The organism is Acinetobacter sp. (assembly GCF_041919735.1).
In the GTDB taxonomy this organism is placed as follows: Bacteria; Pseudomonadota; Gammaproteobacteria; order Pseudomonadales; family Moraxellaceae; genus Acinetobacter.
In genome coordinates, this window is the sequence record NZ_JAYRTF010000004.1 from 1 (window position 1) to 175217 (window position 175217).

General features: G+C 45.4%; 165 protein-coding genes, 1 pseudogene and 1 CRISPR repeat array. Of the genes and pseudogenes, 103 read left to right on the plus strand and 63 right to left on the minus strand.

From position 1 onward, the window contains the following. Window positions 1-141: 141 nt before the first annotated feature. A CRISPR array of direct repeats spans window positions 142-1071; the repeat unit is 28 nt; unit sequence GTTCACTGCCATGTAGGCAGCTTAGAAA. 162 nt (window positions 1072-1233) lie between these two features. After that, window positions 1234-2424 carry a CynX/NimT family MFS transporter gene (locus ACE3T3_RS03190; protein ID WP_374663994.1) on the plus strand — a complete coding sequence of 397 codons (1191 nt, stop codon included), beginning with the start codon at window positions 1234-1236 and terminating at the stop codon, window positions 2422-2424. Window positions 2425-2446: 22 nt separating this feature from the next. Here the strand turns inward: ACE3T3_RS03190 and ACE3T3_RS03195 are convergent, their stop codons facing one another. Beyond that, window positions 2447-2908 carry a DUF441 domain-containing protein gene (locus ACE3T3_RS03195; protein WP_374663996.1) on the minus strand — a complete coding sequence of 154 codons (462 nt, stop codon included), beginning with the start codon at window positions 2906-2908 and terminating at the stop codon, window positions 2447-2449. Window positions 2909-3134: 226 nt separating this feature from the next. On the opposite strand from ACE3T3_RS03195, the gene ACE3T3_RS03200 reads away from it, so the two are divergent. Beyond that, a complete protein-coding gene (locus ACE3T3_RS03200; RefSeq protein WP_374663998.1) occupies window positions 3135-3848 on the plus strand; it encodes a pseudouridine synthase in 714 nt (237 codons plus the stop codon). A 172-nt stretch (window positions 3849-4020) separates the two neighbouring features. Here the strand turns inward: ACE3T3_RS03200 and ACE3T3_RS03205 are convergent, their stop codons facing one another. From ACE3T3_RS03205 to ACE3T3_RS03215, 3 genes are all read right to left on the minus strand, one after another. After that, a complete protein-coding gene (locus ACE3T3_RS03205) occupies window positions 4021-4464 on the minus strand; it encodes a GNAT family N-acetyltransferase (RefSeq protein ID WP_374664000.1) in 444 nt (147 codons plus the stop codon). A gap of 92 nt (window positions 4465-4556) precedes the next feature. After that, a complete protein-coding gene (locus ACE3T3_RS03210; protein WP_374664002.1) occupies window positions 4557-4907 on the minus strand; it encodes a type II toxin-antitoxin system RelB/DinJ family antitoxin in 351 nt (116 codons plus the stop codon). 111 nt (window positions 4908-5018) lie between these two features. Next, a complete protein-coding gene (locus tag ACE3T3_RS03215; protein WP_374664004.1) occupies window positions 5019-5936 on the minus strand; it encodes a pseudouridine synthase in 918 nt (305 codons plus the stop codon). A gap of 137 nt (window positions 5937-6073) precedes the next feature. Here ACE3T3_RS03215 and tsaE point away from each other — a divergent pair, with 137 nt between their 5' ends. From tsaE to hfq, 4 genes are all read left to right on the plus strand, one after another. After that, window positions 6074-6544, plus strand: coding sequence for a tRNA (adenosine(37)-N6)-threonylcarbamoyltransferase complex ATPase subunit type 1 TsaE (tsaE, locus tag ACE3T3_RS03220; protein ID WP_374664006.1), 471 nt, complete (start codon window positions 6074-6076; stop codon window positions 6542-6544). Beyond that, window positions 6541-8580, plus strand: coding sequence for a DNA mismatch repair endonuclease MutL (gene mutL, locus ACE3T3_RS03225; protein ID WP_374664008.1), 2040 nt, complete (start codon window positions 6541-6543; stop codon window positions 8578-8580). Before tsaE ends, mutL begins: the two co-directional genes overlap by 4 nt. Window positions 8581-8586: 6 nt before the next feature. Then, a complete protein-coding gene (gene miaA / locus ACE3T3_RS03230) occupies window positions 8587-9531 on the plus strand; it encodes a tRNA (adenosine(37)-N6)-dimethylallyltransferase MiaA (protein ID WP_374664010.1) in 945 nt (314 codons plus the stop codon). A gap of 95 nt (window positions 9532-9626) precedes the next feature. Continuing rightward, window positions 9627-10148 carry an RNA chaperone Hfq gene (gene hfq / locus ACE3T3_RS03235; RefSeq protein ID WP_374664012.1) on the plus strand — a complete coding sequence of 174 codons (522 nt, stop codon included), beginning with the start codon at window positions 9627-9629 and terminating at the stop codon, window positions 10146-10148. 134 nt (window positions 10149-10282) lie between these two features. Here hfq and ACE3T3_RS03240 read toward each other — a convergent pair whose 3' ends face one another. Next, on the minus strand, window positions 10283-11596 hold the full coding sequence (locus ACE3T3_RS03240) for a peptidylprolyl isomerase (protein ID WP_374664014.1): 1314 nt from the start codon (window positions 11594-11596) through the stop codon (window positions 10283-10285). Beyond that, on the minus strand, window positions 11596-14082 hold the full coding sequence (locus ACE3T3_RS03245) for an LPS-assembly protein LptD (RefSeq protein ID WP_374664016.1): 2487 nt from the start codon (window positions 14080-14082) through the stop codon (window positions 11596-11598). The genes ACE3T3_RS03240 and ACE3T3_RS03245 overlap by 1 nt, the downstream gene beginning before the upstream one ends. Window positions 14083-14202: 120 nt before the next feature. Here ACE3T3_RS03245 and ACE3T3_RS03250 point away from each other — a divergent pair, with 120 nt between their 5' ends. The 29 genes from ACE3T3_RS03250 (at window position 14203) to ACE3T3_RS03390 (ending at window position 36692) form a co-directional block, all read left to right on the plus strand. Continuing rightward, the gene (locus ACE3T3_RS03250; protein WP_374664018.1) at window positions 14203-15216 is read left to right on the plus strand and encodes an aminoglycoside phosphotransferase family protein; all 1014 of its coding nucleotides are present in this window, start codon (window positions 14203-14205) and stop codon (window positions 15214-15216) included. Then, a complete protein-coding gene (gene murU / locus ACE3T3_RS03255; protein WP_374664020.1) occupies window positions 15216-15905 on the plus strand; it encodes an N-acetylmuramate alpha-1-phosphate uridylyltransferase MurU in 690 nt (229 codons plus the stop codon). Before ACE3T3_RS03250 ends, murU begins: the two co-directional genes overlap by 1 nt. A gap of 84 nt (window positions 15906-15989) precedes the next feature. Continuing rightward, complete coding sequence (rsmG, locus tag ACE3T3_RS03260) at window positions 15990-16622, plus strand: 16S rRNA (guanine(527)-N(7))-methyltransferase RsmG (protein WP_374664022.1); 633 nt, start codon at window positions 15990-15992, stop codon at window positions 16620-16622. Between the two features lie 25 nt (window positions 16623-16647). Further along, the gene (locus ACE3T3_RS03265) at window positions 16648-17430 is read left to right on the plus strand and encodes a ParA family protein (RefSeq protein ID WP_374664024.1); all 783 of its coding nucleotides are present in this window, start codon (window positions 16648-16650) and stop codon (window positions 17428-17430) included. Further along, window positions 17427-18314: a ParB/RepB/Spo0J family partition protein gene (locus tag ACE3T3_RS03270; RefSeq protein ID WP_374664026.1), complete on the plus strand. Its 888-nt coding sequence runs from the start codon at window positions 17427-17429 to the stop codon at window positions 18312-18314. The genes ACE3T3_RS03265 and ACE3T3_RS03270 overlap by 4 nt, the downstream gene beginning before the upstream one ends. Before the next feature lie 31 nt (window positions 18315-18345). After that, a complete protein-coding gene (locus tag ACE3T3_RS03275) occupies window positions 18346-18987 on the plus strand; it encodes a MotA/TolQ/ExbB proton channel family protein (protein WP_374664028.1) in 642 nt (213 codons plus the stop codon). A 9-nt stretch (window positions 18988-18996) separates the two neighbouring features. Beyond that, window positions 18997-19419: an ExbD/TolR family protein gene (locus ACE3T3_RS03280; RefSeq protein ID WP_374664030.1), complete on the plus strand. Its 423-nt coding sequence runs from the start codon at window positions 18997-18999 to the stop codon at window positions 19417-19419. Continuing rightward, a complete protein-coding gene (gene msbA, locus ACE3T3_RS03285; protein WP_374664032.1) occupies window positions 19419-21146 on the plus strand; it encodes a lipid A export permease/ATP-binding protein MsbA in 1728 nt (575 codons plus the stop codon). The genes ACE3T3_RS03280 and msbA overlap by 1 nt, the downstream gene beginning before the upstream one ends. Beyond that, window positions 21147-22163 carry a tetraacyldisaccharide 4'-kinase gene (gene lpxK / locus ACE3T3_RS03290; protein WP_374664034.1) on the plus strand — a complete coding sequence of 339 codons (1017 nt, stop codon included), beginning with the start codon at window positions 21147-21149 and terminating at the stop codon, window positions 22161-22163. Continuing rightward, window positions 22163-22924, plus strand: a complete 762-nt coding sequence (kdsB, locus tag ACE3T3_RS03295) for a 3-deoxy-manno-octulosonate cytidylyltransferase (protein WP_374664036.1) — start codon at window positions 22163-22165, stop codon at window positions 22922-22924. The genes lpxK and kdsB overlap by 1 nt, the downstream gene beginning before the upstream one ends. Window positions 22925-22939: 15 nt before the next feature. Next, entirely contained in the window at window positions 22940-23923 is a 984-nt protein-coding gene (locus ACE3T3_RS03300; RefSeq protein WP_374664038.1) for a DNA polymerase III subunit delta', read from the plus strand. A gap of 12 nt (window positions 23924-23935) precedes the next feature. Further along, a complete protein-coding gene (locus ACE3T3_RS03305) occupies window positions 23936-24277 on the plus strand; it encodes a PilZ domain-containing protein (RefSeq protein WP_374664040.1) in 342 nt (113 codons plus the stop codon). Between the two features lie 31 nt (window positions 24278-24308). After that, the gene (locus ACE3T3_RS03310; protein ID WP_374664042.1) at window positions 24309-25082 is read left to right on the plus strand and encodes a TatD family hydrolase; all 774 of its coding nucleotides are present in this window, start codon (window positions 24309-24311) and stop codon (window positions 25080-25082) included. Between the two features lie 73 nt (window positions 25083-25155). Beyond that, on the plus strand, window positions 25156-25770 hold the full coding sequence (locus tag ACE3T3_RS03315) for a TetR/AcrR family transcriptional regulator (RefSeq protein WP_374664044.1): 615 nt from the start codon (window positions 25156-25158) through the stop codon (window positions 25768-25770). Window positions 25771-25779: 9 nt separating this feature from the next. Further along, a complete protein-coding gene (locus ACE3T3_RS03320; protein WP_374664046.1) occupies window positions 25780-26340 on the plus strand; it encodes a type II secretion system protein in 561 nt (186 codons plus the stop codon). Between the two features lie 35 nt (window positions 26341-26375). After that, complete coding sequence (gene gspI / locus ACE3T3_RS03325) at window positions 26376-26771, plus strand: type II secretion system minor pseudopilin GspI (protein ID WP_374664287.1); 396 nt, start codon at window positions 26376-26378, stop codon at window positions 26769-26771. Continuing rightward, window positions 26771-27517 (plus strand): type II secretion system minor pseudopilin GspJ, encoded by a 747-nt coding sequence (gene gspJ / locus ACE3T3_RS03330; protein WP_374664048.1) that lies wholly within the window; start codon window positions 26771-26773, stop codon window positions 27515-27517. Before gspI ends, gspJ begins: the two co-directional genes overlap by 1 nt. After that, a complete protein-coding gene (gene gspK, locus ACE3T3_RS03335; RefSeq protein WP_374664050.1) occupies window positions 27514-28491 on the plus strand; it encodes a type II secretion system minor pseudopilin GspK in 978 nt (325 codons plus the stop codon). The genes gspJ and gspK overlap by 4 nt, the downstream gene beginning before the upstream one ends. A 119-nt stretch (window positions 28492-28610) precedes the next feature. Then, window positions 28611-29207, plus strand: coding sequence for a 6-pyruvoyl tetrahydropterin synthase family protein (locus tag ACE3T3_RS03340; RefSeq protein WP_374664052.1), 597 nt, complete (start codon window positions 28611-28613; stop codon window positions 29205-29207). A gap of 45 nt (window positions 29208-29252) precedes the next feature. Beyond that, a complete protein-coding gene (gene ung / locus ACE3T3_RS03345; RefSeq protein WP_374664054.1) occupies window positions 29253-29966 on the plus strand; it encodes a uracil-DNA glycosylase in 714 nt (237 codons plus the stop codon). Further along, window positions 29963-31087 carry an enoyl-CoA hydratase/isomerase family protein gene (locus tag ACE3T3_RS03350; protein ID WP_374664056.1) on the plus strand — a complete coding sequence of 375 codons (1125 nt, stop codon included), beginning with the start codon at window positions 29963-29965 and terminating at the stop codon, window positions 31085-31087. Before ung ends, ACE3T3_RS03350 begins: the two co-directional genes overlap by 4 nt. A 14-nt stretch (window positions 31088-31101) precedes the next feature. After that, window positions 31102-31626 carry a tRNA adenosine(34) deaminase TadA gene (tadA, locus tag ACE3T3_RS03355; protein ID WP_374664058.1) on the plus strand — a complete coding sequence of 175 codons (525 nt, stop codon included), beginning with the start codon at window positions 31102-31104 and terminating at the stop codon, window positions 31624-31626. A 55-nt stretch (window positions 31627-31681) separates the two neighbouring features. Beyond that, window positions 31682-32113 (plus strand): SRPBCC family protein, encoded by a 432-nt coding sequence (locus ACE3T3_RS03360; RefSeq protein WP_374664060.1) that lies wholly within the window; start codon window positions 31682-31684, stop codon window positions 32111-32113. A gap of 18 nt (window positions 32114-32131) precedes the next feature. Next, complete coding sequence (cmk, locus tag ACE3T3_RS03365) at window positions 32132-32815, plus strand: (d)CMP kinase (RefSeq protein WP_374664062.1); 684 nt, start codon at window positions 32132-32134, stop codon at window positions 32813-32815. A 107-nt stretch (window positions 32816-32922) separates the two neighbouring features. Then, window positions 32923-34599, plus strand: coding sequence for a 30S ribosomal protein S1 (gene rpsA / locus ACE3T3_RS03370; RefSeq protein WP_374664064.1), 1677 nt, complete (start codon window positions 32923-32925; stop codon window positions 34597-34599). Between the two features lie 162 nt (window positions 34600-34761). Further along, a complete protein-coding gene (locus ACE3T3_RS03375; protein ID WP_374664066.1) occupies window positions 34762-35064 on the plus strand; it encodes an integration host factor subunit beta in 303 nt (100 codons plus the stop codon). A gap of 23 nt (window positions 35065-35087) precedes the next feature. Beyond that, window positions 35088-35453 carry a lipopolysaccharide assembly protein LapA domain-containing protein gene (locus ACE3T3_RS03380; RefSeq protein WP_374664067.1) on the plus strand — a complete coding sequence of 122 codons (366 nt, stop codon included), beginning with the start codon at window positions 35088-35090 and terminating at the stop codon, window positions 35451-35453. Window positions 35454-35654: 201 nt separating this feature from the next. Continuing rightward, complete coding sequence (pyrF, locus tag ACE3T3_RS03385; protein ID WP_374664068.1) at window positions 35655-36335, plus strand: orotidine-5'-phosphate decarboxylase; 681 nt, start codon at window positions 35655-35657, stop codon at window positions 36333-36335. Between the two features lie 66 nt (window positions 36336-36401). Next, entirely contained in the window at window positions 36402-36692 is a 291-nt protein-coding gene (locus ACE3T3_RS03390) for a hypothetical protein (RefSeq protein ID WP_374664070.1), read from the plus strand. Between the two features lie 44 nt (window positions 36693-36736). On the opposite strand, the gene ACE3T3_RS03395 is transcribed toward ACE3T3_RS03390, so the two are convergent. Both ACE3T3_RS03395 and ACE3T3_RS03400 read right to left on the minus strand, forming a co-directional pair. Next, entirely contained in the window at window positions 36737-37645 is a 909-nt protein-coding gene (locus tag ACE3T3_RS03395) for a lysine exporter LysO family protein (RefSeq protein ID WP_374664072.1), read from the minus strand. 50 nt (window positions 37646-37695) lie between these two features. Beyond that, entirely contained in the window at window positions 37696-39222 is a 1527-nt protein-coding gene (locus ACE3T3_RS03400; protein ID WP_374664289.1) for a flavin-containing monooxygenase, read from the minus strand. Window positions 39223-39390: 168 nt separating this feature from the next. Here ACE3T3_RS03400 and ACE3T3_RS03405 point away from each other — a divergent pair, with 168 nt between their 5' ends. The 5 genes from ACE3T3_RS03405 (at window position 39391) to ACE3T3_RS03425 (ending at window position 46714) form a co-directional block, all read left to right on the plus strand. After that, window positions 39391-40398 (plus strand): helix-turn-helix domain-containing protein, encoded by a 1008-nt coding sequence (locus ACE3T3_RS03405; RefSeq protein ID WP_374664074.1) that lies wholly within the window; start codon window positions 39391-39393, stop codon window positions 40396-40398. A gap of 85 nt (window positions 40399-40483) precedes the next feature. Next, the gene (gene zapE, locus ACE3T3_RS03410) at window positions 40484-41629 is read left to right on the plus strand and encodes a cell division protein ZapE (RefSeq protein ID WP_374664076.1); all 1146 of its coding nucleotides are present in this window, start codon (window positions 40484-40486) and stop codon (window positions 41627-41629) included. Window positions 41630-42004: 375 nt separating this feature from the next. Then, window positions 42005-44167 (plus strand): malate synthase G, encoded by a 2163-nt coding sequence (locus ACE3T3_RS03415; RefSeq protein WP_374664078.1) that lies wholly within the window; start codon window positions 42005-42007, stop codon window positions 44165-44167. A 301-nt stretch (window positions 44168-44468) separates the two neighbouring features. Further along, window positions 44469-45911: an aldehyde dehydrogenase family protein gene (locus ACE3T3_RS03420; protein WP_374664080.1), complete on the plus strand. Its 1443-nt coding sequence runs from the start codon at window positions 44469-44471 to the stop codon at window positions 45909-45911. Window positions 45912-46054: 143 nt separating this feature from the next. Next, window positions 46055-46714, plus strand: coding sequence for an SOS response-associated peptidase (locus tag ACE3T3_RS03425; protein WP_374664291.1), 660 nt, complete (start codon window positions 46055-46057; stop codon window positions 46712-46714). A gap of 21 nt (window positions 46715-46735) precedes the next feature. On the opposite strand, the gene ACE3T3_RS03430 is transcribed toward ACE3T3_RS03425, so the two are convergent. Further along, window positions 46736-47200 (minus strand): MarR family winged helix-turn-helix transcriptional regulator, encoded by a 465-nt coding sequence (locus ACE3T3_RS03430; protein WP_374664082.1) that lies wholly within the window; start codon window positions 47198-47200, stop codon window positions 46736-46738. 510 nt (window positions 47201-47710) lie between these two features. Between ACE3T3_RS03430 and ACE3T3_RS03435 the strand changes: the two genes are divergently transcribed. Then, window positions 47711-49231, plus strand: a complete 1521-nt coding sequence (locus ACE3T3_RS03435) for a transporter associated domain-containing protein (RefSeq protein ID WP_374664084.1) — start codon at window positions 47711-47713, stop codon at window positions 49229-49231. A 381-nt stretch (window positions 49232-49612) separates the two neighbouring features. Beyond that, window positions 49613-50344, plus strand: coding sequence for a hypothetical protein (locus tag ACE3T3_RS03440; protein WP_374664086.1), 732 nt, complete (start codon window positions 49613-49615; stop codon window positions 50342-50344). Window positions 50345-50425: 81 nt separating this feature from the next. On the opposite strand, the gene thiM is transcribed toward ACE3T3_RS03440, so the two are convergent. From thiM to ACE3T3_RS03460, 4 genes are all read right to left on the minus strand, one after another. Further along, on the minus strand, window positions 50426-51307 hold the full coding sequence (gene thiM, locus ACE3T3_RS03445; RefSeq protein WP_374664088.1) for a hydroxyethylthiazole kinase: 882 nt from the start codon (window positions 51305-51307) through the stop codon (window positions 50426-50428). Between the two features lie 154 nt (window positions 51308-51461). Next, window positions 51462-52628 (minus strand): hypothetical protein, encoded by a 1167-nt coding sequence (locus ACE3T3_RS03450; protein WP_374664090.1) that lies wholly within the window; start codon window positions 52626-52628, stop codon window positions 51462-51464. Between the two features lie 239 nt (window positions 52629-52867). Next, window positions 52868-53131: a hypothetical protein gene (locus ACE3T3_RS03455; protein ID WP_374664092.1), complete on the minus strand. Its 264-nt coding sequence runs from the start codon at window positions 53129-53131 to the stop codon at window positions 52868-52870. 219 nt (window positions 53132-53350) lie between these two features. Next, window positions 53351-53593, minus strand: coding sequence for a hypothetical protein (locus ACE3T3_RS03460; protein ID WP_374664094.1), 243 nt, complete (start codon window positions 53591-53593; stop codon window positions 53351-53353). Window positions 53594-53808: 215 nt separating this feature from the next. On the opposite strand from ACE3T3_RS03460, the gene pepN reads away from it, so the two are divergent. The 3 genes from pepN (at window position 53809) to ACE3T3_RS03475 (ending at window position 57512) form a co-directional block, all read left to right on the plus strand. Beyond that, window positions 53809-56418 (plus strand): aminopeptidase N, encoded by a 2610-nt coding sequence (pepN, locus tag ACE3T3_RS03465; RefSeq protein WP_374664096.1) that lies wholly within the window; start codon window positions 53809-53811, stop codon window positions 56416-56418. 309 nt (window positions 56419-56727) lie between these two features. Continuing rightward, window positions 56728-56943 carry a hypothetical protein gene (locus ACE3T3_RS03470; protein ID WP_374664098.1) on the plus strand — a complete coding sequence of 72 codons (216 nt, stop codon included), beginning with the start codon at window positions 56728-56730 and terminating at the stop codon, window positions 56941-56943. Window positions 56944-57062: 119 nt separating this feature from the next. After that, window positions 57063-57512 carry an RDD family protein gene (locus ACE3T3_RS03475; RefSeq protein ID WP_374664100.1) on the plus strand — a complete coding sequence of 150 codons (450 nt, stop codon included), beginning with the start codon at window positions 57063-57065 and terminating at the stop codon, window positions 57510-57512. A gap of 60 nt (window positions 57513-57572) precedes the next feature. Here ACE3T3_RS03475 and ACE3T3_RS03480 read toward each other — a convergent pair whose 3' ends face one another. Both ACE3T3_RS03480 and ACE3T3_RS03485 read right to left on the minus strand, forming a co-directional pair. Next, window positions 57573-58019 (minus strand): universal stress protein, encoded by a 447-nt coding sequence (locus tag ACE3T3_RS03480; protein WP_374664102.1) that lies wholly within the window; start codon window positions 58017-58019, stop codon window positions 57573-57575. A 139-nt stretch (window positions 58020-58158) separates the two neighbouring features. Next, window positions 58159-58602 (minus strand): universal stress protein, encoded by a 444-nt coding sequence (locus tag ACE3T3_RS03485; protein WP_374664104.1) that lies wholly within the window; start codon window positions 58600-58602, stop codon window positions 58159-58161. 267 nt (window positions 58603-58869) lie between these two features. On the opposite strand from ACE3T3_RS03485, the gene ACE3T3_RS03490 reads away from it, so the two are divergent. The 3 genes from ACE3T3_RS03490 (at window position 58870) to ACE3T3_RS03500 (ending at window position 60868) form a co-directional block, all read left to right on the plus strand. Next, window positions 58870-59865 (plus strand): alpha/beta hydrolase, encoded by a 996-nt coding sequence (locus ACE3T3_RS03490; RefSeq protein WP_374664106.1) that lies wholly within the window; start codon window positions 58870-58872, stop codon window positions 59863-59865. Between the two features lie 95 nt (window positions 59866-59960). After that, window positions 59961-60305 carry a multidrug efflux SMR transporter gene (locus ACE3T3_RS03495; protein ID WP_374664108.1) on the plus strand — a complete coding sequence of 115 codons (345 nt, stop codon included), beginning with the start codon at window positions 59961-59963 and terminating at the stop codon, window positions 60303-60305. Further along, window positions 60305-60868 carry a TetR/AcrR family transcriptional regulator gene (locus ACE3T3_RS03500; protein WP_374664110.1) on the plus strand — a complete coding sequence of 188 codons (564 nt, stop codon included), beginning with the start codon at window positions 60305-60307 and terminating at the stop codon, window positions 60866-60868. The genes ACE3T3_RS03495 and ACE3T3_RS03500 overlap by 1 nt, the downstream gene beginning before the upstream one ends. 130 nt (window positions 60869-60998) lie before the next feature. Here the strand turns inward: ACE3T3_RS03500 and ACE3T3_RS03505 are convergent, their stop codons facing one another. From ACE3T3_RS03505 to ACE3T3_RS03520, 4 genes are all read right to left on the minus strand, one after another. Next, window positions 60999-62225, minus strand: a complete 1227-nt coding sequence (locus tag ACE3T3_RS03505; RefSeq protein ID WP_374664112.1) for a benzoate/H(+) symporter BenE family transporter — start codon at window positions 62223-62225, stop codon at window positions 60999-61001. Between the two features lie 87 nt (window positions 62226-62312). After that, complete coding sequence (gene leuE, locus ACE3T3_RS03510; RefSeq protein WP_374664114.1) at window positions 62313-62963, minus strand: leucine efflux protein LeuE; 651 nt, start codon at window positions 62961-62963, stop codon at window positions 62313-62315. Window positions 62964-63037: 74 nt separating this feature from the next. Then, on the minus strand, window positions 63038-64027 hold the full coding sequence (gene tal, locus ACE3T3_RS03515; RefSeq protein ID WP_374664116.1) for a transaldolase: 990 nt from the start codon (window positions 64025-64027) through the stop codon (window positions 63038-63040). Between the two features lie 89 nt (window positions 64028-64116). Then, on the minus strand, window positions 64117-65007 hold the full coding sequence (locus ACE3T3_RS03520) for a LysR family transcriptional regulator (protein WP_374664118.1): 891 nt from the start codon (window positions 65005-65007) through the stop codon (window positions 64117-64119). Window positions 65008-65137: 130 nt separating this feature from the next. Between ACE3T3_RS03520 and aceI the strand changes: the two genes are divergently transcribed. From aceI to ACE3T3_RS03545, 5 genes and pseudogenes are all read left to right on the plus strand, one after another. Further along, window positions 65138-65563: a chlorhexidine efflux PACE transporter AceI gene (aceI, locus tag ACE3T3_RS03525; RefSeq protein ID WP_374664293.1), complete on the plus strand. Its 426-nt coding sequence runs from the start codon at window positions 65138-65140 to the stop codon at window positions 65561-65563. 224 nt (window positions 65564-65787) lie between these two features. After that, complete coding sequence (locus ACE3T3_RS03530; protein WP_374664295.1) at window positions 65788-66864, plus strand: OmpW family protein; 1077 nt, start codon at window positions 65788-65790, stop codon at window positions 66862-66864. 397 nt (window positions 66865-67261) lie between these two features. Then, window positions 67262-68345: pseudogene (locus ACE3T3_RS03535) on the plus strand (OmpW family protein). Between the two features lie 216 nt (window positions 68346-68561). Further along, entirely contained in the window at window positions 68562-69119 is a 558-nt protein-coding gene (locus tag ACE3T3_RS03540) for a hypothetical protein (protein WP_374664120.1), read from the plus strand. Window positions 69120-69121: 2 nt separating this feature from the next. Continuing rightward, window positions 69122-69295, plus strand: a complete 174-nt coding sequence (locus tag ACE3T3_RS03545; protein ID WP_374664122.1) for an HNH endonuclease — start codon at window positions 69122-69124, stop codon at window positions 69293-69295. Between the two features lie 63 nt (window positions 69296-69358). Here ACE3T3_RS03545 and ACE3T3_RS03550 read toward each other — a convergent pair whose 3' ends face one another. Beyond that, window positions 69359-70897, minus strand: a complete 1539-nt coding sequence (locus ACE3T3_RS03550) for an acetyl-CoA C-acetyltransferase (RefSeq protein ID WP_374664124.1) — start codon at window positions 70895-70897, stop codon at window positions 69359-69361. Between the two features lie 240 nt (window positions 70898-71137). On the opposite strand from ACE3T3_RS03550, the gene ACE3T3_RS03555 reads away from it, so the two are divergent. The 6 genes from ACE3T3_RS03555 to dnaX all read left to right on the plus strand — a co-directional run bounded on the left by ACE3T3_RS03555 (window position 71138) and on the right by dnaX (window position 78458). Then, window positions 71138-72529 (plus strand): 3-oxoacyl-ACP reductase, encoded by a 1392-nt coding sequence (locus tag ACE3T3_RS03555; RefSeq protein ID WP_374664125.1) that lies wholly within the window; start codon window positions 71138-71140, stop codon window positions 72527-72529. 169 nt (window positions 72530-72698) lie between these two features. Continuing rightward, window positions 72699-73553: a MaoC family dehydratase gene (locus ACE3T3_RS03560; protein WP_374664127.1), complete on the plus strand. Its 855-nt coding sequence runs from the start codon at window positions 72699-72701 to the stop codon at window positions 73551-73553. Window positions 73554-73648: 95 nt separating this feature from the next. Continuing rightward, on the plus strand, window positions 73649-74908 hold the full coding sequence (locus ACE3T3_RS03565) for a serine hydrolase domain-containing protein (protein WP_374664129.1): 1260 nt from the start codon (window positions 73649-73651) through the stop codon (window positions 74906-74908). Window positions 74909-75001: 93 nt separating this feature from the next. Beyond that, entirely contained in the window at window positions 75002-75448 is a 447-nt protein-coding gene (locus ACE3T3_RS03570) for a copper resistance protein NlpE N-terminal domain-containing protein (protein WP_374664131.1), read from the plus strand. 53 nt (window positions 75449-75501) lie between these two features. Next, on the plus strand, window positions 75502-75915 hold the full coding sequence (locus ACE3T3_RS03575) for a hypothetical protein (RefSeq protein ID WP_374664133.1): 414 nt from the start codon (window positions 75502-75504) through the stop codon (window positions 75913-75915). Between the two features lie 233 nt (window positions 75916-76148). After that, window positions 76149-78458, plus strand: coding sequence for a DNA polymerase III subunit gamma/tau (gene dnaX, locus ACE3T3_RS03580; RefSeq protein ID WP_374664135.1), 2310 nt, complete (start codon window positions 76149-76151; stop codon window positions 78456-78458). On the opposite strand, the gene ACE3T3_RS03585 is transcribed toward dnaX, so the two are convergent. From ACE3T3_RS03585 to ACE3T3_RS03595, 3 genes are all read right to left on the minus strand, one after another. After that, window positions 78451-78900, minus strand: a complete 450-nt coding sequence (locus tag ACE3T3_RS03585) for an acyl-CoA thioesterase (protein ID WP_374664137.1) — start codon at window positions 78898-78900, stop codon at window positions 78451-78453. The genes dnaX and ACE3T3_RS03585 overlap by 8 nt on opposite strands. Window positions 78901-79033: 133 nt before the next feature. Then, on the minus strand, window positions 79034-79864 hold the full coding sequence (locus tag ACE3T3_RS03590; RefSeq protein WP_374664297.1) for an OmpW family protein: 831 nt from the start codon (window positions 79862-79864) through the stop codon (window positions 79034-79036). Between the two features lie 329 nt (window positions 79865-80193). After that, a complete protein-coding gene (locus ACE3T3_RS03595; protein WP_374664139.1) occupies window positions 80194-81354 on the minus strand; it encodes an iron-containing alcohol dehydrogenase in 1161 nt (386 codons plus the stop codon). Window positions 81355-81471: 117 nt separating this feature from the next. Between ACE3T3_RS03595 and ACE3T3_RS03600 the strand changes: the two genes are divergently transcribed. Genes ACE3T3_RS03600 through ACE3T3_RS03615 form a run of 4 tightly spaced genes read left to right on the plus strand, consistent with a single transcriptional unit; the run spans window position 81472 to window position 85233 of the window. After that, entirely contained in the window at window positions 81472-82008 is a 537-nt protein-coding gene (locus tag ACE3T3_RS03600) for a low molecular weight protein-tyrosine-phosphatase (protein WP_374664141.1), read from the plus strand. A gap of 9 nt (window positions 82009-82017) precedes the next feature. Then, window positions 82018-83046 (plus strand): UDP-N-acetylmuramate dehydrogenase, encoded by a 1029-nt coding sequence (gene murB, locus ACE3T3_RS03605; RefSeq protein WP_374664143.1) that lies wholly within the window; start codon window positions 82018-82020, stop codon window positions 83044-83046. A 19-nt stretch (window positions 83047-83065) separates the two neighbouring features. Continuing rightward, window positions 83066-84193 carry a YdcF family protein gene (locus tag ACE3T3_RS03610; RefSeq protein ID WP_374664145.1) on the plus strand — a complete coding sequence of 376 codons (1128 nt, stop codon included), beginning with the start codon at window positions 83066-83068 and terminating at the stop codon, window positions 84191-84193. Next, window positions 84193-85233 carry an alpha/beta hydrolase gene (locus tag ACE3T3_RS03615; RefSeq protein WP_374664147.1) on the plus strand — a complete coding sequence of 347 codons (1041 nt, stop codon included), beginning with the start codon at window positions 84193-84195 and terminating at the stop codon, window positions 85231-85233. The genes ACE3T3_RS03610 and ACE3T3_RS03615 overlap by 1 nt, the downstream gene beginning before the upstream one ends. A 129-nt stretch (window positions 85234-85362) precedes the next feature. On the opposite strand, the gene ACE3T3_RS03620 is transcribed toward ACE3T3_RS03615, so the two are convergent. After that, window positions 85363-87033 carry an FMN-binding glutamate synthase family protein gene (locus ACE3T3_RS03620; protein ID WP_374664149.1) on the minus strand — a complete coding sequence of 557 codons (1671 nt, stop codon included), beginning with the start codon at window positions 87031-87033 and terminating at the stop codon, window positions 85363-85365. An 8-nt stretch (window positions 87034-87041) separates the two neighbouring features. Between ACE3T3_RS03620 and ACE3T3_RS03625 the strand changes: the two genes are divergently transcribed. Beyond that, a complete protein-coding gene (locus tag ACE3T3_RS03625; RefSeq protein ID WP_374664150.1) occupies window positions 87042-87227 on the plus strand; it encodes a hypothetical protein in 186 nt (61 codons plus the stop codon). A gap of 384 nt (window positions 87228-87611) precedes the next feature. Here ACE3T3_RS03625 and ACE3T3_RS03630 read toward each other — a convergent pair whose 3' ends face one another. Continuing rightward, the gene (locus ACE3T3_RS03630; protein ID WP_374664152.1) at window positions 87612-88613 is read right to left on the minus strand and encodes a helix-turn-helix transcriptional regulator; all 1002 of its coding nucleotides are present in this window, start codon (window positions 88611-88613) and stop codon (window positions 87612-87614) included. Window positions 88614-88862: 249 nt separating this feature from the next. Between ACE3T3_RS03630 and ACE3T3_RS03635 the strand changes: the two genes are divergently transcribed. The 4 genes from ACE3T3_RS03635 to ACE3T3_RS03650 are packed head-to-tail and all read left to right on the plus strand — an operon-like array spanning window position 88863 to window position 92605. Then, a complete protein-coding gene (locus tag ACE3T3_RS03635) occupies window positions 88863-90446 on the plus strand; it encodes a circularly permuted type 2 ATP-grasp protein (RefSeq protein ID WP_374664154.1) in 1584 nt (527 codons plus the stop codon). Between the two features lie 21 nt (window positions 90447-90467). Further along, complete coding sequence (locus ACE3T3_RS03640) at window positions 90468-91070, plus strand: alpha-E domain-containing protein (protein ID WP_374664156.1); 603 nt, start codon at window positions 90468-90470, stop codon at window positions 91068-91070. Next, a complete protein-coding gene (locus tag ACE3T3_RS03645) occupies window positions 91067-91846 on the plus strand; it encodes a transglutaminase domain-containing protein (RefSeq protein WP_374664158.1) in 780 nt (259 codons plus the stop codon). Before ACE3T3_RS03640 ends, ACE3T3_RS03645 begins: the two co-directional genes overlap by 4 nt. A 24-nt stretch (window positions 91847-91870) precedes the next feature. Further along, entirely contained in the window at window positions 91871-92605 is a 735-nt protein-coding gene (locus ACE3T3_RS03650) for a peptidase (RefSeq protein WP_374664160.1), read from the plus strand. Window positions 92606-92757: 152 nt separating this feature from the next. On the opposite strand, the gene alr is transcribed toward ACE3T3_RS03650, so the two are convergent. Then, window positions 92758-93831 (minus strand): alanine racemase, encoded by a 1074-nt coding sequence (gene alr / locus ACE3T3_RS03655; RefSeq protein ID WP_374664162.1) that lies wholly within the window; start codon window positions 93829-93831, stop codon window positions 92758-92760. Window positions 93832-94276: 445 nt separating this feature from the next. On the opposite strand from alr, the gene ACE3T3_RS03660 reads away from it, so the two are divergent. Then, a complete protein-coding gene (locus ACE3T3_RS03660; protein ID WP_374664164.1) occupies window positions 94277-94864 on the plus strand; it encodes a hypothetical protein in 588 nt (195 codons plus the stop codon). Window positions 94865-94872: 8 nt separating this feature from the next. Here ACE3T3_RS03660 and dnaB read toward each other — a convergent pair whose 3' ends face one another. The 13 genes from dnaB to ppsA all read right to left on the minus strand — a co-directional run bounded on the left by dnaB (window position 94873) and on the right by ppsA (window position 109324). Further along, the gene (gene dnaB / locus ACE3T3_RS03665; RefSeq protein WP_374664166.1) at window positions 94873-96303 is read right to left on the minus strand and encodes a replicative DNA helicase; all 1431 of its coding nucleotides are present in this window, start codon (window positions 96301-96303) and stop codon (window positions 94873-94875) included. Window positions 96304-96526: 223 nt separating this feature from the next. Next, window positions 96527-96973 (minus strand): 50S ribosomal protein L9, encoded by a 447-nt coding sequence (gene rplI / locus ACE3T3_RS03670; protein ID WP_374664168.1) that lies wholly within the window; start codon window positions 96971-96973, stop codon window positions 96527-96529. A 9-nt stretch (window positions 96974-96982) separates the two neighbouring features. Continuing rightward, window positions 96983-97210 carry a 30S ribosomal protein S18 gene (rpsR, locus tag ACE3T3_RS03675; RefSeq protein WP_004278792.1) on the minus strand — a complete coding sequence of 76 codons (228 nt, stop codon included), beginning with the start codon at window positions 97208-97210 and terminating at the stop codon, window positions 96983-96985. A gap of 12 nt (window positions 97211-97222) precedes the next feature. Next, window positions 97223-97609 carry a 30S ribosomal protein S6 gene (gene rpsF / locus ACE3T3_RS03680; protein ID WP_005009159.1) on the minus strand — a complete coding sequence of 129 codons (387 nt, stop codon included), beginning with the start codon at window positions 97607-97609 and terminating at the stop codon, window positions 97223-97225. A 158-nt stretch (window positions 97610-97767) separates the two neighbouring features. After that, window positions 97768-98529, minus strand: a complete 762-nt coding sequence (locus tag ACE3T3_RS03685; protein ID WP_374664299.1) for a DUF3142 domain-containing protein — start codon at window positions 98527-98529, stop codon at window positions 97768-97770. 26 nt (window positions 98530-98555) lie between these two features. Next, window positions 98556-100688 carry a hypothetical protein gene (locus ACE3T3_RS03690; protein WP_374664170.1) on the minus strand — a complete coding sequence of 711 codons (2133 nt, stop codon included), beginning with the start codon at window positions 100686-100688 and terminating at the stop codon, window positions 98556-98558. 149 nt (window positions 100689-100837) lie between these two features. Continuing rightward, complete coding sequence (cyoE, locus tag ACE3T3_RS03695; RefSeq protein WP_374664172.1) at window positions 100838-101716, minus strand: heme o synthase; 879 nt, start codon at window positions 101714-101716, stop codon at window positions 100838-100840. Window positions 101717-101726: 10 nt separating this feature from the next. After that, window positions 101727-102056, minus strand: a complete 330-nt coding sequence (cyoD, locus tag ACE3T3_RS03700; RefSeq protein WP_374664300.1) for a cytochrome o ubiquinol oxidase subunit IV — start codon at window positions 102054-102056, stop codon at window positions 101727-101729. After that, complete coding sequence (cyoC, locus tag ACE3T3_RS03705; protein WP_374664174.1) at window positions 102053-102673, minus strand: cytochrome o ubiquinol oxidase subunit III; 621 nt, start codon at window positions 102671-102673, stop codon at window positions 102053-102055. The genes cyoD and cyoC overlap by 4 nt, the downstream gene beginning before the upstream one ends. 4 nt (window positions 102674-102677) lie before the next feature. Beyond that, window positions 102678-104666: a cytochrome o ubiquinol oxidase subunit I gene (gene cyoB, locus ACE3T3_RS03710; RefSeq protein WP_374664176.1), complete on the minus strand. Its 1989-nt coding sequence runs from the start codon at window positions 104664-104666 to the stop codon at window positions 102678-102680. Window positions 104667-104669: 3 nt separating this feature from the next. Further along, window positions 104670-105746: a ubiquinol oxidase subunit II gene (cyoA, locus tag ACE3T3_RS03715; RefSeq protein WP_374664178.1), complete on the minus strand. Its 1077-nt coding sequence runs from the start codon at window positions 105744-105746 to the stop codon at window positions 104670-104672. A 303-nt stretch (window positions 105747-106049) separates the two neighbouring features. After that, the gene (locus tag ACE3T3_RS03720; protein ID WP_374664180.1) at window positions 106050-106862 is read right to left on the minus strand and encodes an RDD family protein; all 813 of its coding nucleotides are present in this window, start codon (window positions 106860-106862) and stop codon (window positions 106050-106052) included. Window positions 106863-106945: 83 nt separating this feature from the next. Then, entirely contained in the window at window positions 106946-109324 is a 2379-nt protein-coding gene (gene ppsA, locus ACE3T3_RS03725) for a phosphoenolpyruvate synthase (RefSeq protein ID WP_374664182.1), read from the minus strand. Window positions 109325-109477: 153 nt separating this feature from the next. Here ppsA and ACE3T3_RS03730 point away from each other — a divergent pair, with 153 nt between their 5' ends. Further along, window positions 109478-110314 (plus strand): pyruvate, water dikinase regulatory protein, encoded by an 837-nt coding sequence (locus ACE3T3_RS03730; protein WP_374664185.1) that lies wholly within the window; start codon window positions 109478-109480, stop codon window positions 110312-110314. A gap of 450 nt (window positions 110315-110764) precedes the next feature. Here the strand turns inward: ACE3T3_RS03730 and ACE3T3_RS03735 are convergent, their stop codons facing one another. Beyond that, a complete protein-coding gene (locus ACE3T3_RS03735) occupies window positions 110765-111328 on the minus strand; it encodes a flavoprotein (protein ID WP_374664187.1) in 564 nt (187 codons plus the stop codon). Between the two features lie 242 nt (window positions 111329-111570). After that, window positions 111571-112035 (minus strand): inner membrane protein YiaA, encoded by a 465-nt coding sequence (gene yiaA / locus ACE3T3_RS03740; RefSeq protein ID WP_374664188.1) that lies wholly within the window; start codon window positions 112033-112035, stop codon window positions 111571-111573. 42 nt (window positions 112036-112077) lie between these two features. Between yiaA and ACE3T3_RS03745 the strand changes: the two genes are divergently transcribed. Further along, window positions 112078-112257, plus strand: a complete 180-nt coding sequence (locus ACE3T3_RS03745; protein ID WP_374664190.1) for a hypothetical protein — start codon at window positions 112078-112080, stop codon at window positions 112255-112257. Between the two features lie 6 nt (window positions 112258-112263). Here the strand turns inward: ACE3T3_RS03745 and ACE3T3_RS03750 are convergent, their stop codons facing one another. The 3 genes from ACE3T3_RS03750 to ACE3T3_RS03760 form a co-directional block, all read right to left on the minus strand. After that, window positions 112264-113271: an LLM class flavin-dependent oxidoreductase gene (locus ACE3T3_RS03750; protein WP_374664192.1), complete on the minus strand. Its 1008-nt coding sequence runs from the start codon at window positions 113269-113271 to the stop codon at window positions 112264-112266. A gap of 664 nt (window positions 113272-113935) precedes the next feature. After that, window positions 113936-114460: a hypothetical protein gene (locus ACE3T3_RS03755; protein ID WP_374664194.1), complete on the minus strand. Its 525-nt coding sequence runs from the start codon at window positions 114458-114460 to the stop codon at window positions 113936-113938. A 284-nt stretch (window positions 114461-114744) separates the two neighbouring features. Continuing rightward, window positions 114745-115167, minus strand: coding sequence for a glycine zipper domain-containing protein (locus ACE3T3_RS03760; protein ID WP_374664196.1), 423 nt, complete (start codon window positions 115165-115167; stop codon window positions 114745-114747). Between the two features lie 454 nt (window positions 115168-115621). Between ACE3T3_RS03760 and prfA the strand changes: the two genes are divergently transcribed. Together prfA and prmC are read left to right on the plus strand one after the other, a co-directional pair. Further along, window positions 115622-116710, plus strand: coding sequence for a peptide chain release factor 1 (prfA, locus tag ACE3T3_RS03765; protein ID WP_374664198.1), 1089 nt, complete (start codon window positions 115622-115624; stop codon window positions 116708-116710). Beyond that, window positions 116710-117528 (plus strand): peptide chain release factor N(5)-glutamine methyltransferase, encoded by an 819-nt coding sequence (prmC, locus tag ACE3T3_RS03770; protein ID WP_374664199.1) that lies wholly within the window; start codon window positions 116710-116712, stop codon window positions 117526-117528. The genes prfA and prmC overlap by 1 nt, the downstream gene beginning before the upstream one ends. A 123-nt stretch (window positions 117529-117651) precedes the next feature. Here the strand turns inward: prmC and ACE3T3_RS03775 are convergent, their stop codons facing one another. From ACE3T3_RS03775 to ACE3T3_RS03790, 4 genes are all read right to left on the minus strand, one after another. Beyond that, window positions 117652-118005: a hypothetical protein gene (locus ACE3T3_RS03775; RefSeq protein ID WP_374664201.1), complete on the minus strand. Its 354-nt coding sequence runs from the start codon at window positions 118003-118005 to the stop codon at window positions 117652-117654. Between the two features lie 469 nt (window positions 118006-118474). Further along, complete coding sequence (locus ACE3T3_RS03780; RefSeq protein ID WP_374664203.1) at window positions 118475-119434, minus strand: lipase secretion chaperone; 960 nt, start codon at window positions 119432-119434, stop codon at window positions 118475-118477. 9 nt (window positions 119435-119443) lie between these two features. After that, on the minus strand, window positions 119444-120793 hold the full coding sequence (locus ACE3T3_RS03785) for a sphingomyelin phosphodiesterase (protein WP_374664205.1): 1350 nt from the start codon (window positions 120791-120793) through the stop codon (window positions 119444-119446). Between the two features lie 302 nt (window positions 120794-121095). Further along, entirely contained in the window at window positions 121096-122127 is a 1032-nt protein-coding gene (locus tag ACE3T3_RS03790) for an AraC family transcriptional regulator (RefSeq protein WP_374664302.1), read from the minus strand. A gap of 149 nt (window positions 122128-122276) precedes the next feature. Here ACE3T3_RS03790 and ACE3T3_RS03795 point away from each other — a divergent pair, with 149 nt between their 5' ends. The 9 genes from ACE3T3_RS03795 (at window position 122277) to ACE3T3_RS03835 (ending at window position 132704) form a co-directional block, all read left to right on the plus strand. Then, on the plus strand, window positions 122277-123047 hold the full coding sequence (locus tag ACE3T3_RS03795) for a 3-hydroxyacyl-CoA dehydrogenase (RefSeq protein WP_374664207.1): 771 nt from the start codon (window positions 122277-122279) through the stop codon (window positions 123045-123047). Between the two features lie 282 nt (window positions 123048-123329). Continuing rightward, complete coding sequence (locus tag ACE3T3_RS03800; RefSeq protein WP_374664209.1) at window positions 123330-124466, plus strand: acyl-CoA dehydrogenase family protein; 1137 nt, start codon at window positions 123330-123332, stop codon at window positions 124464-124466. Between the two features lie 242 nt (window positions 124467-124708). Then, on the plus strand, window positions 124709-126370 hold the full coding sequence (locus tag ACE3T3_RS03805) for an AMP-binding protein (protein WP_374664211.1): 1662 nt from the start codon (window positions 124709-124711) through the stop codon (window positions 126368-126370). A 524-nt stretch (window positions 126371-126894) separates the two neighbouring features. Then, window positions 126895-127695, plus strand: a complete 801-nt coding sequence (locus tag ACE3T3_RS03810; RefSeq protein ID WP_374664304.1) for a ThiF family adenylyltransferase — start codon at window positions 126895-126897, stop codon at window positions 127693-127695. Between the two features lie 58 nt (window positions 127696-127753). After that, window positions 127754-129052 carry an ABC1 kinase family protein gene (locus ACE3T3_RS03815; protein ID WP_374664213.1) on the plus strand — a complete coding sequence of 433 codons (1299 nt, stop codon included), beginning with the start codon at window positions 127754-127756 and terminating at the stop codon, window positions 129050-129052. Window positions 129053-129181: 129 nt separating this feature from the next. After that, on the plus strand, window positions 129182-129565 hold the full coding sequence (folB, locus tag ACE3T3_RS03820) for a dihydroneopterin aldolase (protein WP_374664215.1): 384 nt from the start codon (window positions 129182-129184) through the stop codon (window positions 129563-129565). Then, a complete protein-coding gene (locus ACE3T3_RS03825; RefSeq protein WP_374664217.1) occupies window positions 129519-129953 on the plus strand; it encodes a 2-amino-4-hydroxy-6-hydroxymethyldihydropteridine diphosphokinase in 435 nt (144 codons plus the stop codon). Before folB ends, ACE3T3_RS03825 begins: the two co-directional genes overlap by 47 nt. Before the next feature lie 1096 nt (window positions 129954-131049). Beyond that, window positions 131050-131622 (plus strand): DedA family protein, encoded by a 573-nt coding sequence (locus ACE3T3_RS03830; protein WP_374664218.1) that lies wholly within the window; start codon window positions 131050-131052, stop codon window positions 131620-131622. Between the two features lie 239 nt (window positions 131623-131861). Continuing rightward, entirely contained in the window at window positions 131862-132704 is an 843-nt protein-coding gene (locus ACE3T3_RS03835) for an SDR family NAD(P)-dependent oxidoreductase (protein WP_374664220.1), read from the plus strand. 198 nt (window positions 132705-132902) lie between these two features. Here the strand turns inward: ACE3T3_RS03835 and coq7 are convergent, their stop codons facing one another. Next, window positions 132903-133538: a 2-polyprenyl-3-methyl-6-methoxy-1,4-benzoquinone monooxygenase gene (gene coq7 / locus ACE3T3_RS03840; protein ID WP_374664222.1), complete on the minus strand. Its 636-nt coding sequence runs from the start codon at window positions 133536-133538 to the stop codon at window positions 132903-132905. Between the two features lie 4 nt (window positions 133539-133542). After that, window positions 133543-134862 (minus strand): MFS transporter, encoded by a 1320-nt coding sequence (locus ACE3T3_RS03845; protein WP_374664224.1) that lies wholly within the window; start codon window positions 134860-134862, stop codon window positions 133543-133545. A 181-nt stretch (window positions 134863-135043) separates the two neighbouring features. Here ACE3T3_RS03845 and ACE3T3_RS03850 point away from each other — a divergent pair, with 181 nt between their 5' ends. Together ACE3T3_RS03850 and ACE3T3_RS03855 are read left to right on the plus strand one after the other, a co-directional pair. Next, the gene (locus tag ACE3T3_RS03850) at window positions 135044-137788 is read left to right on the plus strand and encodes an autotransporter assembly complex family protein (protein WP_374664226.1); all 2745 of its coding nucleotides are present in this window, start codon (window positions 135044-135046) and stop codon (window positions 137786-137788) included. 21 nt (window positions 137789-137809) lie between these two features. Then, the gene (locus ACE3T3_RS03855; protein ID WP_374664228.1) at window positions 137810-142333 is read left to right on the plus strand and encodes a translocation/assembly module TamB domain-containing protein; all 4524 of its coding nucleotides are present in this window, start codon (window positions 137810-137812) and stop codon (window positions 142331-142333) included. A 583-nt stretch (window positions 142334-142916) separates the two neighbouring features. Here ACE3T3_RS03855 and xseB read toward each other — a convergent pair. Next, window positions 142917-143117 carry an exodeoxyribonuclease VII small subunit gene (gene xseB / locus ACE3T3_RS03860; RefSeq protein ID WP_374664230.1) on the minus strand — a complete coding sequence of 67 codons (201 nt, stop codon included), beginning with the start codon at window positions 143115-143117 and terminating at the stop codon, window positions 142917-142919. Next, entirely contained in the window at window positions 143114-144391 is a 1278-nt protein-coding gene (gene xseA / locus ACE3T3_RS03865) for an exodeoxyribonuclease VII large subunit (protein ID WP_374664232.1), read from the minus strand. Before xseA ends, xseB begins: the two co-directional genes overlap by 4 nt. 271 nt (window positions 144392-144662) lie before the next feature. Here xseA and ACE3T3_RS03870 point away from each other — a divergent pair, with 271 nt between their 5' ends. From ACE3T3_RS03870 to ACE3T3_RS03895, 6 genes are all read left to right on the plus strand, one after another. Further along, window positions 144663-145022: a hypothetical protein gene (locus ACE3T3_RS03870; protein WP_374664234.1), complete on the plus strand. Its 360-nt coding sequence runs from the start codon at window positions 144663-144665 to the stop codon at window positions 145020-145022. A 143-nt stretch (window positions 145023-145165) separates the two neighbouring features. Then, entirely contained in the window at window positions 145166-145435 is a 270-nt protein-coding gene (locus tag ACE3T3_RS03875; protein WP_374664236.1) for a hypothetical protein, read from the plus strand. A 293-nt stretch (window positions 145436-145728) separates the two neighbouring features. Next, a complete protein-coding gene (locus ACE3T3_RS03880) occupies window positions 145729-148368 on the plus strand; it encodes a bifunctional aconitate hydratase 2/2-methylisocitrate dehydratase (RefSeq protein ID WP_374664306.1) in 2640 nt (879 codons plus the stop codon). A gap of 167 nt (window positions 148369-148535) precedes the next feature. Then, window positions 148536-149333: a hypothetical protein gene (locus tag ACE3T3_RS03885; RefSeq protein ID WP_374664238.1), complete on the plus strand. Its 798-nt coding sequence runs from the start codon at window positions 148536-148538 to the stop codon at window positions 149331-149333. A 67-nt stretch (window positions 149334-149400) separates the two neighbouring features. Continuing rightward, complete coding sequence (locus tag ACE3T3_RS03890; RefSeq protein ID WP_374664240.1) at window positions 149401-149622, plus strand: hypothetical protein; 222 nt, start codon at window positions 149401-149403, stop codon at window positions 149620-149622. 212 nt (window positions 149623-149834) lie between these two features. Then, window positions 149835-150578 (plus strand): SDR family NAD(P)-dependent oxidoreductase, encoded by a 744-nt coding sequence (locus ACE3T3_RS03895; protein ID WP_374664242.1) that lies wholly within the window; start codon window positions 149835-149837, stop codon window positions 150576-150578. 126 nt (window positions 150579-150704) lie between these two features. On the opposite strand, the gene ACE3T3_RS03900 is transcribed toward ACE3T3_RS03895, so the two are convergent. The 3 genes from ACE3T3_RS03900 to ACE3T3_RS03910 form a co-directional block, all read right to left on the minus strand. Continuing rightward, a complete protein-coding gene (locus ACE3T3_RS03900) occupies window positions 150705-151190 on the minus strand; it encodes an Lrp/AsnC family transcriptional regulator (protein WP_374664244.1) in 486 nt (161 codons plus the stop codon). 129 nt (window positions 151191-151319) lie between these two features. Then, window positions 151320-151502, minus strand: coding sequence for a hypothetical protein (locus ACE3T3_RS03905; RefSeq protein WP_374664246.1), 183 nt, complete (start codon window positions 151500-151502; stop codon window positions 151320-151322). Continuing rightward, window positions 151490-152350 (minus strand): alpha/beta fold hydrolase, encoded by an 861-nt coding sequence (locus ACE3T3_RS03910; RefSeq protein ID WP_374664248.1) that lies wholly within the window; start codon window positions 152348-152350, stop codon window positions 151490-151492. The genes ACE3T3_RS03905 and ACE3T3_RS03910 overlap by 13 nt, the downstream gene beginning before the upstream one ends. A gap of 245 nt (window positions 152351-152595) precedes the next feature. Here ACE3T3_RS03910 and ACE3T3_RS03915 point away from each other — a divergent pair, with 245 nt between their 5' ends. Continuing rightward, window positions 152596-153060 (plus strand): hypothetical protein, encoded by a 465-nt coding sequence (locus ACE3T3_RS03915; RefSeq protein WP_374664308.1) that lies wholly within the window; start codon window positions 152596-152598, stop codon window positions 153058-153060. 299 nt (window positions 153061-153359) lie between these two features. Here ACE3T3_RS03915 and ACE3T3_RS03920 read toward each other — a convergent pair whose 3' ends face one another. Both ACE3T3_RS03920 and brnQ read right to left on the minus strand, forming a co-directional pair. Continuing rightward, on the minus strand, window positions 153360-153608 hold the full coding sequence (locus ACE3T3_RS03920) for a hypothetical protein (RefSeq protein WP_374664249.1): 249 nt from the start codon (window positions 153606-153608) through the stop codon (window positions 153360-153362). A 567-nt stretch (window positions 153609-154175) separates the two neighbouring features. Continuing rightward, window positions 154176-155462: a branched-chain amino acid transport system II carrier protein gene (gene brnQ / locus ACE3T3_RS03925; RefSeq protein ID WP_374664251.1), complete on the minus strand. Its 1287-nt coding sequence runs from the start codon at window positions 155460-155462 to the stop codon at window positions 154176-154178. 352 nt (window positions 155463-155814) lie between these two features. Here brnQ and map point away from each other — a divergent pair, with 352 nt between their 5' ends. Further along, window positions 155815-156609 (plus strand): type I methionyl aminopeptidase, encoded by a 795-nt coding sequence (gene map, locus ACE3T3_RS03930; RefSeq protein ID WP_374664253.1) that lies wholly within the window; start codon window positions 155815-155817, stop codon window positions 156607-156609. A gap of 302 nt (window positions 156610-156911) precedes the next feature. On the opposite strand, the gene ACE3T3_RS03935 is transcribed toward map, so the two are convergent. Continuing rightward, window positions 156912-157817 carry a LysR substrate-binding domain-containing protein gene (locus ACE3T3_RS03935; protein WP_374664255.1) on the minus strand — a complete coding sequence of 302 codons (906 nt, stop codon included), beginning with the start codon at window positions 157815-157817 and terminating at the stop codon, window positions 156912-156914. 245 nt (window positions 157818-158062) lie between these two features. Between ACE3T3_RS03935 and ACE3T3_RS03940 the strand changes: the two genes are divergently transcribed. Beyond that, a complete protein-coding gene (locus ACE3T3_RS03940) occupies window positions 158063-158977 on the plus strand; it encodes a LysR substrate-binding domain-containing protein (protein ID WP_374664257.1) in 915 nt (304 codons plus the stop codon). A 238-nt stretch (window positions 158978-159215) separates the two neighbouring features. Here the strand turns inward: ACE3T3_RS03940 and ACE3T3_RS03945 are convergent, their stop codons facing one another. Together ACE3T3_RS03945 and ACE3T3_RS03950 are read right to left on the minus strand one after the other, a co-directional pair. Beyond that, on the minus strand, window positions 159216-160136 hold the full coding sequence (locus ACE3T3_RS03945) for an alpha/beta fold hydrolase (RefSeq protein WP_374664259.1): 921 nt from the start codon (window positions 160134-160136) through the stop codon (window positions 159216-159218). 27 nt (window positions 160137-160163) lie between these two features. After that, on the minus strand, window positions 160164-160709 hold the full coding sequence (locus ACE3T3_RS03950) for a PadR family transcriptional regulator (RefSeq protein WP_374664261.1): 546 nt from the start codon (window positions 160707-160709) through the stop codon (window positions 160164-160166). Window positions 160710-160879: 170 nt separating this feature from the next. On the opposite strand from ACE3T3_RS03950, the gene ACE3T3_RS03955 reads away from it, so the two are divergent. The 3 genes from ACE3T3_RS03955 to ACE3T3_RS03965 all read left to right on the plus strand — a co-directional run bounded on the left by ACE3T3_RS03955 (window position 160880) and on the right by ACE3T3_RS03965 (window position 164605). Further along, window positions 160880-162904, plus strand: a complete 2025-nt coding sequence (locus tag ACE3T3_RS03955) for an FAD-dependent oxidoreductase (protein WP_374664263.1) — start codon at window positions 160880-160882, stop codon at window positions 162902-162904. A 114-nt stretch (window positions 162905-163018) separates the two neighbouring features. Further along, entirely contained in the window at window positions 163019-163426 is a 408-nt protein-coding gene (locus tag ACE3T3_RS03960; RefSeq protein WP_374664264.1) for a nuclear transport factor 2 family protein, read from the plus strand. A gap of 81 nt (window positions 163427-163507) precedes the next feature. Next, on the plus strand, window positions 163508-164605 hold the full coding sequence (locus tag ACE3T3_RS03965) for a YheT family hydrolase (protein WP_374664266.1): 1098 nt from the start codon (window positions 163508-163510) through the stop codon (window positions 164603-164605). 93 nt (window positions 164606-164698) lie between these two features. Here the strand turns inward: ACE3T3_RS03965 and ACE3T3_RS03970 are convergent, their stop codons facing one another. Together ACE3T3_RS03970 and dkgB are read right to left on the minus strand one after the other, a co-directional pair. Beyond that, window positions 164699-165910 (minus strand): MFS transporter, encoded by a 1212-nt coding sequence (locus ACE3T3_RS03970; RefSeq protein ID WP_374664268.1) that lies wholly within the window; start codon window positions 165908-165910, stop codon window positions 164699-164701. A 22-nt stretch (window positions 165911-165932) separates the two neighbouring features. Next, on the minus strand, window positions 165933-166736 hold the full coding sequence (gene dkgB / locus ACE3T3_RS03975) for a 2,5-didehydrogluconate reductase DkgB (protein ID WP_374664270.1): 804 nt from the start codon (window positions 166734-166736) through the stop codon (window positions 165933-165935). A gap of 116 nt (window positions 166737-166852) precedes the next feature. Between dkgB and ACE3T3_RS03980 the strand changes: the two genes are divergently transcribed. After that, entirely contained in the window at window positions 166853-167743 is an 891-nt protein-coding gene (locus tag ACE3T3_RS03980) for a LysR substrate-binding domain-containing protein (protein ID WP_374664272.1), read from the plus strand. 178 nt (window positions 167744-167921) lie between these two features. Here ACE3T3_RS03980 and ACE3T3_RS03985 read toward each other — a convergent pair whose 3' ends face one another. Continuing rightward, window positions 167922-168356: an internalin gene (locus ACE3T3_RS03985; protein ID WP_374664273.1), complete on the minus strand. Its 435-nt coding sequence runs from the start codon at window positions 168354-168356 to the stop codon at window positions 167922-167924. Between the two features lie 226 nt (window positions 168357-168582). Here ACE3T3_RS03985 and ACE3T3_RS03990 point away from each other — a divergent pair, with 226 nt between their 5' ends. The 6 genes from ACE3T3_RS03990 (at window position 168583) to rodA (ending at window position 174785) form a co-directional block, all read left to right on the plus strand. Next, entirely contained in the window at window positions 168583-170223 is a 1641-nt protein-coding gene (locus tag ACE3T3_RS03990; protein ID WP_374664275.1) for a CTP synthase, read from the plus strand. 32 nt (window positions 170224-170255) lie between these two features. Continuing rightward, window positions 170256-171113, plus strand: a complete 858-nt coding sequence (gene kdsA, locus ACE3T3_RS03995; protein WP_374664277.1) for a 3-deoxy-8-phosphooctulonate synthase — start codon at window positions 170256-170258, stop codon at window positions 171111-171113. Between the two features lie 62 nt (window positions 171114-171175). Continuing rightward, window positions 171176-172465, plus strand: a complete 1290-nt coding sequence (eno, locus tag ACE3T3_RS04000) for a phosphopyruvate hydratase (RefSeq protein WP_374664279.1) — start codon at window positions 171176-171178, stop codon at window positions 172463-172465. 15 nt (window positions 172466-172480) lie between these two features. Further along, window positions 172481-172867, plus strand: coding sequence for a septum formation initiator family protein (locus tag ACE3T3_RS04005; RefSeq protein WP_374664281.1), 387 nt, complete (start codon window positions 172481-172483; stop codon window positions 172865-172867). Then, on the plus strand, window positions 172833-173558 hold the full coding sequence (ispD, locus tag ACE3T3_RS04010; RefSeq protein WP_374664283.1) for a 2-C-methyl-D-erythritol 4-phosphate cytidylyltransferase: 726 nt from the start codon (window positions 172833-172835) through the stop codon (window positions 173556-173558). The genes ACE3T3_RS04005 and ispD overlap by 35 nt, the downstream gene beginning before the upstream one ends. A gap of 90 nt (window positions 173559-173648) precedes the next feature. Beyond that, entirely contained in the window at window positions 173649-174785 is a 1137-nt protein-coding gene (gene rodA / locus ACE3T3_RS04015) for a rod shape-determining protein RodA (protein ID WP_374664285.1), read from the plus strand. Window positions 174786-175217 lie beyond the last annotated feature (432 nt).

Here is a 175217-nt window from a genome sequence, read left to right on the forward strand (position 1 = left end):
GAATATATTGAGATGTTCTACAATTCAAAACGCAGACATGGTTTCAATGGTCAGCGTTCTCCATTAGATTATGAAAAGGCCCATCAAAAGATGGTTATGTGTGTCTAGAATTTTGGTGGCTATTCAGTATTCCGTTTTGTCGTTCACTGCCATGTAGGCAGCTTAGAAAATCAGCCAGGATACACCTGCTATGAGTTTGCTTGTTCACTGCCATGTAGGCAGCTTAGAAATTCTAGCTCTTGAACAATGACATTATTGCCAAGTTCACTGCCATGTAGGCAGCTTAGAAAATATCGTCATCACGCGGTTTTGCAGTGACTTCGTTCACTGCCATGTAGGCAGCTTAGAAATACCCCCACCAAAGCCGCCAAATCGCCCACTAGTTCACTGCCATGTAGGCAGCTTAGAAAAACCATGCTTGGCAAAGAAGCTTTACCAAATTGTTCACTGCCATGTAGGCAGCTTAGAAAGGTCGAACATACGATTGAGCTTTCAGGAATTTGTTCACTGCCATGTAGGCAGCTTAGAAAAGCAGGGAAGAAAACAAAAAGCTATGTTAGATGTTCACTGCCATGTAGGCAGCTTAGAAAATCCGGCGAAATACGTCTTGTTTTAAAAGAAAGTTCACTGCCATGTAGGCAGCTTAGAAAAATGATGCTGACGTCAGGATCAAAGACTGAAAGTTCACTGCCATGTAGGCAGCTTAGAAATGTTAAAAATCCTTTTGTCACACGCTCAATGTGTTCACTGCCATGTAGGCTGCTTAGAAAGCATTCACCGGATTCACAAAACAATTATTTTCGTTCACTGCCATGTAGGCAGCTTAGAAAATAGCGATTTTTTTCCATGGATAGCGTTTGACAGTTCACTGCCATGTAGGCAGCTTAGAAAAAATGCAGATAATCATTAATGTTTACATCAACGTTCACTGCCATGTAGGCAGCTTAGAAAAATATCATTGGTTTAAATATGCCCGGCGTTTTGTTCACTGCCATGTAGGCAGCTTAGAAAGCAATATGGTTTTGAATGTCGGTTACATGGTTGTCCACCGCCATACAGGCAGCCTAAAACATCTATTTTCTAAATAAAAAGAATGTGAACCAGCTTATCTGCCTAAAACCAATCAATAGTTTTAAGACAAAATAAATTTCATCTTATTGGAAATATTTCTAAATAATTCAAGTAATAATTGCTAAGCTTTGGGTTGTTATTTATTTAAGATATGAATTTGTCATGCCCAAAGCACAATGGATGTCAAAAGATTTATGGATTATTGGGGCAGGCTTCGCCGCTGCGATGCATATCGGAAAATTGCCAGCGGCTATACCTGTACTGCAGGCAGAATTAGGCATTTCCTTTGTCCAGTCGGGCTTGCTGCTGTCATTGGTGCAAGGCGCAGGCATGTGTTTCGCCATGCTGCTGGGCAGTTATGTCGAAAAAATCGGATTAAAAAAATGCATCCTGATTGGTTTGATGCTATTAACATTCGCAAGTACATGGGCTGCATATCAGCATAGCCTAACAATACTGTTCAGCATGCGTGTACTTGAGGGTTTTGGATTTTTATTGGTCACGCTCAGCGCGCCAGCACTGATCCGGCAGCTGGTTCCGGCCGAAAACCTTTCCGCCAAAATGGGGCTTTGGACGGCCTATATGGGCGGTGGAATGGGGCTGGCATTATTAACCGCTCCCATGATCATGCAGCATTTTAATTGGCAAACGGTATGGATGACTTTTGCATCTGTCACAGCAGCTTTCTTTATTGCCATTTTGCTGGCGGTTCCGCAGCCCAAAAAATCGATGCAGCCTGTACAGGTTAAATCACTGATAGCAATGACTTTATCGCATGCGCCTGCTTGGCTGCTGGCGCTTATTTTTGGCACCTATGCAGGGCAGTGGTTTGCATTGGTGGGCTTTTTACCGAGTATTTACGAGCAAAGCCATATTGCGCCGACCATGGCAGGCATCTTTACCGCCAGTGTTTCTATTGCTAATGCTTTCGGCACTTTCGCCTGCGGACTGCTGCTGCAGCGCGGTTTTAAAGCTAAAACTTTAGTCCAAACAGGTTTTGCTGTGCTGCTCTTCTGCGCGCTGAGTTTTTATATGTTTAAAGCGCATTTGCCGTTCATTGCGCAATTTGCCTTGGTATTTAATTTTTCCTTATGGGGCGGATTGGTTGCTGCCAACGTTTTTGCTCAGGCCTTTTATGCTGCGCCAAATCCAGCCGCTATCAGCACGACTATCGGCTTAATTTTACAAATTTCTGCAATTTCACAATTTGTCATACCGCCGTGCATCGCATGGCTGGTTACTGCCTCCGGCAGCTGGTCAGCAGCGGGGATTACCATGGCTGTTTTATCAGCAGCAGGCATCATACTCAGTGCGAAATTATTTTCAGGAGCTGCAATGGAAAGACGCAGTTAAGCCGTTAAATAGGATGATGATGCTATTGTCCAATTCCAATCAATAGCGACAAAATCCCCGCCGCAATTAAAGGCCCCACAGGCACGCCGCGCAGCACGGCTACACCAGCGACTGTGCCAATCAGCAGTCCAGCGACAATATCCGGCTGATTCGACATCAATTTGACGCCGCGGCCGCCCAGCCAAGCCACAAGCAGGCCAATGGCAATAGCCAGCAACGATTTCCAGCTCATAAATGATTTTAAAATCGCTTCACCCGGAATTTTGCCGCTGGCAATCGGCGTCAGCACACCAATGGTTAAAATAATGATCCCAATATTTAAGCCATGCTGCTGCAAAAATGGGAAAAACTCACTTAACGGCGTAATCCTGAAAACAATCAAAACTCCCGCCGCAATGGTGACAGCAGTATTGTGGCTGAATACGCCGCAGGCCAATAAAATAAGTAAAACTATCAGATTTAAATCTAGGCTGGAGAGAGTCATCAGAAAAATTAAGGCTTTGCATCTTTTGATCAAGTATAGCTGAATTTTCCACGGTCTGCGGGCGCATGGGCTCTATGTACATAAAGGGGCCATGCATGCCAATCAGCCTGCGGGATGGAAACCTGATGCTGTGCGGTGCAGCAATTTAAGCGCTTTAAGATTGGGTTTCACAGCGCCATCCTTTAGAATACGCATGGTTTTCGTAATTAATTTGAGATGTGCTGAAATGTTGTTGGAAAAAATGCTGCAATCGCAAGGCTTTGGTTCACGCAAGTACTGCCAGCAGCTGATTAAAAATGGCGCAGTGCAAATCAATGGCGAAATCATTGATAACTTAAAATACAAAGCAGATCTGCACGGGCTGGAATTCCGCGTTTATGGTGAAGATTATCTTTACCGTGAAAAAGTCTATATTGCGCTGAATAAGCCGCAAGGCTATGAGTGCTCGCATCAGGCGACGCATCATTTCAGCGTGTTTGAGCTTTTTGATGAGGTATTGATGAACCGCGGACTGCAGTGCGTGGGCCGTTTAGATCAAGATACGACCGGCTTGCTGCTGCTGACGGATGATGGTCAATTTCTGCAGGCGCTGACGCATCCCAAAAAGCACGTCGCCAAAGTGTATCAAATGCATACCGCCGATCCGGTAACGCCAGAACAAGCTGAAAAGCTGGAACAGGGCGTAGAGCTGCGCAATGAGAGCGGTATTTTTGCCGCGACGGATGTGCAGCGTTTGGCAGAGCATCAATTGCAAATGACCGTGCATCAAGGGGTGTATCATCAAGTGAAACGCATGCTGGCTGCGGTTGGCAATAAAGTGGAGCAGCTGCACCGCGCGCAAATCGGCCAGCTGAACTTAACCGATCTGAATGATCTGCAGGAAGGCGAGTGGGTGTATCTATCCGCTGAACAGATTGAGCAGGCAAAAATCAGAGAATAAGGCCTAAGATAGATCAAAAGACTGCTGTTCTGATCGTTTGTGATTTTATGGTCAGCGATTTTTGATGACCAGTAATGATGGCTGGATGAAATTCTTTATCAGGGCTTCCGTGCAAAAACCGGTCATTTTGGGTTTAACTAGCAGTTTTATAAAAGATGGCAGCTGTTCAAAACTATTTTAAGAAATAGTGATAGGTTTGAAATTCATCATCTTTCACAAAGCCCATCTTTTCGTACAGCTGGTGCGACTGATAATTATTTTTTTGCGTATCCAGCGTAATGCGCAGCGCATTTTCATGACGGGCAAAGAGTATTGCGGTATCAATCAGCTGTTTGGCAGAGCCTTGGCGGCGGTAAACCGGCGTGACATAGACATCATCTAAAATATAGTAAGTCGAACAGGCGACCGAAGAGAAGCCTAAATACAGCACGACAAAACCGGTAAAGACATCATCTTTAATATGAATGAAAAAGACACTTTGCTGATTGTCAAAACGCTGTTTTAAAAACCGGTAAGATAAATCCGGATTGGACGATGCGCCATAGAATTGACGGTATTCATCAAAAAGTACGGCGAGCTGGTTCAGATCCTGTTCTGCTGCGCGTCTTACAATCATTATGAACTCCATGCATTTTTTATGTCTTTACATGAAGCATAGCGAAATTTCGAAAGTGGATGATTTTTAAATTGTTTGTAAATGCGACAGTGTTAAGTTTTGTCACTTTCACCCAAAATCGCATTCAGCTCTTCAAACAAGTCGATGTGTTCATCGTCAATCACCAGATCATTTTCAGACATATTGGCCAGTTCTTCAGCGCCGATTAAATCCGGCTGAATGGCTTTGGCATCCTGCTGTTTTAATTTGCGCAGGCGAATCAGCTGCTCTAAATTAATGTTTTGATTTTCAATAGAGAAGGGGATGGATTTGGTCAGCACCACTTGCTTGAAAAAAAGCCGAACAGCCTGTGCAGGTGTAATCCCTAATTGCTTAAATACAGCAAAGGCCTGTTTTTTTTCTTGGGAATCAAGACGGATTTGGTAGACTTCGGTTTTTCTCATAATTTTAGAAAGCTTTAAATTACTTAACTTTTCGCATTTATTCTAATCAAAACTGATCTAATTTCAACAATTAAACGCATAAAAAGCAAATATTCTGTAATGACAAGCGTATTACAGTGTAAGTTCGAGATTTAAATCCTGCTTTGAACTGAATTGCATGGCCTGCAAACTCAGCGGATCTTTAAATTCAATGTGCTTGGCCAGCAGCTGCAAAGGCTGGGAAAAATCATCCTCCGCCTTATGCGCAACTTGAGGGTAGAACGGATCATTTCTGATCGGCAATCCCAACGCATTGAGATGCACCCGCAGCTGATGCTGTTTGCCGGTATGCGGCTTTAACAGGTATTTGGCCCATGCACCATGCTGTGCCAGCAGCTGAATTTCGGTTTCGCTGTTGGGCGCGCCTGCTGTGACCTGCATGGTGTAAAAAGGCTCGCCTTTGTCCATGCGCAAACGCACGGTTTGCGGAAATTCAAGTTCAGGCGCATAAGGCGCAATAGCGTGATAAGCCTTTTGCACTTGGCGTTCGGCAAACATTTGCTGATAGGCGCCGCGGCTTTCTGCGCGCTTGGAAAACAGCACAATCCCTGCCGTTTCACGGTCTAAGCGGTGAATCGGCGTCAGCTGTTCAATGCCGGTTTGATTTTTCAGCCGCACCAGCAAGGTTTCCTGCACATATTGGCCGGTTGGGCTCATGGTGAGAAAGTGCGGTTTATCAATCACCATCAAATCCTCATTTTCAAATAGGATCTGATGCTCAAAAGGCACATGAATTTCATGCTTTAAAAAGCGGTAATAAAAGACATGGCTGTTGGCTTGAAAAGGGCTGTGCGCCTGCAGTTTTAGGCCGTGTGCATCATAAATCAAGCCATCCTGAAAACGCTGCCGCCATTCTGCGGCTTCAATATGCGGAAACTGCGCGCATAAATAATCATAAATGCGGTGGATGGCGTCCGGCGAAGGCTTTAAAAACACTTTGCTGGCGCTGACGCCTTGCAGCATAGGCGGGATAAATTCGGCAGAGCTCATGATCGGCGGCGGTTCACTTTACACAAAGGGCTGAAGCGGCGGACATATAAAAAATACACAATCCAGCGCAGAGAAATAGGCTTTTCAAGCCTTGCGATGCTATCATATTTGCTCTTTAAGTACATGTCGTGAGCAGTATGCAGCATTCATTTAATCTGGCTTTAAATAATGAAGAAGATACACAAAACCTAGCAGAAGTTTTGTCAAAGCATTTTACTGCCGGCGTGATTTATTTAATCGGTGATTTGGGCGCAGGCAAGACCACGCTGACGCGGCACTGGCTGCAGGCCATGGGGCATCAGGGTGCCGTTAAAAGCCCGACCTATACGCTGGTTGAGCCTTATACCGTTCAAGGCAAAGACATTTTTCACTTTGATCTGTACCGCTTAAACGACCCCTATGAATTGGAATTGATGGGCATCCGTGATTATTTGGAAACACCGGATGCGCTGTTTTTATTTGAATGGCCGTCTAAAGGCGCAGATGAAATTCCAGCAGCAGATTTAATTATTAATATCGAAAAATCAGAAGACAATGTGCTTCGTACAGCAATTCTGACGTCATCTTCTGAATCATTGCAGCAGGCTCTAGAGAAACGTTTTGTATGATGAATGATATCAGCGCACGCCGAATCCGCACCCTTGATCCCGCCTTAGCCAACCAGATTGCTGCCGGTGAAGTGATTGAGCGTCCGGCGTCGGTGGTGAAAGAGCTGCTGGAAAATGCAATTGATGCCGGAGCCACCGAGCTGATTGTCCGCGTGGAGCAAGGCGGCAGCACGCTGATCGAAATCATCGACAATGGCCGCGGCATTCATCCTGAAGATTTGCCTTTGGCCGTCATGCGCCATGCCACCAGCAAGATTCAAACCGCTGAAGATTTGCAGGCCATCGTCAGTTTAGGCTTCCGCGGTGAGGCCTTGGCGTCAATTGCTGCTGTTTCGCGGCTGACCCTGACCAGCAGCCAAGATCAGGACGGTGTGGGCTATCAGGTCGAAGTCAATGGCACGGCCTTTGATCATCAGGAAATTCAAGCCGTCGCCGCAGCCAAAGGCACGCAAATCCGCGTGCAGGATTTATTTTTCAATGTGCCTGCGCGCCGGAAATTTTTAAAAAAACCAGGCACCGAATTCGGCCATATCGAAGAGATTGTGCGCCGTTTAGCGTTGACGCATTTTGATATCCGTTTCGTTTTAGAACACAACAGCAGCATTAAATTGAATTTGCCTGTCGCAGACAGCGGCGAGCTGCGTTTTCAGCGCGTGCAGCAATTGCTGGGCCGTGCTTTCACTGAAAATGCCTATTGGATCGATGCCGACAGCGTCAGCATGCGTTTAAGCGGCTGGCTGGGGCATCCATCGGACGCGCGGGCGCAGGCTGATTTGCAGTATGTGTATGTGAATGGCCGCATTGTGAAAGACAAAACTATCTCGCATGCGCTGCGCATGGCCTATGACGGCATTTTGCATGGCCATCAGCATGCGGGCTATCTGCTGTTTTTGGAAGTTGATCCAGAAAATATTGATGTCAATGTGCATCCTACCAAGCATGAAATCCGCTTTTTGAATCAGCGTGAAGTGCATGAGTTTGTGCGCCATTATGCCAAAGCGACCTTATCGCAGTTTCAAACGGCATCCGCAGAACTGTCCTCTGCAATGAAGCAGGATGAGCATGCAGCTGCAGAAGAGGCATATCAGCCGCAGCCGCGCTATCAGGAACAGTTCCAGCTGCATAAGCCTGCACAGGCTGTGCCCGCTGGAGAACATGCTGCATCAGGCGTGACAGACGCTTCATTTGCTTCAGATGGACTCAGTGATTTCAGCTCAGCGCAGCCGCAGTCTGTGTCTTATGTGCCGCCTGCTGCCGCGCAGCATGCCTCATCAAGCTATGCTTCCGGCTATTCATCGCAATATGTCGGTTCACAAAAGCTGAATAATGCTTTGCAAAGCTATTTGGCGCCATTGCGTGATGCTTCTGCAACAAGTGCAGAGGAAGCGGTGGATGGCCAAGCCTTTGCGCATCAATCCTTAGAAAATCATATTGCGCAAAAAGTCGATGAGCATCCTTTAGGGATTGCCATTGCGCAGCTGCATGGCATTTATATTTTGGCGCAAAATACCGAAGGGCTGATTATTGTTGATATGCATGCCGCGCATGAGCGGATTGTGCTGCAGCAAATGAAATTGGCATGGGATAAGCCTGAATTCTGGACCTCACAGCAGCTGCTGATTCCTAAAGTTGTGCCGATCAGCCGCATGCAGGCAGCGCGGATTGATGATTTGAAAGAACAGCTGGAGCGCTTGGGGCTGGACATTGATCAGTATGGCGATGAGCAGGTGATTGTGCGCGGAGTGCCGGCCATTTTGCATAAAGCGGATTTTGATGCGCTGATCCCAGAATTGCTGAATGATTTAGATCCCAATGATCAGGCTCAAGGCTTGCTGCAAAAACGCGATCAAATTTTAGCAGGCATGGCCTGCCATGGTGCGGTGCGCGCGCACCGCATTCTCAGCCTATCAGAAATGAATGCCTTGCTCCGCCAAATGGAGCAAACCGAGTTTGCCAGCCAATGCAATCACGGGCGCCCGACATGGCGCGCATTTCCATTGGCGCAGCTTGATAAATTATTTGCTCGGGGAGAGTAACGCGACATGTCCAACCAACTGCCGGTCATCAATTTAATGGGGCCTACTGCAAGCGGGAAAACCGCATTGGCATGCCAGCTGTATGAACAAGGCAATTTTGAGCTGATTTCCGTCGATTCTGCGCTGGTATTTAAAGATATGGATATCGGCACAGCCAAGCCGACAAAAGAGGAGCAGGCGCGCTATCCGCATCATCTGATCGATATTATCAGCCCTTTGGAAGTGTACTCTGCAGCGCAATTCGTGGAGGATGCCAGCGCATTGATTGACGATACGCATGCGCGCGGCAAAACACCGATTTTAGTCGGCGGCACAATGCTGTATTTCAAGGCGCTGCTGGAAGGGCTGTCGTCTAATTTGCCAAGCGCAGATTATGCAGTGCGGGCCGAGATTGAAGCTAAAGGCGCTGCAGAAGGCTGGGAGGCGGTTTATGCCGAATTGTGCCTCGCCGATCCTTTGGCCGGGCAGAAATTTAAAGTCAGTGATAAGCAGCGGATTATCCGGGCGATGGAGGTGTTTAAGCTGACTGGCGTGCCGATTACGCAATTGCAGGCCGAGCAGCCTAAAAACTTACCATATAAGTACAATTTTCATAATTATGCTTTAATGCCTGATCGATTAGAATTGCACAAACGCATCGAAAAGCGGTTGGAAATTATGTGGGATATCGGATTTTTAAATGAAGTGGAAGGCTTGATGAGAAAATACGATTTAGATGAAAATCTGCCTTCAATGCGTTCAGTTGGATACCGGCAAGCGTTGGAATTTCTAAGGAATAGTGACCAAAGTGGCGAAAAAAGGGCTGAAATGGAAGATAAGGCGCTCTTTGCGACACGACAACTTGCTAAACGTCAATATACTTGGTTAAGATCTTTGCAAGAAAAGCATAAATTTACTACATATTTTACGATTGAGCAGGCACAAGAAGACTTGCGAAACTGCCACGGATAAAGCAAAATTTAGCTACTGCCTTTTTTATAATTTTTAATTGAAAAATAAAGGTAGTTTTTGCGCTGATTTTTAATTTTTTTTTTTGGAGTTATAACATGTCTAAAGGTCAAACTTTACAAGATCCGTTCTTAAATTCTCTCCGTAAAGAACGCATTCCAGTATCTATTTTCCTTGTGAACGGCATTAAATTACAAGGCCATATCGAGTCTTTTGACCAGTATGTGGTTTTATTAAAAAATACTGTAAGCCAAATGGTTTATAAGCACGCGATTTCAACAGTTGTTCCAGCGCGTAATCCGCGTCCTGCTGGCGCTCCAGCTGGTGCACAAGGTGCAGGCGGCTTCGGCGGCGCTCAAGGCCAAGGCGGCTTCGGCGGTCAAGGCGGCTTCGGCGGTCAAGGCAGTGGCTTCGGCGGCCAAGGCGGCTTCGGCGGTCAAGGCGGCGGCTTCGGCGGTCAAGGCGGCTTCGGCGGTCAAGGCGGCGGCTTCGGCGGTCAAGGCGGCTTCGGCGGTCAAGGCGGCGGCTTCGGCGGTCAAGGCGGCTTCGGCGGTCAATCAACTGGTTTCGAAGGTGAAACTAAGTTTGAAGATTCTCAAGATGACGAAAATAATCGTTAATTGAGTGTTAAAAAAAGCCTCTTTGTTAAGAGGCTTTTTTTATGCCTTGGTTTTCGCAGCAAAATCAGGCCGCAACCATGAAGCAAGCATAAAAAAACCAGCCTTTAAGCTGGTTTTTTGTTTTGGAGCGGACCTTAAGACTTATTCTTTTTACGATCTAAGCTTGGGTCTTTAATATCCACAAAGGCATTGTTGCGGATTTCACGCAGCCAGCTGTCCAGCTCAGCATCAAACTGGCGTTCGCCTAACAGCTGGCGCGCCATGCGTTCTTGATATTCTTTGGTCATATCTTGCTGGCGGGTATCTGTAACTTGAAGGATATGCCAGCCGAATTGCGACTGGAATGGTTCGCTGACTTGGCCTTTAGGCGTATTTTTCATGCGCTCTTCAAATTCTGGAACCATGGTGCCGGGAGTAACCCAGCCTAAGCTGCCGCCGTCACGTGCAGAGCCTGGATCGTTAGAATAGGTTGCGGCCAATACCGTGAAGTCTTCGCCCTTTTGCAAGCGGCTGTAGAGGCTGTCAATCATCTGTTTGGCATTTTCAGGGCTGACGACTTCGGATGGCTGAATTAAAATATGGCGGGTCTGGTATTGCGGCACAATGGCTTTTTGTTCGCCGCCTTTGCGTTCCACCAGTTTTAAAACATGGATGCCGTCACGTACAGGAATCAGTTCAGTGGTTTGACCTTCCTGCAGCGGGCTTACGCGAGCAGCAAGCTCAGCAGGGATATCTGACAAGCTGCGGAAGCCCATGTCTGCACCTTCAACTTTGACTGTTGAAGTAGAGAGTTTTTTGCTGATTGCGGCAACATCGTTGCTGTTGGCCAGCTCAGCTTTCACTTCTTTGGCAATTTTTTTCGCTTCAGCGTCATCGCCTGAAATGCGGACGTGCAGCACATGCGCTTGGTTGCCCATTGCGGCTTGGCCTTGCGGCGAGTTTAGGAAGTTTTTCACATCGGCATCGCTGATGTGAATGCGCGAAGTGACAATTTGCTGACGCAGGCGGTTGATCGCTAAATCTTCAGCAATGCGGCCGCGCAAAGATGCATACGTATTCGGCGCGATTTTGTCCAGTTTTTGCTGGAACGCTTCGAGGCTTGGTGAACCAGAGTCTCGCGCTACTTTCAATACAGCTTCGTTTAAGCTTTTTTCATCTGGCTTAATATTGTAGCGTTTGACTTGCTCAAGCTGCGCCTGACGGACAATCAACTGCTCTAAAGCCTGCTGCTGCAAATACTGTTCAGGAGGAACAGTTTTCTTTTGCGCTTCCAGCTGATGTTTTACTTCGGCAATGCTTTGCTCTAAATCACTGCGCAGAATTACGCTATTGTCCACAACAGCAACAACTTCATCTTTAGGCTGAGCAGCAAAGGTCGGTACGGATGCAGAAAGGCAAATAGCAAGTGCTGTCGCTTTAAAAACGCGTTTTAACTGTAGTGTCTTCATTAACGTTCTGTCCAATTTTGATTGATATTATTAAAGCCTAAAACACGGGTTTCTAATAAGGAAGAAAGTTTATTGTTGAAACCACCTAAGCCCTTCAGGGTAAATTCGGCCATGATGGCGCGTTTTGCTTTTACGCTGTCATCATTGACGTTGTCTAAATCGTTGTAATAAGAGCGTCCGTATACAGAAACGCCCCAGCAGCATGATTCATAGTTCACGCCCAGCAGATATTCACGGGCAACGCTGTTGTCCACGTCATATTGCGCATGGCCGACCAGGCGCCAGTTGTTGTGTACTGGCTGAATGAAAGAGGCCACAACTTGGTCATAGCTATCTTGGCGGTTTGGTAAATAGCGGCGGTTAAAATAGCCGACGTTGTATAGATTGCCTTGATCACCGGTGTAATACAGCTGCACGTCACGCTGTACGTTATCGCCATTTGACATCCATGCGCCATTTGCGCTGACACGGAAGCGTTCAGACAGCTGGCTGGACAGGTTTACGACGGGGCCTGTATGGCGCTCACGGTCAAACTCATCCGCAGTGTTGTTGAGGGTGACGCGGCGGTCTTCAAAATAGTAGCTTTGGCCTACGCTGGCGCGCAAACGCTCTAAACCGATTTCATCAAACAGGCTGTAGCTTAAGCCTAAAGATGCGAAGTTATTGTCTTCTAAGCGGTCATGTCCATAGAAGCGGTATGGGCTGAACAGTTGATCATAGCTGATGGATGCGCTTGTTGAATCAAAGTTTGGATGGCCGTTCTGGTCCCGGTAAGGCGCATAAGCATAAAATGCGCGCGGTGTCAGGGTTTGCAGGTATTTGCCTTGCTTTTCAAAAATCAGGCCGGCATCCAAGGTGAACTGCGGCACGATAATGGATTTGGTTTCATTTGAAGATGTGGAATCCGTATTTGTCGCGCCATTGTTTTGATAAAACTGCACGGTGTCTGTATCAAAGAATGTGTTGACGTTGCGCACGGAAACTTGCGGAACCACAAATGACCACGGATTGCGGTAGTTATAGCGGACGCTGAAATCGTTGTAAATGCGTGTGCCGCTTGGTTCAAAAGTACGGTTTTGATTGTTTGCGTAGGCGCTGAAATCACTGATGTCTTTTTTGAAGTATGCAATATCGTGATTGAATTCGTATTGCAGGCCCAGCGGGTTGCCGTGTTTATAATTCAGCAAGAACTGCGGCAAGCGCGCGTAAGGGCGGTCTTCGTCAGAAACGGTTTTATCCAGCGTCTGGAAGTCTTCAACTTTCAGCTGCGCTTTTAAGCCAGGAATGCCGTTTTTATAATTCAGTTCCAGAGCGCGGCGCAGGTTTAAGTCGGTTTTAGAGTTTGGATTATTGTTTAAGTCGGTAAAGTAGTCTTTGTCCGAAGCATAGTTGAAATCCAAATTGGTGCTGAACTGATCATTCAGATCCCATTTGTGCAAAACATGCAAATCTTTACGGTCTTGCTTGTCATATTTTTTATCTGAAGGCAGATATCCGCCCCAGACCATGCCTTTGCCGAAGTTTTCCGTCAGGAAGCGGAATTCGCCTTCCAGCATTGGGCCGCGGTCGCCAATGAAGCGCGGCGTAATGGTTGCATCATAATTTGGCGCAAGGTTTAAATAAACCGGAACACCCAGCTCGATGCCGCCGTCATTGGTGAAGCCAAAGCTTGGCGTCAGAATCCCTGTGGTGCGGCGGTCATCAATCGGGAAGTTGAAGTATGGAACCGCCATGACAGGCACATCTTTCACATACAGTTTGGTGCCGGTTGTTTCACCGCGGCCAGTTTCCTGATTCAGCTTGATTTTATCGGCTTGAATTTTCCATGCGGCCTTTTCGCCAGGAGGGCAAGTGCTGTAAGTGGCATTTTCCAGTTCAACCGTCTGATCTGAGGTGCGTGAAATTTTTTCGGCGCTGCCGTGAGCATGAGACTGTTCAGCAATATAAAGACTGTTGCTGAGGTCGCCTTGCTGCGTCTTTAAATTGTAATTAATGGAATCACTTTGTGACAGCAAGCCAGCCTGCGCCATTTGCACATGGCCTGAAGCATTCGCATACGTTTGGGTTTTATCAATTTTAATTTGGTCTGCGCGGATTTGACGGCCTTGCTGATCAATGATGACATTGCCTTCAAGAATGGAGTCGCCATTTGGGTCGAAATGGCCGTAATCTGCTGTTACCGTAGAGGTCGCCTGATCAGCTGGAACAGGTTTGACATCTGGAGAAACCGGGGTAATCCAAGCGCCTTGGCAATATGCTGAACTGAGCTTATGGCCAGCGCGCTGCTGCGCTTCTGGCGCTGACTTGTCGACATAGTATTGCTCAAAGAAATTTTGCCCAGGATAGGCTTCAGAAACCGTCTGTTTTAATTGTTCTGAGTCATTTTGCGCAGAAACTGGCGATGCCGCATAGCTTGATACTGAGCTGCCGCAAAGAAGGGTTAAGATCGCAGTCGCTAAAGGATTAAATTTAAACTGATGCTTCATTTGTCTCATTAACCAAGAATGCTTTATCGCAATTAATTATTGTCGCATCATAGAGAAAAAGTTGATAAGTAGCTACACTTAGCACTTTAAAAACTCAGCCTGTATTAGAATTTATCGCAAATGAATACACAACGTGAACAATCGATACAATCATGGATTGCGTCTGTACTTGGTTCAGATCAATTTGAAACTCATTTTTTAGCAGGCGATGCAAGCTTCCGTCGTTATGCACGAATCAAATTGAATAATAAAACATTTATGCTCATGGATGCACCTCCAGAAAAAGAAGATTGTGTGCCTTTTGTGACGATTGACGAATTTTTTGATGCCAACGGCGTGCGCGTGCCGCATATCGTGGCCAAAGACCTCGATCAAGGCTTTCTTTTGCTGGAAGATTTTGGTGATGTTTTACTCTCCACGCTGTTAACTGATGAAACAGTAGACAGTCATTATGCGCAAAGTTTTGCGCAATTGATTCAATTGCAGTCAATTGATGGCGTGAATCATTTTCCTGAATATTCCTATGAAAAGCTGCTGTCCGAAATGGCGCTGCTGACCGATTGGCTGCTTCCATCTTTGAAGATTGAGCCGACAGCAGATGAAAGCGCGTTAATTAAGCGCACTTTTGCCATCTTAGCCAATGCCGCTTTAGCGCAGCCGCAAGTAATCGTGCACCGTGACTTCCATAGCCGCAATTTGATGGTGCTGGCGGAAGAAAAAGAGCAGGGCGTGATTGATTTTCAGGATGCCGTGATTGGCGCAGATACTTACGATCTGATATCCATTACCCGTGATGCCTATGTGCAGTGGAATCCTGAGCGTGTTTATAGCTGGTTCCAGACTTTCTATGACCTGCTGCCAGCTGCTGCCAAAGAAGGCCGTGATTTTGAGCAGTTCAAAAAAGATGCCGACTTTATGGCGATTCAGCGCCACATTAAAATTCTCGGCATTTTTGTGCGTCTGTTTGAACGTGACGGCAAGTCAGGCTACTTAAAGGATTTGCCGCGTGTGATGTGGTATTTGCTGGAAGAAAGCAAGCCGTATGCAGAACTACAACCGTTTATGCAGTTTATTCAAGCTAAAGTATTGCCAAAATTTGAAGCCAAATATGGCGCCTATGAGGTTGCAGCATAATGAAAGCGATGATTTTAGCGGCGGGATTGGGCAATCGCATGCGTCCGCTAACATTGTATAAGCCGAAACCCTTGCTTGAAGTCGGCGGCAAGCCGCTGATTGTTTGGCATATCGAAAAGCTAAAAGACATTGGTGTCACTGAAATCATCATCAATTCGGCTTGGCTGGCGGATGTGCTGATTGGCGCATTGGGCGATGGTTCGCAGTTTGGGGTGAATATCCGCTGGACACGCGAAGAAGAAGGCCTGGAAACAGCCGGCGGCATTATTAATGCTTTGCCGCTGCTGGGTGCGGAACCTTTTATTTTAGTCAATGGCGATGTGTGGACGACTTTTGATTTTGCATCGCTGCTGGATGTTCAGCTGTCGAATGATCTGGCGCACTTGGTATTTGTGACCAATCCGCCGCAGCATCAAAAAGGTGATTTTACCTTGGCAAAAGGGCGCGCCTATACCTTTGATCAGGCGCATGATGGCGAAGCGCTGACTTATAGCGGTGTCGCGGTCCTGCATCCCAAAATGTTTGATGGACTGGAACAGGGCAAGCGTCCATTGGCGCCATTACTCAAAGAAGCCATGCTGAACGGAAAAATTTCGGCAGAAAAAATGCAGGCAGCTTGGGTAGATGTTGGCACTCCTGAGCGATTAAGCGCACTGGATCTCCAGATTCGTGAGGGGATGTACGCTTAAGTGCATATTCGCTAAACACATCCTGCTGTGACAGGCAGGATAAATCGGTATACTTCCATCTAACTTTTTCGAGACGTTATTGTAATGCACACGTTTTTTAAAGAACTTAAGCAGGGCAGTCAGGCGCTGGGTCTAGACCTGAGCGATGAGGCATTGAATTTATTGCTCAAGTATCAGGATGCACTGGTGCTGTGGAATAAAGCCTATAATTTGACGGCCATCCGCGATCCGAAAGAAATGCTGGTGAAGCATCTTTTGGACAGCTTAAGTATTTTAAAAGATTTGCCGCAAGGCCGTCTTTTGGATATAGGTACAGGCGGCGGCATGCCGGGGATGATCATTGCTTTATGCCAGCCGGAGCGCGAGTGCGTTTTGCTGGATTCAAACGGCAAGAAAATCCGATTTTTGAAGCAGTTTATTGCTGATCTAAAACTAAAAAATGTGATTGCTGTCCAAACACGTGTCGAAAATGAAGACAGCATTAATGAGCTGGGCAAATTTGATGTCATCACCAGCCGCGCTTTTGCATCTTTAACCGACTTTATCAATGCATCGATTCCATTCATGCATGAGCAAAGCATCATCGCTTCCATGAAAGGGCTGATTCCAAGTGATGAAGTTGAAGCGTTTAAAGATCAGTTCAGCTGCGATATTATCGAGCTGAATGTGCCGCGCCTGGATGAGCAGCGTCATTTGCTTTTGTTGAAACGTATTTAATTATTTCTAAGGACTGGGGTTTACCATGGCACAGATTATTGCGATTGCGAACCAAAAAGGTGGTGTCGGTAAAACTACAACCGCAGTAAATTTAGCTGCATCTCTGGCTGTGCTGAAAAAACGCGTATTGCTGGTGGATATGGATTCGCAAGGCAATGCGACAATGGGTTCAGGCATTCAGAAAAATGAATTGCTGTATTCCATTACCGATGTGCTGCTGGGCGAGATGCCGATTGAAACAGCGATTATCCGTGCCGAAGTCGGCTATAAAGTGCTGGGCGCAAACCGTGATTTGGCCGGTGTGGAGCTGGCGATTGCTGAGCAGGACGGCCGTGAGTTTATCCTGCGTGATGCCTTGCAGCAAATTGAAGATAAATTTGACTACATTATTGTGGACTGCGCGCCGAGCCTGAGCTTGATTACAGTAAATGCTTTGGCTGCGGTGGATGGCGTTTTGATTCCAATGCAGTGTGAATACTATGCCTTGGAAGGCTTGGCGGATTTAACCCAAACCATCGACCGCATTCAGCAGGCGCTGAACCCTGAATTGCAGGTGATCGGTGTGCTGCGCACCATGTTTGATGGCCGGAATGCCTTGACGCGGGATGTATCTGCAGAGCTGGAACAGTATTTCGGCAAAAAACTGTATGAAACTGTGATTCCGCGCAACGTGCGCCTTGCAGAAGCGCCGGCGCATGGCCTGCCAGTCATTTATTTTGAAAAAAGTTCTAAAGGTGCAGTTGCGTATCTGAATTTAGCAGCTGAGATGTTGAAAAAAAGCAAAGTAAAGAAAGGAAGTAAAGCATGACCACAAAAAAACGCGGATTAGCAAAAGGCCGTGGTTTGGATGCCTTACTTGGTTCCATCCAAAAAGAAAAATTACAATTGGAAGCGCAGGCTTTGGATCATGGTCAGCTGAAGCAAATAGATGTGCATTTATTGCAGCGCGGCGAATATCAGCCGCGCCGTTTTATCAATGAGCAGGACTTGCAGGAGCTTGCTGCATCCATTGAAAAACATGGTGTGATGCAGCCAATTGTGATACGTCCAATTGATGATGATAAACATCCCTACGAAATTATTGCAGGTGAACGCCGCTGGCGTGCTGCGCAATTGGCTGGACTCACAGAAGTTCCAGCGATTGTACGTGACTTAAGTGATCAGGTTGCAATTGCCTTAGCATTGATTGAAAACATTCAGCGTCAGGACTTAAACCCAATTGACCAAGCGATGGCGTTACAGCGTTTTCATGAAGAATTTGGCTTGAGCCATCAGGAAATAGCTGACACTGTCGGTAAGGCGCGTACAACGGTCAGTAACTTATTGCGTTTATTGAGCTTGGAAGCAGAAGTGAAGGATTTCATGCAGCAGGGCCTTCTCGATATGGGGCATGCGCGCGCAATTCTGACGCTGAAAGCCAAAGACCAAATGAAAGTTGCAGAAACGGTGATTGAAAAGAGCCTTTCTGTGCGTCAAACCGAACAGCTGGTTCGAGATTTAAGCACACCGAAACAAGCAAAAGAAAAGCAGGCGGTGGCTTCAGATATTCAGCAGCTTTCACAGCGCCTGTCAGACCGATTCGGCGCTGAGGTTAAAATAGATCACAACAAGCAAGGCAAAGGCAAGCTGGTGATTAATTACCATTCGCTGGAAGAGCTGGATGGTATTTTAAATATTTGTTTAGCTGATTAATTTTATAATTCGATTTATTGGGGAAAATCAAATGTGGGAATTAGTCAAAGCCGGCGGGTGGCTCATGCTGCCGCTGGTTTTATGTTCAATCTTTACCATTGCCATTTCTATTGAGCGTTTTATCCGCTTAAAAAAAACCATGGTATTGCCAAAAGCGCTGCTGATAAGCCAAGAGCAAACCGCAGAGCAGGCCGTTCAAGCCTTGACGCAGGACCAAAATTTGCAGCGCAGTACGCTGGGCCGTATTTTTGCCGCAGGTTTCCGCAATAAAAATAAAACGGAAAAGTTTGCGCTGGCGCAAATGGAGGTGGCAGCATCGCAGGAAATTGGCTATTTGGAAAAAAATATCAATTTTCTGGGCACGCTCAGTGCGGTTGCGCCGCTCTTGGGGCTGCTGGGGACGGTCATCGGCATTATCGAATCATTTTTGATGATTGATATCGGCACCAACAGTGATCCAGTATTGATGATGCCGGGTATTTCCAAGGCATTGATTACGACTGCTGCCGGCATGTTTATTGCCATTCCTGCACTGTTTGCGCACCGCTATTTCCAGCGTCTGGTGCAAGAATATATTGCAGAGCTTGAACAGCAGGCTACACTGTTTCATGCATCGCTTTTTTATCAAAACAAATCTGATGAAGCAGCACAAGATTTGCAAAAAGCAAGCTGAGGCGGCCGAATGAAATTTAAGCGCAGGCAAGTTGAAGACATACATATTAACTTAACGCCAATGATTGACTGCTTATTGTTTATCTTGGTTTTTTTACTGCTTTCAACAACGTTCAATCAAATGAGCCGGATGAACTTGACCCTGCCGGATGCGCAGGGCGTTCCGCCTAAGCAGTTTGATCAAAAGATAGAAGTTGTTGTAGATTCATCTGGGCATTATTCTGTGAATGGCCAATCGCTTTCAAGCAAGGAAGCCGCAGATTTAAATACGGCAATTAAACAGATTGCCAATGATCGCCGTGATTTAATGTTTATTATTGCAGCCGATGCAAAAGCAGCTCATCAGGATGTGATCCGCGTGATGGATGTTGCCGGCCAATTAGGCTTTGTGAATGTGAATATCAGTACGAAAGTACCGTCTCGAGGTTATTAGTGAAGCACGATGTAAAAGTTTATCTGCGCCTGTTAAGTTATTTAAAGCCTTTTTGGGGGTTGGCGATTTTTGTCGTGATTGGCTTTGCCATCAACGCGGCAACAGAAGTTTCTGTCGCTAAATTGCTCGAAAAGATCATTAATGCAATTCAGAACCGCGATCAGGGTTTTACATCGTTATTTCCAGTTTTAGTCATTCTCTTAATGTTCTTCCGCGGCCTAGGCACCTTTATTGGCGGCTACTATACAGCGGTGATTTCAAGAAATTTGATTTTCAATATCCGTCAGGAAGTGTTCGTAAAACTCATGCGTTTGCCGTCACAGTACTATCTGGATAATTCCAGCGGCCATATTACTGCAAAGATTATGTACAACGTAGAACAGCTGACAGCAGCCTCTACGGAGTCATTGCGCACGATTTTACAGCAGGGCCTCATTACTATTGGCCTCATTGGCTATCTGATTTACAGCAATTGGCGTTTAACCGCGATTATCCTGATTTTTGCACCATTAATTGGCTTATTGATCCGCAAAGCATCCAAGCGCATGCGCAAGCTGTCCAGTCAAGTTCAGGACACCATGGGGGATGTGAACCATGTGGTGCAGGAAACAGTAAACGGCAATGTGGTGGTGAAAGGGTTTTCTGGACAGGACTATGAGCAAAAGCGCTTTTATGAAAGCTCCATGGAAAACCTGCGCCGCGGCATGAAGATGGTGGTGGTGCAGCAGCTGAACAGTCCAGTTGTGCAGCTGATCATGTCTATTCCTTTGGCCATTGTGATGTATATCGCGCTGCGTCCGGAAATTATGCAGGATACGTCAGCGGGCCAATTTGTGGCTTATATTACCGCTGCGGGCATGCTGAGCAAACCGATTAAAGCGCTGACTGATGTGAACGAAAAAATTCAGCGCGGCATGGCGGCAGCGCATTCAGTCTTTGAATTGCTGGATATGCCGGAAGAAGACAATAGCGGAACCTTAACTCCGGTCTTGAAAGGCAATATCGAATTTAAAGATGTCAATCTGGTGTATTCGGATGGCTATCATGCGCTGCATGATTTTAACCTTTCGGTGAAAGCCGGTGAAACGGTGGCTTTGGTTGGGCGCTCCGGTGCCGGCAAGACCTCTTTGGTGAATTTGCTGCTGCGCTATCAAGAAACCAGTTCAGGCCAATTGTCATTGGATGGGCTGGATATTCATGAGATTGAGCTGAACAGCTTGCGCAGTCAGATTTCGATGGTGAATCAGCAGGTGGTGCTGTTTAACCGCACTGTGCGTGAAAATATTGCGTATGGCCAGCTGGAAAACGCCACGGATGAACAGATTGTTGCGGCGGCCAAAGCGGCTTATGCGCACGACTTTATCATGCTTTTGCCGCAGGGCTATGATACGCCATTGGGCGCGCAGGGCTTGAATTTATCCGGCGGCCAGCGCCAGCGGATTGCCATTGCGCGTGCGATTTTGAAAGATGCGCCGATCCTGATTTTAGATGAAGCGACCAGCGCGCTGGACAATGAGTCTGAATATTATATCCAGCAAGCTTTCGATGCGGCGATGCGCGACCGGACTACTGTTGTGATCGCGCACCGTCTGTCAACGATTGAAAATGCCGACCGCATTGTGGTGATGGATAAAGGCAGAATTATTGAGCAAGGCTCTCATGCAGAGCTGATTGAAAAGCGCGGCGCATACTATCAGCTGCATCAGCGCAATTTCGAGGAACAGTAAATGTCTGCAGCGCAATTAATTCAGGATGCTTGGAACAGCCAGGCGAAGTGGCTAATTGTGCTCCGGCCTTTGTCTTGGCTGTATCGCGGCGGTTTTTTGCTGAATAAAGGGCTGTATAAAGCCGGTTTAAAGCAAAGCTATAAAGCGCCGGTGCCAGTCATGGTGATTGGCAACATTACTGTCGGCGGCAGCGGCAAAACACCGCTGCTGATTCATTTGGTGAAATACCTGCAAAAGAAAAATGTGCGTGTTGGCGTAATCAGCCGCGGCTATGGCGGCAAAGGGCCTTTTTCAGCCTATGTTGGGCTGGATGTTGATGCAGAAATGGCAGGTGATGAGCCGGCGCTGATTGTGCAGTCCACAGGTGTCCCGATGGCGGTTGGGCCAAACCGGCAAAAAAGCATTGAGCTGCTGCTGTCCAAGCATGCTTTAGATTTAATTATTTGTGATGACGGCTTGCAGCACTGGGCGCTTGAACGTCAAATCGAATGGATTGTGTTGGATAACAACCGCGGGCTGGGCAATGAAAAGATGCTGCCGGAAGGTTTTCTGCGTGAACCGAAAAGCCGTTTGCAGGGTGCTACCGTTATAGAGCATGCAGCGCAGCCGAAACTGCCGATGAATATGCATTTGGCGCAAGCTGCGCCTTATCTGCTGAATGAAGGCATGCAGAAAACCTTTGATGCACATGCTGATTTTTATGCGGTTGCAGGGATTGGCTTTCCGCAGCGCTTTTATAACACGCTGGAAAGCATGGGCGTGCATCAATTCCAATGTCATGAATTTCCAGATCATCACGAATACGAAATTGAAGATTTGCAGTTTGAAGACGGCAATCCCATTATTACCACAGAAAAAGATGCGGTGAAAATTTTGCCGCTGCTCCGGCGGAATCCAGATTTTCAGCGGGAAATTTGGGTGGTGCCGGTTGATGCTGTGCTGTCGCCAGCATGCTATGAAATATTGCATCAGCAGCTGAAACAGCTGGGCATCCTACTAGATGAAGGCTTAAATTGATGAAACATATTGTTATTCCTGCACGTTTTTCCAGTTCGCGTTTGCCGGGCAAGCCTTTGCTGGAGATTCACGGCCGTCCAATGATTTTACGGGTTGCCGATCAGGCCAAAAAAGTTGCCGGTTTTGATGACTTGTGCGTAGCAACAGATGATGAGCGCATTGCTGACGTCTGCCGTGCAGAAGGTGTGGACGTTGTATTGACCTCTGCTGAACACCCGTCCGGCACCGACCGCTTAAGTGAAGTTGCCCGCATTAAAGGCTGGGATGCAGACGATATTATTGTCAATGTGCAGGGCGATGAACCGTTGCTGCCTGCGCTTTTGGTGAAACAGGTTGCGCAGCTGCTGGAAGATCAGCCTGCTTCATCCATGTCTACGCTCTGTGAACCGATTCATCACTTGGAAGAGTTTCAGCGTGACAGCATTGTTAAAGTGGTGATGTCTAAGCACAATCAGGCGCTGTATTTTAGCCGTGCAACCATTCCTTATGACCGTGATGGCGCTAAGCAGGCAGAGCAGAAGCTGCATGAGCACGCATACCGTCATTTGGGGCTGTACGCCTACCGCGTGAAGCTGCTGCAGGAATATGTGACATGGGACATGGGGCTGCTGGAAAAATTGGAAAGTTTGGAACAGCTGCGGGTGCTGGAAAATGGGCACCGCATTGCCATTACTGTTGCCGAGGCGAATTTGCCGCCGGGTGTGGATACTCAGGCTGATTTAGACCGTTTGAATCAAATGGATGTTTCCTGCTTCGAATAAAGGACAGCATTGTTCATGTCAAAAGAAATCAAGGCGCAGGTTTATCCTTGGCAGCAGGGTGTCTGGGATACGCTGACAGGCCGTTTTCCTCAATTGGGCCACGGTTTGCTGTTCTATGGAAAAAAGGGCTGCGGCAAGCATGCTTTTGCGCAAAATTTTTTGGCATGGGTGCTGTGTCAGAACAGGCATGAAAAAAATCAGCCCTGCGGTGTCTGCGGCAGCTGCCAATGGCTGAAGTCGGATACGCATCCGAACTATGTGCACATCAGTACCGATGACGACAATAAAAAGCAAAATGCCAAAATTAAAATTGAAAAAATCCGCGACCTGCTGCCGTTTGTGCAGCAGACGGTAGACGGCTGGCGTGTTGTGGTGATTGAGCCGGCGGAAGCGCTGAATATTGCATCAGCGAATGCGCTGCTGAAAACCTTAGAAGAGCCTGGTGAGCGGATTATCATTATCCTGCTGGCCGATCATTATCTCAAGCTCCCGGCAACCATCCGCAGCCGATTGCAGCATTTTGCCTTAGACCGCATCAGCGCCAGTCAGGCGGAAGCGTATTTACATGAACATCTGCCTGACAGTGATTTGCAGATGCATCAGCTGCTGATGAACTTATCCAATCATATGCCGCTGCAAGCGGTGGAATTGGCGCAAAAAGAATGGCTGAACTCGCGTCAGGATTTTGTCCATGACTGGATGAAACTGGTCAAGCAAAAAAATATGCCGATGGCAATTGCGACCAAGTGGAATAAAGCGCTGAGTTTTAGTGATTTCAGTCAAATGTTTGAATACTTGTTGTCTGATTTAATTTGTGTCAAGCTGAATCAAAGCATTAAAAATATTGATTTGAGTTTTAATGATCTGCCGGATCAATATGATTTAGAATCCTTATTTAGCATTTATGCAGAGCTGCAGCAATCCAAAAAGTTTATCGAACAAAACGTACAAACAAACCTAGTGCTGGATCAGCTGTGCATTAAATTAATGAATATTTAAAAGGGGAACACCATGCAGCCACGTATGGGCGGGATTATTCAAGCCAACATTCCAGATGTAGACACATTATTTGCCAGCTATATGCCTTATGTTGTTGGCGGCGGGCTGTTTGTTTCATCGAAGCAGGCCGTGAAAATGGGTGAAGAGGTATTTGTTTTGGCGACTTTGCCGGAACAGTCGCAGAAAGTTCCATTGACCGGCAAAGTGATTTGGATTTCTCAAAAGCAGAATGGCATTAAGCCGCAAGGCTTCGGCATTCAGCTGGCTGGAGAAAAAGGCGTTTATTTCAAATCTGAAGCAGAACGCATACTCGCAGGACTTAAAACTGAAGGCCGCAGAAGTTACACTATGTAGAGTTACACCTTACTCATCATAGGTACTTATTGTGTTTACCGATACTCATTGTCATTTAACCATGCTTGATCTTGCGCCTTATGGCGGAGATTTGGATCAGGCGCTGGCGCAGGCTCGAGAAGCCGGGGTATCCCGCTTCATGAGCATTTCTGTGGATTTGGATGATCATATCGCTTTGGCGGAAATTGCGGCGCGTCATGCCGATGTCGGCTATTCGGTGGGCGTGCATCCTTGTGAAGACCCTGCGACTATGGCGCGGGCAACCGAAGATTATCTGGTTGAATTGGCGCAGCCTGAAAAAGTCTGGGCGCTGGGCGAAACCGGCTTGGATTATTTTCACAGCACAGACTATATTCAAGAACAGAAAGACTGCTTTGCCCGCCATATTCATGCATCGCAAATCGTGAAGAAGCCGGTGGTGGTGCATACCCGCGCAGCCAAGCATGATACGGTTGATATTATCCGCGCGGAAAAATCAACGCACGGCATTTTGCACTGTTTTACTGAAGATTGGGAAACGGCAAAAGCGGTGCTGGATTGCGGCTATTACATTTCTTTTTCTGGCATTGTGTCATTTAAAAATGCGCAGGATTTGCGCGATGTAGCTAAGCAGGTGCCGCTGGATCGGGTGCTGATTGAAACGGACAGCCCTTATTTGGCGCCCATGCCTTATAGAGGAAAGTCTAATGAACCAAAATATGTTCCCTATGTAGCCAAAGCCTTAAGTGACGTATATGATAAGTCACTGGAAGAGATGGCTTTGATTACAAAGCAAAACTTTGAAAACCTTCTCAATTTGAAGTAATGATTTAAAATTGATGAATTTTAAGCCGTGCTGTTTGAATTGATATAAGCGCAGAAGAGAGTAAAGGGTGAAGATGGATCGTCAGGCTCAGTTTCGAGCACGGGAAGCGTTGATTTTTCAGGTTGCAGAGCAGCTTCTTTTAGAAAATGGTGAATCCGGCATGACGCTGGATGCGCTGGCTGCTGAGCTGGATCTGGCTAAAGGCACTCTCTATAAGCATTTTCAGAGCAAGGATGAGCTGTATATGCTGCTCATTATCCGCAATGAACGCATGCTGCTGGAAATGATCAAAGATACCGATAAGCAGTTTCCTGAGCATCTGGCCTTTTTTATGCTGCATCACTTGCATCATCCTGAGCGCACGGTGCTGTTTCACCAAATTGAAGAACGCCTTGCGACAACCGGTGTCGGCATACAAGTGCTGTTCAGTGAGCTGTATCAAGTGCGCAAGCAGCGCCTGCGCCTGATTATCCGCATGACAGAGAGCTATTTGGAGTCCATCGGCAGCTCAATGTCGGTGCGCGATTACCTGGCATCGATTTGGTCGCTGACCCATGGCGCTGCAGCCATTCTGAATTCCAGCTTCTATCAGCGTTATTTAGGCTCACGGGATACTTTAAGGGTGGCGTATATTGATCAGGCTTTGGCGCTGCCGAAGCAGATCAGCGCTGCCGCTCAATTTGCATAAAGGCAAGCTATGAAATTACGGCCAACATCAATGCGGGGCTTCACCTTAGTCGAATTGATGGTGGTCATTGTCATTATGGGCATTATGGCGTCACTGGTCATGATGAACATCGGCGGGACAGATCAGCGCAAAGCCATGCAGGCGCGTGAAGTGTTTATTATGGATGCGCAGAAAATTTTGCGTGAAGCCAATGATCAATCCCGGATTTTGGCGCTTAATGTGCAGCCAGCCACCGATGTGGCCGATTTCCGCTACGATGTTCAGGAATATTTACCCAAGCAAAATAATAATGAAACAGTTTTAAGTCAGAATAATCATCCGAACAGCACTTGGCAAAACTATAAAGATTTTCCTATCCGCGCTTTACCCGATAATGTCAGTTTCAGTGTGCAAAGCTTGGAACGCCGTTATGAGCATGCAAATAACACTGAGCTTTTGACGCAGAATGCGCCCAAGCTGATTTGGCTGGGCAATGGTGAAGTGAAGCCGGTACGCATTCAGTTTTATTTTGAAGAGCGGCCAGTCGGAAATGAAATCGAAATCGACCATTTAGGTAAAATCACCGAATGAAATCAGCACATCCTCAGCACAATCCTGCAGCTCAGATGCGAAAATCGGGGAAGTTTCATCGTTCAGGCTTTACCTTGCTGGAGGTTATGGTTGCGCTCGCGATTTTTGCCACCGCCGCCATTGCGCTGAGCAATGTGGCCATGCAGTATACGCAGGCTACATCAAATGCAGTGTTGAGAAGCAAAGCGCAGTTTGTGGCCTTAAACGAAATCGCCTTGATGGACATTAACCGGGAATGGATGAGTGGAACATCATCCAAGCAGGTCACTCAGCAAGGCGAAAAATGGCAGATAGATAAATCTGCGCATGCCACCGTCAGCCCCAATGTGCAGCGCATTGATGTGCAGGTCAGTTTGATGAATGCAGCCACCGATAAAGTAGAGTCAGGCATTGCCAGTCTGGTGTACTTCAATCATAAGGCCAAAGTTTGATGCAGCCGAATCATAAGAAAAATCAAACGGCAGGTTCGGGTGCTGCTCGAACGCATCGTGCCTCAGGTTTTACCTTGGTCGAATTGATGGTGGCGATTGCGATTTTTGCCATATTGTCGGCATTGGGCTGGAAAGTGTTTGACTACATTTCTAAAGTGAAAGAACGCAATACTATGCACGAAGCGCGTTTGTCGCAGCTGCAGGAGGCTTATCAGCAGATTTTGCGCGACACTGTTCAGGCTGTGCCGTTAACGGCCAGCAACAATGGCAATATTCAAACCGCGCTTTCCTTGCAGGGCGGCCGGCTCAGCTTCAGCAAAACCGGCGTGACCGATCCTTTGAATCAGGGCATCGCGCCAGATGAGCGGGTCGAATACGCCTACCGTGCGAATGAACAAAAAGTCTATCGGCTGAAATACAGCAACCTAAATCAGGCTGGAAATGAACAGCCAGATTCCAGCGTGCTTTTAGGCAATGTTGAGCAGTTTGAAGTGCTGGCGCTGAATCCGCAGGAAATGAGCAATTGGCCGGATCCATCGGCAGATTTGTCTCAAGCCAATACGCAGCAGCAGCTGCCGCGCGGCTTGAAAATTAAGCTGAAAGTTAATGATGTTGAATATGAATGGCTGTACAGCTTATTAAATACCGATTTTCTGGACAAGGCCAGCTCGGGCAGCGGCGGAACAGGCGGCAATAACAATGGTTCCAGCGGTGCAGCGGGCGGTTCAGGAGTGCCTGTGCAATGAATCATATCAAACCGCGGGTTTCTGCTGCGCAGCCGCAGCGCGGCATTGCTTTGCTGACGATTTTAGTGATGGTGGCTTTGGCCACGATTTTGGCGGCCGGCATTGCAAAGCGGCAGGCCAATACGGCTGAAAGCACCGCCTATCTCATGCGTCAAAATCAATCCTTGCTGTATGCCAAAAGCGCTGAAGTGTTTTTTGCGGAATTGCTGAAAGATGATGCTGAAAATGCAGGAAGTGTGGATTCTTTGCAGGAAAACTGGGCTAAGCCTATGCCTGCGTTTCCGGTGGATGACGGCTATGTATCTGGCGTTCTGCAGGATGAATCCGGGAAATTCAACTTAAACAGCCTGCTGAAGCCGGATGGCAGCGTGAATGAACATGCTAAAACATGGTTTGAAAAAATTTTAGTAAAAGCCGGGCTTCCCGTGCAGCTCAGTGAGGCTGTGATTGATTGGCAGGATGCCGACGATGAACAGATCGGCCCGATGGGGGCGGAATCGAATGTTTATCGTGGCATTCCCAATGCGGCGATGCCGCCCAATGCGCGATTTCACAGTGTGGAAGAATTGAAGCAAGTCCGCGGTTTTGAAGAGGGCAAATACCAGTTGATTGCGCCTTATCTGAGCGCTTTGCCGAGCAATGAAACAACGGTCAATATCAATACCGCGCCGGCATTTTTATTGGCCAGTATCGGGGATCAGCTGGATACGCATGCTGTGCAGCAGATGCTGGACAAAAAGCAAGCCGCGCTGGAGCAGTTCAGCAATGTCTCTGAATTATGGGAAACAGAGCCGTTCAAGGCGGTTTCGGCAGAAAATAAAGCCATGGTCAGTGAGCTGCTGGGGGTGCGGTCCAATTATTTTAAAGCGAAAATTGAGGTGGAGCTGAGCGGGCGGAAACGGCAGTTCAGTTCGGAATTGGTGAGAAAAGACAAAGAGGTCTATGTCGCTTACCGCAGCATGGCGCCATTTTAATCGGCAGAAAAAGCGCGATATCTTTTACCAATTGCATTGAACTGTAAAATTAATGCTCAAGGTTTTAGTTTTGCTTTATAATCCCGATAAATTCACAGGTTTTAATTGAATTACGGCATATGATAATTCGCAAGTTATTTAAGTTTGAAAATGCTCATATTGTGCGGAACTGCACATCAGACCGCTGCAAGCGTTCAATTCATGGGCACAGCTATAAGGTTGAGCTATTGCTTAAAGCTTCGAAATTAGATCATGGTCAAATGGTTTACGATTTTGGACTGCTCAAAGGGGTGATCAAAGACCTTTATGACAGTTTTGATCATGCAATCTGTTTTTGGCAGCAGGACAATGCTGAATATATTCAGGCATGCAAAACCTTCAGCGCGCGCTGGGTGGCTTTGCCTGTGTCTCCGTCAGCAGAGCAATTCTCAAGAATATTCTTTTACTTGGCGCAGCAAGTGCTGGCATCGACTGAAACGCAAAACGGTGAAGGCGATGTGCAGGTCTACTCAGTGATTGTGCACGAAACCGATACCGGCTATGCGCAAAGTTTTGCTGAAGATATTGAAAATGAGCAAATGGGTCTTTTGCGTTTAGACCAGATTGAATTTTCAGAGCAGGTGAAAGCCGAGTGGGCTGATCCTGGAATGTTCGATCAATTAATCCGCGGAATTAAATTTCAAAATCCGGCAGTGGATTTGCAAGTTAAACTTTAATGCAGCAATGCATCATTAAGCTAGAAAAGGAATTAGGTAGCAAGTATGTCTTTAACTGAATTGCAGCAGGCCCAGCTGGATAAGGTGCAGCTTGATGCAAGTTGGAAATACGGCTTGAGTGAATTTTTGCTCAGCCCGAAAATGGATAAACTCAAAGACTTTCTTGTTCAGGAAAAAAAAGCGGACAAAGTGATTTATCCGCCCAATTCTTTAATTTTTAATGCGCTGAATACTACGCCGCTTCCTAATGTGAAAGTGGTGATTATCGGCCAAGATCCATATCATGGGCCAAATCAGGCGCACGGCTTAAGTTTTTCTGTGCAGAAGGGGGTTGCATTGCCTCCATCTTTGCGTAATATTTTTCATGAACTTCATAATGATCTAGGTATAGCCATTCCGAAGCATGGTGATTTATCACACTGGGCTGAACAAGGCGTCCTGCTGCTGAACGCAGTTTTAACTGTAGAAGCAGGCCAGCCGACATCGCATCAGAAAAAAGGCTGGGAAGATTTTACCGATCAAGTGATTGATGTTCTCAATGAACAGCGCGAGCATATTGTGTTTATCCTTTGGGGCGCATATGCACAGCGTAAAGGACAACGGATTGATCCGAATAAGCACTTGGTGCTGAAAGCGGCGCATCCATCACCTTTGGCAGCCAACCGTGGCGGTTTCTTTGGCTGCAAGGTGTTTTCAAAATCCAATAATTATCTTAAACAACATGGCATTGAGCCTATAGATTGGCAGCTGGACGCATGACATATTCTCCCATTTCTAAACACTATCATCCGGACTTGATTGTAGAAGAAGCGAAAAACGGCTGGCGCATTGTTCGCCTGAACCGTCCCAAATCTTTGCATGCACTGGATGAATCCATTGCTTCTGCTCTTTTGGAGGTGTTTCAAGACTTCCATGATGATGACAGCATCAAAGCCATTTGGCTGGATTCCACCACGCCTAAAGCATTCTGCGCAGGCGGCGATGTACGAAAGCTTCGCCAGCTGGTGATTAATGATGAAGTTGAAACTGCCAATAAATTCTTTGAACAGGAATATGCCTTAGACTTGCTGCTGCATAATTATGCAAAGCCGGTTTTGGTCTGGGGTGAAGGCTATGTGATGGGCGGCGGATTGGGCCTGTTTATGGCGGCGCCATTCCGTTTAGTCACTCCATATTCACGCCTTGCAATGCCGGAAATCAACATCGGCCTTTACCCAGATGTCGGCGCGACCCGTTTCTTGGCGGACCGCGGCGCGATCGGCCTGTTTACGGGTTTAACGGGTTCCATTATGACGGCTGCCGGCGCTTACGGTATTGGCTGGGCCACACATATTTGCGATGCGCAGCGTGACAGCGTTTTGGAAAAAGTCATCAATATTGATTGGGAACATTATCCTGCAGGTGATTTTCGTGCGATTGACGATACATTGAACAGCATGCATCGTCCGGTCGGGCCTGGGCCTTTGCAGAACTCACTGGATGTGATTCAAAGCGTTTGCCGCGGCGTTCATTTTGAACATGACTATCAATCTATTATTGGATTGAGCGATGCGCGCAGCGATTGGCTGCGCCAAGCCAGCGAAAACCTGCAAAAAGGTTCTCCTGCAACTGCGGCATTGACTTGGCTGCTTTGGCAGTGGGGCAAAAAAGTTCATTCTTGGAATGAAGTTTTTGAACTTGAAACGCAAATTTCAGACTGGAAAATCCGCCATCCCGATTTTGTGGAAGGCGTGCGTGCGCGTTTGGTGGATAAGGACTTATCTCCAGAGTGGAAAGCTGGCTCAGATATGTCGCTTAAAGGTATTTTAGGCAGCAATCCTCCGCTGACCAATATTGAAAGCTGGAATGCGCTGTTAAAGCAATACTCCGTGATTGACTAAACTGCTTAAAATACATGCTCGAAGACACACAATTTACCGATGAATACTGGATGCAGCAGGCTTACGAGCAGGCTGCATCTGCCGCTTCAATCGGTGAAATTCCTGTTGGCGCTATTATCGTCAGCGGCAATCAAATCATTGGCGCAGGTTTCAATGCGCCGATCAGCTTAAATGATCCGACCGCGCATGCGGAAATTCAGGCGATCCGTCAAGCTTGCCAATCCCTTCAAAACTACCGCCTGCCAGATGATGCAACACTGTATGTGACTTTGGAGCCATGCACCATGTGTGTCGGCGCGCTGGTGCATGCGCGGATTAAGCGTGTGGTGTTTGGCGCAATAGAACCCAAAGCGGGGTCGCTGGTCAGCGTGCGCCAGCTGCTGCAAAGCGGCTATTACAATCATGTGTTTGAATTTGAGCAGGGCTGCATGCAGGAGCAGTGTTCTGCGCAGCTCAGCGCTTTTTTTAAAATGCGCCGCGAACAAAAAAAGCAGATGAAATTACTGGAAAAAACGATAAATACCGATCAGCCTGAATAAAATCAGGTAAAATTAAATGACAATATAAATTGTCAAATAACAAAAGGTCATTTTTATGAACGCGATGCAAGTCAAAAAAGAATTCAATGCACCGGTAGAACAGGTTTTCGAATTGCTGTCTAAGCATGCCACCTATAACGTTGCTTTTGCGCCGGTGCAAGTGGTGCGGGTGAAAGATTCAGCTGATCCAGAGCGTCCAGATGGGGTGGGATCTGTGCGCCGTTTAGGCTGGGGGCTGGTTAAGCCGATTCAGGAAGAAATTACCTTATTGGTGCCGAATCAGCGCATTGAATACAAGATTATTAAAAACCCGCTGGTGAAGCATCATTTGGGCATTATTGAATTTGAGCCGTCGGCTGAAAATAAAACATTGGTGACCTATACCATCGAGTTTCAGGCCAGAGCGCCCTTTGTCAGCAAATTAGTGCTTGCACAGCTGAAATCAGCGATTAAACTGGGCTTTTCAAAACTCGCAAAAACTGTATAGGTAATGGCGGAACAGGCAATGACAGTAAAGATTATTACAATTGATGGGCCAAGCGGTTCAGGCAAAGGCACGTTGGCGGCAAAACTGGCGGCGCATTATCAATTCCATCTTCTGGATTCCGGCGCGCTCTACCGTTTGCTGGGTTTGTCATTGCACAATCAGGATTTGCTGGAAAAGCTGGATTCAGAATTGACTCAATGCGCCGAAATTGCAGCAAATTTAGACATAAAATTTGTTACAACTGAATCCGGCATTCAAGTTCAGCTGGACGGCGAAGATGTAACGCAAACCATCCGTACAGAACGCGTCGGGGAATTTGCTTCAAAAGTGGCTGCAATTCCAGCACTTAGAGCGGCGCTTTTGGAGCGCCAGCATGCTTTTGCCCAAGAACCGGGCTTAGTTGCAGATGGCCGTGACATGGCTACATCGATCTTTCCGCATGCTCAGGCGAAGATTTATCTGACGGCATCGGCACAATCACGCGCTGAGCGCCGCGTAAAGCAGTTGCAGGGCATGGGCCTAGATGCTAAAATAAACGACATTTTAGCTAATATTGAAGCTCGGGATAAGCGAGACATGGGGCGCACTGTTGCTCCGCTCAAACCGGCAGAAGACGCATATATCATTGACAGCTCAGCTTTGAGCATTGATGAAGTATTCAGTCTAATGACGGATTATGCCGATCGTCAATTAGCGAACTAAAGAATTTTCAGCAGAAGCATAGCTTGATCAGTTTTATACGGACTATGTAGACGCTTAATTAAACCGGCCTTGTCTGATCCAAGACCGCTGACTTTACTAGGTATATCATGACCGAATCTTTTGCAGCCCTCTTTGAAGAAAGCGAATTAAACCTCAACGTTGAAAAGGGTGCAGTCATCCAAGGCGTTGTAGTAAACATCGACTCTGACTGGGTAACAGTTGACACTGGCCTTAAATCTGAAGGCATTGTTGACCGCGCTGAATTCTTAAATGAACAACGCGAACTTGAAGTTCAAGTTGGCGACACTGTTGATGTTGTTGTTGAAGCTCTCGACAACGGTATGGGTCAAACAGTTCTTTCTCGCGAAAAAGCTAAACGCGCTGAGACTTGGACTAAACTTGAAAAAATCTTTGAAGACGGCGAAATCGTTACTGGTGTTATCTCTGGTAAAGTTAAAGGCGGTTTCACTGTTGACATCGGTCCAGTACGTGCGTTCTTGCCAGGTTCTTTGGTAGACACTCGTCCTATCCGTGACACAACTCACCTTGAAGGCAAAGAGTTAGAATTCAAAGTAATCAAACTTGATGCTAAACGTAACAACGTAGTTGTTTCTCGCCGCGCTGTAATGGAAGCTGAATCTTCAGCTGACCGTGAAGCTCTTCTTGCTCAGCTTGAAGAAGGTCAAACAGTTACTGGTACGATCAAAAACCTTACTGACTACGGTGCATTCGTTGACCTTGGCGGTATTGATGGTCTTCTTCACATCACTGACATGGCTTGGAAACGCATCAAGCACCCTTCAGAAGTTGTTGAAGTTGGTCAAGAAGTTACTGTTAAAGTACTTAAATTTGACAAAGAACGTAACCGTGTTTCACTAGGTCTTAAACAGCTTGGCGAAGATCCATGGTTAGCGATCATGAACCGTTACCCTAAAGGTTCTATCGTTAAAGCTCGCGTAACTAACTTAACTGACTACGGCTGTTTCGCAGAAATCGCTGAAGGCGTTGAAGGTTTAGTACACGTTTCTGAAATGGACCACACTAACAAAAACATCCACCCATCTAAAGTTGTTCAGATCGGTGACGAAGTTGACGTTATGGTTCTTGAAGTTGACGAAGAACGCCGTCGTATTTCTCTTGGTATCAAACAAACTCGTGCTAACCCATGGGAAGAGTTTGCTAAAGACCACGACAAAGGCGAAAAAGTTTCTGGTACGATCAAATCTATCACTGACTTCGGTATCTTCATCGGTTTACCAGGCGGCATCGACGGCCTAGTTCACTTGTCTGATATTTCTTGGAACGAGCAAGGCGAAGACGCTATCCGCCGTTACAAGAAAGGTGACACAGTTGAAGCGGTTATCCTTTCAGTAGACGCTGAAGGCAACCGTATCAGCCTTGGCATCAAACAATTGAACAGCGATCCGTTCAATGACTTCTTAGCTGCTAACGAACGCGGTGCGTTGGTTAAAGGCACAGTAACTGCAGTTGACGCTAAAGGCGCTACTGTTAAGTTAGCTGACGAAGTTGAAGCTTCTTTGAAAGCATCTGAAATCAACCGCGACCGCGTTGAAGATGCAACTAAATTCTTAGAAGTTGGTCAAGAAGTTGAAGCGAAAATCATCAACGTTGACCGCAAATCACGCTCTATCAACTTGTCTATCAAAGCGAAAGACGAAGCTGAAGAGAAAGAAGCTGTAGCTAACTTGCGTCAAGCATCTGCTTCTCAAGACAATGGTCCTAAGACTATTGGTGATTTGATCAAAGCTCAAATGAACCACTAAGTAAGTGCTTGAATTGTATTGTTAATGTAAGTTAATAATACTTTTTATACAATTACTGTAAACGGTAGCGTAGTAAGTCATTATTACGCTACCGTTTTGTATTTAAACAGGTTATTATCGGGAAATCGATTCCAAGTAGCTTGATAATTAAAGAGGTCGCAGATGACTACTGAAGCACTTAATAAGTCAGACTTAATAGAGCGTATTTCTCTTAAAAACCCGCACTTAGCTGAACCGCTGGTTGAAGAAGCCGTGAAGATCATGATTGATCAAATGATCGAAGCATTATCTACGGATAACCGTATTGAGATCCGTGGCTTTGGCAGCTTTGCCCTGCATCACCGCGAACCGCGTGTAGGCCGCAATCCAAAAACTGGTAAATCAGTTGAAGTTGCAGCAAAAGCTGTACCGCATTTTAAACCAGGTAAAGCCCTGCGTGATGCAGTCAACGAATCTGCAGCATAATTTAGATTCTTTCAGGGGTGTTTATGCGCTATGTCTTAGTTGTTTTACTTATTGTTTTATTTGGTTATTCACTCTTTCTGGTGCTCCAGAACGGAACTGAACTGTCGGTAGATCTATTGTTCACGCAAGTGCCGGCAATGCGCTTAGGCCTGCTGTTATTATTGACATTGGCTTTAGGCATTGTACTTGGGCTGCTGCTTGGCGTGCAAATCTTCCGGGTATTCCAGAACAATTGGGAAATTAAACGTTTACGTAAAGACATTGACCGCTTGCGTAAGGAGCAGATTCAGGCTGCACAATTGGCTGCTGCTGAAGCTGCTGCGCATACAAGACATGAAAAAACCGTCTTGGACATTCACCCTGATGAGCAAAAATCCAATCCTTTATAAGCTTTGGGTTTAGTCATTGGCATTTCGGGCGATCAATGCACTGAAATGTTTTTAAGATTAAGCACTCTGAATGCAAATTCAGGGTGTTTTTTTATATGGGGGGAAAGCGTCATTTGCATGAACTTGCTTTTTGTTCTTTGTGCATGAATCGTTAGCCTCTATAATAGATTTTTCTTTTTGTCTGTTTAAAAGGGTAGTCTCTTGAGTATCATTGTTGCATTAGATGCTAAAAGCCAATTTGACGCGTTGAAAATAGCAGGGCAGCTGGACCCTGAATTGTGCCGAGTAAAAGTTGGTAAAGAGCTTTTTACCCATGAAGGTCCGAGTGTGGTTAAGGCGCTGCATCAAGAAGGTTTTGCAGTGTTCTTGGATTTGAAATTTCATGATATTCCAAATACGACGGCGCAAGCGGTATGTGCTGCAGCGGATCTGGGTGTTTGGATGGTCAATGTTCATGCATCAGGCGGCCGGAAAATGATGGAAACCTGCGCAGAGCGTTTAAAAGCGGGTAACTATAATACTCAATTGATTGCTGTGACTGTGCTGACCTCAATGGGCCGTGAAGATCTGCGTGATATCGGTTTGGATGTAGAGCCTTTTGAGCATGTCAAGCGCTTGGCAAAATTGACAAAAGAAAGCGGTTTGGATGGCGTGGTGTGTTCTGCGCAGGAAGCAAAAATGCTGCGTGAAACTTTAGGTGATGATTTTGCTTTGGTGACCCCGGGGATTCGTCCAGAAGGTTCTGCTGCTGATGATCAGAAGCGCATCGTGACGCCAAAACAAGCGATGCTTGACGGTTCGACACATCTGGTGATTGGCCGTCCAATTACCAAGTCAGATAATCCGCGTCAAACCTTAAAAGATATTTTAGCTACGATGTAAGCGTGCAAATAAAAGCCTTTCAATTGAAAGGCTTTTATTTGCATTGAATTTCTTGGCATAAAAATAGTGAATAAGATATTGCAAGATGTGACCGTCCTTGAAAATAAGCTCGCGCTAGACGGGGAGCAGAATACCGAAGTGCGGGCGATTGAACCGCTGGACCAAGAACAGCAGCAGCAAACCGGTTCTTCCGACTGGAGTTCGGGGATTGATGCTGCGGAAATTGCAATGGATGTGATTGATGCCGTAGGGAACTTGCTGAGTGGAATTGACTTGAGCATTTGGCTGGCGCTTTCCGTTGTTGGGCAACTTGCTCATAAGGCTTTAAAACATATCAGGGGGAGATTCCCTCATTGATAAAAATGAATGAGGGATAGGCAATGTGATCGGGCTGAGCGGAATTAAAGCGCGGCCAAGACGCTGACGGCAATCGGCGCTAAGACGGACAAGACAAAACCGCTGACCATGGCATGCGGAATGAAATCATTGCCGCACGCTTGCTTGACCATGGGTAGGGTGACATCCATCGCAGTCGCGCCTGCAGCGGATATGGCTGAACGCGGGTAACGCCAGCCAATTAAGTACATGCATAAAATGGAAAAAATTTCCCTGAACAGGTCATTGATCAGCGCAATGCTGCCCAGATGCGCATTTTTTAATTCGGTGACAACAATGCCCGTCATGGAATAGAAACCATAGCCTTGCGACAGCATGATCAAGTCTTTTAGCTGAATGCTGCTGACTGCAAACGAGACCGCAACCGCGCCTAAAATGGAGCCGATAACGCAGGCCAGCGGCACCAGTAAAATTTTCCAGTTCAGCCATGAGCGGTCAAGCGGTGAATAGGCTAAATCAAGGCCGATTAAAAACATAAACACCAGCAGCAAATTCCAGGTGCTGATATGCAGGGCAAGATTAAAATGATTGAGCAGCTCGGCAAGGCCGTAGCCCAGCGCGAGTGCAAAAAATGCGTAACTGATATTCAGCAGTGAGCCAAGCAGCAGTTCGGCAGAGACTTTGCCTTGCATGGGCTGGTAGCCAATGGCTTTGAAAAGCGCATAGCAGCAGATGAACGCGCCGAAAGAAGTGGCAAATGCAATGCTGACAGCTGTTGTGAGAATTTGAGCGGGGCTGCTGATGCTGTGCAAAGTTTGTGAAAATTCGATCGCGATGGCAATCAGCAGAATGTATGTGAAATACGGTAAAATTTTAAAACCGAATTGTTCCAGTTTTTGCGGCAGGCGGCGGGCAAGAATGAAGCCTAGGAATAGGCAAAATAACAGCTGAAAGATCAACCAAAGCGATTGCATAATAAAAATAGGCAGACGGTAAACACCTGCCTATTATGGCGTGTTAATGCTTAAGCTGCACGATTTCCTTGAGATTTTGTGAAGAGAAGATAATCGGCTGGGTTCAGTTTTTTAGTATTGAGCCAATATTTCCAGGTGTAGGTTGGCCAAAGGGCAAAGTTTTTGCCGCCATCCTGCTGATACCAGCTGACGCAGCCGGATTGCCAGACCGTGCCATCCATCATGGTTTGAACTTTTTGATTAAATTGATCCTGCACTTGATCTTTTACCACAATGGCCTGACTGTGCGAGCGCTGCACGAGATCCATCATCTGCAGAATATATTCCACTTGCGATTCAATCATAAACACCACGGAATTGTGCGCAAGCACCGTATTTGGCCCCAGCAGCTGGAACAGGTTCGGAAAGCCTTTGGTGCTGATGCCATAAAAGCTTTCTGCGCCATCTTTCCAAGCATCTTTAAGCTCTAAGCCATTGATGCCGGTGCAGCGGAATGATTTTAAATAAATCCGCGGATCGGTAATAAAGCCAGTGCCGTAGATCAGGCAGTCAATTTTCCGGATGCGTCCGTCTTTGGTGATAATACTGTCAGCAGTGAGCTCTTGAATGCCCTCAGTCACCAATTCAACATTTTTGCGGTTAAAGGCTGGGAAGTATTTGTTGGATACCAAGATGCGCTTGCAGCCCATGATGTAGTCTGGGGTTAATTTTTTAGCCGTTGCTTTGTCTTTGACTTGGTAGCGGATAAAGGCTTCGGCCAGTTTTTGCGCGTATTTCATGGTGAATGGCTTCACAATCGGCACTACGCGGGATTCATTGGACCAGTAAAGGCGCGCGCGGTGCAGTTTGCGGAACCAGTCAAATTTGGCAAAAAGCGCTTTGTCTATACTTTTGTACAGGCGCTCATCACGCGGAATCACCCAAGCGGCGGTACGCTGGAACACATAGAGTTTTTCTGTTTGCTGCGCAATCTCTGGAATGTACTGAATGGCGCTGCCGCCCGTTCCGATGGAAGCAACGGCTTTGCCTTGCAGATTATAGCCGTGATCCCATTGTGAAGAATGGAACACTTTGCCTTTGAAGTTTTCAATACCAGGGATATGCGGTATTTGCGGCACATGCAGCGGACCGGAAGCAAAAACCACATATTGCGCAATTAAAGCGCTTTGGTCGCTCAGCTTAAGCAGCCATTGGCATTCCTGCTGCTGATATTCGGCAGAGAGCACTTCGCATTGCAGGCGGGCATATTGCGCTAGATCAAACTGCGCAATAAGACCTTGAATATAGTCAAAAATTTCAGGCGCTTCAGCATAGCGCTGAGACCAGTCCGTCTTTGGCGCAAAAGAAAGCGAATACATATGCGACTGTACATCGCAGGCGGCGCCCGGATAGCGGTTTTCCCGCCATGTGCCGCCAAAGTCACTGGCTTTTTCTAAAATGACAAAGTCTTGAATATTGCTTTGCAGCAGGCGGATTGCCATGGCAATGCCGCCAAAGCCGCCGCCGATAATGGCGATTTGCGTTTTTTGCACATTTTGGCCAAGACTGTTCTGATTATGAATTTCTGGATTACGCATTGTTTCCATGCTGAAAAGCTCTTTTTTATTCCTTATGTCTCATAGCATAAATCAAAACGGCCTTTTTTCACTATGATTGTGATGACAAACAAATTGATCAAAACGGCAATGTTCAAGCGTCAAAATATATAGTACAAATATGAGAACTATTCATGGATATGTACACTAATGAAGCGATCTATACTCAGCTTGATGTATCTGGTGCAGGGCATGCGCAAGGCTGGGATAGATGTGGATGCAAAGCTTCAATCCATTGGGCTGCGCATTGATGCGCTGGATGCGACATCGGTGATTCATCCCAGTTTGGAATGGGATGTGCTGAAAGTCATTGGTGAAGATGTTGCACCTGAAAAAGGGCTGTACATCGGCCAGCATTATGCGCTGGCGGGATACGGGCCTTTGCTGATGCTTTTGGTCACTAGTCCAGACATCCGCACTGTGCTGGATCAGGGCATCCGTTTTCAGCAGCTGACGCATTTAACTGGGCGCCTGAGTTTGCAGGTTGCTGATCGGCAAATGGCGCTGTGCTATCAGCCGCAGGATATCCATACCGCATTGGGGCTGCTGCTGGCGCAATGTGAAATTTCCGGAACCTATAAGTTTATCCGGGACCTGTACAAAATGATGGGCTTGGCCTCACCTCAGGTGCGGATTGATTTGCCGTTTCAAGCGCCGCAAGATCCAGAGCAGCTGGCGGTCTATCTTGATTATTATGGTTCGCAGGTGAAATTTGGCGCGGCCAGCGCTTGCTTCTGGTTTGATGAATCGGTCTTTGATGTGAAAATCCCTTCGGCTGATCCCATCACATTCAGATTGTACGAATCTAAATGCATTGCGGAGCTGGAACGCTTAATGTCAGATGAAGATGCGCCATCGTTGATTCAGCGGGTGCAGGATTATCTGGAGCTGCAAACCGGACTCATGCCGAGCATGGCGGAAACGGCGCAAGCGCTGAATGTGCCTGAACGGACATTGAGGCATCAATTGCAGCAGCTGAACACCAGCTATAAGCAAATCCGTGAAGATATTATTAAGGACAAAGCTTTGCGGCTGATGGAGTACAAGGAGTATTCAATTGAGATGATTGCAGAATTATTAGGCTATTCAGAGCCTGCGGCATTTAATCATGCATTCAAGCGCTGGTTTGGTCAAAGTCCGCGTCAATATACAAAATAGCCTAAGCATGATCATGCCAAAGTGTTATATATTACGGTTCAATCTTCGCTATAATTTTATATAGCCCCAAATAGTATTTAATGATATGTCTGAATTTCAAACTCACCACAGTACGGCTTTTACTCCAATTTCTCCTGCAGAACGCTATGCGCATGCGCTGGCATCCGGCCAATTCCTGCCGGACGAAGCTCAGGCTGAGGCTGTGCATGAGCTGGACCGCGTTTGGCAAGAGCTGATTCAGCGTTTCAAAGCATCTAAAAAGGCATTCCGCCGTTTCCGCCGTCAAACCTCGCCGCGCGGCGTGTATATGTGGGGCGGTGTCGGCCGCGGCAAGACTTGGTTGATGGATCAATTCTATGAATCTGTGCCGTTCCGCCGCAAAACCCGCATGCATTTCCATCATTTTATGCAGCATGTGCACCGTGAATTGAACAAGCTCTCAGGCCAGCGCAATCCGCTGGAATTGGTTGCGGATCAAATTTATAAAGAAGCTGTTGTTATTTGTTTTGATGAGTTCTTTGTATCCAACGTCACGGATGCCATGATTTTGAGCGACCTGTTCCAAAAATTGTTCGCCCGCGGCGTGACTTTGGTTGCAACGTCGAATATTGCGCCAGATGGCTTGTATAAAAACGGCATTCACCGCGACCGTTTTCTGCCGACTATCGAAATGGTGAAAAAGAATTGTGTGGTGCTGAATGTTGATGCCGGGGTGGATTACCGCCTGCGCGTGCTGAAACAGGCACAATTGTTTAAATCGCCATTAACGCATGAACATAAGCTCTGGATGGCGCAGCGCTTTACCGCCCTGACGCAGACCCAAGTGCAGTCGCAAGAACCGATCATCATCAATAACCGCATTGTGGAAACCATTGGCCATACTGAAGATGTGCTGTGGTGCGAATATTCAGAGCTGTGCTTAAAGCCGCGCAGCCCGGCCGATTTTATTGAAATTGCCAATGTGTACAACACGGTGCTGGTCAGCAATGTGCCGCATATGACTGACTACTTGTCAGAAGGCACGCGCCGCTTTATTTATCTGGTCGATGAGTTCTATGACCGCGGGGTGAAATTGCTGCTGACATCGGAAGACACCATTATTGATATCTATCAAGGCGAAAAATTGGCTTTTGAAATTGAACGCACGCGTTCACGTTTATTGGAAATGCAGTCGGATGATTACCTGAATTCGGCGCACCGCCAAATCAGCGCTTCGGCCAGCGCTGAATAGCATATCAAAGATAGAAAAAAGCGCCTGAATCAGGCGCTTTTTTTATGTAAAGATGACTGTATATTTTATCGACATTTTCCTTTTTTCATGGCTTAATCAGGTCTTCGTGTGACTGAAAAAGGCTGTTTTGTTCAGTTTTAAAACAAAAATCTGCACTTAAGTCTAATTTCGGCATTTCAAAAACTTTATACACTGTAAAAGAGCATTCAAGCTGATGATGATGTTGCATTTCTGATCTGGATTTTATGAAGTAATGAGGGTATTTACTTGATAGAAAATGATCACTATTTAGTAATGTGATAGTGCTATTCAGCTAAGTATAAATAGGTATACTGGAATCTCTTGTTATAAAAAGTAGCAATATCAGGAAAGACAATGACTGCACGTATTCAAAAAGGCAAGTTAGCGATTGCTAAAGAACTTTACGATTTCATCGAAAATGAAGCACTTCCAGGTTCAGGTTTGGACAGTGAAACTTACTGGAAAAACTTTGAACAAGTCGTTGTCGATCTTAGCCCAAAGAACAAAGCACTATTGGCTAAGCGTGACGACATTCAAGCGAAGATCGATGAATGGCACCGCAACAACAAATTTGAACTCGAAGCTTACAAAGCTTTCCTTACCGAAATTGGCTACTTATTACCAGAAGTAGAAGATTTCCAAATCAGCACAGAAAATGTAGATGAAGAAATCGCATTATTGGCTGGTGCGCAATTGGTGGTACCTGTGCGTAACGCGCGTTACTGCTTAAATGCGGCAAATGCTCGCTGGGGCTCTTTATATGATGCGCTTTACGGCTTCGACGTAATCTCTGAAGAAGGCGGCGCGGAAAAAGGCAAGGGCTATAACCCAGTGCGCGGCGATAAAGTGATCGCATTTGCTAAAAACTTCTTAAATGAAACTTTCCCGCTGGCAAATGGTTCGCACGCAGATGCGACTCAATATGCAGTTGAAGGCAACAAACTGGTTGTCAGCTTAAAAGACGGTTCTAAAACCGCTTTGGCGAAAGAAGCTCAATTTGTCGGTTTCAATGGCGAAGACGCTGCACCGACTGAAATCGTGCTTTTAAACAATGGTTTGCACGTTGTTGTCGAAATTGATGCAACCAGCCCAATCGGCAAAACTGACGCGGCTGGCGTAAAAGACTTAGTGCTTGAAGCGGCAGTAACAACAATCCAAGACTTGGAAGACTCTATTGCAGCGGTTGATGCTGAAGAGAAAGTTGAAGGCTACCGCAATTGGTTAGGCCTGATGCGCGGCACGTTGACCGAATCCATCGAGAAAAACGGCAAAACCGTTACGCGTACTCTGAACCAAGACCGTACACACAAAAACTTGATCGGCGGTGAAACAAAACTTCACGGCCGTTCATTGATGCTGCTTCGCAACGTCGGCCACTTGATGACTAACCCTGCGATCCTTGTCGATGGTGCTGAAATCTACGAAGGCATCATGGATGCGTTGGTTACGCCATTGCTGACTTTTGCTGACATTAAAGGCGAAAACACGATTAAGAACTCGCGTAAAGGTTCAATGTACATCGTGAAGCCAAAAATGCACGGTCCAGAAGAAGTTGCATTTGCAGTTGAATTATTCGAACGTGCTGAACAAGCGCTTGGTTTGCCTGCAAAAACTTTAAAAATCGGGATCATGGATGAAGAACGCCGTACTTCTGTGAACTTGAAAAACTGTATCGCACAAGCGAAAGACCGCACAATCTTCATCAACACGGGCTTCATGGACCGTACAGGTGACGAAATCCATACCTTTATGGAAGCAGGTCCATTCGTTCGTAAAGGCGAAGTGAAATCGCAAATCTGGTTCCCAGCATACGAAAACCGCAACGTGATGATCGGCCTTCAAGCTGGCTTGCGCGGCAAAGCGCAAATCGGTAAAGGCATGTGGCCAAAACCGGATATGCTGCTGGATATGTACAAGACCAAGATTGAGCATCCTGAAGCTGGCGCAAGCTGTGCATGGGTTCCGTCTCCATCTGGCGCGGTGATTCACGCGATCCATTACCATCAATGCAACGTGTCTGCACGTCAAAAAGAATTGCTGAACACTCAGCCGTTATCATTAGATGACTTGTTGACGCCGCCTTTAGCGACAGATACAAGCTGGTCTGCAGAAGAGAAAACCAAAGAGCTTGAAAATAACCTGCAAGGCATCTTGGGCTATGTGGTTCGCTGGGTTGACCTGGGTGTAGGCTGTTCTAAAGTTCTAGACATCAACAACGTTGGTTTGATGGAAGACCGTGCAACACTGCGTATTTCTTCACAGCACGTTGCTAACTGGCTGCGTCACGGTATTGTGACGAAAGAGCAAGTTGAAGAAGTATTCCAGCGCATGGCGAAAATTGTGGATGAGCAAAACGCCAATGATCCGCTGTACACGCCAATGGCGCCAAACTTTGACGGCTATGCATACCAAGCAGCGTATGACTTAGTGTTCAAAGGCGGCGAGCAGCCATCAGGCTATACAGAGCCTCTGCTTCACGCAGCGCGTTTAAAATTAAAAGGTTATACAGGTGACTAATCTGTAAATCTAAAAAAAGCCTCTTCGGAGGCTTTTTTTTTATGGCATTTAGCTTTTGACGGCTTCTGCATTGGGTGACATGGCTTTGCCGTAATTCCTGATTGCAAAAGGTCTGATCTTTGACGTTGGGATCAGTGTCTATTTTTATAAATGAATATTGAACGCTGTCCAGCGAATCCATCATCCAGGACATCTAGAAAATTGCCTTATTTCATCAGAGAAAGTTTCATCTCATTTTTCTCATAGCTTTTCAAGGCTGAAGCCTTTACATTGGAAAGAATGATAAAAACAGGATCATCCTATGACGGCTTATACAGCATTAGATTTGCAATATATTGATGGTCAGTGGCGTGCGGGGACTTCAGCGCGTCATATTCAGAATATTAACCCTTATAGCCAAGAATTAATTTTTACATTGCAAGCTGCGAGCAACGTCGATGTCGACACTGCCTATAGCGCCGCTGAACGTGCGTTTAAACACAATGCGATTAAATCCATAGATGTACGTCTTGGCGTGATCAATAAGCTGATAGAAGTTATTCAGCAGCGCCGTGAAGAGATTATTCAATGGCTGATTGATGAGTCGGGCAGTACCCGCTTAAAGGCGAATATTGAAGTTGATGCTGCATTGGGCATTATTCGTGAATCTTTAAGCTTCCCTGAGAAAATGCGGACGGTTCAACTGCAGAGCCAAGATCCTTCCCGTAAAAGCTTTGTGCTGCGTAAACCTTTAGGCGTCATTGCGGTTATTAGCCCATGGAATTTCCCGTTTCATTTATCCATGCGTTCTGTAGTCACTGCCATTGCCTGTGCAAATAGTGTGGTGCTGAAACCTGCGAGTGATACGCCTGTGACGGGCGGAACGCTTTTAGCCAAGTTGTTTGAAGAAGCGGGCTTGCCGCATGGTGTATTGAATGTTGTTGCGGGAAGCAGCAGTGAAATTGGCGATTATTTTGTAGAGCATCCGGTTCCGAAAATGATTTCCTTTACCGGCTCGACAGAAGTGGGGCAGCAAGTTGGGGTAAAGGCATTGGGCAGCTCGCGGCTGAAACGTCTCGCCTTAGAACTGGGCGGCAATGCGCCATTGGTGATTTTGGATGATGCAGATTTAGATTTGGCGGTTGAGCTCACTGTGATGGGGCGTTTTTTGCATCAAGGGCAAATCTGCATGAGCACCAACCGCGTGATTGTGGATGAGGCTTTGCATGATGCCTATGTCGAAAAACTGGTAAAGCGGGTAAAAACCATTGCTGTGGGTGATCCGAACAATCCTGAAACCTTGATCGGCCCGATTATCAACAAGCCTCAGGTCGATAAGCTAAAAATCATTATCCAAAATGCCATTCAGCAGGATGCTATCCTTGCCTATGCAGGCGGCATAGAAGGGCAGCTGGTTGCACCGCATATCTTTACCCATGTCGATGCGCAGGCCGATATTGCTTTAGAAGAAAGCTTTGGCCCGATCTTGCCGATTATTAAAGCGTGCGATGAAGCGCATGCACTTGAGCTGGCGAATTCAACCCGCTTTGGTTTATCCAGCGCGGTGTGCACCTCCAATTTAGAGCGAGGCGGTGAATTTGCAGCACAGCTTGATATCGGCATGACGCATATTAACGGCATCAGTGTGGCGGATCAGGCCAATGCGCCTTTTGGCGGCGAGCGCAACTCTGGATTAGGGCGTTTTAATGGCCAGTGGATTTTTGAAGAGTTTACCCGAACCCATTGGCAAACCTTTCCGGCTTAATCTTTCTTTAATGCTTCAAAAAGAGAGCGTTCAGCTCTCTTTGATTGGCCAATGCCGGCTTCAAACTGGAGTTGCTTGATGCTGCTTTATGTTTTGAATTGAATATGACAGACTGGCTTATCTTGCATGAACATCGTTTGCTTATGTGCGCCAATTATAAGCCGCTCACTTTGGCCCAGCTTCATCAGCTGGGGCTGCCTGAATATGATTTTGACTGCCCGGAAGAAATCTATCCGAATTATGAAACGCCTTTGCTGTTCAAATCAGCGCAGGGGCTGGAATGGCGGAAGGTTCATTTTGGCATGATCCCCAAGTGGGCGGATGATACCTCCATTGCGCTGAAAACGTATAATGCGCGCAATGAAACGCTGATGCAAAAGCCGACATTTCAAAATGCAGTGAGCAAATGCAAATTTGGCGTTATTCCGGTGTTCGAATTTTATGAATCGAAATACATTGAAGATAAGCCGCAACGCTGGGGCGTAAGGCGTAAAGATGGGCAGGCTTTTTTTATTGCCGCGATCTATGAGATCTGCCAAAAAGGCGATGAGATTATCCGCTCAGCCAGCATGATTACGATGGATGCCGCTGACCACCCGATGATGAAGGATTTCCATGAACCGGGCCATGTAAAGCGTTCAGTAATTGTGATCCCACAGCAACGGCTGGATGAATGGCTCAGCTGGAAATCGCCAAACATTCTCAGTTTTGTGCATGGCTTTCCTGCCGAAGAATTTGAATGCTCGCATGTGCCTAAAATCAAAATCGAAAAAATCAGCCCCCAACTGAATTTTTTCGATTGATCCTGCGCATGAACAATACGATTAACGCGAAAGATTTTTGAAAATATGCTTTAAGCTTTCAATCATTTTTTCAATTTGAAGCGGCGTTAGGCCCTCAAAGGACTGTTCTAAGACGATATTGGTTAAATCATTGATTTTTTGTGTCATTTGGTGGCCTTTTTCGGTCAGCACAACACGGGTGATGCGGGCATCATCTTCACAAGAATAGGTGTTGACGAAGCCTTCGTCTTTTAAGCGGTAAACAATTTTGGTGGTCGTCGACATTTTGGACACCACCATTTCAGACAAATCTGAAACGCTTGCATTGGGTTTGGAATGTAAAGCGAGAAGAATGCGCCGTCTGGAGTTGTCCACGCCGTATTTCTTTAAAGCGTGATCAACATTCAATACGTATTGAGCATGCACTTGAGTGACCCAATAATAAGGAAATTCTTCTAAGTTGAAGTCATCGCCAGCCGGCAAAAACTTTGCGTATTTTTTCGTCATTAAAAGTCCCCAATTTTTTTGTAATTTTATTTTAACGAATCGACATTTTATGAAAAATAATGGTGCAATATCAATAGATATTTATTAAATATAACTAAAGATTTGCAAAAAATTATTGATAATTCCTTTTGTGATATTTCAAATTAAACGGCTTGCGTGCTTTGTTCAGTGTATGAATAGGCCTTTAGGGCCTGATAGATGAGGTTGTTGCCTATAATTGGTTAAATCATTGATTTGTTTTAAGCTGAATGCATCATATGCTTTTAAGCAAAATGCTTGGGCGCAAAAATTTGACTGCTTTTATTTGATTATTTTAAAGAAATATCTTCTTTAAAGAAAAATGGTATTAAAAGAAAAAGTACAAAAATAGAGGTACAAAATTTAAAGATTGTGCATAATAAAATTATCTTAAGTTGAAAAGGTTCATTTTATGGATCCCTCGCCGTGCGTAGGCCTATCTAATTTTCTTCAAACTTGTTGTTCTGCACACCGTTTTGGAGATGTCTGTTAATGGAATTCTTAATGGACCCTGGTTTATGGGTCGGTCTGATTACTTTAATTATCCTCGAAATTGTACTGGGTATTGATAACCTGGTCTTTATTGCCATTTTGGCTGAAAAACTCCCGCCAGAACAGCGTGATAAAGCGCGTATTGTTGGCCTTTCTTTAGCTTTGCTGATGCGTTTGGCGCTGCTGTCTGTGATTTCGTGGCTGGTCACCTTAACCAAGCCTTTGATCGAGATCGGCGGGCTGACATTCTCCGGCCGTGACCTGATTTTGCTGTTCGGCGGTTTGTTCCTTGTCTATAAAGCCGTCACAGAGCTGCACGAAAAAATGGAAGGCAAGCCAGAAGTTCAAGCGGCAGGCAACGTGGTGTATGCCGGTTTCTGGGCTGTCGTGGCGCAAATTATTGTGCTGGATGCCGTATTCTCTTTAGACTCCGTGATTACCGCTATTGGCATGGTGGATAATATCTATGTCATGATGGCTGCTGTGACCATTGCGGTCATGGTCATGCTGATGGCGTCCAAGCCTTTGACCTCTTTTGTGAACCGTCATCCAACCGTCGTGATTCTATGCTTAAGCTTCCTGCTGTTGATCGGTATCAGCTTGATTGCAGAAGGTTTTGGTTTCCATATTCCAAAAGGCTACATTTATTCAGGCATTGGCGTTGCGATTGTGATTGAAGGGTTCAATCAATTCACCAAACGCAATACAGCTAAGCATCAGTCAAAAATTCCGCTGCGCCACCGTACCGCGGACAGCATTTTAAAGCTGATGGGCGGAAAAGTTGAAACGGCTGGCAATTCGGAACAGTTGCAGGCTCAGGAAGCCTTTGCCGATGAAGAGCGCTATATGATTGGCGGCGTACTGACCTTGGCGGAACGTTCTGTCGCGTCGATTATGACACCGCGGAGCCAGATTTCATGGGTTGATTTAAATGATTCGCCTGAGAAAATCCGTGAGCAGGTGCTTTCCGTTCCGCACAGTTTATTTCCTGTCTGCCGCGGCAGCATGGATAAAGTCATCAGCGTGGTCAGAGCGAAAGAATTGCTGGACGTGCTGGATGATGACGAAGCATTAAAAGGCCTGATCAAAAAACACCGTCCAATTTATATCTTCGAAAAAATGAAAGTGATTGATGCGATCAATACACTGCGCACCTCAAAAGGCTCATTGGTGATGGTGTCGGATGAATTTGGCAATGTGCAGGGCCTGATTTCACCTTTGGATGTTTTTGAAGCGATTGCGGGTGAATTCCCGGATGCGGATGAGCAGCTGGATTTAGTGAAAGTCGGCGAGAAGGAATGGAACGCATCCGGCATGCTGGATTTATATCAGCTTGAGCTTGAGCTGGGCATGCTGGATCTGGTTGAAGAGGATGCTGACTATATCAGTGTTTCTGGCCTGATTCTGGATAAGCTGCAAGGCCGTGTTGCCATTGGGGATGAACTGAATTATCAGGGAATCCAATTTAAAGTGCTGGAAATGGAAGGCAACCGGATTAAAACGGTGCATATCCAAGCATAAAGCAGCATCCGCATGCTTGCAGATGATGCTTTCATGCTGAGAAACAGCTATTCATCAAATGCCAGCGGATGCACATCCGCTGGCATTTTTTTTATTGAGCGTCATGGATTGAAAAGAGGCTGCTGGATCAAAAATGCATTGCCTGATTGCTGCCAGGCTGAGCGGAAGCCAGCAGGTTGATTTGTTGAATTCCGTGCGGGTTTTGCCATGTTGAGCGGCATTGCACAGGCTATTCAATGAAATGAACGAATGAGCGCATGCAGAACAGCTAAAGCGTGTTTCTGTTGGCTCAAACTTGCAGAACTTAGCGGAGCATCATAGAATCGATATGCCGCTTAATTTAAAAAATAATTTACAAAATAATAATTTGGAACATCTCGAATGAAAATTGAAGAGACTGTGATTGATTTTGCTCAGCTGCCGCCAGACGAGCAGCAGCTTCAATTTCAGAAAATCTGGGAATTTGACCGCCATATTTTCCCCAATTCAACTGTCGAACAGCTCCATAGCTATGTCTATAATGCCGCTGCAGCAGCAGTGCCTGTTGTGCAGTATTTTCATCAAGGCAAGCTGATCGGGCAGAACATTATTCCGATATTAAGGCTGAAGCTGGGCGAGCGGCCTATCTTTATTATCAGTTCCAGAGCCGGATTCTTAACGGAATACTGCGGCAAAAACCGCAGCTTAAACTCAGCGATTCGTGCCGCCTTAAACTTCAAGCTGCGCTATCCGGCTTCATCTTTATGGTTTGTCACGACCTTGATGCAGCCCAAAGTGTATACATTATTCGCTTCGCGCTCTGTCAGCTTTTTTCCGCGCGCGGGCAGAAAAATGCCGCAGCAGCATGCTGAAGTGCTGCACATGATGCAGCGCTATCGTCCGGAGGTTCAAATCCGCGGCCAGGGGATTATTGTGCATCCCTGCAATATGCCAAAAGTGACGCCTGAACAATTGGTGCGCCTGCGCAATCGCGCGAATTCACATCATCAGTTTTTTTTGCAGCATGTGCCGGATTATTTTGATGGCATGGGGCTGATGTGCATTTGCAAGCTGGATTTTAAAACCATGTGCGGAACGATTTTTAATCTGGCTGCCGGCCGTTATGTAAAATAAGGCTGATATTGTCTGCCTAAAGATAATGTTGAAGACGCCGGCCTTAAAGACGATACATTTAAAAAAAAGCAATCTTCAGCTTTATAAAGCCAGAATGCTGAAGTCTGTGTACTGCCTCAGGTCTTCTTCATTCAGCGCATAAACTTCATCAATGAAAGCCACATTGAAACTGCCCGCTGTATTGGCGCGCTCATGCGCTTTTTTCCCGGCAATGGCAAAGTGGATATGCGCTGCAACAGTACCTGCTGCAACACTGTCACTCACTGCGCAATATGCCGCTGTTAAAGCGCCTAATGCACAGCCTGATGCGGTGACTTTGGGCTGTAAATCAGATCCGCCATTGACTTGCACCACGGCATTGAGTGATCTGCACAAAATAAAGTCGGATTCACCGGAAATCGCAATGCACTCAGCGTGTTCAAATAAGGGCTGAGCCTGAAGATAGATGGATTCACTGCTGATAGTGCTGTCGACCCCTTTGGATTGAATTTGGTTGCCTGCCAGTGCGCCTATTTCAGAGGCATTGCCGCGAATGACGGCCGGATGGTATTGCAGCAAGGCATCGGCCATGTCTGAACGCCATTTTAAGATAGGGCCATAGCCTACAGGGTCAAGCACCCACACTTTGCCTAAATCCTGCGCTGTCTGCGCCGCAATTTGCATGGCCTGCATTTGTTCGGATGTCGGTGTGCCGAGGTTCAGGCTGATGGCGCTGGCGATGCCGGCAAAGCTTTCAGCTTCAAAAGGATTGTCAATCATCGCCGGTGAAGCGCCTGCGGCTAAAAGCACATTGGCTACATAATTGCTGGCAACGGCATTGGTGATGATATGGACTAAAGGCTGCTGGGTCTTCAATTCGATCCATGCATCAATCACTTGCTGCATCAGCGGCGCGCTTAAATCCTGCAATTTTTGGCTCAGCTCAGAATGGGTGGCGGTATTGAGTTCTTCCGGGCGGTTCATTTCAGGTTCTCCCTCAGCGGGTGAAGTCAGTCTCAGGTTCAGTTCAGAAGAATGATCAGACTTGGTAACGGCTTATTTTGATGCCAAAATTTAAATGCATAAATGTGCATAGTACTTTGTGCAGTAGCTTGCACAGTATATTGTAGCGCGTGAATCAACGTGTGAAATAGTGGTCTTGATGTTTGCAATTGCGGCAAAACAGTGAAACATGATTATCGGCGTCAAAATCAACATCCAACTCATCTGAACCGCAGTGCATGCAGCGTTTTAGCGCATAAAATTTCAGGCGCGGCTCAGTTTTTTCCCAAATTTTCCAAATGGGCTGCACAAATATCGATTCATCGCAGTTTAAAAACCGGAAAAACAGCACATCAATCATTTTGGACATGTGCAGCTGCGGCGGATGGGGCAAGGTGGACGTTACCCATTTTTCAGCAATGCTGCGCTCACGGTACTGCTGCACGGTTTTTTTCAATAAGTTGGTATTGATGAATTTTTCATTGCGCGGCTGCAGCAGTTTTTGCTGATGCAGATAATCCAACGCGGTTTGCATTAAATAGAAAATCTGGCCGGCTGCTAGGCTGTCCAGCAAGCGATAACACAGCGTTCTCAGCCCATTATTGCCGGAAATTTGCACTTGCCACAGCTTGCAGTAAAACTGAATGAACTGCACGATTTTTTCATACAGCAGTTCATAAATGGCATCCTTGACTTCATCGGAGCTTTTAAAGGGAATGCCCTGAGACAAATTTTCATAAAACCAGAGCCGCAGGCGGTGTGTAATGCTGTACAGGCTGGGTTCAGAATAGCCGTCCAAGCGCACATTGATATAATACTGGCCGGATTCAGACGCATCATCTTTCAGGGTCAGCACATGCTGGTCGATCAAGCGCTTCATCAGGCTTTTTTGATACAAGTAATTCGGCGAAATAGGCGCGTATTTGATTTTTTCCCAGTCTATAAACTCATCATGCTGGGAGTTTTCAAAGACTTGATCATCTAAAATCGACAGTAAAAACAGCTTTTGAACAAAGCTTAACTGGTTCAGTTCAAACTCAACCAAGTCTTTGTCTTTGCCCTTCATTTTCTGCTTATAATTTTCTTGATGCAGCGCTTCTTTGATCAGCTTTTTGCGGTTATTTTGGCAGGCGGTACAGTGGCAGCTGCGCGCGGCATCCTGATAAATTTTGTGTTCGCAGTAACTGCATTCGTGATAATTTAATTCCTGATCATACTGTTCAGCTTCAACCCAGAACATGGAAGCGCGGCACAAGGGGCATAGCGTACTTTCATCTAAGTTTTTTTGCAGAATTTGCAGCATGCTGGAACATCTATTGACTGGGATAATGTCATTATACACAGCAAATGCCGCGGCGATGCTTCATTCCTTGCATAATTCCCGCGCGCCGGATCTAGGCGCAAGGCCGTACTGAAAATCATGGCTGAATCCTCTGCATAGCACGGCCGGCAGAACAGCAGATAGAAAGAGCGGCCCATAAAAAGAGCTGAATGATTCAGCTCTCGGTTAGTGTGAATACGGGCTGCTGTGAAGAACAGCATTTAGTATGCCGCTGGGCATGGCAATGATTCATCCTCCTCTCCAGCCAGCTTTGCATTCATTAAGGCCAGCGCTTTTTTGCTGGGAATTTTTTTCGAACCCAGTGCATCATAGCTGTTGATGATGACGCTGACTTCATGCGCCTGAAGGGGAATGCCTTCGCAGGTCATAAACATCGCAATGACTTTATGATCGATATTTGCGGCATCAAGTGTCTGTAGGGTCTTGATGTTTTCTACGCGGACAATATGGTCTTTTAAATACATCCTGCACCTCTTTTTACAGCCGATCCAATTGGTACTGCAGCATTTTTTTGCTGCTGCGTTTTTTTTACTGCTTAGTTTTATAGTGAACTTTGCACATTTATAAACAAGCAAGAATCGTGCACAAAATGTACAGTTTTAGAAAAATATGTAGGACTTTCTTCAAAAGCAGAAATTCCTGAAATGAATGCTGCATACTGTTGAATATATTTTTATTTTAAATCAGATGATTGTGACGATGTGTGATGACCTATTCACCGCAATGGATGGGTTGGGCTGCCACGTTGGCATGATCGGCTGCGGCTGATGCGCATCCAGCCGCAGCGCTTTTCTGATTGCTGTTTGAGGGCGTAAATATTCATTGCTGGCAGCTGCTTGTGATGCAAATAGAAACACATTTAGAGGCACATTGCCTGCAAATAGGGCAGTTAAAGCGGGGTCCGCCGCTTTTGCATTTCGCTCCAATGTTCTAGGTCTTTCTTAGTCAGCGCAAGATTGGATAAATTATAAGCCGCAATCAGCAATTAACGCAGAATGTGAATTGAAAATTGAGGCTGAGAGACCCATATAAAAACAAGGTAAATGCACAGACAGCCAGCAAAACTTGCCGTATGATCAAATCATTCGCAACTTTTGATAAGAAAAAGCTGTCTCGGCTTGGCAAAGGATCAGGACATTATATGAATATTGCAGCAAACCCAGCGGTCGAAGCAGACCAAACTGTCTATTTAAAAGATTATCAAAAACCATCTTTCCTTGTGGATTCCATCGACTTGGATATTCAAGTCTTTGACGATCAAACCCAGGTGAATGCAACATTGGTGATGCAGCGTCAGACTGCGGGTGATCTGGTGCTTTTGGGCCGTGATTTGGAACTCAAATCGATCATTTTAAATGGCAAAGCGCTGTCTGCAGATGAATATCAATTAGATGCTGAACAGTTGGTGATTGCCAATGCGCCTGATCAAGCTGTGATTGAAACACAAGTGATCATTCATCCTGAATCCAATACGCAGCTGGAAGGCTTGTACCAAGCCAGCGGCGATTTATTTGTAACGCAAAACGAGCCGGAAGGCTTCCGCAAAATTACCTTTTATCCAGACCGTCCAGATGTGCTGTCTGTCTTTACCACCCGTGTTGAAGCAGACAAAAAATTCCCGGTATTGCTGGCAAACGGCAACTTGATGGAAGCCGGCGAAGCGGGTGAGGGCCGTCATTATACGGTCTGGCAAGATCCGACCAAAAAGCCGAGCTACCTCTTTGCATGTGTGATCGGCGATTTGGCCGTCATGAAAGACCATTATGTCACTTCAGAAGGCCGCAATGTAGCTTTAGAAATTTACGCGGAAGAAAAAGACATTCCAAAATGCCGCATTGCCATGGAAGCGTTAAAGCATTCCATGCAGTGGGATGAAGAGCATTATGGCCGCGCATATGATTTAGATAATTATATGATCGTTGCGACCAGCGCATTCAACATGGGCGCAATGGAAAACAAAGGCCTGAATATTTTTAATACCTCATGCGTATTGGCGGATGAAGAATACACCACTGATGCCGCGATCATGCGGGTGCAGTCGGTGATTGCGCATGAATACTTCCATAACTGGACAGGCAACCGCATTACCTGCCGTGATTGGTTCCAGCTGTGCTTGAAAGAAGGTTTAACAGTGTTCCGCGACCAGTCTTTCTCGGAAGATTTGCAGTCGGCAGCAGTGCAGCGCATTGATGATGTTGCGGTGCTGAAAGCGCATCAATTCCCTGAAGATTCAGGCCCACTGTCACATCCGCCGCGCCCGGATCATTTTGTGGAAATTAACAACTTCTATACGGCGACCGTGTATGAAAAAGGCGCTGAAATCAACCGCATGATGTCGACTTTGCTTGGCAAGGAAAAATTCCGCCAAGGGACAGATGAATACTTCCGCCACCATGACGGCCAAGCGGTTACGGTTGAAGATTGGGTTGCGGCATTGACAGCGGGTTCCGGTGTTGATTTATCCGCGTTCCTGACGTGGTACAACCAGCCGGGCACGCCCAAATTGCAGGTGCAGGGTGAATATGATGCCGCAGCGCAAACATACCGCTTAAGCTTGAAGCAAAGCCTGAAAGCGCATCCGAAATACCCAAATTTAACAGCTGTGCCGATTCCTGTCGCTTTGGCCTTGTTTGATGCCGAAAGCGGTGCGCAGCTGACATTGAATTCAGCAGCCTTGTTTGAAAATGGCGTCAAAGATGGCGTGTATTTATTTGATCAAGCGCAAGCCAGCATTGAGTTTAGCGGCGTGACAGCAAAACCGGTGGTTTCTTTGCTTCGCAATTTCTCTGCGCCGGTGAATCTGGATTTCAATTATTCAGATGAAGAGCTTGCCTTCCTGATGCAGTATGAAACCAATGGCTTTAACCAGTGGCAAGCTGCGCAGACGCTGCTGGACCGCATTCTGCTGAATGATCATGCCTCTGAAGTTTATATTCAGGCCATGAAAAATACCGTTCCTGAATTGATTGAAAAAGATCCGCTGCTGGCTTCGCGCATATTTGATGTGCCTGCAGAAGGCTATTTAGGCAGCCGCATTGATCAGGATTACCGTCCGGAAGCGGTTCAGGAGAAACGTAATGCCTTGCTTGAACAGCTGGCGCGTGAATTTGGTGCATTCTGCAAAGACACCTATTTAGCGCTGGATCCAGACAGCCAAAAAGAGTTTTCTCAAGCAATGGGTGTGCGCGCCTTAAAAAATATCATGCTGAGCATGATGGCGCGCCAGGGCGATACAGAAGCTTTTGAGCTGGCTGATCAGCAGTATCAATCTACCGGCAACATGTCTGAGCGTTTAGGTGCTTTGCGCGTATTGGTTTGGAATGATGCGCCGCAGGCCAAAGCTGCGCTGGCAGATTTCTATGCACGCTTTAAAGATGAAGCTCTCTCTTTGGATCAATGGTTTATGGTGCAGGCTGCACATCCAAAAGCGGCCGCTGAAACCTTGGCTTATTTAACTTCGCATCCTGACTATGACCTTGCTGTGCCAAACCGCATCCGTTCAGTCAGTGGCGGCTTAAATGCAAATCCGGTCAATACATGGAGCTTTGGTGTGCAGCATTTCATTAATCTGGCGAAGTATCTGGATGAAAAGAACCCGATTGTCGGCTCGCGCCTGCTGCAGGCTTTGTCACGCTGGTATACCTTGGCTGAGCCGCAGCGCAGTACAGTCAAAGCGGAACTTGAAGCGCTGAAGCCGGTGGTGAAATCGAAGAACGTATCTGAAACGTTGAACAGCATGCTGAATGTTTAATTAATTTAAACTTGCGAGGCATAAAAATCCCTTTGCCGCCTATGCGGTAAAGGGATTTTTTTATGCAGTTTTTGCTGTGATGCCGCATTTAATGCAGCAATCATCACTGTGCGCTGCTGCAGGTGTTTTTAAATTGCGTATTTTATTAACTTATGTGAAAAAGATATATTAATCATGTGAAAACTATTAAATAAATCACAGTTAAGGGGTAGAATATTCAAGTATAAAGTTTAAATTTTTTAGATTTATAACAGATGAATTGATGCATCCGATGCATGAATTGATCCTTGTTATCCAGCTGAGGCAGTCATGTTAGTTAAAGTTGAAGATGGTTTTTATTTAAACTCTCAACATATTATTGCAGTTCGAATTTCAAAAAATATCAGCGATGGCGCTTTTGTGGTCGCAGTGGAATATACGCCCAACAGCGTGCAGGAGACGGGGCTGTTTGAGAAGTCTTTCAGCAATGGCATTGAGGCTGAAGTTTATTTGCAAAGCCTGCATCAATCGATCAGCAAATCATAAGCGCCGTTTTATGATCCATCCCTCATTTGAGGGATTTTTGTTTTATAGCATGCTAAAACTCGAGCATTGCGCAAAAATCGGGTAGATTAGAAAAAAGAACATAAAATGGGCTGATGCAGATGCTGGACAAAGATGTTGAATATGCTGGTTTTTGGGCGCGCGTTGGCGCTTCATTGATTGATATTGTCATTATGCTGACGGCAACTTATCCAATTTTATGGCTGTTTTACCGCGGCGATTGGGACCGCATCTTCGCGACAGGCTTATCCGAACAGCCGCAAATATTGTGGGTTGATATTTTAGTCAATTATATACTGCCGTTTTTGTACACCATCATTGTATGGCTGCTGTGGTCGGCGTCTCCCGGAAAAATTTTGCTGGGCATGAAAATTGTGGATGCTGAAACAGGGCAGAATTTAGATTTGAAGCAATCCATCATCCGTTATGTGGGCTATTTCCCAGCCATGATGGTGATGATGATTGGCATTATCTGGATTGCCTTTGATAAGCGCAAACAGGGCTGGCATGACAAAATGGCCAATACGGTGGTGATCCGAAGCAGCGATTAATAGCCATTCAATCTGAAATAAAAAATCCCTCTATGGAGGGATTTTTTATTTTCAAGCCTGTTAAATTTTGACAATTAATACAGGAATCGGAGATTGGGTCAGGACATTTTGAGCCACGCTGCCCAAGAACACTTTTTGAATGCCGGTACGGCCATGTGAGCCCATGACAATCAGATCTGCGCCGACTTCATCTGCAATTTGAATAATGCCTTCAGATGGAGAAACGCCGTGAATCAGCTTAATGTCAACATTTACACCGTCACGGACATACGATTGCTTAATTTCTTCTAAGCGTTCTTTCGCCTTTTTTTCTGCCTGCATAAAGTAATCCGTCACTGCCGGCGCAACTTTATAAAAGTCGACGCCGACAAAAGGATCGACAGCAATCACGCTCATAATTGTGACTTGGCAATTCAGGGATTGGGCAAGGGCTAAAGCTTGTTCTGCAGCTGCATAGGAAATTGGCGATTCGTCCACTGGGACAAGAATATGTTGATATACGGTCATGCGCCGCTCCTGATCAATGATGTTTTAAGCTTTTGATGTTGAGATAAATGCTGAAGCTGTCAATTTTATATGTATGAATATCATGGATATCGAATAATTTTGACTGAGCAAAAGCCCGCCAAAAGGCGGGCCGGAATGCTTATGATTTGACAATCAGTACAGGCAGTTCAGTATTGCGCAATACATCCTGAGCAAAACTGCCCAGCAGCATTTTTTGGAAGCCTTTGCGGCCGTGTGAACCCATGACGATGAGGTCTGCTTTTAATTCAGCAGCTGCCGCAGCAATGCCTTCCGCTGATACTTGGCCTTTAATCACTTGCGTATCTGCAGTTACGCCTTCAGCTTTGGCTGTTTCCAGCGCTTCAGCTAAAGATTTAGTTGCATTTTCATGCGCTTGCACAAAGTATTCTTTCATGATTGCAGAAGAATAATAGAAATCTGCATCGGTAAACGGGTCTTCAGCCACCAGGCTGATCAAAGTCAGTTTGCTGTTAAATGCTTTTGCAATTTGCGCCGCTTTTTTGACTGCGGAGAATGAGATTTGCGAACCATCAACCGGCACTAAAATTTGATTATATGACATGGGAGAAACTCCAAAGATATTGTAATGACCCTTTAACTCATTGATAGCATATTGTGCGGTGCTGTTCAATTTAATATTGGAAAAAAGTTTGTAAATTCATAAAATTAGAAGTAATTTAAAAAACATGCAATGCCAAAAACACGGCAAAAAAATCTGAGTATTCAGATCGGGATTTATGAAGTTATTCATAAAAACAATGACTTGTAGGTTTTATGTGATTTTGGCCGAATTTGGTGAGAAAATAGAGCCTCAGTTGAGGAAATGAAGATGCATTTGAAAATTGCGATGGCGCTGTTCGGTAGCAGCCTGATGTTGAACTTAAGCGCCTGTCAAAATACGCACAGCAGCACAAAAGTGATTGCGGGGGTCTTTAATGCATCGACTGAAATTCAGAAAAAATTTATTGATAAACATGCACCGAAAGATGTGCTGTCGCAAAAAAATATTCAATATTTAGCCGATCCTGATCTGCATTTTGACCTGTATCAGCCGCAAAACATTGCAGCGCTGGGAGCGCGCCCAACGGTGGTCTGGATTCATGGCGGCGGCTGGGTCTCTGGCTCGAAAGAGCATGCGGGCGGCTATTTTAAATTGCTGGCAGCGCAGGGCTACAACGTCATTGCGGTTGAATACGAGTTTGCGCCGCAGTTTATTTACCCTGCACAGCTGCAGCAAATCAATCAGGCTTTATCTTATATTCAAGCCCATGCAGCGCAGTATCATATTGATGCCAATAAACTGTATTTGGCAGGGGACTCTGCGGGCGCCAACATGGCCAGCCATTATGCGGCATTTGTGTCCAATCCTGAATATGCGGCAGCGCAGGATTTTCAGCCAGTGATCAAGCGGAACCAGCTTCAAGGCCTGATTCTGCACTGCGGGATTTATGATTTGCAGGACTTTGTTGAAACGGCGCCTGAAGAGATTGGCCTGCTGGAATGGGGGATCAACAATTTAGTGCAGGCTTATACCGGCGAGCGGAAAAATGATTCAGCATTTCTTGCCAGTATTTCACCACGTCAGCACATCAATCAAAACTTTCCGCCGGTCTTGATCAGCGGGGGCAATAAGGATTTCTTGACGGCATCTCAATCCTTGCCTTTCGTTGAAACTTTAAAAACGCATCATGTGCCGGTGGTCGAGGCTTTCTATCCGGATTCGAAAGAACTGCTGGTGCATGAATATCAATTTATGATGAGTAAAAAAGCCAGTCAGCAAACATTTGCAATGACGCTGGAATTTCTGCATGCATTAACGCCTTAATCCCAAACGGCAAAAAAGAAATCAGATATTGCTTGTATTAATTGCCTGATGAATTAACATACCTTTCGTATGGTATGTTTTAAATTGAGAGTACGATGAGTCCGGTTTACATGGCTTATGGCATGCTGGCTTTAGCCATTATTTCAGAAGTGACAGGTTCAACTTTTTTAGTCAAGTCAGAAGGCTTTACAAGAGTAGGGCCATCAATTGTTGTGGTCATCACTTTTTGCATTGCGTTTTATTTGCTGTCACAAGTGATTAAAGTGATTCCTTTAGGCATCGCGTATGCTATTTGGGCAGGCGTCGGCATTGTATTAACCGCGTTGATTGGTTATTTTGTTTTCCGCCAGACTTTGGATTTGGCTGCATTGATTGGCATTGCACTGATTGTGAGCGGTGTGATTGTGATTAACCTTTTTTCTCATTCAGCAGGACATTGATGGAAAATGTGCATCAGCGGAAGAAAGAGCCTGAACTCATCCGCCAGAAGATTTTAGAGCATGCGATGCAATTGGCTGCTCAAAAAGGCGTATCTGGGGTGTCTATTCAGGCTGTTGCTGATTTTGCCGGCGTCACCAAAGGCGGGGTGTTCCATCACTATTCCAGTAAGCAAAAACTGCTGGATGCTATGGTGCGGGAGGTGCTGTCGCGTTTAGATTTGGCTGTGGATGATTATATGCAGCACGATCAGGGCGGCTATGGCTGTTTCACCCGCGCTTATATCTATTTTACCTTGCAGACAGAAAATGACGGCATTGGCCGGTTTTGGTCCGCGATTTCGATGACCATGCTGACGGATCATGCTTTTAATGCCTTGTGGCTGGATTGGCTGAATGGCCGTTTGGCGCAGCATCAGCAGACCGATAGCGGGATGGAGCTTCAGCTGCTGCGCTATGCTGCCGATGGCGTTTGGCTGAATGTCTTTGCCTGTTCTGGCGATATTGCTGAAATGCAGCGCATGAAGCAAGAGCTGATTCAGCGCAGTTATGTGCAGAGCGCCTAAATAAAAAAGCATCCGAACGGATGCTTTTTTATGCGGCATGTAATTTCTATTTAAAAACTTCTGTCAAGACACATGATCTTTATGGCTCTGCCGCCGCTGTATTGGCTGGGCGGCTATAAGCGGCAGGAGTTTATTTCTTTAACTTCAAAATGCAATGCACTGCAAAGCCAAAGATCAGTCCCCAAAAGGCCGCGCCGATGCCGAAAAACTGGATGCCTGATGCGCTGAACAGGAATGTCAGCAAAGCGGCTTCGCGTTCAGACGGCTCATGAAAGGCAATGGCAATGTTGTGGCTGATGGTGCCAAGCAGGGCAATGCCTGCCAATGCCGTAATAAACACGGCAGGGAAAGTCATTAAAAAGCTGGTCAGTGTCGCGGCAAAGATCCCCATTAAAATGTAGAAAAAGCCGCAGCTTATACCGGCAATGTAGCGCTTTGCAGGATCTGGATGCACTTGATCATCTAAGCTGATGGCAGCGCTGATGGCGGCGATATTGACACTGAAGCTGCCAAATGGCGCAAACAGCGCTTGAGCCGTCCCTGTCCAGCCAATGAGCTGATTGACATTGGGCTGATAGCCATAGCTTTTAATCATGGCTAAACCCGGCAAATACTGTGACGCCATATTAATGACAAACAAAGGCAAGGCCAATCCTAAAATCGCGGAGCTGCTGAAAGCCGGCGTCGTCCACACGGGTTTTGTGGCAGCAATGGCAATGGAGGGAAGGCCGAAATTTAACAGCAGCGGGCACAGGATAAATCCTGCAATCACCGTAATGACAATGCTGTAGCGCGGCCAGAAGCGTTTCGACAGAATATAGGTGGCCAGCAGGGACAGTATAAAAGCCCAGTCATTTTGCATGGTGGCAAAGAGGGAAATGCCGAATTTCAGCAAGACGCCAGCCAGCATGGCGCTGGTCAAGCTTTGCGGAATATAGGACAGAACTTTTTGAAAAATACCTAAAAAGCCGAGCAATGCGGTTAATACGCCGCAGACTAAAAATGCGCCAATGGCTTCATTTATGCTGTAGCCGCTGCCTGTCGCTAAAATGAGCGCTAAACCGGCAGTCGACCATGAGGTTGCAACGGGGTATTTAAATTTCCACGATAAGATGAGGCCGCTTAAACCGATGGCTAAGCCTAAGGCCCAAAACCAGGAGGTAATCTGTTCAGTAGAAGCGCCAAGCCTTTGCGCTGCCTCGATGACCAATACTGCTGAAACACTGATGCCGACAAGAAACGTAATAAAACCTGCAAAGACCGCAGGTACAGAAAAATCATTCAGAAATTTTTGCATAATCCATTGCTGCTGTGGGGCATTTAGAAATGAAAATAAGTTGAAAAGCGCAATAAGCATACGCGAATCAACTTTTTGCCGAAAGTTAAAAAAATTGAATAGGCGGCTATATTGATTGAGTATTTCTATAAAAAGAGAAGCATTGATTTAGAGGGAAGATGTCGCGAGTTTTAATCCAAAGCCGCAGAACAGCAGCCCTACAGAAGCGACACAGCATGCAGTAAGTTTAAAGCGGTTGGCGAAGTAAGAGGCCAGTTTTGCGCCGGAAAAAATCAGTACAGTCAAATAGCTCATGCTGATGATTTGCAGCACAATTGCCAACGCTGTAAAGGTTACAGCCGGATAGGGATAAGCGGGGTCAACAAACTGCACAAAGAATGACAAGTAAAACAAAATAGCTTTTGGATTCAGAATGCTGATGGTGAGTGCGGTGCGAAAAGGACGCTGCTGCTCTAAGGATTCCTGCTTCTGCTGCATATGCTCAGGCGCTTTTGTGGCGTTCCACGTCCGATAAGCGGCCAGCAGCAGTTTAATGCCTAAATAGCTTAAATACACTGCACCGATAATTTTCAGCAGAATAAACAGCCAAGGGAAAGCATGCAGTAAAGATGCAGCGCCCAATGCAGTCAGAATGATTAAAATCAAATCGCCGGTATAGACGCCAAAAGCGCCAATATAGCCTGCTTTAATGCCAAAGCGTGAGGCAATGGTCATCACGTACATTGAGTTTGGGCCCGGCAGCAGCACAATCAAAATTGTCCCGATAATGAAGGTCGCTAAGTCTGTGATGCCAAACACGGGAAAATTCTCATAAAAAAGCTGATGCCGCATTATAGCGGCATCAGCTGTTGTACCAAGATGAAAAATTCTAATTAAGCTTTAATTTCTGCATCCAGTCCAAAAGATTGGCGCAACAGCGTGCTTAATTGTTCACGCGCTTTAATAAACCCGTCAATGCCGCCTTGCAGCAGCTGGAATGACATCAGGTCATGCTCCAGCTGGGTCTTGAAAGCCGCTTTATCTAAAGCAGCGATCGGGTGTTCTGTATGCGGCTGCACATGGCGGGCTGAAAGCTGAAGTTCAACTTTCTGCTGATCTTGCGCAAGCTCTGCCAAAAGGCTCGGCGAAACAGTCAATAAATCACAGCCTGCAAGGCCGAGCACTTGTGCGGTGCTGCGGAAGCTTGCGCCCATAATTTCAGTTTTGATGCCATGCTGTTTGTAATAATGATAAATCTGCTTGACTGACAAAACGCCCGGATCTTTATCAATCGGGTAGCTGTCCACATTTTCCGCTTTTTTGTACCAGTCCAGAATGCGGCCAACAAAAGGCGAAATAAGCGTCACATTGGCTTCCGCGCAGGCCTGCGCCTGATGCAGGCCAAACAGCAAGGTCAAGTTGCAGTTAATGCCTTCAGCCTGCAGCGCTTTGGCGGCTTGAATGCCTTCCCATGTCGATGCAATTTTAATTAAGATGCGCTTTTGATCGATTCCGTACTGCTGATACAGGGCAAGCAATTCCTTGGCTTTTGCAATGGTAGCTTCTGTGTCATAAGACAGCGCTGCGTCGACTTCTGTTGAAACGCGGCCTTCGATTAATTTTAAAATTTCCACGCCGAATTTAACGGTCAGAATATCGATGGTGCGTTCAATTAAATCATTGCCTGCATAACCTTCTTCTTTGGCTTGAGCGAAAGCATGTTCAATCAGTTGCTTATTTTCCGCTTGATTGGCTGCAGCCGTAATCAGCGACGGATTCGTTGTTGCATCCAATGGACGAAATTTTTCAATTGCAGATAAGTCGCTGCTGTCCGCAACAATAGTCGTCATGCTTTTTAATTGGTCTAATGCAGTTTGTGTCATTGCTATCTAGTTCTTAAAGTTATTGCCTGTACATTCTTTTATATCACAAACTGGTATTAACCCAAGTGAATTGCGTAGGCTGTTCTTGGTTAAAATGTATTTTTCCGCTGATTTCTGACGTGATCAATCAAAAAACGAGCAGCTGCGCCTTGCAGATTTTCCCTATTCCAGACCAAATCGACAAAATATTCGAATTTAGGCGTGAAATCTGAAAAGTTCAGAATTTTCAGTCGGCTTTTCAGCAGCGGATTTTCTTGCAGCATTTCTTCAGGCAGAACGCCCCAGCCGAGCGTCTGCAGGATCATGGCGCAAGCAGAGTGATGATTGTCTGTCCGCCAATAATTTTTAGAGTACAGCAGCTCCGGCTTGATGTTTCGGTCGCGGCTGGCGACCACAATTTGCCGGCTTTGCAGAATCTGCTCAAAACTGATGTACGGATGCTGCGCCATCGGATCGTCAATTGAAGCCACAGGGACTAAAGCTTGGCGCTTCAGCTCCACAAACTGTTCGTTGCTCTCCAGATGCTCGCGCTCAAACATCAGGGCGAACTGCGCGGCGCCCGTAAACAGCATTTTTTGCGCATCTTCCTGCGGCGCCGTAAAAATATTAATTTGCAGTGACGGAAATTGATTTTCCAGCAGGGCAATATAATCCGTCCAATGCGTATGCAGCAGCTCAGACACCACCACAATATTCAGCGCTGATTCCAGTCCGGAACTCAGCGCCAATGCGTGCTGTTTCCATTGATTGATTTCGACCAAGAGCTGCTCGGTCTTTTCAAATAAGGTTTTCGCCTGAGCTGTAGGCACAGGTTCACGGCCGACACGGTTAAATAGCTTCAAGTTCAAGTCGATTTCCAAATTGGCAATAGACATGCTGACTGCAGAAGGAACTTTGCCCAGCTTGCGCGCAGCGGCAGAAAAGGAACCCGTTTGCATCACTGTCTTGAAAATAATCAGCTGTTCTTGATTGATATTCATTGGCGGCCTTTGAAATTTTGATTCAGCAAGATAGGTTAATCTATCAAAAATATTGAAAGAATATAACTCGATTAATCAATTTAATAAAAATAAACTGCAGGCTGTTCAATTGATTGATGAGAATTTTAACATGTTGATTTCCAAGAGACGGATTGTTCATGCGCTGAGCTATGAAATTATCCTGTTGGTGATCATTGCAATCGCGTTGAGTTTTATTTTTGAAGTGCCAATGGAAGTGACGGGCACGCTTGGTATTGCTATGGCCGTGACTTCTGTTATTTGGAACATGATTTTCAATAACTTTTTTGAAAAATTTGAAGCAAAAAGAAAGTTAAAAAGAACATTTGGTGTTCGTGTGCTGCATGCGATTGGTTTTGAAGGCGGTTTAATGCTTGCGACGATTCCAATGGTAGCTTATGCAATGGATATGTCCATATGGCAAGCGATTTTGCTCGATTTGAGCATGACGACCTGTATTTTAGTCTATACGTTTATCTTCCAGTGGTGTTATGACCATATCGAAGCGCATCTGGGCTTTCAACCTAAATATCGATAAATTTCATGTGAAAATAACATGGTGACCCGAAATGATATGCTTGGGTTTCTGTGGATATGGAAATCATTATTTTTTAACGTATGGTAAAAATACAAACAATAGATAAGCATAATTGTTCACTTAATGTGATGGTTATTCGAAAAATAAATTTGTTTATGAATTCATCATGTCGAAAAAGGAATGAGACAATGAAATTAGGCTTAGTTGCTGTGCCGCTTATTTTAATGGGTGTAACACAGGCAGGGGTCGCAGCCACACAGGGGAATTTTAAACGCTTTTCAGTTTCTGCAGGCTGGCTGCATGTCATGCCGCAAGGAAAAGCCAATCCGTTTAATATTAATACGGCTGTGAAGAATGGTACCCAATCTACAGTAGGAACAATAAGCCAGGAGGCTTTTGTTAATTCTATTGATCCAAATGCAACAATGGATGACGGTGTGCATCCTGAACCAGTGAATTTAAAACAAGGCATTTTAACCATGTTTGACCAAGGCTTAGCAGGCGTAATTGGTGATGGAAAAGGGAATATCAGTGAGGATTTTACTGGAACAGCGACCGTAAATGGTTTGGAAGAATGGCAATCGCACAATACAGGTCTTGAAGCGGAGAACGTTGATACATTAGGTTTAACCATTAACTACTATATGAATGATAATGTCTCTTTGCTGTTTATCGGCGGGATTCCGCCGAAAGTCGATATTAAAGGCAAAGGTGAAATATTTGCGCCATTAAGTGGGCTGGCATTACCGACTGGCATTGCTGCAATGGTTTTTCCTGATGGTCTGCCTTTAGGTCAGGATATTCCTATCACTAATCTTGGCAATAAATCTAAAGCTGCAACGGTGCGCGCTTGGACACCGGCCCTAGAAGCGCAGTATCAATTTGGCAAAAGTGGCGTGAATAAATTTAGGCCTTATATTGGCGCAGGTCTCATGTATGCCTATTTTAATGATATTAAGCTCAATTCAGAAATTCGCAGTGATTTAGAAGCGGCAGGCCATATGATTCAAAATGTTTTAGATAATAAAGCCGGGGCAGCGCTCGATGGAAAACTATCCTCTGGTGTTATGCGTGTAGATGTGGATGCAGATGATGCCATCGCACCGATTGTTACCGCAGGTTTTACTTATGACTTTAACGAAAACTGGTTTACTGTTGCTTCAGTTTCTTATGCCAAACTCAATAATAAAACCACCATTAACGTCGTGAATGAAACTACGGGTGAGCAACTAATTCATGCCAGCACTAAAATTGATATTGATCCTTTAATCACTTATTTAGGTGTTGGTTACCGCTTCTAAATTGCATATGAAAAGACAAAAAAACCGCTTAAAAGAGCGGTTTTTTATTCATAAATATTCATTATTTTTACTGCAATACAGTGTGCGTTTTTAAAAACTGCAGCATCTTTATCTGATTGCAGAATAAAAAATACCGGTGTCTGAATCTGTATGAATATTATCTGCAATATTGTTAAATTTCAGATGGAAATAACAAGTCGGCCTGCATTGATAAATGCAGGCCTTTTTTGCTGTCAGAAAGTGCGGTTTTTAACAAATATTTAAAATATAGAACACATAAAGCAACTATAAAAAACAACACTTATTACATAACTTTTAATTAATAAAGCAAAGACTGTTTTATTGCTCAACAAAAAAAATATAACTGACAAGGAGTTAGCTTATGACGTTGGTAAAGATGGCGTTGCCTGTGGTTTTACTGGGAGTTACACAAATAGCGGTGGCGGATGGCAATTTTAAACGCTTTTCTGTATCTGCCGGCTGGATGCATGTGATGCCGCAAGGAAAGGCAAATCCATTTAATATTAATACTGCCGTTGCAAATGGAACTCGAGCTGAAGTTGGTGCAATTAGTCCAGAAGGTTTTCTGAATGCTATTGATCCAGATGCATTATATGAGGAAGGCGGGAATACCGTGAACCTTAAGGACACTTTAACTGATCTTGTTAACGGCCCTATGGGCGGGATGATTAAGGATAAGGACGGTAATATTAAAGCAGAAGTTGCAGGGGTTGCAACGATCAATGGGTTGGAAAGCTGGTCTGCTGGCGGTACTGGGCTGGAGGCAGAAGATGTCGATACCTTAGGCTTAACATTTAACTACCATATTAATGATAATGTCTCTTTGCAAGTGATTGGCGGTATTCCACCGAAGGTAGATTAAGGGCAAGGGAATGATTACAGCTCCATTGTCAGGTTTTGCAGAGCCAGGTGGAGGAATAAGTGGTTTATTTCCTGACGGATTGCCTTTAGATTACGATGTTCCGATTACGGATCTTTCATCTTATGGTAAAGCCGCTTCCGCGCGGGCGTGGACGCCAGCATTTCAAGCGCAGTATCAATTCGGCAAGTCAGGTGTCAATAAATTTAGACCATATGTTGGCGCAGGCATTATGTATGCCTATTTTAATGATATTAAATTGAATGGAGGAATTGAGTCGGATCTGATCGCTGCAGGGCATATGATTCAAAATATTAAAGATGATAATGCGGGTGCGGCATTGGATGGCAAATTATCTTCCGGAACGATGCGGGTCGATGTGGATGCCGATGATGCGATAGCACCAATTGTCACACTGGGCTTCACCTATGATTTCAATCCAAGCTGGTTCACTGTCGCGTCAGTTTCTTATGCGAAGCTCAATAACAAAACGACGATCAATGTGGTGAACGAAACTACAGGTGAACAATTAATTAATTCCAGCACTAAAATTGATATTGATCCTCTAATCACTTATTTAGGTGTTGGTTACCGCTTCTAAATTACATATGAAAAGATAAAAAAACCGCTCAAATGAGCGGTTTTTTTATTCAAAATTTTGAGGCTGGAATTTTTGTATTTAGAATAAATGAAAACATGAAGAATATCTTGAATAGAATAAATAAATAGAATGTGAAAAACATAGCAATATATAAATTTCTATAAAATAATTAGAGTCAATTCCAATCTAATTAATTTGATAAATAGAGATGTTTATATGGGGAATAAGTCTGCAACCAAGCCATGGTTGGATGAGGAATTAAAAGCTTGTGTAATGGCGTATTATGAAATGTTTAAGCTTTTTCAAGAAGGAAAGGAGCTAAATAAGACTGATTATCGAAATCGTATTCTTGAAAATCAACTTAAGGACCGTTCCTCAAGTTCTTATGAAATGAGAATGAGTAATATTTCTGCTGTGATGAGGCTGTTGGGAAAGCCGATATTGCCTGGTTATCAGCCGCTAAAAAATGTAGGCGGCAATGTTACAAATAGATTAATTGATATCATTAGTGATGTTTGGGGGACTGATCGAAAGGATGCAGTTTCGCCAGTAGATGATTTTGAAATTTTAAATGATCGTGTAAACCATATTCGAGGAAATAATGTTGCTGCAAAGCCTCAAAAAAATGGCATACCTAAGGTAGTAACAGTCCCTGTAAGCCGGTATGTTCGGGATCCTAAAGTGATTGCTTGGGTGTTGGATAGGCCAAAGGTAAGTGTGAAGCCTGTGGTGAGCCTGCACCATTTAATACAGACAAGAAACTTCCTTTTTTAGAAGTGCATCATATTTTGCCTTTATCTAAGGGCGGTGCTGATGATATTGAGAACGCAGCTGCTGTCTGTCCTAATTGCCATAGGCGTTTACATTATTCAAACGACAGAAAGATTTATACGGAAAAACTAAGAACGTCAGTATTAAGCTTGACAGAAAATTGCAGTACGGTTGAATAGCGCTTTCAATATGCACAATAAAAAACCGCTCAAATGAGCGGTTTTTTATTTAATAGCGGTGAATTATTTTTCAATAATTGCAGTTACACCTTGACCGCCGGCAGCACAGATTGAAACCAATACACGGCCAGAGCCTTTTTGGTTCAGGAGTTTGGCTGCAGTTGCGATAATGCGGCCGCCAGTTGCTGCAAATGGGTGACCCGCTGCAAGTGAAGAACCTTTAATGTTTAATTTGCTGCGGTCAATTGAACCAAGCGGCGCTTCTAAGCCTAAGCGGTCTTTACAGAATTTTGGATCTTCCCAAGCTTTCAGTGTAGACAATACTTGAGATGCAAATGCTTCATGAATTTCATAGTAGTCGAAGTCTTGAAGCGTAATGCCCGCACGTTCAAGCATGCGCGGCACTGCATAAGCAGGCGCCATCAGCAAGCCTTCTTTTTTCTCAACGAAGTCAACCGCAGCTGTTTCTTGGAATGTTAAATAAGCCAAAACTTCGTGGCCATTGGCTTTTGCCCATTCTTCAGAGGCTAGAAGAACACAAGAAGCGCCGTCTGTCAGCGGGGTAGAGTTGCCTGCAGTCATGGTGCGCGCATCGCCTTTACCGAAAGCTGGTTTAAGTTTTGCCAGTTTTTCTACAGTTGAATCTGCACGCAGGTTGTTATCGCGCTCTAAACCTAAAAATGGCGTGATCAAGTCATCAAAGAAACCTTCTTCATATGCTTTCGCCATTTTTTGATGTGAAGCCGCTGCAAGCTCGTCTTGCGCTTCACGCGGAATGCCCCACTCAAGCGCAGTAATGGCTTGATGGTCGCCCATAGAAAGGCCTGTGCGCGGTTCGCCATTTTTAGGCGCATCCATCAAATCTTTGATATTGATTTTAGTCAGCGCTTTTAAGCGGTCTTTACCGGTTTTGGCAATGTTCAGCTCAAGCAATGCTTTGCGCAAGCCGTCACCGAAAGCGATCGGCGCATCAGAGGTTGTGTCTACACCGCCGGCAACACCGACTTCAATTTGACCCAATGCAATTTTGTTTGCAACAAGGAATGCTGCTTGCAAGCCAGTACCGCAAGCTTGCTGAAGATCGTAAGCAGGTGTTTCAGGAGCAAGTTCAGTGTTTAGTACACACTCACGAGTCATGTTAAAGTCACGGCTATGCTTTAATACAGCGCCAGCAACGACTTCGCCCAAACGCTGGCCTTGCAGGTTAAAGCGTTCGATCAAACCATTTAATGCCGCAGTAAACATGTCGGTATTTGATGCAGTAAAATAAGCGCCGTTAGAGCGGGCGAATGGAATGCGGTTACCGCCAATAATAGCAACGCGGCGGACAGTGTTTTGGCTCATGGTTTTATCCTGTTGAACAGAAGTTTGAGTTGTTTGTTTTAAAGCTGTATTGGTTGAAGCTGCAGGCGTCGAAGCTGCGCTTTTGCTGCTGCGTGCAGACGCGGCGCGTGTACGGGCAGGTTTAGCTGCAGCAGCTGCTGGTTTTGCCGCTGGCGCTGTTTTTTTTGCCGTGCGGGGCGCTGCAGTTTTTGATGGTTTTGACACAGCGGCTTCAGCAGAATTTTCGACTGCCGGATTTTCTTGAGTTGTTTTGCTCATAAGGCTTTTCCAAGCATGTAAAAGTATTCCTGAGCTGTACATTAACATATTCAAGGAAGGCCTGAATTGACTGGAATGACATTGCAGAATGCTTTCAGGTCAAGTCATCAGGACTTTAACTCAAGTATTATTCTGAACAGACTGATGGAACTATTGAAATATAAGTTAATGACATCATATTGAAGTTTAAAGGATATCTTCAAAGCCATCAAAAAATTAATTTATTCGAGAGATATAAACATGACTGACCAATACCAAGCATTCGCAAAATCTCCAATTGGTAAATTTGTCATCAAGAATTTAGGTTTGCCTGCACCGACTTTCCTCGAGCGTTTTGAGTCTGCTGCTCCGGTGGTTAAAGGCGCAGTGCTGGTCGGCGCTGCATCAAACAGCCCATTGTCTGCGTCTATTGCGCAAGTTTTGGCGAATATCCATGCAAACGGTTATGCAGGAAACAATGCTGAACTGCAGCAAGCGGCGGCAACAGCAGGTTTAAATCTGGGCGCTTTTAATGAAGGCGACAAAGAATCTAAGTTTAAAGTGGTAGTTTTTGATGCATCCGGCATCGAAAATTCTGAGCAGCTGCATGAGCTGTATGCGTTCTTCAATCCAATTGCGCGTCAAATTCAAGCTTCTGGCCGTGTAGTGGTTGTCGGTACAACACCTGAAACTGCGCCAACGGTAAAACAGGCGATTGCCCAGCGCGCGCTGGAAGGTTTTGTAAAATCGGTCGGCAAAGAATTCAAAAAAGGCATCGCGGCGAATTTAATTTATGTGGATGCCGGTGCAGAAGCGAACCTTGAATCTGCACTTCGTTTTGCAATTTCTCCGCGTTCTGCTTATGTATCAGGCCAAGTGATCCGCGTATCTAAAGCAGATACGGCTGATGTGGATTGGGCGAAACCGCTTGCAGGAAAAACAGCAGTGGTTACTGGCGCGAGCCGCGGTATTGGTGAAGCGATTGCGCATGTATTGTCACGTGATGGCGCGCATGTCATTTGTTTGGATGTGCCGCAACAGCAAGCTGACCTTGACCGTGTCGCAGGTGAAATTGGCGGTTCAACACTAGCTATTGATATTACAGCCGCAGATGCAGGTCAAAAAATTAAAGATGCAGCGGCAGCACAGGGCGGTTTGGACATTATTGTGCACAATGCCGGCATTACCCGTGACAAAACTTTGGCGAATATGAAGCCGGAACTTTGGGATTTGGTGATCAACATCAACCTGTCTGCCATTGAGCGTGTAAACGATTACTTGCTGAATCATGACGGTTTCAATGCCAATGGCCGTATTGTTTGCGTATCGTCTATTTCAGGTATTGCAGGCAACTTGGGTCAAACCAACTATGCCGCCTCTAAAGCAGGTGTCATTGGCGTGGTGAAGTTTACTGCGCCTTTATTGAAAAATGGCGTAACCATCAATGCGGTTGCACCAGGTTTCATTGAAACGCAAATGACAGCAGCCATTCCATTTGCAATCCGTGAAGCGGGCCGCCGTATGAACTCAATGAGCCAAGGCGGTCTGCCAGCAGACGTTGCAGAAACCATTGCTATGTTTGCTTCTACTGCATCGACAGGCTTGAATGGCAATGTGGTGCGTGTTTGCGGCCAAAGCTTGTTAGGGGCTTAATGAATCCCTCTTAAAACCCCCTCTCCTTTAAGGAGAGGGTTAGGGAGAGGTAAAAATTTACTATAAGGGACATGGGGCTACCCTCATCCCAGCCTTCTCTCTGAGCCATATATGACGCAAGAGAAGGGGCTTTTAAAACATTGAAATAAAAACTTCTCAAAGGTTCAATATGAATACTCGCCATTTTAGCCAGCTGCCGAAACCTTATTTGGCTTATCCTAAAGTGATTCAAGGCTTGATTTTTAAAAAGCCGAAAGGGGAAAAAGTTCTGCCGCAGGTTGAATATGTGGTGGATTCATTTCAGGTCGATGCTAAGCATTTAAAAGCTTATAACGAAGTATGCGGCTTTAAGAATAATGGCTACATTCCGGCCATTTATTTAGCAGTGCTGTCGCAAAGCCTGCAAATGCATATGATGACAACCGAAGCATTTCCGTTTGCGATTTTAGGTTTGGTGCATATCCGCAACCAAGTGAAACAGCTGCGTAAAGTCGGGGTGAATGAACAGCTGACGCTGTCTTGCAAATTTGGCGATTTGAAGCCGCATGACAAAGGCGTACAGTTTGACTTTATCACTACTGTAAAAGTCGGCACTGAAACCGTTGCAGAAGCCTTGACCACTTACTTAGCGCGTCAGAAAACCTCGGGCGGCGCAGGTGCAAAACCAGCAGAAAGCAAAGCGCCTGAGTATCAGTTGGCATCAACATGGGATGTCTCTGAAAACACTGGCCGCCGCTATGCCATGACTTCGGGCGACTTTAATCTCATTCATATTCATGCAGTCACGGCAAAAGCTTTTGGCTTTAAGCAGGCGATCGCGCATGGTATGTGGAGCAAAGCTAAGGCATTGGCGAACTTGAATTTGCCTGATGCCTATGAGGCGGATGTCTGGTTTAAGCTGCCGATGTATTTGCCATCTAGCGTTGAATTTTTAACGGCAGCGCAAGGCAAAGATACTGAGTTTTTGATCCGGAACGCCAAGAATCAAAAACCGCATGTCACAGGTTCAGTCAAAGCGCTGTAATCGAAAGACCAAAGCCTAAGTCAGTCATGATTTAGGCTTTTTTTATATTATGATGCAGAATAGACAGTATGCAGGACATATGAGAGGCGAAGGCCATGGATATCCGTCAAATCAAGCAGTTCTTTTCAGCAGATACAGCGCATTATCAAGGCATTGTGGATGAGCGCTTTATCGATTTGGCGCATTTGTTCAGCAAGCTGCAGGATGAGCGGGCAGCTTATGGCGGTGCGGCATTAGCGGTGTATTTTCAAGGCCATAAAGTGGTCGATATTTACACCGGTCAAAAGTCCATCAATGAATTGTGGCAGCCGGATACGCTATCCATTTGCTATTCGACGGGCAAAGGCGTTTTGGCGACGCTGGCGCATATACTGGTGAGTCGGGGCATTGTGGAATACGATTTGCCGATTGCTCATTACTGGCCTGAATTTGCTCAAAACGGCAAGGCGCAAATGACGTTGCGTCATATTCTCAGCCATCAAAGCGGCTTATATGATGTGCGCAATAACATTGCCGAAGCATCTGAAATGGCTGACTGGCGGCATATGCTCGAGGTGATGGCGCAAGCCAAGCCGCGCTTCAGTTTTGGTGAAGATCTGGCGTATCAGCCCTTAACTTTTGGCTGGCTGGTCGGCGGTGTATTGGAAAAAGCATCGGGACAGAGCCTGGCGCATTTGATGCAGAAATATTTGATAGAGCCGCTGGACTTGGACGGCGCATATTTCGGTGTGCCGGATGAACAGCTGTACCGTGTGGCGCGGCCCTTGCCGAAACCGGAGAAAGTTGAGTCCGCTTCCGCTGAGAAGAAGCAAAAGGCATCGCGTAAGGCATCGCCCATTGATAAGCTGATTGAACTGAGCGGGCAGAATCCGCAAGATTTTCAGGATGCCATGATTCCGAAAGGCATGAAGAAATTCAGCTTTTTCAGTGATGAAGGCATACAGGCGATTATTCCTGCAGCCAATGGCGCTTTTACTGCGCAGAGCCTTGCCAAGGTGTACGCTATGCTGGCGAACCGCGGTATTTGGAATGGCCAGCAGCTGATTGATCCCGCGACTTTTGCCAAATTGAGTGAAGTGCAAAGCCGCAAGCGTGACCGGATTATGCCTATTCCGATGCATTGGCGTTTAGGCTATCACCGTGTTTTGAGTTTAGGGAAATCATCCAAAGGGTTTGGCCATATCGGTTTTAATGGTTCAGGCGCATGGTGCGATCCAGAGCGGCAACTGAGTTTTGCCTATACGCATAATTTTCCCACAGGTTCACTGACAGGTGATTATCGTTTGTGGGCGTTGACGCAAGAGGCGCTGCGCAGCGCGGATAAAATTTTAAAAGGCAAAAAGGGCTGGTTCTAATCCTGAACACACGTGTTGAACCTGCGCAATCGTCCAAAATTTTGCGGCATATTCATGCTATTTTAGCGCCTTAATTTTGACTCCGGCAATGTTATGAAAAAAGTGATGCTGATTCCGTTCATAGCCACTGGCGCATTATTGGGCTGTCAGGATACGAATCAGACACAAGCCAAAGATAAAGCCGCACTTGAACATGAAATGCAAAAACCGCTGTGGGCGGGTTCATACAGCGGAACGACACCATGCATGAGCTGCGCCTCCCGCTGTGAAGATTGCCCGGGTATGGCGATCGATTTAGTTTTAAATCAAGATCAGACTTATGAACTGCGCCGTGAAAGCTTAAGCGGCCATAATGCAGTGGAAGTGCTGAAAGGCCGAATGCATTTTAAAGATACGCAGCAAACTCAATTAGAATTGCTGAATGTAAAAAACCGCAATCTTATTTGGGTCGATATAGAAAGCCAAATGCTGGAAATCCGTGAAGATCAAACAGCGCAGCCTTATGTCGCCCAAGATGATTTTCTGCTTGAGAGAACTTAAAATATTGTTCATATTTAACGCGAATCTAAGTGTTTTTAATCGAGGGCAGTGTATTGAAATCTTATGTGGAATTCCGAACAGACTTATTTCCTCCTTGTTCTGAAAATACAGATGAATGGGAAGGGGCGGTTTGGGGCCGATCGTTGGCTATTTACTTAAATGAAAAATTAAAACAATTGGGAATTCCAAGTGCGGGAATTTGTGCAGAAGATTGGGGGTATATTGTAAATTTTGGAGCACCTTTTGATTCAAATATTTGGATTGGATGCGGTAAATATGAAGAATATAAAGATGGTTATTTACTGATAATTGAACCTAAAAAAGCCATAATTAAAAGATGGTTTAAGCCAAATATCGATTTGACTCAGCAATTGGAACAGCTGAGTGATGCTTTAAAGCAGATTTTAGAAGCAGAACCTTTAATTCATGATATTAAATGGTGGACAGCAGAAGAATTCGAAAAGTAACTTTGGAGTAGCACCTTTAAAACTTTATATGTAAAGATGGTTACTCGAAAATTGGGACAGCTTGGCTGATGAGGCTAAAAAATTATTTTCAGTAAAAGCGTACTGAAACGGCTTTAATAATTTGAAAACAGGCCGGTCAGAAAGGATAGTAGCCAAAGACTCTGCAAATTAAGAGTTTTCATTCACTCTTAGCCAAAAAAACAGTATCCTTATGCATGTGAAAAGGAGCATACATGTATCAAGTACTTGCGCGAAAATACCGTCCCCGCAATTTCAATGAATTGGTTGGTCAAAACCATGTATCCCGTGCTTTAACCAGCGCGCTGGACCGCGGACGTCTGCACCATGCCTATTTATTTACGGGTACTCGCGGTGTCGGCAAAACCACCATTGCGCGTATTTTGGCGAAGTGCTTGAACTGTGAAACAGGCGTAACCTCTACGCCGTGCGAAGTTTGCGCGACCTGTAAAGCGGTCAATGAAGGCCGTTTTATCGACTTGATCGAGATTGATGCGGCGTCACGCACCAAGGTTGAAGATACCCGCGAGCTGTTAGATAACGTTCCGTATGCGCCTACGCAAGGCCGCTTTAAAGTCTACTTGATCGATGAAGTGCACATGCTGTCTACGCATTCATTCAATGCCTTGCTCAAGACCTTGGAAGAACCGCCAGAACATGTGAAGTTCCTGTTTGCAACCACCGATCCGCAAAAGCTGCCTATTACAGTCATTTCCCGCTGCCTGCAGTTCACTTTGCGCCCATTGGCAGTCGATGAAATTACCGAGCATCTGGGCAATATTTTAAATCAAGAAAGCATTCAGGCTGATCAAGACGCCATTTGGCAAATTGCGGAATCCGCGCAAGGCTCATTGCGTGATGCTTTGTCTTTAACTGATCAGGCCATTGCCTATGGTCAGGGTGAAGTGCATCACCAAAATGTCAAAGAAATGCTGGGCCTGATTGACCGCACCATTATTTATGATTTGATTGCAGCCATTCATCAGAACCAAAAAGCGCGTATTAGTGAATTGCTGCTGCAATTTAGACAGCAGGCGCTGGATGTGTCTTTGGTGCTGGACCAGCTGATTTCGACCCTGCATGAATTGGCGATGCTGCAATATTTGCCAAATTTAAGCTTGAAATACAGCTCAGAAATTAATGCCAAGATTATGCAGCTGTCCCAAATGGTCTCTGCGCAAGATTTGCAGCTGTATTACCAAATTGCCTGCAAGGGCCGTGCGGATCTGCAAATTGCCGTGACGCAAGAGCAAGGCTTTGAAATGTGCGTGCTGCGTTTGCTGGCATTCCGCCCGATGCAGCCGAATGAGCGTTTAGTCTCTGCACCAAATGCAGGGCAGCCTCAACAGATGCAGCAAAATGCAGGGCAAGAAAGTACTGTACAAGAGAATTCAGTTCAGCAACACGCAGCCCAGCCCAGTTTAGTACAAAACAGCATTCAATCTGCAGCTCCTGTGCAAGCGCCAGCACAGCAAAATGCGGCAGATTCGGCTTCAGCTTTGGCACAGCAGCCGATGGAATCCGTGCCATCTCATGCATCAGCGCCGCAAGCCGCCGAAACGCCATTGCTTTCGCAGGAAATGCCTGCAGCGTCCGTGGCTGAAATTGATGACGGCTATTATGCCGATGAAGATGAGTTTGATGCACCGCGTCATTCGGCTGCGGCAGATGAGCCATCCTCAGATGATTTTTTGGATGAACCGGGTGATGATCAGTCTGAGGCTGAACAGCCAGCTGTTGCCGCTCAAGCTGAAACTGCTGCAGACCCAATTGTATTTGATGCCAATAGCGATGATGCATTATTTGGCATGGATGCGGTGGAGAGGGATCAGCCTGCTGTTCAGCAAGCAGATGCAGATCCGTCAATATTTGAAGCCATAGCGCCGCTGGATGATATGGTGCTGCAAGTGACTGATTCAGCTGAGCCGGCGCAGCAAGAAAATGCGGCAGAGCCTGTCGGGCAAGCTGCAGGAAATGACTTTGCTGCAGCAGAAACTGTGCAAACAGCTTCTGCGCCGGATGCTCTTGTACTGCCTGCTCTTGTACAAGCACAGCCTGCTGAACAAAGCGCTGCGCCGGCACAGGAACAATTGGCGCCGTCCAATTTGATGCCGCAAGATATCCTAAAACTGCAGCCGCAAGTTTTAGAAGGCGAGTGGACGGTAGATAAGTGGGAATATTGGTTCAGAAGCAGTGAGCTTTCGCCTGCGCTGCAAGAGCTTGCGCAGCATGGCTTGATGAGCGGTCATATTAATGGGGCTTCAACCTTTCATATTCCAAAACAATATGAGCGTTTGTTGACGCAAATGCAGCACTTGCTGGAGCAGGCGCTGCATGCGCAGTGGCCGTCAACCCGTTTTGATGTGGTTTATGAAGAACTGGAACAGCTGACACCTTATGCCTTGCAGCATGAACGTAAAGGCAAGGCGTTCCAGCGCGCGTCAGAACTGCTGCATAATGAGCCTGTAGTGAAGTCTTTGCTGAATGCCTTTGATGGCAAACTGGATAATATTCAGCTTAAATAAGCGCAGCATCTGCAGTTAAATAATGTCCTAAAGCATCCCGCATTGCGTTTGGAATCGGGGTGCTTTTTCGTGTCTGGCGGTCAACAAAAACGTGCACAAAACTGCCTTGCGCTGCCGCCTGCTCCTCACCATGCTTAAAAATAGCTAAATCATAGCTCAGTGATGAATTGCCGATTTTTGCAATGCTGACCCCAACTTCGATCATTTCAGGATAACTCAGTTCCTGCATGAAATTGCAGGAAGAATTGACGACTAAGCCAATGATGGGCGAATCCTGCAAATGAAATCCAGCTTTTTGGATGAGCAGCGCATTGGCAGCGGTATCAAAGAAGCTGTAATACATGACGTTATTGACATGGCCGTACATATCGTTGTCAGACCAGCGGGTTTGAATGGGAAAAATAAATTTGAAGTGCTGTCTTTGTTTTGCTTGCTGTTTCATTGTTTGAACTTTAAATAATCATGCATTCAGTTTTACTGAATTTCGGCAGGCCATTCAATAGGCAAATACGGAATAAAAAAAGCCATTCAGATAAACCGAATGGCTGTTAAGGAGTAACAGATGAAAGGGTGTATTAGAAACGGTAACCAATGCCTAGATAAGTCACGATCGGATTAATTTCAATTTTGCTTCGGCCTTCAAGAATGGTATCTCGGTTTGCTGAACTGCCGATTTGGGTGTTGCCAATCACATTTAAATTGGCTGTAGTTGATAGGTGTGCGTAGCTGACAGAAGCTGTGGCAAACCAATTTTTATTAATATTGTAGTCGGCGCCTGCAATAACAACGGGAGCGAAGGCATCATCAACTTCAATTTTACCTAATTCTGGGTTTAATAATTTTAACATTGCATCGGTATTCAGTTCTGCATTTAAATTAGGGTCTGCTTTGACATCACTGAAATGTGCATACATCACCCCTGCGCCAACGTAAGGACGGAGTTTATTTTCAATTGAACCAAAATGATATTTAGCAAGGAAGGTTGGGGTATAAGCGTCAGTGGTGGCGATTTTATCGAATTTATCTAAATTTGCAGCGGTAATCGGTTTATTGCCGAAAATAGGTGGAATCATAATTTGTCCTTTACCAGATAATTCCATTTCTGGCGGTGCACCGAGTACGAGTTCCAGTGAAACATTATCGTTGACAAAATAATCCAGCATTAAGCCGGCAGTATCAGCATCTTGTACTTCAAAACCGGCATTTGGTGACTCGGCAGGGGTATTTTGCAAAACAGGTGATTTATCCGTAATTTTGCCATAAACACCTTGCTTTTCACCTTGCGGCATCACATGCAGCCAACCCGCAGAAACAGCAAAACGTTTGCCATCACTGGTTGCAGCCTGTGCAGCAGGCATAGCGCATAGCATAGATAATGGTAAAACGGCTGTTAAAATTTTTTTCATAGCATGCTCCCTGATTATTCTTACATCCATAAGTAAGTTAGTTTTCATCTTGTTTTTTTGAAAACCATTGAAATCAGTCTAGGAGATTTTTCACATAAAATATTCAGGCATTAAAGAAAAATAACATTGTAAATGTGCAGTTTGTTGAGGGTGATAAAAGCATTTAATTTGATTTAATAATGACTTAGAGATTTATATATTTGGGGGTTAAAATCCAATTATTTGTTTTTTATGGGAAAATAAAAAAACAGGCTATTTGTTTAAAAAATAGCCTAAATAATCAAAATAATGTAATTTTTATCACATTATTGCAGCTTTAACTTTGCACATTACTCATAAATAGAAGCGTAAATATGCAGGGCGTCCGCCTTTTCTATCACTCGAGGATTATTCTGCAGCAAACGGGTTTGCAGCATTGCGTCATCGGCCAGCTGTTCCAATGTATTTTGCGGCACGTGCAGCTGATTCAATTTTAAAGTGAGGCCGCTGCTGTCCAAATGATTTTGCATATGGTCGATAAATAAATCGCATAAGCCATCTGTACTTCCGGTGCTGTAAGGGTCAATCCACTTCATTAGCTCTGCATAATGCTGTTTGGCCGCCGGCGCGTTGAATTTCATGACTTCTGTCAGCACCAATGCATTGGTATGGCCATGAGACAAATGAAAATGCCCGCCCAAAGGGTAAGCCAGTGCATGCACCGCGCCCACTGGCGCATTGGCAAAAGCCTGTCCTGCCAGCATCGAGCCTTCCAGCATCAGCTGCCGCGCCTCCATATTGCTTGGCTCTTTAAGCACCAGCGGCAGATTTTTATTCAGCAAGCGCAGCGCCTGTTTTGCCAGCATGTCGGCATAGGCATTTTTCTTAATTTTAGATGTATAAGCTTCAATCGCATGCACCATGGCATCGATGCCGGTTGCTGCAGTAATCTGCGCGGGAAGGTTTTGGGTGAAGCTGGCATCTAAAATGGCGGCATCCGCATACAGTACAGGTGAGACAATGCCGGTTTTGGTGGTTTCGCCTGTGGTCACAATGGAAATCGGCGTTACTTCAGAGCCTGTGCCTGCTGTGGTCGGCACTAAAATAAGCGGCAAACGCGGGCGTTTGGCATTGCCTACACCGTAGAGATCCTGAATCTGCTGCTTCTGTTCAGGATGGCCCAAAACCGCAATGATTTTTGCAACATCCAATGAGCTTCCGCCGCCAAAACCAAGCACCAAATCAATATGTTCATTTTTAGCAAATTGTACCGCGTCCAGCACAATATGTTCAGCAGGGTCGGCCTGGACATTGGCGTAGATGGCGTAAGGTTGGCGGCGGGATTCGAATATTTCTAAAATAGGCAAATGCAGCTGATGCTGGATCATGCCGGGGTCTGTCACCAAGAGTACGCGCTGAGGCTGAAACTCATCGAGCAGTGTTTTCAGTTCAGCGATTGAACCAAGTCCGGAAATAATGCTGCTGACGGTTTGGAACTGAAAATTACTCATCCTTTTCTCCTTAATTTTTATCCTTAAATGAACATTATTCTTGGGGCTTGATATAGGATTCATTTGCTAAATAACTTAACATAAGATGCTTGAAATGAAAGTAGCATTGAGGTTGTTATGTCATCCCAAACGCCCTATAAGGTGTTGTGTGTGTGTTTAGGCAATATTTGCCGTTCTCCGACAGCGGAGATCGTACTCAGACATTTTTGCGATGAAGCAAACCTGAATGTCATCATTGATTCTGCTGGCACCAGCAACTATCATCCCAATAAAGCGCCTGACAGCCGCAGTCAGCTGCATGCAAAAAAACGCGGCTATGATTTGTCTGCTTTGCGCGCACGGCAGCTGATCACGCAAGATTTTATTGAATTCGATTTAATCTTGGCCATGGACTATGAAAATCTCGACAACATTCAGCAGCTGATGCGCCGCGCCGAACAAGAGTTTGGAGCGTCTCAGCTGCGTGCGGCAGTTTCTCTCATGAGCCAGCATGATCCGGATTTTCCGCAGCAGGAAGTTCCAGACCCGTATTATGGCGGCCAAGATGGATTTGAGCATGTGCTGAATCAGTGTGAATCGAGCAGCCGGGCGTGGGTGCAGATATTTAAAGCGCAAAAACCGCAATCAAAGCAGCCAAAACTTAAGGTAAATTAAGATTAAGTCATGAATATTCAAACACAGGTGCAGCTGAAGCCTTTCAATACCCTAAGCTTAGATGCTGTAGCGTCGCATTATGTCAAAATTCACAATAACGATGAATTGCTGAGCGCTGTAGATTATGCCAAGCAGCAGAACTTGAACCTGCTGATTTTATCGGGCGGCAGCAATATGCTGCTGCCCGAACAGATTCATGCGCTGGTGCTGCACATGGATATTCAAGGCATTGAAATATTGTCTGAAGATGAAAGCAGCACCATCATCCGTGTCGGCGCAGGACAGGTTTGGCATGATTTTGTGCTGTGGACGACACAGCACGGCATGTATGGCCTGCAGAATCTGGCATTGATACCGGGTTTAGTTGGCGCTTCGCCCGTGCAGAATATTGGCGCTTATGGTGTAGAAGCCGGCGAATTTATTCAAACAGTGCAAGTTTATGACCGCTATGCGCAGGTTTTTAGCCAAATCGATGCTGCAGATTGCCATTTCAGCTACCGCCATAGTATTTTTAAAGATGATCCGAACCGCTATATCATCACGCATGTGTCATTTAAATTGCTGAAAAAAGCTGATTTAAAACTGAATTATGGTGATTTGAAAGCGGCGGTGGGAGATGAGCAAACGGCTGAAAACCTGCAGAATCAGGTCATTCAGATCCGTCAAAGCAAGCTGCCGGATCCGAAAGAATTTCCGAATGCGGGCAGTTTTTTCAAGAACCCAGTCATCAGCCAAAGCGCGTATGACCAAATTGCGCAAAAGTTTCCCAATTTGCCCCATTATCCTCAGCCGGATCATCAAGTTAAAATTGCAGCGGGCTGGCTGATTGATCAGAGCGGCTGGAAAGGCAAAAAACTGGGCATGGTCGGCATGTTCCATAAGCAGGCGCTGGTTTTAGTCAATTATGATAATGCGGCGCTGCATCATGTGCGGGCGGCGTATCAGGCCGTGCAGCAGGACGTCTTTGCAAAATTTAATATTGCTTTAGAGCCTGAACCTGTACAGTTTGACCAAGAAGGCATGATTTGCTCACATTAAAATGGCGTCAGGACAGAACATGAAGAAAAAGACATATTGGATGGTTCGATTGGTGCAAATAGCCGCAGTGCTGTTTGCGCTATTGGCCTGTCTGATGGTTTTTATCTACACGCCGTTTTATTCACAGATGATCGTCAAAGCGCTGAATTATTTTGTGCCGGTTGAGGTTAATGAAGTTGCGGCTAAAAGCCAGAAATTAGCTGCGCTGAGCGATCAGGACAGTTATGAGCCGGGCTCAGATATGTGGATTGCGCGCCAAGCGTATTTAAAAGTGATGGAAGAGGCAATTCAATCCGAAAATTCGCAAAATTTGACGGTGATTCAGGCGCGCTATAAAGCATTGCAGGCGATTATCGAAGAAGATCAAAAAAAAGAAGCAGATGCAAAAGAGGCGCCGGCAGTGCCGCTTTTGGTGCAGTCCGCTTCTGAGGTGAGTGCCGAGGAAACGCCAGATGCTGCGCAAAAAGTCAAAGAGCTGCTGGAACTGAACAGTTCTGAAAATAAAGAATTGATGGCGCAATATATTGAGTTTTTGAAAACGCATAAAATTGAACAGCCGGCTTCTGAACCTGTAGATGAGCAGATTTTTAAAGACATTGCGTTGATTCATGATCAAAATCAGCAGAAAAAAGAGATTCAGTCAGAACCGTATGCGATTGTGGTTTTAGGCGGTGGGCTCACTTTAGATAAAAACCGCAAAGATATTGTGATTAATGATTACACGCGCCTGCGTTTGGAAACCACGCTGGCTGTCGAAAAACAGTATCAGCTGCCGATTGTTCTGAGCGGTGTCGAAGCGCCGTATATGCAAAGCTGGCTCAAGCAGCATGAGGTCGATGCCAAGCTGCTGGAAGACCGCAGCATGAACACCTGCGAAAACAGCCGCTTCAGCTCTTTGTTGCTGCAGAAAAAAGGCGGTGCGCCGACGGTGATTTTGATTACAGACCGTTATCATATGCCGCGGACCCGCCGTTTATTTGCTTTAAACGGTATCGAGACCATTCCTGTGGAAGCGCCAATGCCATCGAAACTGACCCGCTGGCGCCCAAGCGAACAAAATTATGACCATAGCCGGCGCGCAAATTATGAAATGCTGGCAACCATGCGCGATATGTGGTTTGGCACTGAATGCCGAGAGGTGCCGTAATGGCGGATATTCCATTTTTAAATCCAACGATTCTGAAACAGCTGGATCTTCCTGTTCCCAGCCGTGAAACCACGCCCTTGCTGCTGGAGCCGCTGAATTTGAATCAGCCCTTTGTTCCGTCCTTGGAAATTCAGTCTTACCGGCGCTTATATGCTTTGGACAGCTTGAACTGTGAGCATGGGCAAGGTTATATCGAAATGCCGCTGTTTAAGCTGCATGTGCAGGTCTTTCAGCCCAAGCTTGAATCTGCGGATGCCAAAATAAAAGGCACGGTTTTTTTGCTGCATGGCTATTTGGAGCATAGCGGCATTTATCAGCCGATTATTCGGGAAATACTGGAACAGGGCTTTAGCGTACTGACTTATGATCTGCCGGGGCATGGATTAAGCAATGGTTCACCCGCCAGCATTCAAAACTTTGATCATTATCAGCAGGTGCTGCACGCCGTGTGGCAATATGTGCGTCATGCTGAGCAGCTGCCGCAGCCATGGCTGGGTATTGGACAGAGTACGGGCGGGGCCATCTGGCTGCATCATTTGCTGGAATTTGCCGAGCGCCGTGAAGATCCTTATGTCAATCGGGTGCTGCTGCTGTCGCCGCTGATCCGGCCTGCTAAATCTGCATGGTGGCATAATTCTGTCGGTCTGGGTATTATCCGCAGAATTAAGCGTGAAGTGCCGCGCCATTTCAGGCGCAATAACCATAATCCTGAGTTTCTACGCTTTGTGCGTTTAAAAGATCCGCTGCAGCCGCGCATGATGGGCATGGACTGGATTTTGGCGATGTCGAAATGGATGCAGGAAATGGAGCAGCGTCCAGCGTGCCGAATTCCGGTTTGGCTGGCGCAGGGCGCGCAGGATCAAACTGTAGATTGGCGCTACAACATTGAATTTATCCGCCGTAAATTCCGCCTGCAAACACTGCTGATGCTGGAAGAAGGCTCGCATCAGCTGATCAATGAGCGTGCAGACATCCGTGCAGCGCTGACCGGCTTAATCCCTGCATTCCTGCATGCGCAGAGCGGAAAAGGCTATTATTAGCGTTGATGCGGTCATTCGGACAATGATCTTGCGCAATGCGCGCAGCAGATTTTGAATCGATCGTGAATAATAAAAAAGCAGCCTGGAGGCTGCTTTTTTATTGGATTGCGCCATTAGAAACAGGCGGCTTTAAAAGTGCGCTGAAGAGGCGCGGTTCCACATGCGGAAATAGAAGTTTTCTTCATCTTTATCTTCGCAGCTGAGCAGTTCGCCCGGTTTCAGCCAGAAATGCAGCTGCGCGTAGTTTTTGATTTCCCGGTCATTAATCCGCTGCGCTAAATGATGCGCTTTGATATCAGCAGGATGCTGCAGGCCTGCGGAAGCGATTAATTCCGACAAAGCATGCATGGTGTTGTTGTGGAAGTTAAATACCCGCATGGCTTTAGACGGCACATCAAGGGCTTTTTGGCGGTCTTTATCCTGTGTGGCGACACCGACAGGGCAGAGATTGGTATGGCAGCTTTGCGCTTGAATGCAGCCCACGGCAAACATGAAGCCGCGCGCAGAGTTGACCCAGTCCGCGCCAATCGCCATGGTGCTGGCAATGTCGAAAGCGCTGATGATTTTGCCGCTGGCGCCGACTTTAATTTGATCCCGCAGCCCTGCGCCGACCAAGGTGTTATGCACAAATAGCAGGCCCTCACGCAGCGGTGTGCCCATATTGTTAATCAATTCGACAGGGGCGGCGCCTGTACCGCCTTCCGAGCCATCTACCACAATAAAATCAGGCACAATTTTAGTTTCCAGCATAGCTTTGACAATGCTCATAAATTGCCATGGCTGGCCGATGCACAGTTTAAAGCCGACCGGTTTGCCCAATGATAATTCCCGCAGCTGCTGGATAAAGTGCATCATTTCAATTGGCGTTTTGAACGCAGAGTGGCTGGATGGAGAAACGCAGTCATGTTCACGGCTGACACCACGGATTTGCGCAATTTCTGCTGAAATTTTATTCTTCGGCAAAATCCCGCCATGACCGGGTTTTGCGCCTTGCGACATTTTAATTTCAATCATTTTCACTTGCGGCAGTTTCGCCTGCTCGGCAAAACGCACAGGGTCAAATTGGCCTTCCAGTGTCCGGCAGCCAAAATAGCCGCTGCCCAGCTCCCAAACAATATCGCCGCCATTTTCGAGGTGATAAGGGCTGATGCTGCCTTCGCCAGTATCATGGTAAAAATTGCCCAGCTTTGCGCCTTTGCTGAGTGCACGGATCGCGTTGGCGCTCAGGCTGCCGAAACTCATGGCGGAAATATTGAAAATCGATGCACTGAAAGGCTGGCTGCATTGCGCGTTGCCGATGGTGATGCGGAATGTATCAGTATTGGCTGGCGGGCAAGGCGTAATTGAGTGCGTCATGAAGCGGTAGTCTTCTTGATAGACATCAATAATGGAGCCGAAAGGCTTATCTGCATTTTCATTCTTGGCGCGCTGATACACCAAGCTGCGCTGCATGCGCGAAAAGGGCAGCGCATCTTGATCGGATTCAATAAAATATTGGCGGATTTCCGGTCTGAATTCTTCAAAAATAAAGCGGAAATGCCCCATGATGGGGTAGTTTTTTAAAATGGAATGCTTGTTTTGCAATAGATCATATAAGCCCAAAAGGCTCAGCAATGCAGTAATGACCCAAATGCTGTTCAGCAGGGTTTTTGAAACAAAGTAATAAATATACCGCGGCTCATAGCCAATGTGAAAAGCGGTAATGAGCAATGCGATAAAGATGCAGGCGAACCAAATGGAATGCCGTGAAAAAAAAGTATTCAGCAATTTATGGCGAATGGATTGTGATGGTCCTGGCATTATTCTGAATGTTCCTGAATGCTGATGCATTGACTATAAATGCGTCATCAAAAAAAATGAAGCAGAAGCAGCAGCTTGTTACTGCATTGCAGCAATTTTCAGAGGAAATGAAGCGCGGCAAGAAGGTGCGTTTGGGAAAAAGCATCTATCTGGATAATGCAATGCGGAAAATGGCTAAAGAAAATATGAGATAAGCACAGCAAAACATGTAATTTCACAGCATGCGCAATATGCCTTAGATTGACCAGACATTCACAAGCAGAGGGCAACGCAATGACCAAAAAATCCATTCGCTATAACAATGCAGAATTGGCTTGCCGATGCATGCACTGAAGAGAGCGACTGATCAAAGCATATAGCTGCAGGGCGGGGTGCAAGCCGTGCGGCTGTATAAAATGCAGCAGGCAAAGAAAACAATGACAAAAATATTTTAAGAAATTATCGTCCCGCGCTGTCGGGGCTTTTTTATTTCCGTTTTTATTTCCCCGCCAGTATGCTTTTTATGCAGAAACATACCGGCACAATCAACTGAAATCCAAATGCTTCGCCTTTCATTTTTTAGATTTCAGCATGGGAGTCTATATGGGTTCGATTTGCCGCACGGCATTGGACACTTCAATGGGTTCAATTTTCTGAATGCGGTTGCCGAAACTGCGCAGCCACCAAACCAGCTGAGAGGTGTAGGGTACTGTTGCCGAAACCAGGCTTAGCCCGTCATCCTGTTTTTCAATCCTCTGATCTTTGCTGAGCTGGGTTTCTTCAAAATAATACGCTTCTTGATCATTCATCAGCAGCTTCAGGTGAATGTTCTCGGTCGGCTTATTGAAGTCGACCCTGAAGCCCAGCGCGCCAGATTCAATATAGGCGTCAATATCGAAATTAACCGGGTGCATAGCGCGAGAATTCAGCACATGGGCCGATTTGAAGCGGTGCAGCGCAAAAGTTTGAATGTCGGTTTTGTCGTGGCGGGTACAGACCAAATAAATAATCGCACCTTTTTGCACCAAGGCCAGCGGGTTCAAAATATAAGTCTTTTCTTCACTGGATGGGCCGCGCCCTTGATAAATGCACTCCAGCTGCTTGTCTTGAAGCAGGCCTTCATAAATGGCCTGCTGCGCGGTTTTTTCAACCAATGGCGGAATTAAGGGCTGCGTTGCTGGAACAATGCGGACACGGTTAATCCATTGACGGACATTATTCTGCGTGGAAAGACTGTGGCGGGCCAAATCAAACCAAGGGTTCATTTCTTCAATTAAGCTTGGCGGCAGCAAGTGCTTTAAATGCTCTTCCACCATCATAAAAGTCACCGCTTGTGAGCTGGTCATATGCGGCAAGCTTTGAATCGGCGCATCAGAGCGCCAGCGCCAGCCTTGCGGCGAGGTTTTGCTGCTTTCTATCGGGAAGCGCTGTGAAATCTGGTTTAAATCGCGCTGGATGGTGCGCAGGCTGATATCAATGCCTTCACGGACTAAAATTTCCTGCAGTTCACGGGTGCCCATCCACTTGCCTGTAGAGAGCCGCGAAAGAATTTGCCACTGACGATAGAGGCTGTTGGATGTTTCTTTTTCTTGTGAGGACATAATCAATGAAAGAATTTGAGTAAGTTGAAAATTAATCGATCTACACAATAAGAAATCTGCCAATCCAGTGCAAGTGTTTCACTGTGTTTTGAGTCTATATTTTGAAACATGTTGGTACAGCAATGCACTTGCAGCGCAGTTGCTTTGGTGAATTAATGAATGTTAAGCAGGCAGAAAAACGCTGTTGAGCTTCAATGGCATGTTAATTGTTTTGATCTGTTTACAATGGACAACAATGAAGAGGTTGGCATGCTTAAAGAGAATCGAGATCCTGCTTCCAGCCCTGCATTGGAGGCATATGCAGGCGGTACGGCTGCAGGCCAAGGCTGTTTGCCATCGGGCAGTTCGGCTTCAGGCCTCAGTGCGGTTCACAGCTCCGCGATTGCACAGCCTCAGGCCTTGCTTGCATATTTAAAATCTGAATTTTTTAATGAAATGCGCGATGATCACGCCATATGCGGTGAGGCATGCAGCCGCATTGAGCAATGGCTGGCCCAGCATACGCTGGATGAGCTGAACGCGCTGAATCAGCAGGCAAAAGCGCATTTTTTATATGAAGGGATTACCTTTACTGTTTATGGCGATGAGCTGGGAACAGCGCGCACCATTCCTTTTGATTTAATTCCGCGCGTCATCGCCAAAAAGCAATGGAATACTGTTGCCGCAGGCAGTGCGCAGCGGGTAAAAGCGCTGAATTTATTCTTGCATGATATTTATCATCAGCAGGATATTTTAAAAGAAGGCATTGTGCCCGAGCTGCAAGTGCTGACCCATGAAGTCTATCAACCGCATATGTATCAGCATGCGCTCAAAGGCAAGATTTATAGCCAAATCAGCGGGATTGATATTATTCGCGGCAAGCAGGGAGAATTTTATGTGCTGGAAGACAATTTAAGAACCCCCTCCGGCGTATCTTATATGCTGGAAAGCCGCAAGATCAGTCAAAAATTAATGCCGGACCTGTTCAAGCAAAGCCATATTTTAGGCATAGAGCAATATCCGCAGTTATTAAAAGCAATGCTGGCGGAAAATGCCTGCTGTGATCATCCATTTATTGTGGTGCTGACCCCGGGACGCTACAACAGCGCATATTATGAACATGCCTTTTTAGCAAGGGAAATGGATGTGCCCTTGGTGACATCGCGTGACCTTTTTGTAGAAAACGATAAAGTTTATGTGAAAACAATCAAGGGGCGTCAGCGGGTTGATGTAATTTATAGACGCATCGATGACGCATTTTTAGATCCATTGTGCTTTAAGCCGGACAGCACGCTGGGTGTTGCCGGGCTGATGTCCGCTTACTTAAATCACAATGTGGTTTTAGCAAATGCACCGGGTACGGGAGTTGCAGACGACAAATCTATTTATCCTTATGTCGATAAGATGATCCGTTTTTATTTAGGTGAGCAGCCTATTTTAAAAAATGTGCCGACTTATCAATGCCGCGAATCAGAAGATTTGGATTATGTGATTGCGCATCTGGATCAGCTGGTGGTCAAAGAAGCACAGGGTTCAGGCGGTTACGGCATGCTGATCGGCCCGCAGGCATCTTCACAGCAAATTGCTGAATTCAAAGCGAAAGTGCTGGCTGCGCCGCATTTGTATATTGCGCAGCCGACTTTAGATTTATCGGTTTGCCCGGCCTTGACCCCGTTTGGCGCAGCAGAGCGCCATATTGATTTGCGCCCATTTGTACTGAGCTCGCCTTACCGCACGGAAATTGTACCGGGCGGATTGACGCGGGTGGCTATGCAGGCGGGTTCATTGGTGGTGAACTCTTCTCAAGGCGGCGGCATCAAAGATACTTGGATTGTCGACAATCTGCATTCTTAGAACTCCACACAAGGAGCAGCAATGATTTTATTAAACAGCAATGCTGAAAATATTTTTTGGCTCGGACGCTATTTAACGCGCACACAGTATTTGTGCAGCATTTATCCCTTTCAAAATGATGATGCCGCGCGCGATTATGCGCATGCATTTTGCTTGCCGGCTTTTGATGCCAGTTCTTTAAATGAATTGGCGCTTGATCCTCAGCATCCGGTTTCTTTTGTTTCGCAGTTCCAGTATGCGCAGAACAACATTGCCGATTTGCGCGGGGTTTTATCGGCTGGCGCTTATGCCGAACTGAATCAGCTGATTGGCAATGCCAGTGCAAATGCGGCGTATATCAGCGATGTCGCTGCCGATTGCCAGGATGTGCTGGAAGCGGAACAGGAAGCGGTGTTTCTATTTTACAGTTTAGGGCAGTGCATGGAAAATTTAGACCGCCAGCTGCGCTTTAAGCAGGATCTGGCTGCAACCTTGATGCAGTTGAAGGATGTGGTTGCAGCATTGTCTGGATTAGGAATGCAAGGCTTAAGCGAAGCGCTGGATGAACTCAATTTAGAACCTTGCAGCATGCAGTTTTATCATTTCAATGATCATCTGCAAACTTTATTTGAGGCAGACGCATGAAGCTGATGGTGAATCACCAGACGCATTATGTTTACAGCGCGCCGGTGCAGAACAGCATTCAGTACATTAAGATGATTCCTTCATCGAATACCCATCAGCGCGTGCATTATTGGGATATCAGCGTGCCTGGAGAAAAAGAGGCGAAGCAGGATGCATTCCGCAATATTTGGCTGACCTGTTCGCAGCGTGAACCATACCGTCAAATGAGCATTATGGCGCAAGGGGTCGTGGAAATGAATCCGCACAGCCCAGTTGGCGCTGCAGATTCAATAAATCCGAATCTTTTTCTGCAGCCGACCGCCAGCACCTTGTGCGATGATGCAATGAAGCAGTTCGCGCTGCAGCATGCATCGGCAGGCAGCCGCTCGAGCTTGATCCGTCTGGCAGGCGCCGTGCTGGAGCATATTCCCTATGCGCCGCAGCAGACATCTGTCAATACCTCAGCCATGCAGGCATTTCAGTGCAGGCAAGGGGTGTGTCAGGATCATAGCCATGTATTCATTGCGATGTGCAAATCTTTAGGCTTGCCCGCGCGCTATGTCTCGGGTTACTTATTTGCGCCGCAGAGCATGCATTTGGCCAGTCATGCTTGGGCAGAAGTATTTTTAGACAATGCATGGTATTGTTTTGATGTCAGCAATCAGCTTTTTGCACCCCATTCGCATATTTATGTGGCCGTTGGCCGAGATTATTGGGACGTTGCGCCTGTGCGCGGCGTGCGTGAAAAAGGAGGCTTTGAGTGCATGAATTCGATTGTTCAGGTGCTCAGCTGCTAATAAAAAAGGAAAAAAGGATAGAAAATGACCTATTGCTGTGCATTGCGCTTAAAAGACGGGATGGTGTTTATCAGCGACACGCGGACCAACGCCGGGGTCGATCATATTTCTGTATTCCGCAAGCTTTATACCTTTGGCATGGCGGGTGAGCGTTTCATTGTCATTCAGGCCTCCGGCAATTTAGCGACAACTCAGGCGGTCATCGGCCATTTGCAGAATCAGTTGGAACTGAAGCAGGAACCCAATTTATATAGCGTGAGCACCATGTTTGAGATGGCTGAGCTGGTTGGCCACACCTTAAAAAAAGTCATTGCCGATGTCACCACAGATACTGTAGAACAAAGCAATTATTATTGCAGCCTATTGCTGGGCGGGCAGATTAAGGGCGGTCAAATGCAGTTGTATAATATTTACCCGCAAGGCAATTTTATTAGCGCCACGTCAGATACGCCGTATTTTCAAATTGGTGAAAGCAAATACGGCAAACCGATTTTAGACCGCACCTTGCGCTATGATATGCCGCTCGATGAAGCCATGCGTTGCAGCCTCATCTCCTTTGATTCGACCATCCGCTCCAATGTTTCTGTCGGCATGCCCTTGGATGCATTGGTCTATAAAAAAGACAGTTTGATCACGCCGCATGGCAAGCGCATTTATGAGGAAGACCCATACTTCACTATGATCAGTAAAGGCTGGTCAGAAGCCTTGCGCCAAGGCCTCATTGAATTGGCAAAACCAACGGATGACTATTTTCAATAGTTCAGATTTCAATAGCTCAAATTTCAATAGCTTAGATTTCGATAGTTCAGATTCCATCGTTTGAATTTTAATAATGCTCAAATATCTATAATTCTAAGCCACATAAAAAAAGCCCAGAATAATCTGGGCTTTTGGTTTTTTCTAAAAAGCCATTAAGCAAGTTTGCGTGCAGGGCGCGCACTCATGCGGCATAACAGTTCATAACCGATGGTGCCATTGGCTTCAGCAACATCATCAACCAAGCGGTCTTTGCCCCACAGCTCAACTTCTGTGCCGAGCGGCGCATCGATGCCTGTAACATCAATGGCAATCATATCCATCGCTACACGGCCAATCACACGTGTTTGCTGGCCATTGATGGCTACATAGTTCTGTTTCGGGAAAGCGCGAGGGTAGCCGTCACCATAGCCAATCGAAACAATAGCAAGATCCATTGCTTGGTCTGCAACAAAGGTTGAACCATAGCCTACAGATTCGCCAGCTTGGATGGTATTCAAGGCAATCACTTCGGCTGTAAAGGTCATGACCGGTTTAAGGTCAAGGTCTTCCACGGATTTGTCCGCAAATGGGGTTGCGCCGTAAAGCATGATGCCTGGACGGACAAAGTCAAAATTCAGTTCAGGCCATTTATAGATGGCGGCTGAGTTGCAGCAAGAGCCCATAACAGGTGCGCAGGCTTCCTTAACGTGCAGGAATTGAGCGCGCTGCTGGTCATTTAAAGGATGATGGTCTGCATCAGCATTGGCAAAGTGCATCGCCAAAACACAGGTGAAGCCTTCAGCTTTCAGTGCATTAATTACCTCAATAATTTCAGGCACTTTAAAGCCTAGGCGGTTCATGCCGCTATTCAGCTTGACCCAGACTTTCAATTCTTTGGCGATATAGGCATCTTTATGCGCGCGCAGCCAGTCCAGCTGCTGCTGATGGTGCACAATCACTTCAATGCTGTTATCGACCGCAACTTGCATTTCATCAGCAGAAAAAATCCCTTCAATCAGCGTGATTGGCTGCTGATAGCCTAATTCACGGATTTCAATGGCTTCTTCAAGGCAGGCGACGCCAAAGGCGTCTGTTGAACTTAAGGCGGCTAAGCAGTCTTTGACTCCATGTCCGTAGGCGTTGGCTTTGACCATGCTTACGATTTTAGCGGTTGGGGCAAGTTGTTTGACACGGTTTAAATTATATTGAAGCGCTGCTTGATCAATATAAACTGTTGCTTGACGCACCCTCGTTACTCCTTGGGAATGACAAATATGGATTTGTACAGATTGGTACAAGATATCGGTTTAAACAGCAGGCCTGCTTTGCAAGGCGTGTTTTTTAAACCTGCAATATTGTATTCCTCTCAAAACTAAATAGACATGCGCATTTGTGTTTTTAATGAATATTTATAAATAAATCGGGAAAATAAAATAAACATGAAAAAAAAGTTTTAGACATTAAAATGTCACCATAAATTCGGCACATTTTGAAGCTGGCCTGAAAATATGGGCCTTCATTAAGAATTTTAAAGAGGTGAATTCGTCTATTCGGTGAAGCCAATAGACAATAGGTGAGGTGAATAAAATTGAATTTAAATGATAAATAATTAGAGTTTGTTCCATGAGAAATTTTCATCGGGTATGCTTAGCAATGTTTGGAATGTTTTCGATCAGCCATGCAACAGCTTGCATGCCTCATACTCCAGAAGATGTATTTATTGCTCGATTTCAAACATCTGCAGCAAATCAGGTGAATGCGCCTAACGTCACTGTTCACTTAACGGCTGAAAAATTTATTTTTAGATCAGGCTTGGATAAATTTCGCTATGCAATACCCAAGCAATGGCATAGTTCATTTGCGATTAAAAATATTTCAAAGGATCAGCTCATTATTGGCTTGGCTTATGCACCAGATGGAACGAAAGCGGATGAATATCAAATCGTTTCATTTGCTGCATTAAATTGTGAAAATGATCGATTAAGCATTTCTAAGCCTATAGTGCCATTTTTAGCGTGGAATAAAAAAACTGCGAATTGCGCGCATAGGAATCATCAAACGGTAGGCATTTTAGATGGTTTTATTGAGCATGACCAAAAATATTATTTAGCCAAAATTCAAGAAAAATATAAAACTTGCAAACAGTTGGAAGAGGCTTTTCCACAATCGCAGGTTGAAAATAAAGATCATTCATCATCTTCAGTTTTCAAAGTATTGTGGGAAAGGCTTATTAAATGGCTTCAGTTTTGGTCATCAGCCCCAGTTTCAATGAGAACGTAATTTATATATTACTCTTCGTCATCATATTGAGCATAGAACTCAGGCGAAAGGTTACTGAATTTCGTGTACTGACCCTCAAAGGCGAGACGTACAGTACCAATCGGGCCGTTACGCTGTTTGCCGATAATAATTTCTGCCGTGCCGGCTTCCTTCGATTCCTTGTTATAAACCTCATCACGGTAAATAAACATAATCAAATCGGCATCCTGCTCGATCGCGCCGGATTCACGCAAATCCGACATAACCGGACGTTTGTTCGGACGGTTTTCCAGCGATCGGTTCAGCTGAGACAGTGCAATTACTGGACAGTTCATTTCTTTCGCTAATGCTTTTAAGCTTCGGGAAATTTCCGAGATCTCGCCGACACGGTTATCACCCATGCCGGGAACTTTCATCAGCTGCAAGTAATCGACCATGATGCAGCCCAGCTTGCCGCCGTGCATTTTGGCAATGCGGCGCGCGCGGGCGCGGACTTCTGTCGGCGGCAATGCCGATGAGTCATCGATATACAGGTTTTTTTCCTGCAAATGAACAATGGTGCTGGTCACTTTAGACCATTCATCTGCATCCATTTTACCGGCGCGCAGATGGCCCTGATGCACGCGGCCAAAAGACGAAATCAAACGCATAGCGATGGAATCGGCGGGCATCTCCATAGAGTAAACCAGTGCTGGCAGGTTGTTGTTGAACAGCACGCTTTCCACCAAGTTCATGGCAAAGGTGGTTTTACCCATCGATGGACGGGCTGCAACAATAATCAAATCGCCGCCTTGCATGCCGGAAGTTTTATTGTCCAGTTCTACAAAGCCAGTGCTTAAGCCGGTAATGCTGCCTTCCATTTGCGACAATTCATTCAGTTTGTCAAAAACATCGGCCACAACAGAGTTGATCGCTTTCGGGCCTTGCGCTTTGGCATTGTTATTGTGCTGTTCGGCAATCGAAAAGATATTGGTTTCAGCAAGATCTAAAATTTCACTGACTGTGCGGCCTTTGGTGTCATAAGCATTCTGCAAAATATCAGAGCTGACTTTGATCATGCTTCTGAGCGTTGAGAATTCTTTAATTTTATTGGCGTAGGTTTCTAAGTTATAAAAGCTTGATGGCGAATCAGACATCAGCTGCATGAGGTATTCCTCACCGCCAATCGCATCCAGCAGATTTTGCTTGGTCAGCCAGTCGTGCACCAAAACCGCGTCATAAGGCGAGCTGTCTTTGGAAAGCTGGTCAATCGCACGGAAAATATATTTGTGGCGCGTTGCATAAAAGTCATTTTCTGTCAGCACGTCGCCGACTTGTTCAAATGATTCTGCAACTGTCATCAATGCAGCCAAGACGGCCTGTTCAATGGCAAGATTATGCGGGGGAGTGCGGAACTCTTTCAGCTGGCCAGATTCGCTATTTTTGATTTCTGCTTTAGTGCTGGCATTCGCCTGTGACATATAAATCCCTGGTGTTAAATACAGTCAATGCTTTTATAAAATGGGGTATGGAGAAGAAATTTCAACCATGATTGCCAGACAAATCATACTCGCAATTGTGAGGGAAATGCGAAATATTATTGGGCAAAAAAAAGCAAGATTCATTTGAGGTGCAAAGATTGAAATGCAAATTTCAGAGATAAAAAAAGAGCATGCAAGTGCATGCTCTTTTTTCTGCAAAAAATTACTCAGCTACGATAGTAACGAGAACTTCAGCAGCAACATCATGATGCAATTGGATTGCGATGTTGAATTCACCAGTGTTGCGAAGCGCACCATTTGGTAAACGAACTTCTGCGCGGTCTACAACAAGACCAGCATTAGTTAAAGCATCAGCGATGTCACGAGTACCGATAGAACCGAATAGTTTACCTTCGTCACCTGACTTAGCAGTAATAACGATGTTCACTTCGTTCAATTGGTCAGCACGTGCTTGAGCAGCAGCTAAAATATCAGCTTCTTGTTTCTCAAGTTCAGCGCGGCGAGCTTCAAAAGCTGCAGTGTTAGCTTCAGTAGCTGCAACTGCTTTACCTTGAGGGATAAGGAAGTTACGGCCGTAACCAGCTTTAACTGAAACTTTATCGCCTAATTTACCAAGGTTTTTAATGCGTTGTAATAAGATAATATCCACAGCTCAACCTCACTTATGATTGTCAGTGTAAGGGATCAAAGACAAGTAGCGAGCTTGTTTGATAGCAAGCGCTAATTGACGTTGGTAACGAGCTTTAGTACCTGTAATACGGCTAGGAACAATCTTGCCGTTTTCAGTGATGTACTGTTTTAAAGTGTCGATATCTTTGTAGTCGATATATGTAACGTTCTCAGCTGTAAAGCGGCAGAACTTGCGACGACGGTAGAAACGTGCCATGTTATGTTCTCCTTATGCTTCAGCAGAGTCTTGAGCTTGTTGTGCTTCTTCACGTTGAGCTTTACGCGCACGTTTTTCTTCAGCACTCTTAGCCAATAGTGACTCTTCAGTGATAGCGTTTTCACGACGGATGATTAAGCTGCGAATGATTGCATCGTTGTAACGGAACAATTCTTCAAGCTCATCAAGCGTAGTTTGACCACATTCAACGTTCATCAAAATGTAGTGCGCTTTATGAATTTTGTTAATTGGGTAAGCCAATTGACGACGGCCCCAATCTTCAAGACGGTGAATTTGACCTTCAGCATCTTTGATGTGAGAGATATAGCGTTCTACCATACCAACCACTTGATCGCTTTGATCTGGGTGTACTAAAAGTACGATTTCGTAATGACGCATTGTCAGCTCCTTACGGATTATACAGCCCCTGACGCAATTGTCAGAAGCAAGGAGTCACAACCGAAGTTGTGCCGCAAAATTTGCGAAGCATGGATTTTAGTGCCTTTGCAGTTTTAATTCAAGGCATACATTGAAAAAGCCTTCAATTTTTAAAGAATTTATGTTTTGGCTTGGCCGCGCAATAAGAAAATCACCATACCTTTAAAATTCGGATCATGCCGAAAGTTCAGCGCAGGATTCCATTTTCCGCCTTGGACAGCGCCGATTTTATAGGGCAGCTTCAGCTGAGAAATTTTATGCAGATAGGCTTCATAATAGGGAATCGTGCTGGAGCCTTGATAGGTTTGGACAATGATTTCATTAATATTATGACGAAATAATTGCAGCGTTTGCGCATCCTGCATATTGCTCCAGTCCATCAGGCCGGTGATGCTGAGCTGATATTTTTTAGGCAGCTGCTGTCTGAGCTGGGCTAAAAACAGGGCATAAGCATGCAGGTTTTGCGTTTTGGCATCAAAATCAATTTGAATGCCCTGAACGTGATTGCCGGCCTTTTCCCATTGCTGCACCCGCTGCAAAATTTGCTGCAGTTCGCTGCCGCGCCAGTTTAAATGGTGATTGCGAAAGACCAGCCAGACCTTTTGATGCGGTATCGTTAAAACCTGAACGCCCTGCGGAATAAATGCGGATTGCTTGCGGTAAGGGTGAATCTGCACTTCGCCCTGCAGAATGTACAATTCTTTGGCCTTGGATAAATAAGGGGCAGATTGAATATTGCCCCAAATCCAAAAAGCATCAAAATCATCGGCATTAATGCGGTACGCAGGCTGTACAGATGGACTCGGCTGGCCAGCCAGCAGGCTTAAAGCGCCATAGGCACAGCTTGCGGCAAGCAAAATTGAACAGATCTGTTTCAGCAAGCGTAAGTTTTTCATGGCTTGACGTTTTACCAATAGTATTTCAAGGATTTCGCCCAAACTGTATTTGGATAATCGCGTTTGATTTGATCATACCATTGCTTGCGCACAGGTTTGGCAACATCGCTGTCTTGGCAGTCATTGCTGCCGCCGGGTGAATAGCACATGATGGAACGGTACAGTGCATAGGCTTTTAGCTCTGAATTGCCTGAAGTTTTCAGGATGTCTTTATAGACTTGGCCGCGGGCGAATATGGGGCCGTAAAAATAGCTGCGCTGTTTTTCTGCATAGGTCTGGCTGTTGACTCTATAGCCCTGTTCAGAGCGGACGTATTCGCCAAGGCATAAGCGTAGAATTAAATCCTGCGGTTTTTGCTGCAGCTTTTGCATCAGGCTATTCAGTTCGGGGCATTGAATGCTGCTGCTGACGGTATGGCCTTTCCAAACAAAATTACCCAGCGGCGGCTGATGCTGGAAATTTTCAAATTTTTCATCACTATTGTAGACATACTGCGCCGCATTTTTAGGCAGCAGTGCATAGGCTTGATTAAACAGGCTGAAATTTTGATGAATTAAGGATTTTTGCAGCAGATTAAACAGCGCTAAATTTTTTTGGTCTGTGCTGGCTGATTTGTCCTGCACAATCTGCATTAAGCTGTGTTCATTGGCGTGTTCATCGATAAAGGCTTTTTGCAGTGACGCTTGCTGAATTTTGGCTTTGCTGCCGCTGAAGAACTCAGCCGCTTGTTGTTTTGCATAATAGGGATACAGCATCAGTTCAAATAAACCGCGCTGTTCTGGTGTCTTGGCTTTATTCAGTCCGCTTTCCCAATATTGCTGGGTTTGGTCCGAAGCGCCTTGCAGCTTTTCTAAAATACGGCCTTTTAGCAAAATTTGGCTCAGGCTTAAATAGTTTGATGCCAATGTATCCGCAGCGGAGAGGTCTTTAGGCAAATAGCTCAGCGCGTCTTGGGCTTTATTTTGTACAAAGAATAAATGATTGGCCTGCAAATACTGGAACAGTTCAGGCCGGTTTTTAAACAGCGCTTTTTGACTGTTCAATTCGGCCCAGCTAATGACTTTATCCTCTGGAGATTCGGCTTTGCGCATCAGCATCAGGTCATAAATGGCCAAAAAGGACGGGTCTTTTAAATTTTGCGCTTTAAAGCTGCGGCTTTGGAATACGTGGCGGTCAATTTCATACACCAGGTTATTTAATTCCAGATTATAGACTTTAGACTCTGGATGATTGATTTGCCAAGCCAGCTCATCCACTAGACGGTCTTGCTGGCCACTCAGCCAAAAGCCGCGGCGCAGCATGCCGCGTGCGCTGGCGGCATATTGGCCATTGGGGTACTGTTTAAAATATGCCGTAATGCTATTGAAGAAAGACAGCAGCAGTTTTTGATCCAGCTTGTCATGGTCTAAGTCGCCATATTCACCCACACCGCTTTGAAAGGCGGCATTTAAATTGCTGCGGATCAGCATATATTGCGATGTTTCTTTGATCCAAGGCTGATCAGCAGCGGTTAATGCTGAAAATATTTTAGCAGCTGTGGAAAAGTGACTATTGTAGAAAGCAATTGCGCCATTTAAGTACGATGCATATTGGCGGGCACGGATAGAGTCATTCGGATTGACAGCAAGCAGCGAGATTTCATTTTGACAAGAAGTCAATTTTGCGCGTTCTTTGAGGAGCGCGTCTTTTTCACGCGCTGAAAGCTGTGAATCTGCACGGACATGCGCGCTGAATGCATTGGCGCCGCTTTTCAGGCTGCTGCAATGTTCCTGATAAGGATCCGCTTCACTTGAATTTTTCAAACGGGCATTCGGCGCTTTATTTGCTGCGGCATAAGTCAATGATTTGGTTTCAAAAGGCACAGCGCTATATTGCGTTTCCCATAAGCTGCTTTTTTCTGCGGTATCAAATTTAAGCTTGGCCAGTCCTAAATCGCTCAGGAGCAGCAGCATATTGGTTTGATTGTCATTGGCAGGAGTGAGCGCCGGTAAATTGTCACAGGCAGTATAGGCATTGTGCTGCATGTCTGTGGTGGGATAACAGGATACATCTGCGCCGGAAAAACTGATGGAACTGAAAAACAGGCTGGCAGACAGAAGGATTAAATGAGCAAATTTTGCTGAAGATTGAATTGGTATAGTCATCGCATAGCTGAGTTATTATTGTGCGCGCTATGGTAGCAAGGAAGTCAGCATTCTGAAATATGGAATGAAGCTTGGCGGATAAAAATCAGCAGAGGGAACAGCAAATAAAAATCAGGGAATAAAAAAAGATAGAGAGAACTCTATCTTTTTTAAAACAGCGGTAAATGCGGTGCAGGTGAGATGTAGCTGAAACTGAAGCTGAAACTTAATGCAGTAATTAAAATCACTGAATATAAGAAATAGCGTTTCGCCCAAACCTGATCGTTTTCAGCTTTAAAACCAATAATCGACAAATACACCCAGTAGGCGCACAGCGCGTTAAAGGTGATCAAGAAGAATATGTTGGTATAGCCAAAACAATACAAACCATTTAATACAGCAGCGAACAGCAGGACATAAATCAAGCTTTCAACTTTCGTGCGGAAAATTGAACGCGCTACAGGCAAAATTGGAATGCCGGCATTTTTATAGTCATTGAATCGGTAAACGGCAATTCCCCATGAATGCGGCATTTGCCATAGCGCATATGCTAAGAAAATCAGCAGCGTAGCAACGTCAAATTCATTTGAAACAGCAGTATAGCCAATTACTGGAGGGCTTGCGCCAGAGATACTGCCAATCACGGTTTGGTGAATAGAAGTACGTTTGCTCCAAAGACTGTAAAAAATTACATAAACCACAAAGCCAAGCACAGCGAAGCCAAAAGCATAGGCATTGACAAAGAACCACAGCAGGGCGAAACCTGAAATTCCAAGCACAGCAGAAAATGCCAGTGCAACAGAAGGGCTGATGGTTTTTTTGACCAATGCGCGGTTCATTGTCCGTTCCATCTTTTGATCAATATCTTGATCAATGACGTTATTGACAACACAGCCAGAAGCGACAACTAAAGTTGTACCGAGCAGGGTGATAAAAAGAAGAAGGAAATCTACAGAGCCCTGGGCGGCTAAGAAGAAGCCGCCCAGAGTGGTAACGAAGTTACCAAAGAGAATTCCTGGCTTAGTCAGGAATAAATACTTTTTCAGCATGACGACCAGTTTAGATCATCATGTTGTAGTGCAGGTAGTTCATAATCCAGACAGAACCCACAAGCAGAATAGCAACAGTCAAAATCGTATAGATAAATGCGATAACGTTCCAGCGCTGTTCTGAAGAAGAGTTCATGTGCAGGAAGTAAATCAACTGCACAAGGATCTGAGCAACAGCTGTAATTGCAATCACAGTAACCAGCAGACCGCGGCCGAATCCGCCAGCCATAACCATACCGAAAGGGATGATGGTTAGGACAACTGACAAGATAAAGCCGATAGTGTACTGTTTAGTATTGCCGTGAGCTGCACCAGTAGTGTTGTGATCATGACTCATTATAGAACTCCCATTAAGTAAACTACGCTGAATACACAGATCCAAACGATGTCAAGGAAGTGCCAGAACAAGCTTAGGCAAGCAAGACGGCGAGTGTTTGGAAGTGTCAAACCATTTTTCTTGATTTGGAACATCAACACAAGCATCCATACCAGACCAGAAGTCACGTGAATACCATGCGTACCTACTAGCGTAAAGAACGATGATAAGAACGCGCTGGTAGTTGGGCCATAACCTTCGTGTACCAGGTGATTGAACTCATAAAGTTCCATGCCGATGAAGGCAGCGCCGAATAACCAAGTAACCGCTAACCAAGTCAGAACTTGGCCAACGTTTTTCTTGTATGCAGCAAGAACAGCAAAACCAAACGTTACCGAAGAAATCAACAGGGCAAAAGTTTCAGTTAAAACGAAGCCTAAAGATTCGCCAAACAGTTCTTTTGCACTTGGAGTTCCCATTGGAACGTGGCTGCTTAATACAGCGAACGCGATGAAGAGTGTACCGAAAATGATCAAGTCACTCATCAAGTAAGTCCAGAAACCAAAGACTGTGATGTCTGTATCATCGTGGTGATGATGCTCATCATGGCCATGGTTATCGTGATGAAGTACTTCAGCCATCGTCTTAGTCCTTCTTCAAGTGTTTTTCAAGAATCGCATAGCGTTCATTTTCGATACGCTCAACTTCAGCAGCCGGTACATAGTAATCCACTTTCTTAGTGAAAGAAGACACGATGAAGCTGATGATTGCAGAAACGAAAGTAATCGCTACTAACCACCAAATGTGCCAGATTAAACCAAAGCCCATTACAGTAATGAACATTGCCATTACAAAGCCTGCAGCACGGTTGGTAGGCATATGAATATCTTCATACTTGGTTGGTTTCGCATATGCAACGCCGTTTTCTTTGTCAGTCCAGAAAGTATCAATACCATTGATCTTTGGAAGGTAAGCAAAGTTATAGAACGGAGCAGGAGACGAAGTAGACCATTCAAGTACACGGCCATCCCAAGGGTCGCCAGTAAGATCCATGTTGTCTTTGCGTTGAAGGAAGCCCACAACGATTTGCATAACAAAACAGAAGATACCGATCGCAACAAGAACAGAACCAAATAGCGCAATTGCTAAGTATGGGTCCCATTCAGGGTTGTCATATGTATTCAGACGGCGAGTCATACCCATAAAGCCAAGGATATAAAGCGGCATGAATGCAAAATAGAAACCGAAGAACCAGAACCAGAACGCTGCTTTGCCCCAAGTTTCATTAAGCTTCCAGCCAAACATTTTTGGCCAGTAGAAAATGATACCTGCAAACATACCGAATACTACACCGCCAATAATTACGTTATGGAAGTGAGCAATCAAGAATAACGAGTTATGTACTAAGAAGTCCGCTGGCGGAACTGCCATTAATACGCCCGTTAAACCGCCGATACCGAAAGTCACAAGGAAGCCAAGTGTCCACAGCATTGGAGTCGTGAAAGTGATGCGGCCCTTATACATAGTGAATAACCAAGAGAAGATTTTCACACCAGTAGGAATCGCAATGATCATGGTCATGATGCCGAAGAACGCGTTAACGTTGGCGCCTGCACCCATAGTAAAGAAGTGGTGAACCCATACAATGAATGACAATACTGTGATTGCGATCGTTGCATACACCATAGATTTGTAGCCGAACAAAGTTTTGCGTGCAAATGTAGATGTAACTTCTGAGTAAATACCGAATGCTGGCAAGATCAAGATATATACTTCTGGGTGGCCCCAAGTCCAAATCAAGTTCACATACAGCATTGGACTGCCGCCCAAGTCGTTTGTGAAGAAGTGGAAGCCGAAGTAACGGTCAAGCGAAAGCATTGCAATAGTTGCAGTCAACACAGGGAATGATGCGATGATCAGCACAGCTGTACAAAGCGCAGTCCAAGTGAAAATAGGCATGTCCATAAGTTTCATGCCAGGCGCACGCATTTTAATGATGGTAACGAAGAAGTTAACACCAGTTAAAAGTGTACCTAGGCCAGAAATCTGAAGCGCCCAAATATAGTAGTCCACGCCTACGCCTGGAGAATATTGAGTGCCAGACAGTGGAGGGTAAGCCATCCAGCCTGTAGCAGCGAATTCACCAATTGCAAGAGAAGCCATCATCAAACCTGCAGCGCCGGCAAATAGCCAGAAGCTCAAAGAGTTCAATAATGGGAAGGCTACGTCACGTGCACCGATTTGAAGCGGTACAGAAATGTTCATTAAGCCAACAACTAGACCCATTGCTACGAAGAAGATCATGATCACGCCGTGGGCAGTGAAGATCTGGTCATAGTGTTCAGGGTGTAAATAACCTTCGCCGCCGCCTTTTGCAAGGAACAGCTGAAGACGCATCATGATCGCATCGGCAAAACCACGCACCAGCATGATAATTGACACGAAGATATACATGATACCGATTTTTTTATGGTCTACAGAAGTGAACCATTCAGTCCACAGGTAATTCCATTTTTTGAAGTAGGTGATACCCGCAACAACAGCGATACCGCCTAGGATCATCATAGCCACAGTTACTAGCACGATTGGATCGTGCGGAATTGCATCTGGGCCTAACTTACCTAATAAGCTCATGTCTTATTCCCCTACAGAAGCAGTCGCATGATCTGCATTTGCATGAGCTTCAGAAGCAGCTGCTTCATGACCCGCTGCTGAGTGATCAGCACCGTGGTAGTTGCTCATGTATTTGTTAATGACAGATTCGAACAATTTAGGTTCTACTGAAGAGTAATAAGTCACAGGGTGTGGCTTAGTAGGATAAGGACCTTCTGCTTCAGCTAGAGCTGCTGCTTCTTTTTGCTTTTCAGTTTCAGCGTGCGCAACCATTGCTTCGATTTGAAGCTTAGAGCGGTTACCGTCACGTAAAGTTGCAAATTCAGCTTGGTCTAAAACAGTTTTTTGAACTGCGTTAGGGTTGATTGAAGTACCGTTACCAGCTTTAACTGCATTTACCCATTCAGCAAACTGAGCATCTGTCACAGAGTGAGCGCGGAAGCGCATTTGTGAGAAGCCATAACCTGAGTAGTTAGAAGAGAAACCGCGGTAGCCTTCAGCTGGGCTGGTTTCATTTGCTAAGAAGTTCAGGTGAGTCTGCATACCCGCCATTGCATAAATCTGACCAGATAATGCAGGGATAAAGAACGAGTTCATTGTGAAGTTAGACGTTAAACGCAAGCTTACCGGAGTTTTCTCTGGGAAACGAAGTTCGTTAACAGTCGCAATGTTTTGTTCTGGGTAGATGAAGATCCATTTGAACTGTTCAGCAATAACTTGCACAGTCAAAGGAGCTTTGTCTGACTCGATTGGACGGTATGGGTCATACTTGTGGGAACCCCACCAAGTTAACCAAGCTAAAATACCAATAATAATGACAGGAACACCCCATACTACAACTTCAATCGCAGTAGAGTGCGCCCATGTAGGTTTATAGTCTGCATCTTTATTCGATGCGCGATATTTCCAGCCAAACCACAGAGCCATAAGTGCTGATGGAATCACCACTAATAGCATTAAATAGATCGCAGTCATCATAAGGTTTGATTGACCTTGTGCTACTGGACCTTTTGAGTTTAGAAGTACCATATCACCGCCGCATCCTGTTAGGAGTGCAGCCATCGCAGATAAAGACAATACAGCTAAAATCGTTTGTCTCATTTTACAACCTCGGTGAAGAGTCCCATTCCCTAATTAAATATGGGATAGCGATTATAGTGTCGCATGATTGAGAACTTTTCTTTTAGACATAGAAAATCCTTCTCAATCATGAGACACCGCTACGTTGTAGGGCATTATGCCTCATATCGGTCAACTAAGCTATACATAAAGGTGCTTTAAATGGCTGGTATAAAAACCGATTTTTCTAGTCGGAATTTAGGGTTTTTTTTAATTTTTTATTTTAATTTCAATGTGCTGGAGGGGAAGGGATGAAAAAAACATCCCTTTTAAAAAAGCAGATAATTATTGCTTTATGACCTTGGTTTTCGCAATTTTATCATGCAGTGTTTGACGTTTTGCGCCAAGACCGAAAGCAAGATCAATAATTGCAATGAATAAAAAAACAAAATTCAGGAAAATGAACAGAACGCTGCGCAAAGTGAAAGCGCGCATCAGTGAGGTTTTTTCTCCGGTTTCTGCATCTACAATCTTAATTTTGGTGATTTTTTTACCTATCGATTGGCCTGTTTTGGCAATCAGAACCGCCTGTACCGCAAGCATGATAAAGAGATATGCGCCCATGGCAAACCACGCCTGCTGAGAAAACATCTCAATCATTTGGGTTTGCAATTCTTGCGCTGCAACCGGGTTGGCTGCGGTGCCGAAAACAGCATCCATAAACTGAATGTTCAAAGTGTTGAACTGCTGCGCTTCTTCTTTGGAAAAGAAACCGGTCAAAATGTAAGTCGCGGGCACCCAAAGCAGCAGATCGGCAATTTTGGCCAATACACGGCTAGGAATGGAAGCAAGAACTTGCTGGGATGCATTGGGTTTGGCTGCGCTTCGAGCTTGCGCATTTTGAGCAGGCGCTGTTTGAGCTGCTGATCCGGCAGTATTTGAATTGGCAAATGGCTGTTCAGCTGCAGGCGCATTATATCCTTCAGGATGGTATGCGGATTTTCCTTGGGTGAGTTCACCTAAAGCTTTCCATTCAGCCATGCCTTGGTGCCATGCAAGATCAGTCAAAAGCACTTGCTGGCTGGCAAGCATCTGATTGACTTGCTCGAGGCTGTATGGTCCGGCTTGCTGATTATTTCGCGCCAAGTAAATTTGCATAAAACTAAAATCTCAAAAAACGTATATAAAAAGTATAGATGAAAAAAAAGACCCACGTGTGGGTCTTTTTTTAACACAGAATCTTAAGCTTGTTGAGCTTTTTCTTCAGACAGGAAGAACCATGTGTCTAAGACTGAGTCTGGGTTAAGTGAAACAGATTCAATGCCTTGTTCCATGAGCCATTTTGCAAGGTCAGGATGGTCGGAAGGGCCTTGACCGCAAATGCCGACATATTTGCCAGCTTTACGGCAAGCATGGATCGCCATTGAAAGAAGCGCTTTTACAGCTGGGTCACGTTCGTCAAACAGGTGAGATACGATGCCTGAGTCACGGTCTAGACCGAGTGTTAACTGAGTCAAGTCATTTGAACCGATAGAGAAGCCATCGAAGTGCTCAAGGAATTGTTCAGCCAATAATGCGTTTGTTGGAAGTTCACACATCATGATCACTTTAAGGCCGTTTTCACCGCGCTTAAGACCATTTTGACCCAATAATTCGATTACGCGTTTTGCTTCATTTACAGTACGGACGAATGGAATCATGATTTGGATATTGGTTAGACCCATTTCATCACGCGCTTTTTTCAATGCGCGGCATTCTAATTCGAAACAGTCACGGAAGTTGTCAGAAACATAACGGCTCGCACCGCGGAAGCCCAGCATTGGGTTTTCTTCTTCAGGTTCGTACAGTTTGCCGCCGATCAGGTTTGCATATTCGTTAGACTTGAAGTCAGACATGCGGACAATTACTGGTTTGTCTGCAAATGCAGCTGCAAGTGTAGAAATACCTTCAACCAATTTTTCAACATAGAATTCGATTGGAGAAGAGTAGCCTGCAGTACGCGCCATTACAGCTGCACGAGTTTCGCGCGGAAGGCTGTCAATGTTCAGCAGCGCTTTAGGATGCACGCCAATCATGCGGTTGATGATGAATTCTAGGCGAGCAAGGCCGATACCTTCGTTTGGAATTTGAGCGAAGTCAAATGCGCGGTCAGGGTTACCTACGTTCATCATGATTTTGAACGGAAGTTTAGGCATAGATTCAATCGAGTTCTTTTGGATTTCGAAATCTAAAGAACCTTCGTAAATGAAGCCAGTATCACCTTCAGCGCAAGAAACAGTCACTTCTTGACCATCAGTCAATACTTCAGTTGCATTGCCGCAGCCTACAATCGCTGGAACACCAAGTTCACGCGCAATGATCGCTGCGTGGCAAGTACGGCCGCCGCGGTTAGTCACAATCGCTGCTGCACGTTTCATTACTGGTTCCCAATCCGGGTCAGTCATGTCAGATACAAGAACGTCGCCGTCTTGTACTTTGTCCATTTCTTTAATAGACGTTACAACGCGGACTTTACCAGAACCGATACGCTGACCGATTGAACGGCCTTCACAAATCACAGTACCTTTTTGTTTTAACAGGTAGCGTTCCATTGTGCCAACATTTTCACGGCTTTTTACTGTTTCAGGACGTGCTTGAACGATGTAGATTTGACCGTCGTCGCCATCTTTCGCCCATTCGATGTCCATCGGCGCTTGATAGTGTTCTTCAATGATCAGCGCTTGTTTTGCTAATTCTTGAAGTTCGTGATCGTTTAATGCAAATTGCTGGCGATCCGCTTTTTCAACGTCAACCACAACTACTGATTTGCCTGCAGCGCCTTCTTCACCGTAAATCATTTTTTGGTGTTTAGAGCCTAAGTTGCGGCGCAGGATTGAGTGTTTGCCGTTTCTAAGAAGCGGTTTTGAAATATAGAATTCGTCAGGGTTTACTGCGCCTTGCACAACCATTTCACCCAAACCGTAAGATGCGGTAATGAATACAGCTTCACGGAAGCCTGATTCTGTATCTAGAGTGAACATTACACCCGCAGCGCCAGTTTCAGAACGAACCATGCGCTGAATGCCTGCAGACAATGCAACAACATCGTGAGCAAAGTTTTGGTGTACACGGTAAGAGATTGCGCGGTCATTATAAAGTGAAGCGAAAACTTCTTTAATCGCGATCAGAACGTTGTCGATGCCGCGGATATTTAAGAAAGTTTCTTGCTGGCCAGCAAATGATGCATCTGGCAAATCTTCTGCAGTTGCGGATGAGCGAACGGCAACCGCGATGTCAGGGTTGCCGTTTGAAAGTTCTGCAAAAGCGTCACGGACTTCTTTTTCCAGCTCAGGAGTAAGAGGAGAGTCGACAATCCATTGGCGGATTTTAGCGCCAGTTTCAGCAAGAGCATTTACGTCATCAACGTCAAGCGCTGCAAGCTCTGCATTAATTTTAGCGTTCAGTCCGCTTTTCTCAAGGAATTCACGGTAAGCACCGGCAGTAGTGGCAAAACCGCCTGGTACGGAAACACCAGCATTTGCTAAATGGCTGATCATTTCACCCAGTGATGAGTTTTTGCCGCCCACGAGTTCTACGTCGTGTTTACCTAACTTTTCTAGACCAATTACGCGCGCTTCCAAAGTTGTTACTCCACTTTTGCAGTATTAATCACTATCTTGGCATTAAATTATAACAAAAAACTTAGCTTTTTGATTCAACTAAGTGATAGTCATGTAAGATGGCTTACTATAAAGATTATATAGCACTTAGACAAACATTTGAGGAGAATTTTAATGTCAGAAGGTAAACAAATTCAGCGCAGTGTTTTTTTTATTTCCGATGGTACGGCGATTACTGCTGAAACCCTTGGACACTCGCTGTTAGCGCAGTTTCCGCATGTTGATTTTGACATTCATATTATCCCTTATATTACGACTGAAGAAGCCGCCACAAACGTTGTTGCGGAGATCAATCTGCGGGCGCAAAAAGACGGTCAGAAGCCGCTGGTGTTTGATACGCTGGTTGACCCCTTTGTGCGTGATATTATCAACACTGCGGATGCTGTAAATCTTGATGTTTTTGAAGGGCTTATCAGCAAGTTATCGGATGAGTTGGGCACATCTCCTACTACTTTAGTCGGACAAACCCATGCCGTGACGGATTCTGAGTCTTATAAGGCCCGTATTGATGCTGTGCATTTTGCTTTGGACAATGATGATGGCGCGCGTACGCGGCATTATGACAAGGCGGATTTGATCTTAATTGGGGTGTCGCGTTCCGGTAAAACACCGACTTCCATTTACTTGTCGCTGCAATTTGGAATCCGTGTGGCGAATTACCCGCTGACTGAAGAGGATTTAGACGATAACCGCTTGCCGGCTGTACTTCGTCCGCATAAACAAAAACTTTTCGGCTTAATGATCGATGCTGAACGCTTAGTAGCCATCCGAAGTGAGCGAAAAGCGAACAGCCGCTATGCAAGTTTTAACCAATGCCAAATGGAATTGCGCGCAATTGAAGGCATCTATATTTCAGAAGGCATTAAATATTTGAATGTTTCTGAGATGTCGATTGAAGAAATTTCGACCCGCGTACTGCAAATGACAGGCTTGAAACGCCGCATTGGCTAAGCGTTGAGAGAGGCTGGATGAAGAAATGGGCTGCTTGATGCAGCCCATTTATTATAAAAATAAGCTATTTATTAATATATAAATAGTATGACTATGTCTAAATAAAATACCTATATTTCTTTCATTTTATATCGAAATGCTTTTTGACTGCTTATTGGATAACCAAAATGCTGCGTCAGTTTTTCAGCATCATCTCAAATGAGGTTAGGAAATACTTCTGATTTAGGCTGGTATGGAGCTATTGCCTGTATCGTCGCGTCTCTAAAGACGTACTTGGAAAAGAAACCGCCGCTTTAAAAGCACAGCACAAAAAGAAGTGTTTGATGCAGTTAAATTTCAATGATTTTTCATTTTTTTTATTGCATGAAATATTCAGTATTTTAAGAGCGCAGAGCAGACTGGCTTGATGATGCAAATCTAAAAACACTGAATATTGTGCTGCAAATGTCATTACATCTTGGTGTCTGTATTGAAAATAATGCAGTCACAAGTATAAAGATGACCATTTACCGCTTGAATGCCATTGCCATGAATTTTAACAATAGGCCATGTAACCAGCGTGCAGTTGGCGCGCTGCAAAGAGGCGTAATACAGATCCGCTTTAAGAAAGGTTTTGTGTTGATCTGCGGTATTGGGCATTAACAAGTGCTTCAGCCAAGTGTCTTTGACTTGATCTTCCAGGAAGCGCAAGGCCAAAAGGCTTTTGATGCGGTTGTTGAACAGCCGGCGGTTTTTGGCAAATAGCGGATGCTGGATCAGCTTATGTGTCAAGCGTTCTGTTTTAGGCAAAACAAAATGCGGATAAATCTGAAACACAGCGACTTGATTGGCTTGATTGCAAATTTCGGACAGCGCCGAAGCTGAGCTTTGATCAATATCAATGATCGCAACATGCTTGCCGGTAAAATCTGTTTGCTTGATGTGGCTGGATTGGATTAATTCACCTTCAAACTCTGCATAGTCTTGAAGTGTGTTTTTAAAGACTGGCGGGGCATCCTTTTCAAATGAGTTCATACAAATCGTCCGTTATTTTGTTTTATATCGTTTGAGTTATTTATAGCCTTATTGATAGCGGAGAATCTGCGGCAGGTAAAGTAAAGAATTGAATCTGAACAGTCATCGCTGTGAAGCGTTATCTTGCGCAGCCGCTAACTGGCATTTTTGAGGCGCAATGACGACTGTTCAGCAATTTGATAGATGAGCTGATGAGGTTGAGGTTTATTGTAAGCAACGCTGTTTTTCTGACAGCTTCATTTTTAATGCTCATCATTTTCAGAAAGATTTTTGGCGCTGTTGAGCTCAAGCAGTTCAGTTTGATTGTGCTGGCGCAAATATTCCATATCGCGGATATTTTTTTGCACTGCTACAGCGCCGAACAGGCTGAGCAAAAAAGACATGATATAAAAGCCTTTTTCACTTAAAGCCAAAGTTGCATTGAATAGGCCGACACCCAGCAGAAAAACGCAGATCGCAACCGAAGCCCAGCAAAGCCCATAATAAATATGCGTCACATGGACGCCTTCGAGTTTATCTCGAATGATTTTTTGCAGGGAAACAGAGGCAAATAAGCCATAAAGAATCAAAATCAGATAATAGCCTTTTTCATTCAACAGCATATCGGCATTGAACAGGCCAATGCAGTAAGCCGCGCCGCCAGCCAATAAGGCCACCCAGCTGGCAGCCACAAAAGCAGGAGTAGGTTTATTGATATATTGGTTCATACGCAGATCCTGAAGTTCATTTTTCATTGTTCTGGTTTGATTATGCTGAAAAGCATCTGGAAAGCAACGCTGATTTTAAGGATTGCGTTGCTTAATGCATATTTATCTGGGTGTGATTTTATAGATTTGCGTGGATGGGCTGAGGGATTGCAGAGCAGGGATTTTGCCGGAGCAGGAAAAGCCAAAGCACGGCATGCAGCGCTGCTTTGGCCTATTTTTTGAATAAAATTAAAGCGCTTGATTGCGGATCTGCATAAGGTATTCAAAGCTTTTCAGACGTTTTTCGGTGTCATAAATATCGCAGGTGAAAATAAATTCATCGACATCATATTTTTCCAGCAAGGCGTTTAAGCCCGCTTTGACTTTTTCAGGCGAGCCGATTTGAGCAACTGCATAAAAATTGTCGATATATTGCTTTTCTGCAGGGGAGTAAAGTTCATGAATATTGTCGACTGGCGGCTTGAGTTTGCCGCGTGTTCCGCGGATCATGCTCAAAATGCGCTGATATGGGGTTGAAGCCAGATATTCAGCTTCTTCAGTTGTTTCTGCAATAATTGTCGGCACACCCATAGAAATATAAGGCTTATCTAAATATTCTGATGGGGTGAAATTGTCTCTATATAGCTGAATGGCTTGACCCAGCATGCGCGGCGCAAAATGTGAGGCAAAAGAATACGGCAGCCCTAATTGCGCGGCTAATTGCGCGCTGAATAGGCTCGAACCCAAAAGCCAAACAGGAACGTGCGTGCTTTGTCCGGGGGTCGCAATAATGCGCTGATTGGGAACCGGATCTTTAAAATATTGCAAAATTTCAGCAACGTCACGCGGGAACTGATCTTCTGTTTCCTGATGGCCGCGGCGCAAGGCGCGCATGGTTGCTTGATCGGTGCCGGGTGCACGGCCTAAGCCCAGTTCAATGCGTCCTGGATAAAGCGTTTCTAAGGTGCCGAACTGCTCTGCAATCACCAAGGGCGCGTGGTTGGGCAGCATGACCCCGCCAGAACCGACTTTGATGCTGGAGGTGTTTGCCAGCAGATATCCGAGCAATACGGATGTGGCTGAACTGGCGATGCCGGACATATTATGATGTTCTGCGAGCCAAACGCGCTCATAGCCTAATTTTTCAGCCTGCTGGGTGAGCGCTAAAGCCTGATGCAGGGCATCTTGAATGCTTTTATTCTCTAGGACTGGCGCGAGTTCTAAGATCGAAAATTTGGTCTCATGCAATGAACGCATAGCAGTTCTCTTTCAATATTTATATCGAAATAATACGATATAAGTTGGATGTTGTATATCGATTTAATTCGATATATGGCTTGTGCTATCCATTTTAGCCTTTTGGCGGCTGTACGCAGATGCGGGTTTAAATCACTTCAAGTGGGAATGATAGGATATTGCAGCGGTTTTCACTGCGAGTATAGGCGTACTATATAGTTGCAGCTTCCATTTAATTGTAGGAAATAAACACTGGGTAGGGATAATTTTAAGCTGATGAGATTTTGATTGGATACGGCTGCGCTTACAGCTTGCATTCAACGTATTGGCGCGGATGCGTGTTGTGCTGAACTGTAAAAAATGCGTGATTGTGACTTTTGGGCTGACTGGTTTAAGCGTGAAAATCTGCTGCGGAGCGATATGGGGTTTTAGTCAATGGAAACAATTCAGCATCCTTTACGCTGGCTTCTATACATCATAGATGGAATATGCAATGAAAGAAGGTGTCTCGATATGCTGCCATTTGGGGTGACAGTGGTTAAAGAACTATTGTGAATGCTGCATTGAGGGCAGGCTTGCTGTCAGGGATTAATCATGAGGCATTAAAAAAGCGCCTTTTGGCGCTTTTTTAATTGCATTGCATCTGGATTTTTAACCGACATCCATGAGGCCGCTTCAACTGTAATTAATGGCGTTTGCCATTTTTATAATGGCCTAAGTGGCGGCCATTGTCATGGCCGTAATAACCGCGGTCATTATAACGGTAGTTATTTGAGCGGTAGCCGCGGTCATAGCGGTCGTAACGGTCATAGCGATCATAACGCTCATCATCGTAACGGCGGTCTTCGCTGACTTTTTTACCTAACAGTGCACCGCCGGCAGAGCCTGCTGCTGCACCAATGTAGCCGCCATTTGTACCGCCCATATTTTTACCCACGGTATAGCCGCCAGCACCGCCAAGCGCACCGCCGATAATGGCGCCATTGCGGTCACGGCGGTCAGCTGAAACGGCTGCGCCGGCACCGCCGCCGATTGCTGAACCTATCATTGCGCCAGTTGTGCCGCCCATTTGTTTACCAACGGCTGCACCAACGACACCGCCAAGCGCTGAAGTCAAAGCGGTATTGGTGGTATTGCCTGCATTTGCAGCAGTCATTGTGAATGCAGAAGCAGCGATTACAGCACCTAAAATATATTTATTGATTTTCATTGTTAAACTCCTGAGAGCACATCATGTATGTCTTGAAATAACTGTAAGCAAAAATGTAGAAAAGATCGTGAAGAGCAATATTGCAAAAATGATATCTTTGGTAATGGCTCTGTAAATCTTCTGCAAAGTTTCTACATAATTAGACTATTCACTGAATAGGTGATTTATATTTTGGGCTTTGCCATTCATTTGAACTGGTTTTTTGCTGTTCGGCGGTAAATGCATGCGCGATAAAAAAGCACCCGAAGGTGCTCTTTATCTTTTGCTGTATCAGCATTGCAGTCTTAGTGATGGCGATGCTTTCTGTGATGTTTTTTGCTGTAATAGCTGCTTGATTTATCTTTAGAAATTTTGTTGCCTAAAGCCGCGCCGCCAGCTGCGCCGAGAGCTGAGCCGACATAGCCGCCGTTGGTGCCGCCCATGCTTTTACCTACAGTGTAGCCTGCACCGCCGCCGATTGCGCCGCCAATAGCAGATTCTGTACGGTTGCGGCGGTCACTTGCAACTGCTGCGCCACCAGCGCCGCCTAACGCTGCACCAATTGTTGCGCCAGTATTGCCGCCCATATTTTTACCAATAGCTGTACCTGCTACACTGCCTAGAGCGCTGGCTGCAGCGACGCGGGTAGTGCTGTCGGCATGTGCGCTTACAGTAAACATTGAAGTTGCTGCCAAGGCAGTACTTAATAAAATAGCATTCAGTTTCATGGTTCACTCCATGTCCAATTCTTTTGGACTGTTGTAATATCTGCGATGAGCTAAATGTAACAAAACGATTCCCTGAAAATATGGAGAGTCTTCTGGAAAATGCTGTGCTTTAGTGTCTGCATTGTTTAGCTTTGTAACAAATGTGAAAAACCCGATTTAAAAATAATCAATCTCACCGGATTGTGAATAGATCTAGCAGAAAACTAGGCTTAAAGCAGAAATAAAACATTGGCACATTTTAAAAAATATAGCGCTCCAAGGTGAAGCGAAGCTTAAGTTTTGCATTGGTCCGCTGAAATCTTGAGTTGCATGCATGGCTGTTTGTGCAAGTTTGGCTCTGCCGCATCAATAAAGATGTCATTTAAAACCCAGAATCGTTAAACTAAGCGCAATTTTTAGAATGATCTGTTCGGGCGGATGCCATTGAACAGGCTGTATTGAGATATTTTGAACAATGAAAGAATCGCTGCGCTTGCGCTTAGATCAGTTATCTGACCGTCACGAAGAATTAAATGCCTTGCTCGCGGATGCTGAAGTGATTTCAGACAATAAACGCTTTCGCCAGCTGTCACGCGAGCACAGTGATTTAAGCGAAATTACGGAAGTGTGGCAGAAATATCGCCAAGCGGAAGAAGATATTGAAACGGCAGAAGCCATGCTGTCAGATCCTGATTTTAAGGAAATGGCGCAAGAAGAAATTAAAGAAAATAAAGCTTTAATTGAATCGCTGGAAGCGGACTTAAATATTTTAATGATTCCGAAAGACCCGAATGACGCCAACTCTGCATATCTGGAAATTCGTGCCGGAACGGGCGGTGATGAAGCGGCGATTTTCTCAGGCGATTTATTCCGCATGTATAGCAAATATGCTGAAACACAGGGCTGGCGTCTTGAAATCTTGTCTGAAAATGATGGCGAACACGGCGGCTATAAAGAAGTCATCTGCTTAATCAATGGCGAAGGTGTCTATGGCCGCTTAAAGTTTGAAAGCGGCGCACACCGTGTGCAACGTGTGCCGGCAACGGAATCACAAGGCCGTGTGCATACTTCCGCTTGTACAGTTGCGATTCTGCCTGAAATTGACGTCGATACCACTGTTGAAATCAACCCTTCGGAATTGCGTATTGATACTTACCGTGCATCCGGCGCGGGCGGTCAGCACATTAACAAAACCGATTCTGCGGTGCGTATTACCCACCTTCCAACGGGTACAGTCGTGGAATGTCAGGATGAACGTTCGCAGCATAAAAACAAAGCCAAAGCGATGGCGCTGTTGGTTTCACGCCTTGAAAATGCTAAACGCGCAGCAGCTGATGCGGCGACTTCTGAAATGCGCCGTGATCTAGTCGGTTCAGGTGACCGTTCAGAACGTATCCGTACTTATAACTATCCGCAAGGACGTATGACCGACCACCGCATTAACCTGACTTTATATAAGCTAGATGCAGTGATGGAAGGTGATTTAACAGAATTGCTGGATAGCTTGCATCGTGAATATCAAGCCGATCAATTGGCATTATTAGCACAGCAGAATGGTGGCTAATGAATATTGCACAGGCTTTGGCCTACCGTGGTGAACCTGAAAGCTATGAGCGTCAGGAAAATACGTGGTTGTTAGAACACATCACTAAAATTGATTCTTTTGATTTAATCATGAAAAAGGATCAGGAACTGACTACCGAGCAAGAACAGCAATATGTTGCTGCGCTTGCACGTATCGCAGTGGGTGAACCTTTGGCTTATGTCACAGGTTCACAGCCATTTTGGACTTTAGATCTAAAAGTGACCAAAGATACTTTGGTGCCGCGTCCAGATACTGAAGTTTTAGTCGAAACTGTATTGCGTTTGGACCTCCCAGAAGATGCACGCGTAGTCGATTTGGGAACAGGAACAGGTGCGATTGCGCTGTCTTTAGCCAGTGAACGCCCAAATTGGTCAGTGGCAGCTTCGGATATTTACGAGCCAACTTTAGAGGTGGCTGAGTTTAATGCGAAGAAGCATGATCTTGAACATGTACAATTTGTATTGGGTTCATGGTTAAAACCTTTTGGTCGTGCCTTTTTTGATGTGATTGTATCGAATCCACCGTATATCGATGCCGATGATATTCACATGCAAGATCTTGCGACCGAACCTGAGCGGGCATTGGTTGCAGATAATCATGGATTGGCTGATTTGGAACAGATTATTCAGCAAGCTAAAAAGCACTTAACGGTAAATGGTTGGGTAGTGCTTGAGCATGGATATGACCAAGGTGATGCGGTAAGACATCTGTTCTTACAAGCAGGCTACCGTGATGTTCGTACCGTGAAAGACTATGGTGGTAATGATCGTGTCACTTTAGGGCAATGGCAGCACTAATTGTTAAAGTAAATAGTCAAAAGACATTTATATAGATTGAGCCAATTCTAGCTTTACTATATTTGTATATTTTAGGTGTAATCACAAAAAAGCGGCATAAGCCGCTTTTTTTGAATGTACAGATTACATTGGGTAATCTTGCAAACTGTCAAAGACTTCAACTTGATGCAGTGCATCAGTTTCAACAGCAAGACACAGCGTCACAATTTTCTTTAGATCCGCTAAATATTGTTCATCTTTAAAAGATGCACCTAATTGAAGTGCTTGAATACGGTCTACGCTAATATCAAGCGCTTGAGCAGCTTCAATCGCATTAACTTCATTAAAAAATGTAGTCACCGCACGATTTAAGTCACAGTCTGATGCTTCCAGAATGCCTTGATTTAGTTGCTCTTCAAATTGTGGAGTAGGAGATTGCAAAGCTTGAGTAAAGTCTTGCACTAAACGTTGATCGAGGACATCAATCATTTTAAGCATGTCATACCTTTAAAAGAAATAAGGTGATTAAACAGGGAGTACAGCCGAAAAATAAGCATTAAAGAATGCTTTAAAATTGGATAAAAAATAACCCAAATAAGTGAATAGTGCAATAATATTCAGATGAATGCTTAGTCGTTTTAGTAAGTGATTGAATTCTATTCCTATTATTTTTATAGGTAGCTTTTTAGGGGAAATACACAATCGTGGAGGCTTGACTTCTTCGCTTATAGCTTTTTTGGGGCCTTATGGTACGGGGGTGTTTACAGTACTTGGTTTAATGCGATGAAAGCGCTCGGTTTATAAAATCTAAGTGCAGTTGGAATATTTTGTAGTGCAAATTACACCTACTAAAATTAAAAAATCATGTCCTTGAAATAGGTAGCCACAAGCTAAAGCAATATTAGGAGCATCATTTTGCTTTAGCGATAATTTTTTGCATGAGTTGAAATGATGACATTGTAAGTCATTAATTAAAATGCTTTTGCCGCAGTTGTTCTAATCGTAATTGATATTGCTGTTGCCAGGTACTCTCTGGCAAGTTGTGTTTTTGTTGGTTCATTTCTTGCTTTAACGCTGCAAGTTCGGTTTGATAATTAGTCACTTGTTGTTGCTGTTGAGCAATTTGTTGTTCACATTCGGCCAATTGAGCGGCTTCTTTGCCTGAAAAGTAACGGTTACGAATTTGTTCGGTAATTTGCTGTTGTTGGATTGGGTCTGTGATGCCAATTAAAGCCAATTTTAGGGCTTTATCATAACTGCCGCTTTGACCATCAATATTTTGGCTCGGGTTTGGGTACTGTTGTTGGAGCTGCGCAAGTTCACTCAGACGTTGCTGTAATGTCATTTCTGCTGCTCGGTTCAAGAGTTCGCCATAGGCAAACTGATAATGAGCAAATTCTTTTTCTGCTCCAAAACCGAGCAGGGTTTCTTTTTGCCCCAAAGTCCGCTCACGTAAATCCCAAATCTCCTGATAACGCTGTTGTGGTGCTATTTGTGTCGACATAACTTTAGTTTGCATTTCTTTTTCATACAGCGGTAGACGTTCTATCAGTTGTTCTAAAGTTTGGGCAAACTGTTGGTCTGGATATTCAGCCAATACCTGTTTGAATAATGTCTGACAGTTTGTGTCCGGACAGATTTGCTGTAGCTGGGTCAGGAGCTGTTTGATATTTCCCGGATTTTTTTGAAAAATTTGAATAAGGTGTTTGATCGATTCTTGCTGCTGTTTTTGTTGCATTTTTGACTCATCATGGTTTGCATTCGCAAGTTTTTCTTGTAAGTCATTTGGTTGGCCCGTTTTTGTAAGGGGCTGTAAAGAGGTCTGAGTTTGATCTGATGTGGCATATGATGGACCAAGCCCCAACCATATCACCACACCAATCACCAATAAACTCAGCACTAAAGCGATAAGCCCAAAGTGCTTCATAGGTACTCCTTATGGCGTGTATTGAAATTGACCCATGACAGGGAAATGATCAGAGAGATACCAAGTCATAAATAAGGGATCTGCCGTAGAGCGAAGAATACGGACATCGTTACGTGCCTGTAAGGGCTGACGGTGATTATTTGATGACACCACATAGTCTAAATATTCCACAGTAGTGCCACCAGTTAAACCTGCTTGCGATAGCTTATTGACCCGTGGGTCAAAGGTCGATTCGGTATATCCGGTACTGACTGGAACGGTACCATTTAGGTTGATTTGCATTTGCGCATAATCTTGCGGCCAGAGAAGCTTATTGACATTAAAGTCACCGCCCATCAGCACGGCATCGAAGGACGGAATATTTTGCTTATCGACCAATGCGCGGATGTATTTAAATTGCTGTTGGCGCATATCCCGTGATGCATCGGTATCAAACGAGGCGGTATGGGTTGAGGTGACATGGTACGCTTTGCCATTTTTTAGAATTTCAGCATAAATCACGCCTTTATCGGCAAAACAGTCAATGCCAGTACAGCTTGGATAAATAAAATGATCTGTCTTTACAATAGGGTAGCGACTTGCGACCAGTACGCCGCTGTCATAAATATTAAAACCTGAACCGACTGGAATATAGGTTTGGTAGGGATATTCTTGTGCTAATTTGGCCAACATGGCAGTACGGCCAGCAGCAAATGTTTCTTGAAATAAAATGGCGTCGTAGCCTGTTAAGTTTTGCGGCAGTTGCTTTAAGCGTTCATTAATTTTACTGGCAACTAAAGGCAGCGCATAAATATTGTAGGTTAAAACCTTAAATTCATTGGCATTGCTGGCTACAGACTCTGGTACGGTATTTTGATGAATAGTGTAGTGAAAGTCATCATAGCCGCCAGTGAATTCTGCTTTAAATGCAGTTTGAGCGGATTTCCCGGCATAGCGAGTGTCAATGCGTTGAATCTGACGATCGTTGAACCATGGGGCTGAAAAATCATTGCCAGAAGCAGAATGTTTAATCTCACTGCCATACCATGTGCCGGTCATTGATTGTTTTAGGGTGACACTTGAGCCACCACCTGTAATCACAGTATCAAAATTATAAGTTTGGCCTGATTTTACTCCGGTATAACGGTTATAACGCAGTACACGTTTGGTCTCATAAGGTGCAATTTCGGTGGCTTCTTGTGCCCATTGGCTACCCTGGACTAAGGTATGTGTGCCATGGTGATTAATATTGACAGCTACGGTTTCAGGGGTGGTATTGGTCACATAAATATATGAATCGGCAAGCGCTTGCTGACTGCATAATACGAATGAGAGCCATCCGAGATGCGTGATTAATTTTTTATTTGCTTGGGTGCTCATACGTTCACTCCATGATGTTTTTATTGAATATTATGTAAAAACAATATGCAAAAATAACTATGACAGGGAATTTTTGAAAGTCAGTGACAATCTGCGACAGAGCATCATTTTCCGATGAATGAGCCTTAGAAAAATCAATTTAACTTATTAAACGCTGTAAAAAGTTCACCAGATTGATTCAATAAAAGCCACGTGAGCGTAATCAAATATTGCAACAGGATTTAAAAAAATGAATTTTATTTGCTTAAGATGGGTGTCAGAGAAAAGATCAATGGACTGATATTTTAGCCCACATCAATTGATCACAATGACTGAATTTTATTCTGCCGATAAGCGCCCGGACTGACGCCAGTCCATTTCTTAAAAGCGCGGTGAAAGGCGCTGACATCATGAAAATTCAATTTTTCGCTGATGTCTTGCAGCGTGCATATGCCATCTTCCAGCAAGTCAATCGCAAGATCGCGGCGGATGTCATTTTTTAATTGCTGAAAATTGACGCCTTCCTGCTTTAGCCGGCGCTGCATCGTGGCTTCAGACATGCTGAACTGCTGTGATAAACCAGCCAGCTCCGCCCATTCGGCTGTGGGCGTCTGTATCAGATGCTTGCGGATTTGATGGCTCAATGCATTTGGATTTTTAAAACGCACCAGCAGGTTATAAGGGGTGTGCCGGATAAATTGATGCCATGATTTTTTATCCTGCTTGATGGCAATGTCTAAATAGCTGGCATCAAACTGAATGTAATTTTCTTCGGCATGATATTGAATATCATCGCAAAAACGCACTTTATAATCACTGTCATCTTCCGGCTCGGCGCATTTCAGCTGGATGCGGTTGAGCACTACGCGCTGGCCGCACAGCCAGCACATCATGCCGTGAATCAGCATGAGGTAGGTGGCATAGCTGAACATGCGCTTAGGCTCGGCGCGATCCTGAATAATGATGTAGGCGTAATTTTCCTGCACAAAATATTTGCTGTGGAAATCATCCAAGAGCAAATTCAGAAACTGTAAAATTTGGCTGAGGGCCTGACCTGCATGTTCAGCCTGCAGCACAGATTGAGACAGAAAGGTATAGCTGCCGCGGCGCATGGCATGGCTGTCCATGCCGAAAAACTCATCATTCATGGCATCTGCCAGCACAATCCACAGCTGCGCGTATTGCGAAACAGAAACACGGGTTTTATCGGACTGCAGCAGCTCAGGCGCAATGCCGGCCTGCATCAGCAAATCATTGAGGTTAAAACCACGCATGCCGGCATGGTGCAGCGCTTCTTGCACTAAGCTGATGGATATTGTGCCTTTAAAAGAATCTTTAAAGTGGTTGCCGTTCAATGTGTCTGTCCATGAATGATTGCTGTCATTTTTATATTGTTCAAATACATCACACAGGATGCAGCATTTGGAAATTGTACTCAAATTATTCTATGTTTACTCTGTGTCTTAAGTCGAATTTCAAAAACAGTTTTTTAGGAAAAAATAAAATGAAGATTCAAGGAAAAGTATTTGTGATTACCGGCGGCGCGTCAGGACTTGGCGCAGCGACTGCAACCTATCTGGTGGGTCAAGGCGCCAAAGTTATTATGGCCGATATGAATCAAAGCATGGGTGACGAGCTGCAGCGCCGCTTAGGTGAGCATGCTGAATTTCAGCTGCTGGATGTCACCAGCGAATCGGACGCCGAAGCATTTTTTCAGCATATCGAAAATAAATACGGCCAGCTGAATGGCTTGGTGAACTGCGCAGGCATTGCGCCTTCGGCGAAAGTGCTGGGCCGTGATGGCTTGCATGATCTGGCCATGTTTCAAAAAGTGCTGAATATTAATGTGTCTGGAACATTCAATATGATCCGCTATGCAGCGCGTTTAATAGCGAAGTATGAGCTGAAAACCGGTGAAGAAGAACGTGGTGTGATTGTGAATACCGCATCGGTGGCGGCCTATGACGGCCAAATTGGTCAGGCGGCGTATGCGGCATCTAAAGGCGCTGTGGTTGCGATGACGCTGCCGCTGGCGCGTGAAATGGCGCGTGAAGCGATTCGGGTGATGACGATTGCGCCGGGCATTATGGAAACGCCGATGCTGAAAGGCTTGCCGCAAAATGTGCAGGATGCTTTAGGGCAAATGGTGCCGTTTCCGCCGCGTTTGGCGAAGCCGGAGGAGTTTGCGCATTTAGTGGGGCATATTTTTGAGAATGGTTATTTGAATGGTGAAGTGATCCGGTTGGATGGCGCGATTCGGATGCAGCCTAAATAAGAAAAATATGATCTGAGGGATATGTACGGAGTCTTTTTATTATTAATTCAAGCTTTGGCATAACCTTCGGTTCGACCTACTTTTCTTTCGGGAAAAGTAGGCAAAACCATTGTCATTCGCGAAACCTGTTTAATCGGCATTACCGTGTTTTTGCTTCGCAGATCCATTCATTTTAAAGGGCTTTGCAGGTTGCGAATGGCGTTGTCACGTAGCAGATAATTTTTAATCTTTTTAATTTAAATAAAGTTCAGATTTTAAGAATAGCAATGAGAGGGACGCTCAATGATTTTAAATGAAGCGCAAAAAATGGTTCAGGATATGCTGCGGGATTATTCGCAAACCAAGCTGAAGCCGACTGCAGCCGAGCGGGATAAAACGGCGCGTTTTCCGGCGCAGGAATTGAAAGAACTGGGCGCACTGGGCGCTTTAGGCATGACCATTTCTGAAGAATGGGGCGGTGCGGGCATGGATTATGTCTCGCTGGTCTTGGCTTTGGAGGAAATCGCCGCCGGTGATGGCGCAATTTCGACCATTGTCAGCGTGCAGAATTCTTTGCCTTGCGGGATTACCCAGCGCTACGGTACAGAACAGCAAAAGCAGCAGTATTTGACCAAATTGGCAACAGGCGAAATGCTCGGCTGTTTTTGCCTGACGGAACCGCAAGCTGGCTCGGATGCCAGCGCATTGGCATGCCAAGCGGTGCGTGAGGGAGATGAGTGGGTTATTAACGGCACCAAGCAGTTTATTACCTCGGGCAAATATGCGGATGTGGCCTTGGTCTTTGCCGTGACCGATAAAGCTGCGGGTAAAAAAGGCATTTCCTGTTTTTTAGTGCCGACCCAAACTCCCGGCTATATAGTTTCGCGTCTGGAAGACAAGATGGGCCAGCACTGTTCAGATACAGCAACGATTATTTTTGATAACTGCCGTATTCCTGCTGACCATCTGCTGGGAAAAGAAGGTGATGGCTACAAGATCGCTTTATCTAATTTAGAGTCTGGCCGGATTGGCATTGCGGCGCAATGTGTCGGTATGGCGCGTGCAGCCTTGGACGCCGCCGTGGAATATGCCAATGAACGCAAAGCCTTCGGTGTAGAGATTGTGCAGCATCAGGCAGTGGCATTCCGTCTGGCGGATATGGCCACCAAAATTGAAGCGGCGCGCCAGCTGATTTTTCATGCTGCGACTTTAAAAGATGCAGGATTGCCGTGTTTAAAAGAAGCATCAATGGCCAAGCTGTTTGCCTCTGAAATGGCGGAAAGAGTCTGTTCCGATGCGATTCAAATTCATGGCGGCTATGGCTATGTTTCTGATTTTCCAGTTGAGCGGATTTATCGGGATGTCCGCGTCAGCCAAATTTATGAAGGCGCATCAGACATTCAGCGTTTGGTGATTGCCCGTGAAGTGGCTAAAGGCTGATTGATCAGACTTTAGTCGGTGCCCAAAGCCTGCAATGCAATTGACGGTTATGGAAATTGCAGGCGGCATCAGAACATGTTTTTCTAATCTTATATTTAAAACACATACTGATCAGCAGTGTGAATCTTTGTACGGGATGTACGGCGCCGCGCTGCAAAGCGGCTGCGGAAAAAATAATACGACGATGAATGAGCCGGACGCAGATGCCGCGCCATTCAGCCTTTAGGACGAGAGGTTGCAAAATGAAAACATTGGAACAAGCGTATCAAGATTTTAATTATGAGCAGCAGATTGAACAGCAGCTTGCCGGTTCCGCCACGCACATCAATGCCTATGTGGAATGCTGCCAGCGCTATGTGGGACAGCATAAAACAGCTTTAATCTGGGAAGGCAAAAACGGTGAATCTTCTGCATGGACTTTTGATCAGCTGGATGAAGCTTCCGGCAAATTGGCCAATCATTTTAAAAGTTTAAATCTGAAAAAAGGCGATTGCATTGCAGGGCTGCTGCCGCGCACGCCTGAACTGCTGATTACGGTGTTGGCTGCATGGCGGATCGGTGCAGTGTATCAGCCGTTATTTACGGCATTTGAATCCAAAGCGATTGAACACCGCGTAGAAACGGCCGCAACGCAGCTGATTGTGACCAATGCAGAACAGCGCCCTAAACTGAACAGTGTGAAAGTGTCGCATATTTTAACCGTGCAGGTAGATCTTAAGCCGCAGCATGGCTCTTCACCGGCGAAAGAAGCTGATTTCTGGACAGCGCTGGAACAGCAGCCTGCGGATTGTGAACCGGTGATGCTGGGTTTTGATGATTATTTTTTAATGATGTTTACCTCAGGCACAACGGGTTTGGCGAAATCTGTGCCTGTTCCCTTAAAAGCGGTATTGGCATTTAAAGGCTATATGACGCATGCAGTTGATTTGCGTGATGAAGATTCTTTTTGGAATCTGGCCGATCCAGGCTGGGCATACGGTTTGTATTACGGCATCACTGGGCCCTTAAGTCTAGGCCATAGCATTATTATGGATGAGCGCGCTTTTAGCGTAGATAACGCGCTGCAGCTGATTCAGAAATATAAAGTCAGCAATTTAACCGGTTCACCAACCGCGTTTCGCATGTTTTTTGGCTTTAAAGAGAAATTTGATTCGTCGATTAAAGAACATCTGCGTGTGGTCAGCAGTGCAGGTGAGCCTTTAACGCCAGAAGTGATCCATTGGTTTAATCATGATCTGAATGTGAATATTTATGATCAGTACGGGCAGACAGAATTGGGGATGGTGATTGCTAATCATCATGCGCTGGAGCATCACAAAAAAGTCGGTTCGGCAGGCTATGCAATCCCAGGCCATCGATTTGCGGTGCTGAATAAAGACCATCAAGAAGTTGAACCGGGCGGCATTGGCATACTGGCCATTGACTGTTCACAATCACCGCTGTTTTGGTTTGAGGGCTATGGCGGCAATAACCGCAAATCTTTTGCCGGGCATTATTATTTAACCGGCGACACAGTACGCTTGAATGAACAAGGCGGGATCGATTTCATCGGTCGTGCTGACGATGTCATTACAACGTCAGGCTATCGTGTGGGCCCTTTTGATGTGGAAAGCACGCTGCTTGAATGTGAGGAGGTTTTGGAATCTGCGGTGATTGGCAAGCCAGACCCTGAGCGGACGGAAATTGTGAAAGCTTTTGTCGTATTAAAAGCGCAATATCCTGCAACGCCAGAATTGATGAAGAAGCTGCAGGATTATGTACGCTCACGTTTATCGAAACATGCTTATCCAAAAGAAATTGAATTTGCAGCCAGCCTGCCCAAAACCTCCAGCGGAAAAATTCAGCGGAATTTGCTGAAGCAGCAGGAGATTGCCAAAGCGGAAAATCTGCAAACAGCGATCTGATGGCTACAATGCTCAAGAGATAAAAAAACCGCGTTTTTAACGCGGTTTTTTTATCTCTTGGCGGGAGCTTATATCTTTGAATTATTTTTTATGCTGCGAGTAAGGAAATTGAATGCCGCATTTCAAGCACTCGGCAATATAAAAATGTCGCTTTTGATATGCGGTAAAATCATGTTTACAGATCAGTTGTCTTAACGATTTAAAGAACATGGCTTCCTCCAAACGCTGAACTTGATTGTTGGGCCGGCCAAATGAAGAAAACGCAGAGCGTATATTTCTGCATTTTTTGAGTGGATGTCTAAAAAATCAAAAAATTTTAAACCGGCATTTATTTCCATCATAGCTTGAATAAAAAATATGTCAAATTTCAATAATTTATGTTTGTTTTGTAAGTGCGTTTGATTTTTGTGTTTTAAACAGGAAAAGCATCAATGGATGCAAGTGAATTGGCCTGTTTGAAAAATGGACAATAAATTCAAGGATTACTGAACAGGCAGCAGGATTTGTCTATACTCTGCTCTGACATGCCTTTTGAACACGGACGTGAGCCAGTGAATCAGCCAACAGATTTGGATTTGGAACTCAGCGACTCTGAAATGCACTTTTACAGCCGCCAGATTTTGCTGGATGGCTGGGATATCGAGGCGCAGGAAAAACTTAAACTGTCGAATGTATTGATTGTAGGATGCGGCGGCATTGGCTGCGCGGCGGCAGAGCTGTTGGCGCGCGCAGGTGTTGGGCAAATCACTTTAATTGATTCAGATAGTATCGAAATCAGCAATCTGCAGCGCCAAATGGCCTTCACCGAAGCCGATTTGGGATTTTATAAGGCAGAAGTGCTGGCTAATCGGCTGCGCAGCATTAATCCGCATATTCAAGTGAGCAGCATCGTATTGAAATTGGATGCGGCGAATGCGGCCGAACTCATTGCCCCGCAAGATCTGGTCCTGGATGGCTGTGATAATTTCACCACCCGCTATAGCGTCAATGCGGCATGCAAGCAGCTCAATGTGCCATTGATCAGCGCATCAGCCATTGGTTTTCAAGGCCAGCTGTTTATGGTCGAAGGCGATTCGGCCTGCTATGAGTGCTTGTTTCCGAAAGAGCAGCAGGCCAATGAAAGCCTGCGCTGTGCAGATTCAGGCGTCTTGGCAACGACGCCAAATGTCATGGCCAGCCTGCAGGCGCATCATGCCTTGCTGTATTTGGGCCTGAATGCCGCGCCATTGAAGCAGAAATTGCTGCTCTGGGACGGCTTAAACATGAAACAGCGCATTTTAGGTTTTGCGCATGATGAAAATTGTCCAATCTGTCTAGCAAGATAGTCCTGCAAAGGCTGGAAATTTTGCTACACTCACTGCAATTTATTTTTCCTCAGACATTATGAAAAACAATATTTGGCTTGATAGATTCCGCTCGGTTGCCCGCATGGGGGAAACAGCGGTCGTGGCTGCAAGAGCCGGCTTTAAATATGCAACAGAAAAACCAAGCAATGCGAAGCTCATGCGTGAAACGTTTGAGTCGCTGGGTTCAACCTATATTAAGCTGGGCCAGTTTATCGCCAGTACGCCGTCTTTGTTCCCGCGTGAATATGTAGAAGAGTTTCAAGGCTGCTTAGACCAAACACCATCTTTGCCTTTTAGCTATGTGCAGCAAGTGCTGGCTTCAGAATTTGCTGGCCGTGACCTTGCGCAAATTTTTGCCTCAATTGACGAAACGCCCTTAGCATCGGCATCGATTGCGCAAGTGCATGCCGCGAAACTGGTAACCGGCGAAAATGTGGTGCTGAAAGTGCAAAAGCCAGGTGTAGAAACCATTCTCTATACCGACTTAAATGTCCTGCACTGGGCGGCCAAAATTTTAGAAAAAGCGGTGCCGAAAGTGAAATTTGCCTCATTGGCGGATATCGTTGAAGAAATTAAAACCCGCATGGTGCGTGAAGTTGATTTTATTGAAGAAGCGCAAAACATTGATGATTTCGTCAATTATTTGAATGTGACGCAAAATAAATCCGCCGCTGCGCCGAAAGTCTATCATCAGTTTTCAACCCGCCGTGTTTTGACGATGGAGCGCTTTTATGGCGTGCCATTGACGGATTTTGAAGTGGTGAAAAAAGTGGCCAAAGATCCATCTCAGGTTTTAGTCACCGCTATGAATACATGGTTTGGCAGCCTGATGATGTGTGAAAGCTTCCATGCGGACTTGCATGCCGGCAACCTGATGCTGCTGGAAGATGGTCGCGTTGGCTTTATCGATTTTGGTATTGTCGGCCAGTTAAAGCCGGAAGTTTGGACCGCGTGCATCGCCTTTATGGATGCGTTGCAAAATACCAATTACGCCTTAATGGCGGAAAACATGCTGAAAATGGGCATGACCGATAAGAAAATTGATACCAAAGTGCTGGCGGATGATTTAGAGCGTCTGTTCAGCGGTGTGCTGCTGGCAGATCCGCAAGAGCTGCTGACCTCAAATCCAGCCGATTTGAATGATATTATGATGGATATGGTTGGGGTAGGTGAACGCCACGGCATCCGTTTTCCGCGGGACTTTGCGCTGCTGTTTAAGCAAATGCTGTATTTTGACCGTTTCATGCGTATCCTTGCGCCGTATACAGACATCTATGCAGATCAGCGTTTGCAGATGGTTCAGACTATGGACCCTAATCTGCTGTTAAAGCATTAATTGAGTATTGAGGTAAATCCTCTCAATCCTCCTTTTTAAAAAAGAAGGGGGATGTTGCGCATGCGGCTGTTGCAAAATGCAGACGCTTTGCCTCCTCTTGAGGATTTAGAAAGAAGTTAAAGGTTAAATATGGACGCAATTATTATTGAAGGCCTCAAGGTTGATACGGTGGTGGGCTGTTTCAATTGGGAGCGGCAAATCATCCAGCCTTTAATGCTGGATTTAACCATTCAAACCAGTCTGGAGCAGGCCTCCAATTCGGATGAGCTGGAAGATACACTGAATTATGCCGAAATTTGCGAGATTTCAGCGCGCGTGATTCAAGAAGCGCAGCCCAAATTGATTGAACATGCGGCAAAACTGGTGCTGAATGCACTTTTTACTACCTTTCCGGCAGTGGAATCTATTATGATTAGCATCCGTAAGCCTGCCATTATCCCGCAAGCAAATTCTGTAGGAATTCGTCTTGAACGTCACCGAAACGATTTATGCTCTAGCGCTCGCGAGCAATAGCCAGCCCAAGCAGCATTTTCAAAGCGCCATTGCGCAAATTTCTCAGCTCGGTGAATTCAAGTTCTCCAAAATTTATTTGCTTCCATGCCGTGACGGCATTGGCGCAGATTATTGGAATGCGGCCTGCTTAGTGCGAAGCCGGATGAATGCCGCTGAAATGACTGTTTATTTAAAACAGATGGAAGCCGCTTCAGGACGCATCCGCCCATCGCATAATATTGCGCTGGATGTCGACCTGATTGCATGGGGCAATTCATTGGACCATATGCAGTTCAATGCGAAAAAAATGCCGTTGGCCTTAGATGTTAAAATTCCAATGCTGGATATTTGGCCAGATGCCGCCTTTGCGCATGAACCTCATCATTTTCCTGTTGTGAGCTGCCACTGAAATTTTAGAGCTGTATTTGGGCTGATATGTTTGATGCCCGATAACGATTGAAGGCTCAATATGGATTGAATCATTAGGCAATAATGAGCTGCCTAATGGTGATTTTTAAAGCCCTAGGCCTCTGTATTTAGGATTAGATCCTGCTGAAATGATGCACGTACACACGTTTGTGATCGTGATTTAAAAGCTTTTCCGCCTCAACATTTTATGAATACTGGATTTGCCTATAAACCGATACTGGGTTTTGGGAGGAATACGCGTTTTTCGTATCCTTAGTGCTTATGCAGAGATGCTTATAGATGGATTTTGAAGATTCAGTTTATTGAGGGAATTGCATTGAGGAAATATTGTTCCCGTATCGGGCTTTTGAAATATCACTTGAAACAGTAATCTAGTTTAATTATTTTAAATTAAAATAAAGCTGGATAAAAAAGTATGTTATTGAAAATAAAATTGAAATTCCATGCAGTGTAAAAGAGTTATGTAAAAGAGTTATGTAAAAGAGTTATGTAAAAGAGTTATTCGATTATGTAACCCAGCCTTGCTTATGGCATGAATGGCATCCTAATTCTATTTCAGCAACAAAAAGCGCTGCTGCGCTGCAAGCGGGCTATACTTTTCAGGAGCTGATCCGGCTGAAGCCGCTTGGCCCTTTGCCTATAATCTTCAATCAGCAAACCGTGTATACCATTCTAGTCAGCAAGCCGGATATGCAATGGATTGTTGAGGGGCAAACTAGTAATGGTTCTCTGAGGCTTTAATATGATTTTGAAGCGCTTGCAGAAAATCATGTGCTTTTTAAAAGAACATTAAATTTTAGTGTGGAAGGCCATTTGCAGATCATTGCTCAGTTTTGAGTTAAAAATATGAAAAAAACATCCGTCATAGGTTTGGATAATTTGAAGCAAAGGCTCACTGTTTATTGAGGCGCTCATGGAAGTGCTGAAGCGTGTCATGTCTGCGCGTATTCAACATGCATGACAGTTTGCTCATGAGCGTTTTTTTGTTTAAAAATATGTTTTATTCCGCCTATTTTAACGGCAATCCAGTCTAAATGTTATGATGATCCTACTATCTGAAAGACTTAAAAGGCAGTATGAACTGGAGTGATCTGATCCAGCACTTTGGCTATTTGGCCATCTTTGCCGGCGCATTATTTGAAGGTGAAACTGTGCTGATACTGGGCGCCTATGCGGTTCATCAGCATTTGATGAGCTTTTGGGGCCTGATTGCCGCAGCCATGCTCGGCGGTTTTATGGGCGATCAGTTCTATTATCAGCTGGGGCGCCGTTATGGGCAAAAACTGCTGCAGACACGGGCGGAACTGGCCGGAAAATTTGATAAAGCCAGCCAGTTTATCGAGCGATATCCCATACTCACGATTTTAGTCATGCGTTTTGCTTGGGGCTTCAGAACGGTATTGCCGATTGCTGTCGGTATGAAAGGCTACCCTTTGTGGAAATATGTGCTGATTAATCTTGCAGCCTGTTTTATTTGGGCTTGGATTATCGTGACTGCAGGTGTAAAAATTACTCATGTATTGCACATGTTTTGGCGCCAGACTTTGCCTTATCATGAAGAAATTTATACGGTCATGGCGGTTGTTGGCTGCATCTTGCTTTGCCGGATCATTTACGCTGTTTTGAAAAGAAGAAAAAAAGCGCGCTGAGCAAATCATTGAAAAGATCACTTTGCAGCAAAGCTGGCAGTTCAGCTCGAGCAGCATGCGCAATCAAACCGCCCGCGTTTGAATATGAATTTCATGCATAATGAATCATTATTAAATATCATTTCATTCATATTTTATTCTTTTGTAATCTAATCAGCATAATGGGAAAGAGTGAATGCCATATGATGCGCAGCGCACTTTTCAGCGCAGCAGATGGCTAAAAGGCAGAGAAGAAAGCAATGAAAAATTTTAATGGGAAAGTCGCCGCAATTACCGGCGCAGGTTCTGGCATTGGCCGTCAATTGGCATTGCAGCTGGCGCAGCAGGGCGCGAATTTGGCATTAAGCGATATGAACGAACAGGGTTTAGCTGAAACGCTGCATTTGCTGAAAGCGTATCCGGTTCAAGTGACATTGACGAAGCTGGATGTGGCTGACTGTGAGGCGGTGTATGCATGGGCGGAGCAATGTTTTAAAGATTTCGGCAAGGTGAATCTGATTTTTAATAATGCCGGTGTGGCTTTAGCCAGTACCGTGGAAGGCATGAGCTATGATGAATTAGAGTGGATTTTTAATATTAATTTTTGGGGCGTAGTGTATGGTACCAAAGCCTTCTTGCCGTATTTGAAGCAAAGCGGAGAAGGTCATATTATCAATACCTCCAGCCTCTTTGGCTTAACGGCTCAGCCGACGCAAAGCGCTTATAATGCGACCAAATTTGCTGTGCGCGGCTTTACTGAAGCGCTGCGCCAAGAGCTGGATATGGAGCAGTCAGGCGTCAGCGCAACCTCAGTGCATCCGGGCGGCATTCGAACCAATATTGCCAACGCCGCACGCATGAGCGACAGCATCCGCGCGTTGGGCATGAACCCTGAACGGGCCAGCCGTTCATTCAATAAAGTGCTGAAAACACCGCCTGAACTGGCTGCAAAAGTCATTTTAGATGGGGTGAAAGCCAACAAAGCCCGGGTATTGATTGGCAATGATGCGAAAATTCTGGATTTGGTGCAGCGCATTACACCATCACATTATGCGCAAGCGCTGAATTTATTTGCCAAGAAAAAAGCGAAAAAGAAGTCTTAGCTCAATATTGATAGATTGAATTCTTTGTTCATTTGTCTGAGCGCAGAAATGATCACCAAGCGGTGAGCAGCTGCCATGCGGATGGTTTATTATTTATGAGCTGCATCATCATATAAGTTGATCTTAGAAAATTAAGTAAAGAGAAAGCTTGCAAATAAAAAAGCCCGCTTCGTGCGGGCTTTTTTATTTGGATTTGGCTTAAATATAATAACTGGTTTTGGTCATGAGCTTAGAAATGCCAGTCATCGCAATGCGCACCGGCAATGGCAAATCTACACCGCCTGCATTCAACGCCGTATCACGGTGATGCAGCTCATCTTCATTCATTTGCAGTAAAATTTTACGCGAGCGCTCATCTTGCTGCGGCAATTGGCTGATGTGATGCTCCAAATGCATGCTGACTTGACGCTCTGTTTCTGCGACAAAGCCGAGGCTGTATTTGTCGCCGGCAATGCCCGCAATTGCGCCCATGCCAAAAGATAGGCTGTACCATACAGGATTCAGTAAACTTGGCACGCTGTCGAGTTCTTTCAGGCGGTCTTCGCACCAGGCCAAATGGTCTTGTTCTTCAATCGCCGCCTGTTCCATTTCCTTGCGGACATTCGGCAGTTTTGCTGTCAGCGCCTGACCATGATACAGCGCTTGCGCACAGACTTCGCCGCTGTGATTGACCCGCATTAGACCCGCCACATGGCGCGCTTCACTGACGGCCAATTGCGCTTCAGACTGATTGCCTGGGTTTTCACGATGCGCGGAAGTAGAGCCGGGCACTAAGCTTCGCAAGGCTTGGTCAAAGGAATGAATCAGCTTGTCTAGGCCGGTATATTGACGCATGGAATTAATCCTCCAGTGAAACTTGCGCAGTCTTCAGCATTGGCTTTAAGCGGCGCAGCAGCCAAAAGCTGAAAATTGCGCTTAAAATCGCGGTGATGCTGAACAGTATTTTAATATCAATCTTCAGCATGCTTAAGATGATGATTGAGAATATAGCAGAAGATACCATGAAAACGGCATTCAAAATGTTGTTGGCGGCGACTACACGCGCACGGTGTGAGCGGGGAGAAAACGCCTGCATCATGGCGTACAGCGGCACAATATAAAAACCGCCGCTGATGCCGAGCAAGGTCACGGCCAGCATGACGTGATAATAGCTCCAGCCGCCATGAAAGACTTCATATAAGCCCAACAGCTTTCCGCTTTGTTCGGGGACAAAAGCCAAGCTGCCTGCCAGATAGAAGGCAAAAACGGTGAGGCCAACCGCGCCGATAGGCACCATCTTGATATTCACCTCAGTTCCGCCGATTTTACGGCAAAGCAAAGAACCTGTGCCTATACCGACCGAGAAAAAGGTCAGCAGCAGGCTCACTACATTTTCAGAGGCGTGCAGATTCTGCTGCGTTAATTGCGGAATTTGCGTTAAGTAGGTGGCGCCATAAAACCAGTACCAAGAGTTGCCCAGTAAAATGGTGAAAATCAGCGGCAGGCTTTTGGCATATTTTAAGGTTTGAAAGCTGGTGCGGAAGAAGTTCCAGTCGATGCTTAAATCCGGCGCAGTGACTTGCTGCCGGATAATAAATTTACTGGAAAAATAGCCTAAGATGGCAATGGTTAAAACGGTCACGCTGATCCAAAGCAAATTGCCTGCTGAGGAGGAAATCACTGCGCCGCCTAAGATCATGCCGATCAGAATCGCCATAGATGTGCCGGACTGGAACAGCGCATTGCCGGACATCAGTTCATTCGGTTTTAAAATTTCCGGCAGGATTGCATATTTGATTGGGCCGAAGAAAGTAGAATGCGTGCCCATCATGAATAAGGCCAAGAGCAGCAGCCATAAATTGCCCAGCAAAAAGCCTGCGCTGCCGATCAGCATAATGATGATTTCACAAATTTTGAGTATTCGTACAAGCTGTGACCGTTCATATTTATCCGCCAGCTGTCCAGCCGTCGCAGAGAAAATAAAGTAAGGTAAAATAAACAGCAGCGCGGCTAAATTGTTCAGCGTGCTGATGCTTGCGGCTTGCTGCTGGATCCATCCGTAGGTAATCACCAGAAGCAGCGCCTGCTTATACACGTTGTCATTCAATGCCCCAAAAAATTGGGTCAAAAACATAGGCAAAAAACGGCGGGTGGTCAGCAGATGTTCACTGTTCTTCATATGTTGTGTACTGCGATTAAGTTTTATTAAGAAATGTGATTGTTTGGTAAAACTTCGAAAAAAATCATGTAAGATACTTTTTAACCTAGGGAATGGCGAAAAACCAATAGATATAAGCTCTTTAGCTCATTATTTGCTGGTTAACCGGTCCATTACATAATGAATTTCTTTAGAGTTTGCTATGCCTGCAAAAATAAATTTTAAAAAGACAATGCTTCACCTGAGTATGAGTCACCTCATATACAGGCATCATAGCAATAAACGCCTATGGATGAGCATCTTTTTAACGCTAATTGCGCAGCAAGGCATGGCCCAGACAGATGAACAGCCGACGCCTGCAGCCGATGCCAATCAGGCGGAAATGATCAAGCAGCTCAAGACTGAAGCGGAAAAACAAAGTTTAGATACACCGGATACGGTGCAAAAAATCGAAACCGCCTATGTCGAAGCGCCAGAGCCGGACAGCATGCAGATGCTGCAGCAGCAACAGCAGGCCGCAGAGCCAATAGCAGCCTTTAAGCCGATTGAATTTGAAGACCTGCAGGATCTGCCTGTAGAGCCGGTCGATCAAAATATGGCGAATGAAATTCTGCAGGTGGCTGAAGACGCAAAACGTGAAGCGCAGAATTACCGCACCACGCAGAATACCGAAAATACAGTTGCAGATATGACGCAGCAGGAGCTGGAGCAGATCAATCAGGCGCCGGTGAATGTTGATCAGCTGATGAACAGCATTCGCGCAGACAGTGAAATTGTGGCGGAAACCAATGATGCTGGACAGACCTTAGACACCAGCTTTCCGGAAGAATTGGCCGCAAAGGATAAAGAGCCGAATTTCTTCAAGCGCATACTGTATAAAGTCCGCCCGCCGCGTGAGCTGAATACGGCAAAAGTGCCGCGCATCAGTGCTGATGTGGCCTTTACGGAAACGGCCAATAACAGTGAGACCAGCGCCAAAGCATTTGCCGCGGCACTGGAAAACCTGAAAGCGAACATTCAAGGCAAGCTGTCGAGCTATACTGTGGAATCATTCAGCGATTTCCCTTCCGCCTTGCCGCAATTAAGAACCTTGTCGATTCAGGCTGCGCAGGCGGTCGGCTTTTACAATGCGCAGTTCAAGTTTGAAAAAGTCAGCGACAGCAAAGTGAAAGTTTTGGTTACGCCCAATGATCCGGTGCTGATTAAAGAGCATAATGTTGAATTCAGCGGCGCAGGCGAAAATCAAGCGCAGTTCCAGGTGATTAGCGTTTTGCCTGATCAGGATGTAGGCGATATTTTAAACCACGGTTTGTATGAGAATACCAAAACGCGGATCACTGATGCAGCGGCCAATAACGGCTACTTCGATGCTTATTGGCGTTTGCATGATGTTAAAGTGGCGCAGCCGCAAAATACAGCTGATATCAATTTACGCTATGAAACCGGTGACCGCTACAAATTGGGGAATGTTGAATTCCGCATGAGCAATCCAAATGATGAGTTTCCGCTCGATCCGGATATTCTGAAAAGTTTGGTCACGTGGAAAGCGGGCGCAGATTATACCTTTTGGCGTGTCAATGGCTTAGCCAACAACTTAACCAACTCACGCTATTTTAATTACACCATGGTGGATACTCTCCGCCCGGATCCAATTGAAAAGCCGCTGGAACTGCCGCCGGATATTCAGGCTTTGGTCGATCAAAACCAGCTGGCAGAAGGCTCTGCGCAGGTACAGGACAAAAAAGCGGTTGCTTCGAACAAAGAAGTCTCGCAGAACGTGGTCAATGAAGATCAATTTGCAGGGGTGAATGAGCCGCAGCAAAATACAGCGATTCGCACTATGCAAACGGCTCAGGATGCCAAAGAGCAAGAGCAGGATATGCTAAAAGCGCAAGCGCGTGAGAGCAAAGAGGTGCCCGTCATAGTGACGCTGAATGCCGATAAGCTGAACAGCGCTGAAATGGGTGTCGGCTATGGCACCGATACCGGCGCACGCCTGCGCAGCCAGTACCGCCGGGCCATTGTGAATAAACGCGGCCACAGTTTTGACGCCAACTTAGAGCTTTCGCAAATCCGCCAGTCTTTGGAAGGCCGCTATAATATCCCGTATAACCATCCGCTGAATGACTATATCAGCCTTGTGGGCGGTTATGAGCGTGAAGAACGCGATGATGTCGGCCAAAACGTTAACTTGCTGATTGAATCGGCAGTCGCGGGCGCAGACCGGGTCATTAAGAACCCGCGCGGCAGCTGGCAGCATACCTTTGGGCTGCGTTACCGCTTAGACCGGATTACTCAGGACGGCATTATTGATCCAAGTGAAATTCCAGATGCGTTTTTAGTGAACAGCAATAACCAGCAGCAGTCCTTGCTGTTCGGCTATGAAGCGTCACGCACCGTGAGCGATAAGCGCATTAACCCAAGCAAAGGCTTCAAGCAGACTTATAAAATTGAATTGGGTGCTGAAAGCTTATTGTCCGATGCCGATATGGCCATTTTAAATGCCGGCTGGCGATTTATTTATTCTTTGGGCGAAAATGACAATCACCAGTTTGTTGGACGCAGCGATCTGGCTTATATTTTTACCCAAGACTTTAATAAGGTGCCTTATAACCTGCGTTTCTTCACCGGCGGAGACCAAAGCATCCGTGGATTTGACTATAAGAGCTTAGCGGCAGAAGAAAATGGCTTTAAAGTGGGCGGTCAGGCGCTGGCGATTGGCTCGTTAGAATATAACTATCAGTTTAAAGAGGGCTGGCGCGCTGCTGTTTTCAGTGATTTCGGCAACGCCTACGATAAAGACTTTAATACAGAAACTGCGTATGGCGCGGGTGTGGGCATCCGCTGGGCATCGCCAATCGGGCCGATCCGCATTGATGTCGCCAGCGGCATTTCGGATGAAAACCATCCGATCCGCGTACATTTCTTTATTGGCTCACAATTATAATTTTAAGGTGATTTAAGCGTTATGGCTGAACAAGAACAGCAGCAAAATCCTGAACCGGAAAATGCGCCAGAGGCATTGCCGAAAAAACGCCGTATTTTACGCAGTGTCATTTTGTCATTGCTGTTTATGGTGCTGCTGCTGGCCGCTGCGCTGGCTGTGATGTTTTCGACTGATAAAGGCAGTAAATTTCTGCTGGATCGGGTGCTGGAGCGTCAGAAAATCATTCATTATGAATATGAAGGCGGCAACTTGCTGCACGGGATTATCCTGCGCAATGTCTTGGTTAGCTTAAAGCCGGTTGACGTGAAAATTGACCGCGCCGATGTCACTTTGGGCTGGCGCGCCATCATCAATAAAGAAATTCATTTAAACCGCGCCGATGTACGCAATCTGCAAATTATTACCAAAATGCCGCCAAGCGATGAACCTTTTAAGTTCAGTGAAATCCGCCTGCCGTTTGTGCTGCGCGTAGACAGCGCCGATGTGGATCATCTGCTGATTAAAACCCATTCAGCCCATGTGGATTTTAATGATATTCACCTGAATAAGGCGCTGTGGTCCGGCACTGAATTGAAATTTGAAGATTCCCGCATGGATATGGGTTATCTGAGCGTACGCAGTGCAACAGGCAAGATGAAATTTGAAGGCAAATACCCTTTGAATGCGACAGGCGTTGTGAATCTGCCATCCTTAAATAACAGCCTGAATATTAAAGATATTGCTGTAAATGCCCGCGGTTCATTAGATACCATTCAAGCCGGTGTGGCGACCAGCACGCCAGACTTGCTGACAGGCTGGGCTGTGGTGCATCCACTGCGCCCGGATGTGCCGATGCATGGTGTTTTAAAATTCAACAATTACCATTTGCCGTTATTGACAGATCAAAAGCTGTTTGTCAAAAAAGGCGTAGGCAAATTTAATGGCGATATCCAGCGTTTAGATATAAAGGTCATTACCGATTTGTCTGGCGCGAATGTGCCGAGCGGGCAATACAATGCGGTCATGCACACCGATTTGGTGCATCAGTTGAATATTGATAATCTGAATGGGCAGCTGATGAAAGGCGCTGTCAATGTGGCGGGCGTGGTGAGCTGGAAAGATCATGTGACTTGGGACATGCAAGGCCGCTTGGACAAGCTGAATCCTAAAGACAAGCTGATTCCGCAAGTGGTGCAGGGCTTTTTGCCGTTAAGTTTGGATGCCAAAATTGCATCTAAAGGCAGCTTGAAAGACGGCATGCATTTGACTGCTCTGGTTGATTTTGACGATTATGAAACGTGGAATTTAAAGCTCGATCAAAATCCTGAAAAGAATAAAAAACCGCAGCCGATGCTGATGGATGTTTCCTGGCGCAATATTGACCGGGCCGTGCCTTATGTCGGCTGGCTCAGCAGTGAGTCCGGCAATGTAAAATTAGCCTTGGTCGAAGGTCAGCAAAATATTCATGTTGCAACTAAAGTGGCGCGGCATGAAAAAGGCGCTTTGCCCGCAGGGATGTATCAGGCGCAGCTGAATTTAAAAAATGACAATTTAAATGTGCCAAGCTTCAGCTATATTGCAGACAAAGGCCAGCTCTCTGGCAGCGCAGCGGTTCAGCTTCCGACAGAGAAGCGCCAGTTGAAATGGAATGCCTTGCTGAATGCCAAAGAATTTAATCCGCAAACTGTAGCCGCCGCTGCACCGATTGACCGCTTAAACGGTTCCATTCGGGCCAATGGCTTTGCCAAACCCAATCAGCAAATTATTCATTTAAGCGCCATTGATCTGACTGGACGCTTAGCGCAGCAAAATGAAACAGTGCATTTGAGCGGCACCAGTACGGCCGCGCTGCTGTTCCATGATGTGAAAGCCGGCGGAGGGTTCAAAAGCTTCGCGGTCAATTATGACGGCAATTTAGCTGCCAGCCAGCTGGAAGCCAGCAAAGGCAATCTGAAACTGCGCGTTTCCGGTACACCTGATTTAATTCAAGTCGCTGAGTTAAAACACGATGGCGTCGCCGGTAAAATTTTTGCCAGCGGATTGATCAATCTGAAAAACGGCATCGGCTGGAATATTGATGCCTCTTTGGTGCGCTTTAAACCGCATTACTTTGCTTCAAATATCCGTGGTGAACTTTCAGGCACCTTAAAGACGCAAGGCTTGTGGTCTGATGCGATGAAGCGCGTGCAGATTCAGCGCCTCAATTTAGCCGGGATGATCAATAACAAGCCTGTGCGCGGCAAAGGCAATTTGGCATTGGTGATTAATTCAAATCAAAAAGGCTTTATGCCGCAGCAGTTTGAAGCCAATGACTTATTTTTGGCTTATGCCAGCAACCAAATTCAAGCCACGGGCAATGCGCAAAATTTACGGTTGAAAATCAATGCGCCAGCGTTATATGAAATTTATGGCGGTTTACGCGGACGGGCATATGGCTACTTGAATATGCAAGTGCAGCCGCGCTTGCAGGCCTCGGCCAATTTAGCGGTTGATAATTTTGGCTTTAATAATCTGTTCAGCGTTAAAAAAATGCGTGTTCAAGGTGAACTGCCAACTTCTGCAAATGTGCCGGCGCTGATGGTGGCCCGTTTAGAAAGCTTGCGCAGCGGTTCCCGTGAAATTCAGCAGGGCGAAATCTCTTTGGCGGGCACACGCAGCGCGCATGTGTTAAAAGTCAGTGCAGAAAACAAGCTGTCCAAATTCAAGGTACAGCTGGCTGGCGGCTTCAATGCGCAAAATAACTGGCTGGGCCAAATTCAAAAAGGTGATTTTGACTCACTGCGCACCCGGCTGGTACAGCGTCAGAATGCGTCGATTATCTATACTTCGGCGCAGTCTGATCTATTTATTGGCGCGCACTGCTGGATGAGCCAGCAAAGTGAATTGTGTTTTGATCAGCCGATTCGTGTCAATCCAAATCGGGGCAATGTTTCTTTCATCACTCGAAACTTGGATTTAAACGACTTTGCCGCCTTTATGCCTGAAGGTTTGGCCATTACCGGCAAGGTAAATGGCTATGCCAAAGCGTCTTGGGCCAAAGGCGCCCGTCCGAAAATCGATGCGCGCTTGCTGACGCGAGACGGCGTTGTTGGCTTGGCTGCTGAAGATCCGCAGTATTTAGGCTCTACTTTAAAATATGATGAAGTCAGCTTAATTGCCAAAAGTGTGGCTGAGGGATTGCAGATCCGTCTGGACACCAAGGTGCCTGATATCGGCACCGGCTACGCCAATGTCATTATTGATCCTTATAAAGACAGCAAGCCGATGCGCGGTGAAATCGCCTTTAACCAAGTGCAGCTGAAAGTCTTTAAGCCGTTTATTCAAGATGTCCGTTCTATGGGCGGCACATTGTCCTATGCCGGTAAAATCAGCGGGACATTGACTCAGCCGCTGATGGAGGGTGAGGTCCGCGTAAAAGACGGCTCGATCAGCATGATTTCTTTGCCGGTCAATTTAAGCAATATTCAGCTGTATTCTGCCGTCCGTCAAAACCACGCAACGATCAATGGCGCATTTAACAGCGGCCAGGGTGTTGGCAAGCTGACAGGCGAGATTGACTGGAAAGATGAACCGCGTGTGCAGCTGCAGCTGAATGGCCAAAATCTATTGATTCGACAAGCGCCGCTGATTACCGCTGTGGTAACGCCGAAACTGAATTTGGACGTGCAGCCATTCAAGAAAAAGCTGGCGCTGTCGGGTTCAGTTGAGGTGCCGCGCGCGCTGATTTCTATGCCTGAAGCATCACAGCCGGTTGTCAACGTTTCTTCCGATGTACGCATTGTGCATGAGGGCGATAATCAGCTGGAGATTTTAAAATCTGCGCGCCCATGGGACATTCGTGCTGACGTTTCTGTAAGCCTGGGCAGTCAAGTGATTTTCCAAGGCTTTGACAGCTGGATTCCATTAATCGGCCGTTTAAACCTGTCACAGCGCGGTTTGGAAACCGCAATGCGCGCGAATGGCGCGATTGGTGTGCCGCAGCGTGTGAAAATTGAAGCCTATGGCCAAAGCTTGGATCTAAACCGTGCTATTGCCCGTTTCAATGGGCCATTGGCCAATCCAACGCTGGATATTGATGCCAATAAATCGGTGCAAGGCAGCACGGTGGGCGTCCGTGTTACAGGCACAGTTTCAAGTCCGAGCATTCAAGTGTATAACGATGCGGGCCTGTCCGAACAGGAAGCGCTGAACGCTTTAATTACTGGGCGGATTAACGAAGGTACCAGCGGGCTGAGCCAGTCAGAAGGCTTTAAGTCTGATGTCAACAATACCATTGCCGCTGCGGGCATCAGCATGGGCTTGGGCGGTACACGCGCATTGACCAACCAAATTGGCCGTACCTTCGGTTTGAGCGGTTTGGCGCTGGATGCGCAAGGAACAGGAGATGATACGCAAGTTTCTGTTACGGGCTATATCACGCCAGACTTGTTTATCCGTTACGGTGTCGGGGTGTTTACGCCAGTCAATAAACTGACTTTGCGTTATCAAATGAACCAGCGTTTGTATTTGGAAGCGAGCCAGTCTTTAGAACGCGCCATTGACTTATTTTATAACTGGCGTTTCTAACCCATTCAATTGAATCTAAAAAAGGGCTTTGAAAAAAAAGCCCTTTTTTATTATTGAGCCAATAAGAAATAAATAGAATGAAAAATAATGTGATTTTCGGCGACCATCTTATCTGGCAATGCTTTTGCCTATGATTATCCAGAGGAGCATGGAAAGTGCTGGATCCTTGATGGACGCAGCACCATTCAAAAGTGCCTGATCGCATCTGATGGTGGCGCAGGTGGAACCTATACTGTATTCACTGTAAATAAAAAGGACTATTCAATCGGAGAATCTAATTTCTGCGATGGAGAGGCGCGCTGCCATATTTCGCTGGAGTTATAGCTTTGGAAGCTCAAAAGAAGCCAGGAGCGATTATCGCAGCATTCAAAACAACACAATTATTCCAAAATGGGGACATGGCGCATGGAATTGTTATCAGCAAATTCATGGGAAATTGCATGTTTGCTTTTCAACACTGATTTCTCCGCCTAAAGAATCAAGCTTTAACTGCTGAAAGCCACGTCTGCTGAAACGGACGAAAGATGGCATTGAGGTGAAAACCAATGATGATTTTAGCCATTCAATGCCAGCGCAGCGAAAATCACTCTTTAAACGTCTCATTCAGTGCGGCCTGCACAGCATCAACCCGTGATTTGCAGGCCTTGTAGGCTTGCATGGATTCTTCGACCAGTTTGATCAGGTTGTCGATATCGGGTTCTTGCTGATCTTCCAGCAGTTCTGCATTGCGCTTTAAAATTTCATAGCCTTCTTTAAAGGTGAGGGCATTGTTTTCTTTAGTCATGATGGATTGCCTTTAAGCTGAATAGATTGAATTTCTGCACTGATTAAACCGTCTTGCAATTCAATCTGAATATGCGGGGCCTCTGCAGCCAGTTGCTGCGCTTTGCTGATGGCATGGCCTTGCTGGCGAACCACGGCATAGCCTTTAGATAAAACATGCTGCGGATTTTGCAGCAGGGTTTCGCGCATGAGGCCTTCAATTTGCTGCTGTGCAAATTTGACAATCTGCTGCGCATAATTTTGTGTTTGATCTTTGGCTTGCTGAATGTGCAGGTCTGCATTCAAGACCTGATTTTTAGCCAGTGTTTGAATCATTTTCATCAGCTGATCATTGTGGCTTTGATAGGCGCTGATCTGGTGCTGTGACAGCAGCTGAATATTTTGCCGAAAGTCCAAAACGTCCTGCACACGTGACGCGATATGATTGCGGATGCCGGCAATGACTTTACTGGGCGTATCAAAAGAGCGGTGCGCAATTTCATCTAAAATTGTTCGGTCTTTTTCATGGCCTATGCCGACCCAAATCGGCACTGAGCGCTTGCACAGCAGGGCAGCCAAATCAAAATCATTTAAATAAGCCAAATCATTGACTGCGCCGCCGCCGCGGATAATCACAATCAAATCCGGCGGCACGCTGAAATCGGCAGCCCATTGGCGCAAGCCTTGGCCTAAGGCGGACATAATGCTTTGCGCTGCTGTATTGCCTTGGAATGTCGCGCTTTGATAAATGAAGCTGCACACACCCGCTTGCTGCAAAGCATCGGCGTCTTTTTTGAAGTCGCCCAAACCTGCAGCCTGTTCAGGCGCAATCACCAGCACATGCTGAATATCAAAAGGGCTCGGCAACAGTTTGTTTTTATTCAGCAGGTCATCGATTTCCAGCTGATGCATAATTTGCTGATAGCGCTTGGCTATGTCGCCTAAAGTGTAGCTGGAATCAATTTCTTCAATGTTGACCGAAAAGCCGTATTGCGGGTCAAATCGCGCGCGGACTTTAACCAAAACATTTAAATCATGGCTGAGTTCAATACCGCTTTCGCGTTCGAATTTTCCGACAATTTTTGAAGCGGAGAATTTCCAAATGGTGGCCTTGCAGCTGGCAATGACTTTGTCGCTGTCTTGTTCTTTTTCCGCAAGTTCGAGGTAGTAGTGGCCGCCTTTGATATTTAAATTGCGAATCTCAGCTTTGACCCATACGGCTTCGTCAAAAGCCATTTTAATGACTTCTTGTACTGCAGAGAGGTATTCGCTCAGCGTCAGCTGTAAATCGGACATAGAAATATGGAAGATAATTCATGAAAATAATATTGAAATTATAATGCGTTTGCCGTGAATGAAAAGCTGGAATTTTGCTGGAATGTTTAAGGCGCTTAATGTTGTAGGTTGGCCAGTGCTGCGGGCTGTTGAATGCATGCCAAATAGCATTGAGGGGAATTAAAGCCAGTCAGCATAGTGTGTTTTGCTGGGAAGCCCGTATTGTTATTTTCCAGAATAAAATGACAAAAGGGTACTGATCTTTTATAGTGCTGCCATGTAGGAGATTTTCATGAAAAAGTTACTCGCTTTATCAGTTCTGATTGCACTTGCTGGCTGTGCAGAGAAAAAACCGCTGACACCCGAAGAGCAATGGCAAGGCTACTGCCGCAGTGTAGGCAATGCCGCACGCACGATTATGCTGGACCGTCAAAACTCTATTCCTAAAGATCAAGCGGTTGAACATGCCAGCAAAATTGAAGATGAAATCACTAAAAATTTCATCATCAGCATTATTGATGAAGTCTACGCGCTGCCAGAAGCATCAATTAAAGAAGATGTCGAAGCATCCCGTGAAAAAATCCGCAGCGAATTTACCGAAAAATGCATTGCCACACCGCATGACAAAATGCCGGATTACAAGCCGTTCTAAGGAACGGTTTTTTTGCGCCAGCAAATAAATAGCCTAAGCAAATTAAAAAACAACTTGTGACAAATCTCTAAATCTAAAATATAGAAAAGCTTATCTTTTTAATGAATAATGATTTTAGAAGTATAGTAAAACAGGAGCGGCAAATGGATGTGATCGGCTATATGCATCATGCGGATTTACTCTTGGAAGATGAGCAAGGCGTTGCAATTATTGGCGGCGGAAATTATGTCTTAAGCATCGGGGATAAAGTGTATTTGAAACACCAGATGGATGGCGTGCCGGCACGTTATGTTATCGAGGTTTCATTTGCCAGCAATCAGCATCAAGGATTATTTGAAGATCAATGCCAGATGAAATTCAGCGGCAATCGAGCAGAATTAAATCAATATTTATCAGCAACGACAGTCCACTAAGGTGGAATATATTTTTTGATACAAAGAAGGCAGCATGGTGTTGCCTTTTTTATGATGAGAATTCAGTCAAAAGTTAAAATATAAGCAAAAATAAGGACTGTAAGTTCAAGGTTTGATTATTAATTAGTCAAAACGCCATCATTTAGTTGCTAAATAATGGACATCATGAAGAAACACTTTACTTGCATTAACTTTTAACTGGAATTTTAGTAAAATTTAGCAGTCCATATTGCTTGTGAAGCTTATTGAAGCAGGAATTCACAAGTAATTTTTTAAAAAAGAGGAATAACACCGTGCTAGAAGCTTACCGCCAACACGTTGCAGAACGTGCCGCACTCGGAGTCCCACCGAAGCCACTTGACGATGCTCAAACAGCTGAGTTAGTTGAATTATTAAAAAATCCACCAGCTGGCGAAGAAGCATTCTTAGTTGATTTGCTTGAAAACCGCGTTCCAGCGGGTGTTGACCAAGCTGCTTATGTTAAAGCTGCTTTCTTAGCTGCTTTGGCTAAAGGCGAAGCGACTTCTCCGTTAGTTACTAAAGAGCGTGCGGTTTACTTACTAGGCACTATGCTTGGCGGTTATAACGTTGCTCCTTTAGTTGCTCTTCTTGACGACGCTGCTCTTGCTGAATTAGCGGCTGAAGCGCTGAAGAAAACTCTTCTTGTATTTGATGCATTCCATGACGTTGCTGATAAAGCAAAAGCTGGTAACGCAAATGCGCAAGCTGTTATGCAGTCTTGGGCTGACGCTGAATGGTTCACTAGCCGTAAAGACGTTCCAGAAGAAATCAAACTTACAGTTTTCAAAGTAACTGGCGAAACTAACACTGATGACTTGTCACCTGCACAAGACGCGTGGAGCCGTCCAGACATTCCGTTACACGCTAACGCAATGCTTAAAAACGAACGTGATGGCATCAACCCTGAAAAACCAGGCGAAGTTGGCCCATTAAACCAAATCAAAGCGCTTGTTGCTAAAGGCAATCAAGTTGCTTACGTTGGTGACGTTGTTGGTACAGGTTCTTCTCGTAAATCTGCAACTAACTCTGTTCTTTGGTTCTTCGGTGATGACATTCCGCACATTCCGAATAAAAAAGACGGCGGCTACTGCCTAGGTTCTAAAATCGCTCCGATTTTCTTCAACACAATGGAAGATGCTGGCGCGTTACCTGTAGAAATCGATGTTCAAAACATGAACATGGGTGACGAAATCGTTCTTAAGATCGATCACGCTGCTGCTAAAGTAACTGCATCTAAAGATGGCGCTGTTATTGCAGAAGCTGAACTGAAAACTCCAGTTCTTCTTGACGAAGTTCGCGCTGGCGGCCGTATCAACTTGATCGTTGGCCGTGGCTTGACAACTAAAGCTCGTGAAGCTCTAGGTCTTGCGCCTTCAACTTTATTCCGTACTCCAGTTCAGCCTGCTGCTACTGGCAAAGGCTTCACTCAAGCTCAAAAAATGGTTGGCCGTGCATGTGGTCTTCCAGAAGGTCAAGGCGTACTTCCAGGTACTTACTGTGAACCTAAGATGACGACTGTTGGTTCGCAAGATACCACTGGTCCAATGACTCGTGACGAATTGAAAGACTTGGCTTGCCTAGGCTTCTCTGCTGACCTTGTTATGCAATCTTTCTGCCACACAGCTGCGTATCCAAAACCAGTTGACGTTCAAATGCAGCACTCGCTTCCTGATTTCATCATGAACCGTGGCGGTGTTTCTTTACGTCCAGGCGACGGTATTATTCACTCTTGGTTAAACCGTATGCTTCTTCCAGATACAGTTGGTACTGGCGGTGACTCACATACTCGTTTCCCAATCGGTATTTCTTTCCCAGCGGGTTCTGGTCTTGTAGCGTTCGCTGCAGCAACTGGCGTTATGCCGCTTGATATGCCTGAATCAGTTCTTGTTAAGTTCAAAGGCAAAATGCAGCCTGGCATCACTCTACGTGACCTCGTGCATGCAATTCCTTACCGTGCGATTCAAGAAGGCGACCTGACTGTAGAGAAGAAAGGTAAGAAAAACATCTTCTCTGGCCGTATCCTTGAGATCGACCTGACAGAAATGGAAACTGAACTTACAGTTGAACAAGCATTCGAACTTTCTGATGCTTCTGCTGAACGTTCTGCTGCTGGCTGTTCAATCACGCTTTCTGAAGAGAAAGTTGCTGAATACCTGAAATCAAACATCACTATGTTGAAATGGATGATTTCTGAAGGTTATGGCGATGCGCGCACTATGGCTCGCCGTGTTGAGAACATGGAAAAATGGTTGGCTAACCCATCGCTTCTTAAAGCTGATGCTGACGCTGAATACACTAAAGTGTATGAAATCGACCTAGCTGACATTAAAGAACCAGTTCTTTGCTGTCCGAATGACCCAGATGACGCTAAATTGCTTTCTGACGTTCAAGGCGTGAAAATTGACGAAGTATTTGTTGGTTCTTGTATGACTAACATCGGCCACTTCCGTGCAGCTGGTAAGCTTCTAGACAAAGTTCCTGGCGGTTCTTTATCTACTCGTCTATGGTTGGCTCCTCCAACTCGTATGGACGAACGTCAATTGATGGAAGAAGGTTTCTATAACATCTATGGTAAAGCTGGCGCTCGTACAGAAATGCCAGGTTGTTCATTGTGTATGGGTAACCAAGCGCGTGTAGCTCCGAACACTACTTGTGTATCGACTTCTACTCGTAACTTCCCGAACCGTTTAGGTCAAGGCGCTAACGTTTACTTAGCTTCTGCTGAGCTTGCATCTGTTGCAGCTGTATTGGGTAAATTACCTTCTCCAGAAGAATATCAACAATATGCAGCTCAAATTGACAGCATGTCTGCAGACATCTATCAATACTTAAGCTTCGACAAAATGGGCGACTATACTGACGCTGCTAAAGAAGTTGATACTAAGAAAATTGCTGCTGCTCAATTAAGCTAATTTATTGAAAAATAAATTAAATTGAGTTAAAACTAAGGGCTGAGTAATCAGCCCTTAGTTTTTATAACATGAAATTTATATACGATAATATTGATAATACTTATCCCTGTATTTCTAAGTATTTGCTAAACATAAATAATTATCCTAGCTTATGTTCGGATAATTATTTGAAACATCCATATTCAATTTACATAGACAGTTTAAACTTGATTGCTAGGCGTACTATTAAAGTGATTAGAGAGCTTAACGGTAACTTTGATGTGGATGAGTTGAGTGATGATGTTGATAATATGCTAGATGCATACATGGAGCATTATGATGATATCTTAAATATTATTAAAATTATTATTTCTGAGAATCCCATAGAAAAAATAAAAAAAATTAAAGATAAATACACGAAGGAAATTAAAAATATTAGAGATCCTTTAGGTGAAATTGTTAATAAAATAAAACATGATCATAGAAGAGTAAAAGTTTTCGAAATTAACGGTGATGATCAAAAAAAATATTACGGGTTTTATATTGAAGGAGTTGGTGAAAATGGAATTGTAATTCCTGATGAAAGGATTCATAAATCTTTTAAAGGAATGAGAACAGCTTTTTCATTTGCTAGATTTTTAAGAAGTTTAATAGTAGATATTTTTCATCTTTCAGGAATTATGACTGCATTATTTAAAGAAATATCTAGAAGTAAGAGTAGATTAGATATTGAAATAAATACTCAAAATCTAGAGAAATTTAAAGAAATGATAAAATGTGTTTCAATGTTTGATGAGCATTTTTTTATAGATGAAGCTGAGATGTTCATACCATACATTAGAATTGGAAAAAGAATAGAAATAGGTAGGGAAATTACTAGTTATGGAAAACTAATTCCCTCTGGAAGAATTAATTTACAGATGAGTGTTGATGAACATAAGAGATCATTTGGCTTTATATATTGGTTACCTAGTGGAGTTTATTAATATTTTATGAAATTTGAAATAAGCCTGTAAAATTTACATGATAATCATATAAAAAGTTGATGTGTTAATGCCCAAACAATCCCGATTCCTCTGCATAGGTGGTTTCCTAAACGGAACGCAAGTCAAAGACCAAGGCGACAGCTTTGTTTGTGTCGAAAATGGCAAACAAGTTGCTTATTTTAAGAAAGAAATCTTCAATCAAGATGCTTGGGATCATGACTATTATGTTTGTGAAATGACCAGTGATAAAGAAGCGAGAAACTGGGTTTATGACGTAAAGCCGAATTAAATTTTCATTCAAATAGACATTAAAAAGCCCCATATTTCAGGGGCTAGTCGTATCACTCGCGTGATACTCATATAAGGCTCATCTCATACTAAGTGCATTAGAACACAAAATGATAGCTTTAGCCAAAGTTTAATAAATTTCTTTGATTTATTTTAGGTGGTGATCATTAGATATGCTATTAATTAAACCTAGGATTTATCAAGGAACAAAGGATGAGTTTTAACAATAAAGTGGTGATTGTAACGGGTGGTGCAAGTGGAGTCGGTTTGGCAACGGTCACCAGTTTTTGTAAAAAGGGCGCTAAAGTTGTTATTGCAGACCTGAATGAGCAGGGACAGGCTGTCAGTGATGATTTAAATAAACAAGGTTTTATCACCAGTTACTTTCACATTGATGTGCGTAATGAACAAGAAAATAAAGCGCTGATTCAGCATGCAGTGGATACTTTTACTGGATTGGATATCGTATTTGCGAATGCGGGAATTGCAGCCGATGCACCAATCGATCAGTTGCCACTGGATCGTTGGCAAAAAACAATTGATATTAATTTAACCTCAGTTTATTTGTTGGACAAATATGCAATTGAATATTGGCTGGCGCAGAATAAACCAGGCGTAATTGTCAACTGCGGATCAATTCATAGCTGGGTAGGAAAAAAAGGCGTCACGGCATATTCTGCAGCAAAAGGCGGTGTGAAGTTATTAACTCAGACCTTAGCAATCGACTATGCGGCAAAAGGAATCCGCGTTAATGCGGTATGCCCGGGTTATATTGACACACCGCTTTTAAGCGCGGCAGATGCGCAGCAGAAAGAAACAATTGCTAAATTGCACCCTATTGGCCGTTTAGGCAAGCCTGAAGAAGTTGCAAATGTGGTGCTGTTTTTAGCCAGTGACGAGGCTTCATTTGTCAATGGCGCTGCTCTGCTGGTCGATGGTGGATATACCGCGCAGTAAGATCACAATTTGATTGGATCAACACAGGCTGAGTCATCAGCCTGTGATTTTCTGGATGGGATCGGTAATCCCTAATCCTAAAATAATAGGATATTGATACGCCATAAAATTGATAGTTGATTAGATTTACTCAATCATCATCAAATCGGCATTATTGGCCAGCTTTAATGGCCTTAAAGCAAAGATAGAGCGGGTATGGCGTATGCCTTTCATCTTGTACAGATTCTTGCGCAAGAAGCGCTCATAATGCTCCGAATTTTTTACGGCAACTTTCACCAAGTAATCATAATCGCCAGTCACTAGATGCGCTTCAATCACTTCAGGCATATTGGCTAAGGCTTCACTGAACTGATCCAAAATTTCGTCGTCATGGCGTTCTAAAGTAATTTCAATAAAGAACAGCTCATTGATGCCTAGGGCTTTGGCATTGATGTTGGCCGTATAGCCTTCAATAATATTTAAAGACTCTAAGCGCTTCAGCCGCGTCCAGCAAGGAGAAGAGGACAATCCGACTTTTTCCGCCAATTGAGTGACGGTCAGCCGGCCATCTAGGCGCAGCTCAGAAAGAATGCGGCGGTCAATTTTGTCTAAGCTGTAATTATTTTCGTTCATGAAACAGTCTGCAAAAGAATCTTCTGAATTATGCTTATTTATAGCATGAATATTCTGCCAAAGGTCTGATTGTTTGGAAAAACGGTAAGCACATTTTGATGAATGCCGTTAATATAGACACATATGCTTTTAGCCGCCTGGGTCGCGGTTAAAGCTGAATGCACACAGCGGCGGCGCAGGGGTACTGCAAAGTTTGCTGTGTGCATTTTTATTGCCTGAGCTTGGCGGTGCAATAAAAAGCCCGTCCGGCCGGATTACGAGCAAGACAGGAAACTGAAAATTCAGTGCTTTAAATCCATTCAAATACGGCACTGCTGTTCCATCACAGGCCACAGGTTTTGGTGTGATTTTTTAAACATCAGCATATGTCCTATGCCTTTATGTCCGTATTGCGCAGGCTTTAATTCGATCATGTCTGCATCTGCATTTGGATAAAGGCGGAGCAGATCTTTGACATTGGCTTGAGTCGCAATTTCATCATCTGATGCCCATAACGCTGTAATCGGGATTTGAATGGCGTGATGGAAATCTTCATGCACTGTTTTGCCAATGGCATTCATCACATAGCCGGGCTTGCTGCAGAACTGCGCCCATTCTCGGGCCACATCTTTCGGCAGATTTTCCCCCATGCCGATTGCATTGGTTGGGCCATAGCCGAGCGTATGGCGCGCAATCGGAAAAATGCCTTTAAACATAATCGGCGCCAGCAGCTTGGTGCGGCCTTTTAAGCCTTTGACATGGCCGGTAGAACCGGATACCGCTACAACTTTAGCGACTTTATCATAATTAGGCACAATGCCCAGCAGCTGTCCGCCGGCACTGTGGCCAAGCAAAATAACTTTGCTGGCGCGGGTTTTGTGCAGTAAGGTGTCAATGGCCGCCGGGATGTCCAGCTGCCCCCATTGCACGATGCTGGCTTTGGATTTGCTCAATGGCCCGTGCAATGAGTCACCAATGCCACGGAAATCAAAGACCAAAACATCATATCCTTGCAGGCTGAGCCAATGAGCGAAGCTGTTATAAAACTGCTTGGTAATGCCGGTTGCTGGACAAATTAAAATTGGGCAGCTGTGCTTCTGTCCGGCTTGCGCATTGTAAAAGCGGGCACTGAGGCTATAGCCATCGCGGCAGGTGATGTTGAATGATTCAAATTGCGACATAGTTTTTGCTGCGTGGAGAATGCTTATGATTTCACTTTACACGAGTTCTAAAAAGAAACTGGCGTAAAGCGTGACTTAAAAGTCAACGCGCTGCACTATGCAAAATCTTCTGCAAATGCGTTCATGGGGAAAGCAGGCGAGCTGTTAAGATGAGACAATGCTTTGAAATAAGCGCTGATTTCGGCCAGCAAACTGTATAAATACAAATTGATAGATATAAATGGGAAAATAAGGAAATGATGAATATGGATATTGCGCAGTTTGATGCTGCTGTACGCTGGGCGATTGTGTTCAGCGGGATCTTTCTATGGGTTGGGATGCTGACGGGTGTGTGGAAGTATTGGCAGATCCGCAGTTCAGAACAGGCTCGGGCGCATTATTATGTGGATATAGCGCACCGCAGCAGCTTGCTTTATGCGCCTGCTTCTTTGATTTTAGCGGTGCTGGCGTATTTTTCAGCCTTTTCATCCAGTGTGAATCTGCTTTGCGTGGTGCTTAATTTGGCTTTTTTCAGCTTTTCTATTTTAAGCTATATCTTGCATGGCTGGCTTAAAGATACCTCAAATCAATTTAAGACGCCGCATCAGCTCGGAAAGCGCATGACGCTGCCAAATTGGATGATGAGCATGGCAATGCTGCTGCTGATTGCCAGTGAGCTTGGGGCAACCGGTGTTTTGCTTGCAGGAGCGGTTTTAAAACTGTTTGCTTAATAAAAAGAAGAGCGTAAAGCGCTTGAGGCACCTGAATGGCGTAATGGTATTAGATATATCATTATGCTGTGTTTAAAACCGATATATGGAGCGGCTGAACAATGTGCTTTAAGACGTTATTCGCTACAAGTTATTCCGCAGCTGTTTTGCTTAAGCTAAGGTTTTATTGAAGCTAATATTTTATTCAAAAAATGCGCGGGCTGGGGAAGGGCTTTTGATTTGAATTAATGATTGATGTTTTTTATTTTTTAATTGTTTATTGTCATTTTTTAAAGATGGATGACGAATCATCCATCTGTCTAATCTTCTAAATATTCAGCAGCGCATTTTTGCTTTCGGTATTTTTCATCAATGACCGCCCACAGATAAAAGGCAAATGACACAACGACCGCATAACCAAAATATTCAAGCCTTAAGTTTCCTTGCATTAAGCCTTGAATCAATAACGTGAGCATCAGCGCAACAGTGGTGCTTAAAAAGGTCACCATATTTCTATTGGCTTTCAGAGCGTTAATGAAGAATTCTTTATTGAAATGTAATGATAACATCTCCACCCCTCCTTTTGTTGTTTTTACTAAAACTTGATTGTTTTAGTAAGCTATACATTTACTGTTGTACTGCTTATTTCAAAGCATTTCAATAGTAAATGTCATGATTTTGTCATATATCTATGCTAGTTCATTTGATATAGGGAATAGCTCTATCATGTGCTGAAATAGTGCATTGCAAATCGGCAGATTGCCGGGCTGTTGAAAATAATGCAAAATTTCAGTGTTCTTAAAGCTAAGCAATATGCATACCAAGCACGTAGAACCGAAGAACAGAAAACTATATATGTTATTTATGCAGGAATAATGGATAAAATGTAAGCGTGTTATAGACTAAAGTTATTGAATTTTAATTGTTTTGGAATGCTGTTTTATTTAAGGCACTATTGTAAGCAATTGTATCTAATCTGGATGCTAAGCGGGTTGTGGATGGTTTTAACATGCATTGCATGGGAACAGTGAGACAAATAAAAGCATATCTGGGTAAAATATAACAATTATTGGTCATTTTTGAAAATCTTCATTTGGGTAAAAATCAGATTTTAAATACTGAACGCAGTTAGGCTGTTATTTTCTAACTTTGTCGATCACTGTCGCAATAATTAAAATAATCACGGAAGGAATAAACCAAGCGAGGTTTTGTTCATTCAAAGGCAGATTCTGCAGTAAGGCAGGCAATTCAAAGCCAGCCACTTTTATCCCGTCAAAAATACCGAAAATCAAAGCAACCGCAGTGACTGGCGTAATGACGCGCGAAGGGTTATTCCAGAGTTTATTGAGGAAGCTCAGCAAGATAACGACAATTGCAGGCGGATAAATTGCGCTTAAAACTGGAACAGAAACGGCAATCAGTTTTGTTAAGCCCAAGTTGGAAATAAGCAATGAAAAGCCGACTAAAATAAAGACCAGAACTTTATACGGAATTTTAGTGAGGCTGGAGAAGTACTCTGCGCAGGCGCATGTCAGGCCAATAGCAGTGACCATGCAGGCAATGAAAATCATCGCTGACAGGAAGTAAGCGCCCATATCGCCAAAAGCATGCTGAACGTAAGCGTGCAGGATCACTGCGCCATTCGTTGCATTTGGAGCGAATTCGTGGCTGCCCATGCCCAGTTTAAATAAGCTGATATAAACCAGTGTCAAGCCAACGCCTGAGATAATGCTGGCAATAACGGCATATTTTGTCACCAGTTTCTTGTCGGTTACGCCGCGCGATTGAATCGCCCGTACGATCACGATACCGAACACCAAAGCGCCGAGCGTATCCATGGTGAGATAGCCGTTGACGATACCCTCAGATACAGGGCTGTTGACATAGTTGTTGATGGCGGGATGAATTGCGCCGGCAGGAATTAAAAATGCAGATAGGCCTAAAATGGCTAAACCTAGAATTTTTAAAGGGGATAAGAAATAGCCGACGGTATCTAAAATTTTATTTGGATACAGAGAAACCAGCGTCACTAGAGCAAAATAAATAATGCTGTAAGTCATCAGGCTGCTGGCAGAGTCGCCAAAGTACGCTGAGAAGCCGATTTCATAAGAAACTGTTGCAGTCCGGGGTGTTGCGAATAATGGTCCAACGGCTAAATAGCAGATGACAGTCAGCAATATGCTGGCTGCTTTGCCTAAAGGAGAGCTTAAAAGCTGAATTGAACCTTCTACACGCGACAAAGCAACAATGGTAATTACAGGCAAGCCGACGGCAGTGATTAAAAAACCAAAGGCGGCTAACCATACGTGTTCACCGGCTTGCTGTGCAACAATCGGTGGAAAGATAATATTGCCGGCTCCAATAAAGAGCGCAAAGGTCATAAAACCTAAGGCAACAATATCTCTAGTACGGAGATTTGTCATAAGTAAAAGGGAGATGAAACAATTGAAGTAGGCAATTTTAGTGCAATTTCAGCGGTTTTGGGGTTTTATTTTATCAATGCTATTCATTTTTTTTATAATATTGGAAACCGGCATATCAATAGATCAAATTTTGTTTAATTTATCTGGCTGATTATCGTTAAAAAATATAATTCCGATAAAAAATAAATGCTTGAAAATTGAAGGCCGGCTGCTGGAGAACCATCACATCTGCTGATCAGACAATCCTATCAATGCTTCATTAAGACGCAAAAAATGACGGTTCTTTTTTGCATAAAAAACAAAAAAAAATTAAAAGGTCTATAATCGTTAAATCTTATTTAAGGATGTTGCAATGAAAGCTTCCAATATCACCATTAAAACTGAGCAAGACTTAGAAAAACTGCGGATCTCGGGCCGTTTAGCTGCGCAGGTTTTGGAGATGATCGGGGAGTATGTCAAGCCGGGTGTAACAACTGAATATTTAGATGATATTTGCAATGATTTTATCGTCAATACATTAAAAGTCATTCCGGCCAATGTCGGCTATTACGGCTATACAAAAACCACATGCATTTCACCGAATGAAGTGGTGTGCCATGGCATTCCTTCCGCCAAAACCGTGCTGAATGACGGCGATATCATCAATATTGATGTTGCGATTATTAAAGATGGCTACTTTGGCGATACCAGCCGCATGTATTACGTCGGCAGCATCAAGCCGGAAGCAAAACGTTTGGTTGAAACAACCTATGAGGCAATGGTCGCTGGGATTCATGCAGTTAAGCCGGGCGCAACCTTGGGTGATGTGGGGCATGCCATTCAAATGGTTGCACAGCGCGAAGGCTATACCATTGTGCGTGAATATTGCGGCCACGGCATCGGCAAGGTTTATCACGAACAGCCAAGCGTGCTGCATTACGGTCAGCCGGGCCAAGGCGTGAAATTGAAAAAAGGCATGGTCTTTACCATTGAGCCGATGATCAATGCAGGCAAGGCGCGTACAAAAGAGCTGAAAGACGGCTGGACAGTTGTGACTGCCGATCGCTCGCTGTCTGCGCAGTGGGAGCATATGGTTGTCGTGACTGATGACGGTTTTGAATTGCTGTCGCCATGGCCGGAAGGCACAGGCCGCTATGCTGAAATTTAAATTTGGTGAGAAGAAAACTGTTGAATAAAAACAGCAGCTTAATTGGTTGAAAAGACCGCTGATCCATTTTCGACTTTAGTCTAGTGATTGCAGTATAAAAAATAGACAAAGATGATTTATCAATAAATCATCTTTGCCGGGGCCAGTATTTATAAGGCTTTCAGAAAATTTAAAACTTTCAGTAAGAATAAATTTCTATTTATTGAACAGCAGGGTTTTACGTATCATGGACTCAACAGATTCTGCTGTAGTTTCTGTATTCAGAGTTTCGGCCTATCCACCTTGGATAGGCTTTTTTTTGCTTAAATTTTAGCGCGGGTCAAATGCTCGACGAGGTAATCAATAAAGACCCGTACTGCAGGCAATAGCCCGCGTCGTGAAGGGTAGACTGCATGGAAAATGCCGTGCGGCGCTTTCCAATTCGGCAGGACGCGGACCAAAGCGCCTGAATCTAAGTGATCCTGCACAATGCTGTCCGGCAGCAATGCAATGCCGCAGTCCTGGCAGGCCAAATGCGCCAGCATGCTCAAGTCCGAGCCCATGACAACAGGGTTTACGCGGATTTTCTTCTGCCGCTGCTGATCATCATGCACCACAATGTGCTGATCCAGGTGTTCATCCGCCATGCTTAGAATATGATGCTGCGCCAAATCTTCCGGCTGTTTTAAATCGCCGTATTGGTTGAGGTAAGCTTGGGTGGCAAACAGATGCTGCTCGATCGTCTCGAATTTGCGGATCACCAGATTAGGGTCGTCATCCAAATTGTCTCGCACACGCAAGGCAAGATCAAAGCCTTCGTTAATGATGTCTACGCGGCGGTTGGTGACCATCATCTGCATTTTAATTTCGGGGTACATCTTTAAAAAATCCGGCAGGACTTTAGCAATTTCATTTTGAGCAATAGAGACCGGCAGGCTGATTTTAATCACGCCGCGCGGTTTGGTGCTGAGGTGGTCGACTAAATCATGCGCTGCTTGGGCTGCATTCATCATCACTTGCGCATGACGGTAAATATTCATGCCGATATCGGTGACTGCAAAATGCCTCGAACTGCGCTGGATCAAGCGCACGCCTAAACGCTCTTCTAAATTATAGACCCGTCTGCTCAGTTTTGATTTGGGGATGTCTGTGGCGCGTTCAGCAGCGCTGAAACCGCCGTGTTCGACTACTTGGGCAAAGCAATAAAAGTCATCCAAATCGCTGAGCATGATGAATATTCCATATTTGAGACAATATTGATGAATTAAAAACGATCGTTGCAGATTGTCAATTGGTATTTGTAAAATTTTGAACTGGCAAGTCTTGCCCTAAGTGCTCTTGCAAGACTAAAGTCTGCTTCGAAAACACAAATGTTATCCGTAGCATAGTGCGCAATTTCGGTGCCTCTATCTGCAGCAGAACAGCTGCGGGATACAGGCAGAGCAGTGCAAGCCCTAAACCATGAGGATGTATCATGGAATTGAGACATTTACGCTACTTTGTTGCGGTGGTAGAAGAGCAAAGCTTTACCAAAGCTGCAGAAAAATTATGTATTGCGCAGCCGCCGCTCAGCCGTCAGATTCAGAATTTGGAACAAGAGCTGGGCGCGCCTTTATTTGAGCGCGGCAGCCGTCCGCTGCGTACAACGCCCATAGGCCGTTTTTTTTATCAGCAAGCGCTGAAACTGCTGTCCAATGCCGAAGAGATTAAGCTGATTACCCAGCGCGCCGGAATGACCGAGCGGACGATTCATATCGGTTATAGCAGCTCGCTCATGTGCGGCCTATTGCCCCGCATTGTATATCTGTTTCGGCAGCAGCATCCGCATTTGAACATCAAGCTGCTTGAGCTGAATGGCTTGGAGCAAATTCAGGCTTTAAAAGAAGGCCGCGCCGATGCCTGTTTTGGCCGGGTGAGAATTTCAGATCAAGCGGTGAAACGGGTCATGCTGCGCGAAGAGAAATTAATGGTTGCAGTGCATTCCAGCCATGCGTTTGCCAAGAGCCCGCAGCCGATTTCTTTGGCGCAGCTGAATGACGAGCAGATTTTCACCTATCCTTCGCAATCCGGTTTAGGCTATGCTGCGCAAATCAAATCATTGTTTTTAGAATTCGGTTTGGAACCGAAGCGCTTTCAGGTGCTGGATGGCCTGCAGCAGTCTTTAGGCATGGTGGCGGCAGGTGAAGGCATTTGCATTGTGCCGGAATCGGTCAAAATGATGCAGTTCAGGCATGTGAATTATTTGGCTTTGGCGGACAGCGCCGCAGTCAGTCCAATTTATCTGATTGTGCGCAATGATGATGAAGGGCAATACACCCGGCCGCTGTTTGACTGCGTGTATCAAGTGTATGATTTGGAAGCGATTGAATATGACCGCCGGGTTTTTTAATGAGGTGTGCAATTGAAATTTGCTCAAACAATTCCGTCTGTCTGCAATTGGTAATATTTCAGCTGAGCAAAATTTTAGTTAAGCAAGATTTTAGTTGAACGAGATTTTAGTTAAGCAAAATAGGCCCAGCTTCAGCTGCCTGCCGGCAGCTGTTGCCTGAATTTTATTTTAATCTTGTGCATAACCGCCTTATTCATGCTGAACGTGCAAGATTGAAGCTGTCTTTTAGGGCAGTTTTTTATTCAATCACTGGTGCGCTTTGACGCAGAAAATTGCCAATCGCCTTGCCGAATTTCAACGGTTCACTGAGCAGCGGTGTATGGCCTGATTTTTTAAAGATCACCGCTTCCGCATTGTTTAAGCTGTTGGCAATGATTTTCTGCCCTGCGGATGGGTAAAGCTTAGACTGCTCCCCAATAAAGAATGTTGCCGGCGCATCTAGCGCGCAAATGGCGCTGCGGTAATTTTGCTGATGGTGCAGGTAATTATTGATATACCAAGCCAAATAATCCAAACGCTGAATTGGTAAAACATAGGGCTGCAGCATCGGGCGTTTTAATGCCTGCTTAATTAAAAACGGCGCAGTTTTGCTGCTGGCTTGCAGGTCGATAAAGTTAAGCCAGCTTTGCAGCAGCAGCTCACGGTCATTGCGGTTCAGCTGCTTGATCGAGTTTTTGCCGGTGTTGCGGCTCAGCACGTCTGAGATATTGGATAAAATTTGATTGAATTCAGGGTTGCGTGTGCCAAACAGGCCATAAGGCCAATCGGCATTAGAACGGATTTGGGGTGTTTGGTCGATGTGCAGATAGCTTTGAATCCGGTCTGAAAATTTGCCGTACTGCATGCCGTGCATGGCCGTGGTGGCGCCCATAGAATACGCAATCACGTTGAATTTGTCATAAGGCAGATGTTCCAGCAGGCTTTGAATGTCCTGCCAATGGCTGGAAATGGCATCCAGCTCTGGAATTTTACACTGCGCCGAACCGCCGAAGCCGCGCCAATCTGGAATAATAAACTGAAAGTTCTTGCGGAAGCGGTATAAAAAAGGATGCCATTGCCAGCTTTGCATGCCGAGTCCTGACAGCACCAGTACCGGTGCGCCTGCACCATATTCACGGACAAATAAATTTTCGCCATCGGACATGCGGTAATGCGGCATAGCTGTTCCTTATGTTTATTCTATGTATTAATGATTCTCATCAAAAGTTTTCAAGGCGGGAATCATTTTTTCCAGCCATTGAATCCAGCCGATTTCCATGTCGATGCCCAGCTGCAGGATCTGCTGATGAATAAACAGCGTGCGGTCTGCTGTATTGGCCTGAGCAAAGTCTTTGGCATAAATCGCCTGATACAGTTTTAGATTATCCTGATGCAGCTGTAAATGGCGTTCCAGTTCAGGCAGGACGGTATTTCCGCCAATTTGCGCTTCTGCGCGCAGGCGCACCATCAGTTCTTCACGCAGCTGCGCAGGCGGGCTGTGCCTGACCATCCAGCTGCTGAGCTCGGTGCGGCCCAGCAGTTCGACCTGATAGGTTTTTTTGCGGCTTTGCGCATCATCATCTTCAATCGGTGAAATCCAGCCTTTTTGCTGCATGGCGCTTAGTTCACGGTAAATCTGCTGATGTGTGGCATTCCAGAAAAAGCCCATAGAACGGTCAAAGCGCCGTGCAAGCTCAATGCCTGTACTGGGTTTTTCAATTAAGCTGGTCAGTAAGACATGGGCTAAAGACATAAAATGACGGCTTATATTTTTTAACAGCTTTTATTATGCAACATGTTGCATAAAAATCAAATCTCGAATATAAAAGTATGCAACAAGTTGCATGAATAATTGCTTCAAGCAGATTACATTGTGCAAACAGGATAAAAACAGCCAGCTGAACAGCACGCTAAGGAGAGAAAATGTCGAACTATCCAAATTTACTTGCGCCATTGGACTTGGGCTTTACTGTATTGAAAAACCGCGTATTGATGGGGTCTATGCATGTGGGCTTGGAAGAGGCGCCCGGCGGCTTTGAACGCATGGCGGCTTTTTATGCAGAGCGTGCAGAGGGCGGCGTAGGTTTAATTGTGACAGGCGGCATTTCTCCGAATGATGCGGGCTTAACTTTTGCAGGCGGCAATAAGCTGGATAGCCGTGCAGAAGCGGAAAAGCACAAAGTTGTGACTCAAGCTGTGCATGATGCCGGCGGTAAAATTGCTTTGCAGATTTTGCATACTGGCCGCTATTCGTACCAGCCGGACAATGTTGCGCCATCCGCGATTCAAGCGCCTATTAATCCAGTCAAACCGCATGCACTCACATCTGCAGAGGTCGAGCAAACCATTGCGGACTTTGTCAATTGCGCCAAGCTTGCACAATATGCCGGCTATGACGGAGTCGAAATTATGGGCTCAGAAGGCTATTTAATTAACGAGTTTATTGCAGCGCGCACCAACCACCGCGATGATGAATGGGGCGGCAGTTATGAAAACCGCATCCGCTTCCCGATTGAAATCGTCAAGCGCACCCGTGCAGAAGTTGGTGAAAATTTCATTATTATTTACCGTTTATCAATGCTGGATCTGGTCGATGGCGGTTCAACCTTTGATGAAGTGGTGCAGCTGGCCAAAGAAATTGAAAAAGCAGGCGCGACCATTATCAATACCGGTATTGGCTGGCATGAAGCGCGTATTCCGACCATTGCGACCAAAGTGCCGCGCGCAGCGTTCACGTGGGTAACTGAAAAACTCAAAGGCATGGTGAAAGTGCCGCTGATTACCTCAAACCGCATTAATACGCCAGAAATGGCTGAACATGTTTTGGCGTCCGGCCATGCTGATATGGTATCTATGGCGCGTCCGATGCTGGCAGATGCCTTTTTTGTGCAGAAGGCAGAGCAAGGCCGCAGTGATGAAATCAATACCTGCATTGGCTGCAACCAAGCTTGTCTGGATCATATCTTCTCTATGAAAATTGCGACATGCTTGGTTAACCCGCGCGCATGCCACGAAACAGAATTGCTGTTTAAAGAATCAGCTCAGGAAAAAAATATCGCTGTGATTGGCGCAGGGCCTGCGGGTTTAAGCTTTGCCACATATGCGGCTGACCGCGGCCACAATGTCACTGTGTTTGATGCAGCCAGCCAAATTGGCGGACAGTTCAATATTGCCAAAACCATTCCGGGCAAAGAAGAGTTTTATGAGACTTTGCGTTATTTTAAACGTAAAATTGAACTGCAGCCGCGCATTAAGCTGGTGCTGAATCATACAGCAACCTATGAAGAGTTGGCGCAATCCGACTTTGATGACATTGTGGTGGCGACTGGTGTGACACCGCGCCAGCTGCATATCGAAGGGATTGATCATCCCAAAGTGCTGAGCTATTTAGACGTGCTGAAAGAGCGCAAGCCTGTCGGCAAGCGTGTGGCGATTATTGGCGCAGGCGGCATCGGTTTTGATACGGCAGAGTATTTGAGCCATGAAGGGGAAAGCGGCAGCCTCAACCCTGAAAAATTCTATGATGAGTGGGGCATTGATACTTCTTATGCGTATGTCGGCGGCTTAAAGCAGCCGAGTGTCGAGCAGTCAGAACGCGAGATTTATTTACTGCAGCGCAAGTCTAAATCAGTGGGCGCCAGTTTAGGCAAAACCACCGGCTGGATTCACCGCACTGGCTTAAAGCACCGTGATGTAAAAATGATTGCGGGCGCAAGCTATGAAAAAATTGACGATCAAGGCTTGCATATCATTGTGAATGATCAGCCGGTCGTGCTGGAAGTTGATCATGTGATTATCTGCGCGGGTCAGGAAGAATATACTGCGATGTATGAACAGCTGAAATCAGATGGTAAAAATGTACATTTGATTGGCGGCGCCAAAGAAGCGGGCGAGCTGGATGCGAAGCGCGCCATCCGTCAGGGTGCAGAATTGGCGGCGGTTATTTAATGGAAGTCCCCCTTAGAAAAAGGGGGATTTAGGGGGATTGTCTCAAAACAAGAAGAATCCCTCCCAACCTCCCTTTATTGAAGGGAGGCTTATTAACAAAACAAGGACAGAAAAATGAGTATCGAAAAGACCAAATCAGCAATACAAAAATGGCATCAGATGCTGGAAACACGCGATATGAGCATCTTGAATGAACTGCTGGCGGAGGATGTGGTCTTCCGTTCGCCAGTGGCCTATAACCCATATCCAGGCAAGCAGGTGGTGACCTTTATTTTGACCAATGTGATCCAGGTTTTTGAAAACTTTAGCTATCACAGGGAGTTTTATAGTGAAGATGGACAAAGCGTGGTGCTGGAGTTTTCGGCCAATGTCGGCGAGAAAAAATTAAAAGGCATTGATATGATGCAATTTAATGAACAGGGCCAAATTGTGGATTTTGAGGTGATGATCCGTCCAAAGAGCGGTTTGGAAGCTTTGGCCGCGCAAATGGGGCAGCGCATGGCGGCATTTTTGCCAAAGTGAAGTAGGCTGCGGCAGATTGAGCAAATCAATGATGTGCCAAGCATGATGGATGATGCGTAATTCGATATCGGAGGTGAGTCTATGGGGCGTTGGTTGAATAGGTTGAGCCGCCGCGCTTTAGCGGCATTGGATTCAGCTGTTGGCGCAGAACAGCCCAAGCTGTATTTCAATCCGCAAGGCGAATTTAAAGCTATTTTTGAGCAGCTTCCTCAGCTTCACCGCAAATATAGGCCAACGCCTTGGCTGTCAAATACGCATGCGCATTTACTGTATTTTGATTTAATTAAAAAACGCCAGATTCATTTGCGCTATGAACAGACAGATCAGCTGACAATGCAGGATGGCGGCATTACCGGCGTCGCGTGGTATGGGCTGGATGCTGCGCCAGATTTTCCCACCATTGTCATTTTACATACCATTACCGGCACGCCCGAAAGCATGCGCGAGTTGGTGCGGGATCTGCATCAATATACAGGCTGGCGTATCGCGCTGTGCCTGCGCCGTGGCCATGCAGGCTTGCCGATGCCAGTGCCTAAAATGAATTTATTCGGTTCAACCGATGATTTGCGTGAACAGCTGGCATTTATTCAGCAGAAATTTCCAGCTTCAGATTTGTACTGCATGGGGTCTTCAGCCGGAACAGGTTTATTGGTGCGCTATTTGGGCGAGCAAGGGAAAGACACGCCTTTTAAAGCGGCTTTTGCCTTGTGTCCGGGCTATAACACCGAATCCGGCTTTAAAAATGTGCATCCGTTTTACAGCATGATGATGACCAAGAAGCTGTTCCAAAACTTTGTAGAGCCGTATCAGCAAACGTGGGAAAAAACCGCAACTCTGCCCAAAGTGCTGCAGTCGAAAACACTGTTTGATTTTGAGCAGGCCTATTTTGAAATGGCCGGTTTTGACGGTTACAGCAGCTATAATCAGGCGACCAATCCTATCTATGTTTTTGAGCAGGTTGAAATTCCGCTTTTGGTCTTGAATGCGGAAGATGATCCGATTTGCCATATCCGCAATTTTGAGCCTTATAAGGCTATTGTGCGGCAAATGCGCAGTGTGGCGGTGGTCACGACCAAAAAAGGCAGTCATTGCGGTTTTTATGAAGGCTTCAAAGAAACCCGCTCTTGGGCTTCACGTCTAGCCGCAGATTTCTTTTTGCTGGAAGCGGCTAAAACTTAAGGTGCAATGATGTATCTGTATTTCTATTGAATAAAAGCCCGCGATGACAGGCAATCACGGGCTTTTATGATTGAAAATATATTTTCAATCACATTAACAATGCAGTTCATCATCCTGCAAGTCTTGATCTTTTTTATTCACAGCTGAGCTGTTGTTCTGCGGCGCGAAAACTTTCATTTGCAGCATGACCAGCACTAAAGCCAGTGCGCTCAATACTGCGCCTGAATAGGAAACGGCTTGATAGTTCCAGCCGAGATTCAGCACTGCAGCGCCAGCTGCTGCACCTAGGGCGTTGCCTAAGTTGAATGCGCCGATATTCACCGATGAGGCCAGCCCGGGCGCTTCATGCGCCACGGACATCACCCGCATTTGCAGTGGCGGCACTACCGCAAAAGCAGCGGTGCCCCAAATCACTAGCGCAATTGCGGCGCCGGCAGCAGTTTGCGCCAAAATCGGAAATAACAGCATCATCACCATCAGCACGAGCAGAAAAGCAATGAGGGTTTTCTCTAAAGAGCGGTCTGCAAATTTTCCGCCCAAATGGTTGCCGATAGAAAAACCGATACCAATCAGCACCAGCATAAGGGTAATCATTTCCGGGCTAGCATGCAGAAAGGCTTTTAGGCTAGGCGTGATATAGGTATATAAAGCGAACATGGCGCCAGCGCTCATGACTGTGGTCAGCAGGGCAAGCACTACGGGCAGGCGGGTAAGCACTTTCAGCTCAGCTTTTACATCAGGTTTGGCTGCAGCGCTGCCTTGCGGCAAGGCTTTCCACAGCGCCAGCATGGTGATTATGCCTAAGATTGAAATTGCCATAAATGAAACACGCCAGCTAATGTGCTGACCGACATAGGTGGCTAAAGGCACTCCGCCTATATTGGCGATGGTCAGTCCCATAAACATCATCGCCACAGCTGAAGCCTGCTTGTCTTTCGGCACGACACTGGCTGCAACCACTGAGCCGATGCCGAAAAAAGCGCCGTGGTTTAGACTGGTGATCAGTCTGGAACCCAGCAGCCCTAAATAGCTCGGCGCCAGCGCGGCCAGCAGATTGCCGATGGTAAAGATCGCCATCAATAAGATGAGGGCTTTACGCTTAGGATAGCGTGAGAACCATAAGGTCATGAAAGGTGCGCCAAGCATGACGCCAGCCGCATAAGCGCTGATCAGCAGGCCGGCTTGTGCAATGGGTACCTCCAGATCTCGAGCAATTTCCGGCAGAAAGCCCATGGGTGAAAATTCTGTTGTGCCAATTGCAAATGCGCCAACGGCTAAGGCCAGCAGAGGAAAGTTAAGCTTCATTGCTGTGCTTTTCATTCTTAATTCAGTCCCATGCCGGCGCTAATGCTTCAGGATCCACTTCGCGGCCATTCCGCTCAAGGCTGGCAATGGTGCGCATTTCTTCATCATTCAGCTGAATGTCCTGCGCGCGCAGATTTGCCTTTAAATGCGCTATTTTTGTAGAAGACGGAATCACTGAATAGCCTTTTTGCAGCGCCCAAGCCAAGGCGATTTGCGCAGCCGATGCCTGATGCTGCTGTGCGATGCGGTTCAGCACAGGATCGTTCAGCACTTTGCCATACGCCAATGTCATATAAGAAGTCACATCAATCTGCTGCGTTTTTAAGAAAGCAGTCAGTTTTTCATTTTGCAAATAGGGGCTGATTTCAATCTGGTTGGTGGCAATATTCTCCGCGCCAATGCTGTCGATGGCTTGCTGCGTCAGCGCGATATTGAAGTTGGAAATGCCGATATGCTGTGTTAGGCCTTGTTTTTTAGCTTCCAGCAAGGTGTGCATCAATTCAGGAATATCGACACCCATTTTAGGCGCAGGCCAGTGAATCAGTGTGAGATTGACGGCTTCTGTGCGCAGTTTGCTTAAGCTTTCTTTTAAACTGGGAATCAATGTGTCTGGCGCATAATGCTCAACCCAGATTTTGGTGGTTAAAAAAAGATCTGCGCGGGCCACGCTGCTTTCAGCAATCGCTTGGCCGACTTCAGCTTCATTACCGTAAATCTGCGCCGTATCAACTGCGCGGTATCCAGCGCTGAGCGCATTTTTAACGGAATCGATAACGGCTTGCCCGCTTAAACGGAAAGTGCCAACGCCAAATTTAGGAACGGTCATGATGAATACTCAAGGGCTATTTATTGAATATCTGTATTTTGCAGTTTTAATCATTGCTAAAAAATGCGGTAATTTGCAAAATATTATTGATTAAATATCAGGAATAAAAATTCCGCATGAAATCGACTATTGAAGAATTGCAGGCATTTACAGCAATTGTAGACAGCGGTTCAATTGTCATGGCTGCAGACCGTCTGGGGCAAACAGCATCGGGCATAAGCCGTGCGCTGCAGCGGTTAGAGTCTAAATTGAATGTAACGCTGCTGGAAAGAACAACGCGGAAAATCAAGCTGACGCAGGAAGGGCAGCTGTTTTTAGCCAAAACCAGACGGATATTGAACGATTTGGCAGAGGCGGAAGATTCTCTGCAAAAAGCGGATGAAGACATTTCAGGCTTAATACGGGTCGATTCCGCTACACCGTTTGTACTGCATGTGATTGTGCCGTTAATGCATGAATTCATGCAGAAATATCCAAACATTGAAATTGAGCTGAATAATCATGATCAGGTTATTGATCTGCTTGAGCATCAAACTGATGTGGCCATCCGTTTTGGCGAGCTGAATGATTCTACGCTGCATGCGAAGCTTTTATGCAGAAGCCGTTTGTATATTGCCGCCAGCCCTGCGTATTTAGCGGAAAAAGGGCATCCGGTACATCCGGAGGAATTGCTCCAGCATGATTTAATTGGATTCAGTCAGGTATTGCATCTGAATACATGGCCGGTCAATGTGAATAATAAACCGTTCACGGCACGGCCGAAAATTAAGGCATCAAATGGCGAGACTGTGAGGCAGCTGGCTTTAGACGGCAATGGCATTACTTGTTTGTCGCGTTTTCTGGTGCAGGATGATTTGCAGGCGGGTCGATTAACCGCTTTATTTGAAGATCAAATCGAACTGCATTATCAAAAAATTCATGCAGTGTATTATTTGCAGGAGCATTTGCCGAAGCGTGTACGTTTGTTTATTGAATTTTTGGCGGAAAAGCTAAAACCTTATTTATAGGCATTATAGGCATGCCGGGAATTGGCATCTTTTGCGAGGGCATCCAGCTGGCAGGCAGGAGTATTGATGTTTGGGGCAAATAGTTTGATTGACTGCGTGATTGATCAAACAATAAATAATGTGAAAAGAAAAAGCCCAGTACGATGACTGGGCTTTTTCTTTTATTGCTGCGGGCGGATCAGTTATTCAATGCAGGTGTTGCTGCTGCAATGGCTGCCGCAACAGCATCATCTTCAGTTTGAGAGCTGCTGCTGTTTTGCTTAGGCGCAGCTTGAGCAGGCTTGTCTGCAGCTTTAGGCGCTTCTGCTTTCGGTGCAGCAGGGCGCTGAACTTCTTCAGCAGCAGGCTGGCTGTTGTTCACTTCACGGCGGATTTCAGTGGTGGTGTTCGGAGTTTCTTCACGAATCACTTCTTGATGCGCAGGCGTTGGTTCAATTGGCTGATTGTCAGCAGATTCTAAACTTTCAAATTGTGCCTGTTCTGCTGGCTGCGCTTCAGAAGCGGCAGTTTCAACCTGCTCTTGCTCTTCTTGCTTCGGTTCTTCTTTTTTAACACAGGCAGTAATCAGTAATGCAGTCGCGATTGCACCGCAAATTAAAAGTTTTTTATTCATAGTTGCACAAAATTAAGCGTTAAACGGATATCCATATTATAACCATAAAATGGATTATGAAAATCATCGAAATTTTAGCTAATTTTATATCGGAAATGCTGATAGAATAGCCAATTGTTTATTGTTCTATGAATTGATGCGGAATGACTTTGCTTTATTGGTGCAAGGTAAAGTAAAATTGCGCAACATTGCAGGCCTAATTAGGCTCGATTGTACGAGAAACCCAATGACCCATTTTATTTTCGTGACTGGTGGTGTAGTTTCATCACTAGGTAAAGGTATTTCAGCCGCTTCAGTTGCTGCGCTTTTAGAAGCCCGTGGTTTAAAAGTGACCATGGTCAAAATGGATCCATACATTAATGTCGATCCAGGGACTATGAGCCCATTCCAGCATGGTGAAGTTTTTGTCACAGAGGATGGTGCCGAAACTGACTTAGACTTGGGTTATTACGAACGTTTCTTGCGTCGTGCGAAAATGACAAAGTTAAACAACTTTACGTCAGGCCGCGTGTACCAAGACGTTTTAAATAAAGAACGCCGCGGTGATTATCTAGGCGGCACTGTTCAAGTGATTCCGCACATTACCGACAATATTAAAGAACGTGTGCTTCGCGCAGGCGAAGGCTATGACGTTGCGATTGTTGAAATCGGCGGCACAGTAGGCGACATCGAATCTCTCCCATTCATGGAGTCTGTACGTCAGTTGATGGTTGAGCTTGGCCACAAGCGCACTATGCTGATGCATTTAACGCTTCTTCCTTACATTAAATCTGCTGCAGAGCTGAAAACAAAACCGACACAGCATTCTGTAAAAGAACTGCTGTCTATCGGCATTCAGCCAGACATCTTGATCTGCCGTACAGAGCATGATGTTGATGCAGACACAACCCGCAAAATTGCGCTGTTCACGAACGTTGAAGCGCGCGCAGTTGTGGTATGCAAGGATGCACGTTCGATTTACCAAATTCCACGCACTTTCTACGAGCAAAATGTTGACGATTTAATCTGTGAACGTTTTGGCTATGACAATCTTCCAGAAGCAGATTTAACTGACTGGGATAATGTTGTAGAAGCGCTGCTGAACCCTGAATACACAGTACGTGTTGCCATGGTCGGTAAATATGTTGAACTTCCAGATGCATATAAATCAGTCAATGAAGCGCTTTTGCATGCCGGCATTAAAAACCGCGTAAAAGTTCAGATTGATTATGTCAATGCTGAAGAACTTGAAAGCCAAGATGTAAACGAAGTATTGAAAGATGCTGATGCGATCTTGGTTCCTGGCGGTTTTGGCGAGCGCGGCACAGAAGGCAAAATGAAAGCCATCCGTTTCGCGCGCGAAAACGGCGTGCCTTTCCTTGGTATCTGCCTCGGCATGCAGCTGGCTGTGATTGAATATGCACGCAATGTAGCGGGCATCAGCGATGCAACTTCGACTGAATTTAACCGTTCTACGAAGTCTCCGCTGATTGGTTTGATTACTGAATGGCTGGATGAGCGCGGTGAAGTGCAGCAGCGCAATGCTGAATCTGACCTTGGCGGCACAATGCGTTTAGGCGCTCAGAAATCTGAATTGGTTGCGGGCACTAAAACAGCCGAAGTCTATAGTTCAACTGACATCATTGAACGTCACCGTCACCGTTACGAAATGAACAACCGCTATATTCCAGTGCTTGAAGAAAAAGGCATGAAAATCTCAGGTTATTCACCTGTTCAACGTCTAGTTGAAACTATTGAAATTCCTGAACATCCTTGGTTTATTGCTGTACAATTCCATCCGGAATTTACAAGTTCACCACGTGATGGACATCCATTATTTGCTAGCTTTATTGATGCTGCGAAAAAGCAGTACAAAAAAACCAAGTGATTCTGGATCAGGAATAAAACTAGGAAGTTTAAATGTCACAATTAAAACCGCAAGAAATTGTACGTTTAGGCGATATGCAAATGGCAAATCATTTGCCATTTGTACTATTCGGCGGCATGAACGTACTCGAATCTAAAGATTTAGCTTTTGAAATTGCTGAAACATATGTAGATATCTGCAAACGTCTAGATATTCCGTATGTGTTTAAAGCAAGTTTTGATAAAGCCAACCGTTCAAGCTTAAACTCTTTTCGTGGCCCCGGCCTGGAAAAAGGGATCGAGTGGCTTGCTGACATTAAAAAACACTTTAATGTGCCGATCATTACTGACGTGCATGAGCCGTATCAGGCTGCGCCTGTGGCGGAAGTTGCTGACATTATTCAGCTTCCTGCATTTTTAAGCCGTCAGACCGACCTTGTTGAAGCGATGGCGAAAACTCAAGCCATCATCAATATCAAAAAAGCGCAATTCCTCGCGCCGCATGAAATGCGCCACATTCTGCATAAGTGTCTGGAAGCTGGGAATGACAAACTGATTCTTTGTGAGCGCGGTTCAGCATTTGGCTATAACAACTTGGTTGTAGACATGCTGGGCTTTGACACCATGAAGGAAATGAATGTTCCTGTGTTCTTTGATGTGACGCATGCATTGCAAACACCGGGCGGCCGTTCAGATTCTGCTGGCGGACGCCGCGCGCAAATTACCACTTTGGCGCGCGCAGGCATGGCGACAGGTTTGGCAGGCTTGTTCCTAGAAGCGCATCCAGATCCGGAAAAGGCCAAATGTGACGGTCCTTGCGCACTGCGCATGTCACAGCTTGAACCTTTCTTGGCGCAGTTAAAAGAGTTGGATACCTTGGTCAAAGGTTTCAGCAAGTTAGATACCCATTAATTCGAAACACTTGATAGGTCATTTTTGACCTATCTTATTATTAATCAACTGAGGAACTGTTCATGAGTCAAATCGTTGACATTCGTGCACGTGAAATTTTGGACTCTCGTGGTAACCCAACCATCGAAGCAGACGTTATCTTAGCATCTGGCGTAGTTGGCCGTGCATGTGCACCATCTGGTGCTTCAACTGGTTCTCGTGAAGCTTTAGAACTTCGTGATGGCGATAAAGCGCGTTACTTGGGTAAAGGCGTTAAAACTGCTGTAAACAACGTAAACACACTTATTCGTGAAGCGCTGATCGGCAAATCAGTATTCGAGCAAAAAGACATTGATAACACAATGATCGCGCTTGACGGTACTGAAAACAAAGAAAAATTAGGCGCTAACGCGACTCTTGCAGTTTCTCTTGCTGCTGCGCGCGCTGCTGCTGATGAAAAGAAAATTCCACTTTTCCAATACATCGCAGATCTTCGCAACAACAGCATTTTGACTATGCCTGTTCCAATGATGAACATCTTGAACGGCGGCGCTCACGCAGACAACACTGTTGATATTCAAGAATTCATGATCGAGCCAGTCGGCTTCACTTCATTCGCTGAAGCGCTTCGTGCAGGTGCGGAAATCTTCCATTCTTTAAAATCAGTTTTGAAGAAACAAGGTTTAAACACTGCTGTTGGCGATGAAGGCGGTTTTGCGCCAAACCTTCGCTCAAACGAAGAAGCAATCACTGTGATTCTTTCTGCAATTGAGCAAACAGGCTACAAAGCAGGTTCTGACATCATGCTGGCTCTTGACTGCGCATCTTCAGAATTCTACAAAGATGGTCAATACATCCTTGCTGGTGAAGGCAACAAAGCATTCACAAGCAACCAGTTTGCTGACTATCTTGCAGGCCTTGCAAACCAATACCCAATCATCTCGATTGAAGATGGTTTGGACGAGTCGGATTGGGAAGGCTGGTCTTACCTGACTTCTATCCTTGGCGACAAAATCCAATTGGTTGGTGATGACTTGTTCGTTACAAATCCTAAGATTCTTCAACGCGGTATTGATGAGAAAGTGGGCAACTCGATTCTGATCAAATACAACCAAATCGGTACATTGACTGAAACTTTAGATGCAATCTATCTTGCGAAAGCAAATGGCTATACGACTGTGATTTCACACCGTTCTGGCGAAACTGAAGATTCTACTATTGCAGATCTAGCAGTGGGTACGGCAGCGGGCCAAATCAAAACGGGTTCACTGTGCCGTTCTGATCGTGTTGCAAAATATAACCAATTGCTTCGCATTGAAGAATTGACTAAAGCTGCATATCGCGGTAAAGCTGAGTTCAAAGGTTTGAACTAAGCGTACATGCTATCTATGTTAAATGTATTTGACTCCAAAGTGAGTAAAGCATTGTTGGGCCTTGCGATCTTATTGATCGCAGGGTTTCAATATTTATACTGGTTTGGTGAAGGTGGCCATAAAGACCATCAAAAACTGCAGCAAAAAGTGCAGCAGCAAATTGAGCTGAATGAAGAATTAAAAGAACGCAACCGCGTCTTAGCCGCGGAAGTTTATGATTTAAAAAATGGTGTAGAAGCCATTGAAGAACATGCACGTTTAGATTTAGGCCTGATTAAGCCTCATGAAACATTCGTGCAGATGAGCACTGTAAATACACAATATAAGCCGATTTACGTCAATCCTAATCAAGCAGATTTACGCACCAATGAAGAACCAGCTGAACTGCCCCCAGAACCTTAAATTGTGGGCAGTGATCCCTGCAGCGGGTTCAGGCAGCCGATTTTCAAAGTCCGAACTTAAACAGTATCAAGTCATTCAGAATAAGACGGTCTTAGAACATACTGTTTTAAGGCTGAATTCTTTGCCTTTGTCCGGCTATGTGCTGGCAATCGGCGAGCAGGATAATTTTGCCAAAACCATCGCATTTGAAGCTTTGGAAAAAGCGCATTTTTGCTTAGGCGGTTCAGAGCGGGTGAATTCTGTACTGAATGCGCTGAATTATTTATCCCAAATTGCTTCGGAAGAGGATTGGGTGCTGGTGCATGATGCTGCGCGTCCATGCGTCACGCAGGACTCTTTGATTCAGCTGGTGAATGCCGCGGCTGCGTCTGGTCAAAGCGCTATTTTGGCCATTCCTGTGCGTGATACGCTGAAATCTGTTGAGACGGGTGCAGAAATCTCGAAAACGGTCGACCGTTCTAAGCTCTGGCAGGCGCAAACGCCGCAAATGGCGAAACTTGGCGTACTGAAACATGCGATTGAGCAGGCTTTGCTGGCGCAAGTCAGCATTACCGATGAAGCGAGCGCTTTAGAGCATCTGTCTGAACCTGTGCAAGTCGTGCCGGGCCGTTCGGATAATATTAAAATCACTTATCCTGATGATTTAGAGCTGGCCAAATTGATTTTGGCGTCTCAGCAGTCCGCAATTTAAGTAAATATAGAATATTTTAAGCGGCAATGATTTATTCCTTGCCGCTTTAACTTATAATTTCCCCACTTTGTTTTTAAGTATGCGCAGCAAATGATTCCTTCACAGCAGTATCGCTTTTTACGTCAGTCCGCCCGTGATGGCCTGAGCATAAAACACGATGCATCACGCTGGACCAAATTGCATTTAGATCCTTGGCTGCTTTGTTTTCTGATCATCAATGCCATGCTAGGCTTGATGGTGGTTTACAGTGCGACCGCAGGTGATTCCGGTATGGTGATGCGCCAGGCAACGAGCTTTGGCGTGGGTTTCATTATTATGTTCCTGTGCGCGCAGGTGCCGCCAAAAGTTTATCAGGCAGTGAGTCCATATTTTTATATTTTCGGCTTGTTCATGCTGCTGCTGGTTTTGGCGGTAGGTGAAACGCGCTTGGGCGCGAAACGCTGGATTACCTTGCCGGGCATAGGCAGCATGCAGCCCAGTGAGGTGATGAAATTTGCGATGCCGCTGATGATGGCATGGTATTTTTCAAACCGCGCTTTTCCGCCTAAGCTGATCCATATTATTGTGGCGCTGGTCATTATGATGGTGCCTTTTCTTTTGGTGGCTTTGCAGCCCGATTTAAACATCGGCTTAATCATTCCGGGTATTTTTGTGCTGTTTTTAAGTGGCATGTCATGGCGTTTGATTGCAGGTGCGCTGGGTGTGCTGGCTGTTGCTGCGCCATTGCTGTGGATGTTCTTTTTGCAGGAATATCAAAAGAAGCGGATTCTGACGCTGTTTGATCCAGAGTCGGACGCTTTGGGTGCAGGCTGGAACATTATTCAGTCGAAGATTGCTATCGGTTCTGGCGGCATGACAGGCAAAGGTTTTACCGAAGGCACGCAGTCGCATTTGGGTTATTTGCCGGAACATCATACTGACTTTATTATGTCGACCTATGCTGAAGAATTCGGTTTTATTGGCGTATTTTTGCTGTTCAGCCTTTTTGCGGCTATTATCATCCGCTGCTTAATGATCGGCATGAACAGTTTTCATAATTTTGGACGCTTATATGCAGGCGCGACAGGTTTAACTTTCTTCTTCTTTGTGTTTTTAAACTCCGGCATGGTCAGCGGTATTTTGCCAGTTACAGGCGATCCGCTGCCGCTGATGAGTTATGGCGGTACAGCTGTTATTTCCATGCTGGCTGGTATGGGGATTGTGATGTCGATTCATACGCATCGTTAAATAGAATAGATAACAAAAAACCGGATTCATATCCGGTTTTTTTATAGACTGTTAAAAGCAAGAATAAAAAAACGTGTTTGCGTGGTTTGAGCGGATAGTGCAGGCACTTGCAAAATGAATAACTACTGGGATATATGTTTTATCAAGGAATTTTTTATGCTTTAAGCTTAACTTAAACTACATAAAAGCATAGATCATTTTTGAAATATTAAGTGTGAAATGTGAAAAATCAATAGAAAAGCCCAATTTGTGATCACTGGGCTTTTTGCTATAAGCTAAGAATATGATTTAGAAAAGAAATCAAAAGTTGTTATTCACCAATTAAAATGTCTATGCGATAAACCATTTAAAATGTCCTGTTTTTAACCACAAGAGTCAAGCACAGGATTTAAGTTTCTTTGTTCAACAACAGCTTTCTGAGCTTTACGACTT

Bases quoted from the DNA above. Each gene is read 5' to 3' on its own strand.
- ACE3T3_RS03960 (WP_374664264.1), top strand. From the start codon at position 163,019: ATGAGTATCGAAAAGACCAAATCAGCAATACAAAAATGGCATCAGATG.
- map (WP_374664253.1), top strand. From the start codon at position 155,815: ATGAAAGCTTCCAATATCACCATTAAAACTGAGCAAGACTTAGAAAAA.
- prmC (WP_374664199.1), top strand. From the start codon at position 116,710: ATGAATATTGCACAGGCTTTGGCCTACCGTGGTGAACCTGAAAGCTAT.
- ACE3T3_RS03950 (WP_374664261.1), bottom strand. From the start codon at position 160,709: ATGTCTTTAGCCCATGTCTTACTGACCAGCTTAATTGAAAAACCCAGT.
- cyoB (WP_374664176.1), bottom strand. From the start codon at position 104,666: ATGAGCTTATTAGGTAAGTTAGGCCCAGATGCAATTCCGCACGATCCA.
- ACE3T3_RS03280 (WP_374664030.1), top strand. From the start codon at position 18,997: ATGAAATTTAAGCGCAGGCAAGTTGAAGACATACATATTAACTTAACG.
- ACE3T3_RS03195 (WP_374663996.1), bottom strand. From the start codon at position 2,908: ATGACTCTCTCCAGCCTAGATTTAAATCTGATAGTTTTACTTATTTTA.
- ACE3T3_RS03955 (WP_374664263.1), top strand. From the start codon at position 160,880: ATGTCGAACTATCCAAATTTACTTGCGCCATTGGACTTGGGCTTTACT.
- ACE3T3_RS03570 (WP_374664131.1), top strand. From the start codon at position 75,002: ATGAAAAAAGTGATGCTGATTCCGTTCATAGCCACTGGCGCATTATTG.
- dkgB (WP_374664270.1), bottom strand. From the start codon at position 166,736: ATGACCGTTCCTAAATTTGGCGTTGGCACTTTCCGTTTAAGCGGGCAA.
- ACE3T3_RS03855 (WP_374664228.1), top strand. From the start codon at position 137,810: ATGGCTGAACAAGAACAGCAGCAAAATCCTGAACCGGAAAATGCGCCA.
- ACE3T3_RS03910 (WP_374664248.1), bottom strand. From the start codon at position 152,350: ATGTCGCAATTTGAATCATTCAACATCACCTGCCGCGATGGCTATAGC.
- ACE3T3_RS03610 (WP_374664145.1), top strand. From the start codon at position 83,066: ATGAAGAAAAAGACATATTGGATGGTTCGATTGGTGCAAATAGCCGCA.
- cmk (WP_374664062.1), top strand. From the start codon at position 32,132: ATGACAGTAAAGATTATTACAATTGATGGGCCAAGCGGTTCAGGCAAA.
- ACE3T3_RS03205 (WP_374664000.1), bottom strand. From the start codon at position 4,464: ATGATTGTAAGACGCGCAGCAGAACAGGATCTGAACCAGCTCGCCGTA.
- xseA (WP_374664232.1), bottom strand. From the start codon at position 144,391: ATGTCCGATTTACAGCTGACGCTGAGCGAATACCTCTCTGCAGTACAA.
- pepN (WP_374664096.1), top strand. From the start codon at position 53,809: ATGAATATTGCAGCAAACCCAGCGGTCGAAGCAGACCAAACTGTCTAT.
- ACE3T3_RS03775 (WP_374664201.1), bottom strand. From the start codon at position 118,005: ATGCTTAAAATGATTGATGTCCTCGATCAACGTTTAGTGCAAGACTTT.
- ACE3T3_RS03805 (WP_374664211.1), top strand. From the start codon at position 124,709: ATGAAAACATTGGAACAAGCGTATCAAGATTTTAATTATGAGCAGCAG.
- ACE3T3_RS03800 (WP_374664209.1), top strand. From the start codon at position 123,330: ATGATTTTAAATGAAGCGCAAAAAATGGTTCAGGATATGCTGCGGGAT.
- ACE3T3_RS03455 (WP_374664092.1), bottom strand. From the start codon at position 53,131: ATGTATTTAAAAGACCATATTGTCCGCGTAGAAAACATCAAGACCCTA.
- ACE3T3_RS03505 (WP_374664112.1), bottom strand. From the start codon at position 62,225: ATGCTTATTGCGCTTTTCAACTTATTTTCATTTCTAAATGCCCCACAG.
- ACE3T3_RS03395 (WP_374664072.1), bottom strand. From the start codon at position 37,645: ATGCAATCGCTTTGGTTGATCTTTCAGCTGTTATTTTGCCTATTCCTA.
- ACE3T3_RS03870 (WP_374664234.1), top strand. From the start codon at position 144,663: ATGAAAAAGTTACTCGCTTTATCAGTTCTGATTGCACTTGCTGGCTGT.
- ACE3T3_RS03350 (WP_374664056.1), top strand. From the start codon at position 29,963: ATGACATATTCTCCCATTTCTAAACACTATCATCCGGACTTGATTGTA.
- ACE3T3_RS03760 (WP_374664196.1), bottom strand. From the start codon at position 115,167: ATGAAACTGAATGCTATTTTATTAAGTACTGCCTTGGCAGCAACTTCA.
- miaA (WP_374664010.1), top strand. From the start codon at position 8,587: ATGTCCAACCAACTGCCGGTCATCAATTTAATGGGGCCTACTGCAAGC.
- ACE3T3_RS03555 (WP_374664125.1), top strand. From the start codon at position 71,138: ATGACTGACCAATACCAAGCATTCGCAAAATCTCCAATTGGTAAATTT.
- ACE3T3_RS03485 (WP_374664104.1), bottom strand. From the start codon at position 58,602: ATGTCATATAATCAAATTTTAGTGCCGGTTGATGGTTCGCAAATCTCA.
- dnaX (WP_374664135.1), top strand. From the start codon at position 76,149: ATGTATCAAGTACTTGCGCGAAAATACCGTCCCCGCAATTTCAATGAA.
- murU (WP_374664020.1), top strand. From the start codon at position 15,216: ATGAAAGCGATGATTTTAGCGGCGGGATTGGGCAATCGCATGCGTCCG.
- gspK (WP_374664050.1), top strand. From the start codon at position 27,514: ATGAATCATATCAAACCGCGGGTTTCTGCTGCGCAGCCGCAGCGCGGC.
- folB (WP_374664215.1), top strand. From the start codon at position 129,182: ATGGACGCAATTATTATTGAAGGCCTCAAGGTTGATACGGTGGTGGGC.
- ACE3T3_RS03550 (WP_374664124.1), bottom strand. From the start codon at position 70,897: ATGAGCAAAACAACTCAAGAAAATCCGGCAGTCGAAAATTCTGCTGAA.
- ACE3T3_RS03985 (WP_374664273.1), bottom strand. From the start codon at position 168,356: ATGAATAAAAAACTTTTAATTTGCGGTGCAATCGCGACTGCATTACTG.
- ACE3T3_RS03540 (WP_374664120.1), top strand. From the start codon at position 68,562: ATGGGGAATAAGTCTGCAACCAAGCCATGGTTGGATGAGGAATTAAAA.
- coq7 (WP_374664222.1), bottom strand. From the start codon at position 133,538: ATGCGTCAATATACCGGCCTAGACAAGCTGATTCATTCCTTTGACCAA.
- gspI (WP_374664287.1), top strand. From the start codon at position 26,376: ATGCGAAAATCGGGGAAGTTTCATCGTTCAGGCTTTACCTTGCTGGAG.
- ACE3T3_RS03940 (WP_374664257.1), top strand. From the start codon at position 158,063: ATGGAATTGAGACATTTACGCTACTTTGTTGCGGTGGTAGAAGAGCAA.
- ACE3T3_RS03620 (WP_374664149.1), bottom strand. From the start codon at position 87,033: ATGCCAGGACCATCACAATCCATTCGCCATAAATTGCTGAATACTTTT.
- ACE3T3_RS03300 (WP_374664038.1), top strand. From the start codon at position 22,940: ATGTCAAAAGAAATCAAGGCGCAGGTTTATCCTTGGCAGCAGGGTGTC.
- tal (WP_374664116.1), bottom strand. From the start codon at position 64,027: ATGACACAAACTGCATTAGACCAATTAAAAAGCATGACGACTATTGTT.
- ACE3T3_RS03480 (WP_374664102.1), bottom strand. From the start codon at position 58,019: ATGACCGTATATCAACATATTCTTGTCCCAGTGGACGAATCGCCAATT.
- ACE3T3_RS03990 (WP_374664275.1), top strand. From the start codon at position 168,583: ATGACCCATTTTATTTTCGTGACTGGTGGTGTAGTTTCATCACTAGGT.
- ACE3T3_RS03915 (WP_374664308.1), top strand. From the start codon at position 152,596: ATGGATATTGCGCAGTTTGATGCTGCTGTACGCTGGGCGATTGTGTTC.
- ACE3T3_RS03560 (WP_374664127.1), top strand. From the start codon at position 72,699: ATGAATACTCGCCATTTTAGCCAGCTGCCGAAACCTTATTTGGCTTAT.
- ACE3T3_RS03835 (WP_374664220.1), top strand. From the start codon at position 131,862: ATGAAAAATTTTAATGGGAAAGTCGCCGCAATTACCGGCGCAGGTTCT.
- prfA (WP_374664198.1), top strand. From the start codon at position 115,622: ATGAAAGAATCGCTGCGCTTGCGCTTAGATCAGTTATCTGACCGTCAC.
- ACE3T3_RS03210 (WP_374664002.1), bottom strand. From the start codon at position 4,907: ATGAGAAAAACCGAAGTCTACCAAATCCGTCTTGATTCCCAAGAAAAA.
- ACE3T3_RS03420 (WP_374664080.1), top strand. From the start codon at position 44,469: ATGACGGCTTATACAGCATTAGATTTGCAATATATTGATGGTCAGTGG.
- ACE3T3_RS03720 (WP_374664180.1), bottom strand. From the start codon at position 106,862: ATGCAAATTTACTTGGCGCGAAATAATCAGCAAGCCGGACCATACAGC.
- ACE3T3_RS03590 (WP_374664297.1), bottom strand. From the start codon at position 79,864: ATGAAAAAAATTTTAACAGCCGTTTTACCATTATCTATGCTATGCGCT.
- ACE3T3_RS03275 (WP_374664028.1), top strand. From the start codon at position 18,346: ATGTGGGAATTAGTCAAAGCCGGCGGGTGGCTCATGCTGCCGCTGGTT.
- ACE3T3_RS03660 (WP_374664164.1), top strand. From the start codon at position 94,277: ATGCCTCATACTCCAGAAGATGTATTTATTGCTCGATTTCAAACATCT.
- rpsR (WP_004278792.1), bottom strand. From the start codon at position 97,210: ATGGCACGTTTCTACCGTCGTCGCAAGTTCTGCCGCTTTACAGCTGAG.
- ACE3T3_RS03565 (WP_374664129.1), top strand. From the start codon at position 73,649: ATGGATATCCGTCAAATCAAGCAGTTCTTTTCAGCAGATACAGCGCAT.
- ACE3T3_RS03440 (WP_374664086.1), top strand. From the start codon at position 49,613: ATGAAAATTGAAGAGACTGTGATTGATTTTGCTCAGCTGCCGCCAGAC.
- ACE3T3_RS03215 (WP_374664004.1), bottom strand. From the start codon at position 5,936: ATGAGCTCTGCCGAATTTATCCCGCCTATGCTGCAAGGCGTCAGCGCC.
- ACE3T3_RS03755 (WP_374664194.1), bottom strand. From the start codon at position 114,460: ATGAAAATCAATAAATATATTTTAGGTGCTGTAATCGCTGCTTCTGCA.
- ACE3T3_RS03305 (WP_374664040.1), top strand. From the start codon at position 23,936: ATGCAGCCACGTATGGGCGGGATTATTCAAGCCAACATTCCAGATGTA.
- ACE3T3_RS03430 (WP_374664082.1), bottom strand. From the start codon at position 47,200: ATGACGAAAAAATACGCAAAGTTTTTGCCGGCTGGCGATGACTTCAAC.
- cyoC (WP_374664174.1), bottom strand. From the start codon at position 102,673: ATGGCTGAAGTACTTCATCACGATAACCATGGCCATGATGAGCATCAT.
- ACE3T3_RS03265 (WP_374664024.1), top strand. From the start codon at position 16,648: ATGGCACAGATTATTGCGATTGCGAACCAAAAAGGTGGTGTCGGTAAA.
- eno (WP_374664279.1), top strand. From the start codon at position 171,176: ATGAGTCAAATCGTTGACATTCGTGCACGTGAAATTTTGGACTCTCGT.
- ACE3T3_RS03690 (WP_374664170.1), bottom strand. From the start codon at position 100,688: ATGACTATACCAATTCAATCTTCAGCAAAATTTGCTCATTTAATCCTT.
- ACE3T3_RS03795 (WP_374664207.1), top strand. From the start codon at position 122,277: ATGAAGATTCAAGGAAAAGTATTTGTGATTACCGGCGGCGCGTCAGGA.
- ACE3T3_RS03470 (WP_374664098.1), top strand. From the start codon at position 56,728: ATGTTAGTTAAAGTTGAAGATGGTTTTTATTTAAACTCTCAACATATT.
- lpxK (WP_374664034.1), top strand. From the start codon at position 21,147: ATGTCTGCAGCGCAATTAATTCAGGATGCTTGGAACAGCCAGGCGAAG.
- ACE3T3_RS03270 (WP_374664026.1), top strand. From the start codon at position 17,427: ATGACCACAAAAAAACGCGGATTAGCAAAAGGCCGTGGTTTGGATGCC.
- gspJ (WP_374664048.1), top strand. From the start codon at position 26,771: ATGCAGCCGAATCATAAGAAAAATCAAACGGCAGGTTCGGGTGCTGCT.
- ACE3T3_RS03935 (WP_374664255.1), bottom strand. From the start codon at position 157,817: ATGCTCAGCGATTTGGATGACTTTTATTGCTTTGCCCAAGTAGTCGAA.
- ACE3T3_RS03320 (WP_374664046.1), top strand. From the start codon at position 25,780: ATGAAATTACGGCCAACATCAATGCGGGGCTTCACCTTAGTCGAATTG.
- xseB (WP_374664230.1), bottom strand. From the start codon at position 143,117: ATGACTAAAGAAAACAATGCCCTCACCTTTAAAGAAGGCTATGAAATT.
- ACE3T3_RS03240 (WP_374664014.1), bottom strand. From the start codon at position 11,596: ATGAAGACACTACAGTTAAAACGCGTTTTTAAAGCGACAGCACTTGCT.
- ispD (WP_374664283.1), top strand. From the start codon at position 172,833: ATGAAGAACCAGCTGAACTGCCCCCAGAACCTTAAATTGTGGGCAGTG.
- ACE3T3_RS03645 (WP_374664158.1), top strand. From the start codon at position 91,067: ATGAAGCTGATGGTGAATCACCAGACGCATTATGTTTACAGCGCGCCG.
- ACE3T3_RS03630 (WP_374664152.1), bottom strand. From the start codon at position 88,613: ATGTCCTCACAAGAAAAAGAAACATCCAACAGCCTCTATCGTCAGTGG.
- ACE3T3_RS03750 (WP_374664192.1), bottom strand. From the start codon at position 113,271: ATGCGTTCATTGCATGAGACCAAATTTTCGATCTTAGAACTCGCGCCA.
- ACE3T3_RS03850 (WP_374664226.1), top strand. From the start codon at position 135,044: ATGCCTGCAAAAATAAATTTTAAAAAGACAATGCTTCACCTGAGTATG.
- ACE3T3_RS03635 (WP_374664154.1), top strand. From the start codon at position 88,863: ATGCTTAAAGAGAATCGAGATCCTGCTTCCAGCCCTGCATTGGAGGCA.
- ACE3T3_RS03315 (WP_374664044.1), top strand. From the start codon at position 25,156: ATGGATCGTCAGGCTCAGTTTCGAGCACGGGAAGCGTTGATTTTTCAG.
- ACE3T3_RS03815 (WP_374664213.1), top strand. From the start codon at position 127,754: ATGAAAAACAATATTTGGCTTGATAGATTCCGCTCGGTTGCCCGCATG.
- ACE3T3_RS03250 (WP_374664018.1), top strand. From the start codon at position 14,203: ATGAATACACAACGTGAACAATCGATACAATCATGGATTGCGTCTGTA.
- ACE3T3_RS03415 (WP_374664078.1), top strand. From the start codon at position 42,005: ATGACTGCACGTATTCAAAAAGGCAAGTTAGCGATTGCTAAAGAACTT.
- rsmG (WP_374664022.1), top strand. From the start codon at position 15,990: ATGCACACGTTTTTTAAAGAACTTAAGCAGGGCAGTCAGGCGCTGGGT.
- rpsA (WP_374664064.1), top strand. From the start codon at position 32,923: ATGACCGAATCTTTTGCAGCCCTCTTTGAAGAAAGCGAATTAAACCTC.
- ACE3T3_RS03730 (WP_374664185.1), top strand. From the start codon at position 109,478: ATGTCAGAAGGTAAACAAATTCAGCGCAGTGTTTTTTTTATTTCCGAT.
- cyoE (WP_374664172.1), bottom strand. From the start codon at position 101,716: ATGCTGAAAAAGTATTTATTCCTGACTAAGCCAGGAATTCTCTTTGGT.
- ACE3T3_RS03435 (WP_374664084.1), top strand. From the start codon at position 47,711: ATGGAATTCTTAATGGACCCTGGTTTATGGGTCGGTCTGATTACTTTA.
- ACE3T3_RS03425 (WP_374664291.1), top strand. From the start codon at position 46,055: ATGTGCGCCAATTATAAGCCGCTCACTTTGGCCCAGCTTCATCAGCTG.
- ung (WP_374664054.1), top strand. From the start codon at position 29,253: ATGTCTTTAACTGAATTGCAGCAGGCCCAGCTGGATAAGGTGCAGCTT.
- ACE3T3_RS03875 (WP_374664236.1), top strand. From the start codon at position 145,166: ATGGATGTGATCGGCTATATGCATCATGCGGATTTACTCTTGGAAGAT.
- ACE3T3_RS03490 (WP_374664106.1), top strand. From the start codon at position 58,870: ATGCATTTGAAAATTGCGATGGCGCTGTTCGGTAGCAGCCTGATGTTG.
- ACE3T3_RS03745 (WP_374664190.1), top strand. From the start codon at position 112,078: ATGCTGAAAAGCATCTGGAAAGCAACGCTGATTTTAAGGATTGCGTTG.
- kdsB (WP_374664036.1), top strand. From the start codon at position 22,163: ATGAAACATATTGTTATTCCTGCACGTTTTTCCAGTTCGCGTTTGCCG.
- yiaA (WP_374664188.1), bottom strand. From the start codon at position 112,035: ATGAACCAATATATCAATAAACCTACTCCTGCTTTTGTGGCTGCCAGC.
- ACE3T3_RS03890 (WP_374664240.1), top strand. From the start codon at position 149,401: ATGCCCAAACAATCCCGATTCCTCTGCATAGGTGGTTTCCTAAACGGA.
- ACE3T3_RS03495 (WP_374664108.1), top strand. From the start codon at position 59,961: ATGAGTCCGGTTTACATGGCTTATGGCATGCTGGCTTTAGCCATTATT.
- ACE3T3_RS03600 (WP_374664141.1), top strand. From the start codon at position 81,472: ATGTCATCCCAAACGCCCTATAAGGTGTTGTGTGTGTGTTTAGGCAAT.
- ACE3T3_RS03980 (WP_374664272.1), top strand. From the start codon at position 166,853: ATGAAATCGACTATTGAAGAATTGCAGGCATTTACAGCAATTGTAGAC.
- ACE3T3_RS03400 (WP_374664289.1), bottom strand. From the start codon at position 39,222: ATGCGTAATCCAGAAATTCATAATCAGAACAGTCTTGGCCAAAATGTG.
- rpsF (WP_005009159.1), bottom strand. From the start codon at position 97,609: ATGCGTCATTACGAAATCGTACTTTTAGTACACCCAGATCAAAGCGAT.
- ACE3T3_RS03380 (WP_374664067.1), top strand. From the start codon at position 35,088: ATGCGCTATGTCTTAGTTGTTTTACTTATTGTTTTATTTGGTTATTCA.
- ACE3T3_RS03450 (WP_374664090.1), bottom strand. From the start codon at position 52,628: ATGCTGCAAATTCTGCAAAAAAACTTAGATGAAAGTACGCTATGCCCC.
- tadA (WP_374664058.1), top strand. From the start codon at position 31,102: ATGCTCGAAGACACACAATTTACCGATGAATACTGGATGCAGCAGGCT.
- rodA (WP_374664285.1), top strand. From the start codon at position 173,649: ATGATTCCTTCACAGCAGTATCGCTTTTTACGTCAGTCCGCCCGTGAT.
- ACE3T3_RS03530 (WP_374664295.1), top strand. From the start codon at position 65,788: ATGGGTGTAACACAGGCAGGGGTCGCAGCCACACAGGGGAATTTTAAA.
- ACE3T3_RS03585 (WP_374664137.1), bottom strand. From the start codon at position 78,900: ATGAAACAGCAAGCAAAACAAAGACAGCACTTCAAATTTATTTTTCCC.
- tsaE (WP_374664006.1), top strand. From the start codon at position 6,074: ATGCAGCATTCATTTAATCTGGCTTTAAATAATGAAGAAGATACACAA.
- ACE3T3_RS03375 (WP_374664066.1), top strand. From the start codon at position 34,762: ATGACTACTGAAGCACTTAATAAGTCAGACTTAATAGAGCGTATTTCT.
- ACE3T3_RS03520 (WP_374664118.1), bottom strand. From the start codon at position 65,007: ATGAATATCAATCAAGAACAGCTGATTATTTTCAAGACAGTGATGCAA.
- ACE3T3_RS03945 (WP_374664259.1), bottom strand. From the start codon at position 160,136: ATGCCGCATTACCGCATGTCCGATGGCGAAAATTTATTTGTCCGTGAA.
- ACE3T3_RS03340 (WP_374664052.1), top strand. From the start codon at position 28,611: ATGATAATTCGCAAGTTATTTAAGTTTGAAAATGCTCATATTGTGCGG.
- ACE3T3_RS03595 (WP_374664139.1), bottom strand. From the start codon at position 81,354: ATGAGTAATTTTCAGTTCCAAACCGTCAGCAGCATTATTTCCGGACTT.
- cyoA (WP_374664178.1), bottom strand. From the start codon at position 105,746: ATGAGACAAACGATTTTAGCTGTATTGTCTTTATCTGCGATGGCTGCA.
- ACE3T3_RS03640 (WP_374664156.1), top strand. From the start codon at position 90,468: ATGATTTTATTAAACAGCAATGCTGAAAATATTTTTTGGCTCGGACGC.
- ACE3T3_RS03900 (WP_374664244.1), bottom strand. From the start codon at position 151,190: ATGAACGAAAATAATTACAGCTTAGACAAAATTGACCGCCGCATTCTT.
- ACE3T3_RS03845 (WP_374664224.1), bottom strand. From the start codon at position 134,862: ATGAAGAACAGTGAACATCTGCTGACCACCCGCCGTTTTTTGCCTATG.
- dnaB (WP_374664166.1), bottom strand. From the start codon at position 96,303: ATGTCACAGGCGAATGCCAGCACTAAAGCAGAAATCAAAAATAGCGAA.
- ACE3T3_RS03965 (WP_374664266.1), top strand. From the start codon at position 163,508: ATGGGGCGTTGGTTGAATAGGTTGAGCCGCCGCGCTTTAGCGGCATTG.
- zapE (WP_374664076.1), top strand. From the start codon at position 40,484: ATGTCTGAATTTCAAACTCACCACAGTACGGCTTTTACTCCAATTTCT.
- murB (WP_374664143.1), top strand. From the start codon at position 82,018: ATGAATATTCAAACACAGGTGCAGCTGAAGCCTTTCAATACCCTAAGC.
- ACE3T3_RS03735 (WP_374664187.1), bottom strand. From the start codon at position 111,328: ATGAACTCATTTGAAAAGGATGCCCCGCCAGTCTTTAAAAACACACTT.
- kdsA (WP_374664277.1), top strand. From the start codon at position 170,256: ATGTCACAATTAAAACCGCAAGAAATTGTACGTTTAGGCGATATGCAA.
- ACE3T3_RS03360 (WP_374664060.1), top strand. From the start codon at position 31,682: ATGAACGCGATGCAAGTCAAAAAAGAATTCAATGCACCGGTAGAACAG.
- ACE3T3_RS03650 (WP_374664160.1), top strand. From the start codon at position 91,871: ATGACCTATTGCTGTGCATTGCGCTTAAAAGACGGGATGGTGTTTATC.
- ACE3T3_RS03500 (WP_374664110.1), top strand. From the start codon at position 60,305: ATGGAAAATGTGCATCAGCGGAAGAAAGAGCCTGAACTCATCCGCCAG.
- ACE3T3_RS04005 (WP_374664281.1), top strand. From the start codon at position 172,481: ATGTTAAATGTATTTGACTCCAAAGTGAGTAAAGCATTGTTGGGCCTT.
- ACE3T3_RS03475 (WP_374664100.1), top strand. From the start codon at position 57,063: ATGCTGGACAAAGATGTTGAATATGCTGGTTTTTGGGCGCGCGTTGGC.
- ACE3T3_RS03785 (WP_374664205.1), bottom strand. From the start codon at position 120,793: ATGAGCACCCAAGCAAATAAAAAATTAATCACGCATCTCGGATGGCTC.
- ACE3T3_RS03615 (WP_374664147.1), top strand. From the start codon at position 84,193: ATGGCGGATATTCCATTTTTAAATCCAACGATTCTGAAACAGCTGGAT.
- ACE3T3_RS03245 (WP_374664016.1), bottom strand. From the start codon at position 14,082: ATGAAGCATCAGTTTAAATTTAATCCTTTAGCGACTGCGATCTTAACC.
- ACE3T3_RS03895 (WP_374664242.1), top strand. From the start codon at position 149,835: ATGAGTTTTAACAATAAAGTGGTGATTGTAACGGGTGGTGCAAGTGGA.
- ACE3T3_RS03970 (WP_374664268.1), bottom strand. From the start codon at position 165,910: ATGAAGCTTAACTTTCCTCTGCTGGCCTTAGCCGTTGGCGCATTTGCA.
- hfq (WP_374664012.1), top strand. From the start codon at position 9,627: ATGTCTAAAGGTCAAACTTTACAAGATCCGTTCTTAAATTCTCTCCGT.
- ACE3T3_RS03625 (WP_374664150.1), top strand. From the start codon at position 87,042: ATGTTCCTGAATGCTGATGCATTGACTATAAATGCGTCATCAAAAAAA.
- ACE3T3_RS03810 (WP_374664304.1), top strand. From the start codon at position 126,895: ATGCCTTTTGAACACGGACGTGAGCCAGTGAATCAGCCAACAGATTTG.
- ACE3T3_RS03920 (WP_374664249.1), bottom strand. From the start codon at position 153,608: ATGTTATCATTACATTTCAATAAAGAATTCTTCATTAACGCTCTGAAA.
- ACE3T3_RS03780 (WP_374664203.1), bottom strand. From the start codon at position 119,434: ATGAAGCACTTTGGGCTTATCGCTTTAGTGCTGAGTTTATTGGTGATT.
- mutL (WP_374664008.1), top strand. From the start codon at position 6,541: ATGATGAATGATATCAGCGCACGCCGAATCCGCACCCTTGATCCCGCC.
- ACE3T3_RS03830 (WP_374664218.1), top strand. From the start codon at position 131,050: ATGAACTGGAGTGATCTGATCCAGCACTTTGGCTATTTGGCCATCTTT.
- brnQ (WP_374664251.1), bottom strand. From the start codon at position 155,462: ATGACAAATCTCCGTACTAGAGATATTGTTGCCTTAGGTTTTATGACC.
- aceI (WP_374664293.1), top strand. From the start codon at position 65,138: ATGTTGATTTCCAAGAGACGGATTGTTCATGCGCTGAGCTATGAAATT.
- ACE3T3_RS03405 (WP_374664074.1), top strand. From the start codon at position 39,391: ATGAAGCGATCTATACTCAGCTTGATGTATCTGGTGCAGGGCATGCGC.
- thiM (WP_374664088.1), bottom strand. From the start codon at position 51,307: ATGAACCGCCCGGAAGAACTCAATACCGCCACCCATTCTGAGCTGAGC.
- ACE3T3_RS03200 (WP_374663998.1), top strand. From the start codon at position 3,135: ATGTTGTTGGAAAAAATGCTGCAATCGCAAGGCTTTGGTTCACGCAAG.
- ACE3T3_RS03190 (WP_374663994.1), top strand. From the start codon at position 1,234: ATGCCCAAAGCACAATGGATGTCAAAAGATTTATGGATTATTGGGGCA.